The sequence below is a fragment of the Staphylococcus equorum genome, from assembly GCF_029531845.1.
Classification (GTDB): Bacteria; Bacillota; Bacilli; order Staphylococcales; family Staphylococcaceae; genus Staphylococcus; species Staphylococcus equorum_C.
Genome location: NZ_JAMBPV010000004.1, coordinates 1 through 230686, shown reverse-complemented (window position 1 = coordinate 230686; position 230686 = coordinate 1). Strand labels below are relative to the sequence as shown.

246 protein-coding genes, 1 tRNA gene, 1 other RNA gene, 3 pseudogenes and 1 riboswitch are annotated in these 230686 nt (G+C 33.5%); of the genes and pseudogenes, 58 read left to right on the top strand and 193 right to left on the bottom strand.

Annotation, left to right across the window (positions count from 1 at the left end; translation table 11 throughout):
- Nucleotides 1-24 precede the first annotated feature (24 nt).
- The 3 genes from M4L39_RS07435 to M4L39_RS07425 all read right to left on the bottom strand — a co-directional run bounded on the left by M4L39_RS07435 (nt 25) and on the right by M4L39_RS07425 (nt 3035).
- On the bottom strand, nt 25-534 hold the full coding sequence (locus tag M4L39_RS07435) for a YjcG family protein (protein ID WP_002508084.1): 510 nt from the start codon (nt 532-534) through the stop codon (nt 25-27).
- Nucleotides 535-619: 85 nt separating this feature from the next.
- Complete coding sequence (locus tag M4L39_RS07430; RefSeq protein ID WP_277581467.1) at nt 620-1366, bottom strand: esterase family protein; 747 nt, start codon at nt 1364-1366, stop codon at nt 620-622.
- A 97-nt stretch (nt 1367-1463) separates the two neighbouring features.
- Nucleotides 1464-3035: an alanine/glycine:cation symporter family protein gene (locus tag M4L39_RS07425; RefSeq protein WP_277581466.1), complete on the bottom strand. Its 1572-nt coding sequence runs from the start codon at nt 3033-3035 to the stop codon at nt 1464-1466.
- 340 nt (nt 3036-3375) lie between these two features.
- Between M4L39_RS07425 and cozEa the strand changes: the two genes are divergently transcribed.
- The gene (cozEa, locus tag M4L39_RS07420; protein WP_277581465.1) at nt 3376-4461 is read left to right on the top strand and encodes a lipoteichoic acid biosynthesis protein CozEa; all 1086 of its coding nucleotides are present in this window, start codon (nt 3376-3378) and stop codon (nt 4459-4461) included.
- Between the two features lie 182 nt (nt 4462-4643).
- Here cozEa and fabI read toward each other — a convergent pair whose 3' ends face one another.
- The 7 genes from fabI to M4L39_RS07385 form a co-directional block, all read right to left on the bottom strand.
- Entirely contained in the window at nt 4644-5414 is a 771-nt protein-coding gene (gene fabI, locus M4L39_RS07415) for an enoyl-ACP reductase FabI (RefSeq protein ID WP_277581464.1), read from the bottom strand.
- Nucleotides 5415-5676: 262 nt separating this feature from the next.
- Complete coding sequence (locus M4L39_RS07410; protein WP_277581463.1) at nt 5677-7521, bottom strand: monovalent cation:proton antiporter family protein; 1845 nt, start codon at nt 7519-7521, stop codon at nt 5677-5679.
- 9 nt (nt 7522-7530) lie between these two features.
- On the bottom strand, nt 7531-8931 hold the full coding sequence (mgtE, locus tag M4L39_RS07405; RefSeq protein WP_277581462.1) for a magnesium transporter: 1401 nt from the start codon (nt 8929-8931) through the stop codon (nt 7531-7533).
- A gap of 12 nt (nt 8932-8943) precedes the next feature.
- Entirely contained in the window at nt 8944-9798 is an 855-nt protein-coding gene (locus tag M4L39_RS07400) for an RluA family pseudouridine synthase (RefSeq protein ID WP_277581461.1), read from the bottom strand.
- The gene (locus M4L39_RS07395; RefSeq protein WP_069818042.1) at nt 9798-10607 is read right to left on the bottom strand and encodes an NAD kinase; all 810 of its coding nucleotides are present in this window, start codon (nt 10605-10607) and stop codon (nt 9798-9800) included. Before M4L39_RS07395 ends, M4L39_RS07400 begins: the two co-directional genes overlap by 1 nt.
- A gap of 11 nt (nt 10608-10618) precedes the next feature.
- Nucleotides 10619-11254, bottom strand: a complete 636-nt coding sequence (locus M4L39_RS07390) for a GTP pyrophosphokinase (protein WP_277581460.1) — start codon at nt 11252-11254, stop codon at nt 10619-10621.
- Nucleotides 11255-11270: 16 nt separating this feature from the next.
- Nucleotides 11271-11618, bottom strand: coding sequence for a hypothetical protein (locus M4L39_RS07385; RefSeq protein ID WP_277581459.1), 348 nt, complete (start codon nt 11616-11618; stop codon nt 11271-11273).
- A gap of 188 nt (nt 11619-11806) precedes the next feature.
- Here M4L39_RS07385 and M4L39_RS07380 point away from each other — a divergent pair, with 188 nt between their 5' ends.
- The 3 genes from M4L39_RS07380 to yjbH all read left to right on the top strand — a co-directional run bounded on the left by M4L39_RS07380 (nt 11807) and on the right by yjbH (nt 13656).
- Entirely contained in the window at nt 11807-12391 is a 585-nt protein-coding gene (locus M4L39_RS07380; protein ID WP_277581458.1) for a CYTH domain-containing protein, read from the top strand.
- Between the two features lie 87 nt (nt 12392-12478).
- A complete protein-coding gene (locus M4L39_RS07375) occupies nt 12479-12850 on the top strand; it encodes a truncated hemoglobin YjbI (protein ID WP_277581457.1) in 372 nt (123 codons plus the stop codon).
- Nucleotides 12851-12867: 17 nt separating this feature from the next.
- A complete protein-coding gene (yjbH, locus tag M4L39_RS07370; RefSeq protein WP_002508097.1) occupies nt 12868-13656 on the top strand; it encodes a protease adaptor protein YjbH in 789 nt (262 codons plus the stop codon).
- 299 nt (nt 13657-13955) lie between these two features.
- Here the strand turns inward: yjbH and M4L39_RS07365 are convergent, their stop codons facing one another.
- From M4L39_RS07365 to spxA, 5 genes are all read right to left on the bottom strand, one after another.
- A complete protein-coding gene (locus tag M4L39_RS07365; protein WP_277581456.1) occupies nt 13956-14348 on the bottom strand; it encodes an NAD(P)H-binding protein in 393 nt (130 codons plus the stop codon).
- Between the two features lie 314 nt (nt 14349-14662).
- Nucleotides 14663-16471, bottom strand: coding sequence for an oligoendopeptidase F (gene pepF / locus M4L39_RS07360; protein WP_277581455.1), 1809 nt, complete (start codon nt 16469-16471; stop codon nt 14663-14665).
- Nucleotides 16472-16525: 54 nt separating this feature from the next.
- A complete protein-coding gene (locus tag M4L39_RS07355; protein ID WP_277581454.1) occupies nt 16526-17524 on the bottom strand; it encodes a competence protein CoiA in 999 nt (332 codons plus the stop codon).
- Nucleotides 17525-17705: 181 nt separating this feature from the next.
- Complete coding sequence (mecA, locus tag M4L39_RS07350) at nt 17706-18425, bottom strand: adaptor protein MecA (protein WP_277581453.1); 720 nt, start codon at nt 18423-18425, stop codon at nt 17706-17708.
- 341 nt (nt 18426-18766) lie between these two features.
- Nucleotides 18767-19162 carry a transcriptional regulator SpxA gene (gene spxA, locus M4L39_RS07345; RefSeq protein WP_002483765.1) on the bottom strand — a complete coding sequence of 132 codons (396 nt, stop codon included), beginning with the start codon at nt 19160-19162 and terminating at the stop codon, nt 18767-18769.
- 304 nt (nt 19163-19466) lie between these two features.
- Between spxA and trpS the strand changes: the two genes are divergently transcribed.
- The gene (trpS, locus tag M4L39_RS07340) at nt 19467-20456 is read left to right on the top strand and encodes a tryptophan--tRNA ligase (protein WP_277581452.1); all 990 of its coding nucleotides are present in this window, start codon (nt 19467-19469) and stop codon (nt 20454-20456) included.
- 394 nt (nt 20457-20850) lie between these two features.
- Here trpS and M4L39_RS07335 read toward each other — a convergent pair whose 3' ends face one another.
- The 5 genes from M4L39_RS07335 to opp3b are packed head-to-tail and all read right to left on the bottom strand — an operon-like array spanning nt 20851 to nt 26552.
- Nucleotides 20851-22503, bottom strand: a complete 1653-nt coding sequence (locus tag M4L39_RS07335) for a peptide ABC transporter substrate-binding protein (protein ID WP_277581451.1) — start codon at nt 22501-22503, stop codon at nt 20851-20853.
- 20 nt (nt 22504-22523) lie between these two features.
- Nucleotides 22524-23468 (bottom strand): ABC transporter ATP-binding protein, encoded by a 945-nt coding sequence (locus M4L39_RS07330; protein WP_277581450.1) that lies wholly within the window; start codon nt 23466-23468, stop codon nt 22524-22526.
- Nucleotides 23458-24540, bottom strand: a complete 1083-nt coding sequence (locus M4L39_RS07325) for an ABC transporter ATP-binding protein (protein ID WP_277581449.1) — start codon at nt 24538-24540, stop codon at nt 23458-23460. The genes M4L39_RS07330 and M4L39_RS07325 overlap by 11 nt, the downstream gene beginning before the upstream one ends.
- A gap of 18 nt (nt 24541-24558) precedes the next feature.
- On the bottom strand, nt 24559-25626 hold the full coding sequence (opp3C, locus tag M4L39_RS07320) for an oligopeptide ABC transporter permease (RefSeq protein WP_431197630.1): 1068 nt from the start codon (nt 25624-25626) through the stop codon (nt 24559-24561).
- Nucleotides 25626-26552, bottom strand: coding sequence for an oligopeptide ABC transporter permease (gene opp3b, locus M4L39_RS07315; RefSeq protein ID WP_057512701.1), 927 nt, complete (start codon nt 26550-26552; stop codon nt 25626-25628). The genes opp3C and opp3b overlap by 1 nt, the downstream gene beginning before the upstream one ends.
- A 244-nt stretch (nt 26553-26796) precedes the next feature.
- Between opp3b and M4L39_RS07310 the strand changes: the two genes are divergently transcribed.
- On the top strand, nt 26797-27171 hold the full coding sequence (locus tag M4L39_RS07310; protein WP_277581448.1) for a DUF3899 domain-containing protein: 375 nt from the start codon (nt 26797-26799) through the stop codon (nt 27169-27171).
- Between the two features lie 56 nt (nt 27172-27227).
- On the opposite strand, the gene M4L39_RS07305 is transcribed toward M4L39_RS07310, so the two are convergent.
- The 3 genes from M4L39_RS07305 to M4L39_RS07295 all read right to left on the bottom strand — a co-directional run bounded on the left by M4L39_RS07305 (nt 27228) and on the right by M4L39_RS07295 (nt 30911).
- Complete coding sequence (locus M4L39_RS07305) at nt 27228-28460, bottom strand: MFS transporter (protein WP_277581447.1); 1233 nt, start codon at nt 28458-28460, stop codon at nt 27228-27230.
- Between the two features lie 253 nt (nt 28461-28713).
- Nucleotides 28714-29958, bottom strand: coding sequence for a beta-ketoacyl-ACP synthase II (gene fabF, locus M4L39_RS07300; protein ID WP_277581446.1), 1245 nt, complete (start codon nt 29956-29958; stop codon nt 28714-28716).
- 11 nt (nt 29959-29969) lie between these two features.
- Nucleotides 29970-30911 (bottom strand): beta-ketoacyl-ACP synthase III, encoded by a 942-nt coding sequence (locus M4L39_RS07295; RefSeq protein WP_277581445.1) that lies wholly within the window; start codon nt 30909-30911, stop codon nt 29970-29972.
- Between the two features lie 233 nt (nt 30912-31144).
- Between M4L39_RS07295 and M4L39_RS07290 the strand changes: the two genes are divergently transcribed.
- Entirely contained in the window at nt 31145-31339 is a 195-nt protein-coding gene (locus M4L39_RS07290; RefSeq protein ID WP_277581444.1) for a DUF2929 family protein, read from the top strand.
- A gap of 349 nt (nt 31340-31688) precedes the next feature.
- Here the strand turns inward: M4L39_RS07290 and clpB are convergent, their stop codons facing one another.
- Complete coding sequence (gene clpB, locus M4L39_RS07285) at nt 31689-34298, bottom strand: ATP-dependent chaperone ClpB (RefSeq protein WP_277581443.1); 2610 nt, start codon at nt 34296-34298, stop codon at nt 31689-31691.
- Between the two features lie 288 nt (nt 34299-34586).
- On the opposite strand from clpB, the gene M4L39_RS07280 reads away from it, so the two are divergent.
- Nucleotides 34587-35006, top strand: coding sequence for a nuclear transport factor 2 family protein (locus tag M4L39_RS07280; protein WP_277581442.1), 420 nt, complete (start codon nt 34587-34589; stop codon nt 35004-35006).
- 26 nt (nt 35007-35032) lie between these two features.
- Here M4L39_RS07280 and M4L39_RS14595 read toward each other — a convergent pair whose 3' ends face one another.
- The 3 genes and pseudogenes from M4L39_RS14595 to M4L39_RS07270 all read right to left on the bottom strand — a co-directional run bounded on the left by M4L39_RS14595 (nt 35033) and on the right by M4L39_RS07270 (nt 36118).
- Nucleotides 35033-35164 carry a hypothetical protein gene (locus M4L39_RS14595; protein WP_431197651.1) on the bottom strand — a complete coding sequence of 44 codons (132 nt, stop codon included), beginning with the start codon at nt 35162-35164 and terminating at the stop codon, nt 35033-35035.
- 4 nt (nt 35165-35168) lie between these two features.
- Nucleotides 35169-35707 (bottom strand): annotated as a pseudogene (locus tag M4L39_RS07275) (acyltransferase family protein); the annotation flags it as partial.
- Nucleotides 35708-35809: 102 nt separating this feature from the next.
- Nucleotides 35810-36118: a metal-sulfur cluster assembly factor gene (locus M4L39_RS07270; RefSeq protein WP_057512710.1), complete on the bottom strand. Its 309-nt coding sequence runs from the start codon at nt 36116-36118 to the stop codon at nt 35810-35812.
- A gap of 113 nt (nt 36119-36231) precedes the next feature.
- On the opposite strand from M4L39_RS07270, the gene M4L39_RS07265 reads away from it, so the two are divergent.
- Together M4L39_RS07265 and M4L39_RS07260 are read left to right on the top strand one after the other, a co-directional pair.
- Nucleotides 36232-37074, top strand: coding sequence for a Cof-type HAD-IIB family hydrolase (locus M4L39_RS07265; protein ID WP_277581441.1), 843 nt, complete (start codon nt 36232-36234; stop codon nt 37072-37074).
- 32 nt (nt 37075-37106) lie between these two features.
- On the top strand, nt 37107-38429 hold the full coding sequence (locus M4L39_RS07260; RefSeq protein ID WP_277581440.1) for a CoA-disulfide reductase: 1323 nt from the start codon (nt 37107-37109) through the stop codon (nt 38427-38429).
- Between the two features lie 224 nt (nt 38430-38653).
- On the opposite strand, the gene M4L39_RS07255 is transcribed toward M4L39_RS07260, so the two are convergent.
- The 9 genes from M4L39_RS07255 to M4L39_RS07215 all read right to left on the bottom strand — a co-directional run bounded on the left by M4L39_RS07255 (nt 38654) and on the right by M4L39_RS07215 (nt 52185).
- Nucleotides 38654-39043, bottom strand: coding sequence for a YisL family protein (locus M4L39_RS07255; RefSeq protein WP_277581439.1), 390 nt, complete (start codon nt 39041-39043; stop codon nt 38654-38656).
- A gap of 240 nt (nt 39044-39283) precedes the next feature.
- Nucleotides 39284-40189, bottom strand: a complete 906-nt coding sequence (locus tag M4L39_RS07250; protein WP_277581438.1) for a fumarylacetoacetate hydrolase family protein — start codon at nt 40187-40189, stop codon at nt 39284-39286.
- A gap of 113 nt (nt 40190-40302) precedes the next feature.
- Nucleotides 40303-41442 carry a DUF418 domain-containing protein gene (locus tag M4L39_RS07245; RefSeq protein ID WP_277581437.1) on the bottom strand — a complete coding sequence of 380 codons (1140 nt, stop codon included), beginning with the start codon at nt 41440-41442 and terminating at the stop codon, nt 40303-40305.
- 24 nt (nt 41443-41466) lie between these two features.
- Nucleotides 41467-45126, bottom strand: a complete 3660-nt coding sequence (gene addA / locus M4L39_RS07240) for a helicase-exonuclease AddAB subunit AddA (protein WP_277581499.1) — start codon at nt 45124-45126, stop codon at nt 41467-41469.
- On the bottom strand, nt 45120-48587 hold the full coding sequence (gene addB / locus M4L39_RS07235; RefSeq protein ID WP_277581436.1) for a helicase-exonuclease AddAB subunit AddB: 3468 nt from the start codon (nt 48585-48587) through the stop codon (nt 45120-45122). The genes addA and addB overlap by 7 nt, the downstream gene beginning before the upstream one ends.
- Before the next feature lie 297 nt (nt 48588-48884).
- Nucleotides 48885-49460, bottom strand: coding sequence for a signal peptidase I (lepB, locus tag M4L39_RS07230; protein ID WP_277581435.1), 576 nt, complete (start codon nt 49458-49460; stop codon nt 48885-48887).
- Between the two features lie 18 nt (nt 49461-49478).
- The gene (lepB, locus tag M4L39_RS07225) at nt 49479-49997 is read right to left on the bottom strand and encodes a signal peptidase I (RefSeq protein ID WP_277581434.1); all 519 of its coding nucleotides are present in this window, start codon (nt 49995-49997) and stop codon (nt 49479-49481) included.
- A gap of 4 nt (nt 49998-50001) precedes the next feature.
- Nucleotides 50002-50577, bottom strand: coding sequence for a TVP38/TMEM64 family protein (locus tag M4L39_RS07220; RefSeq protein ID WP_277581433.1), 576 nt, complete (start codon nt 50575-50577; stop codon nt 50002-50004).
- Nucleotides 50578-50853: 276 nt separating this feature from the next.
- Nucleotides 50854-52185 carry a glucose-6-phosphate isomerase gene (locus M4L39_RS07215; RefSeq protein ID WP_277581432.1) on the bottom strand — a complete coding sequence of 444 codons (1332 nt, stop codon included), beginning with the start codon at nt 52183-52185 and terminating at the stop codon, nt 50854-50856.
- A 343-nt stretch (nt 52186-52528) separates the two neighbouring features.
- On the opposite strand from M4L39_RS07215, the gene M4L39_RS07210 reads away from it, so the two are divergent.
- From M4L39_RS07210 to M4L39_RS07195, 4 genes are all read left to right on the top strand, one after another.
- Nucleotides 52529-53734, top strand: coding sequence for an argininosuccinate synthase (locus M4L39_RS07210; protein ID WP_277581431.1), 1206 nt, complete (start codon nt 52529-52531; stop codon nt 53732-53734).
- On the top strand, nt 53724-55097 hold the full coding sequence (argH, locus tag M4L39_RS07205) for an argininosuccinate lyase (protein ID WP_277581430.1): 1374 nt from the start codon (nt 53724-53726) through the stop codon (nt 55095-55097). Before M4L39_RS07210 ends, argH begins: the two co-directional genes overlap by 11 nt.
- A gap of 342 nt (nt 55098-55439) precedes the next feature.
- Complete coding sequence (locus tag M4L39_RS07200) at nt 55440-56429, top strand: glycerophosphodiester phosphodiesterase (RefSeq protein WP_277581429.1); 990 nt, start codon at nt 55440-55442, stop codon at nt 56427-56429.
- 131 nt (nt 56430-56560) lie between these two features.
- A complete protein-coding gene (locus M4L39_RS07195) occupies nt 56561-56941 on the top strand; it encodes a YbaN family protein (RefSeq protein WP_277581428.1) in 381 nt (126 codons plus the stop codon).
- 522 nt (nt 56942-57463) lie between these two features.
- Here M4L39_RS07195 and M4L39_RS07190 read toward each other — a convergent pair.
- The 5 genes from M4L39_RS07190 to M4L39_RS07170 form a co-directional block, all read right to left on the bottom strand.
- Nucleotides 57464-58708, bottom strand: a complete 1245-nt coding sequence (locus M4L39_RS07190; RefSeq protein ID WP_277581427.1) for a Glu/Leu/Phe/Val family dehydrogenase — start codon at nt 58706-58708, stop codon at nt 57464-57466.
- 110 nt (nt 58709-58818) lie between these two features.
- Entirely contained in the window at nt 58819-60009 is a 1191-nt protein-coding gene (locus M4L39_RS07185) for an ornithine--oxo-acid transaminase (protein ID WP_277581426.1), read from the bottom strand.
- A 581-nt stretch (nt 60010-60590) separates the two neighbouring features.
- The gene (locus tag M4L39_RS07180) at nt 60591-61724 is read right to left on the bottom strand and encodes an NADH-dependent flavin oxidoreductase (protein WP_277581425.1); all 1134 of its coding nucleotides are present in this window, start codon (nt 61722-61724) and stop codon (nt 60591-60593) included.
- A 170-nt stretch (nt 61725-61894) separates the two neighbouring features.
- On the bottom strand, nt 61895-62296 hold the full coding sequence (gene ygs / locus M4L39_RS07175; RefSeq protein WP_002508137.1) for a S1 domain-containing post-transcriptional regulator Ygs: 402 nt from the start codon (nt 62294-62296) through the stop codon (nt 61895-61897).
- A gap of 530 nt (nt 62297-62826) precedes the next feature.
- Nucleotides 62827-63429, bottom strand: a complete 603-nt coding sequence (locus M4L39_RS07170) for a peptidylprolyl isomerase (RefSeq protein WP_277581424.1) — start codon at nt 63427-63429, stop codon at nt 62827-62829.
- 67 nt (nt 63430-63496) lie between these two features.
- Between M4L39_RS07170 and kapB the strand changes: the two genes are divergently transcribed.
- From kapB to M4L39_RS07125, 9 genes are all read left to right on the top strand, one after another.
- Complete coding sequence (gene kapB, locus M4L39_RS07165; protein WP_277581423.1) at nt 63497-63877, top strand: sporulation phosphorelay system protein KapB; 381 nt, start codon at nt 63497-63499, stop codon at nt 63875-63877.
- Between the two features lie 126 nt (nt 63878-64003).
- Nucleotides 64004-66421: a Na+/H+ antiporter subunit A gene (locus M4L39_RS07160; protein ID WP_277581422.1), complete on the top strand. Its 2418-nt coding sequence runs from the start codon at nt 64004-64006 to the stop codon at nt 66419-66421.
- Nucleotides 66402-66830 carry a Na(+)/H(+) antiporter subunit B gene (locus M4L39_RS07155; protein ID WP_277581421.1) on the top strand — a complete coding sequence of 143 codons (429 nt, stop codon included), beginning with the start codon at nt 66402-66404 and terminating at the stop codon, nt 66828-66830. Before M4L39_RS07160 ends, M4L39_RS07155 begins: the two co-directional genes overlap by 20 nt.
- On the top strand, nt 66830-67177 hold the full coding sequence (gene mnhC1 / locus M4L39_RS07150) for a Na+/H+ antiporter Mnh1 subunit C (protein WP_057512733.1): 348 nt from the start codon (nt 66830-66832) through the stop codon (nt 67175-67177). The genes M4L39_RS07155 and mnhC1 overlap by 1 nt, the downstream gene beginning before the upstream one ends.
- Nucleotides 67164-68660: a Na+/H+ antiporter subunit D gene (locus M4L39_RS07145; protein ID WP_277581420.1), complete on the top strand. Its 1497-nt coding sequence runs from the start codon at nt 67164-67166 to the stop codon at nt 68658-68660. Before mnhC1 ends, M4L39_RS07145 begins: the two co-directional genes overlap by 14 nt.
- Nucleotide 68661: 1 nt before the next feature.
- Nucleotides 68662-69141: a Na+/H+ antiporter subunit E gene (locus M4L39_RS07140; RefSeq protein WP_277581419.1), complete on the top strand. Its 480-nt coding sequence runs from the start codon at nt 68662-68664 to the stop codon at nt 69139-69141.
- Nucleotides 69141-69434, top strand: a complete 294-nt coding sequence (locus M4L39_RS07135; protein WP_069818052.1) for a Na(+)/H(+) antiporter subunit F1 — start codon at nt 69141-69143, stop codon at nt 69432-69434. Before M4L39_RS07140 ends, M4L39_RS07135 begins: the two co-directional genes overlap by 1 nt.
- Nucleotides 69412-69768, top strand: coding sequence for a Na+/H+ antiporter subunit G1 (locus tag M4L39_RS07130; RefSeq protein ID WP_277581418.1), 357 nt, complete (start codon nt 69412-69414; stop codon nt 69766-69768). Before M4L39_RS07135 ends, M4L39_RS07130 begins: the two co-directional genes overlap by 23 nt.
- 503 nt (nt 69769-70271) lie before the next feature.
- Nucleotides 70272-71150, top strand: coding sequence for a pyridine nucleotide-disulfide oxidoreductase (locus tag M4L39_RS07125; protein WP_277581417.1), 879 nt, complete (start codon nt 70272-70274; stop codon nt 71148-71150).
- Nucleotides 71151-71186: 36 nt separating this feature from the next.
- Here M4L39_RS07125 and M4L39_RS07120 read toward each other — a convergent pair whose 3' ends face one another.
- The 6 genes from M4L39_RS07120 to M4L39_RS07095 form a co-directional block, all read right to left on the bottom strand.
- Nucleotides 71187-71564, bottom strand: coding sequence for a hotdog fold thioesterase (locus M4L39_RS07120; RefSeq protein ID WP_277581416.1), 378 nt, complete (start codon nt 71562-71564; stop codon nt 71187-71189).
- A 30-nt stretch (nt 71565-71594) separates the two neighbouring features.
- Nucleotides 71595-72911 (bottom strand): Na+/H+ antiporter family protein, encoded by a 1317-nt coding sequence (locus tag M4L39_RS07115; RefSeq protein ID WP_277581415.1) that lies wholly within the window; start codon nt 72909-72911, stop codon nt 71595-71597.
- A 261-nt stretch (nt 72912-73172) separates the two neighbouring features.
- Nucleotides 73173-74651 carry a M17 family metallopeptidase gene (locus M4L39_RS07110; RefSeq protein ID WP_277581414.1) on the bottom strand — a complete coding sequence of 493 codons (1479 nt, stop codon included), beginning with the start codon at nt 74649-74651 and terminating at the stop codon, nt 73173-73175.
- A gap of 188 nt (nt 74652-74839) precedes the next feature.
- Complete coding sequence (locus M4L39_RS07105; protein WP_277581413.1) at nt 74840-76048, bottom strand: NAD(P)/FAD-dependent oxidoreductase; 1209 nt, start codon at nt 76046-76048, stop codon at nt 74840-74842.
- A 235-nt stretch (nt 76049-76283) separates the two neighbouring features.
- A complete protein-coding gene (locus M4L39_RS07100) occupies nt 76284-76643 on the bottom strand; it encodes a HesB/IscA family protein (RefSeq protein WP_277581412.1) in 360 nt (119 codons plus the stop codon).
- 12 nt (nt 76644-76655) lie between these two features.
- Nucleotides 76656-76892 carry a YuzB family protein gene (locus tag M4L39_RS07095; RefSeq protein ID WP_002512218.1) on the bottom strand — a complete coding sequence of 79 codons (237 nt, stop codon included), beginning with the start codon at nt 76890-76892 and terminating at the stop codon, nt 76656-76658.
- A gap of 455 nt (nt 76893-77347) precedes the next feature.
- Between M4L39_RS07095 and M4L39_RS07090 the strand changes: the two genes are divergently transcribed.
- Nucleotides 77348-78412, top strand: coding sequence for an NAD(P)/FAD-dependent oxidoreductase (locus M4L39_RS07090; RefSeq protein ID WP_277581411.1), 1065 nt, complete (start codon nt 77348-77350; stop codon nt 78410-78412).
- Nucleotides 78413-78543: 131 nt separating this feature from the next.
- Here M4L39_RS07090 and M4L39_RS07085 read toward each other — a convergent pair whose 3' ends face one another.
- Nucleotides 78544-78855, bottom strand: coding sequence for a YuzD family protein (locus M4L39_RS07085; protein ID WP_277581410.1), 312 nt, complete (start codon nt 78853-78855; stop codon nt 78544-78546).
- Between the two features lie 106 nt (nt 78856-78961).
- On the opposite strand from M4L39_RS07085, the gene M4L39_RS07080 reads away from it, so the two are divergent.
- The gene (locus tag M4L39_RS07080; protein WP_002483816.1) at nt 78962-79204 is read left to right on the top strand and encodes a NifU family protein; all 243 of its coding nucleotides are present in this window, start codon (nt 78962-78964) and stop codon (nt 79202-79204) included.
- Between the two features lie 332 nt (nt 79205-79536).
- Here M4L39_RS07080 and dltD read toward each other — a convergent pair whose 3' ends face one another.
- The 8 genes from dltD to M4L39_RS07040 all read right to left on the bottom strand — a co-directional run bounded on the left by dltD (nt 79537) and on the right by M4L39_RS07040 (nt 86316).
- Entirely contained in the window at nt 79537-80682 is a 1146-nt protein-coding gene (gene dltD / locus M4L39_RS07075; protein ID WP_277581409.1) for a D-alanyl-lipoteichoic acid biosynthesis protein DltD, read from the bottom strand.
- On the bottom strand, nt 80679-80915 hold the full coding sequence (gene dltC, locus M4L39_RS07070; protein ID WP_277581408.1) for a D-alanine--poly(phosphoribitol) ligase subunit 2: 237 nt from the start codon (nt 80913-80915) through the stop codon (nt 80679-80681). The genes dltD and dltC overlap by 4 nt, the downstream gene beginning before the upstream one ends.
- Before the next feature lie 18 nt (nt 80916-80933).
- A complete protein-coding gene (gene dltB / locus M4L39_RS07065) occupies nt 80934-82148 on the bottom strand; it encodes a D-alanyl-lipoteichoic acid biosynthesis protein DltB (protein ID WP_277581407.1) in 1215 nt (404 codons plus the stop codon).
- Nucleotides 82148-83608, bottom strand: coding sequence for a D-alanine--poly(phosphoribitol) ligase subunit DltA (gene dltA, locus M4L39_RS07060; protein ID WP_277581406.1), 1461 nt, complete (start codon nt 83606-83608; stop codon nt 82148-82150). Before dltA ends, dltB begins: the two co-directional genes overlap by 1 nt.
- Before the next feature lie 14 nt (nt 83609-83622).
- Nucleotides 83623-83769, bottom strand: a complete 147-nt coding sequence (locus M4L39_RS07055; protein ID WP_069833026.1) for a teichoic acid D-Ala incorporation-associated protein DltX — start codon at nt 83767-83769, stop codon at nt 83623-83625.
- Between the two features lie 359 nt (nt 83770-84128).
- Nucleotides 84129-85088, bottom strand: a complete 960-nt coding sequence (locus M4L39_RS07050) for a 2-hydroxyacid dehydrogenase (RefSeq protein WP_277581405.1) — start codon at nt 85086-85088, stop codon at nt 84129-84131.
- Between the two features lie 10 nt (nt 85089-85098).
- Complete coding sequence (locus tag M4L39_RS07045; protein ID WP_277581404.1) at nt 85099-85878, bottom strand: TIGR01457 family HAD-type hydrolase; 780 nt, start codon at nt 85876-85878, stop codon at nt 85099-85101.
- 6 nt (nt 85879-85884) lie between these two features.
- Entirely contained in the window at nt 85885-86316 is a 432-nt protein-coding gene (locus M4L39_RS07040) for a DUF86 domain-containing protein (RefSeq protein ID WP_277581403.1), read from the bottom strand.
- 148 nt (nt 86317-86464) lie between these two features.
- Between M4L39_RS07040 and M4L39_RS07035 the strand changes: the two genes are divergently transcribed.
- On the top strand, nt 86465-86731 hold the full coding sequence (locus M4L39_RS07035; protein ID WP_002508165.1) for a DUF3055 domain-containing protein: 267 nt from the start codon (nt 86465-86467) through the stop codon (nt 86729-86731).
- 231 nt (nt 86732-86962) lie between these two features.
- Here M4L39_RS07035 and M4L39_RS07030 read toward each other — a convergent pair whose 3' ends face one another.
- The 66 genes from M4L39_RS07030 to M4L39_RS06705 form a co-directional block, all read right to left on the bottom strand.
- Entirely contained in the window at nt 86963-87346 is a 384-nt protein-coding gene (locus M4L39_RS07030) for a YutD family protein (RefSeq protein ID WP_277581402.1), read from the bottom strand.
- A 166-nt stretch (nt 87347-87512) separates the two neighbouring features.
- Nucleotides 87513-88442 carry a lipoyl synthase gene (gene lipA, locus M4L39_RS07025; RefSeq protein WP_277581401.1) on the bottom strand — a complete coding sequence of 310 codons (930 nt, stop codon included), beginning with the start codon at nt 88440-88442 and terminating at the stop codon, nt 87513-87515.
- A gap of 81 nt (nt 88443-88523) precedes the next feature.
- Nucleotides 88524-89843, bottom strand: coding sequence for a bifunctional metallophosphatase/5'-nucleotidase (locus M4L39_RS07020; RefSeq protein ID WP_277581400.1), 1320 nt, complete (start codon nt 89841-89843; stop codon nt 88524-88526).
- A 22-nt stretch (nt 89844-89865) separates the two neighbouring features.
- Nucleotides 89866-90690 (bottom strand): sulfite exporter TauE/SafE family protein, encoded by an 825-nt coding sequence (locus tag M4L39_RS07015; protein WP_277581399.1) that lies wholly within the window; start codon nt 90688-90690, stop codon nt 89866-89868.
- Between the two features lie 10 nt (nt 90691-90700).
- Complete coding sequence (locus tag M4L39_RS07010; protein ID WP_277581398.1) at nt 90701-91549, bottom strand: DUF72 domain-containing protein; 849 nt, start codon at nt 91547-91549, stop codon at nt 90701-90703.
- Between the two features lie 214 nt (nt 91550-91763).
- A complete protein-coding gene (locus M4L39_RS07005) occupies nt 91764-92831 on the bottom strand; it encodes an NAD(P)H-dependent flavin oxidoreductase (protein WP_277581397.1) in 1068 nt (355 codons plus the stop codon).
- 60 nt (nt 92832-92891) lie between these two features.
- Entirely contained in the window at nt 92892-93911 is a 1020-nt protein-coding gene (locus M4L39_RS07000; protein WP_277581396.1) for a hemolysin family protein, read from the bottom strand.
- A gap of 1401 nt (nt 93912-95312) precedes the next feature.
- On the bottom strand, nt 95313-96131 hold the full coding sequence (locus tag M4L39_RS06995) for a hypothetical protein (RefSeq protein WP_277581395.1): 819 nt from the start codon (nt 96129-96131) through the stop codon (nt 95313-95315).
- A gap of 31 nt (nt 96132-96162) precedes the next feature.
- On the bottom strand, nt 96163-96573 hold the full coding sequence (locus tag M4L39_RS06990; protein WP_277581394.1) for a YolD-like family protein: 411 nt from the start codon (nt 96571-96573) through the stop codon (nt 96163-96165).
- A 317-nt stretch (nt 96574-96890) separates the two neighbouring features.
- Nucleotides 96891-99176 carry a CDP-glycerol:glycerophosphate glycerophosphotransferase gene (locus M4L39_RS06985; RefSeq protein ID WP_277581393.1) on the bottom strand — a complete coding sequence of 762 codons (2286 nt, stop codon included), beginning with the start codon at nt 99174-99176 and terminating at the stop codon, nt 96891-96893.
- A 397-nt stretch (nt 99177-99573) separates the two neighbouring features.
- Nucleotides 99574-100956, bottom strand: coding sequence for an N-acetylmuramoyl-L-alanine amidase (locus M4L39_RS06980; protein ID WP_277581392.1), 1383 nt, complete (start codon nt 100954-100956; stop codon nt 99574-99576).
- The gene (locus tag M4L39_RS06975) at nt 100956-101234 is read right to left on the bottom strand and encodes a phage holin (RefSeq protein ID WP_277581391.1); all 279 of its coding nucleotides are present in this window, start codon (nt 101232-101234) and stop codon (nt 100956-100958) included. The genes M4L39_RS06980 and M4L39_RS06975 overlap by 1 nt, the downstream gene beginning before the upstream one ends.
- A gap of 47 nt (nt 101235-101281) precedes the next feature.
- The gene (locus tag M4L39_RS06970) at nt 101282-101722 is read right to left on the bottom strand and encodes a phage holin family protein (protein ID WP_277581390.1); all 441 of its coding nucleotides are present in this window, start codon (nt 101720-101722) and stop codon (nt 101282-101284) included.
- Nucleotides 101723-101760: 38 nt separating this feature from the next.
- Nucleotides 101761-101913 carry an XkdX family protein gene (locus tag M4L39_RS06965; protein ID WP_277581389.1) on the bottom strand — a complete coding sequence of 51 codons (153 nt, stop codon included), beginning with the start codon at nt 101911-101913 and terminating at the stop codon, nt 101761-101763.
- 1 nt (nt 101914) lies between these two features.
- Nucleotides 101915-102334, bottom strand: coding sequence for a hypothetical protein (locus M4L39_RS06960; RefSeq protein ID WP_277581388.1), 420 nt, complete (start codon nt 102332-102334; stop codon nt 101915-101917).
- Between the two features lie 11 nt (nt 102335-102345).
- Nucleotides 102346-103707 (bottom strand): phage baseplate upper protein, encoded by a 1362-nt coding sequence (locus tag M4L39_RS06955; RefSeq protein WP_277581387.1) that lies wholly within the window; start codon nt 103705-103707, stop codon nt 102346-102348.
- An 11-nt stretch (nt 103708-103718) separates the two neighbouring features.
- Nucleotides 103719-105638, bottom strand: a complete 1920-nt coding sequence (locus M4L39_RS06950; protein ID WP_277581386.1) for a glucosaminidase domain-containing protein — start codon at nt 105636-105638, stop codon at nt 103719-103721.
- A 51-nt stretch (nt 105639-105689) separates the two neighbouring features.
- Complete coding sequence (locus M4L39_RS06945) at nt 105690-105878, bottom strand: hypothetical protein (RefSeq protein ID WP_277581385.1); 189 nt, start codon at nt 105876-105878, stop codon at nt 105690-105692.
- 13 nt (nt 105879-105891) lie between these two features.
- Nucleotides 105892-107415 (bottom strand): BppU family phage baseplate upper protein, encoded by a 1524-nt coding sequence (locus M4L39_RS06940; RefSeq protein ID WP_277581384.1) that lies wholly within the window; start codon nt 107413-107415, stop codon nt 105892-105894.
- The gene (locus M4L39_RS06935) at nt 107415-110078 is read right to left on the bottom strand and encodes a peptidase G2 autoproteolytic cleavage domain-containing protein (RefSeq protein ID WP_277581383.1); all 2664 of its coding nucleotides are present in this window, start codon (nt 110076-110078) and stop codon (nt 107415-107417) included. The genes M4L39_RS06940 and M4L39_RS06935 overlap by 1 nt, the downstream gene beginning before the upstream one ends.
- A gap of 1 nt (nt 110079) precedes the next feature.
- Nucleotides 110080-111537 carry a DUF7643 domain-containing protein gene (locus M4L39_RS06930; RefSeq protein ID WP_277581382.1) on the bottom strand — a complete coding sequence of 486 codons (1458 nt, stop codon included), beginning with the start codon at nt 111535-111537 and terminating at the stop codon, nt 110080-110082.
- 12 nt (nt 111538-111549) lie between these two features.
- Nucleotides 111550-112482, bottom strand: a complete 933-nt coding sequence (locus M4L39_RS06925; protein WP_346818187.1) for a phage tail protein — start codon at nt 112480-112482, stop codon at nt 111550-111552.
- 14 nt (nt 112483-112496) lie between these two features.
- Entirely contained in the window at nt 112497-115406 is a 2910-nt protein-coding gene (locus tag M4L39_RS06920) for a phage tail protein (protein WP_277581381.1), read from the bottom strand.
- Nucleotides 115407-115420: 14 nt separating this feature from the next.
- A complete protein-coding gene (locus M4L39_RS06915; protein WP_277581380.1) occupies nt 115421-115753 on the bottom strand; it encodes a hypothetical protein in 333 nt (110 codons plus the stop codon).
- 11 nt (nt 115754-115764) lie between these two features.
- Nucleotides 115765-116229, bottom strand: coding sequence for a tail assembly chaperone (locus M4L39_RS06910; RefSeq protein WP_277581379.1), 465 nt, complete (start codon nt 116227-116229; stop codon nt 115765-115767).
- A gap of 54 nt (nt 116230-116283) precedes the next feature.
- Nucleotides 116284-116823 (bottom strand): phage tail protein, encoded by a 540-nt coding sequence (locus M4L39_RS06905; protein WP_277581378.1) that lies wholly within the window; start codon nt 116821-116823, stop codon nt 116284-116286.
- Between the two features lie 14 nt (nt 116824-116837).
- A complete protein-coding gene (locus M4L39_RS06900; RefSeq protein WP_277581377.1) occupies nt 116838-117251 on the bottom strand; it encodes a DUF3168 domain-containing protein in 414 nt (137 codons plus the stop codon).
- 12 nt (nt 117252-117263) lie between these two features.
- The gene (locus tag M4L39_RS06895; RefSeq protein ID WP_277581376.1) at nt 117264-117680 is read right to left on the bottom strand and encodes an HK97-gp10 family putative phage morphogenesis protein; all 417 of its coding nucleotides are present in this window, start codon (nt 117678-117680) and stop codon (nt 117264-117266) included.
- The gene (locus M4L39_RS06890; RefSeq protein WP_277581375.1) at nt 117658-118005 is read right to left on the bottom strand and encodes a phage head-tail adapter protein; all 348 of its coding nucleotides are present in this window, start codon (nt 118003-118005) and stop codon (nt 117658-117660) included. Before M4L39_RS06890 ends, M4L39_RS06895 begins: the two co-directional genes overlap by 23 nt.
- Nucleotides 117998-118312: a phage head-tail connector protein gene (locus M4L39_RS06885; protein ID WP_277581374.1), complete on the bottom strand. Its 315-nt coding sequence runs from the start codon at nt 118310-118312 to the stop codon at nt 117998-118000. Before M4L39_RS06885 ends, M4L39_RS06890 begins: the two co-directional genes overlap by 8 nt.
- The gene (locus M4L39_RS06880) at nt 118312-118623 is read right to left on the bottom strand and encodes a Rho termination factor N-terminal domain-containing protein (RefSeq protein ID WP_277581373.1); all 312 of its coding nucleotides are present in this window, start codon (nt 118621-118623) and stop codon (nt 118312-118314) included. Before M4L39_RS06880 ends, M4L39_RS06885 begins: the two co-directional genes overlap by 1 nt.
- A gap of 21 nt (nt 118624-118644) precedes the next feature.
- Nucleotides 118645-119466 carry a N4-gp56 family major capsid protein gene (locus M4L39_RS06875; protein WP_277581372.1) on the bottom strand — a complete coding sequence of 274 codons (822 nt, stop codon included), beginning with the start codon at nt 119464-119466 and terminating at the stop codon, nt 118645-118647.
- 7 nt (nt 119467-119473) lie between these two features.
- Nucleotides 119474-120067 carry a phage scaffolding protein gene (locus M4L39_RS06870; RefSeq protein ID WP_277581371.1) on the bottom strand — a complete coding sequence of 198 codons (594 nt, stop codon included), beginning with the start codon at nt 120065-120067 and terminating at the stop codon, nt 119474-119476.
- A gap of 178 nt (nt 120068-120245) precedes the next feature.
- Nucleotides 120246-121196: a phage head morphogenesis protein gene (locus M4L39_RS06865; protein ID WP_277581370.1), complete on the bottom strand. Its 951-nt coding sequence runs from the start codon at nt 121194-121196 to the stop codon at nt 120246-120248.
- On the bottom strand, nt 121165-122568 hold the full coding sequence (locus tag M4L39_RS06860; protein WP_431197650.1) for a phage portal protein: 1404 nt from the start codon (nt 122566-122568) through the stop codon (nt 121165-121167). Before M4L39_RS06860 ends, M4L39_RS06865 begins: the two co-directional genes overlap by 32 nt.
- A gap of 3 nt (nt 122569-122571) precedes the next feature.
- Nucleotides 122572-123837: a PBSX family phage terminase large subunit gene (locus M4L39_RS06855; RefSeq protein WP_277581368.1), complete on the bottom strand. Its 1266-nt coding sequence runs from the start codon at nt 123835-123837 to the stop codon at nt 122572-122574.
- Nucleotides 123834-124271, bottom strand: a complete 438-nt coding sequence (locus M4L39_RS06850; protein WP_277581367.1) for a terminase small subunit — start codon at nt 124269-124271, stop codon at nt 123834-123836. The genes M4L39_RS06855 and M4L39_RS06850 overlap by 4 nt, the downstream gene beginning before the upstream one ends.
- Nucleotides 124272-124349: 78 nt before the next feature.
- Nucleotides 124350-124886 (bottom strand): YfbU family protein, encoded by a 537-nt coding sequence (locus M4L39_RS06845; RefSeq protein ID WP_277581366.1) that lies wholly within the window; start codon nt 124884-124886, stop codon nt 124350-124352.
- A 189-nt stretch (nt 124887-125075) separates the two neighbouring features.
- A complete protein-coding gene (locus M4L39_RS06840) occupies nt 125076-125498 on the bottom strand; it encodes a hypothetical protein (RefSeq protein WP_277581365.1) in 423 nt (140 codons plus the stop codon).
- A 1-nt stretch (nt 125499) separates the two neighbouring features.
- Nucleotides 125500-125643, bottom strand: a complete 144-nt coding sequence (locus M4L39_RS06835; protein ID WP_277581364.1) for a hypothetical protein — start codon at nt 125641-125643, stop codon at nt 125500-125502.
- The gene (locus M4L39_RS06830) at nt 125643-125849 is read right to left on the bottom strand and encodes a DUF1381 domain-containing protein (RefSeq protein WP_277581363.1); all 207 of its coding nucleotides are present in this window, start codon (nt 125847-125849) and stop codon (nt 125643-125645) included. Before M4L39_RS06830 ends, M4L39_RS06835 begins: the two co-directional genes overlap by 1 nt.
- A 35-nt stretch (nt 125850-125884) precedes the next feature.
- Nucleotides 125885-126307: a dUTP diphosphatase gene (dut, locus tag M4L39_RS06825; RefSeq protein WP_277581362.1), complete on the bottom strand. Its 423-nt coding sequence runs from the start codon at nt 126305-126307 to the stop codon at nt 125885-125887.
- Between the two features lies 1 nt (nt 126308).
- Nucleotides 126309-126494, bottom strand: a complete 186-nt coding sequence (locus M4L39_RS06820) for a hypothetical protein (protein WP_277581361.1) — start codon at nt 126492-126494, stop codon at nt 126309-126311.
- Nucleotides 126495-126521: 27 nt separating this feature from the next.
- Complete coding sequence (locus tag M4L39_RS06815) at nt 126522-126689, bottom strand: hypothetical protein (protein WP_277581360.1); 168 nt, start codon at nt 126687-126689, stop codon at nt 126522-126524.
- Nucleotides 126686-127051 (bottom strand): hypothetical protein, encoded by a 366-nt coding sequence (locus M4L39_RS06810; RefSeq protein WP_277581359.1) that lies wholly within the window; start codon nt 127049-127051, stop codon nt 126686-126688. The genes M4L39_RS06815 and M4L39_RS06810 overlap by 4 nt, the downstream gene beginning before the upstream one ends.
- Nucleotides 127052-127056: 5 nt before the next feature.
- The gene (locus M4L39_RS06805; RefSeq protein ID WP_277581358.1) at nt 127057-127266 is read right to left on the bottom strand and encodes a hypothetical protein; all 210 of its coding nucleotides are present in this window, start codon (nt 127264-127266) and stop codon (nt 127057-127059) included.
- Nucleotides 127263-127478 (bottom strand): hypothetical protein, encoded by a 216-nt coding sequence (locus M4L39_RS06800; RefSeq protein ID WP_277581357.1) that lies wholly within the window; start codon nt 127476-127478, stop codon nt 127263-127265. The genes M4L39_RS06805 and M4L39_RS06800 overlap by 4 nt, the downstream gene beginning before the upstream one ends.
- Nucleotides 127465-127992 (bottom strand): DUF3310 domain-containing protein, encoded by a 528-nt coding sequence (locus tag M4L39_RS06795; protein WP_277581356.1) that lies wholly within the window; start codon nt 127990-127992, stop codon nt 127465-127467. Before M4L39_RS06795 ends, M4L39_RS06800 begins: the two co-directional genes overlap by 14 nt.
- 17 nt (nt 127993-128009) lie before the next feature.
- Nucleotides 128010-128558: a hypothetical protein gene (locus M4L39_RS06790; RefSeq protein ID WP_277581355.1), complete on the bottom strand. Its 549-nt coding sequence runs from the start codon at nt 128556-128558 to the stop codon at nt 128010-128012.
- Between the two features lie 12 nt (nt 128559-128570).
- Nucleotides 128571-128768, bottom strand: a complete 198-nt coding sequence (locus tag M4L39_RS06785) for a hypothetical protein (protein ID WP_277581354.1) — start codon at nt 128766-128768, stop codon at nt 128571-128573.
- The gene (locus M4L39_RS06780; RefSeq protein WP_277581353.1) at nt 128761-129171 is read right to left on the bottom strand and encodes a RusA family crossover junction endodeoxyribonuclease; all 411 of its coding nucleotides are present in this window, start codon (nt 129169-129171) and stop codon (nt 128761-128763) included. Before M4L39_RS06780 ends, M4L39_RS06785 begins: the two co-directional genes overlap by 8 nt.
- A gap of 4 nt (nt 129172-129175) precedes the next feature.
- A complete protein-coding gene (locus tag M4L39_RS06775) occupies nt 129176-129394 on the bottom strand; it encodes a hypothetical protein (protein WP_103170003.1) in 219 nt (72 codons plus the stop codon).
- Complete coding sequence (locus tag M4L39_RS06770; RefSeq protein WP_277581352.1) at nt 129395-129556, bottom strand: hypothetical protein; 162 nt, start codon at nt 129554-129556, stop codon at nt 129395-129397.
- The gene (locus tag M4L39_RS06765) at nt 129546-130337 is read right to left on the bottom strand and encodes an ATP-binding protein (protein ID WP_277581351.1); all 792 of its coding nucleotides are present in this window, start codon (nt 130335-130337) and stop codon (nt 129546-129548) included. The genes M4L39_RS06770 and M4L39_RS06765 overlap by 11 nt, the downstream gene beginning before the upstream one ends.
- 11 nt (nt 130338-130348) lie before the next feature.
- A complete protein-coding gene (locus M4L39_RS06760; RefSeq protein ID WP_277581350.1) occupies nt 130349-131074 on the bottom strand; it encodes a conserved phage C-terminal domain-containing protein in 726 nt (241 codons plus the stop codon).
- Nucleotides 131074-131301 (bottom strand): helix-turn-helix domain-containing protein, encoded by a 228-nt coding sequence (locus M4L39_RS06755; RefSeq protein WP_277581349.1) that lies wholly within the window; start codon nt 131299-131301, stop codon nt 131074-131076. Before M4L39_RS06755 ends, M4L39_RS06760 begins: the two co-directional genes overlap by 1 nt.
- 11 nt (nt 131302-131312) lie before the next feature.
- Nucleotides 131313-131981, bottom strand: coding sequence for a putative HNHc nuclease (locus M4L39_RS06750; RefSeq protein WP_277581348.1), 669 nt, complete (start codon nt 131979-131981; stop codon nt 131313-131315).
- Between the two features lie 11 nt (nt 131982-131992).
- On the bottom strand, nt 131993-132556 hold the full coding sequence (locus M4L39_RS06745) for a single-stranded DNA-binding protein (protein ID WP_277581347.1): 564 nt from the start codon (nt 132554-132556) through the stop codon (nt 131993-131995).
- 30 nt (nt 132557-132586) lie between these two features.
- Nucleotides 132587-133354 (bottom strand): ATP-binding protein, encoded by a 768-nt coding sequence (locus M4L39_RS06740; RefSeq protein WP_277581346.1) that lies wholly within the window; start codon nt 133352-133354, stop codon nt 132587-132589.
- A complete protein-coding gene (locus M4L39_RS06735) occupies nt 133347-133601 on the bottom strand; it encodes a DUF2483 family protein (RefSeq protein WP_277581345.1) in 255 nt (84 codons plus the stop codon). Before M4L39_RS06735 ends, M4L39_RS06740 begins: the two co-directional genes overlap by 8 nt.
- Nucleotides 133595-133861, bottom strand: coding sequence for a DUF1108 family protein (locus M4L39_RS06730; RefSeq protein WP_277581344.1), 267 nt, complete (start codon nt 133859-133861; stop codon nt 133595-133597). Before M4L39_RS06730 ends, M4L39_RS06735 begins: the two co-directional genes overlap by 7 nt.
- Nucleotides 133862-133932: 71 nt before the next feature.
- Complete coding sequence (locus tag M4L39_RS06725) at nt 133933-134118, bottom strand: hypothetical protein (RefSeq protein ID WP_277581343.1); 186 nt, start codon at nt 134116-134118, stop codon at nt 133933-133935.
- A 1-nt stretch (nt 134119) separates the two neighbouring features.
- Entirely contained in the window at nt 134120-134332 is a 213-nt protein-coding gene (locus M4L39_RS06720; RefSeq protein ID WP_277581342.1) for a hypothetical protein, read from the bottom strand.
- Between the two features lie 12 nt (nt 134333-134344).
- Entirely contained in the window at nt 134345-135100 is a 756-nt protein-coding gene (locus tag M4L39_RS06715; RefSeq protein WP_277581341.1) for a phage regulatory protein/antirepressor Ant, read from the bottom strand.
- A gap of 9 nt (nt 135101-135109) precedes the next feature.
- Entirely contained in the window at nt 135110-135286 is a 177-nt protein-coding gene (locus M4L39_RS06710; RefSeq protein ID WP_277581340.1) for a helix-turn-helix domain-containing protein, read from the bottom strand.
- On the bottom strand, nt 135273-135416 hold the full coding sequence (locus tag M4L39_RS06705) for a hypothetical protein (protein WP_277581339.1): 144 nt from the start codon (nt 135414-135416) through the stop codon (nt 135273-135275). Before M4L39_RS06705 ends, M4L39_RS06710 begins: the two co-directional genes overlap by 14 nt.
- A 104-nt stretch (nt 135417-135520) precedes the next feature.
- Between M4L39_RS06705 and M4L39_RS06700 the strand changes: the two genes are divergently transcribed.
- The 6 genes from M4L39_RS06700 (at nt 135521) to M4L39_RS06675 (ending at nt 138848) form a co-directional block, all read left to right on the top strand.
- Nucleotides 135521-135820 carry a helix-turn-helix domain-containing protein gene (locus M4L39_RS06700; RefSeq protein WP_277581338.1) on the top strand — a complete coding sequence of 100 codons (300 nt, stop codon included), beginning with the start codon at nt 135521-135523 and terminating at the stop codon, nt 135818-135820.
- A gap of 18 nt (nt 135821-135838) precedes the next feature.
- A complete protein-coding gene (locus tag M4L39_RS06695) occupies nt 135839-136330 on the top strand; it encodes a hypothetical protein (RefSeq protein WP_277581337.1) in 492 nt (163 codons plus the stop codon).
- 54 nt (nt 136331-136384) lie between these two features.
- On the top strand, nt 136385-136696 hold the full coding sequence (locus tag M4L39_RS06690; RefSeq protein ID WP_277581336.1) for a hypothetical protein: 312 nt from the start codon (nt 136385-136387) through the stop codon (nt 136694-136696).
- Nucleotides 136697-136913: 217 nt separating this feature from the next.
- Entirely contained in the window at nt 136914-137237 is a 324-nt protein-coding gene (locus M4L39_RS06685) for a stress protein (protein WP_277581335.1), read from the top strand.
- 187 nt (nt 137238-137424) lie between these two features.
- Nucleotides 137425-137619 (top strand): hypothetical protein, encoded by a 195-nt coding sequence (locus M4L39_RS06680; protein WP_277581334.1) that lies wholly within the window; start codon nt 137425-137427, stop codon nt 137617-137619.
- Between the two features lie 179 nt (nt 137620-137798).
- A complete protein-coding gene (locus M4L39_RS06675) occupies nt 137799-138848 on the top strand; it encodes a site-specific integrase (protein WP_277581333.1) in 1050 nt (349 codons plus the stop codon).
- Nucleotides 138849-138919: 71 nt separating this feature from the next.
- Here M4L39_RS06675 and sufB read toward each other — a convergent pair whose 3' ends face one another.
- The 5 genes from sufB to sufC form a co-directional block, all read right to left on the bottom strand.
- Nucleotides 138920-140317, bottom strand: coding sequence for a Fe-S cluster assembly protein SufB (sufB, locus tag M4L39_RS06670; RefSeq protein ID WP_277581332.1), 1398 nt, complete (start codon nt 140315-140317; stop codon nt 138920-138922).
- Nucleotides 140318-140494: 177 nt separating this feature from the next.
- A complete protein-coding gene (gene sufU / locus M4L39_RS06665) occupies nt 140495-140944 on the bottom strand; it encodes a Fe-S cluster assembly sulfur transfer protein SufU (protein WP_277581331.1) in 450 nt (149 codons plus the stop codon).
- Entirely contained in the window at nt 140934-142172 is a 1239-nt protein-coding gene (locus M4L39_RS06660; RefSeq protein WP_431197631.1) for a cysteine desulfurase, read from the bottom strand. Before M4L39_RS06660 ends, sufU begins: the two co-directional genes overlap by 11 nt.
- A 157-nt stretch (nt 142173-142329) precedes the next feature.
- A complete protein-coding gene (gene sufD / locus M4L39_RS06655) occupies nt 142330-143637 on the bottom strand; it encodes a Fe-S cluster assembly protein SufD (RefSeq protein ID WP_277581329.1) in 1308 nt (435 codons plus the stop codon).
- Between the two features lie 105 nt (nt 143638-143742).
- Nucleotides 143743-144501: a Fe-S cluster assembly ATPase SufC gene (sufC, locus tag M4L39_RS06650; RefSeq protein ID WP_002512209.1), complete on the bottom strand. Its 759-nt coding sequence runs from the start codon at nt 144499-144501 to the stop codon at nt 143743-143745.
- A gap of 365 nt (nt 144502-144866) precedes the next feature.
- Here sufC and M4L39_RS06645 point away from each other — a divergent pair, with 365 nt between their 5' ends.
- Both M4L39_RS06645 and M4L39_RS06640 read left to right on the top strand, forming a co-directional pair.
- Entirely contained in the window at nt 144867-145712 is an 846-nt protein-coding gene (locus tag M4L39_RS06645; RefSeq protein WP_277581328.1) for a DUF368 domain-containing protein, read from the top strand.
- 213 nt (nt 145713-145925) lie between these two features.
- Nucleotides 145926-146954 (top strand): hemolysin family protein, encoded by a 1029-nt coding sequence (locus M4L39_RS06640; protein ID WP_277581327.1) that lies wholly within the window; start codon nt 145926-145928, stop codon nt 146952-146954.
- Between the two features lie 779 nt (nt 146955-147733).
- On the opposite strand, the gene M4L39_RS06635 is transcribed toward M4L39_RS06640, so the two are convergent.
- The 7 genes from M4L39_RS06635 to M4L39_RS06605 all read right to left on the bottom strand — a co-directional run bounded on the left by M4L39_RS06635 (nt 147734) and on the right by M4L39_RS06605 (nt 152427).
- Nucleotides 147734-148546 carry a MetQ/NlpA family ABC transporter substrate-binding protein gene (locus M4L39_RS06635; protein WP_277581326.1) on the bottom strand — a complete coding sequence of 271 codons (813 nt, stop codon included), beginning with the start codon at nt 148544-148546 and terminating at the stop codon, nt 147734-147736.
- A gap of 26 nt (nt 148547-148572) precedes the next feature.
- A complete protein-coding gene (locus M4L39_RS06630; protein ID WP_277581325.1) occupies nt 148573-149268 on the bottom strand; it encodes a methionine ABC transporter permease in 696 nt (231 codons plus the stop codon).
- Entirely contained in the window at nt 149261-150286 is a 1026-nt protein-coding gene (locus M4L39_RS06625) for a methionine ABC transporter ATP-binding protein (protein WP_277581324.1), read from the bottom strand. Before M4L39_RS06625 ends, M4L39_RS06630 begins: the two co-directional genes overlap by 8 nt.
- A gap of 85 nt (nt 150287-150371) precedes the next feature.
- A riboswitch (SAM riboswitch) is annotated at nt 150372-150479 on the bottom strand.
- Nucleotides 150480-150534: 55 nt separating this feature from the next.
- Nucleotides 150535-150834: a thioredoxin family protein gene (locus M4L39_RS06620; RefSeq protein ID WP_277581323.1), complete on the bottom strand. Its 300-nt coding sequence runs from the start codon at nt 150832-150834 to the stop codon at nt 150535-150537.
- A complete protein-coding gene (locus M4L39_RS06615) occupies nt 150831-151223 on the bottom strand; it encodes a toprim domain-containing protein (RefSeq protein WP_277581322.1) in 393 nt (130 codons plus the stop codon). The genes M4L39_RS06620 and M4L39_RS06615 overlap by 4 nt, the downstream gene beginning before the upstream one ends.
- A gap of 302 nt (nt 151224-151525) precedes the next feature.
- Complete coding sequence (gcvH, locus tag M4L39_RS06610; protein WP_069833005.1) at nt 151526-151906, bottom strand: glycine cleavage system protein GcvH; 381 nt, start codon at nt 151904-151906, stop codon at nt 151526-151528.
- 167 nt (nt 151907-152073) lie between these two features.
- Nucleotides 152074-152427, bottom strand: coding sequence for an arsenate reductase family protein (locus tag M4L39_RS06605; RefSeq protein ID WP_277581321.1), 354 nt, complete (start codon nt 152425-152427; stop codon nt 152074-152076).
- 143 nt (nt 152428-152570) lie between these two features.
- Here M4L39_RS06605 and M4L39_RS06600 point away from each other — a divergent pair, with 143 nt between their 5' ends.
- Nucleotides 152571-152891: a thioredoxin family protein gene (locus tag M4L39_RS06600; protein WP_277581320.1), complete on the top strand. Its 321-nt coding sequence runs from the start codon at nt 152571-152573 to the stop codon at nt 152889-152891.
- A gap of 149 nt (nt 152892-153040) precedes the next feature.
- Here the strand turns inward: M4L39_RS06600 and M4L39_RS06595 are convergent, their stop codons facing one another.
- Nucleotides 153041-153580, bottom strand: coding sequence for a nitroreductase family protein (locus tag M4L39_RS06595; RefSeq protein ID WP_277581319.1), 540 nt, complete (start codon nt 153578-153580; stop codon nt 153041-153043).
- Between the two features lie 66 nt (nt 153581-153646).
- The gene (gene aroD, locus M4L39_RS06590) at nt 153647-154366 is read right to left on the bottom strand and encodes a type I 3-dehydroquinate dehydratase (RefSeq protein WP_277581318.1); all 720 of its coding nucleotides are present in this window, start codon (nt 154364-154366) and stop codon (nt 153647-153649) included.
- A 178-nt stretch (nt 154367-154544) separates the two neighbouring features.
- On the opposite strand from aroD, the gene M4L39_RS06585 reads away from it, so the two are divergent.
- The 5 genes from M4L39_RS06585 to M4L39_RS06565 all read left to right on the top strand — a co-directional run bounded on the left by M4L39_RS06585 (nt 154545) and on the right by M4L39_RS06565 (nt 158845).
- Nucleotides 154545-154970 (top strand): organic hydroperoxide resistance protein, encoded by a 426-nt coding sequence (locus M4L39_RS06585; RefSeq protein ID WP_277581317.1) that lies wholly within the window; start codon nt 154545-154547, stop codon nt 154968-154970.
- 490 nt (nt 154971-155460) lie between these two features.
- A complete protein-coding gene (locus M4L39_RS06580) occupies nt 155461-155997 on the top strand; it encodes a GNAT family N-acetyltransferase (protein WP_277581316.1) in 537 nt (178 codons plus the stop codon).
- 223 nt (nt 155998-156220) lie between these two features.
- A complete protein-coding gene (locus M4L39_RS06575; protein ID WP_277581315.1) occupies nt 156221-156487 on the top strand; it encodes a hypothetical protein in 267 nt (88 codons plus the stop codon).
- 184 nt (nt 156488-156671) lie between these two features.
- Nucleotides 156672-157967 (top strand): CitMHS family transporter, encoded by a 1296-nt coding sequence (locus M4L39_RS06570; protein ID WP_277581314.1) that lies wholly within the window; start codon nt 156672-156674, stop codon nt 157965-157967.
- Between the two features lie 641 nt (nt 157968-158608).
- Nucleotides 158609-158845: a hypothetical protein gene (locus tag M4L39_RS06565; RefSeq protein ID WP_277581313.1), complete on the top strand. Its 237-nt coding sequence runs from the start codon at nt 158609-158611 to the stop codon at nt 158843-158845.
- Between the two features lie 14 nt (nt 158846-158859).
- On the opposite strand, the gene M4L39_RS06560 is transcribed toward M4L39_RS06565, so the two are convergent.
- The 3 genes from M4L39_RS06560 to M4L39_RS06550 form a co-directional block, all read right to left on the bottom strand.
- A complete protein-coding gene (locus M4L39_RS06560) occupies nt 158860-159075 on the bottom strand; it encodes a sterile alpha motif-like domain-containing protein (RefSeq protein WP_277581312.1) in 216 nt (71 codons plus the stop codon).
- Between the two features lie 422 nt (nt 159076-159497).
- Nucleotides 159498-159704, bottom strand: coding sequence for a TM2 domain-containing protein (locus M4L39_RS06555; RefSeq protein WP_002508202.1), 207 nt, complete (start codon nt 159702-159704; stop codon nt 159498-159500).
- A 68-nt stretch (nt 159705-159772) separates the two neighbouring features.
- On the bottom strand, nt 159773-160267 hold the full coding sequence (locus M4L39_RS06550; protein ID WP_277581311.1) for a hypothetical protein: 495 nt from the start codon (nt 160265-160267) through the stop codon (nt 159773-159775).
- Nucleotides 160268-160562: 295 nt separating this feature from the next.
- Between M4L39_RS06550 and tsaT the strand changes: the two genes are divergently transcribed.
- The 6 genes from tsaT to vraX (M4L39_RS06520) all read left to right on the top strand — a co-directional run bounded on the left by tsaT (nt 160563) and on the right by vraX (M4L39_RS06520) (nt 163868).
- The gene (gene tsaT / locus M4L39_RS06545; RefSeq protein WP_277581310.1) at nt 160563-160745 is read left to right on the top strand and encodes a type II toxin-antitoxin system toxin TsaT; all 183 of its coding nucleotides are present in this window, start codon (nt 160563-160565) and stop codon (nt 160743-160745) included.
- A 533-nt stretch (nt 160746-161278) separates the two neighbouring features.
- Nucleotides 161279-161527 carry a hypothetical protein gene (locus M4L39_RS06540; protein ID WP_277581309.1) on the top strand — a complete coding sequence of 83 codons (249 nt, stop codon included), beginning with the start codon at nt 161279-161281 and terminating at the stop codon, nt 161525-161527.
- A 145-nt stretch (nt 161528-161672) separates the two neighbouring features.
- Nucleotides 161673-161807 carry a hypothetical protein gene (locus M4L39_RS06535; protein ID WP_277581308.1) on the top strand — a complete coding sequence of 45 codons (135 nt, stop codon included), beginning with the start codon at nt 161673-161675 and terminating at the stop codon, nt 161805-161807.
- 386 nt (nt 161808-162193) lie between these two features.
- Nucleotides 162194-163156, top strand: coding sequence for an arsenic resistance protein (locus tag M4L39_RS06530; protein WP_277581307.1), 963 nt, complete (start codon nt 162194-162196; stop codon nt 163154-163156).
- A 160-nt stretch (nt 163157-163316) separates the two neighbouring features.
- Nucleotides 163317-163451, top strand: a complete 135-nt coding sequence (locus M4L39_RS06525) for a hypothetical protein (protein WP_277581306.1) — start codon at nt 163317-163319, stop codon at nt 163449-163451.
- 240 nt (nt 163452-163691) lie between these two features.
- On the top strand, nt 163692-163868 hold the full coding sequence (gene vraX, locus M4L39_RS06520; protein WP_277581305.1) for a C1q-binding complement inhibitor VraX: 177 nt from the start codon (nt 163692-163694) through the stop codon (nt 163866-163868).
- 94 nt (nt 163869-163962) lie between these two features.
- Here the strand turns inward: vraX (M4L39_RS06520) and M4L39_RS06515 are convergent, their stop codons facing one another.
- Entirely contained in the window at nt 163963-164193 is a 231-nt protein-coding gene (locus tag M4L39_RS06515) for a hypothetical protein (RefSeq protein ID WP_277581304.1), read from the bottom strand.
- A 463-nt stretch (nt 164194-164656) separates the two neighbouring features.
- Between M4L39_RS06515 and vraX (M4L39_RS06510) the strand changes: the two genes are divergently transcribed.
- A complete protein-coding gene (gene vraX / locus M4L39_RS06510) occupies nt 164657-164824 on the top strand; it encodes a C1q-binding complement inhibitor VraX (RefSeq protein WP_002508212.1) in 168 nt (55 codons plus the stop codon).
- 275 nt (nt 164825-165099) lie between these two features.
- Here the strand turns inward: vraX (M4L39_RS06510) and M4L39_RS06505 are convergent, their stop codons facing one another.
- Entirely contained in the window at nt 165100-165537 is a 438-nt protein-coding gene (locus M4L39_RS06505) for a GNAT family N-acetyltransferase (RefSeq protein ID WP_277581303.1), read from the bottom strand.
- A gap of 89 nt (nt 165538-165626) precedes the next feature.
- The gene (locus M4L39_RS06500; protein ID WP_277581302.1) at nt 165627-166013 is read right to left on the bottom strand and encodes a VOC family protein; all 387 of its coding nucleotides are present in this window, start codon (nt 166011-166013) and stop codon (nt 165627-165629) included.
- Nucleotides 166014-166207: 194 nt separating this feature from the next.
- Between M4L39_RS06500 and M4L39_RS06495 the strand changes: the two genes are divergently transcribed.
- Nucleotides 166208-166408, top strand: coding sequence for a helix-turn-helix domain-containing protein (locus M4L39_RS06495; RefSeq protein ID WP_277581301.1), 201 nt, complete (start codon nt 166208-166210; stop codon nt 166406-166408).
- A gap of 99 nt (nt 166409-166507) precedes the next feature.
- On the opposite strand, the gene M4L39_RS06490 is transcribed toward M4L39_RS06495, so the two are convergent.
- The 5 genes and pseudogenes from M4L39_RS06490 to M4L39_RS06470 form a co-directional block, all read right to left on the bottom strand.
- The gene (locus tag M4L39_RS06490; protein WP_277581300.1) at nt 166508-166690 is read right to left on the bottom strand and encodes a hypothetical protein; all 183 of its coding nucleotides are present in this window, start codon (nt 166688-166690) and stop codon (nt 166508-166510) included.
- Between the two features lie 140 nt (nt 166691-166830).
- Nucleotides 166831-168558: a solute:sodium symporter family transporter gene (locus M4L39_RS06485; protein ID WP_277581299.1), complete on the bottom strand. Its 1728-nt coding sequence runs from the start codon at nt 168556-168558 to the stop codon at nt 166831-166833.
- A 289-nt stretch (nt 168559-168847) separates the two neighbouring features.
- A pseudogene (locus M4L39_RS06480) lies at nt 168848-169297 on the bottom strand (TspO/MBR family protein).
- A 20-nt stretch (nt 169298-169317) separates the two neighbouring features.
- Nucleotides 169318-169695: a DUF1722 domain-containing protein gene (locus M4L39_RS06475; RefSeq protein ID WP_277581298.1), complete on the bottom strand. Its 378-nt coding sequence runs from the start codon at nt 169693-169695 to the stop codon at nt 169318-169320.
- A complete protein-coding gene (locus M4L39_RS06470; RefSeq protein WP_277581297.1) occupies nt 169673-170179 on the bottom strand; it encodes a pyrimidine dimer DNA glycosylase/endonuclease V in 507 nt (168 codons plus the stop codon). Before M4L39_RS06470 ends, M4L39_RS06475 begins: the two co-directional genes overlap by 23 nt.
- A gap of 281 nt (nt 170180-170460) precedes the next feature.
- Here M4L39_RS06470 and M4L39_RS06465 point away from each other — a divergent pair, with 281 nt between their 5' ends.
- Nucleotides 170461-170733 (top strand): hypothetical protein, encoded by a 273-nt coding sequence (locus tag M4L39_RS06465; protein ID WP_277581296.1) that lies wholly within the window; start codon nt 170461-170463, stop codon nt 170731-170733.
- Between the two features lie 292 nt (nt 170734-171025).
- Here the strand turns inward: M4L39_RS06465 and M4L39_RS06460 are convergent, their stop codons facing one another.
- The 8 genes and pseudogenes from M4L39_RS06460 to M4L39_RS06425 form a co-directional block, all read right to left on the bottom strand.
- Nucleotides 171026-171784: a GolD/DthD family dehydrogenase gene (locus M4L39_RS06460; RefSeq protein WP_277581295.1), complete on the bottom strand. Its 759-nt coding sequence runs from the start codon at nt 171782-171784 to the stop codon at nt 171026-171028.
- Nucleotides 171785-171970: 186 nt separating this feature from the next.
- A complete protein-coding gene (locus tag M4L39_RS06455; protein WP_002508223.1) occupies nt 171971-172171 on the bottom strand; it encodes a cold-shock protein in 201 nt (66 codons plus the stop codon).
- A gap of 1283 nt (nt 172172-173454) precedes the next feature.
- Nucleotides 173455-173859, bottom strand: a complete 405-nt coding sequence (locus tag M4L39_RS06450) for a hypothetical protein (RefSeq protein ID WP_277581294.1) — start codon at nt 173857-173859, stop codon at nt 173455-173457.
- Nucleotides 173860-173991: 132 nt separating this feature from the next.
- Nucleotides 173992-174876: a PhzF family phenazine biosynthesis isomerase gene (locus tag M4L39_RS06445; protein WP_277581293.1), complete on the bottom strand. Its 885-nt coding sequence runs from the start codon at nt 174874-174876 to the stop codon at nt 173992-173994.
- A 276-nt stretch (nt 174877-175152) separates the two neighbouring features.
- Nucleotides 175153-175344: a hypothetical protein gene (locus tag M4L39_RS06440; protein WP_277581292.1), complete on the bottom strand. Its 192-nt coding sequence runs from the start codon at nt 175342-175344 to the stop codon at nt 175153-175155.
- Nucleotides 175345-175818: 474 nt separating this feature from the next.
- A complete protein-coding gene (locus M4L39_RS06435) occupies nt 175819-176034 on the bottom strand; it encodes a hypothetical protein (protein WP_277581291.1) in 216 nt (71 codons plus the stop codon).
- 172 nt (nt 176035-176206) lie between these two features.
- Nucleotides 176207-176671 (bottom strand): CHAP domain-containing protein, encoded by a 465-nt coding sequence (locus M4L39_RS06430; protein WP_277581290.1) that lies wholly within the window; start codon nt 176669-176671, stop codon nt 176207-176209.
- Between the two features lie 469 nt (nt 176672-177140).
- Nucleotides 177141-177654: pseudogene (locus M4L39_RS06425) on the bottom strand (DNA topology modulation protein).
- A 426-nt stretch (nt 177655-178080) separates the two neighbouring features.
- Between M4L39_RS06425 and M4L39_RS06420 the strand changes: the two are divergent.
- Entirely contained in the window at nt 178081-178392 is a 312-nt protein-coding gene (locus tag M4L39_RS06420; protein ID WP_057512806.1) for a hypothetical protein, read from the top strand.
- Between the two features lie 240 nt (nt 178393-178632).
- On the opposite strand, the gene M4L39_RS06415 is transcribed toward M4L39_RS06420, so the two are convergent.
- From M4L39_RS06415 to M4L39_RS06350, 14 genes are all read right to left on the bottom strand, one after another.
- Nucleotides 178633-178854 (bottom strand): hypothetical protein, encoded by a 222-nt coding sequence (locus tag M4L39_RS06415; RefSeq protein ID WP_021339885.1) that lies wholly within the window; start codon nt 178852-178854, stop codon nt 178633-178635.
- 960 nt (nt 178855-179814) lie between these two features.
- A complete protein-coding gene (locus tag M4L39_RS06410) occupies nt 179815-180285 on the bottom strand; it encodes a DinB family protein (protein WP_277581288.1) in 471 nt (156 codons plus the stop codon).
- Between the two features lie 191 nt (nt 180286-180476).
- Nucleotides 180477-180838, bottom strand: a transfer-messenger RNA (tmRNA) gene (gene ssrA, locus M4L39_RS06405).
- Between the two features lie 106 nt (nt 180839-180944).
- Nucleotides 180945-181409, bottom strand: coding sequence for an SsrA-binding protein SmpB (gene smpB, locus M4L39_RS06400; RefSeq protein WP_002508246.1), 465 nt, complete (start codon nt 181407-181409; stop codon nt 180945-180947).
- 22 nt (nt 181410-181431) lie between these two features.
- Nucleotides 181432-183807 (bottom strand): ribonuclease R, encoded by a 2376-nt coding sequence (gene rnr, locus M4L39_RS06395; protein ID WP_277581287.1) that lies wholly within the window; start codon nt 183805-183807, stop codon nt 181432-181434.
- A gap of 39 nt (nt 183808-183846) precedes the next feature.
- Entirely contained in the window at nt 183847-184587 is a 741-nt protein-coding gene (locus M4L39_RS06390) for an alpha/beta hydrolase (RefSeq protein WP_277581286.1), read from the bottom strand.
- Nucleotides 184588-184707: 120 nt separating this feature from the next.
- Nucleotides 184708-184941, bottom strand: a complete 234-nt coding sequence (secG, locus tag M4L39_RS06385; RefSeq protein WP_277581285.1) for a preprotein translocase subunit SecG — start codon at nt 184939-184941, stop codon at nt 184708-184710.
- 68 nt (nt 184942-185009) lie between these two features.
- Nucleotides 185010-185471: a hypothetical protein gene (locus M4L39_RS06380; protein ID WP_277581284.1), complete on the bottom strand. Its 462-nt coding sequence runs from the start codon at nt 185469-185471 to the stop codon at nt 185010-185012.
- A gap of 645 nt (nt 185472-186116) precedes the next feature.
- The gene (gene eno / locus M4L39_RS06375) at nt 186117-187421 is read right to left on the bottom strand and encodes a surface-displayed alpha-enolase (protein ID WP_021339867.1); all 1305 of its coding nucleotides are present in this window, start codon (nt 187419-187421) and stop codon (nt 186117-186119) included.
- A 185-nt stretch (nt 187422-187606) separates the two neighbouring features.
- The gene (gene gpmI, locus M4L39_RS06370; RefSeq protein WP_277581283.1) at nt 187607-189124 is read right to left on the bottom strand and encodes a 2,3-bisphosphoglycerate-independent phosphoglycerate mutase; all 1518 of its coding nucleotides are present in this window, start codon (nt 189122-189124) and stop codon (nt 187607-187609) included.
- Between the two features lies 1 nt (nt 189125).
- Entirely contained in the window at nt 189126-189887 is a 762-nt protein-coding gene (tpiA, locus tag M4L39_RS06365) for a triose-phosphate isomerase (RefSeq protein WP_277581282.1), read from the bottom strand.
- A gap of 77 nt (nt 189888-189964) precedes the next feature.
- Nucleotides 189965-191155 (bottom strand): phosphoglycerate kinase, encoded by a 1191-nt coding sequence (locus M4L39_RS06360; RefSeq protein WP_277581281.1) that lies wholly within the window; start codon nt 191153-191155, stop codon nt 189965-189967.
- Nucleotides 191156-191286: 131 nt separating this feature from the next.
- Complete coding sequence (gene gap, locus M4L39_RS06355; protein ID WP_057512816.1) at nt 191287-192294, bottom strand: type I glyceraldehyde-3-phosphate dehydrogenase; 1008 nt, start codon at nt 192292-192294, stop codon at nt 191287-191289.
- A gap of 53 nt (nt 192295-192347) precedes the next feature.
- A complete protein-coding gene (locus M4L39_RS06350) occupies nt 192348-193364 on the bottom strand; it encodes a sugar-binding transcriptional regulator (RefSeq protein WP_277581280.1) in 1017 nt (338 codons plus the stop codon).
- A 378-nt stretch (nt 193365-193742) separates the two neighbouring features.
- On the opposite strand from M4L39_RS06350, the gene M4L39_RS06345 reads away from it, so the two are divergent.
- Nucleotides 193743-193970, top strand: a complete 228-nt coding sequence (locus M4L39_RS06345; protein WP_277581279.1) for a hypothetical protein — start codon at nt 193743-193745, stop codon at nt 193968-193970.
- A gap of 329 nt (nt 193971-194299) precedes the next feature.
- On the opposite strand, the gene M4L39_RS06340 is transcribed toward M4L39_RS06345, so the two are convergent.
- Nucleotides 194300-194968 (bottom strand): DUF4887 domain-containing protein, encoded by a 669-nt coding sequence (locus M4L39_RS06340; protein ID WP_277581278.1) that lies wholly within the window; start codon nt 194966-194968, stop codon nt 194300-194302.
- Between the two features lie 860 nt (nt 194969-195828).
- Between M4L39_RS06340 and M4L39_RS06335 the strand changes: the two genes are divergently transcribed.
- Nucleotides 195829-196725, top strand: coding sequence for a TIGR01777 family oxidoreductase (locus M4L39_RS06335; protein ID WP_277581277.1), 897 nt, complete (start codon nt 195829-195831; stop codon nt 196723-196725).
- 87 nt (nt 196726-196812) lie between these two features.
- On the opposite strand, the gene clpP is transcribed toward M4L39_RS06335, so the two are convergent.
- Complete coding sequence (gene clpP, locus M4L39_RS06330; protein ID WP_065337555.1) at nt 196813-197397, bottom strand: ATP-dependent Clp endopeptidase proteolytic subunit ClpP; 585 nt, start codon at nt 197395-197397, stop codon at nt 196813-196815.
- 152 nt (nt 197398-197549) lie between these two features.
- Here clpP and M4L39_RS06325 point away from each other — a divergent pair.
- Nucleotides 197550-197621 (top strand) — tRNA-Arg (locus M4L39_RS06325).
- 216 nt (nt 197622-197837) lie between these two features.
- Here M4L39_RS06325 and M4L39_RS06320 read toward each other — a convergent pair.
- The 20 genes from M4L39_RS06320 to fakB1 form a co-directional block, all read right to left on the bottom strand.
- Entirely contained in the window at nt 197838-198683 is an 846-nt protein-coding gene (locus M4L39_RS06320; protein WP_277581276.1) for a YitT family protein, read from the bottom strand.
- A gap of 254 nt (nt 198684-198937) precedes the next feature.
- Nucleotides 198938-199885 (bottom strand): DNA-binding protein WhiA, encoded by a 948-nt coding sequence (gene whiA, locus M4L39_RS06315; protein WP_277581275.1) that lies wholly within the window; start codon nt 199883-199885, stop codon nt 198938-198940.
- A gap of 44 nt (nt 199886-199929) precedes the next feature.
- Complete coding sequence (locus M4L39_RS06310; RefSeq protein WP_277581274.1) at nt 199930-200928, bottom strand: gluconeogenesis factor YvcK family protein; 999 nt, start codon at nt 200926-200928, stop codon at nt 199930-199932.
- Complete coding sequence (gene rapZ, locus M4L39_RS06305; RefSeq protein ID WP_277581273.1) at nt 200915-201841, bottom strand: RNase adapter RapZ; 927 nt, start codon at nt 201839-201841, stop codon at nt 200915-200917. Before rapZ ends, M4L39_RS06310 begins: the two co-directional genes overlap by 14 nt.
- Nucleotides 201842-202167: 326 nt before the next feature.
- Nucleotides 202168-203112: a thioredoxin-disulfide reductase gene (gene trxB / locus M4L39_RS06300; RefSeq protein ID WP_277581272.1), complete on the bottom strand. Its 945-nt coding sequence runs from the start codon at nt 203110-203112 to the stop codon at nt 202168-202170.
- A gap of 65 nt (nt 203113-203177) precedes the next feature.
- Complete coding sequence (locus M4L39_RS06295) at nt 203178-204614, bottom strand: tetratricopeptide repeat protein (protein WP_277581271.1); 1437 nt, start codon at nt 204612-204614, stop codon at nt 203178-203180.
- Nucleotides 204615-204638: 24 nt separating this feature from the next.
- Nucleotides 204639-205115, bottom strand: a complete 477-nt coding sequence (locus M4L39_RS06290; RefSeq protein ID WP_277581270.1) for an acyltransferase — start codon at nt 205113-205115, stop codon at nt 204639-204641.
- Nucleotides 205116-205124: 9 nt separating this feature from the next.
- Nucleotides 205125-205961, bottom strand: coding sequence for a prolipoprotein diacylglyceryl transferase (lgt, locus tag M4L39_RS06285; protein WP_277581269.1), 837 nt, complete (start codon nt 205959-205961; stop codon nt 205125-205127).
- A 3-nt stretch (nt 205962-205964) separates the two neighbouring features.
- On the bottom strand, nt 205965-206900 hold the full coding sequence (gene hprK / locus M4L39_RS06280) for an HPr(Ser) kinase/phosphatase (RefSeq protein ID WP_002508270.1): 936 nt from the start codon (nt 206898-206900) through the stop codon (nt 205965-205967).
- A gap of 350 nt (nt 206901-207250) precedes the next feature.
- On the bottom strand, nt 207251-210085 hold the full coding sequence (gene uvrA / locus M4L39_RS06275) for an excinuclease ABC subunit UvrA (RefSeq protein WP_277581268.1): 2835 nt from the start codon (nt 210083-210085) through the stop codon (nt 207251-207253).
- Nucleotides 210086-210090: 5 nt separating this feature from the next.
- Complete coding sequence (gene uvrB / locus M4L39_RS06270; RefSeq protein ID WP_277581497.1) at nt 210091-212076, bottom strand: excinuclease ABC subunit UvrB; 1986 nt, start codon at nt 212074-212076, stop codon at nt 210091-210093.
- A 321-nt stretch (nt 212077-212397) separates the two neighbouring features.
- The gene (locus M4L39_RS06265) at nt 212398-212628 is read right to left on the bottom strand and encodes a CsbA family protein (RefSeq protein WP_002508273.1); all 231 of its coding nucleotides are present in this window, start codon (nt 212626-212628) and stop codon (nt 212398-212400) included.
- Nucleotides 212629-212633: 5 nt separating this feature from the next.
- A complete protein-coding gene (locus M4L39_RS06260) occupies nt 212634-213275 on the bottom strand; it encodes a YfbR-like 5'-deoxynucleotidase (protein ID WP_069817903.1) in 642 nt (213 codons plus the stop codon).
- Nucleotides 213276-213687: 412 nt separating this feature from the next.
- Nucleotides 213688-214587, bottom strand: coding sequence for a COG3942 and LysM peptidoglycan-binding domain-containing protein (locus M4L39_RS06255; RefSeq protein ID WP_277581267.1), 900 nt, complete (start codon nt 214585-214587; stop codon nt 213688-213690).
- Between the two features lie 313 nt (nt 214588-214900).
- A protein-coding gene (gene prfB, locus M4L39_RS06250) for a peptide chain release factor 2 (protein ID WP_277581266.1) occupies nt 214901-216017 on the bottom strand; the annotation gives its coding sequence in 2 pieces (ribosomal slippage) (nt 214901-215944 and nt 215946-216017; 1116 coding nt in all).
- 219 nt (nt 216018-216236) lie between these two features.
- Nucleotides 216237-218768: a preprotein translocase subunit SecA gene (gene secA, locus M4L39_RS06245; protein WP_277581265.1), complete on the bottom strand. Its 2532-nt coding sequence runs from the start codon at nt 218766-218768 to the stop codon at nt 216237-216239.
- Nucleotides 218769-219066: 298 nt separating this feature from the next.
- Nucleotides 219067-219633, bottom strand: a complete 567-nt coding sequence (hpf, locus tag M4L39_RS06240; RefSeq protein ID WP_002508278.1) for a ribosome hibernation-promoting factor, HPF/YfiA family — start codon at nt 219631-219633, stop codon at nt 219067-219069.
- Nucleotides 219634-219699: 66 nt separating this feature from the next.
- Nucleotides 219700-220371, bottom strand: coding sequence for a ComF family protein (locus M4L39_RS06235; RefSeq protein ID WP_277581264.1), 672 nt, complete (start codon nt 220369-220371; stop codon nt 219700-219702).
- The gene (locus M4L39_RS06230; RefSeq protein ID WP_277581496.1) at nt 220364-221686 is read right to left on the bottom strand and encodes a DEAD/DEAH box helicase family protein; all 1323 of its coding nucleotides are present in this window, start codon (nt 221684-221686) and stop codon (nt 220364-220366) included. Before M4L39_RS06230 ends, M4L39_RS06235 begins: the two co-directional genes overlap by 8 nt.
- A 39-nt stretch (nt 221687-221725) precedes the next feature.
- Nucleotides 221726-222589 (bottom strand): fatty acid kinase binding subunit FakB1, encoded by an 864-nt coding sequence (fakB1, locus tag M4L39_RS06225; RefSeq protein ID WP_277581263.1) that lies wholly within the window; start codon nt 222587-222589, stop codon nt 221726-221728.
- Between the two features lie 171 nt (nt 222590-222760).
- Between fakB1 and M4L39_RS06220 the strand changes: the two genes are divergently transcribed.
- The gene (locus M4L39_RS06220; RefSeq protein WP_277581262.1) at nt 222761-223402 is read left to right on the top strand and encodes a YigZ family protein; all 642 of its coding nucleotides are present in this window, start codon (nt 222761-222763) and stop codon (nt 223400-223402) included.
- 105 nt (nt 223403-223507) lie between these two features.
- Here the strand turns inward: M4L39_RS06220 and M4L39_RS06215 are convergent, their stop codons facing one another.
- Entirely contained in the window at nt 223508-224572 is a 1065-nt protein-coding gene (locus M4L39_RS06215; protein WP_277581261.1) for a glycosyltransferase family 4 protein, read from the bottom strand.
- Nucleotides 224573-224980: 408 nt separating this feature from the next.
- On the opposite strand from M4L39_RS06215, the gene gdpS reads away from it, so the two are divergent.
- The 4 genes from gdpS to pepT all read left to right on the top strand — a co-directional run bounded on the left by gdpS (nt 224981) and on the right by pepT (nt 229054).
- On the top strand, nt 224981-226051 hold the full coding sequence (gdpS, locus tag M4L39_RS06210; protein WP_277581260.1) for a GGDEF domain-containing protein GdpS: 1071 nt from the start codon (nt 224981-224983) through the stop codon (nt 226049-226051).
- Between the two features lie 481 nt (nt 226052-226532).
- On the top strand, nt 226533-227294 hold the full coding sequence (locus tag M4L39_RS06205; protein ID WP_277581259.1) for a threonine/serine exporter family protein: 762 nt from the start codon (nt 226533-226535) through the stop codon (nt 227292-227294).
- A 15-nt stretch (nt 227295-227309) separates the two neighbouring features.
- Nucleotides 227310-227810 carry a threonine/serine exporter family protein gene (locus tag M4L39_RS06200; RefSeq protein ID WP_277581258.1) on the top strand — a complete coding sequence of 167 codons (501 nt, stop codon included), beginning with the start codon at nt 227310-227312 and terminating at the stop codon, nt 227808-227810.
- 11 nt (nt 227811-227821) lie between these two features.
- Entirely contained in the window at nt 227822-229054 is a 1233-nt protein-coding gene (pepT, locus tag M4L39_RS06195; protein WP_277581257.1) for a peptidase T, read from the top strand.
- A gap of 156 nt (nt 229055-229210) precedes the next feature.
- Here the strand turns inward: pepT and M4L39_RS06190 are convergent, their stop codons facing one another.
- Entirely contained in the window at nt 229211-230329 is a 1119-nt protein-coding gene (locus M4L39_RS06190; RefSeq protein ID WP_277581256.1) for a glycerate kinase, read from the bottom strand.
- Between the last annotated feature and the right edge of the window lie 357 nt (nt 230330-230686).

Below are 230686 nucleotides of genomic sequence, written 5' to 3'. Positions count from 1 at the left end.
AGATGCTACTAATGGGGTATTATTTTAAGCTAAATTAAAGTTATCTAATACTTTCCATTTTTCATCTTTCTCATCGTAATAAACTAAAGAAAGTTGTTCAATTGTTTCTTTATAATCAATGCCCGCTAATTTCAATTGTCCATAAATATCTTCAAACTCTTGGCTTGTTAGCCCTTGCGCAATTGTGAAATGTGGTACAAATGAGTGATCCGGAACGCCATGGAAATCACCATTGTTAAATTTGTAGAATAATTTTTCTAAAGTTTCAGTTTTTTCAACTTTAAAATAAATGACATTGGTAATCGGCGCGAAGTTCGATGCTTTTGTTGCATGAACATCAACTGCTGGTATACCCTCAAGTCTAGATTTAATCGTCTCTTTGACAGATTCTAAATCGCTATCGTTTATTTTAAATTGCCCCTTAATCGTGATATGCGGCATAATTGACGCATAGTGAGCATCATAACGCTTACGATATGCATTCACTTCATCTTGAAACGCTTTTGACGGAATTAATGCTAATCCTAAAATCATTTAAATTCCTCCTTTGTTTAACATAATTACATTATATCAAATTTCTGAAAAATTCGTTACTTTAAACTAAATTTTATTCAGATTATTAAAACGAAATATTATCTGACAAAAAATACTTTAGTAAATCATCGAGTAAATGCTTCCATGATTTCCATCTATGGCCGCCTTCAAACTCTATGTAATGATGCGTGAAGTTATTTGCTTCAATAATAGATTTCAGTTCGCGGTTAGGCGTTAGAAAATCTGCACGCTTACCGTTTGTTGGTAACTCAAAGTCGTCTTCTTCTAAACCAACAGCATGCCATATTGTTAACTGCTCTTGAAATTGACATCGTTCAATTAAAGTTTGAATCACTTCGTCATGTTGTGGACTCAATAAGCCGACTTGACTAAAGATTCTTGGATAAGATAAAGCTGTCATTAACGCAACACTTCCAGCCAAACTATCTCCAAGTAATATGCGTGCATTACCTACTTTATATGTAGGAAACGTTCGATCAATAAAAGGTAAAATTTCATTCGCTACTGCTTTTACAGTTAAATGTGTACGTGCACCTTGTGGATGAAATTCTGCACGTCGTTTGTCAACATCTTCATAATGAAAACCAACAAAGATTGCTTTTTCAATTTCATTTTTTTCACGTAAACTTTCATAACTTCTATGAATTCTTCCAAAACTAAAAAAATCTAAACCGTCAAAACAAAATATGACTTTGTACTTAAATAATTCTGAAAAATCCTTTGGTAAATAAATAGATAGTGTGACATCTCTTTCTAATAATTCGCTAGGAAAACTAATTTTATTAATTCTTCCTGGTTGAAAATCATACATAAATAATGCGCCCCCTAGTAGTCTTAATGACATTGTACCAAGAGACGCATTATTTTAAAATATTTCAACTTAACTTTTTTATAAATTGAAGACAGTGTTATTCCTCAAACTTTTCTTCTTTTAGTCGTTTAGGATAATCTTTGTGCCAGAAGACAGCATTAGGTAATTTTTTAGGATCTGGTTTATAAATGGCTCTTTTACCTGATCCAAGTGCTTTCTTCTGTTTCTCATAATCTTTCAAGGCATTAATTGCTGGCTTATGCAATATCCAAATAGCAATGATATTTAACCAAGCCATCATACCAACACCTAAATCACCCATCATCCACGCTACATCAGCAGTTCTCACTGCACCATATACTGTAGCTGCAATGAGCACAATTCTAGTGATATTAATATAAATAAAAGTCATTTTTTTCGAACTTTTTCTAGTTAAATACGTAATATTGGTTTCAGCAATATAATAATATGCCAATATTGTTGTAAAGGCAAAGAAGAATAGTGCAATCGCAATGAAGTATGACCCTATTCCTGAGAATGCAGGATCGAATTGATAGCCACTACCTTGGAATGCTTTATCAATACCTGCTTGCGCGTACATTGCTGTACCTGAATAATCTTTATCCCCGTTTGACATTTCTACAAATATACCGTTATCTTTAATCATGCTTGCTTTACCATCTGACATGGTCCCACCATCAGTGACGTTATATGTACCTGAAAGTAAAATAATTAAACCTGTTGCCGTACACACAAAGAGTGTATCAATATATACTGAGAATGATTGTACTAGCCCTTGTTTAGCTGGATGAGATACTTCTGCTGCAGACGCAGCATGTGGCCCAGTCCCTTGACCAGCTTCATTTGAATATAGTCCTCTTTTCACACCAATTTCAATCATAGCACCAACGATACCACCAAATGCTGCTTCAAAACCAAATGCAGATTTAAAAATTAAAGCAAAGAGCGCCGGAACTTGTTCGATATTAATAAATATAATAACGACTGCCATTAAAACATATAAAATTGCCATAAACGGAACAACTGCTGTTGCAGCGTTTGCAATCCATTTAATACCACCAAATATGATTAAAGCAATTAATACCGCCAAAAATATTGCGACTATCCAAGGGTCAAAACTAAACGCATTTTTCATTGAACTAGAAATTGCATTGGATTGAACACCTGGTAATAATAGACCTACTGAAATTACTGTTACTACAGCAAAGATTAAACCGTAGATTTTGCCGAGCTTACCTTTGATACCATATTCGATATAGAATGCTGGACCACCTCGGTATTGCCCCTTTTCTTCCCTTTTATAAATCTGACCGAGTGTAGATTCAATAAATGCGCTACCAGCCCCTAAAAATGCTGACGCCCACATCCAGAATATTGCACCAGGACCACCAATGAATATGGCAGTCGACACACCTACGATATTACCAGTCCCTACACGACCTGCCAATGATAGCGCAATCGCTTGGAAACTGGATATACCAGTAGGTGATTTCTCCCCTTGAAACATTAGACGTATCATTTCTTTAAAATGCCTAACTTGGAAAAAGCGCATCATAAATGAAAACAATACCCCTGTAAGTAACAAACCATAGACTAAAGGCTTGCTCCATACAATATCATACAACCACGTAAGTAAACTCTCTAACATAACGTATCCCCCTTGTTGTACCATTATGTATAATGATATATTTTTAATCATTATACACATATAAAATATTCCGTGCAACGCATTTCATAAGTTATCTTTTTCACAATTTATATATTTCTATTTTTTAATTAATAATAAAATTTTTCAATAACTTAAATGCTCCAAAGAAATAATTTTACACTATTTAATGTATAATGTGACTTCCCTTAATATTCTATAAAGTAATTCGAATCGATTTAATTATTCAACGAATTGACATCAATTTTTATCTTTTGTTCTGTGACTATTTGAGATATACTAAATAGTACTTCAAATACGATTTTTTAGGAGGAAAAGTCCTATGCTTAATAAGGTTTGGTTTAGAACAGGTGTTGCCTTACTTATCCTGTTTTTGCTAATCAAATTAGTAATGGAAGTCCATAGTGTCTTCACACCATTTATGGTTATTATTCAATCAGTATTGTTACCACTATTACTTAGTGGCTTCTTATTCTATATCTGTTTACCTTTTCAAAAAATACTTGAAAAAAACAAAGTTCCACGTTGGGGTAGTATCACAATTATCCTGATTGGGTTAGTCATTATTATAAGCAGTTTTGTAGGTTATCTGGCACCGCTGATAATAGAACAAATTTCAAAATTAATTAAACAAATCCCATCACTACAAAATGAAGTTCAACACATTGTTAACTTTGCTTTAGATCAAATGGAAAGATTACCAGCAGATGTAACAGACAGAATTAATAATATGATTAAGTCAATGAGTGATGGAGCTACTAGTATATTATCTAACTCATTAGGATTCGTGACATCATTTATTTCTACTATGTTTCTACTCATCATGGTGCCATTCTTCCTAATTTATATGTTAAAAGACCACGAAAGGTTCATTCCTTTTATTGCAAGATTGTTTAAAGGAGATAGAAAAGTATTCGTAGTTGAATTATTGAAAGACTTAAACGAAACAGTTAAATCTTATATTCAAGGTCAAGTAACTGTAAGTATTATTTTAGGTGTTATTTTATATATTGGTTATTCTATTTTAGGACTTAACTATACATTGTTACTTGTTATGTTTGCCTGTCTTGCCAATATGATCCCATTCTTAGGCCCTTGGATGGCATTTGTACCAGCTGGAATTATTGGTATTATACAAAGCCCGACAATATTTATATGGGTCTGTATCATTACACTGATTGCTCAACAGCTAGAAGGAAATGTCATTACTCCAAATGTTATGGGTAAATCTTTAAATATTCACCCATTAACAATTATTGTTGTGATTTTAGCAGCAGGTAATCTTGGTGGCTTTGTACTCATTCTTGTTGCTGTACCGCTATATGCTGTTATTAAATCTATCGTTCGTAATGTCTTCCGGTATAGACAACAGCTCATTGAAGCAGCTAATAGTGACGTCAAAGATTAGCTAGTTTATAAAATCGAAAAATTTTATTGTTATTTAACCAAAAAAGCTGAAAGATCCTTTACATTTGTAAGGATCTTTCAGCTTTTAGTTTGTCATCATAGTACCACTTTTATGTTTAAATAAAAAACACCTCTAATTGCAATATTAAATTCCATACATTGCGGTTAGAGGTGTTTTGGTTATTATTTAACGATATGGAATCCACTGTCAACATGAATGTTTTCGCCAGTTACACCACTAGAGAAATCACTTAATAAGTATGCCGCAGTTTTACCTACTTCTTCTTGGTCCACATTGCGTTTTAATGGTGCACGTTCTTTTATCTCATTTAAAATCGTATTAAATCCGCCTACTCCTTTTGCACTTAATGTACGAATTGGCCCTGCCGAGATTGCATTCACACGAATATTGTCTTCACCTAAATCTAATGCTAAGTAACGGACATTAGCTTCTAAACTTGCTTTAGCAACACCCATAACATTATAATTTTGAACAGCAAATTCGCCACCTAAATAAGTTGTAGCTACGATACTACCACCTTCAGGCATTAATTTTTTAGCTTCGCGTGACACAATTGTTAGCGAATAAGAACTTATATCTTGCGCTAATGAAAAACCTTCGCGAGAAGTATCTATAAAACGACCACGTAAATCTTCCATATTTGCAAAAGCGATTGAATGGTATACACCATTAATGTTTCCAACTTCTTCGCCAATTTTAGCAAAACCGTCGACAACATCTTCATCTTTTTGAACATCAATTTGGTACATATGATGTGTTTCTTGATTCAATTGTTCTACTAATTTTTCCAACTCTTTTTTACTACGATCTTTACGATATGTAAATACTAATTTTGCACCTAATTGGTCTAATACTTTAGCTACACCAAATCCGATACTACGTTTATTAGCAATACCCATAATGACAAACGTTTTATTTTCTAAATTAAACATGAGAATAACTCCTTTATTTATGTATTCATTTTAAACCGGTTCGAGAAATTATCAGAAAGCTTTGATTCATTGGCTCGATTCCAATATCCCTTATTTTAACATTGGTTTGATTGTTTAAACAGTTTTTTTGCTATCTATAAGGTATTTAATAAATATCTATGCCTTCAATCGAATAAAAGACATTTTTAACATAATTATAAAAATACAGCGTCAGTGGTAAAAAACATAAAAATCACTTTTTAACTTAACGCTGTACTCTTTATTAATAATAAAATTCTAATTCACGTTTCAATTCATCTACATATTCTTTAGAGCCAGTTACAATCACTCTATCTCTATAACGTAATTGTGTATCACCATGAGGCACGATAGACTCATTATTTCTAATGATACGTACAAAGATAATATCACCATCGAATGGGAAATTACGTAATTGAATTTGGTCATATTGGTGATTTAACATTGCAATTTCATATAGTGAGGTTTCAACATTACTTAAAAGATTAAGCATATTGGGTGTTTCAATTAAACCTTTCAGTAATATTTTGTTACTCAAATAACTACTGAAGATTTCTATGCCTTCTTTTTGTAGTTCAACATCACCAGAGCTTGATTCTAACCTACAAATCACACGTTTCACGCCATGTTCTTTGGCCATCAAAGCAACTTTTCGGTTGATATCATCGTCATTTGTTGAACATACTACAATGTTTCTTTCAAATAACCCTAAACGTTCCAACAACTCTTCTTCATAATCTCCAATTTCAACCATAGAAATGGCATCAGATAGCTTTCGTTTATCACTTAAGTCATTTCTATAGTAAAGTGAAACTTGATAAAGCTGTGAAGTTAAATTCTGAGCGATAGGTATTGTTAATTGGTTTTTACCGATTAAGCTAACTTCAATTTGTCTTGTTGCTTCATCTGGCATTGGGAACATCTTTTTAAAGACAATAGGTACAAAGACACAGGTAATAACTGAACTTAGTATTAAAATACCTGATATTTCACTAGAAATAGTACCTAATTGTTCAGCGATTTTCGCCGATGCGATTACTAAAGATAGTGTTGAAGTTAGTAGAAAGGCCGAAGAAATCGTTGTTTTCATATCGAACCATCTACGTATGTAAAACACAGGAACTAATTTCGAAATTAAAAATGCTAATATTAAAAAGGGTATAATTAATAATAGCGATGGTTCTTTAATTAACTCTGGAATATTTAAATCTACCCCTACCATTATAAAAAATATAGGAATAAAGAAACCATAACCAAATGAATCTAACTTCTCTACCATATCTTCATCAGGACCTAATAATGATACAACGACACCTGCTAAGAATGCTCCAAGTATATTTTCAGCTCCTACGCCTTCTGCTAATGCTACTAACAAAATGATCAATGCAAAGACTGCACGTATTCCAATTTGTGTCGTACCATCCATCAACATTTGCAGGAATTGTGCTTTCTTGAAGATACCTCCTAAGAAATAAAAGATAAGTGTAAATACAACTAAACTACCAATTAACCAAAGTGATGTGCTGCCAGAAGCATGCATCGCACCATAACCTGTAAGTAGTATCATTGTCACTAAATCTGCTAGTACAGCAACAAGTAGGATAAATTGACCTATTGTAGTGCGCATAATGTTCATTTCTTTTAAAGTTGGTACTACTACACCTAAAGAAATTGTTGAAATAATAATTACCATAAGTAAGACATCATCAATTAAACCGAACCATTTAAACATATAAGCAAATACAATTGAAATAATCATAATAGCCATAAATACAATAACTGCTAATTGTAAATGCCCAGGTTCTTGTTTTTTAGATTTTTCTTCTTGTGCTGTTGAACTTTTATCTTTTTTAAATGCTTTAAAATCTATTTCTAAACCACTTAAAAACATTAAAAAGATAAATCCTAAAGTGGATAAAATATTAAGCATCGCATCGCGCTCTACTAAATTTAAAAATGAGTGTCCAATGACAATCCCCATTAATATTTCAGCAACTACGACAGGTAAAAAACTAATATGTAGTCTATTGACTAAAATTGGTGTTAAAAATGCCGCTAATACAACGACAACAAGCGATAGAAATTCCATATAACCCTCCTATGTTAAATAAGACATAAATGACGTTGCTAAACCAAAATAAATTAACATACTTACAATATCATTAATTGTTGTAATAAAAGGTCCACTCGCCACTGCAGGGTCGATTTTCAGCTTATTCATAACTAACGGAATCATTGAACCTACTAATGTACCGACTGTCATTGCTATCGTCAAACTAGCGCCTACAATCACTGCTAATATTGGTTGACCATAAAGTATCATTATAATTAAAAATAGCAAGATTGAGCAAATTAAACCACTTAAAAAACCGCTTCCTGTTTCTCTGAGTGCTACTCTAAATTTACTTTGTTCGTAAATTTCACCAGTTGAAATGTTACGTACTGAAACGGCAAGCGATTGGGTGCCGGAATTACCTGACATCCCACTTATAATTGGAATAAAGGCAGCTAATAATGCTACTTGTGATAAAGTATCTTCAAAAGAGCCTAAAATTGTGGCAGTAATCATACCTAAAAATGTTAATATGATTAACCAAGGCAAGCGTTTTCTAGCTGTTTTTATAATGGAATCATTGGTTGCATCAACATCTGACACACCAGCTAAGCGTGAGTAGTCCTCGCTGGCTTCTTCATCCATAACATCTAAAATATCATCAATAGTGATAATACCAAGTAAATGGTCTTGATAATCTACTACTGGCATTGCAATAAAGTCATAATCTCGCATTTTTTGAGCAACGTCTTCCTGATCATCTGCAGCATTAGCACTAATCACACGTTCACTCATAATATCTTCAATGTATGCATCATTTTCAGCAACAATTAAATCTCTTAACGAAAGTACGCCTGCAAGTTGTTTATTATCATTCACTGTGAAAATGACATAAATTGTTTCGGCATCTGGCGCTTGTTCTTTTACATGCATCATCGCTTCTTTAACTGGCATTGTCGCTTTTAAAGAAATATACTCTGTCGTCATGATACCACCAGCGGTATCTTCTTCGTAGTGTAATAATGCTTTGATTTCTTTAGCATCTTCACGTTTCATTAATGTAAGCAGGCTAACAATTTTTTGCTTAGATAACTGATTCATTATGTCTACAGCATTATCATAAGACATGTCTTCTAGCACTTTACTCGCATACTCGGCATCCATAGTGTCAAAAAGTGATTCATATTCATCTTCGTCAATTTCTAATTGCTCAAAGAAATCAGCTACTTCTTCTGGTGATAATACTTCAAATATTCTTTGACGAATTTCTTCATTACTGTCTTCAAAGTATTCACTTTGTTCATATGTATGCATCGCTAAAAATTCATTTCTGAATTCATCGATATGATTTTCAAACAACAAATTATCTAGCAATGCTTGATCATATACTTGTTCATCCTCTAAAGTGATTGAATCCTTTTCATTAGCCAATGACCCCACCTCCATGAATGTTAAAAATTATATCATATTAAATATAGATTCTATTGCTCTATACTCGTCATTTATTTCAATCTTTTTATACGTGATTGGGTGAATAAAAGATACGCGTACACAGCGTAATAGTTGATGTGCATAAGCTGGATGCGCTTCTCCATATAAATCATCACCCACAATTGGATGTCCTATATGTTGAAAATGCACACGTATTTGATGTGTCCTACCAGTTAATAAATGTACTTCACTCAAACTATAATCTTCGGAACGTTGAAGACATTTAAAACGTGTTCTAGCTTCTTTACCCTTCACGTTGACTTGGCGTTGAATAATACTAGCTGGATCCCTTGCAATAGGTGCATCAATCAAGCCCTCATCTTTCAAATTCCCATGGCATATACATAAGTATCGTTTATCAACCTGTGTTTGAGACATTAAATGATGTATGAATCCATGTTTAGTAAAAATAACGATGCCAGATGTATTCCGATCTATCCGTGTAACGATATGAGGGGTGATTGAGAGGGATGACTGGTTAAAATATCCTAATACTTGTTCGACTAAACTGAAATGTTTATGATCTCTCGAGGGCGCACAATTTTGAAGTGCAGGTTTCGATACAACAAGTAAATATTCATCTTCATATAAGATATTCAAACTATCCGTAAATGGCAGCAAATTCAAACTCGGTGTTTCTTGACCTAAATGAACTTGAAGCACATCACCAATTTCCAATTGTTTTCTAACTGTAACTGGCTGTCCATTAACAACTAAAGCGCCATTATGTTTAATGGCGCTTATAGTCCGCTTAGAATAATGATTTTTTTGTAAAAATGTTCTTACCATTTCTGGAATTTCAATATCATATGTGAATTTCATTACTCATCTTCCCCACTAGAGATAAAGGAATCATGCACTCTTTTCCAGAAAGGAAATGGTCTAAATCTCGCAAACCTTACTTTTTCATTTGCTACTCTAAATTGTATAGCATTAACATTTTTATGTTTTATGCTTACATGATCAATAGTAGTTAATATCGTGTCATGGTTAACTGGTGTAATTAAACACGTATGATGTTTAGGCAATACTAAAGGTGAACCCACTGTTCTAAACACTCTATTATTGATAGAAGCAATTTCTGCAATTTGCATTGCTTCTAAAGATGGATGAATTAGTGCGCCACCTAAGGCTTTATTGTACGCCGTTGAACCTGATGGTGTAGACACACATAAACCATCACCTCTAAATCGTTCAAATTGATTACCTCGTATGTTCACATCGACAACTAAAGTAGAACCATTTTCTGTTTTCATAGTTGCCTCGTTTAAAGCTAAATATCTTGTTTCGTAACCATTATCGTTATAACGCACAATAATTTCTAACAAAGGATATTCTATGACTTGAAATTCTGAATTATTAATTTCGATAATTAACTTTTCTACTTCATGTGGTAACCAGTCCGCATAAAATCCTAAATGACCAGTATGTACCCCTACAAATGCACAACGAGATAGCATGTGACTATATTGATGGAAAGCTTGTAACAGCGTCCCGTCGCCACCCACTGATATAACTATCTCTGGATTATCTGGATCTTCAACCATTTGAAAATCCTTCATGTGGTTAATCATTTTATGTTTCAGTGCATTTGATTTTGAATCACCTTTAGACAATATCGTATAACGCATGATTACACCCCTTAGTCATTATTGTGTTTCTTAGAGCGTTTTTTAGAATAATACTTTTGTGCTTCTTGAATTTCTTCTTTAATTTCCGACATTTCTTCATCAAGTAAAAACGCTGCTTCTGCTGCCCGTTCCAGGCGATGTTGAATCTCAGGTGGATAATCTCCATCATATTTATAACGTAATGTATGTTCAACAGTGGCCCAAAAGTTCATGGCTAGCGTTCTGATTTGAATTTCTGCTAATATTTTCTTTTCCCCTTTTAAGGTTTCAATAGGATATTCAATAATAACATGGAATGAACGATAACCACTTTGCTTAGTATTACTAACGTAATCCCGTTCTTCCACAACCTTAAAATCTTCACGTTGTCTTAATAAATTAACCACAACATCAATGTCATCAACAAATTGACACATCAAGCGTAATCCTGCAATATCATACATTTCTTCATGTAATCGATCAAAAGAAATTTGACGCTTATTTGCTTTATCAATAATGCTAGTCATTGGTTTGACACGACCAGTTACGAATTCAATTGGCGAAGCATTGTCTTCTACTTCATATTGTTTTCTAAGGCCTTTTAATTTAATTTTCAATTCGTCCACTGCTTGTTTATATGGAGATAAAAACTGATCCCATTGATTCATAATACCTCACTCCGCTTCACTCTAATTCGAAAGTATCTTCTACAACGGAAACAAACTCTTTACCATAATTTAAATTACCTTGTATGTTATCCAATATGTAATTAAATTCCCTTTCGAACTGCTGTAATTCTAATTCATCATTTATTATTATTTTCTTACCTTTGTTTTCGTGTAGCATAGACCAAGTTTCTTGAACAAAAATCAAATATGAATACGATTGTCCATCATCCAAGATATATGCGAAACTATAATTATCACTGTCAACAAGCATTTGTCCTGCTTCTTCCAGACCTTCTGTAGACGCTTCTGTATAACAATTGATACTATCTTCTGTTACTTTAATTTCATTTACATAAATACGCATGCTTGTTCCTCCTTATTCTTCATCATTTTAACATAATTCTATCGTACATAACACGTTACAAGGCTAATGTTATGACAACAATTTAGCATAATGTCTGAAGTATTTTTAATTTTAAAATGCAGTTCAATTTAAATTATGTCGTAAGTGTTTTAAAATAAATTATTATATGCTTTAAAGGAGTGTTTCTCGTGGCAACTAACAATGAAATTGAATTCAAACAATTATTATCTCAATCACAGTACCAATCTATATATAATAAGTATTTCCTAGACATGCAACCCTTCAGTCAAACAAACTATTATATAGATACTGAGCAATTTGATTTACGCTCACATAACTCTGCTTTAAGAATACGCGTAAAAGATAAATTCTATGAAATGACCTTGAAAGTACCTGCTGAAGTTGGCTTGATGGAATATAATTTTGAAACACATGTTATACCAGAATTAAATAAAGCTTTAGCCGCAAGTGATTTGCCATTAGAAATTACCCAGCAATTAAATAAAATGAATGTTGACGTTAATCAGCTTGTGATTCTTGGTGCTTTGACTACTTCACGTTTAGAAAAAGAAATTCAAGGCAACTTACTCGTATTAGATAGAAGTGACTACTTAAATTATCAAGATTATGAATTGGAATATGAAGTTGAAGATTATGATGAAGGTTTAATTCAATTTAAAATGATTCTTGAAACATTCGACATTAAACATGAAACTCCCGAAAATAAAGTACAAAGATTTTTCAATCGCAAATCAAATTTGAACAACAACTAATTGCGCACAAGTTTAAAAAGTCGAATTACTTCCAAATGCAAATATTCATGTTATATTAGTTATATATTAAGAGAATATGGTGATAAAATGGCACAGACACCTTACGAAATCATTGGACATGACGCATTATATAAGATGATTGACCATTTCTATTTCTTAGTGGAAAAAGACGACAGAATTAACCATTTGTTTCCTGGAGATTTTCAAGAAACAAGTAGAAAACAAAAACAATTCTTGACTCAATTTTTAGGTGGACCAAGCCTTTATTCAGAAGAACATGGTCATCCAATGTTAAAAAGACGTCATATGGAGTTTATAATAACAAACAACGAACGCGACGCATGGCTTGAAAATATGTATAGTGCTATTCAGCATGCAAATTTCCAAGCAGGTGTCGGCGATTATTTGTATGAAAGATTGCGTTTAACAGCGAATCATATGGTTAATACCGAAAACTAATTGTAGGTGAAATGTACATGACTGAAGAATTAAAATTAATACATGCTAATAGTCGTGAAGATGCGAATCTTTCACCTGTGAGTAAGATAGAAATTTATTCTTTTTTCGACCCATTCAGTAAAGATTGCTTTAAATTATCAGCAATTCTCTCTAAATTACGTATAGAGTATAAGCAATATATCAGTATAAGACATATATTAAACCCGTCATTACGTGTCTTAACAAAATGCCAAGCGCAGAGCACATCAGACTTAGATAATATTGCCCTCGCATATAAGGCTGCTGAACTTCAAGGACGTTTACGTGCAGAACGTTTTATACACCTTGTGCAAAATGAAATCATACCTAAAAGAGATATAATCACTGAATCTATGGTCAATAATTGCATAAGTAACGCAGGGTTAGATTATGAAGTGTTTAAAGAAGATTTGCATAGTAGCTATTTGAAAGAAAGCTTACAAGTAGACTTGCACATCGCACGAGAAATGGAGATTGAAGAAGCGCCTTCGCTTGTATTCTTTAACGAAGATGTTCACGAAGAAGGTTTGAAAGTTGAAGGCCTCTATCCTTATCACATCTATACGTATATCATAAATGAACTCATTGGAACACCTATTGAAAAAAAATTACCGCCTACACTAGAAGGTTATATACAACAACAGCAATTAGTTACCAAAGAAGAGTTACTTACCATTTATGAATGGCCTGAAAAATTAATGAATAAAGAACTGAAAAAATTAGCGTTACAACAAAAAATAGAAAAGCTTAAATCTCCAGATGGAAAATTTTGGAGATCTAAAATTTGATTGTGTGCTAAATAGATGACTACACATAATTTCAGCAAATAAAAAGATAGCCTTAAAGGCTATCTCAGACTGCCAACAAAATCTCATGATTTTTTGTTGGCAGTTTTTTTGTATGCTTTTCTACAACTGTAAATTTATCTTATATATTTTATACCCTTTTACCTAGGACACAATCTCAACCTGTAATCCTCGACACGCGTTTTATTAACTAGTCAGGAATCTATACAAATTACTATTTATATTTCGGAATTTTATACTCTGAACAGTAAAATTATCTCAGAATATTTTACAATATTATCTTATTTTGCAAATACAGCAAAACGTTGTTGTATTTGCTGTGCTTTTACAGCTTCATCTACCATTGCTTGAGCAAAATCTGCATATAAACTACCTGCCCGACCAATAATTAATAAACGCTTGTTGCTGTTACTTACTAAATCGCCCAGATGTTTCATTGATTTACTATGTTCATCTAATTTATTTTCATCAGGTTGTCCAAAAGCATCGATAATTACATCAAATTCTGCAATGTCATCCGTTGTTAAATCAAATAAATCTTTTTGAATCACTTGATCTGTTACTGTTTTATTTGAACTTCTCACAATGGCTGTCACATCTATACCTCTATCGTAAGCTTCTTTCGTAATGAGTTGCCCTGCTTTACCATTTGCCGCTACAATTGCTAATTTCATATATACTACCTCTTACTTGTATTTAGTATAAGTACAAGATAATTTTATAGTTTTAATTTTTTGAAGTCAAACGAATAGTTATTCATATTTTTGGATTTATTTAAAAAAGGATATAAAAAAACGCCGTGTCTGATTACACGGCGCTAAACAAAGGGGATGGGAGAAATTTTCTCACTTCAAACAAAGGGGTATGTTTGTTATGTGATTAATTTCATGTTTATAATATAACACGCTAAATTGCGCCTTTCAACCATTTAGATTAAATAAATCCACTTTGTCACAAACTTGTCATATTGAAAACGAATACATTCATACTAAGCTTTCATTAGCTTTTCAAAAGCATCTAATTTTTGTTCGAATACTTGGCAAGCTTGTTCAATTGGTTCAGGAGTTGTCATATCTACACCTGCATTTTTAAGTATTTCAATTGGATAATCTGAGCTACCTTTTTTCAAGAATTCATTAATATATCTTTTTACTGCTGGTTGACCTTCAGTTAAAATTTGATGACTTAAACTTTGAGCCGCACTATATCCTGTTGCATATTGATACACATAATAATTCATATAGAAGTGAGGAATTCTTGACCATTCTTTACTAATATCTTCATCTGTTTCAACAGAATCACCAAAATATTGTCTATTTAATTCTGCATATTCTTCATTCATACGATTTGCTGTAAGTGGTTCTCCTGCTTCTTCGATTTGATGAATTTTATGTTCAAATTCAGCAAACATTGTCTGTCTAAATAATGTTGCACGGAAACGTTCAAGTTCTTGATTAAGTAGTAATAGTCTACGTTCATCATCTAAATGTTTGTCCATATAGTCGCTTAATAATGCCTCATTACATGTAGAAGCTACTTCTGCTACAAAAATTGTATAACCACTTGAATTGGCTGGTTGGTTTTGACGACTGAAATAACTATGCGCAGAGTGACCAAATTCATGAACTAATGTATATAAATCAGACACTGTGTTAGACCAATTTAATAATATAAATGGATTAGTTAAATGCGCACCTGAAGAATAACCGCCTGAACGTTTACCTTTATTTTCATATACGTCTACCCAACGATGATTTAACCCTTCTTCAACGACTTTCATGTATTCCTCGCCCATAGGTTGTAATGCTTTTATCATCCAATTTTTTGCTTCTTCATATGGCATTTCAAATTTTACATCTTTAACTAAAGGTGTATAAAGATCATACATCTTCATATCTTCTAAACCTAATAAGTCTTTACGTAATTTCGTATAGCGATGTAATAATGGTAAGTAGTTATGCACAGTTTTAACTAAATTATCATATACTTCCTCTGGAATATGATTATTACTTAAAGCTGCTGCTCTTGCAGTTTCGTAATTATGTGTTCTGGCATTAAACACATTTTTTTTCACTTCTCCGGCTAATGTTGCGCTTAATGTATTGTTATATGCGCCATAAGCTTTATATAAATTTTCAAATGCAGATTTACGTAAAATACGATCATCTGATTCTAAACATTTTATAAACGTGCCTTGAGTTAATGAATGATGATTACCATCTTTATCAATGGCATCTTCAAATTCTAAATCAGCATTACTAAACATACCATATACATTATCTGATGTTGATAAGGCATCTTGTGCTTCAGTAAGTAATTTTTCTTTATCTGCACTTAAAACATGCGGGCGTTTTTCATTAATCAGTTTCAAATCAAATGCGTAACGTTTTAAATCATCATTAGATTCAATGAAAGTTTGGATTTGCGCTTCATCAATTTGTAAAATTTCTGGTACCAAGAAACTCCATCCAGAACTGAATTTAATAATAAGTTGATGCGCACGTGATTCATACCCCGTGTACTTATCATTTGCAGTATCTTGATCTTGTTTTAGATGTGCATATACGTATACTTTTTCCAGTTGAGAACCCAGTTCGTCTTCTAAAGCTAATGCGTTATAAAGTGTTTCTGCGCTATCAGCTAAATGACCTCTAAATTGTTCTTCTTGTCCTATGTTATTTTCTACTTCTTTAAATGCTGCTTCAAAAGCTTCATCTGATTCGAAAATAGTAGTTAAATCCCAAGTATATTCAGGATATTTACGTTCTTGTTCTTCTCTTGTTAATTGTTCAGTCATAATATTAAGTAAACCTCCTATAAAGTTCATTATTATAATTTTCTCACGTAACAGTCATTTTTGCACGTTATTACGTCCAATTCTATAATTCAATTTCTGAAATTTTCTAACCATTTTATTAGCAATTTCTTCCTTATTAATATCGCCGATATAAAATTCATTATACTCAATTAATTTCATAAAATCACTTAACTTAAATTGTACATCCTCTAACATGAACAGAAGTTGTAATTGCCAATATACAGGATGAGATTTCACATATAATTGTTCTGGAAAAACAATGCCAAGGTTTTTACTTACCCATGCTTCTGATAATTGTAATTGGTACATAACGCTAAGGCTCGGCTCAAGTACCGACCGCCTATTCCGACAATTTTTCAAGTATTTAATGATAGCAGTGTCACTTAATTTTAAAGTTAAATTATTTTGTTGAATATTTCTTTGAGTCGAAGTATATATCAAAGCATCATTTGAAATGACTTCTCTTATCGCAACATAACGTTTACCACCTAAATATTGTATAATCTTATATTTGTACAGTTGTTGAGTGTAATGATTCCAAGCAAATAAATGGCGCTCTTTTATATTAATAAAAGTCCGTTCATATGTAGTAAGTATTAAGATTTGTGTTATCTTATCATAATTTGGATTATTAATAATCCATACAACATCTAGCCCACATTTTTGTAATGATATACTACGTTTTTTTATATTTAATACCGTAATTTGTGAAAATTGTAACTCAATTGCTACGCTATGATTTATGATTAAATCAGGATATTGATAACATTCTATTATATAAGGTTCTATGGCAACATCATAATTATATTTTTCAAACCATTGAGCAAGCTGATATTTAAGACGATAGTGTTCTAAGGTCTCTCCTTTATTACATGTGACCTTTCTTTTACTTATATGGGCAAAATGAGGTGCGATTAATCGGCCTTTTTTTAAGATAACTTTATTATTACAATGTGGACATTTATATTGATGCCCTTTTTGAGCAATCATTGCTGATATGATTTGGTTGCTTTCGCTTTTTGCACATAACAAAAATTTACCACCTCATTTAATTACACTGTTACTAATGTGTAATTACTTTTAAAATATAGTAATAGTTGAAAATTATTTATATGCTACTAATAATTGAGCGGTCAATAAAACAAGCTATACAAAAAGACCTACTGAAAATTAAATTTCAGTAGGTCTCCATTTTAAATTCAAAACATTTATATTATTCTGTCACACTTGGGAAGTAACGACGTACTTGTGACGCGACATTATGACTCATAATAATTTTTGCATAGTCGTTTAAATATACTTCTGATTTGTCAGTAGGATATGCGAATTCAAGTAATTGACTATAACTATCATTAATTGATTCTTGATCCACTGTTTCATCAAAATGAACAGCATAGTAGTATATATTATTAAAACTGTATAATAAATCTTCAAAGTCATCTATTGATTGATTGTTATGATGCGCATAATCAATAACTTCTTCTAATTCGTTAAATTTAACAATTACTGTACGTGTACTTTGTTGTTTGCGGTCGTTATTTTCTTGGTTGTGGTTGCTTTCTTTTTGTTGTTGACGTTGTTCAAATAAATCTTCTAAACTATCATCTTGGTCAAACGTCTGTGATAATAAATCATTTACTTGATAATCAAGTTGTTCATTATCGCCATTCTCTGACATATTAATAAGGTCTTCATTTTTAGATTTAGATATTGTTACTTCAACACCTTTTTCAAAAGCATGTACTTGTATCCATAAAGGTCCTTCAACTACAAAATCTTCTTCTTCGTTGATTTCTTCCATCATGTTCCAAAAGAACTCTTCACCACGTTTGCGATTTGTCCACAAATCTTCACGTTTAAAACCTCTAGCCTCTATATCACTATATGTTATAAATAATTTAACAGTAGTATCGTCAACACGCTCTATTCTCATATCATCTCACTCCTTACAGTCGATGAATAGTAATCATTATTGTATTAGAACGTAGTAATAATTACAATTGATTTGTTTCATTAATTTTTACTATTTCCTAATTGGTCTCTTATATTAACACATACCCTAACATAAGCCAAAAAAACAGCACTATATACCAAGTGCTGTTTCGCTGTTGTCATCCTCTAATCAAATGTCTACTTATTTTAAAAGTAATGAAATTAAAAACCGGTTCATTTGACCTCACTCTGAGTCTATTTGTTATGCTAAATATAATAAAGCCATAAAGCAACAACATAAACATGCTACTTTATGGCCAATATTGTAAATTATGATTTGTTTTAGTCAACCATACGTTGCGCTTCTTGTAATTGGAACGTACGTACTTTTCTTGGTAAGAAACGTCTGATTTCGTCTTCGTTATAACCAACTTGTAAACGTTTTTCGTCTAAAATAATTGGACGACGTAATAAACCAGGGTTATCTTGGATAATTGAATATAAATCTTGAAGCGGCAATGCGTCTATATCAACGTTTAACTTTTGGTAAGTTTTAGAACGTGTAGATATAATTTCATCTGTTCCGTCTTCAGTCATTTTTAAAATTTGTTTGATTTCGTCAATTGTTAAGTGTTCTGAAAAAATGTTACGCTCCGTATACGGAATGTCATGTTCTTGTAACCATGCTTTCGCTTTACGGCAAGATGTGCAACTTGGTGAAGTAAATAATGTTACCATACATCTCACTCTCCTATTTTTCATGAATTTAAATTCATTAGATTTCAATATTCATATGATTAAGAAACTTTCAAGTAAACTTTGTCTTCCTTAACCTTACAATCAAAGTATACCCTTTCAACATTAAAATTAAATGAGAATTCTTTAATTTTTATCAAAAAATTTAAAATAAAAGCATTTCTCAATAAATTCAGGTAGAAATATTGATATGTCTGTAGTTTAACATAAATTACAAATGATTGAAATACTGTTATAATATACGTAATATGAATTAAATTAAATTTTAGAAGGTAGGCATCTAAAAATGGAAACATTATTTTCAGGTATCCAGCCCAGTGGTATTCCAACACTTGGTAATTATATCGGTGCATTGAAACAATTTAGTGAAGTCCAAGACGATTACGATTGTTTCTTCTGCATCGTGGATCAGCACGCAATTACTGTTCCACAAGATCGTTTGAAGTTACGTAAGCAAACAAGACAGCTTGCAGCGATTTATTTAGCTTCTGGTATCAATCCAGAGAAATCCACATTATTTATACAATCAGAAGTACCAGCGCATATACAGGCAAGTTGGATGCTCACTACGATCTCTTCTATTGGAGAATTGGAACGTATGACACAATTTAAAGATAAAGCTACAAAACAGTCTGAAGGCGTTCCAGCTGGTTTACTTACATATCCACCGTTAATGGCTGCAGATATTATAATCTACAACACGAATATTGTTCCTGTAGGCGATGACCAAAAGCAACATATAGAATTAACAAGAAACTTAGTAGATAGATTTAATTCTCGTTTTAACGATATATTAATTAAACCAGAAATACGCATACCCAAAGTTGGCGGTCGTGTTATGAGTTTACAGGATCCCACTAGAAAAATGAGTAAAAGTGATGACAATCAAAAAAACTTCATTTCCTTACTTGACCAACCAAATACTGCAGCTAAAAAAATCAAAAGTGCAGTAACTGATTCAGACGGAATTATTAAATTTGATAGAGATAACAAACCAGGTATTTCTAATTTATTATCAATTTACTCTAGTCTAACTGATGAATCTCTAGAGTCATTACAACTTAAATATAAAGACTCTAATTACGGTGTGTTCAAATCAGACTTAGCAGAAATCGTAAAAGAATTCTTAACAGATTTCCAAGAAAAATTTGATTACTATTTTAATTCAGATGAATTAGATACTATCTTAGATAATGGTAGAGATAAAGCACAAAAAGTTTCTTTCAAAACATTGAAAAAAATGGAAAAAGCTATGGGCTTAGGTCGTAAAAGATAATTACAAGAAGCACATCCTATTTTATTAGAATATGCCAGAGTGTCGACAAAGTCACTGACTTTGTTGGCATTTTTTTGTGCACGCTTTCCGCAGGCTCAGCTTCAACCTTTAATCTTCGCCTAGTACTTTATTAACTCGTCAGGAGTCGGCCCAAATATCTGCCGATTTAAAAAAACAATATAATTAATCATTCATCATAATCGATTGACCTTATATTAAGCCACACACAAATAAAAAATAAATATATAACTAATTGAACAAGAAAGGTTGTCTCGATTTCAAATAAGACTAACTAGTAAAATTTTAGTTTAATATGAAAAGTAAACAGCACACCAACCTCCTGTTGATGTGCTGTTTATAATATTTAATTCACTATTATTTAAATCTATACTAACTATTCTTTCTTTTTACCAGTTTCACGATCAATACTTTTATCTATTTTTACATTTTTTAGAGATGTATCTCCACCAATTTGGTGATAGATTAATCCTTTAACTTGTGGATTCGTTAAATGTGCTTCCCCTTTTTGATAAATCGGTGCGACTGGTGCATCATTTAGCATGATTTCTTCTGCTTTCTTCATAGCGGCGTTACGTTCTTCAGGTTTTTTCAGTAATTCGCCATTAGCATCTTCAACTAACTGATCATATTCTTTGCTACCCCAACCGGTATTATTTTGTGCATTACCTGTTGTCATAATGTTTAAGAACGTTAACGGGTCTGGATAGTCAGGCCCCCAACCAGATAATGAAGCTTCAAAAGTTTCTGACGATTCTTGATTTAAACGTTGTTTAAACGGTAATTGTTTAATTTTCAATGTGACACCAGGTAAAGTTTTTTCTACTTGAGCTTTGATATATTCAGCTGAAATTTTTGCATCCGGCGTATCTTCTGTATTCATCGTAAATGTCAGATCTTTTATGCCCAAGTCTTTTTTAGCTTTTTCATAATGTTCTTTGGCAGCTTCTGGGTTGTATGATAATGGTGAATCGATAGTCTCAGTAAAATCTTTACCATCAGGAGTTTCAGCAGTTAATTTTGCAGTGAAACCATCTGTTGCTTCCGAACCATTATTTTTAACAGCATTTACATAACCTTCTTTATTAATAGCTTGTGAAATCGCAAGTCTCATATCCTTATTTTTAAATGCAGGAACATTGTCCTGGCTTAACTTAATAAAGAATGTACTTGCTAACAAACGTTTTTTCAAACCTGGATTATCTGCATACTTATCAACTTGATCTGCTGTAATGAGAGTATCATCAACAGAGCCTGTATCATATAAAGAAGCACCAGCTTGTTGATCTTTTAACACTTTATAATTTACTCGGTCTAAATGAACCGCTTCTTTATCCCAATAGTCTTCGTTTTTTACAAGTTGAATTTTGTCTTCAACTTTCCAATCTTTTACTTTAAATGGCCCGTTAAATACAGCTTTATCAGCTGTAGTCGCATATTGTTGTCCATTCTTTTTCACAACTTTTTCATTTTGTGGCATAAATGTACCGAACGCGAACATTTCATTAATATAAGGAATCGGTTTATTTAATTCCACTTTTAATGTATGGTCATCTAGTGCTTTTACGCCTAATTCATCCACATCTTTTTTCCCCATATTAATATCCTCAGCATTTTTCAAGTCATACATAATATAGGCATATTCGGACGCTGTTTCAGGGTTAACTACTCGCTTCCATGCATACTCGAAGTCATGAGCAGTAACTGGATCCCCATTTGACCATTTCGCGTCTTTACGCAATTCAATCGTTAATGTTTTACCACCATTGCTTTCTTTAGGCAAAGCTTTGGCTACACCTGGCTGCGCTTTGTCATCTTTATCTAATGTATATAATCCTTCATAAATTTGGTTATACAAATCAAATGTCACTGTATCAGTTGCCAATGCCGTATCCAGTGAAGTAATATCTTGTGGTAACACTTTTCTGAATACTTGTCCTTTATCTGAGTAGACACCTTCAGCGCTACCACAACCAGCTAATACTACTGACAGCGCAATAAGTATCGTAAATAACTTAAACTTTTTCATCATAATCCCCCTTTCCCCTTTTATACAGATGTTTCATGTGTTTCAGATTTCAGTTTTTCCGCTTCTTCATCTGTTGTAAATACATAATGGTTCGCTCGTACTTCATGCAATGAACGTTTGTCATTATTTTCAGCATCTTCTTTAAAAACCGTTCTCTTTCTCACTCTTTCACTTTCAGGATCTGGCTGAGGTACAGCAGAAAGTAAAGATTTAGTATAAGGATGCATAGGATGATGGTAAATTTCATCAGCACTGCCTAACTCAACGATTTTACCGAAATGCATCACTGCAATTCTGTCAGAAATGTATTTCACCATTGAAAGGTCATGAGCGATGAATAAGAATGTAATGCCACGCTCTTTCTGTAATTTTAATAACAAGTTTACAACTTGTGCTTGAATAGAAACATCTAATGCAGAAATCGGTTCATCAGCTATAATAAATTCTGGTTGTACTGCTAATGCACGTGCAATACCGATACGTTGTCGTTGACCACCTGAAAATTCATGTGGATAACGGTTCGCATGCTCTTTACTTAGCCCTACTGTTTCCAATAAGTCATAAACACGTTTCTTACGATCTTTAACGCCGGTAGCAAGTTTATGTATATCAATACCTTCAGCTACGATATCCATAACTTTTAAACGCGGATTTAATGATGCATAGGGATCTTGGAAGATCATTTGTATCTTTTTATTAAATTTCAATGAGTCTTTACGATTTTTTATTTTTTGAATATCTACACCTTCATATAGAATTTCACCATCTGTAATATCATTCAGTTTAATAATGGCTTTGCCTGTAGTTGATTTACCACAGCCTGATTCTCCTACTAAGCCAAATGTTTCCCCTTTAAATACATCGAAAGAAATATTTTCGATGGCTCTGACTTCATTTCGTTTACCTTCATTAAAATATTGTTTTAAGTTTTTTACTTGTAATAGCACATCTTTATTATTCTCCATCGAACGACACCCTTTCTACTTGTTGAGGTTTATCGTAATTATTTGGCATTTTACGTAAACGTTTCTGCACCATTTTTGGTGGCTCAATATGAGGTGAACGTTCGTCCAACAACCACGATTTCACAAAGTGTGTAGGTGAAACTTGAAACCAAGGCGGCGGTGTCTTAAAGTCTATATCTAATGCAAATTGACTACGTTCTGCAAAAGCATCTCCTTTAGGTGGATGTAATAAATCTGGTGGTGTCCCTGGTATAGCTAGCAATTCTGTTTCTGAACCTGTAGTTAAATCTGGCATTGATGATAATAACCCCCATGTGTATGGGTGTTTAGGATCATAGAATATTTCATCTACATCTCCAGTCTCTACCATCTGACCACCATACATTACTGCTACACGATCTGCGATATTCGCAACCACACCTAAATCATGTGTGATGAATATAATTGACGTACTAATTTTATCTTGAAGCTCTTTCATCAACTCTAAAATTTGTGCCTGCATCGTTACATCTAATGCTGTTGTTGGTTCATCAGCAATTAATACTTTAGGTTCACATGCAAGTGCTGTTGCAATAACGATTCTTTGTCTTTGTCCGCCTGAAAATTGGTGCGGATAAGCAGTGAAACGTTTTTCTGCATTTGGTAAACCTACTAAATTCAATATTTCTAAAGCACGTTTTTTCGCATCTGCTTTATTATAATTTCTATGCTTCATCAATGGTTCCATAACTTGTTTGCCAATCTTCATCGTTGGGTTTAAAGAAGTCATTGGATCTTGGAAAATCATAGATATATCTTTACCTCTAAGCTTGATTAATTCTTGTTCTGATTTCTTTGCTAAATCTTCACCTAAGAAATTAATTTCACCTTTTTTAATTCTTCCTGCATCACCTTGAAATAACTTAGTGATTGCTTTCGTTGTAACTGATTTCCCCGAACCAGATTCACCAACAATTGCGAGTGTTTCACCTTTATCGACAAAGAAATCAACACCTCTAACCGCTTGCACTTCCCCAGCGTCGATATCAAAGGAAACATGCAAATTATTCACTTCTAATACTCGTTCTGACATAAATGTTGCCCCCTTTTATTATCTGCGCATTTTAGGATCAAATGCATCGCGTAATCCATCACTAAATAAGTAGAAGAATAAAATTAATAAACTTAATACTACTGCTGGTATAAATAGTTCATGTGGATGAATTAACAGCATTGCTCTTCCTTCATTAACTAACGAACCTAATGACGTTCTAGGCGCCGGTACACCAATACCAATGAAACTTAAGAACGCTTCGAAGAATATGGCATTAGGCACTGTAAACATAGAAGTTACTACGATAACCCCAAGTGTATTAGGTAAAATATGTTTGAATATTAATTTCAGTTTGGATGCCCCTAATGTTGTAGATGCTAAAACAAATTCTTGTGTTTTTAATTTTAAGAATTCACCACGTACCACACGACTCATGCCAATCCAACCCGTAAGTGCCATGGCTAAAATGATGGTCCAAATAGATGGCTCAAAAATTAATACGAATAAAATAACTACAATTAATGTAGGTATCGAAGCAACAACTTCTATAATACGCTGCATGACGTTATCTATCCGTCCTCCAAAGAATCCAGATATCGCACCATACACAACACCTATAAATATATCGAGCAAAGCTGCTACCACACCAATGAATAATGATACTTGCGCGCCTTGCCAAGTTCTTGACCATAAATCTCTACCTAATTGATCTGTACCAAACCAAAAGTTTTCTGTAACGCCTGCTTCTTTATAAGCGTCGACACCTTTTGCGCCTTCACCATCAAATGGTAAGAATGGTATCTTATCTAGTACAGGTATTTTAGCTGGTAAGTTACGTCTATCTACATCTTGTTCTGCATAATCATGTGAACTTATTAAAGGTCCAATCAATGCTAGAAGTACGATGAGGATTAGGCCAATCATCCCAACTACGGCCAATTTATTTCGTTTCAATTGCGTCCATGCATCTTGCCAAAAGTTTTTACTTTCTCTTTGCATTTCCGGTTCTTTATCAATATCATTCTTGCTTCTAATAAAATCAGATGCCGGTATACCTTCTGAAGTATGTGTCATAACTGCATTTGAATGATCATCTGTTAATTTTTCATCTCTTTTATCAGCCATTATTTTTTACCCCCTTGTACACGAATACGCGGATCAATTAAACCGTATAAAATATCTACAATAAATATGGAGACAATAAACAATGTACTGAATAAAATTGTCGTTGCCATAATAACTGGGAAGTCATTCGTAGTGATCGATCTCACAAATTGATCCCCTAACCCTGGCACACCGAAAATATTTTCAATTGTCAAAGTACCAGTTAAGATACTTGCTAACATCGGTACAATAATCGTAATAACCGGTATCAATGCATTTCGTAATGCATGTCCAAATAGTACTCTCATTGTTGAATTACCTTTTGCACGTGCTAACAAGATATAATCCGAACTTAAAACCTCTATCATCTCTGCTCTTATGTATCTTGCCACCGTTGCTAATACTGCTGCCGATAGTGCTAATGATGGCAGTATCGCGGTCGATATTCCTTCCCAACCTGCAACTGGTAACCACTGTAATCTAACTGCAAATACGTATTGTAGCAATACTGCTAAAACAAACGATGGTACTGATACTGCAATAACCGAAATGACGGTGGCTGTATAGTCGACCCAACTGTTTTGCCGTACTGCTGCTATGACCCCCAAAATCAATCCTAATATGACACCAATAACCATAGCTGTCAGTCCCATTTCAAGCGATGGTAATAATCTTGGTTTTATTAAGTCCCACACAGGTTGGTTATCATATTGGAATGAGTTACCAAAATCCCCTGTAACCACGTTCTTTAAATAACTTGCATACTGTACAGGTACAGGTTCATTCAAACCATACTTTTCATTTAAAATTTGCTTTTGCTCTTCATTTAATTTTTCATCATTAAATGGTGAACCTGGCATAAGCTTCATTAAGAAAAATGTAATCGTAATGATTATGAATAATGATAAAATCATATATCCCAAACGCTTTAAAACATACTTAAGCATATTTTATCCCCCTTTAAATTCAGAATTAACATTCCCTTTGAAATATTCAGAATATTTATTAACATTATACTTTTACTTTACGCGTAAAGCAATATTGTTTCGCTTTACATTATTAAAGAATTTATTAACAATTTATTTTATAATCTTATACAAGTGTTGATATAATTGAATTTATAGAAGTTTTTATTCATTTTTTAGATATATTAAGTTACAATAAATTTATTGTATAATTGGAGGAATTAATATGAAGCACATATCAAGTTTACTAATGTGGACACTTTTTACACCTTTACTTTCTTTGCTAGTTTGGCTATTTGCTTCACATACTTTGGTTCTTTACATCAATACTTTTTTCTATATTTCCATTTCGTTGGCTATCTTCTTTTTCATCATTATCGTTGTTCAAGAAGGCATTTTAGATCCTACCAGCTATGGTTTTAGAAGATTGAAATACCAACTTACTAACAAAAAACATAAAGATACACTCGAAAATGATGAGTTTTTCAAACCCACACAAGCAAAAAAAGAAAATTACTTTGTTACACCATGGGTTAAGGTTGCATTTGTATGTAATTTATTTTATTTATTTCTCTCTATCGTTATTTCTTTTGCAATATAAAAGACTGCATTAGAGTATTGTTTATTTCTCAACAATACTCTAATGCAGTCTTTTTCTTATTTTGTTTCTATATTCGGGTTAAAGAACAATGCATAGTAAAGTAGGACAAACCCGATTAATACAACTACAGCAACATAGATTGACATCATCCACGGCAGTAGAAATGCCCCCAAAATTAATCCGAACCTAGATAATACATTGGCTCCATAATAAGAGACCATGCCAAATGTAGAATACGTACTACGTTTGTCGTCAGGAATCATTAAAAATCGTTGCGCATTTTGAATTGGTGAATAAATCAATTCTCCTAATGTGGCTATGATTGCAAATAAACACAATATCCAAAATGCACTGGCTGACGTCAATACGCTATAACCTATAGTATATAACACTATACCAATAATAAAGACAGCTTTTTTAGAAGTCTGTGCTATAAGTCTATTCACCGTAAATGTTAACGTGCCCACCACGATTGTATTAATAATCATAATAACGGTAAACATCCTTACACCATCTATGTAAAAGCCTAAAAAATGAAAGGGTTCAAACTCATCCTTCAATCTAACTACAACATATGAATTTAAACTCAGTTCTGCCATAAAAACCAGCATCATCCCTAAATTAAAAATCATATAATACTTATCTTTAAGTACAACATGATAGCTCGTTATAAAATGTTTAAAGCGAGATGTCAATGCTTCTTTTTTATTATAAACTTGTTCTACATCATAATATTTTTCAAATAAATACCAACTCACTAACATAGCAAAGAAAAACATAATAAATAACAAATGCTTGTGTCCTAAATATAGTACTGCACCTAACATCATTCCTATTGCAGTACTAATATTAAACATCCAATAATTGAGTTGATATACATATTCTCTTACGTCTTCATATATCGCATCCATGATAGCCGCTTCGAAAATAGGCTGACTCGCTGCAAATAAGGTTTCAAAAATAAACACTGTAGCACAAAAAATAATTAAACCAACACCATCCATGGTTACAGTAATACTTAAAATAATTAAGCACACTGCGTATAAAAAGTGTATATAATTAACGACTTTCTTCCTATTATAATTATCCCCTAAGTATCCACCTAGAAAAGACACAAAAAAACTAACTACGATATTTATTATTAAAAATGCACCGGCAAACACCGCATTTGTTTTGCTCGTTAAATATAAAGCCATAAAAGGTAAAATCGCTTGGCTCGCAATGGTCAAGATGAAATCAGCTATTAACCTTGTTTTTAAAGTCGTCGATAACGTCATAAATTTCTTCAATTTTATCCCTCCAGACTTTTAAATTATTCCTATTATACATGAATTGTATGTTGTACATATACATTTTTAAAATTTTCCTTCCTTATTATGAAGTTAATAATGGTAAAAATGTATTATAACTACAAATATACAAAGTTTGTTAGCACTAAAGAAAATTCCAATATAAAAAAAACAGCCAAAATTTAAAATTTTAGCTGTTTTTTTATATTGTATATATTTTTAAATCTTTTAAAATTAAATGAAGTTTATAGATTTAGTCATTGATTTTTTTCAATACGAGTACGGCATTGTGTCCACCAAATCCTAAACTACTACTCATTGCATAATTAATCTCTAAGTCTTCTGCTTTATTTGGTACAATATCAAGATCACATTCTGGATCAGGGGAATTTGCATGGATTGTTGGCGCGATGCGGCTATCTCTAATTGAAAGTGCAGAGAATATCGCCTCTAACCCACCTGTAGCACCAAGTAAATGACCTGTCATTGATTTTGTTGAGCTCACTTTTAATGAGCTAGCAGCTTCTCCAAAAGTGTTTTTAATTGCTTGTATTTCTGTTAAGTCACCTAAAGGAGTGCTCGTACCGTGTGCGTTAAGATATTGTACATCCTGAGCTTTTATTTCTGCATCATCTAAAGCAGCTTGCATAGCACGTGAGCCACCTGCGCCTTCAGGGGCAGGTGCAGTGATATGGTGCGCATCACCTGTTGAGCCATAACCTACTACTTCAGCATAGATTTCTGCGCCTCGTGCCTGAGCATACTCTAGAGATTCAAGTACAACAATACCAGCGCCTTCACCCATGACAAATCCATCGCGACCTTCTTGGAATGGTCGACAAGCTGTTTCTTTATCATCATTTGTAGATAAAGCACGACTCGCACTGAATCCTGCGATAGCCATATGCGTAATAGGTGCTTCTGCTCCACCTGAAATCATTGCGTCTGCATCTCCACGTTGAATGATTTTAAAAGCATCGCCAATCGAATTCGTACCTGTCGCACATGCAGTCACTGTAGCACCATTAGGCCCTTTAGCACCTAAATCAATTGATACTTGTCCTGCTGCCATGTCCGGTATAAGCATTGGTACAAAAAATGGACTTACTCGTTTTGGACCGCGGTTCATTAATGTGCTATGCGAAATTTCAAAAGTTTCCATTCCACCAATACCTGAACCAATCCATACACCAATTCTATTAGCTGTATTATCATTAATTTCTAATTTAGCATCGTTAACCGCTTCTCTAGCTGCCACAACTGCGTATTGTGTAAAACGGTCCATGCGACGCGCTTCTTTTTTAGGTATATGATCTTCTATATTAAAATCCTTTAGCTCTCCAGCTAAATGAACATTATAATCTGTTGTATCTACTCGTGTAATTGTATCGATACCACTTACCCCGTTTAAAGCATTATTCCATGTTGATTTAGCATCGTTGCCAAGAGGTGATAATGCGCCAATTCCTGTTATTACAACACGTTGTTCTTTGCTCATATTTTATCCTCCTATTTTCCCCATTTTAGTGTTACTGCGCCCCATGTAAGACCGCCGCCAAATCCTACTAATACTAAGACGTCATCGTCTTTTATCTTACCATTTTCTAATTCTTGAGCAATACTTAAAGGAATCGAAGCTGCAGATGTATTACCAAATTTATCTACAGAGACACTCATTTTTTCTTTTGGAATGCCTAAGCGTTCTCTTGCAGATTCCATAATTCTGATATTTGCTTGGTGTGGTACGAACATATCTACGTCTTCTGGTTTTAAATTTGCTTTAGCTATGGCATTGTTAGAGGCTTCACCCATAATTCTCACTGCAAATTTAAATACTTCACGACCATTCATAAATATTTTTCCATTTTCTGGATTTAAATATAAATGTTTAGCACCAGAACCATCAGAACCGAGTTCATAACTTAAAATACCACGGCCTTTAGATACTTCTCCGATTACAACTGCGCCAGCACCATCACCAAATAATATTGCAGTTGATCTGTCAGTAAAATCTGTAATTTTAGATAATTTATCTACACCGACAACAAGTATGTTTTTATAGTCCCCTGACTGAACAAATTGCTTAGCATTAATCATGGCATACATAAAGCCACTACATGCAGCAAGTTGATCCATCGAGGCAACTGTACCAACACCTAATTTCTCTTGTAACAGGTTGGCAACTGTAGGAAACGGAAATTCTCCTGTTGATGTTGCAACTATAATCATATCGATATCTGTTGCTTCGATATGAGCATCTTCTATCGCTTTTAAACTTGCTTGATAAGCTAAATCTGAAGTTTCTTCATCCTCATCAGCCCATCTTCTCTCTTTAATACCAGTCATTTGTGAAATCCATTCATCTGAAGTTTCTAAAAATGATTCAAAATAGGTATTGTCTACGACATTTTTAGGTGCGTATGCACCAAAACCTTTAATACCCACGTCCATGGTTGTACACCTTCTCAATCTTATTTTTAATTTTAATACCAGGTATTAATTTAACATAATACACATTTCAAATACAAGAACAACACCTAACATATAAGATGTTTTACAGATTAATTATAATTTAAAACTTATATTATAACAATGTAAAACTAAGAATCTTACTTTGATACTATACAAACAGTACTTTCTTATTTATAATGAAAATATATATATTATATTGGAGGCATTACATAATGAAATACCTCGCAACTTTATTTTGGTCTATTGTCTTATTGCAAATGATTAACTTTGTGCTTAATAGTTTAGTAGGTGGCGGCGAACTTAACCTCATCACGCCTATCATAGGCGCAATAATATTCACGATTATTATTGTATTGTTTGATATGGTCATTAAAGTCAATAATGATGATACAACGAAGCAACATTAGAACAAGTCTATAATCAGACTCGTTTCAAGCTACCAACAAAGTCTCCGGCTTTGTTGGTAGCTTTTTTGTTCTAAATAAATCAATAGATAAAATGAATCGATATGAAATATCTATAAAAATTATATTTACGTTTCGTATATCAACTTTTTCAAATAACGTGGATTGTTTGCGAGACTCTTAGAGAAAAAGCATGTATTTTGAGACTACGGGCTCAAAACGTATCTGTAGAAAGCGAGCAATCATAATACTAAGTTTTGATATATAAAAAGAGAACGCAATGAATATAAATTCATTGCGTTCTCAGTTTTTCTAGAATTTAAGCCACAGAATCTTTTTATTAAAGTTTAGCTTATTCCGTGTCTGGTTTAATTTCTTCGAACGTCAAACCATCATCAGATAAATCTATGTTTACTTTTGTACCTTCTGTTAAGTTTTCTTTAATCATTTTACGAGCTAGTGGTGTTTCAATTTGTCTTTGAACAAAGCGTTTCAATGGTCGAGCACCAAATTGTGGTTCATACGCTTCTGCTCCTAACCATGCTTTTGCTTTATCAGACACATCAATTGAGAGTCGCTGTGACATAAGTCTGATATTTAATTGCGCCAATATTTTATCTACTATTAAACTCATATCGCTAATTGTTAATGGTTTAAAGAGCACAATATCATCCATACGGTTGATAATTTCTGGTTTGAAATATTGGTTTAAGCTATTCATCACAGCTTTTTCAGTTACATCTGTGATGACACCTGCATCCTTAACGTTTTCTAATAGTACTTGAGAACCTATATTACTTGTCATAATAATAATTGTATTTTTAAAATCAACTTCTCGACCTTTAGAATCCGTTAAACGACCCTCTTCTAATATTTGTAAAAGCACATTAAATACATCTGAGTGGGCCTTTTCAATTTCGTCTAACAAAATCACTGAATATGGGTTACGTCGAACAGCTTCGGTCAATTGTCCACCTTCATCATGACCTACATAACCTGGAGGTGCACCGATTAAGCGTGAAACTGAGTGTTTTTCCATATATTCACTCATATCAATACGAATCATATGTTTTTCAGAATCAAATAACGTTGACGCCAATGATTTAGCTAGCTCTGTTTTACCGACGCCTGTTGGACCTAAGAATAAGAAGCTACCAATGGGTCTATTTGGATCTTTAATACCCGCACGCGCTCTTACAACAGCATCTGCCACTAAATCTACTGCTTTATCTTGTCCTACTACACGTTCATGTAAAATGTCGGATAGATTTAATAATTTTTCTCTTTCGGTTTCAACAAGTTTAGATACTGGTATACCTGTCCAAGAACTAACAATATCGCCAATTTCTTCATCTGTTACAATTTCACGAATAATGCGATCATTGTCACCATTTTGTTCGTTTTGAAATGCGTCTTCGAGTTCACGTAATTCTTTTTCTAATTCAGGAATTTTACCATGTTGTAATTCCGCTGCTTTTTCTAAATCATAATTATTTTCGGCATCTTCTAATGCTTTTCTACTTTCATCTAATTCTGTGCGTTTTTCTTGTAGTTTTGCTATTTTACCTTTTTCTTCTTCAACACGAGATTGTATCGCATTTTGTTTTTCTTTTTCATTAGATAATTCTTGTTGTAATTCTTGTAAACGCTGTTTACTTAAATTGTCAGATTCATTTTTTAAGGCACTTTCCTCAATTTCTAATTGCATCACGCGTCTATTGACTTGATCTAATTCGGTAGGATTAGATCCCATTTCAGTACGGATCGTTGCACAAGCTTGATCCACTAAATCAATCGCTTTATCAGGTAAGAAACGATCTGTGATATAGCGATCTGATAATTCTGCAGCAGCTACGATTGCTTTATCTTGTATACGGACCCCATGATACACTTCGTAACGCTCTTTTAGTCCACGTAAAATTGAAATAGTGTCTTCTACATCAGGTTCAGATACATTCACTTTTTGGAAACGACGTTCTAAAGCAGAATCTTTTTCAATATATTCTCTGTATTCATTTAACGTTGTTGCACCAATACAATGTAATTCACCACGTGCAAGCATTGGTTTCAACATATTCCCTGCATCCATAGCGCCTTCAGTTTTACCAGCACCTACGAGCATATGAATTTCATCAATAAATAATAAAATTCTGCCGTCTGAATCCTTCACTTCTTTAAGTACTGCTTTCAAACGTTCTTCAAATTCACCACGATATTTAGCCCCTGCTACGAGTGCACTTAAATCTAATTCGAAAATTGTTTTATCCAGTAAAGAATCCGGCACATCTTTACGCACAATACGTTGGGCGAGCCCTTCAACGATGGCTGTTTTACCAACGCCAGGTTCACCAATCAACACTGGATTATTTTTTGTTTTTCTACTTAAAATTCTGACTGTATTTCTAATTTCTTCGTCACGACCAATAACTGGGTCCATATTACCTTTACGGACTTCTTCGACTAAATCGCGACCATATTTTTCTAACGCTTCATAATTTGATTCTGGGTTTTGTGACGTCACGTGATTGCCCCCTCTTATTTTTTTAATAATTTCTTCAATAACTTCTTTTTTATTACCGACAAACTGTTGTGTCGTATCGTCAATTTCCATGGCTGAAAGTATAAGATGTTCCATAGATATATATTCATCTTCATAGGAATTCATATAAGATTCAGCTTTATTTATAAGTTCATTTGCTTTAGGACTAATATATTGTCCATATTGAACGTTATCTCCTTGAACCGATGGGTAACTTTTTAATTTTTCATTGTATGTTTTAACAAGTTGTTCTGTATCAATATTCGCTCTTTCTAGAACACTTTTAAATAGGCTTTCATTTTCTTCAAGTGCTGATTTAAGTACAGCTTCAATTTCTATATTTTGGTGCTCGTTTGTTTTTGCCAATTCAACTGCTTTTTGTAAAGCGCCTTGGACTGCATAGGTCATTTGATTAATATCCAAAATGATTCACCTCTCCATTAAGAGTTTGATCAAAACAAATCAAGTTTGACTTTGACTTTCTTTGACCTTAAGTTAATTATAGTCTTTTTCAATTAAATAATCAACAAATTAGTCTACATTTCTAAATTTATTTTATTCAATTCTAAGTCAATGTATATCAGTGTTTTGCCCATTTTCCACTTTGCTTAAACACTGTTTTTATACTTTTAAATAGCATTGTAAAAACTTGATAAAAAAACACACTCTGCTAGACTACTTGTAACTTTACAATAAAGGACGTGTTCGAAAATGACTGAAGAAATCAAAGCACCTGTCCCACCTTTCAATGCAGAGACCGCCTTGCAAAAAGTAAAAATAGCAGAAGCTGCATGGAATACTAGAAATCCAGAAAAAGTGTGCTTAGCATACACAGAAGACTCAGTTTGGAGAAACCGTAGTGAGTTTTTCGAAGGTCGTGAGCAAATTAAAGCATTTCTTTATAGAAAATGGGATAGAGAACTAGATTATAAATTAATGAAATCACTTTGGTGTTATACAGACAATCGTATATCTGTTAGATTTGAATATGAATGGCGCGATGCAAGTACAAATCAGTGGATGCGTACACATGGTAATGAACATTGGGAATTTAATGCCAATGGACTCATGACAAGACGCGACATGAGCGCAAATGACTACCCTATTCATGAAGAAGATAAAAAATATTAAAGATAAATTATTCAATTAATTATGCATCATTTTTGGGGTAGTCTATGTTTTAATATTTCATTAGTTATAGCCTCTACACCTGCTTTTTCAAGATGAATACCATCTGGTGCAAAGTATTCAGAATGACCTTCAGAACATTTGTACCAATCAATAAGCACTACATTTTTTTCTAAATGGTGTCTCACAATATAATGATAAGATAATTCTGCGAAAATAGCAGTTAAAATTAAATCTATACTATAAATATAAACAGGTATTTGACCGTCTACATAATAAGCGTGTAATAAACTGATTATTGAAAAATGCCATAAATATAAACTGTACGAGCGTTTTCCAATATAGACAAACAAACGGTTACCGATAAGTTTTGCGAAATAACCAGATGGATGTACCACGCTGATTATTATAAATAAAGTTAATGTAGATATTAAATAAAATCCTCCATTATATATCCAACTACTATCATCACTCACTTAAAAAAATACTAACAATAAGCCTATTAAAGCAATCATGTTATGCAAAATGATGTTAAGACCTTTTTTCAATTTAAAAGGCGGCCAAACAAATGCAAGGATTACCCCTAGCAACATCGCCTGAAGTTTGGTATCCGTCCCAAAATACACTCGAGAATGTGCTGAATGTGGTGCTGAAATAATAACTATCGTCAGTAAAGATATGAATGAAGTTGCTAAGAAAATTAAATGTTTTAAATTGCTTGGAATTTTTGTATAAAAAAACTAGCCTAAGTAAAGTACATTTAAAAACGTACTTACTAGACTAGTTTTCACTCTAAAAATTAAATCTTAACTTACACCTAATGCAATTTTAGCGTAACGAGACATCTTATCTTTGCCCCATGGCGGACTCCAAACGATATTGATCTCTGTTTCCTTAACTTCCGGAACTTCAGCTAATACTTCTTTCACTTGATTCATAATCTGCGGTCCCATTGGACAACCCATAGAAGTTAGTGTCATATCTACTGTGCATAAGCCTTCATCATCAACATTCACATTATATATTAAGCCTAAGTTCACAATATCAATACCTAACTCAGGGTCAATTACCATTTCTAAAGCACCTAAGATGCTATCTTTCAAATCTTCCTCCATATATTTCACCTCTTCGTAATTAATCTTATTAACAATATATCAAATATCTTACAAAACGCCAATAAAATGCTATGATATTCATACATCAATTATCAAAGATTAAGGAGATTTACATGAAACCTTATTTAATTTGTCTAGATTTAGACGGTACACTTTTGAACGATGAAAAAGTGATCACACCATATACCAAAGAAGTATTAACAGCTTTACAAAATCAAGGTCACAAATTAATGATTGCTACTGGTCGACCTTACAGAGCAAGTCAAATTTATTATCATGAACTTAATATGAACACGCCTGTTGTTAATTTTAATGGGGCATTTGTACATCATCCAAAAGATGATCAATTTGAAACAGTGCATGAAAGATTAGATTTTGATTTAGCTCGAAATATTATTCAATCTTTAAATGATTTTGGCGTTACTAATATTATTGCAGAAGTGAAAGATTATGTATTTCTTAATAGCTATGATCAAAAATTATTTGACGGCTTTTCTATGGGTACGCCAAAAATTGAAACAGGAGATTTACTTACATCTTTAAATGAAGCACCGACTTCAATTTTAGTAGAAGCAGAAGAATTTATGATACCAAGGGTTAAGCAAATGCTTACACGGTTCTATGCAGAAAATATTGAACACCGTAGATGGGGCTCGCCTTTCCCAGTTATAGAAATTGTAAAGCAAAGTATTAGCAAAGCACGAGGTATTGATTATGTTAAAACGCACTTAGACATTGATAGAAATCATATTATCGCATTCGGCGATGAAGATAATGATTTAGAAATGATTAAATACGCAAAACATGGTATCGCAATGGAAAATGGCTTGGATGAGTTAAAACATGTAGCGAATGAAATCACACATTCAAATAATAATGATGGTATTGGTCGTTACTTAAATGATTACTTCCAATTAAACATTCCGTATGAAGTAACTGTAAAATCTTATATTTAATATGAAAATCACTCACTAGGAGGCAATTTATTATGAATAAGATCATAGTCGTTGGTGCTGTTGCTGGTGGTGCGACTGTCGCTAGCCAAATAAGAAGATTAGATCAAGAAAGTGAAATCGTTGTCTTCGAGAAAGATCGTGATATGAGTTTCGCGAACTGTGCATTACCCTACTATTTAGGAAATGTCGTAGAATCTAGAGATCAAATACTAGAAGCAACACCAGAATCATTTTACGATGCTAAACAGATTGTAGTAAAACCTTATCATGAAGTGACCTCAATCAATGATACTTCACAAACGATAATTGTTTACGATCACACCCAAGATAAAACCTTTGAAGAACGATATGACACATTAATTCTAAGCCCTGGTTGTAGTGCTAACTCGTTGAACTTAAATAGCGATATTACATTCACTTTAAGGAATATGGAAGATACAGATGCAATTGAAACTTTTATAGAAGCAAACCAAGTTAAAAGAGCACTCGTAATCGGTGCTGGCTATATTGGTTTAGAAATTCTAGATAATTTATATGAAAGAGGTATTTCGCCCACGTTAATCCATCGTTCAGCACATCTCAATAAATTGATGGACGCAGACATGAACCAACCCATTATCGATGAAATAGAGAAAAGACATATCGATTACCGTTTAAATGAACAAGTGTCTAAAGTCATTGGTAATGAAGTACACTTTGAGTCGGGTAAAGTTGAAAGTTACGACCTTATTATAGAAGGTGTCGGAGCCAAACCAAATTCAGCATTTATTGAGTCATCCAATGTCACTCTGGATGATAAGGGCTTTGTCCCAGTGAACGTCCAGTTTCAAACTAACATACCTAACATCTATGCTTTAGGTGATATTATCACTTCACATTATCGTCATGTAGATTTAAATGCACACATCCCGCTAGCTTGGGGCGCACATCGTGGTGCAAGTATCATCGCAGAACAATTAGCCGGCGACCCATCTATACACTTTAAAGGTTATTTGGGTTCAAATATTGTAAAATTTTTCGATTATACGTTTGCCAGTGTCGGCGTATCTCCACAAGAACTTTCAAACTTCGACTACGAAACTGTTGAAGCCAAACAAGGCGAACACGCGGGTTATTACCCAGGTAATACAAAATTACATTTACGCATTCATTTTGACAAAACGAATCGACGTATACTACGTGCTGCTGCTGTTGGAAAGAAAGGTGCAGACAAACGTATAGATGTACTCTCTATGGCAATGATGCACAAATTAACAATAGACGAATTAACAGAATTTGAAGTTGCTTATGCCCCGCCTTATAGTAGACCTAAAGATATTATAAACATGATTGGTTACAAAGCGCGTAATAAATAGAGATAGTGATTTAGGCATATGCTCTTATCTTAAAGCATCAGCTAGCAAGGTACAGACTAAGCCCTGTCCAAGGTAACGTTAATGAACTTATGTTGTGTCCATGGAAAATGTGCACGACATCCTATAACAAAGCCAACAACGTCTTTGTCGACAAATTAAAAGGGATCTTCCAAAATTGGAAGATCCCTTTTTAATTGAACTTGATTTATATTTTAAGTTTCTATTTATAAACCAAATAGTTGAGTAATTGGTCCCCATGGCAAGATAACACCTAAAAGCATAGTAATTAAAATAACAATAATCGTTGTCCATAATAAACTATGACTTGGTTGCCCTTTTTTCCGTTTCGCAAGTGACACTTCCATAAGTGCAACTGCTGCTACGCCGCCAACCATTTTCAAAGTAAGTAACATATGCCCACCAGCGTTACCAGATGAAAATGCTTGAATCCAAGTCCAAAAGCCCGAAATTAAAACTAATACCATAAACACTCTTAAGAGCATATGGATTGGTTTAAAGTAAGGTGATGCACCTTGTTTTTCTGAAAAATTAAAATAAGCAGCAAAGAACAAGATTATTAATAACACCCAACTTGCAATATGCATGTGTAACATAAAATATAACCCCCACACAATTTTTACTTCAATAATATGTAAAACAGAAGTATGTTGCACCTTTTAATTAACAAAATAAAAGGTATCTTTCTTAATCATACTCAAAATAAGTATATTTTTCAAAAAAGAAATTCTGCACTACTTATTTTATTTGAATATGCCCATTATTGCAATGTTAATCCTATTTTTTGCATAATAAAACCGGGCAATATATGTCAGCCCGGTTAATATATCAATCCTTTATTTTTCTGCGATAAAATTAGTCAATGTACCAATGTTATCGATCGTAACTTTAACTTCATCACCTGGTTGTAAAAATTGCGGAGGATTCATTCCTGCGCCTACGCCAGCAGGTGTTCCAGTCGCAATAATATCACCTGGATGTAAAGCAACGTATTTAGAAATTTCTTCAATTAATTCATCTATTTTAAGAATCATTGCACTTGTATTACCATCTTGACGAATATCATTGTTCACTTTTGTAACGATATTCACGTCTTCAGGTGTAGGTAATTCATCTTTAGTTACGATGTATGGTCCAACTGGGCATCCGCCAGTTAAACTTTTAGATAAGAATGCTTGATCTTGTGCATCTTGAGCTTTACGGTCTGTAACATCATTAATAATTGTATAACCATAAATGTAATCTAATGCTAAAGCTTTTGGTATTTTTTCACCAGATTTACCAATAACAATACCTAATTCACCTTCATAATCTAATTGATCTGTAATATCTTTATGATTAGGAATTGTAGTATTATCTCCAGTTAATGACGAAGCGGCTTTAGTAAATACGTACAAGCGTTGAACTTCGTGATTTAATTCGTTAGCATGATCTTGATAATTACGTCCAAAGGCAATGACGTTATTAGTTGGTGTTACTGGTGGTAGAAATTCAATGTCAGCAAATTGTACTTTATAATCTTCGCCTTTACCACTATCTTCTGCAGCAACAACTGCTTTACGAACTTCTTCTTGAAAATCTACGACTTGGTTTTGTTGAAGGCCGTCTAATAACGTTTTAGGATGGAACGTGCCCTCAGAAAAATCTGCGAAAACTTTTTGTAAGTCCCACGCAGCTTCTTCACGTTTTACTTTCACACCATATGATGTCTGTCCTTCATGTCTGAATGATAGGAATTTCATTCAATATCAGCTCCTCATCTATATCTTATTACATATTATAACTATATTTACTACTAAATAACAAATAAATAACTAGAATTTTCAAAATTCTATTGTTTTGTCTCTAATGTGTCTCATTTTAAGTAAGTAATTTTCCGCCATAGCCATTCGATGGGTCCATACTTAAAGTATTTCAAATAATAGTAGCAAGCTAAAAGTTGCAAGCTGTAGACAACCACTACAATAATATAGGATTGATAGAGTGGTAACTTGTTGTATAAACTTAGTCCTATGTCATTATAAATGAATGTAAAAATAATACTTTGTGATATATAAACTGATAAACTCAGTTTTCCAGGATATTTAAAAATAGCTAGTACTTTCGCAGTTTTAGCAAATTGACATAAGCGAACAAAGATCAAGATGTACCCCATTGCTAGAATCGGACCGCCAACCATTGAACTTATGACTGAAAACGTATTGTTTGCATAGTCTAAGGCAAATGGCAGTTTAATAAAATAACCGATAATAAATAAAGTACTCCCCCAAGTCATAGCGCTACGTGGGTTATTTTGTATCTTAGTTATTAAACTTAATTTTTGTGCAGCAATACCTATAAGTATGTAAGGTAAAAGATCAAGATATGCAGCTCTTGTTACAATATCTATAACACTATACTTACTTTCTAATCCATTAACTTGTAAGAATTCAAAGTAATGACCGTTTTGTTTGATATCAACCAATTGTGCTAGTGATTTACCTGAATAATTACTTGCTTCATGGCGACCTTTATTCCAGTACGCTAAAGAAATTGGTATAACCAATATGACAATTTTCATTATAAATAAGACAGCAGCTGATTTAATTAAAGTCTTAGGCTGCAATTTGATGAATAACACCGCGATCATACCAGTGAAACCATAACCAAATAAAATATCTCCATTAAATAAAAAATAACCATGTAGTACACCAAAAATAAGTAAAACTACTAATCTTCGGTAAATAAAAGGATAATAAGACATACCTCTACGCTTACTATTTTCATACATAATACCTAATCCATATCCAAATAAAATTGTAAATATTGGATAAAATGAACTGATAACGAAAAGTGTAACAATGCGGAATAGCCCTTCATTAGCACCATGCAATACTCCAGGCAGGTAAGTTTCCTCATAAGGAAAACTAAAAACTAAAATATTCATTAATATAATGCCAAACAAACTAAAACCACGTAAAGCATCTAATTCAAATAATCTGCGTTGCGGTGACACAATATAGCACCTCTTTTTGGAAATTTAAGTATCGATTGAAAGTTGACCAAATTTAAAGAAATATAAATATCCTTTAACTTCTGTTTTTAATATTGTTTCTAGTGTGGTGCGGTAATATTCCATCTGTATCTTATAACGTTCTCTTAATTGAGCGCCAATTTCTTCATCTGACATGTTCCGACGTCTATTAAATGCGTCTGTCTTATAATCTACAAAATAATATTGGTCGTTTTTTAAAAAGATAAGGTCAATCATACCTTGAATGATTGAAGCATCTTCGTCATCTGTTTTTAAATGATCCACATTGGATTGATTCACAACAAATGGTAATTCACGATATATTTCATCACTAGATGCGATAGTTGCGTATAGTTCACTATCAATAAAAGTGTAGATATCTTCATAGCGAATATCGTCTTTCGCATCTTCCGGTATGATATGTTTTTCAATCATATAATCAATATGTGCATGTAATTCACTTTGCGGTAGCCCATCGTGTTTAAATGGTAAATGTTGCATCACTGTATGCATCAGTGTACCAACTTCATTTGCTTTCCTTTTAGAACTATGACTTAAAAAGCCAGGTCTTTCGTAAGACGATGTGCCTATACGATATTGTCTTACTCTATCATAATTTGTATCTGCTTGTTCTGTGTCTAACTGACGTTTCAATTCAGATACGGACTGCTTCGAAGGTTTATTGATTGCATCTTGATACGGATACGTATAACTCAGCTGTTGGTGAATTTGGGATTTAATTGCTTCATCATTTGTATTCATTGTCTCAATATCTTCTAAAGTGCGACGTTCGCTTTCTTCAACTACCGCTTCTGATGCAATATCTTGATAAAAGTCAGTATTTAGTTGAACATAAGGTTTCATCGTTGCGTCGATGTCACCAATTGAGCGTTCAAAACGCAATTCAATCGGTAAAGAAGACGACTGATATTTTGACAATATTGGATAAATCATATCTATCGGTCTTTGCGCTGTTAGGCGATAACTTACAGGCAAATGAGTATCCGACACAGAAACTTGTTCAAACTGAGTTAATTCCTTCTCATCTTTAACACGCCCAATTAAAAATAATTGTTCTTTTGCACGTGTGAGCGCAACATATATGAGCCTCATTTCTTCAGAAACCATTTCTTTTTCTGCAATGGCTTTGTACGTAACAGATGATAGCGAAGGGTATGATAAGTTACTTTCCACATCGTAGTAAGTCATTCCTAAACCGTAAGTTTGATTTAAAATCACTGGTCTATGTAAATCATCTCTTCTGAACTTGCGAGATAACCCTGAATATATTACAAATGGAAATTCTAGCCCTTTACTACTATGAATCGTCATCATTCTAACTACATCATCATTAGGACCGATAATGTTTTCTTCTCCAAAATCTTTGCCACGTTCTATTAATTCATCTATAAAACGGATAAATTGATATAAACCACGGAAACTGGAATTTTCAAACTCTACTGCTTTATTAAATAATCCATATAAATTGGCACGACGCCCTTTTCCTCCAACAATACCACTAAAATATTGAATCACGTAATGATCGTTATAAAACTTATCAATCAACTGATAAACTGGATGGCTTTGGCTATAATGTTGATACATTTCTATATCTTTTAGAAACGTATCTAATTTTTCCACTAATTTTTTATTAGCAACATCATTTGCCATATAATTTTTAATCGATTGATAAAAATAATCATCATTGGGACTAAACACACGAATATTTGATAACTCATCTTCAGTAAATTGATAAATCACAGAACGCATTAATCCTACTAAATAGATATCTTGTAATGGATTATCAACCGTTCTTAAAAATGATAATATCAATCGTATTTCTACTTGTTCAAAATACCCTTCTTTACTATTCACATGGAACGGTATATTGTGATCTTTAAAAGCTTGCTGAATCTTGCGTGCCTGACCATATGAACGTTCAAGTATCACGATATCTTTATAGCTGGGTTTACGATATTGCTCTAATTTTATATCATATATCTCATGTTTATCCATTATTTTTTCAACTTGCTGTACGATATACTCAGCTTCTTGTTCTGCGCCGTTTAAATCTGACTCAGCATCTTCTACCAACATATTCATCTGAACATCATGAGACTTATCATCATAAGGGGCGCCATAATACAGTTGTGCAGCATCATCATATACAATTTCCCCTACTGCTTTGTCCATCATATGTTTGAATAAATAATTAGTCGTCGTCAGTACTTCTTCTCTTGAACGGAAGTTTTGTGATAAATCAATTCTCATACCATTTTCTAAGCCATCTAAAGAAAAACGATTATATTTTCCTATAAATAAACTTGGATCTGCTTGTCTAAATTTATAGATAGACTGTTTCACGTCGCCCACCATGAATAAGTTACCATCTGACTCATTACCTCGTTTAATACATGATAATATTTTCTCTTGAACTCTGTTTGTGTCTTGATATTCGTCAACAAGAATTTCTGCAAATTGTTGGCGATACATATCTGCAATTTCTGAAGGCGTACCGTCATCATTCATTAATACGCGCAACGCAAAATGTTCATAATCAGAAAAATCCAAGAGATTTCTACTTCTTTTTTTCGAATTAAATTGTTTTATGACATCTGCTGTTACTTGCGTTAGATATGATACTCTCGGAGCTAAGCGCTGCATATCATGCTTCAAATCTTCTGCTTCTCGCGAATAATAATCTTCCTGAACTTTGGAGACCAATGCTTTATATTGATCATAGTGTTTTTTACCATCATCATACGCTTCAATCATCATCTCATTCGCTTCTTTAATCTTCTTATTTTTAGCTGGGAAGCGCGCTTCAAATTGGTGTTCAGCAATGACTTGTGTATTTAATTGACCGCCTTCCATCGCTTGATTTAAAAAGCGTCGTTCCTTATCTAATACTGCTACTTGTTTGTCTACTTCTTCTAACATCATGAATAAATCATAACTTTTATTCAATGCTTCTAAAGCTGAATTCATAAAAATCATTGCTAAATCATTCAGCAATTGTAATAAATCATCTTGTTGCTCCGTATCGTAATAAGGGTCTGCTAAATTTTGCAGCCACGTTAAAGGGTCTGGATTTGCCACACTAAAATAAAATATTTGTTTAATCGTATTACGTAATTGATCATCGTTTCGATCAGATGATAACTGTTCAGTCAAATCTACGAAACTTGGATCTAACACATCATAATGACTTTCCAATACTTCATCAATTGTCTGTTCTAGCAGTAAAATATTTTCCGCTTCACTGCTTGTTCTAAAATTTGGATCAATATCTAAAACATCGTAGTGATGTTGTATTAATTTCAGACAAAAACTATGGAGTGTAGAAATTTGTGCTTGATGAATTTTAATACGTTGATTTTTCAAATGTGCATTATCAGGTGATACCATAGATGCTTCTTGAATACGTTGATCTACACGATGTTTCATTTCACGTGCACTTGCGTTTGTAAATGTCACTACAAGTAATTTATCAACATCTATTTCATCTTTGATAATACGCTGAATAATACGCTCAACTAAAACAGCTGTTTTTCCTGATCCTGCAGCCGCAGCTACAAGTATATCTTGGCCTTTGGCATAAATACTTCTCCATTGGTTGTCAGTCCATCTTGTATCAGCTGGTTTTGCTGGTATTTGATTCATGATTCATCTTCCTCGCTTTCTAACTCCACATTTTGCACGGCTTCTAACGGATTAATTGACTCGTCTACAGTACGATAACGTTTGCTATCAATAGCACCATCTACATGACATACTGATTTATAATTACAAAATTCACAAGGCAATGTTTGATTATATTTCATCGGTGCAACTTCTGTATGACCATCCATAATACTGGAGGCAGTTTCAATAAAGTTCTTTTTATTATGCTTTATTAATTTATAAATTGTATCTTCATCAGCAACTTTACTGTTACTTTTAATTCCTCCGTCTTTTTTCAATCCTAGTGGTACAATATCAGAATTATAACTTGGTTCTAATCTTGTATCAAAAGCGTCTAATACAGATTCATCACTATTTAATAAGCCACTTAATTTAAATGAATTAATAAATTCTGTATCTCGTTTATCTTCATTTAATTGGTTCCACGCCAATTTAATACGCGGTTCATGAACATGAAAATATAAAAGTCCTCCTGGCTTAGTCATCTCTGTTAAACCAAGACGTGATTTATTTTGTAGCACAATATCCATGTACGTCATCATCTGCATTTGCATACCATAATAGACTTTGGTTAAATCTAGCGTCCCACTATATTTTGAAGACTTATAATCAATAATATTCACAAAACTTTGATCACCGTGCTGATATGTATCGATACGGTCAATTTGTCCACGAATGTTGATTGGAACACCTTGTGTTGTCTTCAATGGCTCAGCTAACAATTCACTATTATCACGTGATTTTCTTCTAAATCCTGCTTCGAAACGTTGTGGTGTGAATTTCGTATGACTGCCTTGATATTTGAGCGCAGTCAATGTCGTCTCTACAATAGCACCAATACGTTGTGATAAATAACGATAATAAGCTGTTGAATTCAACAAGTTAAATTGAACTTCAGGCAATATTTCAGATAAAGCTTCTAATGTTAATTTATGAATTTGCTTCGTATTTAAGTTTTTAAAATCACCATTCACTTTTTCTGAAATAAATTTTAAAACTTGGTGGAAAATATCGCCTAAATCAAAGTTTTCAAGTTTATATTTTGTACGTTCATTGAGTCGTAAACCATGTGATGCGAAATGTTTAAAGGGACAAGCTTGATACCCTTCAAATCTGGATACACTTGCATTAATCGTCTTTCCGTATAAATCTGTAGACAATGATTCACTTAATTGTACTGTTTCATTATCATACGTTAATGCCGATAATAAATAATTTAAACCATCGTTTAAATTATCATTATCTCTCATCACTTGATATGTGTCTAACCATGTATCAGCAACAATCTCATCATCTAACCATGCTTTTAACGATTCGAATAATGCAATTTTAGTTTGATGTGGATGTTCCATCAATGACAATGGGTTCGCTTGATGTTGGTGATGAATATTTTGAATGTCTAAATTTGTATACAACTGCTGAATTTGATTTAAAAATGGGCTCGGTTCTTTTTCGTCTCCGCTTGTTCCCATTAAAGAATAAGAAAATGTCACAGCTGCACGACTTCTAGTCATAGCAATGTAGCATACAAAGGCTTCATCCATTTGTAAAATATCTGCAGTAGGACTCAATTCTATCGCTGACTGTTCTTGGAAATATTTCTTTTCATCGTCTGTAATCAAGCTCGATGATGAAATGGTTTGTGGCATGACTCCATCATTTACACCAACAAGATAGACATGTTGTTTGTTATCAACTTTAGCTAAATCCATCGTCCCTATACTCACTTGATCAATCGTTTGTGGTATCATCACAAATTCTAATTGCTCTAACCCAACATCAAACAATTCCAAAAAGCGCGTTTGAGTCATAGGCTGCTCACCAAAAACAGTAACTAAATCATCCAATGTTTGAATAAAACCATTCCATATCTGGTCAATCTCTTCTGCTTTTTTATGTTCGCCCTCAACATCTAATGTGTCTCTATCTGTCATCAATTGGCTCGGTAAATCAAATGATTCTATTGCTTCATAAAAGGCTGTCGCAAATTCAATTGCAGTTGTAGCAGTATTCATTTTCGTTTCAAACATCATCACTTTATCAATCACATCTGTTTTCATTTGAATTACACGTTCAAACGTTTCACGTTCTTCATCAGTTAATGGTTGGCGTTTTAACCCCATTTTTCTAAATTGTTCAACATGGAAGTACTTTTCATCAATCCAACGTTTGCCATAAATACCACGTTCAAGTACAAAGTTTTCTAAAATATCAATAAGGTAATGACTATCCTTAAACTTTTTAGATAGTATATTGGTTTTAAATAGACGCATGAGTGGATCAAAATTCCAATTCGTTTGAATGACTTCAATGAGTGAGCGCAACATTTCCATAACTGGGTGATGCGTCATAGATTCTTTAATATCTATATTGTATGGAATATCATATTGCGGCAAGATTGATTCCATTAAATAAGCATAAGATTCATCTCTATATAAAATTGCGATATCTTGAAAACGTCGACCTTGTTCGCGATTTTCTCTCAAAATGCGACGAGCTACTTCATTAATTTCTTCTCGCATCACAGATGCTTCTAGAATTTCAATATTGCTTTGTACCGGAATCGGCTCAAATTGTAGTGCATTAAAGTTATGCTCTAAATGTTTTAAATCACTATTGTTAAACCGTTTGGTGTCATTAAAGTGTTTGGTGTTGACCTTAATATTTAAGTCATTCGCGATATCTTCAATATGCGTTAAAGATTCAGATGGTTTTCTAAATAAACTAAACGTATCTTTATCTCCGTCTGTAGTTAATACCACCGTAACCTTTTTCGCATAGCTTACTAAGCTACGAATAATTTGATATTCTAAAGTCGAAAAGTTATGAAAACCGTCGATATAAATTTCGGCTCGCTTCAACCACTCAGATTGATCCATCATCGTTATAAAGCGCTGAAGACAATCTTCAGTTGATACATATTCACCATTTATTCTATCTTCTAAATGCTTATAAATGAGCGCGATGTCTTGTAGTTTATGTTTCGTGCGTGTCTGTAACTGATTTGTAGCTATATATTCCTCTAATTGTTCTGGAGAAACTGCATATTTTTTAAAATCTTGTATTTGTTCATAAAGCTTTGCACTAAAACCATAGTATTTAACTTGAGAGCGATAAAGCTTCAACTCTGTTTGATGCTGTTGGATGATGTCATAAATCATCATCTCTGTACCTGCTTTTGATAACTGTTGTTCCATCAAGCCACCGACTTCTTGAAATACACGGTAACTCAAACGTTCAAAGTGTAGCACTTCTGTTCTAAGACTACCACTTAGCTCAGGGTCGTTTACAAATGCTTGTTCGAGTTGAAAAGTATTTTGTGTAGGAGCAATTAATACAATGGGATCACCTAGTGGATCTTGTTTCATTTTACTTTTAATTTCTTCAATGATTTCATGTGACTTCCCTGTTCCTGCTCTTCCGATATAAGCATTTAATTCCATGGCAAACTTCCACTCCTTTGACTCACATTTTAACATAGAAAAGGTCTTACTTTGTGAATCTTTAAACTGACCGCTTCAACTCTTTTAAGTATGTGAATCGCTTATTTATAAAAACTAGATTAATCTTCGTATGTATTTATAAATTCTGTAATGGTCTCTGATTTAAATTACCACTACTCAGTTTAATGAAACGTATTTAATTTTATAGATTTTAATATGGAAAAAGTGCTAATCCATTAAATCAACAGATTAGCACTTTTATTTTTATGATAGATAACTATGTCTTAAACTGACTTATTATTTATCTTGATCTGTATCAGGATCAAAACCAAATTTCATTTCGTTAAGTGGCCAGAAACTAAATGATACTTTACCAACTACTTGATCTTCGTCTATTAAGCCAAACGAACGGCTATCTTTACTTACTTCACGATTATCACCAAGCACAAGTAGTTTGTCTTCAGGAATTTTATTTTTTCCATCTACTTGGTTTAAATCTTTTGTTTCAAAGCTGCCTGTAATGTATTCATATTGTTTATTTTTTTTATTTGAATCTAAATATGGTTCTTCTACTTCTTTACCATTTACAAACAATTTGTCTTTTTTGTATTCAACGTTATCGCCTGAAGTTCCGATAACACGTTTAACATAATCACTTTCTTTGTTTGCATGAAAGACAATGACATTACCATTTTTTATATCGCCGAATTTATATCCAAACAAATTGACCATGACACGTTCACCGTCTTTTAGCGTAGGGTCCATAGAATCACCTTTAACTGTATACGGTTTTGCCACAAAGTTTACAATTAGTAGTACTAACGCTACTGCAACGACAATCGACACAATCCATTCCAATATCTCTTTTTTCAATTTTTACACCTCGTCTATTTAATTAAAGTTCACTGTGAATTTTTCAAATGGAAAATATCTTAAACTCACATTTCCAATAATGTCTTCTTTCTGTATAAATCCAGTCATTCTAGAATCTTGTTTATTTTCACGATTATCATTGAGTACAAAATAAGCATTTGGCGGAATGATATCTCCTTCAGATTGCTTAATATTTCTAAGTGATAAATCATTTATACTATTACTCGCATAGGGCTCATCAACTGCTCTGTCATCTCTATATAACGTCTCGTTCTTATACGCAATAGATTGCCCAGGTTTGCCAATAATTCTACTGAATTGTATTTCATCGCCTTCACGATACATTATAATATCATTATTATCTAATAAGTTAAATGTAGTTTTAATCTTATTTACGATAATTCGATCATCTTGTTTAAGGTTTGGCGCCATCCAATCATCTTTAATGACGGCGCCTGTAATTACAAACGCTTGTATCAATAGTACAATAATAATCGCAAATATTATGGAAATCAAATGTTTTAATATGAATCGCACGCTGTCACTCCTCTGAAGAATGCATAAAATGTTTTTCGATTTTTCGTCCCACAAACCATACTATTAAAATGACAATGATAATAGTGATTAATCTTGTAGGGCTTGTGAATAAAGTTGTGATGTCATTCCCCAACCAACCTACAAGCCCAATCATCACGAATTTTGAAGCTATAAGAACAGTCAAATAGGCATGTGCTTTAATATGCGATAAACTTGCGACAATATTGACTAGCGCACTTGGTGTAAATGGAAAGCACATTAATATAAAAATAGGAAGAACGCCTTTTCTATCAATGAAATGTATCAATCTCTGAACAGAGGTGCGTTGTTGTATTTTCTTCATATAACGTGTATGCGTAAGCCTTCTGAAAAATAAGAATACAATATAACTACCAGCTACTGTACCTACCCAAGCCAATAAGGTTCCAATGATAAAACCATAAGCATTAACGTTAACAATGACAAATACAATGATTGGCAAAATAGGAATAAAAGCTTCAATAAATGGCAATAAAAAACCTACAATATATCCTAAGTTTCCGAATAATTCAAACCAATATTGTACTTGTTCTTCTGTCATCTAACCCATCTCCATCATTTCTATTGATTATAATTATAAGTGTAATATCATGTTTTTAAAACTATAAAGTACTAGATTTAATATAAATCAGTCTCGAGAATGAAAAAAGCGTCACGTCAGAGACTTATAGTATTAACAACCATGGTATGCTTTAAAAATATGGCTACCCATTTTATATTTCAACGTTATCAATATAAAAAAGACTCATTCCAAATATAAATTTGGGATGAGTCTTTAATTAAATCATCATATTTTAATGTAACAAATTTTTCTATATTATAAACGTTTTTCTAATTCTGCTTTTTTATCTTCAAATCCAGGTTTACCTAACAATGCAAACATGTTTTGTTTGTAAGCTTCAACACCTGGTTGGTTGAATGGATTCACACCTAATTGATAACCACTCATTGTACAAGCCAATTCGAAGAAGTAGACGATATAACCAAATGTTTCTTCATCTAAACGAGGAATATCAACAACAATATTTGGAACGCCACCATCTGTATGAGCTAATAGTGTACCTTCAAAAGCTTTCGTATTAACTTCATCAATTGTTTTACCTGCTAAGTAATTTAATCCATCTAAATTATCACTATCTTCTTCTATAGTAATGTTATGTTTTGGATTATTTACTTTTACTACTGTTTCAAATAAGAAACGACGTCCTTCTTGAACATATTGGCCAAGAGAATGTAAGTCTGTTGTATAGTTTGCACTTGAAGGGTAAATACCTTTGAAATCTTTACCTTCAGATTCACCAAATAATTGTTTCCACCATTCATTGAAATATTGCATTGAAGGATCGTAGTTGATTAACATTTCAGTGTCGTAACCTTTTGCATACAAAACGTTACGGATTGTTGCATATTGATAAGCAATATTGTCTTCTAAGTTTTCTGATGACAATTCTTCACGTGCTTTAGCCGCGCCTTCCATCATTGCTTTAATATCAATTCCAGCAACCGCGATTGGTAACAAGCCAACTGCAGTTAATACTGAATAACGACCGCCAATATCGTCTGGTACAACAAATGTTTCATAGCCTTCATTTGTAGCTAATTCTTTTAATGCACCTTTTTCTTTATCTGTAGTTGCAAAAATGCGTTTTTTCGCTTCATCTTTGCCATATTTATTTTCAAGTAATTGTTTAAATAATCTAAATGCAACTGCTGGTTCAGTCGTTGTACCAGATTTTGAAATTACATTGACTGAGAAGTCTTTTCCATCTAAATAATCAATTAATTCTTGTGTATATGTTGAAGATAAATGATTACCTACAAAAATGATTTCTGGGTATTCGTCACTATTTCTAAATGAAGAAGTTAACATTTCAATAGCTGCACGCGCACCTAAATATGAACCCCCGATACCAATTACTACAAATACATCTGAATTTTCTTTAACACGTTTTGAAGCTTCTAAAATACGTGAGAACTCTTCTTTATCATAGTCAACAGGAAGGTCTATCCAACCTAAGAAATCACTGCCAGCGCCTGTTCCTTCATGAATTGTTTTATGAATTGATTTAACGATATCTTTTTGTTGTTGTAATTCGTGCTCTCCAAAAAATTCTAAAGTTTTACCATAATCTAATTGAATATGAGTCATTTGATATTGCCTCCAGTGTTTTTAGTTTCAACATTATATTACTAAGTTTTTTTTGACTATTCAAACAACTAGCCTATAATGAATCATAAATTATGACAATTTTACTAATTATCTTTAGCAATCCAACTTTTTATTCATTATTATATACATATAAATAAAAACCCTTAATCAACAACTTACCTACCCTTAGAACATAAAAACTTCCTTTTTCGAAATAATACCTTTCTAATATTTTTGCATATTTATGTATAAAAGTGGTTTTATTTTCATTAAACATCTGCTATACTATTCAATATCAAATAAAAAAACAAATTTTAAAAAATATCAATTAGAGGTGGAAATTATGAAAGAGAAAATAGTATTAGCATATTCAGGCGGTTTAGACACAAGTGTTGCAGTAAAATGGTTATTAGATAAAGGTTACGACGTTGTAGCTTGTTGTTTAGACGTAGGTGAAGGTAAAGATTTAGATATCGTTCATCAAAAAGCATTAGATATGGGTGCAAGTGAATGCCACATTATTGATGCTACTGAAGAATTCAGTCAAGATTTCGTATCATATGCAATTAAAGGTAATTTAATGTATGAAGGTACTTATCCATTAGTATCTGCATTATCAAGACCTTTAATTTCAAAAAAATTAGTAGAAATTGCTAGTAAAACAAATGCAGTTGGTATTGCACACGGTTGTACTGGTAAAGGTAATGACCAAGTTCGTTTTGAAGTAGCAATTAAAGCTTTAGATCCAGAACTAAAAGTATTTGCTCCAGTAAGAGAATGGGCTTGGAGTCGTGAAGAAGAAATAGATTACGCAATTAAACATAATATCCCAGTACCAATTCAACATGATTCTCCTTATTCAATTGACCAAAACTTATGGGGTAGAAGTAACGAATGTGGTATTCTCGAAGATCCATATGCAACACCACCAGAAGATGCATATGACTTAACTAACGCATTAGAAAATACACCTGATGAATCAGATGAAATTGTACTTTCATTTGAACAAGGTATACCTACTGCTTTAGACGGTCAATCATATAAATTAAGTGAACTTATTTTATATTTAAATAAATTAGCTGGTAAACATGGTATTGGTAGAATTGATCATGTGGAAAATAGACTTGTAGGTATTAAATCAAGAGAAGTTTATGAAACACCTGCAGCAGAAGTAATTGTAAAAGCTCACAAAGCGCTTGAAACAATTACCCTTACAAAAGATGTAGCACATTTCAAACCTGTAATCGAAAAACAATTCTCTGAACAAATTTATAATGGTTTATGGTTCTCTCCATTAACAGATAGCTTAAAAGTATTTGTCGATAGTACGCAGCAATATGTTACAGGTGATGTACGTATTAAATTATACAAAGGTAATGCAATCGTTAATGGCAGAAAATCACCACATACACTATATAACGAAAAATTAGCTACTTATACAAAAGAAGACGCGTTTAATCAAGAATCAGCAGTCGGTTTCATCGATATCTTTGGCCTACCTACTAAAGTAAATTCTATGTTACATGGCGGATATAACGATGAGCAGTAAAGCTTGGGGCGGTAGATTTAGTGAACAACCAGAAGCATGGGTCGATGAATTCAATGCTTCTATCCACTTTGACAAAGTATTAATCGAATACGATGTTCAAGGTAGTATTGCACATGCAACGATGTTAGCCAAACAAGGTATTATTTCTGATTCAGACTGTGAACAAATTATAGATGGCTTGAACGCTATTTTAGCTGATTATGAACAAGGTAATTTAAACTTAGACGTCTCTTTAGAAGATATTCACTTAAATATTGAACATGAATTAATTAAACGTATCGGTGATGCTGGTGGTAGATTACACACTGGACGTAGTAGAAATGATCAAGTCGCTACTGATATGCACCTTTATACAAAAGAAGAAGTTAACTACTTAATTGAATCTATCACTGCTTTCCAGCAAACAATTGTAAAAGTTGCTGAAACACATGTCGATACAATTATGCCAGGTTACACGCATTTACAAAGAGCACAACCGATTTCGTTTGCTCATCACATATTAACGTATTATTGGATGCTAGAAAGAGATAAATCACGTTTCCAAGATAGCTTGAAACGTATTGATATCTCCCCTCTTGGTGCAGCTGCATTAAGTGGTACTACTTACCCAATTGATCGTCATGAAACGCAATCTTTATTAAACTTTAGCGCACTTTATGAAAATAGTATGGATGCCGTAAGTGACAGAGACTATATCGTTGAAACGTTACACAATATTTCTTTAACTATGGTTCATCTTTCTCGTTTTGCTGAAGAAATTATTTTTTGGTCATCAGCAGAAGCAAACTTCATAACTTTATCTGACGCATTTTCAACTGGTTCTTCTATCATGCCACAGAAGAAAAATCCTGATATGGCAGAATTAATTAGAGGTAAAGTTGGACGTACGACAGGTAATCTTATGAGTATGCTTATGACACTTAAAGGTTTGCCTTTAGCATACAATAAAGACATGCAAGAAGATAAAGAAGGACTCTTTGATGCTGTGCATACACTTAAAGGTTCTCTACGTATCTTCGAAGGCATGATTGGTACAATGACTGTGAATGTGGATCACTTACAAGAAACTGTCTACAATGATTTTTCAAATGCAACAGAACTTGCAGATTACCTAGTCAACAAAGGTGTGCCATTTAGAAATGCACATGAAATCGTCGGTAAAATTGTGCTTTGGTCTATACAACATAACGTTTATTTACTAGATGTTCCATTAGAAGAATATCAAAAGGCACATGCTAGTATCGAAGCGGACATTTATGATTACTTAAAACCTGAAAACTGTGTAAGTCGTAGAATCAGTTATGGTTCAACAGGACAAGAAGCAGTAAAACAACAAATCAATATAATAAAACAACAACATTAACAAAAAAGAACTGGAAAACATGCTTAATCAAGCGGTTTTCCAGTTCTTTTTTTGTTAAATATATATAATCATAACGTCTTAATAGATTATAAACACCTATATAGCGTCCCTGTGACGCAAAGACAGTATCTTTTTATTCTAATACCCTCAACGCTTGGAGAAATAGCTTGTATACGTCACGCAAGGTGCAATGTCTTACTTCTATTTGTAATTTTTTGTTATAAATTGTAAGTATATGTTTAATATTATTTAGTTTGAATAAATATGTTGTAAATCCTATTCTTATTTTTGATTTTCTTTTGTACTATGAAATTACAGTTCAGATTAAGGAGTGACAACATTATGAAACACGTCAGTAAATTTATCATTTCAAGTATTGCGGTAACATCATTATTGAGTATTGGTGCATCTCCAGACATTCAAGCTAGTGGTAAAGGTAGTCAGATGGAAAATCAGAATGCTTCTAGTTCACAACAAAGTCCTCATTCAAACGAGATAAATAATAAGCAGAATGAATTACATAATTTAACAGGTGAAAAATTCACAACAATTGCTCACAGAGGCGCAAGTGGTTACGCACCAGAGCATACGCTAGCAGCTTATGATAAGAGTCATAATGCCATAGGCGCATCATATATAGAAATCGATTTACAAATGACTAAAGACGGTCACCTCGTCGCAATGCACGATGAAACTGTTGATAGAACGACAAATGGTACGGGCAGAGTCGACGAATATACACTTGAAGAACTGAAACAATTAGATGCTGGAAGTAAATTTAATGCGGAAAATCCTCAATATGCAAATTCAAACTATGAAGGTATCCAAGTACCAACATTAGATGAGATTTTCCAACGCTATGGTTCAGATGCTAATTATTATATTGAAACTAAATCGCCCGATGTTTATCCAGGTATGGAAGAAAAACTTCTAGATACATTAAATAAACATAATTTATTAAATAGCGAATCACTTGAAAATGGTCATGTTATGCTTCAATCCTTTTCACAAGAAAGCTTATTAAAGTTACAAAACCTAAACCCTAATATCCCTCTTGTACGTTTATTAGATAAGGGTGAATTACCTAGTATGACACAACAAGACTTTAATGCGATCAAACAGTATGCAGTTGGTGTAGGTCCCGAACATACAGATTTAACAAAACAAAATGTGCATAATCTTAAAAAAGCTGGCCTTTTAGTACATCCGTTTACCGTTAATGAAAAAGCAGACATGCAACGACTAAATGACTATGGCGTACATGGCGTCTTTACGAATTATCCCGATTTATATAAGCAAGTAATTAATGAAAATGAGACGCTCACAAAATAAAACTTTTCATTACCTATAACTAACGTCTTAATTAACAACCATAATAAAAACTATCCTGTAAAATGTTATGTTATTTACTATAATGATGAATTAGTTTATTATTGATAATAGCTATCAATAGGAGTGTTTTTTTGAAATATTTTTTAATTATTATTGGTGTGTTATTTACAGTCATTGGTTTTGCTGGAGTTTTGTTACCTTTATTACCAACTACGCCATTTTTATTAGTTGCAGTCATTTGTTTTTCTAAAAGCTCTGATAAATTTGAAAATTGGTTAGTACAAACAAAGGTTTATGTGAATTATGTTGAAAGTTTTAAAGAAAACAAAGGCTATACTTTAAAGGACAAGTTCAAACTTTTGTTGAGTCTTTATATAGTTATCGGCTTTTCAATTTTTATGATAGACCATCCTTATATAAGATTGGGTTTGTTAATAATGGTAACATTGCAGACGATAGTTTTATTTACTTTTGTGAAAACATTACCAGCAAATTTTTATGACAAAGAATAATTTGCTGGTGAGAATAACAGTGTTGAAGAAAATATTATTATATAATAACCATCCCATTACTGGATATATGGTTTAACTATTAAATTTATTAAAAGCATTTACTTAAAAAGTTAATGTTTAAACTAACTTTTAAGAGTGTCGACAAAGCCTGTGACTTTGTTGGCATTTTTTTGTGCACGCTTTCCGGATGGGACAGCATCAACCTGTAAACTTCGGCTCGTACTATCCCTGCAGAATTTAGCCCAATGAACTGCCATTTTAAATAATAATTAAATGAATCTGTCATCTTAATTTATAGTTCAACTCATTTAAAGATAAAACACAAATGAAAAACACATATAAAACAAATCAAATGCTTTTTTAAAAAATATTGATGAGAACAATAAGTTTAGTACATCTGCATGTATAGTAAAAAAAGAACTTGTAATAAATAGAAAGTACCCACCATTAAAAATTAATAGTGGGTACTTTTTATTGTATCTAAATTAATAACTATCTAAATCATTTTTACTCTATTTACTATTACGCCCAACCACGGTAACGTGCTGCTTCTGCAGTACGTTTAATACCAACGATAAACGCAGCTAAACGCATATCAATTTTTCTGTTTTGCGATAATTCATAAATTGTATCAAAAGCAGTTATAAGTTTTTCACGTAATTTAGTGTTTACTTCTTCTTCAGTCCAATAATAACCTTGGTTATTTTGTACCCATTCGAAGTATGAAACTGTTACGCCACCAGCACTTGCTAATACATCAGGAACAAGTAGGACACCACGTTCAGTTAAGATACGTGTTGCCGCTGGTGTAGTTGGACCATTAGCAGCCTCAACCACAATATCAGCTTTAATATCTCCTGCATTGTCTTCGGTAATTTGATTTGTAATTGCTGCCGGAATCAGCACATCACAATCAAGTTCGAACAATTCTTTATTTGAAATTGTTTCTTCAAATAAATTTGTTACTGTTCCGAAGCTATCTCTTCTGTCTAACAGATAGTCGATATCTAAACCTTCTGGGTCATGTAATGCACCATAAGCATCTGAGATACCAACAATTTTTGCACCCATGTCGTATAAGAATTTCGCTAAGAAACTACCTGCGTTACCGAAACCTTGAATTACCATACGTGCACCTTTTAAATCTAGTCCTCTTCTCTTCGCAGCTTGTTCAATGGCAATTACTACACCTAAAGCTGTTGAACGATCACGGCCTTGTGAACCACCTAAAACAATTGGTTTACCAGTAATGAAACCTGGTGAATTGAATTTGTCTAATGAACTATATTCGTCCATCATCCACGCCATAATTTGAGAGTTTGTAAATACGTCTGGTGCTGGAATATCTTTAGTTGGTCCAACGAATTGAGAAATTGAGCGCACATACCCACGAGATAGACGTTCTACTTCATGAATGCTCATTTGTCTTGGATCACAAATGATTCCACCTTTGCCCCCGCCGTACGGTAAATCCACTATGCCACATTTCAATGTCATCCACATTGATAGGGCCTTAACTTCTTCTTCATCAACATCTGGATGGAAACGAACTCCACCTTTTGTTGGTCCAACAGCATCATTATGCTGTGCACGATAACCAGTAAATGTTTTAACAGTACCATCATCCATACGGACAGGAATTCGAACTTCAAGGAATCTTAATGGTTCCTTTACTAAATCATACATACCATCGTCAAATCCCAGTTTATGCAATGCTTCTTTAATAATTTGTTGCGTAGAAGTAACTAAATTATTATTCTCAGTCATGATTCATTTCGCCTCTTTTTCGTAACTAATGATTTCGCTTTCATGATAATTGTAACATAACATTTTGCTTTTTAAAGAGTTTTCAAAACTTATATTTTTTAACTATAAATTTACTCGAAAACGCTTCTTACTTTGTCTAATGCAAAGTCTAATTCTTCTTTTGAAATAATAAGTGGTGGTGCAAAACGGATCACAGTGTCATGTGTTTCTTTACATAATAAACCTTTTTCTTTTAATGCTTCACAATAAGGTCTCGCGTCTTCATTTAATTCAATTCCGATAAATAAACCACGTCCGCGAACTTCTTTAATTGCAGGGTTGTCTATTTTTTCTAGCTCAGATTTAAAATAATTTCCTAATTCTAATGAACGGCCTGGTAAATCTTCGTCGATGATAACATCTAATGCAGCATTTGAAACTGCACAAGCTAATGGATTACCGCCAAATGTAGAACCGTGAGACCCAGGTGTAAACACACCTAATACTTCTTCATCTGCTAATACTACTGAAATTGGTAATACGCCGCCGCCTAATGCTTTACCTAAAATGTATACGTCTGGTTTAACGTCATCCCAGTCTGTAGCAAATAATTTACCTGAACGACCTAAACCAGCTTGAATTTCATCGGCAATAAATAAGACATTATGTTCATCACATAATTCTCTAATTGCTTTTAAGTAACCTTCTGGTGGAACATTAATTCCTGCTTCTCCTTGGATTGGTTCAATTAAAATTGCAGCAGTATTTTCGTTGATAGCGCCTTTAACAGCTTCAATATCTCCAAAATCAACTTTATTAAATCCTTCTAATAACGGACCATACCCACGTTGATATTCAGGTTCTGATGATAATGATACTGGTGCCATAGTACGACCATGGAAGTTACCATTGAATGCAATAACTTCTGCTTTATCTGGTTCTATATTTTTAACATCGTAAGCCCAACGACGTGCAGCTTTTAATGCAGTTTCAACCGCTTCGGCACCTGTGTTCATTGGCAATGCTTTTTCTTTACCTGAAAGTTTACAAATTTTTTCATACCATTCGCCTAGATTATCACTATGGAATGCACGAGACACTAAAGTAACTTTGTCTGCTTGGTCTTTCAATGCTTGAATAATCTTAGGATGTCTGTGACCTTGGTTTACAGCTGAATATGCAGATAGCATATCCATATATTTGTTACCTTCTGGGTCTTTAACCCAAACACCTTCTGCTTCCGATATGACGATTGGAAGTGGCACATAGTTTTGTGCTCCGTAATGATTTGTTACTTCTATGATTTCTTTTGATCTTGACATGATATCTCCCCTTTGAAAATATTTAAGAGTCTTTTTAAACTCTAAAACGATACTTGTTCATAGCATAACGTATTTAGAGTTCAACTGAAACCATTTTCTAAAACTACTCACTTCATGCGACTTATAAGCTGATACATCAACATAAATCAAGCTTTAAACATATCAATAAACTACTTAATTTATATGTAAGCCCTTACATATATAATGACATAATTACCTGCATTTATACAAGATAATTTTGCCTGATTTAAAAAATAAAATATCGTTTATTATTTTTACACAAAATTGCATATTCAATCAGTATTTCATGCATTATAACAGTTGATAAATTAATAATTATACACTGTTATTTACTCTTAATTATATATAATTACTAATGAATAATGCCTCGTACAATATCTAATACCTTAATGTATTCATCATAATGGTTATTAATCTATAACTATTTTTCTACATTTTTTTCGTTTTATCTCATCTAATAAACGCTAATTTCTTGTTTTTATCAGTAAATAAAAAAAGTAGCATATCTATCACAATATCTTTAAAAAATTGTGATAATACACTACTTAATTATCTATATACTATTTATTATCGGTTCTTGGAAGTGGATAGAAACCTTTATTAAACTGTTCCCATAATTTTGGTGGAAGATGATGTTTATCTTTTCTATTTGGATCAAAGTGAGAAATAATTTGATTTTCTTCACCATTTTTAATTTTACTAACAAAATTGTGATCTAATAAAATCTCTCTACCTAATGCTACAAGTTCTACATTTGTTGATTCAATAGCTTCAATTGCTTGTTCCGCAGTAAATATTGAACCAATACCAACAAGTGGCATGCGACCATTAATCCATTGTAGTAATAATTTAATACGTTCTTGACCTTTATATTGCCCTTCACGCGTTTTCGAATGAATATCCATCAATGAAACATGTAAATAATCTAATGGTTTTTCAATTAAATGTTTTACTAACGTTTCTGTAATTTCCATGCTTATACCTGGTGTTTCTGCTTCTTCAGGTGAAAATCTATATCCAACGATAAAATCTTTATTTCCATGACGTTTAACTGTTTCTGTCACTTCATCAACAACTGCAGTTGCGAATTTAAAAGGATCTTCGCCCCATTCATCGTTACGACGGTTGTAATAAGGTGAGACAAATTGATGTATTAAATAGTGGTTAGCGCCATGAATTTCTACGCCGTCAAAGCCAGCTTCAATCACTCTTCGTGTCGCTTCACCAAACGCTTTAATTGTTTCTTCTATTTCTTCAACAGTAATCTCACGTGCATGATGTTCTTCCTGTTCTCCAAAACTTTTTAATGAAATTGGACTAGGTGCAGCAACATCTCCATTAGGAGTTAAATTAGGTAATGCTTGGGCACCACCATGATGGATTTGAACAATAGCTTTCGAGCCATTTTTCTTCATTGCTTCAGCTAATCGTTTCAACCCTTCTAAATTTGAATCATGCGCTACAGAAGGCTGTCCAGGAAATGCTTTCCCTAAGTCTGTTACATTACTAGCAGCAGAAATAGCTAATCCCACATCTTTTGAACGTTGTTCCATATATACTACTTCTTCATTTGAAATCGACCCATCATCATTAGAAGATACGTGTGTTAGCGGTGCTAAGACAAATCTATTTTCTAATACAACTTTATTAGGCAATGTGAGCTTTTCAAATAACGGTTGAAATTTTTTATCCATTACAATTATTCCTCCTAAGTAAAATACCATATCGCTTTTTTTCCACACTATTTGAGTGCTTGTTAATTCTAACTACCTAAACTATAAAGATAAATAAATATGCTCACGCATGTAATTTTTGATAACTTTCTTTTCACAATAAAAAAATACTGACATCTCTCATCGAAATGTCAGTATCTTGTTAAAGATGTTTTTTCATCTTTAATCGCGTTTTTGGACTGTTTAATCCAAACCGGCAAGCGTTCTTTAATTGTTTGAAACCCATATTTTTCGGTTTCTTTAATTTCATCTAATACTGATTGCTTTTCCTTCTTACGTTCATAATTTTTAAAATAGTCATTATCTTTTAAAGAAAGATTCAGTTTACCTTCATCATCAATTGAAATCACTTTCGCTCTTACAATTTGTCCTTCCGATAAAAACTTTTTCAAATTATGGACGTAATCATCCATAATTTCGGATATGTGGATTAATCCCTCAGCATTGTCCGGGGTTTCTACAAAAGCGCCATACGGTTGAATACCAGTCACACGAACTTTGATATGTTGACCTACTGTATAGTGATTATTCAACGTGATAACCCCTTATTTCGTTTTACTTAACACTATTATAATAGCATAAATTATAACTTGGTACTAACATTTAAATAGAAAAATTTCACATTTTATAGATTTCCTACAATAATTCAACAAAATAAAAATGTTAACCTTCTACGTATAGCAAGTATCCGCTCTCATTTAACGCTTAAATTAATTCTCCATAAAAATTTTTATACATAATAATGTGTCGAGCTATTTTTACGTTGAATTACATTATTAACTTCTAAAGTAGGTTCAATTAAAAAACAGGCTCAACTTTGCACTCAACATAAAACTACTACATTGAGTGATTGATTGAACCTGTTTTACATATATTACATTTTACTTCTTGCTTGTAATTATTGTGCTATCTTTTCAGCTTCTCCATATAGACGGGCAGCATCTATCATGTCGTTTACTTCTGCGTCCCCCTATAAATTTGTCTGAAAATTGCATAGGGTTATAACCGGCCAACAACTAATACCATTATATATTCACACCATTGTTGCCCCTGTCATACTCCCTTATTTTTGTTTTTCTTCAATATCAATTGAATCAATTGTAACATCGTGTACTGGTTTATCTTGAGGACCTACTTTTGTATTCGCAATATCTTCTAATGTTGCTTTACCTTCTATTAATTGACCGAAAACTGTATGTTTTTGATCTAACCAAGGTGTACCACCATTTTCACCATACGCTTTAACAATCGGTTCTGGCCAACCACCGTCAGCTAATTGACTTAGCATTGATTCAGGTACTTCCGTCATTTGTACGATGAAGAATTGAGATCCATTTGTATTTGGGCCAGAATTCGCCATTGATAAAGCACCATATAAATTAAATGCTTCAAGCGAGAACTCATCTTCGAATGCACCGCCATAAATACTTTCGCCACCCATGCCACTTGCTGTTGGGTCGCCGCCTTGTACCATGAAGTCATTAATTACACGGTGGAAAGTCACACCATCGTAATAACCATTTTTGGCATGTGTTACAAAGTTTTCTACCGTTTTTGGCGCCACGTCAGGTAATAATTTAAATGTCATATCGCCTTTATTCGTGTGTAATACCATTTTAATTTCGTTACCGTTTATTTCTGAATTTAACTGAGGATAGTTCGTCATTTTTATTCTCCATTTCATGTTAAGATGATATATGTATTCTAACATAAATGAAGGGATGTATTGAATTATGTTATATCGATTTGCACATAAAACTGGAAGCTACGGCGTCATAATAAAAGAAGAAGATGAAAATCAAGTCTTAGTTCAAGTTGAACAAGTAATCAAACACCCAAAACAAGGTGATTTACATAACCCAACAGAAACTGAAAATGTATTTTTCCATGAGCGCAAAGCATTGAGTCATTTTGAAAAACGCTATACAACTAAATCGCATCTTAAACCTTTCACTGAAGATGAATTGCCTTATGAACAATCACTACAACAAGCAATCACTAATCTCGAGCTTAAGTTAAAAGATCAAGATACGTTACACGCAAAGAAATCACTCGAGAATTTACAGCAACTTAAGAAGGATTACGCAATTCAATATAAACAAAATTTTGAATAAAAATACTGCGTTTCTTCTTATTTAAATAAACATTTAATTCATGTGCTTCTAGGGTTGGCCATGTTTTTCAGAATAGTCTAATTCATGTATAATAACCTTATACTATTTTTAAAGGAGGATAAAATAATGAGTTTGTTACATATAGCGGTTCTTCTACCGTTAATATTTGCACTCATTATTCCATTTGTATATCGGTTTCATAAACGAATACATTTAGGATGGTTTGTGTTACCTATCCCCGTCGTCTTATTTATATATTTCCTCGCATATATCTATACAACCATGTCAGGAAATACCATAATGCAGAAAGTAGACTGGATGCCTCACTTTGGTATGAATTTCGATTTATACGTTGATGGTCTGGGATTACTTTTCAGTTTGTTAATTACTGGCATTGGTAGTTTAATCGTACTATATTCTATAAGTTATTTAAGTCGACAAGAGCAGTTAGGGAATTTTTATTGTTATCTGTTGCTCTTTATGGGTGCAATGTTAGGTGTTGTTTTATCTGATAATATTATTATGTTATATCTATTTTGGGAGTTAACTTCATTTTCGAGTTTTCTACTCATTTCATTTTGGCGTGACAAACAAGCATCTATTTATGGTGCTCAAAAATCAATGCTTGTCACTGTATTTGGTGGCTTATCACTTTTGGGTGGCCTTATTTTACTATCACTCGCAGGTGGCTCTACAAGTATTCAAGAACTTATTGGGAATGCATCTGAAATCCAAACAAGTCCATATTTCATTTTATCAATGATATTTGTATTAATTGGTGCGATGACAAAATCTGCTCAAGTTCCATTTTACGTATGGTTACCAGATGCAATGGAAGCGCCAACACCAGTCAGTGCCTACCTACACTCAGCTACAATGGTTAAAGCAGGTCTTTACTTAGTAGCACGCATGACACCAATCTTTGCACTTTCACAAGGTTGGATTTGGACTGTAACTGCTGTAGGTTTAATCACTCTATTCTGGGCATCATTAAACGCTACAAAACAACAGGATTTAAAAGGTATTTTGGCATTTTCTACTGTTTCACAACTTGGTATGATTATGTCTATGTTAGGTATAGGTGCAGTAAGTTATCATTTTGAAGGCTCCGAAAGCCAACTTTATGTTGCCGCATTTACCGCTGCTGTGTTCCACCTGATTAATCACGCTACATTTAAAGGTGCGTTATTTATGATCGCTGGTGCTATTGACCATAGTACAGGCACGCGGGATGTGAAAAAGCTAGGTGGATTACTAACAATAATGCCTATTTCTTTTACAATCACCTTAATCACCTCACTCAGTATGGCAGGTGTACCGCCGTTTAACGGTTTCCTTTCTAAAGAAAAATTCTTGGAAAGTATGATTGAGGTCACAAACGTTAACCTATTTAGTTTAAATACGCTTGGCTTATTAATTCCAATCGTAGCAATTATCGGTAGTATTTTTACATTTGTATATTCTATAAGATTTATTGGGCAAATCTTCTTAGGTAGTCGTAAATCAGATGTTTTACCGAAAAAAGCACATGAAGCTTCTATACTAATGTTAGTATCACCAGCTATTTTAGCAGTATTAGTTATTGTATTTGGGTTCTTCCCTTCTATATTAACTAAATCAATCATCGAACCTGCTGTTAATTCAATCAGTCAAACTACTGGAACGCAAGCAGAATTCCATATGTTCCATGGTTTTACGCCAGCATTTTTCTCTACCATTGGTATATATATTGTCGGTATATTATTGATTTTATCGTTTGGCTATTGGGTTCGCTTATTACGCGCACACCCTACAAAACTTACAATCAATTATTGGTATGATAAGTTCGGTAATGATACACCAGGTTACTCAAGTAAATTCACAAATGCTTATGTGACTGGTTTTACGCGTAACAACTTAGTAATTATTTTTATCTCTTTAATCTTAATTACTTTAGCTACATTATTAGTCACACCGTTTAGTATTAATTTTAAAGACGTGAGTGAAATACGTCCATTCGAATTAATCATTGTAGTGCTTATAATTACATCAGCTTCAATGATTATATTTGCACGTTCAAGACTATTCAGTATCATTATGGCAAGTGCAGTAGGTTATTCTGTCGCTATATTCTTTATATTCTTTGGCGCGCCAGATTTAGCTCTTACACAATTTGTAGTTGAATCAATTTCTACAGCGTTATTCTTATTGTGTTTCTATCATTTACCAAACTTAAACAGACATAAAGAGACTCGTTCTTTCAAACTTGTGAATGTTTTAGTTTCGGTGGGCGCAGGTGTTGTCGTAACTGTACTTGGATTAATTACTTATGGTAATCGACACTTTAGCTCTATCGCTGAGTTCTATAAAGAACATGTATATGATTTAGCACACGGCACTAATATGGTAAACGTCATACTTGTCGATTTCCGTGGTACTGATACTTTATTCGAAGCCTCTGTGCTAGGTATCGCAGGTTTGGGAGTTTATACGATGATTAAGCTACGCACAAATGATAAATCTAATGATGAAGGAGGTAAAAACGTTGAAAAGACAGAAGAATAATATAATCTTTCAATATTCAGCAGTTCTTATCTTCTTCCTCATCGTAATGTTTGGTCTATCTTTATTTTTAGCAGGACATTACACACCAGGTGGTGGCTTCGTAGGCGGACTATTACTATCTAGTGCCCTAGTCATCATAGCTGTAGCTTTTGATATTAAAACTATGAGGAAAATCTTTCCTTGGGATTTCAAATTATTAATAGGTGTTGGTTTGCTGTTTTGTATAGCAACACCTATGGCGAGTTGGTTTTATAATAAAAATTTCTTCACGCACACACCATTTGAAATACCTTTAGGAATTTTACCACCGATGGAAATGCATACGGCAACGTTCTTTGACTTAGGCGTAATGTTTGCGGTTATCGGTACAGTAATGACTATAATTTTATCGATTGGAGAGAATGAGTAATGGAAATAGTGATGATTTTTGTTTGTGGTATTCTCACAGCAATGAGCGTCTATCTCATTCTTTCTAAGAGTTTGATACGCATCATTATTGGGACTACTTTGCAAACACATACAGCCAATTTATTTTTAATTACAATGGGTGGATTAAAGAAAGGTGAAGTGCCGATTTATGAAAAAGGTATATCTTCCTATGTTGATCCAATTCCACAAGCGTTGATTTTAACAGCTATTGTAATTTCATTTTCTGTAACAGCGTTCTTCTTAGTACTTGCCTTTAGAAGTTATAAAGAATTAGGAACTGACAACGTAGAAAGTATGAAAGGAGTGCTAGATGATGATCGAGAGTAATCTCATTATTTCACTACTCGTCATACCAATGTTGACGATTATCGCACTTGTTTTCATTGGTAAGCGCCCTATTATTAAACGATACGTTGCACTATCTGGGACAGCTGTCACATTGGTTTTTGCATTTATTAACTTAAACAACGTATTAAAGAATGGGATTATAACTTTAGAACTTGGTTCATGGGAAGCACCATATAGTATCGTATTAGTGCTCGATATATTTAGTATCCTTCTTGTTATTTCAAGTTTAATCGTAACAATGCTGATTATTTTATATTCTTATCAATCAGTGGGCATAGAACGTGAAACGTATTATTACTACTTCGCAGTAATGTTCATGCTTACAGGTGTCATAGGTTCATTTATCACAGGTGATATTTTCAACTTATTCGTATTCTTCGAAGTATTCTTACTGGCATCTTATATTCTATTAGTTATCGGCGGTACGAAAGTACAATTAAGTGAAACTATAAAATATGTACTTATCAATGTTACATCATCCGCTTTCTTTGTTATTGCGGTAGCAATGCTTTACTCTGTAGTCGGTACATTAAATCTAGCAGATATTGGTGAAAAATTAGAACAACTACCTGCTGCAGATGCTGGGATTGTAAATATCATATTCATCATGTTTATCTTTGTGTTTGCAACGAAAGCCGGCGTTTTTCCAATGTACATTTGGTTACCAGGTGCATATTATGCTCCGCCAATTGCAATCATTGCCTTTTTCGGTGCGTTATTAACAAAAGTTGGTGTCTATGCAATTGCTAGAACATCAAGTCTATTCATTCATGATACATCAAGCTTCCCGTTCTACATTATTCTTTTCTTAGCATTATTAACCATTATTTTTGGTTGTGTAGGCGCAGTGAGTTATTTTGATACTAAGAAAATTATTATCTACAATATTATGATTGCTGTCGGCGTTATTTTAGTCGGTGTAGCTATGATGAACCAAACTGGCATGATGGGCGCAATTTATTACACCTTACATGATATGTTAATTAAAGCAGCACTATTTTTCTTAATTGGTGTTATGTACAAAATTACTAAAACACATGATTTACGCAAATACAGTGGTCTCATTAAAGACTATCCAGTTTTAGGTTGGACATTCTTTATTGCGGCACTTAGCTTAGCAGGCATACCACCACTCAGTGGTTTTTATGGTAAATTTTATATTGTACAGGCTACCTTCGAAAAAGGTTTCTACTTAAGTGGTATTGTCATACTACTTTCAAGTCTTGTTGTACTTTATTCCGTCATTCGCATATTCTTACAAGGATTCTTTGGCGAATCAAAAGGATATAAAGTCAATCCTAAATTACAATATAAAGGTATACTTACGATTGCTATTGTCTCAGTCGTAATTTCAGTAATTTTCGGATTATCTGCAGACTTTCTACATCCAATTATAAAAGATGCTGCAGAAGCGTTCTATAATCCTAGTGTATATATTGATGGCGTATTGGGGGGAAAATAATATGGCAGTCCAAATATTAGTGAATTTACTTTTATCCGTTTTTTGGTTGTTTGTAACAGGGAGTTATACTTTTAATAACTTTATACTAGGCTACTTATTTGCCCTATTATTAGTATACTTAATGCGTGGTATTTTACCTGGAAGATTTTATATTATTACAGTTTATAAAATAGTTAAACTCTTCTTCGTTTTCATCATAGAATTAATAAAAGCGAATATCGATGTGATACGAATTATTATTAAACCTAAGATGGACAATGAACCAGCATTTTTCACTTATAATACAGATTTGAAAACAGACTGGGAAATTGCGTTATTATCTAATTTAATTACTTTAACACCTGGTACCGTAGTATTGGGTATAAGTGATGATCGTACTGAAATTTATATACATTGTATTGATTTCAGTACTAAAGAAGAGGAAGTGGAAGGTATTAAATCCTCCCTTGAAAAAGTCGTTAGAGAGGTAGGCGAAAAATGATGAACTACAATATAATCTTAATTATCGCATTAGTCATCGTAGCGTTGTCTATGCTAGGTATGCTTGTGCGTGTAATCATAGGCCCTTCTCTAGCTGACCGTGTTGTTGCACTTGATGCAATAGGTATTCAACTTATGGCCATCGTCGCATTATTTAGTGTGTTCTTAGGCACTAAATATATGATGGTCGTCATCCTAATGATTGGTATTTTGGCTTTCTTAGGTACAGCAGTATTCGCGAAATATATGGATAAAGGCAAGGTGATTGAATATGATAACGACGATCGTCATTAGTATCGCACTTATTTTGATTATCCTTGGCTCACTCATTAGCGCACTTGCAGCGATTGGGCTCTTACGTTTAGACGATGTCTATTCAAGAGCACATGCTGCTGGTAAGGCCGCTACATTGGGAGCGATGTTATTAATTAGTGGCGTATTCTTGTTCTTTATTGGACGCGAAGGCTACGCAAGTATGCAGTTGCTTATCGGAATATTATTTATCTTAATAACCGGCCCACTATCAAGCCACCTTATCATTAAAGCTGCATATAATTTAGATACACCAACTTCAAAACGAACAAAACGCAATGATTTAAAAGAGGAATTAAAAGATACAAAGATCTAATCATAGTATAGTTTTTTAGCGTGCCAACAAAGTCTTCAGCTTTGTTGGCACTTTTTTGTGCATGCTTTCCACGGGCACGGCCTCAGCCTATAATTTACGGACAGAGCATTTCCCGAAGGAGTGAAACCAAAATCCTGCCAATGCCAATAAAATGAAATAAATGAAAAAATATTATCTCTAGGTAAGAATTCTGTAAAAACCAAATATTTTTATAAAATTTGCTTTGTCTACATTTTGAAGAGATTGGGACATAAATACATGCCTCACTCTCAATAGTTATTTGGTAGTTGCTGAGTGAATTGAAAATACACTTATATTAAACTTTTAAAGAACTAATACTTCATTTAAGACAATTAGTTCTTATGCAAGAGTTTCAGCTCTGTATTCCATTTCTTGCCATCTTTGCCTGAGTAGGAGAACGAAATCTCAAAAAAAATTAGATTTCTGTCCCGCACCCTTTTCACTTTATATACGGAAAATTACGTAATATTACCAATATGTTTATGGATCATACGCATGAGCTTATTCATCATTTTGATTTAAACCAAAGTCATATACAAAGTTATGCCAACAAAATAGAAAAAGACGACACACAATGGTTCATACAATTAAACAGTAATGAATGGCTACATACAGATAATCTAATTATCGCTTTTGGTTGTAATCATGATACATACACGCCTCAACTATTTGCACAACAACCTGATATATCACATGTATTCGATGATAATGAATCCTTTTATACAGAAGCATCACATGTCGTCGGTAGCGGTATATCAGCTGCCCATTTATGTTTAAGACTATTAAAGGAAAATAATAATACTATTCACCTGTGGACGAATAAAAAAATAGACGTACATGATTTTGATGCAGACCCAGGATGGCTCGGTCCTAAAAACATGAGTTCTTTTAATGCCATTCAATCTCCTGAAAAAAAGTTCGATATTATTAAACGCGAGCGTCATAGGGGATCTATGCCTAAAGAGCTAGAATTAAGGCTTAAAAAATACATCAAGCAAAACAGACTAATTATGCATGTCAATGAGCTCACAGATGTTCAGCACCATCATATTTGTACAGATAATTATTGCTTGTACTATGATCACATTTTATTAGCTACAGGATTCAAGAATTCTATCATGCAGCAACCTATTATTAAGCAACTTACGAATCACTTCCAAGCACCTATAACATCGTGCGGTTTGCCATTAATCTCTTCAACTTTGGAATGGTTACCTAACCTTTTTGTCACAAGTGGTTTAGCAGATTTAGTCCTTGGCCCTTTTGCACGAAATATTATGGGTGGACGAGAAGCAGCACTTCGTATTGCCGAAGCTTATGATGAAATTGAAAATAAAAGTAATAAAAAAAGAGCGATATAAAGTTAATGATTTAACTTTATATCGCTCTTCAATTTATTAACGTTTTAAAGGCTTTATAGCAACTGTACCGCGCATCACACAAATTAATCTATCTGTGTCATCTTTAATTTCTATATTCCACACCTGTGTTGTCTTACCTTCATGGATGATAGATGCTGTTGCGTATATCGTACCCTCTGTAGTAGAGCCAATATGGTTGGCGTTCATCTCTAATCCTAGCGGTACATATTGGTCAGTATCGATTAAATATGCTGCACCCATAGAACAAGCTGTCTCTCCTAATGCTAAACTCGCACCACCATGTAAATAACCAAATGGCTGTTTAACTAGATCGGTTACTGGCATAGACATTACTAACAGACCAGGTGCTTCTTTTTCTATTTTCATGCTTAACGCTTCTAACATATTGGTCATCGCTGTCACTCCATTTTTAACTTCATAGTTTTATAGTACCATAGCAGCAATTGTACCGAAAATAATTAATGGTATATTATAAAACATAAAGTTAGGAATACATGTATCTCTAATGTGGTCATGCTGACCATCAACGTCTAAACCTGCAGTCGGTCCTAGTGTAGAATCACTTGCTGGCGAACCAGAATCACCTAACGCACTCGCTGTACCAATTAAAGCTATAAGGGCCATGGTGCTTAACCCTAATGATTCGCCTAAAGGTACAAATAATGTAGCTATAATAGGTATCGTAGCAAATGATGAACCAATGCCTAACGTGACAACTAATCCAATCAAGTACATTACAATAATACTTACAAGCTTATTATCTCCTATCACACCACTTATATCACTTACTAATTTAGCAATATCACCTGTTTCATTCATCACACCTGCAAACCCATTTGCAGATAAAATAACAACACCAATGAAGGACATAATTTGTATGCCCTCTACAAATTTTTTGTCTAGTTCAGTCCATTTATATGCTCTAGAAATAAAGAATACTAGAACACCTGCTAATGCACCAAATATCATTGAATCCGTAAACAATTGTACAAGGAATGTCGCAATAATTGAAACCACAGTAACTATAAGTATATAAGGTTTAATTTCAGTTTGTGTTGTATCTTTTACTTCATCACGTTGAATATATTTTCTTGGTTTTCTATAATAGTATATACCTGCAATCAAGCCGACTATATACCCTAGTGATGGGATGAGCATCGATTTCCAAATCATACCCATTTCAATTGGGTGGTCTGCTTTTGAAAAACCACTTTGAATAATTTGGTGAAAAATTTGACCAAAACCAAAAGGCATAAGTACATAAGGAAAACATAAACCAAAGCCAATAATAATCGCGATTTGTCTTCTATCGATATTAAGTTCATTAAACAAACTTATTAATGGTGGTATAACAATCGGGATAAATGCAATATGCACAGGAATTAAGTTCTGACTCATTATACTTATCGCTAATAATGCAACAATAATAATAATTTTTACTTTTACTCGTGACATTTTACTGTTTTCAGCATGAATACCATCTATAATTTTATTCACTAAATAATCGGTAATGCCACTGTAAGAAATAAGTGCTGCAAAACCACCTAATAAAGCATAACTAAGTGCTACTTCAGCACCATCTACTATATTTTTACCAAATACGGACACAATTTCAGTGATATTCATTCCTGAAATTAAGCCACCTACAAGCGCACCAATAAATAAACTTATCACTACATTTAATCTACATAAACATAAGACAATCATCAGTACGACTGCTATAACTACTGCGTTTATCACAAAGCACAACTCCTTTACCACGTTATCGAACTAAAGCATCACGAGGTTTATAATATCAATAACCACTTCAATTGTCAATAACATTTATCCAAAGCATTTTCTATTTTTCAGCATACTTTAACTATTTAATAATTCATAAGCTTTTTCCAAATAATTATGGCAAGTTTTTTATTTTATAAATAGAAAAATGGAAAACCCTATAAAATGTTTTATGAGTTTTCCATTATAATAATAACAAAAATATTTAAATTACTTTAACATTTACTTTAATGTGCGCAACCATTGAACAATAGTTGAGATTAAATAGCCTGTGGGCCCTTTTGGTCCTTTATGCGTATTGATATTAGTCGTTGCAGGTCCTGCAATGTCAAAATGTAAATGAGGTGTTTCACCTGCAAAATGATTAATAAATGTAGCGGCAAATAAAGCTTTTCCATGACCATTCGTATGATTCACTAAATCTGCGACTTCACTTTTACGGATTAAAGTTTGTTCTGTAGCAGTCATTGGTAATTCAAAAACATATTCGTCTACTAATTGTGCTTTAGTCAATATAGCCTCAAGTTGCTGTTCTGCGTTATGTATAAACACCGCTGCTTTATCTTCACCTAGTGCAGCTACAGCTGCGCCAGTTAAAGTTGCAAAATCAAGAATGACTTGTGGTTGAAATTGCTTTGCATAAAATACTGCATCACCTAGTACTAAGCGTCCCTCAGCATCCGTATTTAATACTTCAACAGATTCTCCACTTAACGCGGTATAAACATCGTCTGGTTTCATAGCTATTTCATTCACCATGTTTTCAGCGGCTGCAATAACCCCTACAATATTTACTTCAAGTTCTAATTGGCGCGCAACTTCAATCATTGCAATTACATTCGCAGAACCACACATGTCATACTTCATTGTTTGCATGCCTATTTTAGGCTTAATAGAATAGCCACCAGAATCATAAGTGATACCTTTACCCACAAGCGCGATAGGTTCAGCATCTGCCTTTCCTCCATTATATGTAAGGGTGATTACTCTAGGTCCATGCTTCGAACCTTTACCAACAGCATGTATCAATCCAAATCCTTCACGTTGTATCGTGTCGCTATCTTTGATATCGACAGCAACATCTGTATCTGTAAAATGATTTTGAATGCATTCAGCATAATAACCTGGTGTTAATATATTAGGTGGTATATTACTATAATCTCGCGCCAAATTAATCGATGATCCAATAATTAATCCTTGGTTAACAAACGAGTGCACCGCTGAACTTTCTGTATGTATATCTAAATCAAGTTGATAAGGTGGTAATTTATTCGTTTTATAACCATCAAATTGATACGTTGCTTGTTCACTTTGTTGCCCTAAAATTTCTGCAACCGTATCTATTGTGATTACTTGAGATGCAAACGTATCAAATAAAAGCGAAGCTTGAGTAATTCTGTCCTTTTTTAAATATTGGAATAAGTTACCAAATACTTTTAAAAAATCACTATAGTTCGTTGTTTTTAAATTCCCTAAGCCAACTGTAATAAGTTTTAATTTTTTACCATTTAATGAAAACAATGTACTAGAAATCGTTCCAACATTTGTATTAATAATTTGATTACGTTTTAGTTCATCTAATTTTTCGATTATATTTTCATTTTCTACAGTTAATTCACTGATTTGATTCAAGTGTTCTGGCACACCGACCACTAAAGTTTTATTGTTAATGTTAATATTGCTCTTCATTGTTACTTGCATTGCGCATCCCTCTTTTTCAATCAAATTTTAACGTGTTCTTATCTATCAATTATTTTTATTAAAACTAATACTACAATTTATATAATTCGATGTTTTTTTATTTAATAAAAAGACCTATCTATTGCTAGACAGGTCTTTTTAAGTACAGAATCACATAGTGCATGCGCCTGTATTATTTAATTGATATATTAAAATTTACCTTTTTTAAATGCTAAGCCGACACCGCCAAGTTTGTATACTGCACGTGTATCGATAACTTTTTTCATGAATGCTGCTTTTTTACCTTGGATATCTTTACCGTAAACAACACCAACGCCATCATTAGAACCTAATGAACATACTGTACCACGATCAACATATTCAAATTCTTGAGTTGGTTGACCTTCTAAAATATTTTTAATATTTTTAGCAGTTTGTTCACCTTGTTGCATAGCAATTTGTGCAGTTGTTGGTAATGGACGTTCTTCACCAGCTGGGATAAATGCAGAAACATCGCCAATTGCAAAGACATCGTCATAACCTTCTATAGTTAAATCTTGTTTAGTAACGATGCGTCCACGTTTAACACCTTCAAATGATTCTTCCATTAATTGGCTACCACGAACACCAGCAGCCCATACAACTGTATTAGCTTCTAATTGTTGCTCTTCATCGTTAACTTTTACTACGAAACCTTTTTCGTTAGCTGCAACGATTGGAGTACCAATTTTGAATTCTACGCCTTTATCTTCTAAGTAACTCACAGCATGGTTAACTAATTCATCAGAGAACATTGGTAACATTTTTGGAGCAGCTTCGACACAAGTAATTTTAACTTTGCCTTGTTCTACACCATATTTATTACATAATTCAGGGATGCGGTCAGTTAATTCACCTAAGAATTCCACACCAGTAAATCCTGCGCCACCAACAATAATAGCTAAATCTTTGTCATCTTTTTGTTTAGAAGACGCATAGTTAGCAAATTTGTCTTCGATATGACGAGATAATTTACGAGCAGTTAAAACGTTTTCAATTTGGAAAGCATGGTCTTTCATGCCTTTGATACCGAATGTCTCAGTTTCGAAACCTAATGATACAACTAAGATATCGTAATCAAAGATGCCAGCATCAGTTTCTACTTTTTTAGCATTGCGGTCGATTTTTGTAACTTCAGCCTTAACAAAGTTAACTTTGTCTTTGTTTACAACACTTTCAACTGGATATAGTAAATCTTCATAGCTAATCGTACCTGCTGAAGCTTCATGTAACCAAGTAGCTTCATAATGGTAATCATTTTTATTAATTAATGTAACTTCAGCTTCATCTGCTGAAATTTGCTTTTGTAATTTTGTAATAGTTTGTAAACCTGCATAACCCGCGCCTAAAACTAATACTTTTTTACGATCTTGAGCCATTTCATTCACCTAAGCTTTCATAATTTTTTTGTTGCCATAGTCTTTTGCTATACCCTATATTTTAATTAGTAATTCACAAAAAAGACATTTTTTACCCAATACTAATTTTATAGTTTTTATAGCTTATTTTCAAGCGCTAATGCCCATATTGTTTATTATTTCACATAAACTCATAAAAGGCTATAGTTCACCTTGGATATTATGCGAACTATAGCCTTTTAATTTTATAATTAAATTAACAATCTTCTGGCGAACCGGCAACTTTAGCTGTTCTAAATGAACTACCACAACCGCAAGATGCAACTGCGTTTGGATTATCAATTTGGAAACCGCCACCCATGAGTGACTGTTTGAAATCAATTCTAGTACCATCTAATACAGGTTTGTCATATTTTTCTACAAGTATTTTCAAACCATGCACTTCCAAGACTTCATCGTTTTCACCAGGCTCTGCTTCAGCTGACATACCATAAGTAAGGCCTGTACAACCGCCACCATTTATTTTAATTTTTAAATAGCCATCTGCCATATCATTTTGTTGTAACATATCTTTTACTTCATAAGCTGCTGCTTCAGTTATTTCTACTACTGCCATTATAATTACCTCCTAAAAAATCCATGTTTCTTCTATATGTGCGTAAATTTTTTGTAATAAGTCATCTGGCGATTCACCTTCAACGATATCACCATTCACTAGTGCGTACAACCCACTTGAACATAGCCCACAATTTTGTAAACAACCATATTCTAATACGTCTACTTCAGGGTCATTTTCAAGTTGATTATATACATAGTCCCCGCCTTTCGCTAAATTCGAAATGCAGAACTCAATTATTGGATTCATAATACACCCTCTCATAAATTATCAGTTAAACAATTATAACAAATACTGCCCATAGTTGACTACATACTAGCTTATAATAACTACACTTTTGAACAGACATAGCAAACAAAAATAAACAGTTGATTATAGATATATAATAATTCAATTAAACACGTTCATTTATCAAATGGTTCACGTTAATATAAGCTGTTGTTACTTAAATTGATGGGTTAATAAATTCTGTTACAAATTAAATGTAATTACAAATAATAAAGTATCTACTTTATTTGTAGAAGTATTCAAAAAGGCTTATAATATATCTAAGTAAGCTGATTATAGAAAATTGGTATATCGATGCAAGACGAAATATGATTTAACCACATTATATTTAATAACTTACATTGACGAGTTATAGATAAAATACATCTCGTTTTATCTTAATGCTCAATACAATTTTTACTAGAGGGGTATCACAAATGAAAAACTTAGTATTATTAGGTGGCGGCTATGGAAATATGCGTATCATGTCACATATTTTACCATCTGCACTTCCTGAAAATTATTCGGTTACGTTAATTGACCGTATGCCTTACCACTGTTTAAAGCCAGAGTTTTATGAGTTGGCTGCTGGTACTAAATCTGATAAGGACGTTCGTATGAATTTTCCTGATTCTGATCGCATCAACAATGTTTTTGGAGAAATTAATGATATTGATTTAGATGATCAAATTATTTCCGTTGGCAATACGAAAGTAGATTATGATGAATTAGTGATTGGTTTAGGCTGTGAAGATAAGTATCACAGCGTTCCAGGTGCAGAAGAATACACACATAGTATTCAAACGCTATCTAAATCTCGTGAGACATTCCACCATTTAAGCGAATTACCAAATGGTGCCAAAGTAGGTATCGTTGGTGCTGGATTAAGTGGTATCGAATTAGCCAGTGAATTACGTGAAAGTCGTGAAGATTTAAAAATCTACCTCTATGACAGAGGTGAACGTATTCTAAGTCGTTTTCCTGAAAAGTTAAGTCAATATATTGAAAATTGGTTTAAGAAAAATGATGTAACTGTAGTACCAAACTCTGATGTTAATCGTGTAGAACCAGGCCGTATCTATAATAATGATGTACCTGAAGAATTAGATTTAATCGTATGGACAGCAGGTATTCAACCTGTTGAGGTAGTAAGAAACCTTCCAATAGACATTAGTAAAGGGGGCCGTGTTATTTTAAATCAATATCACCAAGTGCCTACATACAAAAACGTCTATGTGGTGGGTGACTGTGCAGAATTACCACATGCGCCAAGTGCACAGCTCGCTGAAGCACAAGGTGATCAAATTGCTGATGTAATGAAATTACAATGGCAAGGCAAAGCACTTCCAGAAAAAATGCCTGAAATTAAAGTTCAAGGTTTCCTAGGCTCACTTGGAGATAAAAAAGGGTTTGCTTATATAATGGATCGAACTGTTACTGGCCGTTTGGCTTCTATTTTAAAATCAGGCGTACTATGGTTATATAAATACCATAATGGTTAAATAGCCTTTTCTTAAATTACATTACGAAAACAAATTTGAACAATAAAGCGCTTAAGACATTATTATTAGATGTCTCAAGCGCTTTTACATTTTAAAACGTAATATTAATTAAAAGACTAAATAGAATTTGCTTAATGTGAATCCATAAATTTCGTTATATCTTTTAATTGTACATATCCATCTGATGCATATTCTTCATTGATAGTGACTAATGGATAGAATAATTCATCTTCTTGAATGCGTTCAATGTACTGTTGGTCATGGTCTGTTAAGTTCTCAGTATCTTTTTCAATATCAATATATGTGAATTCAAACTGAACATCTGGATATTTCCTTTTTAACAATGGTTGTAACCAATCATAAGTATTGCGTGCCGTTGGCGCATTAACACAACTTGCACAAACAATATCTGCACCATAAACGATTACACTAGCTTTATTCATTTTAACATTCCCCTTTTGTATCGATTGATAGATTTTTCCTTACATTTCTATTATAATGAAAAGATAAGTAGAATATGAAATAACTCACTTGAAAGGAGGCATTTCCATGCCAACTGAAAACGTAACAATGTTTGATCAAGTAGCAGAAGTAATTGAAAAACTGCGCCCTTTCTTACTACGTGATGGCGGTGACTGTTCACTCGTTGATGTAGAAGATGGTATTGTTAAACTACAATTACATGGCGCTTGTGGTACATGCCCTAGTTCAACAATTACTTTAAAAGCAGGTATTGAACGTGCTTTGCATGAAGAAGTACCAGGAGTAATCGAAGTAGAACAAGTATTCTAATTGATATATAGATAACATCTAAAGTTTAAGTTTCTTTCGAGTACTTTAATTAACTATTTCACTTTTGCAATACGAATATTTTCAAAGCATAGACAAGCTAAACGAATAATATCGTTTAGCTTTTTTTGTTTTACAAAATTTACAAGTGCTTTAATATAGATGTATTCTTCGTTATAATATCAATTTTCCGATTGATTATACAATATTCCGGACTTTTTTCACCGTATATTTTTAGTGAATGCATCATAAACATAGGATAGGGAATACGAAATCAATATTTGATTTCGTATTCCCTATCTCGTAAACCTGAGACTCATTAATAAATCACTAAATCACTCTTGTAAGTGTTGCTTTATTCTTTCGTTTATATATACCCAGCCTTTCCAACCGATATGCACTGCATCACTTACAACGTATGGTTCATAGTCTTTATCTGACATATCATAAACTTCCCCACCATGTTCTACAATTGTCTGATTTATTTTTTTATAGACGCCTTGTCTTCTGTCTTTATCAATCTCAATATGATCATACCACTTACCATTAGATGGCAAGATAATATATTTAACGTCAGCATCAGCTTCGTTTAGTGTATCTACTAACAACGCTAAATCGTTAAACTCTGGTGAGTTAATATTGAACTCATAATCTCTATTTATTTTACGCTTATGGCTTTTTATTAAATCCCAATATTCATCTCTAATACCAAACTCATTTGATTTCGTTCGTGCTTCACCATAATTTTCTGCCTGCTTTTGAATATCCTTCCATGACTCACCTTCTTGAGTTACAGGTTTAACTTGCGATAGTGGAGAGGAAGTTATCGGAAACATAGCTTTTATTAATTCAATTTTTTTCAATTGATTATCTTTGAAAGATGAAATATAAGTACCAGTAACATTTTCTGGTTGTTGCGCTATTTTTTCCAAATATGGTTTGTTTTCAGCATCTTTAAATTGTAATAATCTTTTAGCAAAACGTTGTTTAAGTTCAGGGCTTAAATTATTTTGTTTAAACAGTTGATTTAACTGTGCTTTAGAAATACGCGCTTTAAAATTTTCAGAGGTCAAACCATTATTAGTAAACCATTGTGGCGATACAATAAAGGCCATTTTTTTACCTTTAAGATTATCATATTGCGAACCAAGTTCTACTGCGTTAACTAAATCTGTTGAACCACCCGTTCCAATTAAAAAGGGCTTTTCAGAAATATTTTTATTATTGTTTAATAATATAGCTGGGTTAAAAGGATCATCTTTCTCGAGTTCACTTGAACCGTAAATTGGATAATATGCATCAGATTCATACATCTTATCTTGAATTAACGTTCCTTTTAACACTTGATCTGATAACGATATACGTTGTGTTTCTAACGTTTTTGAATTGATTAATCCTGTAAACCAATTCACTGGTATAGCTAAGAAAATCCCAAATAATATAAGACTTACGATAATTGGTATAAATGGCTTTAATTTCATCTTAATTCTTCTAAAACCGCTACAATTTTATTTGGTGTTTCCCATTCGTCTCTATCAAAATCCATGATTGAAACCTCAATATCTAATTTGTTTTGTATTTCTAGTAAAAGCCCCACTGTTTGAAATGAATCTATAATACCTTCTTCAAATAACTCAACATCTGGATTTTCTTTAACGATACTATTTTCAGCTACTTCTTCTAATAAATCTAAAACTTGTTCTCTAAATTTCATAAAAATTCCTCCTATTTTTTAAAACAGTTTTCCAGAAAATATCAGAAAACCAAACGTCACAAAATGAAATGTGATAACAACACTTAACATCGTTGTAAATTGATTTTGCCATCGTGCCGGGTGATTTTTTCGCCACTTTTCATAATAACCGTAGCCAATAAAGAGTGTCGCATGATACAAACCATATAAAATATAATGAGTTTCAATGCCATGCCACACCCCCATAATTAAAAAGTTAAGTGAGAACGCAATATTCGACATCATAAATTGACTTTTCAACAATTTTTTCTTGGACATAAAGAATAATGCTCTCATATAAATACAATCTCTAAACCAAAACGACAATGACATATGCCATCTATTCCAAAAATCTTTAATATTTTTAGCTTTAAAAGGTTGCTTAAAATTTTGAGGCGTTTGTATGCCATACAAATAACTAAATGCAATTGCAAACAATGAATAACCTGCAAAATCAAAAAACAAATATAAACTATAGGCATACATATACAACCATTTTGCAGTAAAACTTGTAAAATCTAACATAAGTGGATTGATTGCATACATTTGGATTAAATAAGCAATAATATATTTATACAAAAACCCAAGCATTATAAAATGAATTGCTTTAACTAATAGTTCACGATAACACTCACTATTAGGTATCTTATTATCATCTTTTACAAATCGTTTATAACGATCGATGGGTCCTGATGAAATGGTTGGAAAGAATGAAATGAATTGTATGACTTTCCAGCTCTGTATTTCTTTAATTGAGCCATCACGTATTTCCATCAATAATTGAACACTTTTAAAAGTTACATATGAAATACCTAAAAATCCTATGAACTCTATAACTTTATTTTCATGGATTTTCAGCTGTGCAGTTCCAAACCAAGAACTTTGCATCACTTTCACAATAATTAACGGTAATATAGATAATGAGATTACTATAAAAAATTTACTAAATGTATTATTTTTAGCTCTAGATTTCCAATAATACATAATAATTACAACTTGCCAAATCGTATAAAGTACAAAATTTATAACCTGAACACTTAAATAATCCTGTCCAAATAAATTGTGCTTTTCAGATGAGAAAATAAGTACAATCATTATCGCAGTACTCACACCATTATATATACGACTTCTTTTACCCATAAGACCAAGAATTATGACCGGTATTAATACTACTGTTGCTATGAGAAAAAACGTAAATGTGCCGTATGGAATCATTACATTACATCCTCAGCAATCTTTTTGCGATCTAATTTACCATTTACTGTTAAAGGCAAATTATCTTGGAATATAACTTTCCTTGGTATCATATATTCTGGTATATGCTGTTTTAATTCATATTTGATGCCATGAATTGCTTTTTGTTCATTTTCAACACGGTCAGCTTCATTTACTACGATTACAGCATTTAAATGTATGACTTTATTACCTTTGTATATTGGTACTACTATAGCTTCTTTCACACACGCTATTTGACGTAATTGAAATTCTATTTCTTCTAATTCCATTCGATAACCATTTAATTTGATTTGAAAATCTATACGCCCATTAATAAACCACTGGTTATCTTTTATTTTTGCTTTGTCACCAGTATAATAATATTTTTTATTATTTTTTATTTTAAAAACCTCATCAGAACGAACTTCATCTTTGACGTATCCTTCACTTACACACTTTCCTGAAATCACAAGCTCGCCATTATCTGTCAGTGATAAAGACGTTCCCGGTCTTGGCACACCTACTGGCAAAGGATTATATTGGGCAATTACCGCTTCAGTAATCAATATACTCGTAACAGCTACAGTCGCTTCTGTAGGGCCATATGTGTTGTATATATATGCAGATGGAAAACGCTGTAATAACATTTGGGCTGTTCTATGCGCCAAAATTTCACCACAAAAGAAAAATTCTTTTAAACTCGTGTATGTCGTCTCAGATAAATGGGGCAGCATTAAACACATCTCCATAAAAGAAGGCGTTGAAACCCATATGTTTATTTTTGAGTGCTCAAGCATTTCATTTAATAATTTAGGTTTATTAATCATCGTTTTATCTACTAAATTTAATGTACCTGCGGTTGCGATACATGGATAAACTGCCATCACTGATAAATCAAATGAAAATGGTGCTTGATTTAACCATTGTTGCTTACGACCTAATTTATTAAGACCAATCATCCATTCAGTGAATTGGTTTAAACTTTCATAGCTTATTTGAACTCCTTTGGGCTCACCTGTAGACCCAGATGTGAATATCGTGTAGGCAATATCCTTACCTCGCATTTTAGAATCAAATTGTTTCGTATTTAATGCGCTCATAATCATACTGTGATCTATCACCTCAATTTTCTTTATATTTATATCATCGTCAGTTGTATTGAATATAAATTGCCCATCTATTTTTTCAATAATGGACTGAACACGATCCTTAGGCATAGATGTATCGACTGGAACATAACCACACCCTGCTTTAATACTTGCCAACATGCCGACAATCATAAATGGAGACATATGACCATATAAAATGAGCGGTCGCTTCGAATCTTTAATAATGCCAGCAAGTATATTTGAATATTGGTTTAATTCACGATACGTCAAACTTTCATTATTATGTTGAATTGCTTTATGATCAGGGTGATTTTGGGCATTTTCAATTAGTGAATGTATAATATCTTTCATACTTCTCTCCTCTATTAAAATTCATTATAAATAAAGTTATTATGAGTATCGCCAGTACCATATATGAGATACAACGCTATAAAAATAGCAAAATAAAGCAGCGTTATGAGCCAAGGTTTTAACTTATGAAATAATGAATCTTGTTCTATTTTTTTACTCATTGTTCACCTCTTCTGTTTCAATTTAGACTACACTATAATCAAATTATGTAATAAATAAAATTTTATTAATTAAAGCAGTTTACATTGTGTTAACATTTTACTAATATATTATACATTTTTTACCACTGCTTGACAATTGAATAAACAATTTTCTATATAACAAAAACGTTATATTGAATGACGCATAAAAAGAGAAGAATTAATTTTTATTAAATATTGATATAACAAAACGAGCCTCGTTAAAAATTATTGTTCTGTTATTTTATGTATTTAAACTTACGAATGTTCATTGAGCACAAAAAAACTGCTAATAAGGTCAATGACTTTATTAGCAGTTCTGAAAAACATGTAATTTAATTTTATGAAATCGGCGTTTTAGCATTTTTATGACTTAACACTAAGCGTATATTATCTACACAAAGTTGAATCATACGATTTCTCGTTAGTACAGATGCACTGCCAATATGTGGCACGATGACCGCATTTTTCATTGATAACAATGGATGCGTCATTTCAATTGGTTCTTGGCGTAAGACATCCAAACCACATGCGGCAATTTCTCCATCTTGTAAAGCATTAACAAGTGCTTGTTCATCAACAACTGCGCCTCGGCCAATGTTAATGAAAATCGCATTGTTTTTCATCTTCTTAAATGCAGCAGTATCAAATTTATTTCTTGTATCTTCAGTAAGTGGTGCTGTACAAATAATAAAATCACTATGCTCAAGTAATGTATCAAAAGGCACATATAAAGCACCTAATGCTTCTTCAGCGTCTTTATGCCTTGACCTATTGTGATACATAATATTTGCATTGAATCCTTTCAAGCGTCTTGCAAAGGCTTTACCGATATCGCCCATGCCGTAGATACCGACCTTAGCATTATATAAATCTTTCCCTGCTAAGAGGTATGGCCCCCAACTTTGCCATTCACCTCTTTGTACGTATTGCTCCGCTTCCACAATGCGTCTTGCCACAGTCAACATCAAAGTGAAGCCTAGCTCTGCTGTTGTTTCAGTTAACACACCTGGCGTATTTGTAACGACAATTCCTTTACTTTGTACAAGTTGTACATCTATATTATCGAAACCAACTGCCATATTCGCAATTACTTTCAAATGAGGTGCTGCTTCCATAACTTCTTCGTCAATTTTTTCACTTAAAGTTATAAGACAAGCAGTTGCATCCTTTAATGATGCCAAAAATTTATCTCTTGGCATTGGTGTATAAGATTCGTTCCAAACTTCTACATCCGCAAGTGTTTCTAATTGTTCTATAAATAACTTAGGTATTTTTCTACTAACGACTATTTTATTCATACAATCACCCCTACATTTTGAGTTCTTTGATCACTTCATTCAAATCTTTAAACGTATAAGTCGGAGGTATGTCTTTTAGTACGATTTGTTCCTTAGTTGTGACGCCAGTTTGTACATGTATCGTATCAATGTCCACATTAATTCCTGAAAGAATATCCGTATCATATAAATCTCCAACCATAGCTACTTCTGAGCGCTCTAAATCTAAAATTTCTAATGCTTTTTTCATAATAATAGGTTCAGGTTTACCGATAAATGTCGGTTGAACACCTGTAGATACTGTTACAACACTTGTAATAGCGCCATTACCCGGCAAAAAGCCTCGTTCTTTAGGTATCGATACATCTTGGTTCGTTGATATAAATTTCGCGCCATTGCGTACACCTAATGTTGCAGTAGCTAATTTTTCATATGTCACTGCTTCATCTAACCCAATTACTACGTAGTCAACAAACTCATCGTCTTTCAATATTAATCCATGACTTGTTAGTGCTTTTTCAAGTCCGCTACCACCTAACATATAAACAGTAGCCCCTGGAGATTCTTCTGAAATGTATTCAGCAGTTGCAAGTGCTGAAGTAACTACTTCATCAGCCTTTGCATCTACACCCATTGTATGTAATTTTGAAGCAACTTCTTCTGGTTCTTTCGTAGAATTGTTTGTTACATATAAATGTGGAATTTGTTGTTGGTTTAGATACTCTATAAATTGTGTTGCACCATCAATTGTTTCATTACCTTTATACATCGTGCCATCTAAATCAATAAGATAAGCTTTGTAATTTTTCATTAATACTTACTCTCCTTTTTTACCAAAAGCTGTAACCGGCACATCTTCGCTTTTTAGAAAACGTATGACTTCTTCAATAAATTGTTGATAATAAGGCACTGCCTCATCAAAAAGTGGTATAAGACTAGCCGTATCAAGTTCATCATAATAGTGGACAAATTGTTTTCTTACATCGACCGTTTCATTAATATGAACTTGTGTGTCTTTAGAAATTACTTTTTCTAATTCTAAAATATCGATAACATCTTTATAGTTACCTGGGTCTCTTAATATAAAGCCATCAATAACCATATTTCCAATATCTACAGCTGACTCTATAAACATTTGCGCAATGCGCTCAAACGCATAGTGATTATCTTTACTTTGAGGATAATCTGTAATTAATTGTTGTAAATAATTTAACTTTGTATTCAATTTTTCTTTATTAACAAAATACATCATCGTCACCCCTATATCTCTAATCATACCATACCTTTGCAGTCGAATTCATTTATCGTTATACTGTGAATTAAGACTTTTTAACCAGGAAAATGAAGTAAACTACTGAATTATATTATAAGTCACAAACTACGAGAGGTGTTATAAAATGATTGATATGTATCTATATGACGACGACGAATCAGCTCAAGTGCAGTTTGTCGGTTTTGTTGGCGAACATAGCCGTTACGATTTGATGTTAGTTCAAACCAATCGCCATTTTGGTAAAACTATCGTATTGAATATGCAAACAAATAAATTCGGAATTATCGGCACAGATGATTTAGAAGAAGAAGGTTATATTTCATACATACTTGGTGTTAATGAAGATGAAGGAAATGAAATTACCGAATATCTAAATGAAGTCATCCAATAGTGGTTAACTATAGGCTGACTTCATAGTTATCTTTATATCGCTATTCCATGCGAGTCACTGAGGACACTACGCAAGTCAATGACTACAGGCTCGATCAATATCGTTGAGTATGCACAACCAAAACAGAAATATTTTAATATAGAAAAAGAACTCGTCCGTTAAAATTTAACGGATGAGTTCTTTTTAGAATGGCGATTTATGTCCCATTCATAAACGTAAATTAATTAATATTTATTTTTCTGTATCTTGAATACTCGGTTTAATCTTTACGTCTTGCAATTTATTTTCTTCAAAATCAGGTTCAACCTCTTCAGTTTCATCTACATATTCTTTAAGTTCTTGTTCCGGTATACGTCTCAAGATAAAATATGGGCAACCAAAATTACAGTATTCTAATAAATAATCCTGTATTGTTGAAAAACGTTTGCTCAACTCTGCTTTTTTGTTTTTATCATTATAAAAACCTTTTAACCTTAATTGTTCGTAACCAAAGTCACCTACAATATAATCATACTTATCTAATATGTCAGAATAACGATTTGCGAATGTTTCCTCGTCAAAACATTCTCTATACTCTTCTATGATTTCAAAGTAGTGTTCATTCACTTTTATCATTTCATTCACCTAATCTAAGTATACTACCCATGCACTCAATGAATGGCAAACTGTTACAGTCAGACTCATGCTATGTATATATACTTTATATTTCTAATAAAGACTTAGTTCATAAAGTGAAGCTAAATTAAGCACACTTAACCAATAAACTAAGTCTTTTTTACTATTAAATCTTTGTATCAGTACCTAATTTTTCTTCACCAATACGATGTTTTTCTTTTGCAGCTGCGTTCACTTGTTCATCCGCATGATATGAACTTCTTACAAGCGGGCCAGCTTGGCAATGTTTGAATCCTTTATCCATCGCAATTTTTCTTAATTTACCAAATTCTAATGGTGTATAGTATTTTTCAACTTTTAAGTGTTTACGTGAAGGTTGCAAATATTGACCTATTGTTAGTATATCTACATCATTTGAACGTAAGTCATCCATTGTTTCATAGATTTCCTCATGTGTTTCACCTAAGCCTACCATTAAACTTGATTTAGTTGGAATATCGGGTTGTAACTCTTTTGAACGTCTTAAGAATTCTAACGTACGATCATACGTTGCTCTTGCACGAACTGTCGGCGTTAATCGGCGGACTGTCTCGATGTTATGGTTTAAAATATCTGGTTTTGAAGCCATTAATGTTTCTAACGCTTCAAAATCTCCACCCATATCTGATGGCAAGATTTCTATTGAAGTAAACGGATTACGTTCACGTACTTTACGTACCGTCTCAGCATAAACATTTGAACCAGCATCTCTTAAATCATCGCGTGCTACTGCTGTTATAACAACATGTTTTAAGTTCATTAATTCAACAGATTCAGCCACTCGCTCTGGCTCATCTAAATCTAACTCGTTAGGTAATCCTGTCTTAACTGCACAGAAACGACAAGCACGTGTACAAACTGCACCTAAAATCATAAAAGTAGCAGTACGACGTTCTCCCCAACATTCATGTATATTGGGACATTTTGCCTCTTCACACACTGTATGCAAATTCTTTTCGCGCATCATTTTCTTCAGACCTGTGTAGTTCTCATTAGTGTTTAGCTTTATTTTCAGCCAATCTGGTTTACGTAAAATTTCTTCGTTTTTAGTAGCCATATCCGCACAATCCTCCTGAGTTTGAAATCTGTAATCATTATAACGAAATTTTCAATAAATTTAAACGTATATTGTTAGTTTTTAATATTCTAGTAATTTTTCTTTGAAAATATCTCTTAAAAATTCAGGCATTAAGTAATCTATAGACTCATCTTTTAACATTGGGAAATAACGACCAAACGTATACATATCAACTGTTCCTAGAATGTAAGTCGCTTCATCCTCAATTTCTTCACCGTTAATAAAGTAACGTGATTCAGATTCAATAAAACCTAAATTATATAATATATACCCTCCAAATATATTACCTCTAAAACCTAAACCTTGTGCATGTTCATGAATATATTCTTGTTTTTGGCTTTTTATTATAACGTTTTTTAGTTCTTGGCCACTTAATTTAATCCGTACTGCATTAATTGGATGAGGTAGCATCTGATGAATATCGTATTCGGTTACTTGATCGGCAATGACACCTTTAACGATTAAACCAGCATTGATAATCGTACAGTCAGCATTCGTAAATTCAAATATACTTTCAGCTAGCATATGCGCTGTTTGCGTAATAACATCTGTTCTACGTGGTAGCTCTATTGGTCGATCGATGACAGGATCACTTAAAAGCACTTTACCTTCAGTTTCAAAATCCGTTTCAACTTCAGGCAAAGTTTCAACCGGATATATCGTAGCTTCTTTATTAACAACTTGTTTGTTTTCAATTTCAAGCGTAACTTCACCTAAAAAATTGCCATATTTACCTGCAGCTGCCATTAATACACCGTTATTAATTTCTCCATTTTCAAAATAATGATGGGTATGGCTACCTAAAATAAGGTCAATTTCAGGAATTTCCTGGCATAATTTTTCATCGAAGAAAACACCAACATGACTCATGATAAATAATAAGTCATACTCACCTTCATTAGCACTGATTTCATCTTTAATTGCTTCTAATGGATTAGTTACTATCCAATCAAGCGCTCTATAAAAAGGCGTGAATGGTGCAGTAGCTGCAATAAATAAAATCCGTACGCCATCTATAACTTTAATTAAAGATGGCAATATATGATTCGGTAATTGTCCTTGCTCATCAAAGACATTTGCGCATGTCACTTCAAAATTCGCACCATCATAAAGCGTATTTAAAGCTTCATGTGAAATTGTCATACCTTCATTATTTCCTATCGTGGCAATATCACACTGCGCTTTATTTAACAATTCAACATTTTTTATACCCATCGTTGCTTCAGTAACTGGCGCAGATAAATCAACATGGTCACCAATATCTAAATAGAGTGAGGGATGATCTAGTTTCGGTCTATCTTCGGCTAAATATTTTGAAATTCGTGCATATTCATGTAAATGACTATGTATATCATTTGTATGATAAATCGTTAGTTTCATCTATACTTTCCCTCCTCTTACTTTATAGGAATGATTTTATTATTAAATATATACCCATAATTAACATAAATGTACGTAATAAAAAGACTACTGTATCTGACTTTATGGATTGATTCACTTTCACGCCTAGTTTAGCGCCAAAGTAACTCGCAATAATTAGAACGATAGCATATGACCATGCGACATGTCCTTGGACAATGTGTCCTGCTGAACTCATTATACTTGTAAAAAAAATCATCATCATACTTGTACCAACTGCTACATGCGGCGGGAACCTAAATACAATAAGCATCAATGGTGTCATTAATGCGCCACCACCAATACCGAATAATCCAGTTAAAGTACCAATAAATAGTGTCGCAATAAATGCTACTAGCGGTGGTACACTATAATGGTATTTTTTTCCAGTACCATCGACATAACTACGTTCATATTTGGGTTTATCAAATATTTTAAATGGTTTGATCTTATTTCTTATTATAAGTAAGATAGCTACAATGATTAAGAATATACCGAAATATAAATTAAAGGATTCTAACGTTAGATAGCGACTTAGTAGAGCTCCAATTAAAGAACCAGGCAATAATCCAAATAAAAATATTGATCCGTTTTTCACATCTACTTGCTTTGTCTTTAAATAACCTAATGTTGAAGTTAAACCCGTCACTATTAAAATAACGGAAGATGTTCCTATAGCGATTTGAGGCGTAATACCTTGTAATAGGTTATTTTCTACCCCGATATATATCAATGTCGGCACGATAATTATACCGCCACCGATTCCCACAATAGAACCTATAATTGCTGATAAGCCACCAATTAAAATCAATAATATAATTGTTAACATGTAATCTCTCCTAGAATAATTTTAATTGTTGCGGTGCTAACCCTTGATAATCAATGCCTAATATTTTTTGATAGGTTTTTGCATTTTTAGCAGCATGGCCACCAGAATTATTATTAAAAACGACATAAATATTCTTAGCTTTTTGTTCTAATACTTTGACCTTATTTACTAAACTTGTTAATTCTTGTTCATTATAATCGTATAAATACCTAACATCTCTCCATGCTTCATCTGTCATGTCTTTTTTAGTCCAGCCGTGAACATTTCTTCCATGATATCTAACAAATGCAGTTTCATGCGTAATGCGATTAACTAATGGAATCGAACCTTGGCCTGCTTGCGGTTCATCACATACGGAATGAATTATTTGTTGTTGCGTTAAAAAGGCTAACGTTTCTTCTTTATACGAGTCATTAAACCATGATCGATTACGAAATTCTACACACATAGGAAATGCTTTTAATTGCTCACGGATATAGCGTATATATGTAATGTTTTGAACTGTACAATCAAACCATGGTGGAAATTGTACCAATACCATAGCAAGTTTATTTTCTTCTTTTAATGGTTGTAGCATCTCTTTAAATTGATCAAATAATATTTGTCTAGTTTCTGCATATTCATGATAATCAGCATGTAAAGTTAATGCTTGATGTATCTTCACTATAAATTCAAATCGTTTAGGTGTTTCTCTTATCCATTTTCTTATATTTCTTTCAGGTTGGATTGCATAATAAGTTGCATCCAATTCTACTATTGGGAAATGACTTGCATATGTCACTAGTTTATCTGTTTTCCGTTGCAAGTCTTCATATAATGAATCGTGATCGCCCCAACCCGTTAATCCAATATTTATCATAGTATCACCAATGTAATGATACCATATATGTTTTAGTGGATTCACTTGATTAAATTTAATTTACTATAACTTTAAAAAGTAGGAGTTTGCTATAAAATATATCCTTCACTTCGCTTATTTTGCTAACTACTATATTATAGAAAAACGATTGCTCATCACGTAAGGATACGAGCAACCGTATAGAGTAAAGTATCTATGTTAATAGTACGACTATTTAACTATTCAGAAGTGCTTTTGATTCATTAATAATACGTTGAATTAACAACGTAGCGGAGACATTTCGAGCAAGTCGTGGGCTTTGACCGCTCCATAAATGTGTCCACTGTGCGTCACCTTTTTGAGCTGCTTCTCTACGAATCGCACTCGTTAACTGGTTTTGAATTGGATAATCCGGTATATCATCGTCATATTCATCCATTTTATGAATAAAATCATTATCAATACCTCGAGCTGGCTTTCCAGTAAATACATTAGTGACCACAGAATCCGTTTCTTTACTTTGTTGTATCATATTTTTATATAATGATGATGCGCCACTTTCTTCAGTAGTTAAAAATGCTGTCCCCATTTGAATTGCTTCTGCACCTAAAACTATACTTGCCACAAGTCCGCGACCGTCCATAATACCGCCAGACGCAATAATAGGTATATCAATTGCATCAGCAATCTGAGGAACGAGTGACATCGTTCCAACTAATGGTGTCTGATTACTTACAGTCACAGTAAACGAACCACGATGGCCGCCTGCTTCACTACCTTGTGCAATAATAGCATCTACCCCTGCACTTTCATTAGCAATCGCTTCATCTACGGATGTTGCAGTGCCAATAATGGTAATCTCTCTTTCTTTTAATTTTGTGATAGTCGTTTGATCAGGTATACCGAAAGTAAAAGTAACCACCGGCACACCCTTTTCAATAACAACATCAATTGCACTATTAAATTGATACGTTTCATCCATATTTAATACTGGCTCTTCAATATTAAACGCACGCCGGTATGGTTTTAACCACGCATTCATATGCTCTACCTTATCTGGAATATATAATTTTTGACTAGGCACAAATAAATTAACTGCATAAGGTAAATCAGTTAGTTGCTGTACATAAGTAATTTCTTTTTCAAGTCTTTCAGGTGTGAAATAACCTGCACCTATACTGCCCAACCCTCCGCTATTACTTACAGTTGCTACTAATTCAGGCGTTGTGTTACCTGCCATACCTGCTTGCAAAATCGGAAATCTAATACCTAAAATCTCAGTCATTCTTGATGATAATTTCATTTAGCACACCCCTCTTTCACCAATTAACTGTAAAATAAATATGAAAGTGTTATTAAAATGTTATTTCTTGTTGTATGCTTTCATTTGTTCTTCGATTTTTTCATTTTCTTCTTCATCCATTTCATCTTCGATTTCCATACCTAACATTTCTTCAATAAGATCTTCATAAGATACAATCGCGTCTGTGCCACCGTATTCGTCCAATACAATTGCCAAATGTTTACGCGATACAGTCATTTTTCTTAACACCCACTCAGCTCTGTTATGCTCATTTACAAATAAAGCCTCAGAAGTATAATGTGAAATATCATTACTAGTCTCACGGCTCCACGCTAATAAATATTTCGAATGGAAAACACCAATAACATTATCTATATCTTCATTGTATACGGGATAGCGCGTATATGGGTTTGAAACAACTGTATCATATGCCTCTTTATAGGATACATCTGATGGAAATGCTGCAACATTTATTCGAGGTGTTGTATCAATATCTTTAATTCTTAATTTTTCAAAATCCATGACACCTTGTATACGATTGCGTTCCATTTCATTAAATGCACCTTCACTACCTGCAATTGAAACCATTTGCCTAATTTCTTCTTTTGAAAATCGTTGCTGGTCTTCATGGCCTTTAGAAAGAATTTTATTAATTGAATCTGTTAATCCATTTAATATTAAAGTTACTGGTTTAAATATAATAATAAAGAATGAAATTGGTGTATAAACCAATCGTGATATTCTATCAGGATATGTAGCGGCGATCGATTTTGGAATGACTTCAGATATTACAATAATTGTCACTGTTGTCACTGCTGTTGCAATACTTACACTTACTCCTAAATCTACAGCTAAAATCGTTATTAATGTAGGTAAAACAATATTTGCTATATTATTACCAATAAGAATAGTAGTAATAAATTCACTTGGTTTAGTTAATAATTTCGATATCTTTCCGGACTTTTTATCGCCCTGTTGTGCTTCCGTTTGCATCTTCATCCTATTAGCAGCCGTCAATGCGGTTTCACTGCCTGAAAAGAAAAATGAAGCAAACAAAAGTATGATTATCGCTATAATCATATATGCATTACTCCTTTAGTATAATTTATAATAAAAAAATTCATAAGTTATACTTTACTTCCCTTCTTTCAAAATTTATAAACGTTACAAAAGAATTAGTATTTTGAATCATCTAATTGTGATACATTAACTAAATTAAATTTTAAATAAGTTAGTTAGGAAATGTCATCCTTTAGTACTATTTCTCTTCATATACATATTATGAATTTTATAGCTATGCTAAAATTAAAATAAGCGTGACACTTAGGCACGCTAAATTTGGGGAACTCTTCACAAACTCACTTTTATTAGTGAGTTTTTTAAGCTAACTCTACAAGGAATGTTTTATTTATGGGAGATTTAATGATGTATACGGCTTTTGCCTTTTTCTGTATATTATTCTTAATAATAATTTTCAGTCTCATATTTAATATTAACAAACTGGGAAAATGGATTATTATTTGTACAGTAATGATACTGCTCTTATCAATTATCGTTTTGTACAGAACAGGTGCAGACCTGCGAAGAGAAAATATCAGTACGCTCCAATATGGTACAAGTTATACATAAAAATTAAGCGCCCAACCAATTGATTTGGCTGGGCACTTGTTTTCTTATCCTTCTTGAAATTCGCCAAGCCATCACTCTATCAATGCTGAAATGCTTGAAATATACCTTTTGATTTCTTCTATTTTTTCAAGAAAAAATTTTACGAATAGTATGATTGGTGTATACCTATGCTATAAACTTCCCTTGTATTTAAAAATTTTGATAGCACATAAAGTTGTTTCTTCATTAAAGGGGTGTTTTTATTAAGTATTATATGACTTTAGTTTCTGCTTTCGCTACATTAGTCGCCTATCTCATACCGATATTATCTTTTAACAAAGTATTTAATGGCAACTTATATTTTTATAGCGGCTTTTTTATAATCATAATATTAATTATGATTAATATTATTTCAGCTATCAATGGTGATCGCATCGTAAATATCTTACTATGTTTATTTACAGTGATAGCACTACTTATTTTCACTTTTCCAATATGGAAGGTTTTAATTTTCTAAAATTTTGCATCAATAGAAAAGTTGAATATATTTATCTACAGATATTCATGTATATAAAAAGCACGAGATGATACGCATACTTCAATACCATTTAAAGAATAAATGGCATTGAAGTCGTATCTCTCGTGCTTTTATTTTTATAAGAAATCGTTGAATCAGTAGCTAAGACTAGCCAATTGACCCTTCCATTTCAATTAATATAACGAAAAATATAGGATGGTTATAAATCAAAACCCCTGGTAAATCAACGTTTTAAAAATTATAATAAAACAAAAATCTAACGTTTTAACTTCAAATGGTATCAAAAATGGTACTGACAACAAAAAATACCCACCTATTCATTTAGGTGGGCTTTATCAATCTTTATATAGTTCGGTATATTCTTCGATTAAGTCCTCTCTATTTTTATATTTCATATTATTAAACGAATCGTTTATTTTATGAGAAAAATTTTTAATTTCAAGTTTCTTGTATTCGAAGAATTTTTTATTTTCCTCCATGATTAAATCTACGGAAATTTTTTTCAGTATTTCTTCTCTGCCGTTATCCACTAAAAAATAAATGTAATTATCAGATGACTCATGAAAATCTCTCCATAAACCTATAAGTTCCATTGGTATTTCATTTTTCTTTACCATTTTAAATAAATCACGTGTTGCATCAGTATCGATTATATTTTGTATTTTATAATTAAAATTCTCGAATTCTTTATAAAAATTTTGAATGTCCGAATACAAAACAACTGATGCTTTCTTTAGATTTTCATTTTTTAAACTTTCTAAAGTATAATTCGCGTCTTTAGAAGTTGCTTGTAGTTGTCTTAAACTACTTGGCTCTAAAAACTTACTATTTCTATTTAATTCATTAATAAAATCTATTTTTCTTTTAACATATTCTATATCTTCTAAAACATCTAAATTTATCGACATATTATTATTTAAATCATTCATTTTTATTTCTTGCTTAAATAACTTTCTTGATTCGTTACCTGCTATTTTAGCACCAATATATGCACCTAAAGAGGTGGTGAATAGACCTGTAACTCCTATTACAACTTGTATCTTTTCGTACGGTTTTAAAATGCTAATATTAATACTGTTTAAAACTAGTATAATTAGAAGCTCTCCTATAATACCAGCAAACAGTATTTTGAAAAAAAGTTTTATTTTAATCACATCCTCTTATTGTAATATCATAAACGTAAATTCATTTTATCTCCACAATGTCTTTTAAATTAATCTTACTTAAACCAGTTTCTTCATATAAGTAGAGTAATTGTGTATGAACATCTACTTTGTGTATGTAACCTTCTATTGTTTGTATATAACCTTTTACAAAATAGCGAACTTCTATTACTGGATCGTTGTACATTTTAAATATCAATGTATCGTTTAACATGTTTAGTTGGTCATCGCTTAATTCGGGCTTTTCTATTTTGTTTTGATCTTGAATATGTTCTTTTAATCTTTCATGTTGTTCTGGAATAGTAGCAAATGGCGCCCACTTAACCATGCCACGCCCTTCGGGAATACGTGGATTTAAATATTCTCGTGGTATATTACGATAATCGGATTCGTATTTATATTCGTCTGGCGTATCTGAATTAATCACTTTCATACTATCACCTCATAAATATAATAGAACGCTTGTTCGCATTTGTAAAGTTGAAATTGCCGAGTAAGTAATATACAAATAAAAAACCCAACTATATTTTTACCATAAACAAAAAAGCACCTTATAAAAGGCGCTTTTAATGGGTTATTCATACACGCAGATAAACCTGTTTGTTTAACAAATAACATTTCACTGTATCTATTCTTCATCGTCAACAGAATAATATTCGCGAATATCGTTGATTTCCTTATTTTTAATATAATTTATTCCTAATACAACTAATGCTGCTAACAAAAATTTTTTCATGATAGTTTTCCCCTTTATTTTATAACTGCTTCTACTATTCTTTTAGTAGCGTTACCGTCTTCTAAATAACAATATTTTTGATAAAATTCATCGTATTTTTCTTTATATTTCTCTTTTGTTAAATTTAAATTTTTGATGGAATCTATTAATTGATCATTCGTAAGTAGTAACGGTCCAGGTAGTTCATTGTAAACGTCTATATAAAAACCTCTTAACATGCTTTGGTACTTCTCGATATCATAAGTAAAAAATAATATCGGTTTTCTTAAATTCGCATAATCAAAGAATACAGATGAGTAATCTGTAATTAAAATATCACTTGAAATGTATAAATCATTAATATCGTTGTACTTAGAAAAATCATAAGCAAAACCTTCAAAATCTGTTAAATCCATATTATCTGAAATAAAATAATGCATTCTTAAAGCGATAACGTATTCGTCGCTAAACTCTTCACGCATTCTTTCTAAATCCATTTGTAGTTTAAATTTATAATTCCCTGCAGAATGGAATTCATCATCTCGCCATGTAGGAGCGTACAAAATAACTTTTTTAGATGTAGGCAAATTCAATTTCCCTTTAATATTACGTTTATATTCATCAGAATAATTATGTAATACGTCATTCCTTGGATATCCATAAGTTAATATGTTTTCTTTTGGATACATAAAGGCACTTTCAAATATCTCTTCGCTATACTTATTAGCTGCAATTAAATAATCCCAGTTTCTAGATTGGATATAAAAATCTTTTTTATAATTTTTGTTAGCCGATGTCACATTTTCCATATCAAACACAAGACGTTTTAAAGGCGTACCATGCCATGTTGATAAAATTGTTTGTTCATCTTTTTTAAATAACCACTTTGGTTGTCGCATATTTAATACGAAATATTTAGACACTGTTACGTAGTAAAAGTACTTCCAACCAAAACGTTTTATAATTTTTACATTTTTATTCTTAAACTCTTGTTCGTTCTCAACAAGACTTTTATCATTTAAAATCCATACATGTTGCCAATTACTTTTATCATTTTCTAAAAGATAGTTAAAAATAGCTTTAGGGCTATCAGAATAATTTCTACCCAAAAAACTTTCGTATAATATTGTATTTTCTTTTATAGGTAGTTTAGTAAATAGATTTTTTTGTAATTTTTTTTGTCTAAATTTTTGATTTATTGGTTTAACAAACTGATATGTTTTATAGCCTAATACTCTGGTTTTACTTAACATGAATGCTTTTTTAAAATTCCCGTTTTTTATAGCATTGATTTCAAAAGCATGTCGTTTGCTTAACTTAATTTTAGACGATGGATAGTTGAATATTTTATGTAATAATTGATATATTTCATGCATTTCACTATAAGATTCAGTAAATAAACTACTTTTTATAATCTTATATAAATAATATCGTATTGCTTCGACTTTTATTTGTCTTGCTAAATTTAAATCAACGCATTTTTCTAAGCCTTCTTTTAATGCTTTTACCCTCTGTATAAGTCTATCATCATGTTCTTCTTGCGTTAAAGAAGGGCTGTTTATTGAATCGTTATGTGTATATTTATAATATAATTTTGTGCTGGATTGTACGATATGAGATGTTTTATTATAAAGATCCATTAAAAAAGGAATATCATTATATAATTGGTTATCAGTTTCAAAGAAGATTTGATTTTCGATCAAGAAAGATTTTCGAATAATGAAGCTATGCAATCTAAATTGGTAATTTAAATTTTTTAAATAGCTTTTAGGTTTAACCGTAGTAAATTTATGGTTAATCATTTGTTTTTCAAACATACCGTTTATTATCCCTTTAACTTGCCTGTTATTAACCGATATATCTGCTTCACTTAATAATTCTTCTAACTTATTAAATGCTTCGTTATCAAAAAAGGCTCTTTTATTTGTGCTTAATGTTGTAGCTTTATCTAAATTAGTTTTACTAATACCAAATTTAAAGATATCAGTGTTTTCATTTTTATCTTCAATCATTTGTTGAGCATAAATTAAAGCATTTGGATGTAAGTAATCATCTGCGTCTAAGAAAACTAAAAACTCTCCAGAAGCATTTTTAATTGCTATATTTTTGTAATTTGAGATATTATCGCTTTCGCTCATTTCAATGCTTTTAATACTTAGTTCGCTATCCTTACATAGTTTGTCAATTAATTCTGAATCATTATGTACGAGAATAACTTCGAAATCACCATATGTCTGATTAATAATACTATCTAAGCAGCTTTCTATGTATTTTTCATTACCCCATTTATTTTTATAGGTAATTATAATTGAAAAATTCATATATTTCCCTACTTTCCTATTCAATTTATATATTTAGCACGTTTGAATCCTTTGTAATTATAATATTAGAAATGATTAAAAACAATATATTTGCAAAAATAATTAAATTCACAAAAATTTATTGCATAAATAAGAACCTTCCACCACATTTAATGAAAGATATAACTATTATATTTTGTCTATTTTTATTTTGTTAAAATATGTATAATACAAAATTTCATTAATTATCATAATCGCAACGCTCAAAAACAGCATAAAAAAAGAAGGTAAGCGCATGGCGTCGCCTACCTTCTAAACATAATATAGTATTGATAGATTGAAGAAAGAAAGGAAGTAAAATTATTAACTAAAGATAGTATAGCATGGTGTTTTCAATTCTTAATACCTTCCCGCTCAATTACTTCCATTTAATAGTTCCCCAATATTTCTCGTTCATAATCCGCTCTTTTTTATCTGTAATCCTACACACTGCACAGTAGAAATAACCCGAGCTAGGATTAGTAGGATATTTGAATTTAATCCACCAATAGCCATTAGCTTTAGTTATACTTACAAATTCTACCCAATGCTTTTTGTTATACAGCCATGAGTCTTTATTGACGATAGCTGCGTTTGTACTCGGTTTGCGTCTTACTTTGATTCCTTTCGTGTTCGTTGGTTGTGGGTAAAACATACCTTTCCAGTTCCAAGTTACTTTTTTATTTCCGGCACTTATGCCACCGATAGGCTTGCCGTGAATAGCACCCGCCAATTCTTTGCTGAATTTATCATAATTCTTTTTAAAGTAATCGACATCATTCTTATTAGTGATAAAACCTAACTCAACAAGACGATAGTTAACGCTCGTGCGTGCAGCTACGTTCATGTTAAGCAAATCGTTACGTGGGTCTATTTCGCGTCTAACGCCCACTGTAGCTTTCAAACAGTTGTGTATGTTCTTATCTATTGTATCAGCCGGGAATTGATTTGAAATGATAACGTGACCACCCTTGACGCTTACATTTTCGACCGCGTCCATGTGTAACTCGATTACAGCGTCGTATTTTTGTTTAGCTACCCAATACATACCGTAGTTTTTAGTGTCGCCTATTCTGTCGCCGTATGCTGTATCGGTAAATAAATTTTGATCTTGTTTACTTCCACCGTATAAGTCTACTTTATGCCCTGCTTGTTTTAAATACTTTTGAACATTAGGCGCAATGTACTTACGGATAAAATCGCGTTCGTTGACGTTTAGTTTCTCATTTACAGCACCGGGATCTGAATAGCCATGCCCACTACATATAAGTATCTTTTTAGCCTTTGGCGACGCGCTAGGTTTACTAGGTATCAAACTAGCTTTCTTCTTGTAATGGGGTCTTATGAAATACATAGGATTATCATAATAATGAGTGATTAACTGCGCCACTTCGCAAGGGTTATTTTGAGCGCCACCCCACCAATTTTGATCGAGTGATACAAAGTTATTAATGTTAGCCGACCAAACAATCCCTACATGCCCGCAACCTTGGCCGTAGCCTTTGTGGAATACCACGATGTCACCCTTTTGCGGTAAGAATGATGGTGTATTTTCATAAATCATTGCTAATCCGTCGAAGTTGTTCACAAATGGAATATCCTTTGCATAGTAGCCATATAATTGCCCGCCGGTTAAATGATTCCAATACATATTGGCAAGGTCGAAACATTGTGCCCCGAAAGCACCGTCGAAGTCCCACCAATAACCCTTTAACTTTTTGAGGTAAGCATCTGCTTGCGCTTTGGTTTTATTTACTGTCATTAGATGTCACCTTCCTTGTTTTCGACTTCCATTGGTGCCATACCAGATTTAGGCGCTTTCTTTTGTGCTTTCAACTCTTTAAGTTTGTTGTTAGCTACTTTACCTTCTTTAGTTACTGGGTTGTCTTTATATGCTGTATAAGCCATAAAGCCCCACATCACCAACTCACTTACTTGTTCGTCTGTGAATGGTAGGGGTGAAATGCCGTTCTCTACTAACTTTTGATTGATTATTGATAATACTAATGCTGATAATCTTACTATCGTGCCTTTTGTCATATTATTGCCTCCATAATAAAAGGCCGACCACGTTAGTAGTCGACTGGTTATTTTTTATTTCTGTTTTCGTTTATAAAATCATCTTTTAAACTATCTTTAGTATCTTCTTGTGTAGATTTAATTACGTTTAATTTTTCTGATATTTCTTTCGGTATAAGTACACCCATTTGCGCGCAATTTTCTACGATACTTAACCCCTCATTAGCTATATAGAAAAATATCGTTAATACAACAAGACCGCCATTCAAACTAAGTAATTGGTCTATTATGTTCGCTAGAATAATAATGAAGAATATAAATATCTTCCTAGAATAACCGAATAAAGCTTTTCTACTCCACAAATTTTTGTTTTTAATCGCTTTACCTATTCCCGTCCCAATATCTAAAATCATTAATATTATTAAAAAATACAATAGTTTTAAATCACCCGCATAAATAAACGTATGAAAAGCTTCTGTTTCTGTAAATTTAACCGTAACTTCTCCCAAATTTTTTACCTACTCCCTATAAAATAACAACCACAAGCTTAAGCCTGTGGTTGTCCTAGATAATCTTCTCCGGTAATTTCTTTGTATTCTTCTTTAGTTAATGCGTCTAACTCAACATACGTTTGTATATCCTCGTTTGTGTAACAATTAATGTCATAAAAATATTTGATAGAATCAAATCCTGGATACATATTATTTTTCCCCTTTCAATTTGGCAATCTCTAGTAAGGTGTTTGCTTGTTGCTGTTCAATTTCTTTTAGTCGTTGTTCCTTCTTGGTTAATTCCGTTAAAGTTTCTGCTTGTTCGTGTTGTGTTTTAATTAACTGATTAGCTGTTTTGGTCACTTGCATTTGTGCTTGAGCTAACATTATTTCGCTAGCTTTCGGAATATGAGGTTCTTTTTCAGGTCTGTTTTCTTCCCATTCTTCTTTAGATGTTCCGACCCATTGTTCGCCGTCGAAATGTATTGGATTATACAATCCGTTAGGTGGCATTACTTCTGTATATAAATCGCGATCATAGTCGTATTCTATTTCTAACGTTTCATATACTGTCATGCCTTGTATTAATTGCGGCATACCGTCCGTTTTTCTAAATACTTGTATAAACATGTTCGTCCTCCTTAAATTGTGATAGTTTGACCTATTGCAATCCAATCAGTTTCGGTTGCTTCACTACTCGGAATTGATGTTCTTTCAAGCACCAACTCGTTCGATTTCCTTAAATTAAATCGCGCGATATTCGGTATACCGTTTTTAATACTTGCGTTTTGAATGTAACCATAATTGTTTGGCAATATATCACTAACCGGAATTGTACCGATAACTAAATCTATTTGATCTGGTGTTGTTCGAACGGCACCACGTAAAGAGATAGTAGTTAATTCATTCGTTTTGGTTATCTTGTATTGCGGTTTGTCTGCGTTTGCTGTAACACCGTTTTTTAACGGGACATCTAACCATCCTGTAGTGGTTTGCGTTGGTGTTAATTCCTTCCAACCTCTGAAATTATTTCCGGTATGAATAGTAGCTGCGAACACTCTGTTGGAAGAATTTTGCCAATATATAAATTGTTTTCTTCCTGTGTGGTCTTTCGTAATATCTAGCATAGCTATGTGTCCGACGCGTGTGTCGTAAGTGTCCGGTGTGTTTATTACGTTCCAATCCACGTTAGATGCATAAGTTATCATATAAAAGCCTGTTTCAAGTGTTGTAATATCATAATTAATTTCCCTTAGATATTTTCTAGTTCCGTCATCATTAGTCATTTTATATTTTTGCCATGTACTTGTGTCTGGTAATGTTGCATCACTGCCTGGCAATCCCTGTTCTCCCCTGTCACCTTTATCACCTTCGGGACCTTGTTCGCCTTGTATGCCTTGCAATCCCGTTTGTCCTATTTCACCCTCTGGCCCACGTTCGCCAGTGTCGCCCTTGTCTCCTTTATCTCCTTTGAATAGCTCGGCGTTTGCTGATGTATGTTCTTTTAAATCTGTCCCGACTTTTTCGAGAAACTTCTCATCTAATAAGCCAAGTGCGTTTTCTTTCATTATTTTTCTTACGGCGTCCTCGACAAGCCTTACATGTACTTCTTTTTCGACTACGCCCTCTATCCCACTATCGTAAATAGTGAATGAGAAGTTAGACGCGTGAACGCTGTCCGTTTCGTTTACAAGGAACATCTTCGCTGATACTTTGCCAGCATGTCTGATAACGTCTTCGGTAATTACATATTGCATGATGCCATTTTCTTCATTTAGTATTTCTAATTTTTCGCCCATAAATATTGAACCGTCAGCACAAAATAAATCTAATACTGGTTTCATGTCTGTAGTTGTTAGATCATAAGGTAAACCGTTAAATTCTAGGTTGATATTCAATACTGCTGTATTTTCATCTTCGGTATAAAAAGCACCACCGATAGCACCAACATTGATGTTATCGCTGTTGATGTTTGCGGTTACGTCCTTTTGCTTGTATATCATTGAAAAACCTCCTATTTATATGTGTCTTTAGTGTAATAAAGACCTTTCGCATCAATCTTTTTATATAAACCAGAAATCGTTGTCGCTTGATGTTGACACCAACGAACATCGGTAGCGTATTGATGTGTTGCCGGTTTCTGTGGATTCCAACGCATACGGTACAATGTTGTTTGACCAACGCCGATGTAATCCTTTCTAACGAATTTAGCGCCACCTATAATGGCTTTAGCTGCTGTAGTCCACCCTTGATTTCTCGCGTAAGTTATTGCGTAATCCGGATTATTGTCATACGCGCCAATGCCGAAGAAATTATAAACACCATAACGTCCACTAGCGTAGTTACTTGTGCCGTTACCACTTTCTAACATTGCGTGAGCGATAAGATAAATTTCGTTGATATTATGCTTCTTGCAACCTTCTGCGAACGCTTTACCTTGTCCGGATAGTTTGCCTTTACCTTTAAGTATCTTGTTAAGTTTAGATACTGAAATACCTTGATATTTTCCAAGATTAAGCATTTGATATTTCTGTGTGCTTGATTTCCATATCGTCGTAGGATTCATGGCGTTGCTGGTTTGTGAACGGCTCGCGCTATACCAGTAGTAACCGTTAGATATTTGAGGGTTTGCATACATTTGCTTATTAAGCGCTTGATTGAATGTATACTTACTTTTAGCTTGCGTAACTTTCGGTGTTGTTGGTTTCGGCTTGCTCGGTTTGCTTGTTGATCCCGGTTTACTCGGTTTCGCAGTGTTGTTTGTGCTACTACTTTCGTTATATTTAGGGTTTTTAACTTTGATTGTCGATGTTGTTTTTGTTGTAGTGATTTTCTCTTTGAATATTTCTTCGCGTTCTTTATAGTATTTGATTAGTTTCGCTTTTAATTTGTCATATTCGGCTAGCGAAGGCTTGCCGTCCATGATCATGTCGTAACCTGTCGCATCTTTCATAGCTCGCCAAATCTTATCGTCTACTTTTAATACTTTTTCGGATAAATCTAGGTCATTCCAACCAAGCATTTTAATACCGTATATAATCCCTCGTAATTGATTAAGTAGATAACCACGTTCGTTTTCAGTGTTAGCACCGCATATCTCTAATACGATATAGTCATGGTGTGACGGCACGGGAACACTCGTGTGTCTACAATGCCAAGCAAGCTCGCGATCGACATACGCGTGTGGGTACTCATTAGGCTGTAAATACTTGTTACGTTGCCTGTATATTTCTTGCGTACCTCTAAAATCTGCACTTTCCTTAACGTATATACCTTTTTGTTTATCACTTCTGTATTTACCCGGTGCCACGTATTGCGTGAGTTCTTCAAATTTATCATCTTCTTCATTAAAGGAAGTGTAAGAAACTTTAGTGACTTTCTTGTTAACGTATTTAGGCTTTTGCTTTTCTGGCGGTTTCTTTTCTTCTTCTGGTTTCTGTGGAGGCGGTTTAACTTCTTCTGGTTTGCCGTCACTCGCTTGTTTCTCTGGGAAGTAAGCCGGACGTACAAATTTTGAAATACCGTTATAGTTATGCTTAATCTTCGAGGCGGGTGATCCAGAATAGCTATTTGCGTTTATCCAATTTTGATCGACACTAGTAAAGTATGATTTTGTAGATGGACCTACCACGATAGCTACGTGACCTACCCCATTATTAAATGACCCAGTACCCCATACAGCAAAGTCGCCCGGTTTAGGTACGAAGTTCGGTGTATTGTTATATTTTTTAAAACCTTTCGGGTAGTTATACCAACCCATCGCGATTGCGTTACCTGGTGTAGTGAAACCCCAATATTTTTTAAGCAAATAGTTAGGTAAGTCCCAACATTGGCTACCCCAGTAACCGTCGACGTCGAGTCTTTTTCCTATTCTACTACGGGTCCACGCTACCACTTCACTTGCTCGCGGTTTTCTATTGCTCGGTAATCCCATTAATTCACCCCATTAAAAAACCCCAACACCGAAGTGTTAGGGATTGTATTTTTATAGCATTGCTTTGTATGATTCTTCTGTATTGCCTATCCACTGATTACCGTCATAGTAATAAGGTTGATATATACCTGTAGGGGGTTTATTTTCTGTCGTCTTTTCTACCGGATAAACAAACTCGCCATCTTCGTTTTTATAAACGATTACCGGCGTGCCGTTCTTCCATAAATAAACTATTTTCATTTTGTGACCTCACTTATATAGTAAATTCTAATTGACCATAAAACCAATTAGTCGTCGCTTTCTTCCATGTACTTGTATGTGGTGCCGGAATATTAATATTAATCTGTCCGCCAGTTCTAACTGTAGCCACTGCGAAGCCGTTAGCGTCTGCTGTAGACACAAACCCTCTTTGTTGCCCTGTAACGATATCATTAGGCAATTGCGCAATGATTTGACCACTATCTATGTTCGAGCCGTTAAGTCTTAATAATAAGCGTTTGGTACCTTTATCTTCGACTATTCTATAAGCTGATACGAAACCTTTATCTTTGTCAGCTAAAGCGGCGTTGTTTACTACTGCGCCGTTGATGAAATCTAATAATATCCAATCGGTATCAGAAACTTCATGACTGATTAATTCCCAACCCGACCATTCTGTATAGTAGCGATTTAACCACACTTGCGAACTGTTGTAAGGTCTAAACTCAACGTGTTTAATCACACCGCCAGATCTTTGTTTTACAGTAACAAATGCATTTTTAGACGATGGTGTCGCAGATATAGTGGCATTGGATAGGTAATAAATACCAGTTTCTAACGCTAGGATATCTTCTTCCGTTTTGTCCGAGAAGTTTATATAAATAGCTCCTCCATCTTCTAACGTCAATCTGAATTTTTGCCAATTAGATTCATTCATAGTGTTAGAAAGTCCTTCGTTAGTTACGAAGTTGTTGTTCGCTAAGTTTGCGTTAAATTCTGTCATTTTAGCGTCGATAACGTTGTTCGCGTTCGTTGTATTCTCGTTAAATGATGTTGTTACTGCTTCGGCGTTTGTATTGAAGTCTGTTAACGCTAACTCATAAGACGTTTGAACGTGTCCTTCTTTTTCGTCGATAGCTGTTAAAGCATTTGTTTTTTCAGAAATAACTTCGGTAGTTGCTGCATCTTTAGCTGTCGTTAATTCTTCGATACTTGCATCTTTAGTTAGTGTTACGTCGGTTTTTGCTGTTTCACCTACTTCTTTGACGTCACTCACTACGTTGTTGATATTTTCAATATCTATTGTAAGCATGTCTACTTTTTCTCTAATTTCGTCATTAAGATCATCGAACTTTTGTATATAACGTACTTTGATGTCGCTTTCAATTTCATTGATTAATGATTCTTTAACTTTGAATGAGAAACGACCTAGAACGACTGTGTCGTCCTTGCCTTTTCCGTCTGCATCATTCAATGATAAGTACAATTCACCATACACAAGCGTGTTAGTAGCTGCGTTTAAAAAGTGTGTAGGCAATGTTAAGCCTAATAAGCCTTTCATAGGGTCGATGAAATCTAAGTTTATAGCGCCCGATGTCGAGCCATTTTCTGATTTAAAAAACGCATACCCTTTAACATTCTTTGACGAAACAAGTAAAGGGCGTTTCTTATTTGTAACTAAAAATTGAAACTTCGCGGTGTTTTTATCTAGGTTGTAAAAAGCGATATTTTTGTGTTGTACCGCCGTGTCGATAGGTTCTTCGTCTAAATTAATCTTGACTAATTTCTCTAATTCCATTATTTAACCCCCCATAATACTAAGGCGATAGCACAACCGCGTTCGTCTGTGTATTCTGATGTAATTTCCATTACAATACCACGACCATTTTCATAATCTTTGAAGCCGATACCAGCACGACCACTGATGAAATCGCCCGCTCTAACGTCTTTTTCAACATTTGTGTAGATTTGACCTAACATACCTACTGTGTTCCATTCCGGACGTTCCGAACGTGATTTATATTCTAAATCTTCGACGTAGTCTGGATTGTCTACTGGAATATCACGCCACTCTGAATGTTCGATACCTTCATCATCTGTATAAGTTACTTCTTTATGTTCTGTCATAACTACGCCGTACTCGTCTTTCAAGTATCTATCTTTATGATGGAATGATTTATCGTTAGATACTAATGAAGCAGTACCAGAAATCACACCTATATCACGATCACCTTGTTGAGATTTTCTTACTTTGCTACCATCTAACGCAACAATCATACCCATTTCAATTGGTTGCCCACTTTGCGATTCCATTAACTCGGCAATATCCGCGTTATCTTGCTTCAATTTACCAGCTAACGTAATCGTGCCTGTATATGTGCTTAAATCATATTTGATATTCTTTTCAGATGGTCCGCCCTTATCAGCATAACCAGCTACAACGTGATAGTTTTTAACTGCCTTAACACGGTTACTATTAAATACCATTTGTGTGTGATTACCTTTTGAAGTTTCTGATTGTAGCGAGTTGGTAACACTTGAACGTGACCCACGGGCGATACTGCTATCACCAGACCCTAATACATAACTACGTGTATCATAAGCGCGCGAGTTACCCGTTGACGCTAAAATGGCACTTTGTGGCGCTACAGCAGCAGACCCAGTAGACCCACCAGAAAAACCACCTTTTACAACTGTTGGAACGACCGAATACTTCTCGTTAGCTATAAATGCGTTGTTAGCGTAGCCAGTAGCACTACAGCCAATAACTTCGACAAGGTTGTTATATGATTCAATGCCGTTACCTGTGCCGTTACCTTGTAGGTTAGCGCCAATAATCTTCATACCTTGCACTTTAGATCCGCCGACGATACCGCCTTTGTTACTACTTTGGAATATATTAATATTACTAAAGATAATGTTTTTACCTTTATTCGCGCCACCATTTACTTTGATGTCTGCCGACGCATTTCGGAAACCGTTAATATTAATATTATTTAAAACTACATTGCCACTCATAAATTGTATTGCGATTGCCGGTTGACCCGATGTGAAACTACTGTCGCCAATAGCTGTGAAGTTATTAACTGCAATGTTTCTATATGCCGAAATAACTAATGCTCTAGGGTCTGCGTTTTTGTACACACCGTTTTTGTAAGGGAATAAAGCTATACAGTCATTTAAGACTATACTTTTCGCAGTTTTTGAAACATCTGTCGTCGCATGATGATGACCAATATGTCGTGGGTTATACGAACGACAGTCTTTGATACTAATATGACCATTGACCACAATGCCATGACTTGCCGAAGCAGTAGCGTGTGCTTTTATTTCTATGCCCGCATAACTCTTATAAGATGTATTGCCAGTCATCATAACGAATTGTGACCCGTCATCTATTTCAAAGGCATTAGCGTTACCGTGATTTGGTTTAGGACTGTGAGAATAACAATTTGAAATAAATAAATATCTCGAGTGATGGGTAGTGATACCATCATCGCCGAAACCGTATGCTTCGCAATTCTCAATCCAAATATATTTAGATTCTAATTCTTCGGGTACGCGTACGCCGTCACCTTTATAGAAATAATCGTCACTAGCGAACGTTACATCTATACAGTGTAAAAGTGGGTCATATGATTTAACGTTTTGCACAAATCCTTTAGTTACACCGGCAAAGCGAATATTACTCGATAGCGAGCCGCCAGATGGATTAGACCCCATGTAATCGCCGTTACCTTCTGGGAAACGATTCATTTTGTCGCCATTAACAGCTAAATGTTCGATACTGATACATCTTGCTTCACCACTCATTTTTAAGTTGGTAATAGCGATTGTTTCGCGTGGTGCTTTAGTTGATAACTTAATAGTTGAAATGTCTTGCCCTTGCCCTACTAAACGTGTGTAGTTAGGTAATTTGATACCTTTATCTAACAAGTAAGTACCAGCCGAAAGGTTAACAGTTACGCCACCACTTCCCAGAGCTTTTTTGAAGGCTTCCGAACTATCTTTTTTACCGGTAGGATCACCGCCGTAGTCATCAACATTAACATTACGTTGGATCATTGCTTTTAGTTCGGCATCTGCTTTCTCACGGTCGTTCTTCTCTTTTAAGAAGTCGTGATAAAGTCTATTGCTCAAGTCCGGGAAACGTTTCGCGTCCATTGATGTGCGCGATGCTGTTAATTCTTGTATTCCGTTTCCGTTATGACCAAGCACTAACTCGGCTATTTGTTCGCGTTGATATTTCAATTCATCTGATGTCAACGTTTCTAAACCGTCGACCATTTTGTGAATAATTTGCGTAGTGTTATGTGCTTTCTTTTCAGTGTTCTTATGTGATTCTTTGTATGATTCGTTTCGGTCTGTATAGCTTTCGATGTCCTCAAAATTACTTTCAACTTGATTTACAAATTTTTGACCGAATACAGAATGAAGTTTTTTAATTAAGTTTAAACTCATGCTATACCTCCGTTGCTTTTATTTCACCATTATTTATAGTGAGTTTGTAACTTTTGCCATCTGTGCCATTCATTAGAATAGCGTCAGTTTTAATGCTATCTATTTTCTTCTTGTCTGATGCGCTCATAAGACCATCTTTGGACGTTGTCGCTTTCGGTATAGATTCGGTGTTGATACCTTTATCGTTCGCTATAAGGATAGGCTCGTCGTCCTCGTTGCCTGTTTCGTAATACAACCCCTCTTTGACGAATGAAATGCCACCACCAGCGCCACCAGTTTTATTAGATATGCCATTTGCCGAAAAGTTTAAAGCGTTGGTACTATCAATTATGTTAGCTGTAGCTTTGGCGTTCGCACCAATCTTTTCAGCTGTGATACGACTTTCTTTGCCGGGATTAGTTGAATTTACGCCACCTAGACCACCGACGTATTTAACGGCGTTATTTAGATTACGCATATACTTTTCACGCATGCGAAAATCACCGAAAACGACATCTTGGCTCTTAACTTTGCCGAAAGGATCGCGTACGGTTGTAACTTCTACTATTCGAGCGTCGTCATTCAATCCTGTTAAGTTATCCCTAACGCGAACGACATCACCTGGTATCGGTACAGCATTTTTGTAATGATTGGGTAGTGTTACGAAATCAAGTGATAACGATGTCTTAATACTTTGCCCTATAACTGATTTTAGCATCGCGTCCATTGTTTTCTCTTTTTTGACGCGACCGTCGATAACGGGGGGCGCATGACGTTTCCCTATTACACTTGCTAGTGGGTGGGTGTATTCCATGATCAAGCCAGCTGTACTATATCCGCCCTCGTCTGTGAAATCGCCATAACCTTTAATAAAGGTAAAAGCATCAGTTGCGTCCTCCTCAATTTTGATATTATTCGCATTGACGCGACTATCAATGAAGTATTTCGCTTGATGCTCGATAGATGTTTCTAAAGTGAAAGTTTTTGTTTTCTCGTCGTAAGTATATTCTAGTGTGAAACGGTCGAGTCCTTTTTTGAATAATTCCCAACGTGTATCGCCTTCGCCTAGACTTTCAAAGCTACTTGCGTTCACTTTATCTTTCAACTTGTATTTGTAGCCACTCTTTTTGAATACCATATCGAAATACTTCTTGCCTGTGAAACTACCGTTATACGATTCGTAAATGCGATCACTGTTGAGATCGTCGACTTCTCGCTCTTTTGCTTTAACGTGCAGTGTTTGCACTTGCCCGACACTTGATTTATCTGTCATAACAACGCGATACTCTTTTAAGTCTGTAGGACCACCTACACGGGTTACCCTCCACATTTTAGTGATACTGTTTAGTAAATCGTAATTATCTGGGTTTTCTACGATATCAAATTCGAGCGTTCCTTCTTGCGATATCTTTTGCGTAACTTTCGTACTTGTACTTAGCGGAAAGCCACGCCCTTGTAAACTTCTTACTATTATTGCCAATTGCGTGACCTCCTATCTAAAGTAAAGTTTATTTTTAAAGTAGATACTTTGTACCTCTTGATTAAAGTGAAAATTATTACTGCCCGGCTCGATAACTGGTTGTGCGCCCGATGTATGCGTTCCAGATGATGTAGCGTCGACTGATATACCGTTTTTAAACGTTTGTAAGCCATCGTATTTGATTTTGTCGCCAGCTTTCATATTCAAACCACTAATGCGCATCATGTCATGATTGCCAATGTAGAAAGTGAAATCTTTCGTGTCTTTACCAAGAACAATTTCGACTGAATAATCTTGATTGAATTGCTCTATAGTTACATCGCCTAAATAGTAATAATAACCATCTTGAATGTTATAAAATTTGTTTTTTCTATAATCGTCGTTTTCATTCCAAGCGACATCGTCTGCCAGCGCCCAACATTCCATATTAGGGTTAGTTGATAGTGCTGTGTTGTATGCGATGCTTTCGAAATATGGTAATTCTATTGTTTCAAATTCTAGTTCTATATCGCCCGACGTTTGTGTACTATCTAATGATATTGGGCTTACTAAACCGACTTTTAACTGTCGACCATCCGAGTATTCCAGTTCGAATTTTTTATCTGGATCATTGAATCCTAAAAACTCGATTGTGTTGTCACTTGCTGATAATTCGCGCAAAAAAAACGAACCGCTAAATAACTTCTGCAGCTCGCTTCTTAAATGCGCAACATGCGCGACTCTTGATACGGAATATCTTAGGCGCATCGTTACTGTTTTCATTTCTTCCATTGTGGCGTTGAGAAATCGACCATTTAACCGCTCTACACTGTTAAACTCTCGATTATACCCTGCACTTTGTACATCGTAGCCAGTAACTTCGATGTTTTGATGCGTGAAAGGGTTGTCGCTTACACGATATTTATTACCACCCTTCACGACTTCTATATCGTACATAATAGGCAAGAAAGCACCCCCTTTTAATATGTTAGCGCGCCTTCGCGTGCGTTTGCGTCATCTATCCATGATTTAATAGCCGGTATATCACTTTCGTTGTGTACATTTAAGTTCACAATAGGGCGTGAGTTTTCAGTCATACTGTGTCGTACATCTTTAGTTAGATGCTTGTCTACGTTGCCGCCTAAGTTAGCATTAACCCCGTTTGTAAGGTCGCTATCTAGGTTTGCATCAAAAGCATCACTAACTAAGTTAGCAGCTTTAGAAACGGCTGATACTGCGCTACCTTGACCACCACTAACGCCAAGCGCCATACCTTGCATCATATAACCGCCAATTCCACGGAATACGCGAGAAGGTGAATGTATACCTAGTACACTTTTAGCTTTAGCAATCGCCTTACTTGCTACATTTCCTGCTGCTTCTATAACTTTAGATGCACCATTCATAATACCGTCGGCTAAACCAGCGATTAAATCCCCCCCGGCGTCCATCATGTCACCAACGAATGACTTAGCTTTATCAACTGCACGATTCACACCATCACCAACGCCATTTACGACTTTCCAGAAACCGTCAACAATGGATTGTAAAAAACTACCCATTCCGTCAATAGCCGATTGCACCATATTGACGAAACCGTTATTTACTTTATTAACCCAATCAGTTACTTTTTGATTTATGTCGTTGGTAATTTCTGAAAATTTACTAGTTATCGAGTTCCAAATTTCTTGTACTTTTGATTTAGTATTTCCAGAAATTATAGACCAAGCTGTGGAAATTAAGCCCTTTATAGTTTCCATCGCATTACCTAGAAAACTGGTAATTATGCCCCAAATATTTGATATTGTCGACCAAATTATATCTAAATTTGTAGATATCATATTCTTTAAAGTGACCCACGCACCGGCGAAATCGCCAGTTAGTAATTGGATAATAATAGTGAATAATGACACCACTGTATTCACGAAAATTTGTATCGCCATTCCTAATACTTGAAACACTATAGACCCGATAGCCCACAATGCTTGAAACGCTAAAATGACATTACTAATGACGGTCACAATGATTATGCCGAAAATCTTACCAAACATGTCGCCAAGTAATTGCAATATTGGCATGATAGGTTGTAGTGTGGTCTGGATTGACCCCCATAATTGTTGAAACCAACCGATGATCCCTTGTATCGCACCACTTACCGCAGTAGATATTTTCTCCCACGTTTCTGTCATGAAGTCACGGAACGTTTCGTTTGTTTGCCATAACCACACGAAGCCACCAACTAATAACGCTATAGCACCAAGTACGATGCCAATTGGCCCCGTTAAAGCTGTGAACGCTGTACCTAATGCCGGTAAAGCTCTTATAATCATACCTATTGGATTAACTAAGAATTTGAATACATTCTTTAATACGGTCATTATTCCGCTAAATATCTTACTTGCAACACCAGCTTGTGCAAATTTAGTAATAAGCCCCAATATTGATGTTCCGAATAGTCCTAAGACGCCGTTAACAGCCATCAAAGGCATCATTAAAGACCACAACGCGCCCATTAATATAAGCGCTATACCAGCCATTTTAGCTACCCACGGGTGATTTTCCATCAACGTTGCTGTAAACTCGACAATTTTAGTTACAACCTTCAAGATTGCGCTTGCTATTGGTGCCATTGCGACGCCGAACGCTACTAATGAGCGCACAATATTACCGATCAATTTCATTATCACTGGTCCGTTTTCTTGCATGTAGTTAACAAAGTTTTTAAACCCTTGTGATTCGCCTACTGTTTTCGACCATTCACGGAATTTAGCGCTCATTTCTTCCAAGTATTTGAAAATGTTCGTTGAGTTCTTACCAAACGCTTTCATTAAGTTAGCGATACCGGCGAACACATTCTTGAAAATATTACCTATGATAGGCAAGTTTGTTTTTGTGTATTCCATGAATTGCTTAATGCTGTTCTGTCCGTTTGCGCTATTCGCCCACGTTTGAAATGACTTACCTAATCTGTTTAACCAGTTAGCTGACCATTGGAATAATGGCGCTAATTGAGTGAATACATTAACTAATCCATCGCCGAATCTTCCTGCTGCGCTTAATAGCTTGTTAAATACAGATACGCCAGTAGTGTTAAGCATATTGAAAAATTTCTTCGCTACTGCGCTTGTTTGCGTCCATTTAAGCAATGATGCACTCGCTTTTTCTACTCCTTTAGCCACACCACTAAAAAATGGCGTTAATGATTTCAAAGCTGATTTCATAGCATTTAAACCGTTAGCCATCGACTGGAATATGCTATCGGCGTTTAATTTAATAATCTCTTGCCATTGAGATTTAACACCTTCGAGGGCGTCCTCGTATGCTTTTGTAGACTTACTAGCTTCTATAGTTCCATCGTCTAGCATTTTAATAGCACTTGCAGCCATAAACGCATACGACGCGAAACCAGCCAGACCAATTGCACCCACACCCGCAAGGGCAACGACACCACCCGACAAGGCTTTTACAGCGTTAAGCACAGCGAACAATGCCGGTACTAATCCACCAATAACTGGAATAAGTCCTTGTACAGCCGTAAGCATTACACCTTTAAAGGTTTGTGAAAATACAGTACCAAATGATCTAATGTCACCAGCTAACCTATCCACTCTACCTTGAAACGTTTGTATTTCCCTTTCAATTGCGCCAAATGCTTTACGCATTTTAGATGTTGCGGAAGTATCGACATCTACCTTTACAGTGTGATGTCTGAATTTCTGTGCCATTGCTTTTGCTTTCATTAAGGCACGTTGAAACTTACCGATTTTAGCGTCTACATCTGTAGTCACTTCACGTGGTATTGACGACTTCGCCAATCGTTGAGCTTTATTGATGTTACGCTCGAAGTTTTTAATATTTGCCATAATGCGAGCAACAAAATTCTTTTCCAATAGTTAACCCCCCTTTATTTAAATTGTTCTAAGAATTTGCGTGATCCACGTTTGACGGCTTCACGTTCTGCCTTACGCTTCCTACGTTCTTCCGCTCGTTTACGTCTAAACTCTTGTAACTTGCCGCGAATTTCATATCTACTTTGCTCTATTTCCTTGTACATTCTAGTTAGGCGTTTGCCACCTTGTACCATGCCGTTTGCGCCTGCCATGTGTAAGTTGTTCTCTTTATCGTCTAGTAATCTATCTTGACCGCCAATAAGCCAATCCTTCCACTCTTTGGGCGTCATACAGTATAGTTCGCGTTCTGGAATGTAACCGATATAGCGCGAAGTAAGTTGTCGCAACTCGTCAAAGTCTATAAGGGTTTCGCGCCCATGATATCCATGAAGTTGTCCGTCATTAGTTCGATTCCCATTTTCGTTTGTTCTTTTTCTTCCTTCTTGACCATTTGCACACCCTTGTTCATTTGAACCCAATACTGGCGTGTTTTCTGTTTGAAAAAACCCGAATTTGTCATAACATCAACTGCACCGGCTAACAACTCGATAGTGTCGTCCTTTTGTTCAATGACATTTGTCACAGCGTCCATAATTTGCTCTTTAGTTGGTCGTTCTGATAAATGAGCCGTTGCACACTGCCAAAAGCTGAAAATAGCTTCTGTATCTTTGTTAATTAATTTTGTGTAGATAGCATTAAAGCCTGGTACTGTATTATCTTTTTCTTTTCCACTAAATTTCTTCGCTTCGATATCAAACATCAAAGATCCTTTAGCTGTAATTTCTTTACCGTTAATAGTTAGTGTTTTAATTGCTTCTGTCATTTTGTATAACCTCCATAATATAAATAAAAAAAGGGGCGCTATGCCCCTATATTGCTACACACCAGATGGCGTACTTCCTAATTCTTTTTGATTCTCATAAGTACCGTATTTTTCGTTAAATTCTTCGAACTCAACAAGTTCTGCTGAAGCTGATGGGTTTAACCACTCTTCTGGTAACTCACTAAAGCCGCCATCTGCACTATTCCATTTAACTTTTAGTGTTAACTCGATAGTGTCGTCCTCATCATCAAATGACATTTCGTAAGATTCGGCTTGTACATATGCAAATACAGCGTTGTACATGTTGTCTCGTTTTTTAGTTTCAATAAGCCATACGCGCAACTGCTCGCCGTTCTTAATAGCCTTCTTAACTTGTTCTTGACCCGGATCACCCGGAATGTGTCCTGTTGTAAGTTTTAATTCTTCCGACGTTGAGTTAACGCCGTAGTCCATTTTGCCAGCGCGAACGATTTCGGCAAGATCTGATTCAATTGTATGCCCACCTTCTTGTAAATCTGCTAATAGCAAGCCCTCGCCAGCATCAAGTTTATCTACAGCAGGTCTAACTACACCAATGTAATTTTTTTGTGCCATTACTTATACACCTCTTAATATTTAGTTTTGTGCCTATATTTAAAAAGAAGTCGCAAGATACCGTGTTTAGTGTATTGATCTATGTCAATAATCACTTGTTGGTCATCTATACGACTTCTCTTAAATTCATAATCTTTTAATTCAATTTCACGATTAAGCAAATACCCAAGTATCTTGAGTAGATGCGTTGTTTCATGTCTATTTACTGCTTGACTGTACACATGTAACGTTACCGCTACATCTTCGGTCATGTTCGTTGATGATTCATCATTTGTGACATTCGTTTCACCCACTATGATATATGGGTAAACAGCGTCTTTTTGAACACAATCGAAAACCCTATCGTCCACATACTTGTTTATTAAAGGGTCGCCTTTTAACTTGTTGTATATACTAATAAATAAATCATCTTCTGCTGATACCCACATATCACAACCACCTTATGAAAAATACTTCTTAAATGTTTCGCGACCCGCATCAATTGCCGGACCCCAAAAAGGTTGGGCTTGCATGCCTTTAGTCATGTACCACTTACCAGTCTTTGGATCTTGATATGCCCACGGTATCTTTTTCGCTCGACTTCCGCCGGGACCAACCGCGTATATGCCTGTACCGTACTCGACGTATATAGCATAAGAAGCACCAACCTCGATGACCCCAGTTAATCCACTATCTTTATATTCAAAGTTGATAGATTCCTTTAGAAAGCCTTCGTCGACCGGTGCTAACGATACTGCTGTGTTATGAATTACATTGACTGTCTTTGCAATACCTTTTTTAGCCCACTTTTCAGTTTCCCTTTTATATTCTTCTAGTTCTGCGACTAGATCCCAATTACCATATTTTACTTTTGCCATTAGGTACCACTTTCAACTTAATTAGATTGATTTCGTGTTGTCCGCCTTGATCTACAGATTCACCGTTGCACTCGTAAAGGTTACCCTCGTAATTAAATATAGTTTTATTATTGTTTATTGGTAAGTTATACGGGGTGTACAGATTTCTGTCGACACTGTCGCTCATTTGATGGTATTGTAGGCGTTCATTTGTTGTTGGTGTATCCATAAAACCTTTTGTAGTTGTTTCGCTTATATAGCGCTCTTTTCCATTAGGATATTGACCAACTAATTCGATTTTGCCTATTTCTACCGTATGAGGGAACTCATTATATGGATTAAACACGGTAACCAGTCCACCTAACGCGTCTGTATGGTCTTAACGGCTTGTACATGCTTTCGGGAATGTCAGTAACAAAAGAATAGCTAACCGTACCCATCGAGCGACTAGCAAGGTTGCCAGTAGCCCCATGTTTGATACAGTCGGCAATAAAACGCTTAACGCCACTAGGTAACGTTTCATCTTTGAATGATTGGTTACAGTGGTCGTCTGCCATTGGTTTGTACAGTTTGATAAGTTGATTGAAAACTTCATCGTTGCTTGTATCTTCAAGCGGTATCTGATTCAACAGTTTGACGTCTTTTGCGTCCATTACTTACCACCTTCTAATAATTCAACGAGTTCTGATTTCTTCATATCACTGTAGCCATTTAAAGTACGTTCTTTAGCTATCTTCTTTAATTCCGATACTTTCATGTCAGAATAATTAGGACGTTCGGAAACGTCCTCTGTGATTGCTATGCTTTCAATAACGGGTTGCCTTTGTAGGTTGTTGTCAGTGGATAAATCAGTTAGGCGCTCGCGACTTACTTCTTTGCCTTCACGTGGGAAAACATCACCTACGTTGTAAATACGGTTACTGTCTTGCAAGTCTTTGAACGCTCTAATTGCTTTGAATATCACTATAAATCACCTCTTATTTATTTAAACACCTTCTGGTGCTGTTACTCCGGCTTCAATCTTAATAGCTTTTGATTCGTCGTATAAGTAAGCAGCGAAATGCTCGTCACCGAATAATCCAGTTGTTTTGCGTGATGCGTAACGTTCTGTTTCTACTAATACATTGCGTTTTAAGAATAATTTTAAAGCGCCTTGTTTGACTAGGTACGCTGTACCTTCTTCAACTTTACGTGAGCGGTAAATAGCAGCGCCTAATACTTCGCCAAATGCACCTTTAATAACGATGTCATCGCCTAAATCAGACGCTTTAGTGAAGTCAATACCAGCGTCTTTGCGTAATTGCGATGCATCTTTAGGATTGATGAACAATACCATTGGCTGTTGATCTTCGTCGTTGAATACTTCGATAGCACCATTAATGCCGTCTACAGTTTTAACATCGCCTTCATAAGTAACTTTAGTAGTGTCTAAAGCGCCTAATAAAGAATTGTCAACGCCGTTAGCGATACCCATTGCTAACTGTTTAGCTGCTTCGCCTTTAGGGTCACCGTACGCTGATAAAAGTGTTTCATCTGTGATTTCAAAACCTTTAGCGATTTTCTCAACTGTTACTGATTTAGTAGATGTCTTTAATTCGCTTGTTGGAATTTCTGCGCCTTCTGCTACTACTACAGCATCACCAGAATAAGCGTATGACGGCATCGTTACCGTGTCGCCCGGTTGGTTTACTAGTGTAGTGTCTACGTCTGCGAATTGTGCGAATCTTAATTGTGCCGGTAATTCTGCGCTTACCATTTGCGCTAATACTTCTGGAATGATTTGTGTACTCTTTTTAATTTGTCCCATGTTGGTGTTAACCTCCGATTAATTTGTTAAAAGTTGTCGGGTCATTTGTGTATAAGTCTTGACGTTCGTCAAAGCTCATAGCGTTGAATTGCTCGGTTGTTAATCCTCCCGATGGATTACTTCCGCCCGCCGGTGTTTTGCCAGTCGGTTTGTTACTAGCGAATAAGTATGATTTAGATTCTTTTAAGTTGTTGATTGCCTCCTCTAACCCTTTAACTTCGCCGTCGTCTGTTAATTCCAGTCCATCTTTATTGATGAAAGCTAGAATATCGTTAGGATCGTTGGCATCTTTAGCTACGCCTAACTTAATTGCGTTATTTAGTTGTGATTCTTGGTATTTAGTTGACCAATCCGCGTTAGCTTTTTGTAATTCTTCGAGTTGCTTCTTGTACTCGCTTTCGTCCGCTACGTTTGATTGTAGCGATTCAATTTGGTTGGTACGTTCTTCAAGCTGTGCTTGTAGCTCTTTGATGTCCTCGTTCTTATCATTCAAGCGACTGCGAGGTACCATGTTGCTTGTAGCATCTTCATACGCTTTGATTACGTCTTGCTCGTCGGCTGTACCGTCAGCAAATTGTTTCACTATGTCTTTAAATTCCATTGTTTATTTCTCCTTTTACGTTTTTAACGTGTAACGACACGATAATTTGTATAAAAAATAAGCCTTTTAACGCCATGCTTAGGGCGAATGTGTTATTTACGGTCTTTATATTGCTTTGTTCCGTTTGGATATAAGATCATTACTTTATCTTTTAAGAAATATAGTTTTATTAAGTTGTTCATTTGTTATTTTCCTTCCATTTGACCCATTCACGATATGTCATATAAGGGATAACTTCGTTTTTACCTTCGTCGTTTCTAACACGCATAACAGTAGGTAGTTCGTCATTGTCCATAAAATAAAGTAGCTTACAACGGCAGTTGATATTCTCTTTCGCACTCTTAACGCCTATAAACAACTTAGGCGCTTCACCTATACAACCACTAGATTTAAAGTTTGCGTCTATGTCGACGACCTTACCGTCTAAATGTTGATGTGTGTCGCGTGTTCTAACGTCTTTCGTTGCTTGCCACTTCTTACGCATTTCTAGTCCGTTATCAGTAGCGACCTTTGCGCTATCAATACCAGCTTGTGACATTGCTCTCCCAGCTTCGGTGCGAGCTACACGTTGCGCCTGTGCTTTAGTCATGCCTATATCATCACGTAATGCCTTCGCTATCTTGCCATATCCTTCACCACTCATGATGCCTTGTGTAATGTGTATTCGTATACGTCTTAATACTTTATCACGATGCTTTTCTAATGTTGGTATCAATTTGATAAATTCGATAGGTTGTTCAATAGCTGATTGGATAATCTTTGCGTTTGGCACATCAAATTCCATTGACGTTTGACTGCTTAACTCATACAAATAAAGGCTCATAAGGAACTTTTCTACATAAGCGTCTTGCTGTGACTTCTGGATAGCCTTAGTGACTGCCTTGTAATCATCTGTTAGCATTAAGCCTATGCGTGTTAGTTCCTTATTGAGCCTGTTGTATTTGTTAAATTCAGTCCATGTAACATGAACGTCGTCATCTTGATAACGTTCGAACATGTCCGCTATTTCTCGTTTGATTACTTTCAAACGGTTAGCAAACAGTATTTCTATTTCTTTATCTGCTTGCTTGATTAACCTTTCAATATACTTATCAATGTCATCTTGATTTATTATCTTCGGATCGGTCATTTAAACCCTCCCCAATAGATGGAAGTTGTTCGTTGTATTCCATTTGTTCGGCGTCCATGCGTTCTAATTCAGTCTGTGGATCATTAACCCACGGGTGATTAGTAACTAGTGTTTCTTTTGATAAGTATTGAGATTGTGCGCCAATTTGTGACTGTTCAAGTTCATTCATCATACGGTTATAGTTGAATACAATTTCTATATCGCTTATATCCGCTTTGATATTGTAATGTTGTATAACGAATGTAAGTAATTCTTGTATCGCTACATGCGTTTTATTACGTAACTTGTTAGCTTTCAAATCAAGATTGCCGTATAAGAATTTCAATGCTATGCCACTGGGACTAGCACCGAATTTGTCTGTTTGGAAGTCTACAGCTTGCCCAAATTCCATTAGATATGCACGCATCATTTCGAGATAATCCTTCGTGCTTGATACTGGCACCTCAACTTGAATCGTGTCGACGCCACCCTCACTATCAACGTTAATCGCTTTATAGTATTTGAGGTTACTCATGAAGTCTTTCAAGTCCTCACCTTCATATCCTTTTAAGATATAAATTAACTCGGCTGATTCATCAAACATATTTTGTGTATCAGATAATCGCTTATCAATAGCATCTATGATTGTCTTGTACATGTGTATATCGCTTGTTTCTTCGGGGTTGTTCTTGAATGGTATAAATGGCACGCGTTCCCAGCTACCACCGTCAAAATGACCTTGTACGTTGTTCTCACCATGATAGTAGTCTGGTATCAAGTTTTCATGTTGTTTAACGTAATAAGTAACATCTGTCGCAGTCCAATACTCGACCTTTTCTTCATCGTTTAGCTTGTAATAACGTATAAACGCTTGTAATGTTTCGCGTTCCTTATCAGTCCAAATAGGTATCGCTTGTTCTGCCGGTACTCTAAATAGTTTAAATTCGCCTTGCTCGTCAATATAAGGCTGTAACCATTCGACGCCTTTGTTAGCTGCCGCCGTTAAGATGTCGACTAACTTGTTATTCCATTTATAGTTAAATACTTGTTCCAAATCTTTCATGATTTTGTCATTTTCATGTGATAACGTGACCGGATTACCCACTGTATAACCAACCTTTTGGTCAACTAAATTCTGATGAAAGTTAGTAGTGATTTTCCAGTTTGGTTTTTCAGTGTCTACTTTGCCGTCAGCATCTTTTTTAGGCTCTTGTTTTATAATGTCGTTCTTTTTATCATAGTATCGTTGACCCATTGTAATATCGTCTATGCCTTGTTTATGCGTTTCAATTAAACGATTGATCATTTCTTCTTGCGTTTCATACTGTGGCGCTAGTTCTTCGACTATACGCTCGCCATAAGACTTTTCATTTGGCATGTATATTTTAATCACCTTCTATTTAAGTATTGATAAATTAGATTGTTTCATATCACGTGATAGGGCATACCTAGTGGCATCTATACTGTGATTGTCTTTGTCCTCTAATCTCGGCTTAACATTGCCGTCTTTATCTGTTTCGTAGTCTATATTCTCAAACTCACGCGCTATATTAGGCGTACGTCTAGGATCTATGACAATAGCGTCTAAATCATCAAGCCACTGTTCGCCATATTCGACGCTGTCCGGACCCTTCTTAACGCCTTTGATACGTCTGATGCCGTGCTCTCTTTTAAGTTCATCTATACTTTTAGGCTCGGCACTATCTGCGTACATTTCGTCTGTTTGATATCCTCTACTCCATAACCACTTAGCAAATTCCCTGTTACTTATCTGCACACCGTAGTATTCATCAATAGCGTATATGATGCGTTTCTTCTTATCATAATGCCATCTAACAAACGACAACGGATCTGTAGCATAACCGAAATCGACCGCGTTACGTATATTGTCAAAGTTATCAATCATATCTTGTTGTATTTCTTCTATTTGTAAATTATTGAATGGTACGACACCACTACCGATTGCTTCACCCATGTATTCCCACCTATAACGCATTTCGTTTCGTTCCTTAGCGCCTTCTGCTTCACTGATAAACTGTTTCGATATGAAAGGATTATCTAAGTAAGTTGAATGATGTACAAACGTATTATCGGGTTGAAACGATGATTCGTATTTCTTGTTAGCCCAATGTTGTTTACGTTTGGGCGGGTTATATGAGAAGAAAAACTTATAAAAAAGACCATCATCAAGCTCGCCACGTAGTAGTGAGTTGGTAATGGTCGTTAGTTCATCTTCCGTTTTAAATTCTGCTATTTCTTCTATCCACGCAATTGTGAAAGGGAATTGACTATCCTTTAATGACTTCAAGCGTTCTGGGTTTTGGGCACCTCTAAATATAATCCTGTTACCTCTAGGCAAATAAGTTATTTCCATTGGCGACACTTTCACTCTAAATAAGTGTGAAACACCTTGTTCGTTAATAGCCCACTTGATCTGCTCGAATACTGATGACGCAAGTGTATTATCTATTTTACGGATAACTACAGCATTAGTTGGATAACGCATAATGAGTTGTACAATGATATGTGATATGTCCGAGGACTTACCACTACCACGACCACCCTTAGCAATTATGTTCAAAACTTTATCGTTTCTTGCTGCTCTCCACAAGTCATGGAATTTCTTAGGGATTAATTCAGACAATTTCTTTTTCTCTATCATTTGATATCATCTTCAAACAATACGGCACCTTTGACGTCTATTTCTTTCTTGTCTAAGTATGCACCATGTACTTTTAATATATGATCTATCGAACGTTGTCTTTCTTCAAAGTCTGGCGTCACTGTATAAGTAACTTCCTTTTCCACTTCATCATTTAAATGATCATAACGCTTGCTGTAGGCGTTTTGCGTCTCACCCCTAGCGATTGATGCCGATAAAGCTAAAGCCTCCGTTATACCCATTAAACTTTCTTCTTGCGCTTGTTCTATGCGTTCTTTAATGTATTGCTTAACTGCAGTAATTTGTAGTAGCTTAGTAGCGTTGGTATTCGCTTTGTTTTTTGAATAACCAGCTTTTACATAAGAACTCGTAGCATTACCAGTTTTAATATATTCATCTGCAAACCTTTGTTGTTTAATATTTAATTCATTCATCGTATACTATCACCTTCTTATCGCTAATCGCTTATTAAAATTGGACATAGAAAAACGTCCCTTTACAGGACGCAATATTTATTCGAAAATTTCTTCTAATTCATGTTTACTTAAAGTTTCAGACGCAGCTTTTTCTTGTCTTATTTTATCTTGTGTGCTTATATATTTTTTTAATGTATTCATTGAAGGACCAAAACCATGACTATTTAAATCATCACTTCTACCTTCTATTTGATCTCGTATTTCCTTGTAACGATCTAAAGAATATAAATAAAATTCTGCAACTTTCATATAATCAATTTGTTCAACGTCATTTAAATCAAATCCATAAAACTGTATTTTATTTTTTATTGTGTCTTCTTTTTCAGCGTCATTTAATTTTTCATAAGAAAAAATAGCATCTCTATATAATCTTAAAACTTTCGATACAAATTCTTGTTTAGATTCATCTATTGCATCATTTAAGCCGTCAAACAATATATCGTCATAAAATGCTTCTAACCCTTCCTCTAATACTTTCACTTCTACACTGTAATCTTCATCAGAATTTAAAGTTTTTAAAATTTTAAATTGATTTAATAATGAAAGCCTTTCTTGGTCACTCATTTTAGCCATTTTCCATTCCTCCAAATTTTTATTGTACTACGCTTTCATTATAGCTCATACAAATAAAAAAGGCACACACTTTAAAGTGAATGCCATAAACCTAATGTTTGAATCAGTGACATTTGATTTTCGGAGTGTAGCCGAAGCTACTACATGTATTATACCCTCTATAGGTATGTTTCGCCGTTTTATGTCGATTCAGTCGACCCAATTCTCTAAATCTTCGAATTGTTCTTCGTACACTTCATCAATCAAGTGTCTTTTGCGATTAAAATATTCATCACGCTTAATGTTCATTATCTCGATTGCTTCCTTGCCCTTCTTGCCTTGCATCATCAAACTAATCAAACAGTAATCTATATCATCTGGTGCATCATCGCGTATCTTCTCAACAAACGTTATCTTGTCTATTATACGTCTATTGCGTACTGCCCACTTCTCACGTCGCATAACGTTGTTCTCTACCTTACTACTATTCACGCCTTGTGGTTTAGGTAACGACGCTTCCACGCCGTACTGTGCTACACCGTTACTGTCTATTTCTGGCATTAACTCTTTCAACGTATTACACAAACCTCTATAGTTTTCCAACATGTCTTTTATTTCTTCTCTATCGTACATCTTAGCCCTCCAATTGTTTGATACGTTCTTCCAATATGTCTTTCTCATATTCTCTAGCTTCTAACTTACCTTTTAAGTTTCCGTTTTCTGCTACAAACCCAACTAGTAATAATGTCACAAACATAAGTATTAGTATTAACCACATTACTTTTCGTCCTCCCTCTCGTTCATATCAATTTCGATAGTGTATTCGTTAATAGTCATGCGTTCCTTAACTTTATCCAATACATCTTTTTGGGTGTTGTTTTCTACTTCTATTACCTCAAATGTTTCGTTATCCTTTATCTTGCGCACACTTTCGAATACTTCACCTGTATCGTGTGTGATTGTCTTAATTAAGTATTTAGTCACGCTGTAACACCTCTTTAACTTTATCCACTATATCCTTACATTCCTGTTGATCCATATGCGCCTCTATCTGATTCTTCTTCAAATTTCTCCACTCTTTCTACATCCATATAACTCACTGGTGCAATAACTAACTGCGCTAATCGTTCACCTTTTTGAACTATAATAGGTTTATCGCTTATGTTATCTGTAATAATTCCAACTTCTTTATGATATGTGTAATCTATTGTCCCTAATGCCACACGTAACTTACTTTTCAATGACTTACCAGAACGTGGTCTTACTTGTCCTTCATATCCATAAGGTAGATTAATAGCTATATCTGTTTTTACTAACTTAGTAGTGTGTGGTGGAATATTTACTGTTTTAGATACATACAAATCTAGTCCACTATCACTAGGATTTGCTCGTTTAGGTTTCGTTGCGTTGTCACTTAATAGTTTGATTTCTAGTTTAGTCATTTTAATTGTCCCCCAATTTATATTCTGTAACGCATTCCACTTCATCAGTATTGATATATGTCTCACGTCCTAATTTATCTTTACACGGTATAAACGCATTGTCTGAATGTGTAACAACTCTTGCGACTTCTCTTAAATCCTCTTGAAAATTAGGCTTGTCCATGCACCAGATTTCGAGTATATCCATATATTTTTATTCAACTTATTTTACCCCTTATCCTATGATTTGCGTTAACGTCCCTATCGTTCTAGTTAATAGCGTGCCTATCACTAATATGTGAATTAATATACGCGTCGATTTCTTCAATTTATTACCTATCGTGTCGAATATAACCATATATGCAATAAGTAACATTACCTCTAATAAATTAGCTGTCATCATAATGAAATCACCATTTTTTGTGATAGCTTAGCTGTCACATTACCCTTCAATTTTTGTAGTTCTCTTTCGCGTTTCTTTCTCTTTAACACATCTATCTTTTTAAATTGTTCGATATACATTTCTTCGTCTTTTTCGTCCCAATTCTGGCGACTGATATCTTCAACATTACAGCCACAATGCACGTCGCCACTTTCCCATCTGTTACGTTGTGTCGATTGAGAGTGACCACATGTACAAATAACTACTAATTCGTTTCTAGTACCACCAGACGGATATACACGTCTGTTGATACCTACAATTTTGAAACGTCCTAACTCTTGCCCTACCATGTCAATTGTTTTTACTTTCTTCTTTGCCTTCATTCTTCTTAATCCTCCATATCCTTTATCATTTCTTTTACTTTCATTCGATTTATCGGTATTTCTTCACATGGCACTGCTACAGTAATGTTTCGCGTTGTCATACCCATTAGAAAACCTTTGATGCCATGTTCTTTTAATAATCTCGACATTTGCGTTATATTCATGTCTTTAGTATCTAGTTTGTATCTCATTTTTTGAGCATCTGATAAGATCATTTAGCTTTTTCCGCCTCCACTTCTGAAATACTTACTTTCTCGGCTACAAAACCATTACCGGCGTACTTATCTAGCCATGATTTGGTAGCAATGTTTGTTATCGTGTGCGGTTTCCACCCTAGAAACTCGGCGCATTCTTCACGCGTCCCGTGACACACAACGTCGTCACCTTTATAAATCACAAAATGGTATTTGCTTTTACGACCTCTCATTTTCGAGTACCTCGATATATCTGTTCGCATAGTCAGCAATTTTCTTTAATTCTGATATTTCATCATCTTTGCGTCCTAATCTCGTAGAATAACGACCCATTGTGAATTTCATAGCACCTCGTCGTTCATCTGGTGTCGATTGCATGAAAAAGTAATCTAGGAAATCAATGTCGCCCTCGTAATGTGAAGGTGCGCTACGTTTCCTTTGCTGCACATCGTTTGATGAGTTAAGTCTTGCTCTTTCGACACATTCCTTCCCGTGCGCTAACGTTTTATTGATCCTATCCATCGGACTTGTTTCTTTTACTTCGTATCTTTCAAACTCATTTCTGTTAGTTATTACATATTCATTTCCCATTGAAATAATTGTTGCTTCGTCGTTTTTATCAACTATAATGTTGTCGATCACGACTTCGTTTACTCTACCTATTACGGGCATACCGTCACTCAATTCAGAAAAACCTACATCGTGCACAACAATAAGTTCATTTAACCTTAATTCTGTGATTTTCATATTCAATTTACCGCCCTTTACATTAGTTGAGTGTTTCCGTATACATCTTGTTTTAATCTCGCCACTTTATTATTCTCACTTAAATGTTCAAACCACTTACTACTTACTCTGTGCTTAGCTATCATCTGCAAGCGTTCCTGTTCCTTACGATGCTTAGCATCCAATCTAGCTTGCTTGCGTTCTTCACGCTCTCTATCTTCCTTAGCTAGTCTGATTAACGCTGTATCGAATTCTTCGCTAGGCTCTCTTAATAAGTTTGTCCCACGTCTTAATCGTGCATCTAAATCTCTAAATGATAACCCTTGCGCTCTCATATCACTAATTGCATCTTCGCTTAAAAACGCAACCTTACCGTTAGCTCTGATACGTGCTTTGAATTGTTCACCCTTTTTGATGTAACGTTTATTCAATCTGATAGCGTCTTTCATATTCCAACCAGCATCTACTCTGCTTTGTACTACACTTAGCGTCGTACCTTCCTTTTGCAGTGTTTCTATATCTTCATCAGTTAATTTGTAACTACCATTATTTGTATATACATATTTATCAATCCCAATTTTAACCATCGTTATATCCCCCTAGAATCCTCTATCTATAATTTCTACTTTATTGATATCTTTAAATAAGCTCGTATCTGTATAATCATCTAAATTTGTAAACATATGGTTCGATATTCTACCTTCAACATATTCACTTGGTTCATCTACATGTGCAGGAAACGTATACTGCCTTTCGTACTCAATCGTGTACTTAATCTTGATTGTTTCTTCATTCATCGGAATCACCTTCTATATATAAATGCATGATTATCTTTGGTTCCTCTGCATACTTCTTAAAACTTGTAATCTCAACTATTTGATTGTCATCATTCCATAAGTGACCATTCGCTGCATCTAACACTGTTTTAATTAAGTTGTCTATATCTGGTTTAGTTCGCTTATATTGTCCAACCATCGCAACATGTTTCTTCTTGCTCCATGACTTCAATAATGGGAAATGGAACTCTATTGTTAGTTTGATTGGTTTATCTATCATTAACATTGGCATTTGCCACTGTAAGTCCTTTTTATGGTCTGTATACTTCTTAGGCATGTAAGTCTGTACAAACTTTCCAGCATTTCTAAATCGTGGTCTAGGTGATGACATAGGTGCATCAACTTTCAATTCGATTGTTTCCATGTCCTCACTCCTGTATGAAATCAAATATGCTTGTTTGATCTACTCTAGTTAAATTGAAATGTTTCTTTATTTTTTCTAATCTATTATCTGTAACGATGAATTCATCTAATCCATATCGTTTATATAATCCGAATAACCTATTTGTTTTATTATTAAGTGGTATGACAGAACCAACCACTTTACCTGTACTATCTTTCAAATCGTATTCAGTGCTTAATCCCAATTACCTTACCTCCACAATAGCCACTCGTCTTTGGCGTTCATTTAATTTTTGGATAAATAGGTTGTACAATGTGTTACCGTCTCCTTGTGATGCTTCTATGAGTTTCTGAGCATATATATCGGAACACTCAAGTTTTTGTTTAATAAAATTCTTAGTTATCAAAATTAATACCTCTCATTCGATAATCTGCACCGTTCATTTTGATTAATGTTGTGTTAGACATCATTCGGCTAAATATCCGTTGTGCATCTTTATTCTTGCTTAGTTCCTGTGCATTTAAATTAGTAGTGTATATATTATGTTTACCAACTCTTGATTCGATTAGTTCGAACATTTTACCTGTAGCAAACTCGTTCATGTTAATTCCGAAATCATCGAACACCATTAAATCTACTTCACTGATAATTCTGTTTAAGTCTTGTTCGGTTAGATTAGTATTTTTGTTATAAGTTCCTTTAATAGTTGATATTAATTGTGGAACGTTCATGTAAAGGACTGAATATCCTTTTTCTCTAATGCCTTTTACAACTGACATTGATAAGTGTGATTTACCTGTACCAAATGAACCTTGCAGCAATAGCGATTGTTTATTATCAAGTGTGAAGTTTTCTACATATCTTTCACATAATGCTTTAGCTCGTGTTAATTCTTCATTAGTGGCTTTGTAGTTATCAAAGGTACATTGTGATAGATCATCATTGATAATTGATTTCTTGAATATGCTATTAGCTTTAGCTGATTTGTTACGCTTATCAAACTCTGCTTTCTGTTGTTTAGCTAGTGCTATCATTTCGCAGTCACAACCATCTTTAACTATTTGACCATTATCAAATTCATAATAATCATAAGTACGACCACACTTTTCACATTTCAAGTCATTCTCTTGTTTGACTATATTGTTTTTAAATCCTACTTTACTTGCGATATTCTCAAAGGGATTCATTTACTCACTCCCTAAAATAGATTTGCATAAGGGTTATCATCTGATTCCTTATTGCTTACTTGTTGGTTACAGTAACCTTCGAATTTAGTTCCGAATAGTGTTTCTGGTCTTAAATACTTATTTTGGTCAGTACCTTTCCATTCTTGTACTTTTATATCAATAACTTTTTTAAAATCATCTTCTCTAAAATCTTCTTTCCACCTAGCTTCTATAAATGATTTTGTTTTATTAGTTGTATGTCTGAAATTTTTACCAGTCTTTTCATTTAGATACTCGATGATTGATTGATAAGGTATAGTCGGGTTGCCCGACGTATTATTAATTGTGTTACTGTTATTTGTAATATTGTTAATTGTAGAACTGTTAATTGTAGTGGGTTGACTGTCGACCGGTCGGCTATCAACGGGTCGACCATCGACGGGTCGGTGATTAGCCTGTCGAGGATTATGGAACAATGTGTATAGGTTGCTACCATAAATATTATTTGATTGTTTCCTACTTACATTTAAATAACCAAAATTTATCAATTCATTTTTCGCTCTTAAAAACCGGTGTTTTCCTATATTCAACTCATGTTTAATTAAATCTACACTAGGAAACGCACTTTCATCAGCGCCAGCGTATGCTGATAAGTAACTGTATAGCGCTTTAGCTTCTATACTTATATTTGTATCTTTCATTACTCTCTTAAATACAAGTCCATATCCTGAAATGGAAGTCTTTATACTATCTGTCATTACTTCTCACCTTCTCCATATAACAGCCATTCAAGTGTTACGTTGAATATTTGTTCCATTTGTCTCAACCTGTCCATACTAGGTAAATGAATACCTCTTTCCCATTTGCTTACAATACTTTTATTTGCCTTGAAAATATTTGCGAACTCTTCTTGTGACCAATCATCACTCGCTCTAAGCGATGCAATTCTATATCCGATAGCTTTTCTGTCTATTGGTTTAATCATCCTAGGCATCATCATTGTTTTTCACCTCGTAACATACTGTTTAACTTGTCATCTACTGATATCCAACTATTATGTAAGTGATATAAATCATCGAATGATTTAACACCTATCGCGTGCTGTTGATTGTGGTGGCGCCTGCACAATGCTAGTACATGTTTATCATGATGATCCATTGTTTTACGGTTCATGCCACGTCCTACTGCTTCGTAATGTGCGAGGTCTGCTTTCTGTTCACCGCATATTACACAGTTTCTGTTTACCGTAGCCCAATACAACATTGCTTTATCACCTTGTAATAGTTTGCTTGTTTCAATTCTCATTGGTATTTGGTTGTGGAATATGAAAGTTATGATTAGTTCGATTAACTCACCAGCTATTTTCCTAGTACAGTCACGTAAACTAATTCGTTCATATCCATTCATAATTTCTAATTCACTTTGAAATCTTTGTCTTAATGCTTCTACTGGTTCTCCCCAGTACAATTCAATATCTTTACACATGGCAAATATCTTTTTACGTTGGTCAATTGAAATCAATTTATTGTCTGGTACAGTTACATCAGCGTTTAGATTGTATCCATTTTCCATTAATTCAATATGGCTATTTTCTAATTCAACACCTGTGGCAACGACGGAATATGTACCGTCGTTATCCAATTGGTATCTAGTAATTTGTTGCATTTCATCACACCCTAGAATGGAAGGTCATCATCATTTATATCAATAGGACCATTAGCATTTGCGAAAGGATTACTTTGATCACTTAATGACTCTTTTTGTTGTCCTTGTCCGCTAGACTGTTGTTCTTCACGTTTCATATCATCAGTTTTAGGCACTGGTTTGTTGACTACTTCATCACCTTTATTCCAAACTTTTACGAATGAAAGTCTTACAAAGTATTTGCCTTGATCTTCATTTAATTTATGTTTTAAAACAATAGTTCCTGCCTTATTAATTAATTCATCTGTGTTAAAAGATAAATCTGGAAGATTTAATTTGATACCTAATCTACTTAGGAACTCTACATATTGTTTTTCTTGGAAGTCTTGTTGGAATGGTGGCACAAATTGATTGTGTTTATATTGCTTACCTTCGCTGTTTTCAAATACAACTGTGAAATATCTGTTTTGACTATCATTAAATTCAACGTCTTTAACTTTGACTGTGAACTCTCCAGCGCCTAAGAAGTCGCCACCTTTTAAAAATGCATCTTGATTAGTTTCTTTAATGTGTTTAGCTTGTCCTGTAATATTCATAATTTATATACCGTCCTTTTAATTTTTAGTTTAGTTTCCGTTTCTAATTGCTTGTACAACATCGTTAATACTTGGGTTAATAAATCGTTTGTCACTTATTGTCACGTTTTGTGAATGCCTAATTTTTGTTTCATATAAGCTTGATGGTTCTGCATTCAGTACATAATCAAATTGCTTTTGACCATCTTGTTCCGTTTCTTCTATAGTCATTCTTGCTAGTACATCTGATTGGCTTACTACTGCTTTTTTAATCTGTTCTTGCGCTTCAATAGTAATGGTAGGGTTAATTGTTCCACCTTCATCATCTTTATCTTTATTAATGCCCTCATGACCACTTATAGCCAAATGAAATTGGTAATGTTCTTGTAGCTTAGAAATGTATCTATACATGCTTACTATTCGAGTAGCTGTTTCGCCCCAATCGTTGAATGTGGCTTTACGTGTCTTACCAGCCATTACATCGTCCATTGTTATATCTCTAAGTTTTTGTATTGTTTCAATAACTACTACATCAATTTGCTTACCGTTATTTCTAAGCTGTTCTAAAATCTGTGGAATCATTCTTATTACATAAGAGAAATGTTTATAATTCTTAACCGCCACTACTGCGCCATCTTCTGAAACTGTCGTGCCATCTTCGTTGATATCAAGTACAAGTGCGTTGTTATCTTTAGTTAGAAAAGTAGTTTTTCCAGTTCCAAACTTTCCGTAAATAGCAAACTTATAAAACTTGTTCGCATTCTGTTGGCTAATATCTTTAACACCCAGTTGAGTTAAAATATCTTGTTCTTCACTCATTTACTTCAACCCTCTCACTTCTGTGTATTCTTATATGAGTTGATTCACATATAATTTTGTCGTGCTTAGTCCAATCAATTTCTAATACTTCGAAATCTTCTTCGAAAAATTTGCGTGCCGTTTCCATTTCATCTGTATATTCGACTTTAGGCGCTCGTTCTGTCGGTCTATTATCAACATAGTGATCTACATTCTTATGAACGATATAGCAATAGTCTTTCTTGTGCATAGACTTGTTTTTTACCATGTCATCACAGCGCTCATTACTCTATCTGCTTCATCGGTGTTCTCATCTATCCATTTGAATACAGATTGTTCTAAGATTTCTCTTGCAGTGTTTACTCCTAGTTCTTCATCAGCTACTAAAATTTCATCTATAAATACGTTGTCTAACGTTTCAACAGATATATTCGCTTCAAATTGCGTCATCTTTCTAACACGTAAGACGAATTGGAACCCTTGAACATTAATTACTTTCTTACTTTCATCATTGATTCTGTAATACATTTGACGACCTCCATGATATTAAGTTATAGTTAACTCATTAAATTTTTTGAATAATATATGTCGTTTGACTGTTAGGCGTTGCAGCGCTTTTCAGTCTTTTTTGTTGCCTTTAAATAGTTAATCCAACTGTCCCAAGCCACATAGCTAAAGCAAACTGCTACCCAGTAAATTAGAAACAAGTGGATAAAGTCTTTAGTGAAAATCAAAGCTATGAAGAATATGACTATAGCTGTTGATAATGCTAGTAAACCTCTCATGTTATCCCTCCATTAATTCATTAAGAGTATTTTGCGAAATGTCATGATATGGAAATTTTTCTTGAAATAGTTTTATTGGAACTTTTCCAGTGATTGTGAAATATCCTTCTGCTTCTAATTCGTCATTCATACGTTTGATATACCGATTGGCAGTTGGTGTTGATACTTCTAATAATCTAGCCACTTCCTTTGCACTAAAGGTATTTTTTATCATGTTCAACCCTCCTTATTTTTCGATTGTTGGTAATACACTGTGTTCTTTTAATAAGTCATAAATGAACAAACGACCTTTTTGTGTCCATTTTGTATTCATTCTTACTGAAGTACTGCCATCTTTATGTTCGATTTCTTTAGTAGATGAATGCGTGTAACCTTCACCATGTATACTTGAGTAAAGTAACCATTGCCCAGATTGTTTGTACTGTACTTTTAAATCGTGAAGTAATTTGTTAAGTCTCTGTGCTGACATTCCGTAATCTTTAGCTATTTGACCCACTGTTACTAAACTTTTATTTTGTAAAATTGAATCAAGATAAGATGCTTTAGGTTCGAATTCTGCATTTTTTTGTTTACTCATAGTGTTTTCAAGCTGTAACTTTTCGTTTTCTTCAACTTTCACTAGTAATTCAGTTAAAGCCTCTTTATAAGACCCTGGCAATTTGTTTTGGATTTGTTGTTCCATTTCGTTAAATTTATTAATGTAAGCCATTTTGAAATTGTTATGACCTTGAATGTTGAACATGTATAAAGTAAAACCATCTTTAGTTAATAGGTATTCTTTATAACTTCTTCTTTGCCCCTCAACTTTGTAATTGCTTGATATAATTAGAGAACTCACATTTGAGGTTTCTGAAATCATTGTTTCTAAACCCTTTACAACATTGTCGTGCCTCTTTCCTAACTCCTCTGCTACAGTTCTACTTGAAACTACTGGTCCAAGTGCTGTGTTATTTTCGATTTGAATTGTTTGTAATCCTTGCATTTTTTCCTCCTATTTTTTAATTTCAAATAATTCTTCTGATTTATAACCAGGAAATAATTTTTTGTTTATTAACATCGCTTGCTCAATCGTGAAAGAATATTTTCCTCTAGTTCTATCTCGCACTGTTGTATACGGCATATTAATAAGTCTGGCTATATCTTTTTCTGTGATGTTATGTTTCTTCATTGCTACCAATAATTTGGGGTACAAATTCAACACCTCCGAAGATACGGTACATTGCACCTATATACGATACGTCGTATCTATAAATAATACTATATACGATAGTTCGTATATAATCAAGTAAAAAATCCAAAAAAATACGATGTATCGTAAAAAAACTCTTTACTTCCTATTTAAACGCATGTATAATAAAATTAACAAATACGAAATGTCGTACAATTAATGGAGGGCAATTACATGAGAGAAAGAAGCCAATTTGTAGAAGATAAAATTAAAGTTATGGGGTATAATACTCGTTCGTTTGCAAATGAAGTTGGTGTTTCTTATACAACTTTGCGTTCTATGCTAGAAAGAAATTTTGAAGGTGCTAAAATTGAAAATGTTATTGCAGTAGCTAAAGGGATTAATGTATCTGTAGAATACCTTTTTGATATTGGGACTGATTTTGAAGAAGTTGAGGCTGCTCATTCCGATAAAGGCTTAACTGAAAAAGAAGTTAACGCCCTTAGAGATATTTTGAAAAATTACGAAGATTAAGTTACGGGAGTGTTGCAAATGCAATTCAGTGAAAGTTTATTAAATAATCACGATCTTTTAAAAGTAAAAAAAGTCGATTTACCAAATGGAGAAATTAAGGGTTATTACAGAAGAAATAAAAAGCATCCTAATGGTATAGTTTTGCTTAATGATAATTTTGATTGCTACGTGCAAAATGGAATTTTAGCAGAAGAAATCGGTCATCATGAAACTACATACGGTAAAATCTTAGGCGCATACACTACCGATAGCCAAAATCATATAAATGATTTAAGACAAGAATTAAAAGCACGTAGACGTGGCTATGAATTGGCGGTGCCGTTACAAAAATTAATTGATTGCTATGAGCATGGTACGTGGGGGAATATTCACAATATGTGTTTATCAATGGAAATAGATAGATCGTATTTTCAAAAAGTCATAGAGGATTATAAAGTTAGATATGGACCCTTTGTCGAATGTAATGGTTATGTTATAAACTTCTCACCATTAGACATCGAGAAAGTATAAACATATTTTTTTACACTAAAACAGAACATACGTTCTTAAAAAGGAGAAAAGAAAATGAATTTAACAGAATTTCAAGAACATATCGAAGGTAAATTACCGGCTTTAGATAGTTTTTACGATAGAGCTATTAACTATCAATTAGAAAAGGATAGTAGACGCCCTACCAAAAAACGTTGGTCTGAAGTAAAAATCGAAAGAGCTGCAAATGGTATGTATAAAGATTTAATTAAAGGTATATACGAAAAAGTAAAATCTTTAGTGGAAGAAAGAGAGAAAAAACCAACTACGGTATGGATTGATTATTTAGAAAAACATGAGATGTATGAACAGATAAATGAATCACTATATGAAATAGAGTTCGAATAAATTAAAAAAATCTAAACTTTTCACCCAACATTATATATAATTAATATTGTAACGACTTATAAAATTTATTTATTGAGGAGAATGCACCATGAAGAAACTCTTATGCCTACTAATTGCAAGCTTATTAATATTGTCAGCGTGTGGTTAAAAAACAACCTTAAACGATATTATTAAAGGGTTTAAGGTTGCTGATTTAACAGTTAATGATAAAAAGGAAATGAAACCAGAAGATTACGGGACTGCACCAATGAAAGCTAAAGAGGCGCTAATATTTGAAGTTGAAAAGGAAAAAAATGCTAGACTACTAGAATTTGAAACGAGCAAAGATTTAAAGGATACAAAAGCATATTATGATGATTTAGGTAAAGAAAGTGGTGCACTATACTCACATACGTATTCAGATGGTAGTTTCTTATTACAAATGAATGGTGAAGTTAGCGAAAGTAAATTCAACGCATATAAAAAAGCTATGAAACAAGTTATAAAAGGCGATAAAGTGACAAAAGCAAGTGTAAAAAAACGAGTTATAATAAAAAAATGACAGTAGTGTAAATGATAGTGATACTTCTGATTCAGAAATCAAAGAGCTTATAAAAAACGATCCAAGCATATCAAGTGAAAATGAGGTCGTTATAAAAAATGATGCGAATCAGCAAGTTAAGGATTCAAGAAAATCTGATAAAGAAACACCTTCAGAACAGCAAAGTGAGAGCGAGAAAGAAACTGTTGTGTCAAAAGAAGAACCATTTAAACCAAATGAACACGGCGGCGGGCACCCACAATTATATACAAACGAAGACTTGCCAGATGACATAGGCGAAGCTAAGCAATCACCAAATCCATATGACAAAGACCACACAACAACGCATGATGAAAGTATGATGAAGACACCGGACGCAGAACCACAAACAAGCGAAAAATAAACGTTAACGAAAACAGTAGAAACTAGAACACCAGATGAAGTGGAAATAAATGTTGATACTGCCCCAGCCACACCCTCGCACATCGGTTTACCCGATGGAGCCAACGAGTCGATAAACGAATAATGCCCGGGCGACTCAGTCGCCTTTTTATTTTACTTAATTTAAGAGGAGCGAGAATAATGCCGATATATAAAGATGAACGCACAAATAAATATTATTATTCAGTGAGATATAAAGATGTGTACGGCAATAACAAAAGAAAAATGAAACGCGGTTTTAAAACCAAACGCGAAGCTAAAGCGGCAGAATCTGAATTTATACATGGTATCAAAAGTGGATATAGTGACTCGAATACATTCGATTATGTTTTTAATCACTATTTAGAACACACCGATTTAAGGGAAAAAACACGCAGACGAAAAGAAAACGAATATAAAAAACATATACATGATAAGTTCGGACACATAAAAATGAATGATATTAAACAAAATCAATGCCAAGAATTTAGAACGTACTTAATGAATAATCTAGCAAGCCCTAACACAGCGCGAACAATTTGGTCTGGTTTTAAAGTCGTTATAAATCACGCTAAGAAGCATTTTGGTTTATTGGTTGACCCTACAATATCAATTACGCCTATACCACGCATCAAGCCGAAACCTAAATACATGTTGCGTGAAGAATTTGACGATAAGATAAGCAAAATTACTGAAAAAGATTATCGTGACTTATTAACTTTAATGTTTTATACGGGGTTACGTGTTGGTGAAGCAATGGCATTAACGTGGGTTGATTATAACAAATATAAAAAAGAAATATCGGTCAATAAAACTATAGACATAAACAATCGCAAATTATACAGCCGAGCAAAAACAGAATCGTCTGAAAGTACCGTGCCGTTACCTAATTTCATTTTAAAAATGTTAAACGAAAGATACGAAAGCGAGGCGACAATTCATAAATATTTCGATGACACTTATTTTATATTTGGTGGAATTGAGCCGAAACATTACAGTCATTTACAAAAGAAATATAAACTTGTATTCACAAATTACGACATTCATACATTACGACATTCTTACGCATCTTATTTAGCAAATAACGGCGTCGATATTTTTGTATTACAATCACTTATGCGTCACTCACAAATAACCGAAACTATGCAAACGTATAGCCATTTATACACGCAAAAAAAGCACGATGCAATACGCATATTCGACAACATTTAAAACAAATGGTATCAAAAAGGTATCGCTCGTGCTTTTAATATTCATGAAAGGCTTAGTATCAAGGGTTGTAACTAACCAATACTACCTTCCATTTCGAATTTGATTAAACGGTTCATTTCAACAGCATATTCCATTGGAAGTTCTTTTGTAAATGGTTCAATGAAGCCCATTACAATCATTTCAGTTGCTTCTTCTTCAGAAATACCACGACTCATTAAATAGAATAATTGTTCTTCTGAAACTTTAGATACTTTCGCTTCGTGCTCTAATGAAATATTGTCATTAAATACTTCATTATATGGAATAGTATCTGAAGTAGATTCATTATCTAAAATTAAAGTATCACATTCGATGTTTGAACGTGCGCCTTTTGCTTTACGGCCAAAGTGCACGATACCACGATAAACAACTTTACCACCATCTTTAGAGATAGACTTAGAAACAATTGTTGAAGAGGTATTTGGCGCTTTGTGAATCATTTTCGCCCCAGCATCTTGTACTTGTCCTTTACCAGCAAATGCGATAGATAACGTACTACCTTTAGCACCTTCACCTAAAAGTACACAGTTTGGGTATTTCATAGTTAACTTAGAGCCTAAGTTACCGTCAACCCATTCCATATTACCATTTTCATATACTAGAGTACGTTTTGTAACTAAGTTATAAACATTGTTTGCCCAGTTTTGAATCGTTGTATAACGCACGTGCGCGTCTTTGTGTACAATGATTTCAACAACAGCTGAGTGTAATGAGCTTGTTGAGTAAACTGGTGCCGTACAACCTTCTACATAGTTCACAGATGCGCCTTCATCAGCAATGATTAAAGTACGCTCAAATTGACCCATGTTTTCAGAGTTAATACGGAAATAGGCTTGTAAAGGTGTGTCTAATTTAATATTTTTTGGAACATAAATAAATGATCCACCTGACCAAACAGCTGAGTTTAACGCTGAGAATTTATTATCTGTAGCAGGCACTACTGTTGAGAAGTACTGTCTGAATAAATCTTCGTTTTCTCTTAAAGCACTGTCTGTATCTTTAAAGATGATACCTTGGTCTTCAAGTTCTTTCTCCATGTTGTGGTAAACAACTTCTGATTCATACTGTGCTGAAACACCAGCAAGATATTTTTGCTCAGCTTCAGGGATACCTAATTTATCAAACGTACGCTTGATTTCTTCAGGTACTTCATCCCATGAGCGTTCTGTGTTTTCTGATGGTTTAACATAATAAGTGATATCATCAAAGTTTAATTCTGATAAATCTCCACCCCATTGTGGCATAGGCATTTTGTAGAATTGTTTCAATGATTTTAATCTATAATTAAGCATCCATTCAGGTTCACTTTTCATATTTGAAATTTCGCGGACAATGTTCTCTGTCAAACCGCGTTCTGATCTAAAAATGGAAACATCTTCGTCGTGGAAACCATATTGATAATTCCCAACATCAGGTGCTTTTTTAGCCATTTAAATCACTCCTTTTATATATTAAAAACGACTTACGTGCAAGTTCATTTATTGTATTATTCTCTTTTAACTGTTTGCTATAAGAATAACAATTTCATCTATATACGTTCATGAAATTTCATGTTGTTCATACTAGTTTGAATGGGATTTTACACAATGTCAATGCTTCGACTCGAATTAGTCTTCTTCATTGCCTTCCTTTTCAACTGTACCCTTTTCTAAGGCTTTCCAAGCTAACGTGGCACATTTAATTCTTGCAGGGAATTGCGAAACACCTTGCAGTGCTTCGATATCTCCCATTTCTTCGCTGATTTCATAATCTTCGCCAAGCATCATTTTTGAAAATTCTTGACTCATTTTCATGGCATCAGCTAAAGAATTGCCTTTAACCGCTTCGGTCATCATTGAGGCACTAGACATTGAAATTGAACAGCCTTCTCCATCAAATTTAGCATCTTTGATAAAACCATCTTCTATATCAAACGTAAGATGAATACGATCCCCACACGTTGGATTGTTCATGTCTACTGTCATAGATTCATTATCTAAAGTACCTTTGTTTCTAGGACTTTTGTAATGATCCATAATTACTGAACGATACAACTGATTTAAATTATTAAAATTCATATGAGAAAAACTCCTTCGTTTGTTTCAACGCTTCAACTAATTGGTCAATATCTTCTTTCGTGTTATAAATATAAAAACTTGCACGGGCTGTAGAAGATTGTTTTAACCATTTCATTAGTGGTTGAGCACAGTGATGTCCAGCTCGAACAGCTACACCTTCAGTATCAACTGCAGTTGCAACGTCATGCGCATGAACATCAGTCATATTGAAAGTAATGATACCAGCACGACGATCTTTTGCCGGACCATATATCTCAATACCTTCTATCTCTGACATTTTGTCATAAGCGTACTGTGTTAACCTCGATTCATGTTGATGAATTGCTTCGAATCCTAAATTTTGCAAATATTTTATTGCCTCTGCGAAGCCAATCGCTTGTGCAATAAGTGGCGTGCCTGCTTCAAATTTTGTTGGTAAATCTGCCCACGAAGCTTCATGTTTATCAACAAAATCTATCATATCTCCACCAAATTCAATTGGCTCCATGTTGTTTAGTAATGTGCGTTTACCATATAAAACGCCAATACCCGTTGGACCAAGCATTTTATGACCACTAAAACTATAAAAATCGACACCTAAGTCTTGCATATCTATATCCATATGAGGGGCAGCTTGTGCGCCATCCACACTGATAATTGCACCATGTTCATGCGCAATTTCGGTAATAGCTTTGATATCGTTTATAGTACCCAATACGTTAGAAACGTGAGCAATAGCAACTATTTTTGTTTTTTCATTAATAGTCGCTTTGACATCCTCAATCGCTAATTCTCCATCTTGAGTCATTGGAATAAATTTTAATTCTGCCTTTTTACGCTTCGCTAATTGCTGCCAAGGTACGATATTGGCATGATGTTCCATTTCAGTAACAACGATTTCATCGCCTTCAGTAACATTGGCATCACCATAGCTATGTGCAACAATATTAATCGCTGCTGTCGTTCCACGTGTGAAGATAATTTCTTCAAAGTATTTCGCATTTATAAAACGTCTTACCGTTTCACGTGCATTTTCATAACCATCTGTTGCTAATGAACCGAGTGTGTGTACACCACGATGTACATTAGAGTTGTATCGTTTATAGTAATCATCAATCGCATCAATCACTTGGATAGGCGTTTGACTTGTTGCTGTAGAGTCTAGATAAGCTAATCTATTCCCATGTACTTGCTGCTTGAGAATTGGAAAATCTTTTACAATTTCACTAACATTTAATGATTCGGTCAAATTATCCACAGACCTTTCTTAATTAAAAATCTATAATCAGACCTTAGTAAAGTTAGGGAGTTTACTTTTAATTCAAGTTTAAAACACACTTAACAAGAATCATTCGCTTTCCTAACACTTGAATTACTATTGTCTTTAACGTAATTAATATCGTTAATTATTTATTAATTTTAAGTTCTATTACTTCACGTAATTTGCGTTTTACATCTTCAATCGGTAGTTCACGTACAACTGGATCTAAGAAACCATGAATAACCAAACGTTCAGCTTCTCGACGTGAAATACCACGACTCATCAGGTAGTAAAGTTGTTCTGGATCTACACGACCTACTGATGCTGCATGTCCTGCTTCTACATCGTCCTCATCGATTAATAGAATTGGGTTAGCATCCCCACGTGCGTTTTCAGAAAGCATTAGCACACGTGATTCTTGTTGAGCATTTGATTTAGTGCCGCCATGTTTAATGTAACCAATACCATTAAATATTGTTGAAGCACTTTCTAACATAACGCCGTGTTTTAAAATATATCCATTTGTTTCTTTACCGTATTGAACGATTTTAGAAGTTAAATTGATTTTTTGACTACCCGTACCAATGACAACAGATTTTAATTCACTTTCTGAACGGTCACCAATTAAATTAGTAGTATTATCAATAATTTGACTACCTTCATTCATTAGTCCTAATGACCAGTTAATTGTTGCGTCTGCTTCTGTCATGCCGCGACGAATAATGTGACCTATAAAGCCTTTGTCTAAATAATCTACTGAACCATAAGTGATTTTCGAGTTTGCACCAGCACTTACTTCTGAAACGATGTTAAGTTGGTTACCTTCGCCGCTTGCATTTGATAAGTAGTTTTCAACATACGTTACTTCTGCACTTTCTTCAGTAGTAATAATTACATGATTGTAAAAACTTGCATCAGTATCGTCATGTAAAACAACGTATTGAATTGGATGTTCCACCACTACGTTTTTAGGTACATATACAAACATACCACCGTTAACAAGTGCTGTGTGTAATGCTGTTAATCTATGTTCATCAACAGTTACTGTGTCATTCATAAAATATTTTTTTACTAAATCAGGATGATTCTTCAACGCATCTGATAATCCTTCAATGATTACGCCATCGTTTTTTGCGGAATCAGAAACCTTTGTAAAAGCAAGTGTATTATTGTGTTGTATTACTAAGTTCTCTGTATTTTCTACATCAATAATTTCTTTTACTTCTGCTGGTAGTTCTTCTATTGATTCATAAACATTACCTACTGTTTCATGTTGTTTAAATGAATCAAAATCCCATTTATTAATTTTTGTTTTATCTGGTTTTGGCATTTCTAAAGTTTCAGTTAATTTCAACGCTTCTCTACGTAATTCAGTTAACCAAGAAGGTTCATTATGGGCTTGTGAATATTCAACAAGTTGAGCTTCAGAAATGTTCAAAGTTTCAGTCGTCATACTATTTTTTCCTCCCATTTGATGATTGTATGATTTAATTCATTGGTATAAATCAAAACCTTAAATCTTCATCTAAATTAATGTTTTCATATGAGTTGAGACTTATTATTGAGCGTTGAACTCTTCTTTAACCCATTCATAGCCTTCTTCTTCTAAACGTTTTGCTAATTCAGGTCCGCCTGAAGTAACCACTTTGCCTGCATACATAACATGTACATGGTCTGGAGTAATGTAGTTTAATAGACGTTGGTAGTGAGTGATAATTAATGCACCAAATTCTTCGCCACGCATTAAGTTGATACCTTTGGATACTACTTTCAGAGCATCAATATCTAAACCAGAGTCAATTTCGTCTAAAATTGCGAATTTTGGTTCTAACATCATTAGTTGAAGAATTTCATTACGTTTTTTCTCGCCGCCAGAGAACCCTTCGTTTAAATAACGTTGCGCCATATCTTGATCGATATCTAAGCGATCCATTTCTTTATCTAATTTTTTGATGAATTGCATCAAATTAATTTCATTACCTTCTCCACGTTTAACATTAATTGCTGAACGTAGAAAATCTGCAGTTGTTACACCAGTGATTTCTGATGGGTATTGCATAGCTAAGAAAAGGCCTGCTTTTGCACGTTCGTCAACTTCTAGTTCTAATATGTTAACGCCGTCTAATAAAACTTCACCTTTAGTTACTTCGTAGTTAGGGTGTCCCATGATTGCTGATGATAATGTTGATTTACCAGTACCATTTGGTCCCATAACAACGTGTATTTCGTCTGTGTTAATTGTTAAGTTAACACCTTTAAGAATTTCTTTATCTTCAATAGACACATGTAGGTCCTTAATTTCTAATGTTGATGGCATACATATTCCCTCCGTATTATATGATATGTTTTTCCTATCTAGTTTATAATAATTTTAATCTGCAGTCAAAAGACTGAGCCTTTGTTACATCTTTTAATTATAACGTAGTTATATTTGAATATAAACCTTTTCAGGAGCTAAATTAAAATCGTTATTAAAACACAATCATTTTCGATAGGGATTTTTTAGGTTTAGTAACTGATAATAATGTCAGCATTGTTCTCAATGCCTATTATCTCTTAAAATAAGACTTATAGTACAGATATATGTGATAAACAATATTTTTTTCGATTTTGCTTTTAATATTCTCATGCTCGCTTTTATGCTATTATCATTTATATATTTTCAATCAAAAGGAGACTGACATGTCAAAAATAAAATGGTCAAATATTGGGAAAGGCTTTGCTATGGGAACAACTGATTTAGTTCCAGGGGTGAGCGGAGGTACAATAGCCCTCTTACTTGGTATTTATGATGACTTCATTCGTTCTATTAGCGGTCTTTTTTCTAAACGTTTTTGGGAAAGTTTAAAATTTTTAATACCAATTGGTTTAGGAATGGTGCTAGCTATAGGCTTATTAAGTAAAGTTATTAATTACTTACTTAATGAACACACCATACCCACGATGTTCTTTTTTGTTGGCTTAATCGTAGGTATAATTCCATATTTATTAAAAACTTCTCGCTTTAAACAAACTTTTAATGTTACACACTATTCCCTTGTTGCATTGGGTATCATCATAATTGTTGTCATTACTTTACTAAATAACGGCGACAAGCATGCAGGCGAAACACTAGAACTCTCAACTGGCCTTTTTATTAAATATTTTATTGCTGGTGCATGTGCCTCTAGTGCTATGCTGCTTCCAGGTATATCAGGATCATTTATGTTATTGGTGTTTGGAGTATACGGTACAGTGATGTATGCTATTTCAGAATTTATTTCGCTAAACTTTAACGCAATTCCTGTATTAATTTCCGTTGGTTTAGGCGTTATTGCCGGTTTCTTATTTTCCAGTAAAATCATCCAATACTTACTGACTTACCATACTTACTTAACCTATGCATTAATTATTGGTTTCGTAGTAGGTTCACTATACGCCGTATTTCCTGGCATCCCCCATTCTATCTTAATATGGATCATTTCAATCATAACGTTGGTTTGTGGTTTTATTATTAGTTATAAATTAGGGAACACTACAAAAGATTAAAATCAAATATATAAATTTTAAACGCCATCGATATTGCTCGATGGTGTTTAAAAATGCTTTTCTTCACACATTTCTCGAAATAGAAAAAAAATAAATTCCTAATTTCAAAAAGTGTAAATCTTTACAGTAGATATGTAACTTCATTTTTTATATAATATAATCTCAATCATTTTTTAGGTTGAAACAGAAAAAATTGGAGGAATTAATTAATATTTGGGAACCCTTATTAGTTTAATCACGTTTATCATTTTATTAATACTTACTGCATTCTTTGTTGCTTCAGAGTTCGCAATAGTCAAAGTTCGGACATCGAGAATCCACTCGCTTGCAACAGGTAATAATAAAAATGCACTTTCAGCACAAAAGGTAGTAACACACTTAGATGAATACCTAGCCGCTTGTCAATTAGGCATTACAATTACCGCTCTCGGCATTGGTATGGTCGGTGAATCGACTTTTGAGTTTATGTTACACCCGCTTTTCAGTAGTTTAGGTTTATCAGATTCGATGATACACGTCTTCACTTTAATTAGTGCTTTTGTAATTGCAACATATTTACACGTCGTTGTTGGCGAAATGGCACCTAAGACAGTTGCGATTCAAAAAGCCGAACAAATCACATTAATCATAGCCAAACCAATGATCATGTTTTACAAATTATTTTATCCATTTATATATATACTTAATGGTTCAGCGCGATTAATTTTAAAGATGTTTGGAATGCAACCTGCTAAAGAAAGTGAACTCTATCATTCCGAAGAAGAATTAAAACTATTGATTAAAGAAAGTCATGAAGGCGGAGAAATCTCTGAAAATGAATTGACACATATCAATCGTGCATTTGCTTTTGATGAAATGACGATTAAAGATGGTTATATTGCTCTGGACAAAGTTTCAGTTATCGATATTAAAAGTAATGTAGATGAAACAAAATCTTATATAAGCAATGCGAATTACACAAGATTCCCTGTGTTTAGAGATAACCCAACTCAAATTGTTGGCTATATACATGCTAAGGACTTTTTAAATGATGATTTAACGACACTTGAAGAGATTACAAACGATATTCTAAAAATAAGTCTTAATACTAAATATCATCATGTTCTAGAGTTGATGAAAACACATCAAATCCACATCGCACTTGTCGAAGATGAAAACCGTAATCCTATTGGTATGATTACAATGGAGAATATTTTAGAAAATATAGTAGGCGACATTAAAGATGAGCATGATATAGTCTAAGTATGACCTTTAATTAAAACAGCATTTCAAACTTAAACAAAATACCGGCAAAGTTAAAAACTTTGTCGGTATTTTTGCAGTATTTCTTTAAGTACAATTTAAACTTTTCTATATTTTAGAGTCGCTTGCCCAGACACGATGAAAGTCTTTAGTACTGAATTATTCACACGCATTAGATTAGTCACATACTGAACAAGGAAATCTTCTCATATGAATCAAGATAAAGGTGTTAGAACAAAATAACCCGGAAGTATATGTCTCATTACTTTTAAATCATTTAATGATATAAAAGCATTCCATAACCTCCGACCTATTAAATGAAATATCAACAGCGAAAGTGGTATTTCAGTGATTCTATATATAATCAATACATAAACCTTCCATTATCCAGTAAGCTTACTTTTAATTTGTTAGTTCTCCCATTGGAAATTAAACTAATTTTTATTCATCAATTCATTTCCATTGTTTTATTTTACTCATCTAAAACTTCTATTTCAAATATATGAGTTAAGTGTGCATCACATGTATCAAAATAAACTTGAATAATACACCCTTATTCGGGTGTGCTGCAGATTGTCGTCAAAACCTTCAACTTTGTTGGCAGTTTTTGTTAACGTTTTCCGTGAACACAGCCTCAGTCTGTAGTATTCAGCTTGTACTATGCCCATAGTAGTCGACGCAAAGCACACCATTTTCACACGCTACCTTTTTTACCGTTTAAAAAAATAAAAAGAACCCTAAAACCGTTGTGGTTAAAGGATTCTTTATGAAGTTAGTTATTATTCTGCTGGTACGACCGCACCATCATATTCTTTGTTGATATAGTCTTTAATTTCTTTAGATTGCAGTACGTCAACTAGCGCTTTGATTTTCTCGTCATCTTTATGACCATCTCTTACACCAATTAAATTCGCATAAGGATTGTCTTTAGCTTTTTCTAGAACAATTGAATCATCTTTAGGGCTTAAATCTTGATCAATTGCAAAGTTTGAATTAATAATTACAGCATCAGCATCTTCGTTTTGATAAATTTTTGGTAAATACTCTGCAGATTGTTTATTATTAAATTTGATATCTTTTTTGTTTTCTACAATATCATCAAACGTAGCGTCTTCTGTTTTAACGCCATCTTTTAATTTAATAAGTCCTTCATCTACGAAGAACTTTAAGAAACGTCCTTCTTCAGCTGGGTTGTTTGATACATATACTGTTGCGCCTTTTGGTAAATCTTTTAAACTTTTATGTTTTTTAGAATAAACTGCCATTGGCTCCAAGTGAACGTTCCCTGCTGATTCAACTTTATAGCCTTTATCTTTCTTCTCTGTTTCTAAATATGGTGTATGTTGGAAGAAGTTCGCATCAATTTCACCTTTATCTAATAATTTATTCGGTGTTGTATAATCGTTAATCGTTTTGATTTTTAATTTATAGCCTTTATCTTCTAACAATGGTTCTGCTTTTTCTAATATTTCTGCGTGTGGTGCTGGTGAAGCTCCGACTGTAATTGTTTTATCTTTTTCATCTCCGCCGCCACATGCTGCTAATAAAAGCGCCAAAGCTACTACAGAAACTAAACTTAATATTTTTTTCATATAATAAAGTCCCCTTTTTTAAAAATTTATCGTTTATCTATTTTATTTGTAGACCAGTCACCAATAAATTGAATGATAAATACAATAATCAGTATTAAAACTGTTGATACAAATATGACGTCATTTTGATTTCGTGTGAAGCCAGTTAAATATGCTAAGTTACCTAAACCACCTGCACCAATTACACCCGCAACAGCTGTTGATCCAACCAAAGCAATTGCAGTAACTGTAATACCAGATATTAAAGCAGGCATCGCTTCTGGTAAAAGGACTTTTTTCACTACAGTCCATGTATTTGCGCCCATTGACCAAGCCGCTTCGATTACGCCTTTGTCGATTTCTTTAAATGCTATTTCTACTAATCTTGCGTAGAATGGTGCAGCACTAATGATCAATGCAGGCAACGCCCCAGTTGGTCCACTGATTGTTCCTAATATTAAACTTGTAAATGGAATCAACAAGAGTATTAGGATAATAAAAGGAATTGCTCTGAATAAGTTTACGATAAATGAAACTACGCTATAAAAAACTCTTGCAACTGGTGATTTGCTTTTAGCGGATAAAAAGAGTAAAACACCTAAAATTAGGCCTAAAACAAAAGCAAATATCGTTGCTACTACTGTCATGTAAATTGTTTCATATGTTGCTAACCAAACTTCATCCCAACTGATATTTGGCATAGTAACCATCTCACGGAGTATGTCACCAAACGAATTACCCATGCTTTAACACCTCCACTGAAACGTGTTGCGCTTCTAAATCATTTTTGAACTTTTCGAATTTTTCAGAATTCACTGTTGACAAATGCACTACTAAAAAACCGATAGAGCCATCTTTCGTATGTTTAATATTAGCTTCCAATATATTCACATCAATGTTATGTGTCTTAGTTATGTATGATACTAACGGTTCCGTAGTATTACTTCCTGTAAAATTCAACCGAACTACATAATCATTTTCATTTAATGATATTAAATCTGTGATAGATTCATCAAAATCATCGTCTAAATCATCTTTAACAAAGCGTTTTGTTACTGCGTGTTGTGGGTTTTCAAAGACAGTTGTAACCTTGCCTTGTTCGATTACACGGCCACTTTCCATAACAGCAACTTCATCACAGATACGTCGAATGACATGCATTTCGTGTGTAATGATTACGATTGTTAAATTTCTTTCTTCTTTAATCTTTAATAATAATTCTAGAATTTCATCTGTCGTTTGAGGATCTAATGCACTTGTTGCTTCATCGCAAAGTAATACCGTTGGCTCATTTGCTAATGCTCGCGCGATTCCGACACGTTGCTTTTGACCGCCAGATAATTCCGATGGATATGCATTTTCTCTTCCTTTTAGTCCTACCAATTCCACTAATTCTAACGCACGTTGCTTCGCTTCACGACGCGAAACACCAGCGATTTCTAGCGGAAATGTAATATTATTTAATACATTTCGTGACCACAGTAAATTAAAATGTTGAAAAATCATGCTCACTTTTTGACGTTTTTTTCTTAAATCTGATTTAGATAAATCACCAATCTTATCTCCATCAATAATTACGTCACCTGAAGTAGGTTGCTCGAGGTTGTTCAAGAGTCTTACTAATGTACTTTTCCCAGCTCCTGAAAAACCAACTACTCCAAAGATTGAGCCTGATTGAATACTTAAATCAACATGATCTACAGCTAGTACGTCGTGTTTTTTAGTTTTGTACCTTTTGACTATTTGATTTAATTCAATCATCACACTTGCCTCCTTGTATTACACTATCAATTAAAAAATGCTTTCTCTTTTATTCAGTGAAGAAAAGAGAAAGCATTAAGCGCTTCTCTCATCTCCCAAAGTTAATAGTAACTTCATGTGAATTGGCACCATTTCTGATACAGACGGTTGCCGGGCTTCAAAGGGCACATCCCTCCACCACTCTTGATAAGAGTATCATTTATTTAATTATTTTTAATCCTATCATCGCACTCATGTTTCGTCAATAACTATTTTAAATTTTCTAATAAATAAGGAACAGATTGAAATGCGTAAATTCTTTTCTGTTCTTTTCCTTTAGACATAAGCATGAGTACAGGTACAGATTGTATTTCTTGCGCTTGGCTAAAATCAGGATGAAAATTCAAATCTATTTTTGTAATTGGTAATTTCAAAATTTCATTCGCTATATCTAACATTCGTTCTGAAACTTTGCAAGTTCCACACGTTGGTGTATAACCAAATATTAAATACTTTTCTTTTTCTTCATGTTCGTGCACATCTGCACGGTATTCACTTGTTACAGTCATGTTAATAAACTTACCCTTTCAGCTATATAATCTAATTTTGCTTTAGCTACTTTTTCTGCATCTTTTACAGAAAAACCATGTTTTCGTAGTACTCTGGATAAATATGGTTTAGGGCATCTAGCAACCTCACAATATTGTCTATCTATGCGTATATGTTTACTCTCACTGAGATATCGTTTGAACCATTTACGTATCTTTTCACCTTCTTTATCTGAATCAACAAGAATATATACTTGTTTATCATATAAAGATTCAACCATTTCATCGATTTTATCAATGCCCATAGTACCGTTCGTACATATGATATCAATTGGCTGATCAATAACTTGCTTTACCCGTTTCTTGTCTGATTTGCCTTCGACAATGATCACTTGGTTTAGTATCGTCATGACATCCACCCTCTAAATGTTGATAGTTGTTCAATCTACTTAGTTCTTCACAATACTTAGCGACTATAAACATAATTTACATATTCCTAATCTTATCTTATTATTGAAAATGATTTTTGTCATTTAAAGACATCCAACAAATGTTCATTTTCTTATATAATAATTGTACTTTCCCTTTATTACGCTACTCTCTGCTATATCTCACTTTATATATGGTTTATTATAAATAACCATATAAAATAGATCGTTCTTATTAAAAAAACTCCAAGATAATCAATATCATGGAGTTCATACTTTATTTTTTATTCACCAATCATTTCTGAGTATTGCTCAGCTGATAATAATTCATCTAATTGACTTTGATCGCTTAATTCAACTTTTACCATCCACGCTTTATCGTATGGTGATTCATTTACGAATTCTGGGCTGTCCTCTAATTCTTCATTAGACTCGACAACTTTTCCAGTAACAGGCGCGTAAAGTTCTGAAACTGTTTTTACCGATTCAACACTACCAAAAGTTTCACCTTCGTTAATGTCATCGTCGACTTCTGGTAATTCAACGAATACGATATCTCCTAATTCACCTTGAGCATATTCAGTTATACCAATTGTTACTGTATTGCCTTCAATTTTAACCCATTCATGTTCTTTAGAATATTTAAATTCACTCGGTACTGCCACAAGAATCCCCTCCTAAATGATTTTACATATTAATGATGCCATATGAAAAGCTTTCAAGCAACTATTTCTTGATAACATAATCTAATCAGATGTTTTCATAGCAATAGATGAAGCGTTTCCACAACGCTGTTGTAACCACTTATTTAAATATGGATTAAAATTTTATTTTATAACCAAGTTTCCTTATATTGGTCTTCTTTAAATCCAACTGTAACTTTATTTCCTGAAATGGCTAATGGTCTTTTCACTAACATACCATTTGAAGCCAATAAATCTAACTTTTCATCATTCGTTAGATCTTTCAACTTATCTTGCAACCCAAGCTCACGATATTTTGCGCCATGTGTGTTAAAGAGTTTGTTAACATCAATTTCTGTCGCTTCAATAATATTTTTAAACTCTTTTTTAGTAGGCGTATGTTGAACGATATCAATAGGTTCAAAACTAACACCATACTCTTGTAAGAACTTAGCTGCCTTCTTACAAGTTGTACAATTAGGATACTGGTAAAATTTTATCATTATGCTGTACCTCCTATGTCTAGTTAACACTAATATATCAAATTTCTACTTAAAACGCTCTTAATATCAAGCTGATTTTTTTAATAATGACTAAATGTCAGTTATAATGGGTTCAATAATATCTAAAACAAAGGAGTTATACTATGCAACCAATAAATTCTACAGACTATTTCAAAGAAACAATACAAAGTGATAATCCTGTTATTGTTAAATTCGAAGCAGGGTGGTGTCCAGATTGTAAAGCGATGGACATGTGGATTGATCCAATCACTGAAAAATATAATAATTACCAATGGTTCACTGTAAATCGTGATGAATTAGAAGACGTAGCGTCTGACAATGATGTGATGGGTATCCCAAGCTTGTTAGTTTTCAAAAATGGAGAAAAACTAGCTCATTTACATTCAGCAAATGCAAAATCTCCAGAACAAGTTGAATCATTTTTAGCAGAAACATTTAAATAAATCATAAAGTGTTTCAGATGAAACTCTGAAACATACATTTCAAATATAAATAAAAGGCCGCATTGAATTTTTAAATTCGATGCGGCCTTTTATATCAACAGTCGTTTAAATGACTGCTTACCCACTTTACTGCAATTATTATATGACAGTTAAAATTTATCAATTATATTATTTATATGACGTTCTCTATGCGGTACTTCATCTTCTAAATCAGTTAAATATAAAAATCCAACTAAGCTCTCGTCATCTTTCACACCAAATAACGCACGCATTTCAGGTTGGAAAATATATGCTGGCGTTTTCCAACAGGTGCCAATGCCAACTTCATGTAGAAGAAGCATTAAATTTTGAGTAAAAGCTCCGAATGCCATATAATTCTCTAAATTTTGTTTTTGTCTTGGATCTTCTTTTAAGATTAAGGCTAGCATGCCTCCAAGATTTGTTGCCACATTATAATGGTCTTCTTGCTTTTTCTTCAGATTAGGAAACGCGATTTCTGTAAGCTGTTGACTCATATCCCCTAATCTATCTTTAGTAATATGAACAACTCTCCATGGCTCTCTCATCCCGTGATTAGGTGCATCAGTAGCTTGTCGAATAGCTTGATATAAAGCCGTATCGTCTATATTCATATCTCTTTTGAATACTTTAATACTACGACGTTGTGCTATAGCATCTTGCAGTTCCATATAATATCGCCCTTTCACTATTGATAATTATTTTCAATTATAAGATAGGTCGAGATTATTATCAAATTACTCATATAACTTCAATTGTTGTTTCAGCGTTTCAACATGAATTTGACCTGGTGCTTTGGGACTATCAAGGCAACCATATGATACAGTGCCGCCAAACAATCCTTGTGCAGTTCTTGAAATAACACCTAATTTTGACATTGCAATGCCAACCACTTGCTGAGGAACTGAATCTGACGTTGCTGACATCGCACTTAATAAATTAAGCACATCTTGTTTATCAAGAGGCATTACTGCAACTTTTAAATAATCTGGACTAAGTTGGTGCATTTTAAAGTAAAGATGTTTTAAAGCTTCTAATGCAGGTGTTTTATTAAAGTCATGATAAGACAATAGCACTTGGATTTGTTTGTTTTTAGATTGCTCAATTAAATCTATCAAAGGTTGTGTTGATTTACCTGGTTCAAATTCAATATCAACTAAATCAATATGTTTTAAATTTATTATTTCAGCTAACGCATTCCAATATGCTTCATATGATAACGTGCCTTCCCCGCCTTGCGAAGAAGTACGATAAGTGATGAGTATCTTTTTCCCTAAATTTAAATTATAGATATTGTTTACTACTTTAGACACATGAGTCACATCAAAATCCACCCACTGATCTATTCTACATTCAATGATTTCTATTGAATCTTGAAATTTGATTAAGTCATCTATAGTAGATTGTGAAAGTTCTTTTTCTGGCGCTATCGTAACAGCGATATCAACTTCAGTCATTTTTATTACTTCCTTTATTTAATATGATTAAAATAATTGTATAACAATTTTCAAAAATAAAACAATCAATATACATTAACTTATAAAATGTCATTATTAATCAAAGTGTGCACTTTATATGATTTAAAAATTATTCTTCGGGTATACAGTAATAGTAAGTCATTAAGGAGGTAATAAAATGGCAGTAAATTATGAAACTAAAGCAACAAATACAGGTGGCCGTAATGGACACGTTCAAACAGATGATAAAGCAATTGATGTAGCGGTTATTCCACCAGCACAAGCTGACGCTGAAAAAGGTACAAACCCTGAGCAATTATTCGCAGCAGGTTATGCTTCATGCTTTAACGGTGCATTCGATTTAATCTTAAAACAAAACAAAGTGAGAGACGCTGAACCAGAAGTAACTCTAACTGTACGTTTAGAAGATGATCCAGATGCTGAAAGTCCTAAATTAAGCGTTTCAATTGATGCTAAAGTTAAAAGCGTATTATCTCAAGAAGACGCTGAAAAATATTTACAAGACGCGCACGAATTTTGTCCATATTCAAAAGCTACACGTGGCAATATTGACGTTGATTTAAGCGTTGAAGTTGTTGACTAGTATTTAATATAAAAAAATAACCCCCAGGCTCTATTTCGAGCTTGGGGGTTATTTTGCGTTTTGATGTTTTCTACCCTATTATTTCTTGATGTCTTTAAGCTTCTCTGTCTAGGTATTTAATTGTCATCATCACTAAATTGAGTGAGAAAATAAACAATTAATATTGCAAAAGAAATCAGGATAAGCGCTGTCAGAGAAACAATAATTACTATTAATGCTTCCAAAAATTTTGCCTCCACTTTAATATATACCGCTACATTATATCATAATACATCAAAAACATTTAGACTAATTAAAAATAAAATAGAATATAAAAAGAACTTTATTGATATGTATCTATTAACTATAAAAATTTTAACATAATTAAATTTTTGAAATAAATAAAGAGAAAAGTTGCCCAATCATTGCTTTTACTATAGTATTATAAGCAAAATGTCAGAATATTGATTAATTATTGGTTATATACTTTGCAAAGTTTAGGAGGCATTCAATGACAGATATACGTTACTTAACAAGTGAAGATTCATCTATTTATCGCGCTTTTTTATTAAAGGGCATCTACAAAGAACTTGAAGTATTTGCATGGAAATTGCAAAATGAAAAATGCTTAGTTGAATTAAATATACAAAACTTACTTTCTTCACAAACATCTGATTATGTAGTGCTTGGTGCCTTTGAACAAGATGAATTAGTCGGTGTAGCTACTTTAATTCACAAACAAAAATATAGTTTATCACATAAAGCAATAATGGAAAATATGTGCGTCCAAGGTACTGATGATAATTCAAAAGACCTCATTTCTAAATTATTAATGCGTCACATTTTCCAAATATGCCATGACAAAGAAATAGAAATCTTATTAACTTCACTCATTTCAAATAATATTAGTGGAAAAGTATTTTTCAGCAATCTTAACTTTGACACACTATTTTTAGAAGAACACGCTAGAAAATATGATAACTATTATGTCGATGAGCATTGGTTGATCTATTACTTTAAAGGTAATGATCTAGAATTATTTAATTAAATTGTTGATGCCTGTTTATAAAATAATGTTATATTTATTTCATAATCACAATAGCACGCTTTGTGTAGCAATATCATCAAGTTAAAGTTAATTTTTAAAAAGTTCTCCTTACAATGGCTTGCAATCAAAATCATTTAGAAATATTATTTTATTAAGTTATACTTACAATCAACATATGCACATTATAAGACCAACTTTCCAATTATAGAAAGGACTGAGCAATTTGAAATATGCCACTACATTACTATCTTTGTTCTTATCATTAATTACTTTAGCTACACCTTTACTAGCTGTTAACAAAATAATAGAAGGCGACATGGCGATATTAGCAGGTGCTTTATTCATTTTAGGCGTTTTATTGTTTAACTTATATGCTTGTTTACGTGGTGATCGTATAGCTAATATCTTTGCTATGTTCGTATCCATATTCGCCTTCATTTTAATGAGTTATCCAATGTGGAAAACATATATAATGGGATTTTTAGGTTAACTTCTTATACATAACTTCATCTATTCTCTATCAAGTGCATTTATTGTTAAATTCAAATTTATCAATAAGTGTACTTTTATTTTAAAATTAACTTTTCTGAAAACTTTTATATAAGTTTCTATTTTTCATTTTACAAATCAAATGAAAGCGCTATAATTGGACAGATAGGGGGGGATTCAAACATATGAATTTAGCTTTATTAGGTTTCATTATGATTATCGTTTTCTTGATATTAATTATGTCTCGTAAAATGTCAGCATTAACAGCATTGATTGTTGTACCAACTGTTTTTGCTTTGATTGGTGGTTTCTACTCTGGTCTTGGCGAATACATGCTAAAAGGAATTGAAACAGTTGCACCAACAGGTATTATGCTCACGTTCGCCATTTTATATTTTGGCGTTATGATCGATGCCGGGTTATTCGAACCTGTTATCAATCGAATTATTAAAGTTGTTAAAGGGGATCCAGTAAAAATTGCAATGGGTACTGTTGTTTTAGCTTCAATGGTCGCATTAGATGGCGATGGTACTACTACATTCATTATAACTGTAACTGCAATGATGCCACTGTATAAAAAAATTGGCATGAGCTTATATACACTTTCAACCTTAGCACTATTATCGATTGGCGTTATGAACATGTTACCTTGGGGTGGCCCGACAGCACGAGCAATTTCATCTTTACAGGTTACCACTGAGGAAGTTTTCATACCTATTATACCTGCAATGATTGCAGGTATCGTTTTTGCTTTTGCCGTGGCTTACATATTAGGTAAACGTGCAAAAAAATACATTACTTCTAATACACATATTGATTTAGATGATGTAAGACCTACAGACACGAAAGAAGAGTCGTTATTAAAAAGGCCTAAAATGCTCATACCAAACGCAATTTTAACAATTTCATTAATTGTTTGCCTTGTTATTGGTCTGTTACCTATTCCAGTTATGTTTATGCTGTGGTTCGGTGTTGCAGTTGTACTCAATTATCCAAACCTAAGTATTCAAAATTCAGTAGTAAAAAAACATGCTGGCGACGTGCTATCAGTAATCAGCCTTGTTTTTGCATCTGGTATCTTTACTGGGGTTATGGATGGGACACACATGGTTGATGAAATGGCAAATACATTAGTGCAAATTATTCCTGATGCTTTAGGTAATCATTTTGCTTTAATTACTGCCCTACTTAGTGGGCCATTCACTTACTTTATGGCTAATGATCCATTCTATTATGGCGTATTACCAATTCTTGCTGAATCAGCACAACAATTTGGTATATCTAAAGTAGATATGGCCAGAGCCTCAGTATTAGGACAACCGCTTCACGTATTAAGTCCACTGTATGCTGCCGGTTACTTACTGGTTGGTATGCTAGATATTGAATATGGACAAAACCAACGTATCGTTATCAAATGGGCAATAGGATCAAGTTTATTTATGATTCTAGTTGCTTGTATTCTCGGTATTATACCTTGGTAAAACTAATTTTTTAGCGTTTTTAACAACGTTTAAAATTAAAACTGGAAACACTGCTTTTGAGTGTTTTCAGTATAGAATGTAGACAAATCATTTGCTATAAAAGCATTTGGTTTGTTTTTTTATTGAGGCAATCTTTGTTCATTAATTCAGTTATATTCATTTGTATTTATGCATACCTTTGCATAAGTTCAATCAATGAATAATTTATTATAGTATTTTTTGTTTAAAAATGGCAGTGATTTGGGCGGACTCCTATGGAGAAAGCACAAGCCGAAGACTACAGGTTGAGGCCGTGAACACGGAAGCGTACACAAAAAACTGCCCAAAACAAAAAGTCGTATACTGTGTATATACTCTGACTTGAAACACTACTTTTGAGTGTATCAAGGTTTTTATATTTAGTAATATTTATACTTTTTTGATTAAAACCCGCTAAAAAGTGGGTATATAAAAAGAAAACGCATAACTCATTGAGTTACACGTTATCAAGCGTTATTTATTTGAACTGCGTATTTATTAACTTTTAAATTATATGGCTACAAAATATGATTAAATTTCATTTATTTCGCAATTATCGTTTCATACATATCATACATGGGTAAAACTTAATGTCGGATTTACAATATTAAGGAGTGTTATTTATGAATCAGCTCAAAGAGTGTAATTATATCAATCCTTCGAAAGTTTCACTTGATTGGGAATGCTTTGTCGTCAGTAAGACTGATATGGAATTAGATGGATTACCTAGAGAGCTTATCAATTCATGGATGGCTCAAAGTATAATTGAACCATTCTCTATTAGAAATAATGAAATTAATTTTAAAACAAAGGATATTAAAGATGCATTAAAGAAACAAAACTGGTATTACGAAACATAGGTTGCTAATTATATTCAAGCTATGTTTATATTATTAAGATATAAACTAAGCGCCCGTTTAGCAGATGCTAATATATCATGATCTATATAATTACTATAAAAATACGAATTTAATTCATTATAGCCAGTTGCGTCTTTAGGGAAGTTATTATCCCTTTTAATTTTATGAGCGAGTTGTCCAAGTGGTGTATCGTCTTCTATAAAACTAATTACAAAATCATAAAATGTCATAAGCATTACCTCGATTTTATATATTTTTAATCGTTACATGATTTACCATACCGTACTTTTGTCTAATCATATCAAATATTATATATTTGTCTACCACGATTCTTTTCATTATTTAAAAAATTAAAAAAGGTTTGTTGTTATAGCTATATTTAATTCGTAAATGTAAACTTTATAAAGTTTTTTTAATTTAAAGTAAACATTATAAACTGTCTACAAAATTGTACGTTTTGTAGACAGTTTTTTAATCTCAACAATAAATACAGCTACTTTATGATATATCGTAAAGTTAAGTTAATACCCTCATGCTTCCATTGACTCATATATTTTCAAACAAAAAAATGGCCGTTAGATTTCCGTAGAATTCTAACAGCCATTTAATAGCTCTAGAATTTAAAGCCTAGAACTATTTTTATTCACATTGCTTATACTAAAACATTACCGTTCTGATCAGCTGGTTTCAATAATGTAAGGATAGCACCAATAATTGCTAATATTTGAGGAATACCAGTCCAACAAAATACTAGGTATAAAATCCCTACGCCCGTTTTTCTAGCGTAGAATTTATGAATACCAAAGCTACCTAGAAACACTGCTAATACAATGTAAATCACTTTATTTACTTCATTCATAGCTAAATCTCCTCGCTTATTTAATTTACTTCCATTATACATCAAACTACTTAATTAATTAAATAATATTAATTATCGCTATATAATAGTTCGAAATACGACCTCTCAATTGTCAAAATTTCGCTATATTCATTTGGCATAATTTCAGTACTTAATTCTATTAATTCAGTCAAAATATAATCCATTAATTTAGCATTGGTTTTAGAATCATCAAAGTGTACTTTCACTTGTTCAATCATTGTATTTTCTTCCATAAGTAATAACGCACGTCCATATGCTTTATCAACTTTGCCTCGTTGAAAAGCCGGCGTTAAATAATTGGTAACCTCATCCATGTTGTCAAAATCATCAAAGGCTACCCGTATATGCGAACTAAGTTTACTCGCTATTTCTTTGATACGTTCATCTTCTTGTTTGTTATCAGGCATTAGCTTATTTCGTATATAGTCTTTTTGTTTTATAATTTTGGCTTCAGTTTCATCATATAGTTGTTTATTATCAGAGAAATTCTTGGACTTTAAATTATTAACTGCTGCTTTAGTTTCTTCTAAACTCACATTCATATTTCCCAATATATAATCACCTCTTCCAGAAAAATATTTGTTTAAATTACATAGTATTATCTTTCCTAATTTTAAATTTTAAAACTTTTAATTAATTGAACGTTGTCAAACCATTTAATTGCGACTCAATATATTGTATATAAATATTTACACTATTGCTGTTAAGTATTTAGTGATAAACTGATATTGTTATAATAAAAAATTAAATTTACTACATTTAAAATTACTAAAAGCAATTATATTAAGTCTTAAATCATTGGCAATTTAACTTTTATATTAAAGGAGGTCTAGTGCTTTGAGTCTACATTTCATCATTATATTCTGGCTATCATTATTTTTTCTAGTTTGTGGTATCGCATTACTCATCACTTACAAAAACAAAAAGTCTCAACAAGCTAAAGAATCATTACTTGGAGCAACATTTATGTTGATCCTTTTAGGTGTCGTCGGCATTTTATGCTCGATTATATTCGGTTAAACAAATTAAGTCCTAATCACAACGCTAATAATCTCTTGTAGATTATTTTATGTCATGATCAGGACTTTTTTGATTTCTCATAAAATTGTAATCGTAATTTGCATGTACAATTACAAAATTGAATTTTCGATATAACTCGATTTAATCATGATTAATCAGTAAGAAAATGATAAATTGTCAACATAGCAATTCCTAAAATAAAAAAGTATATAAAGCGTTTATACGCTCTCCTTTTCTCATGACGAACCTCTTCAGATGAATGATTTACATTTTCGTGCAACCTCGTATTTATAAATAAAAATGGCATTGTTCCTAAAAATGCGAATACAAGACTCAATATTATTGCTATAAGAATATTCATAACATCACCTCTATTAAACAATTTCTTCAATATTCTTATTCCCTGTAATAAACATTTTAACTAAATGAGCCGTGTTTACTTTCAGTTGTGTTTAATACCAATTTTAGCATTATAGTTTATAATGTAGTTTAAATAATAACTTTTTAAAAACAAAAAACTAGGAGGGTTGATTTTGAACTTAACATACTTACCTCAATGGGAGCTTATTAACCAAAGTCAGAAACAATTTGTAATCCAGGAAGATGCTAATTCTATTTCATTAGTCAGTCCAATCAATGACTATGCAATGGGTATCTTAAGCCAAGTTCATTTTTCTATACAAAATGATGAAGTGATTAGCACTACTGTAGAAAATAATAGCAAAACTCTAAAAATAGAAATCAATGAAACACAATCACAACTAAAAATCATCGACGTTTAAGTTTTAGACTACGGCATTGAAATCAAATTGTGTAAAATTTTAGTTACAATATTGTATAAGGGGTATTATATAAATAAGTCAATTATGTATTAAAAAAGTGTTGCGATATTTAAGACGTTTTAATAAAGACGGGTGAGTGATAATTATGAAATTATTCAAAAATTTACTTTTGCTTGCAACTGGCGTACTTATAGTTCGAGCGTTATTATTAAGTGTAGATAACTCAACTGACGAAAAAGTCGAAAATAAGGTAAGCATACAAGATAAACAAAAATCTTAAATGTAAATTAACATTAAATTCCTTAATTTTAAATAATAATAGCGTTTTGTGTTGTCTCTTTCTACTGTTTGAAGTTTAAAAGTTAAAAATGAGCAAAAAATACAACAAAACCATAAGCCTTTGCTGACAATTAAAAAAGCCCCTAATTAAAGAGGCTTTTTGACTATAACGGGAGTTATGAATCTTCACATGCCAAAGGACACGCAGAAAACCCATCTCCGTTAAATTCTAACATGTCCTAAGACATGCCTTGGTTATTATATCAAAACAAAAGTATCCAATACAATCAAAAACTTATTATATCGTCAAATGTATATATTAAATTTCATAGAGTAATATATTAAGTTATAATTAATATGTGTTTATTATCTAAAAGCGAGGTCCTTATGCAACACTTTAAAACTCTAATTGAACACTATCAAATATATATATATTTTGCAGCACTTATACTAGGAATGTTAGCTGGTATAAACTTACAAACATTTCCTGTTTTTCTGGAGTCTGTAATTTCAATTTTTATCGGTATTTTAATGTTTAGTATGTTTTCACAAATTCCTTTTTTTAACATTCGCCAACATCTTTTTAACACGAAATATATAATTGCATTAGTTTTATCTAACTTTATTATCATACCTATCTTTGTTTATGCTTTAATACAATTATTTGATGTTAGTTCTGCTCCAATATTAATTGGTTTGTATCTCGTACTGTTAACACCGTGTATTGATTACGTTATTGTCTTCACCGCATTAGGTAAGGGAAATGCGCAGTATATGCTTATTTCTACACCTATATTATTTGTATTACAAATTATTTTACTGCCTCTTTATTTCACTATTTTTTTAAATAATAAAATATTATCAATCATTGATGTAGGGCCCTTTATTAATGCGTTTTCCACATTTATCATTGTCCCTTTAATGCTCGCATTATTATTACAATTGCTCAGTAAAAAATCTAGCTCTATGACACGTATCTTAAACCTTACTACATGGTTACCGGAACTCTTCATGTCACTCGTGCTTTTTTCAGTCGTAGGTTCACAAATAAACAAGATTACAAATGATTTAAATATCGTATTAAGTGTTGTTCCTATTTATATCTGTTTTATGATTATTGCACCTATAATAGGCTTAATCTGTGGGAAGTTATTCCGTTTAGATATTCCGAATTTAAGAACATTAGCCTTCAGTTCTAGTACAAGAAACGCATTGGTTGTGTTACCCCTCGCCCTTTCCTTACCAGATCATTGGGTAACGATTACCACAACAGTCATTATTACTCAAACATTAACCGAACTCGTTGGTGAACTTGTTTACATTAAAGTTATTCCTAAGCTTATACAATAAACAACTGAAAATGAATGTTTATATCTCTTAATTCGACATTTAAGTATTGAACACTTCATTTGTCGGTATGATTCATAACAATAATCACAAATTGGTCACATATATTCGTTTGTTCAGATTGCATTATGGTAAACTATCTTACAAAGAGGAGCTTGATGTTATGAAAAAAATTGCATTAGTCTTATTAGGTGTTGTTTCATTTGCACTATTAGTAAAATCTATATTAAGTACATCTACTGATTACGGAACAGACGAATATATTGTTGCAGAAGATAGAACAAACGATCAATTTTAATCATTTTTTAAGCACTGCAGATTCATCAAATCATTTTGGAAAAATATATAAAACGAGGCTGAGTTTATCTACGTATTGCTCAGTCTTTTTTATATCGTTTAATCAGTCCTTTTTAAAATTCAATTATTTTCTATTTAATCAAAAATGCTTTAACATACTAATTAGTTAACATTTTACACTTATCGATTTTTGATTCCTTACTTCTTGCACTTTCGTATTTCTATTTGATGAGGTGATAAGATGCAAATTCTAAGAAAAGTATATGAAAACAAGGCACCTATTTATCATATAAAGACAAATTTAGGTCTATTAATTAAAGTCAAAATTGATGACACATCGAATAAAACTGAAATAACTCACTTATTAACTGCCGTTGCTAAAGATATGGACGAAAAATTAAAAAATAATATTGAATAACAATCTCTCTCAACATCTATCGTGTTTATTCAAATAAAATACAGTCCAATAAATTGAATTAATTTCAACTTATTGGACTGTATCTTTATATACATTAATTCATAACAACAATAATAAAACCTGCAAATAATATAAGCATAGATAATCTAGGTTTTTGCTTCCCTACTAATCCACTAAGTAAGACTAATGATAGTCCAACAATAAGTAATTGACTATTAAAAGTTGTAATACCCATGGCATCACCAACCATCATAATCACACCATAAAAAATTATCAATGCTATAAATATGCTACAAACCAATGATAGTATATTGAGTAACTTCATCTTTTACATCCTTTTAATTTAAATGATACTATTAATATAACTTATCGCCCTTATAAAAGAAATACGCCACTTCGAAAAGTGGCGTGAAATCTCGAATCGAAAATATATTCCACACTAAAGTTTGGAGGACTTCTTGTGCTTAGTTATATTTACCCGTTTTTATATAATAAAAACCTAAATAACTAAATTTTATAAAACGTTCTCAAATTATTTATTTAAACTTGTAATTGATTTATCAAGAAAGAATATAGCAATATATGTAAATACTAATAAATTTAAATAAAATTAATCATACTGTTGGAAATGAATCCAACAAAAAGTTATCCTATAGTTAAAGCATTAATAACTACCAAATTATTTAATAAAAATAATTGCAAGTTACGATAACAACTCAATCCTTTATTTTTAACCGTTATGTGTTATTAATTATATGGAATTGTTTCAGATAAAAAAGGGTGATGAAATGGAAGTACTACGTAAAGTTTATAAAGATGACGAGCCTATCTATCATGTCAAAACAGATAAAGGTTCTGTCATTAGAATTAAAGGTTCTGATGATTTAACGGACTCTGAAACTGAAGAATTATTAATGTTAGTTTCACAAGATATTGATAAAATGAAAAAACAATAAATCATAAACTTAGCGATATACATTTAATTTAGTGTATCAACCATAGACGTCTTACAAACATTAAGGGGCTATTACAAATGTTTGAAAAGAGCGACTTTCTAAATGATTTTTTGTAAAGACGATGAGTTCAAAAGAACTAAATTACATCTGGGTAAAATCTTAGATAAATTAAAAAAAGTAGTTTCCATCTTGGAAGCTACTTTTTTTAATTTATCTAAACAGATGCCACTTAATCTTAAACAGTTCAAACGCATTTCGTGTATTAAACTTGCATATTATCTTGCCATCATTTCGAATGTAATATGTGGAATATTGTCTTCTAAATAGATATCCGAAATCCCTTTAAAGCCAAATGATTCATAAAATGATTTTAAATGGGCTTGTCCGGAAATGCTGATTAATGACCCACTATATTTTTCATTTATAATATCTATTGTTTTCTGCACAATATTACGTCCATAGCCTCGCATTCTATAGTTTTGTGCCACTAGCACCCTTCCGAAGCTAATATGCGACTGGCGATCTACAATACGTGTGTATGCAGCAATGTGGTTTTCATCCTTCAACATGATATGCAAAGCTTCTTCGTCATCTTTATCTATTTCTTGGTATGCACATTTTTGCTCTACTACGAATACTTTTATTCTTTCTTCTAAAATATGTAATAGTTCAATATTTGATAAATTTTTTGTCCGTTTAACTACTAATTCCATAAAACACCTCCTATAATTCTTAGAAAATAAGCTGAATTAAAATTAACGATAATAGTTCAGTAGTTGGTTACAGTCTATTTCTACGTATATTATTGTTCTATAAGCTGAATTAAATTACCACAAGTATCATTTATAATCGCAAGGTTGGTACCATCAACTTCCTTAGGCTCAGTATGAAACTCGACACCTAATTTAACTAAACGCTCATGTGATGCTTCAATATCATCAACACCAAACATAGTTACGGGTATACCAGCATTATATAAACCTTCTTGATAGTTTTTAGCAATCGCACTCACATTAGGTTCTAACACTATTTCAACTGGATTATTAGAGTTATTTTCTTTTACGGTCAACCATTTAAATTCCCCGCCCATTTCAATATTATGTTTCAATTCAAAGCCTAATTTTTCAGTATAAAATTGTTTTGCTTTATCTTGATTATCAACAAAAATACTCATAGCAATAATTTTCATATGAATCCACCTTATCTCTCTTTTTCGAAATTTATATTATTAATACATCTTAATGCTTCTCTTATTTAGTAAGCTAATTTGCATAATACCAGTATATGATAACGCCTTTATAAGTTTACTGATTTGAAAATAAATAGTGTGTATACTACAATTAAATACGGATATTATTACAACTCGTTTGGGAGTGATTAATTGTGAAAGTACTAAATGATTTACGCGAAAAATATAATTTAAGTATCTCTAAATTAGTTGTTAATTTAAATAATAACTATGACAAAGATTTTAAAATTTGTCAGATTTGGGATTGGGAAAATGGCTACCGTATCGTTTCAGAAAACGAGATTGCCATTCTCGCAGATTATTTTAATGTTTCTAAGCAGACATTTAATGCATAATGACACTGTTATATTAAGCTAAGTACGCATTAAGGGACAGAAATTCAAATTACGTTCTTAGTTATAATAAAGTGGAAAACAGCAATTGTTTTCCACTTTTTATTTTTTGAATACGACAGTAATAAAATAATCTACGCCTTCCAAACTATTTGTAACAGATGGTGTAACGCTCACAAGCTCCCAGTGTTGCTTATCATTAACTTCTTGTAGGAATTCGTTCACACGTTCATCAAAAGCTTCAAAACCTTCTTCATATTGCATATGCAATGTTTTTATCATCATAAATAATTTCCCTCCGTAATTATGGCTCCTCCCCCTATTGTAAAATGTTCAATAGTTCAAAACAAACATTTCCTGATAGTTAATAAAGTATTAAACAATAATAATGATATATACTTTAAAATTCCAAAACTATTGCTGTTTTATTTATTTGAATACTTTTTATCCCATGATTTGGTAGCAATAAAGAATAATAAACTAGTGAAAATGATTAATGTTATTACAAGTGGCAAGAACCATATGGATACAATACTTCCTTCTATAGCTAAGCCAAGTTTAGAAAATAATATGAAAGTAAAAATCATACTGCCAACTAAACATATTGAAACCGGCACTGCATATTTCCATGGCGTTAAATCAACCACAGATTTATCTTTAAAGACAAAAGGTTCTTTTAATGGTTTCACTTTCCCCAAAACTAATAAAAACAACGTTTCTAATAAGAAAAGTAACCCTTGGACGTGGATGAAGTTTATCGGTATTGTTATATTAAAAATTGTTGGTATTCCCCACATTAAAAAATAATAAATAAGGACGTGCGATATAATCACAATCTTAGCTCCCAATGCAGGAACACGTTTAGAAAATATACCTGTTAGCACTATTACGATGATTGGGATATTGAAGAATCCTGTAAATTCTCTGATAACCGTCCATAAACCGTCTGGAGCATAAATTAAAAGCGGTGATATAAAGAAGGTAACTAATGATAATATCACACCAAACCACTGACTAGCTCTAATCATTTGATGGTCATTTGCTTGTTTATTAAAAATAACTTTATAAACATCATAAGTAAACATAGTAGCCGCACTATTTAATAAAGAGTTAAAACTCGAGAAAACAGCACCTAACAACACCGCTAAAAAGAATCCTTTTAAAAAAGTAGGGAAAATTTCATTGATTAGTGCTGGGTATGCTAAATCCATTGTTTTTAAACTTTCACCATATAAGTGAAAAGCAATAATACCTGGAATCATCATCAAAAAAGGAACTAGAATTTTTAAAAAGCCTGTGAACAAAGCCCCTTTTTGACCTTCTGCAAGGGTTTTAGCACCTAAAGTTCTCTGGATTACATATTGGTTCGTCCCCCAATAGAATAGATTAGCAAATATCATACCGGTAAAAATTGTACCAAAAGGGACGCCATCATCAATTGAACCAATAGAGTTTAATTTTTCAGGATGTTCTGTAACGATAACTTTCGTTCCTGTTATAAAATTGCCTTCTCCTAATGCTATAAATCCTAATATAGGTACTATTAATCCAACGATAAGTAAACCGATGCCGTTAATAGTATCAGAAATAGCAACCGCCCGTAGACCTCCGAAAATTGCATATATCGATCCTATAATTCCTATAGTCCAGACTGATAGCCACATAGCTTGTCCAAAAGAAATCCCTAACATAGAAGGTATATCAAAAAATTGCAATACAGCGATAGAGCCAGAATATAGCACAGATGGTATAGTCACGAGACCGTAACCAAACATAAACAACATAACTACAAGTAATCTTGTTCCTTGATCAAAACGAGAGTTCAAAAATTCTGGTAAAGTAGTAAATGCCCCTTTTAAATAACGTGGTAGTAGGACAAGGGATAAGATAATTACAGAAAACCCAGCTGTAACTTCCCAAGCCATGTTTGTTAAATTCGCATTATATGCTTGTCCATTTAGCCCGATTAATTGTTCCGCAGATAAATTGGTAAGAACAAGTGAACCAGCAATAAAACCGCCTGTTAATCCTCTCCCAGCTAGAAAATAGCCTGTAGAGTCATTAACTTTATTTTTAGTTTTATAGTAAGAGTACCAAGCAACTAGTGCCATAAAAATCATACAAGAAAAAAGCGTGAAGCTAGTTTCTCCCATAAATCCTCCCTCTTAGATAAAATAAGATAACTTTAATTTATCTCTAGTTATTGAAATAGCAGTGGACACAAATACCTTAAAATACTTCACCACAAAGTTTTTCCTAATCATCTTTTTAAATAAACTAAAAATGTAATAATATTACATTTAAAAATTTCGCATATTCCTCTTTACCCTACTTTCTATATTATATAAAGAAACATATATTAAAATTAGCCCCGAAGAAATTTATGCGATAGATTTCTTCAGGGCTAATTTTAGTTTTTTATTCACAAAAACTTTTTGAATACTATGGGTTATCTTTATTAAGCAACCAATTTCCAGTATTTAAATAACTAGCATAACTAGACCAAAGGACATAAGGGAAAAGCAAGATGTCTGAGATAGGTTTGTTTTTAAAAAATACAACAACATTAGCCGTTACTGCTATTAATAAAATAAAACGCTAAATCAAGACAATGCCCCTTACTTTCTTTTTAAAATACAATAATGACCATAGAAAATTTAAACTAAGCTGAGTATCATGCGTAGCAGTTGCTGCTTTGGTATTTGTCCCTTTACTTTTAACCAAATTATAAGCTATGCCCATGCATAGATATAATATAGGCCAAACAATAGGAAATGCATATCGCGGTGGAGAATACGCTGGTTTTTCAAATTTGCCATAATCTTTTGGTGCTTCTTTTGCAGTGATTTTACCTATGATATTACCACCCATAAAAGGTAATAACGTCCTCATTCATATTTTTATAATTCCTCCTATTTCAAACTTTTAATAATTGAAGATTGTTTTATATAATCAACGTTATAAAAGTCAGCCATACTTTTGAGAAATTCTAAAAGATAAGTTTCATCTATTTTATGTTGTTGAAATTGATATTTTATATCTTTCTGGAATTCATTTTCTGACGAACTGCACATTTTTTTAAAATATCCCCACATATGATCATAAGTATTGATGATAGATCCTTTAGTTGGCTTTATTGTTAACGCATCTGAAATCAATAACGCTATATCTTCATATGATGGACTTTGTTTCATTGTTTCTCTAATGTTATTGTAACTATTTTGATTGTGCCACAAAACTTCATACTTATACTGACGCCATAACTGTTCAATTTGATAACCTTGTGTCACGTTTATCCACGCCCTTTTTAACACCACATCGTGGCGGTATTTTATCTTTTTTCCATTTATTGAATAATAATGTTTGATATAACTCAAATGCATCTTCACCATGTACTTTACAATCACCAAAAACATAAAACGGAGGCAACATTTCATATGAAAAATATTTTTGGTATTCTTCTTTATAAACAATTTCTCTCAAACGTGCTATATCATTTTTAAAGTCAACAGAACGTTTTCCTCCACGTCGAATGTGCTCTTCGTTCATACTTTCTAAAATGTTGAACGTATCTATAAGATATGGTTTCCCATTGTTATAAACATGAGCAACAATGGGGTGTTTAATATAATTACTGTTTATATCAACAAGGTTTAACTTTGCTAAACATACTCTAATAATTTGATATAATTCTAATACTTGCTTCGATAACCTTCTATTATCTAAAAAGCGCGCACTTTTTTTATGGTCCGAACTTATTCTGAAGATTTGCATATGCATCTACCCCTACTTTTACAGATTATGAACCCTATTAAGAAGTCATTTAAAAAAAACACTTATATGCAGTATTCACTTTTAAACATTCACATACAAATGAGAGCTATTTCCCTCAATTTAAATCACCTCTAAAATGAATTAAGCTTCAGTAAATAAAATTATAAATTAAATGCTTTTTATATTTATTGTGAAAAATCATTATAAATTCGTTTAATATCAACCTTTGCCCAACTTTTAATTTACAGTTAATGATATGCTTATATAGGAGGCTGATATTAATGTCAAAATACATATTGTCGTATAATTTGAATTCTATTTCATATGGTTATGAAAAATTGCCTGCTAAATTAAATGCATTAGGTAAAGCTTTGTATATTTATAGAGGTTTATGGCTTTTGAAAAGTGATTTAGATAGAAATGAAATATACGAAAGTATTAAAAATTCCTTTAATTCAAACGATGATTTTTTAATATTTAAATTTGAAGAAAGTCCATTAGGTATGTTGAGCGAACAAAAATACGATGAAATATTGCAAATACTTAATGATTAAACACATCCCAAGTTACTGATGTGTTTTTTATTTACATAAATTTCAAGTGATAGTTCTTGCTAATAAACCGTATTATTACTATTTTAAAATGTATGCTTGCCTGGGATATAGTTCGAGCATGTAGCCACTCTCCCATATTATTCCCTAGGCGCCAGCACTTTATAAGATCATTACTAAATTAGTTATATATATAAAATAAAAAGCCTACAAATATTAATTTATAGGCTTTACTTATTGTTATTTATTAATCATAAAATATCTTCATATACATATTTAAATTTATTAACATCACTTATTTAATCGTATTTCCACCATCTAATACATTAGTTTCACCGGTCATGAAATTGGTCGCGTCACTTGCTAAAAATAAAGCAATTGCTGCTACTTCCTCAGGTTCACCAAATCGTCCTAAAGGAATACCAGCTAAGGCGTCTTCTCTTGCCTTACCTACCCATGCTTTATCAGACAATTCTGTTGCAACGATTGTTGGCGCAATAGCGTTAACATTAATATTAAATTTTGCCCACTCAAATGCCAAGCTCTTAGTTAAATTAACAATTCCAGCTTTTGTAACTCCATAAGCAGTATGTTTATCTAATGCTATTAAAGCGTTTTGGCTTGCCATATTAATAATTTTTCCACCTTCACCTTGTTCAATAAATTCATTTCCTACTTTTTGAGCCATTTTGAAAGAGGCAGTTAAATTTAAATCAATTTGCTTTTGCCAAATCTCGCTAGACATTGTTTCTGCTTTATCTAAAAGTACAACACCTGCAGAATTCACCAATATATCAATACGGTCAAAAGTCTGCTTTGTTAAATGAATCGCATTATCAATATCTTTTTCATTTGTTATATCACATTGTATGCCTAGAATTTGATCATCTTTCAATTCATTTACGCTATCTTTTATATCCAATACTGCAACTTTAGCCCCTTTTTCTATGTAAAAGTCAGTTATTGCTTTACCTATACCACTGTTACCCCCAGTGATAATAGCTACTTTATCTGTAATATTAAAATCTTTATCAAAGCCTTTATAATTTTGCATAATATCCGCTCCTTTTACTATATATTAAGTATACTAGTTAAATTAAGCGCTTACAAAATAATCCTCTTATACTTTTCTGTATTTTTATTATAATTTATTGTTTTTAATTTTTTGGAGTTTTAATTTTTAACATAAAAAAACACCCGCCCCATAGGGTGAGTGTTAAAGATAATTTAAAACTTTAAATTATGCTTTGTTAACGTTAGCAGCTTGTTTACCACGGTCGCCATCAACGATGTCGAATTCAACTGTTTCGCCTTCTTCTAATGATTTGTAACCTTCAGAATTGATAGCTGAGAAATGTACGAATACGTCGTCGTTATTTTCTACTTCGATGAAACCGAAACCTTTATCTGCATTGAACCATTTTACTGTACCTTTATTCATATGAAAACCTCCGTGTGCTTTAGCACATATATTTGTAACTTGTTATTAAAAAATCCAAAGGAGTAAAATTCAATGAATAAGACTACTTTTAAAATTTCCGAATTAAAAATTACTTGAGTACAAATATACTATGGATATAACTTTTTGTCAACATCTTATATAAAAATTTGTATTTCTACATTTTCAATAAGCTATCAAGTGTCTGTAAATAAAAATTAAATTAGCTTTTATTGTCTTTTTTACAGCAAATTAACTTTATATGTAGTACAATTAGATATAATTAGTTATACATCGTCCAAAACAATTAGGTCGATAGGAAGAATTACAAACGCATTAATTGTATAATAAATATAAATTCAATTTCCGAGGAGAATTTTATGCACATCATTAATTATAATATAAAACTTGACCAAGTCACTTATACTGTTGAAACTAAAAACGGTCATGTATTCTCACACAGCTTACCGAAAGATACCACTTCAAATAATATATATCGATATTTAGAAATCTTATCAAATAACATAGATGGAGCTAACTCATAAATGGGAATATTAATCATTATTACATTCATAATTAGTTTAATTCTATTGATCGTTAGTTTGTTTTCATTTTATGAATTTAATAATGAGCGTAAAATTATTAACGAAAAAAACTTAGATAACAATCATGAATTGGGTATTTAAAAGCAGTCTAGAAAACTAGTCTTTTTTGGTACTGTCTTATTTATTTTATCAGTCATGTTTTTTGCACTTTCTATAATTTTATTATAAAATACGAATTAACAATAAACACTCGTAGTGTTTATTTTAGAACTTAGACAAACCAATTGCTATAAAAGCATTTGGTTATTTTTTATGGGGATTTTTGTTAATTCAATTATATTCATTTTTATTTGTGTTTGTCTTTATATAAATTCAACTAATGAATGATTGATTATATTATTTCGTTTTAAAAAATGGCAGTAATTTGGGCCGACTCCTGACTAGTTAATAAAAAACCATCCGAAAACGCTATTAATTTTAATAGAAGATTCATTGCTATACTAATCTTCGAGTTATCCGTCCTCCTATCTTTAGACGGGGCCAAAGACGTATATAACGCTACTGATGGAAATATTAATTTAGGTATATTTTAATTTCTCATCATTTTATTAATCATTTTTTCTACAATTGTTTTGCACCTTTATAAGTACTTTAAGCACAAATATTTCTAAAGCTTATTAATTATAAGTAAAACACCACTTAGATGAGCCATTCCTCACCCCTTAAGTAGTGTTTATATTATTAAATAAATTCTTTTTGAAATGCTATAAGGCATTGTTTTACAAAAATACAGTCCTTATCTTTAAAATAAATGGCTGCTTCATATTGGATAGGCAAATTATTTTTTAATGTTTTAACATTTTCATTCATTAAATTTGACTTGCTCCCACTAATCCTAACATCGTCATTTAAACAATCTGGCGCCGTGAGTACACTTCGACCTATATCCCACGCACTAAGTAAATTATAGAATGACTCTGTATCTAAACTTTGAAGAAATTTTAATCCTTCGCTTTTCGTTTCAGGGTTTTTAATAAACAGTGCAATTATTTTATCTAGTCCTTTTTTACGTTTATCACTTTTGTTTGCTGCAGAAGCATTCGAGAGTATTACTTTATAAGTATTTATAACATTATTTATATCCATAGTTATCAAACCTCTCTAGATATCTCATTTAATTTAACTTTACTATATCCATATAGCAAATACAAAAGTATCCATTCACTATTTTTATAAAGTATAAAGTTCTGCGCATACTTTATAAAAAACGCTTAATTTCTAAAATGATATATCAATTTCTTCTACGTAAACAGCATTGCCAGTTATTTCGATTTCGTTATTTTCTGCAACATTCACTATCACTTGGCCATCCTTATTCATTTCTTGTCCTTGCTCTACAATAAGTTTCATGGAAGTATGAGCCTCTTTTTTTATATACTTGGCAAAATACGCACCCATGACACCTGAAGCAGTGCCAGTAACTGGATCTTCTATTGTTCCTGAAAAAGTTGAAGAAAAATGACGGCCATGCATATCCGCTTCTTCATAATAACTTTCAAGGCAAAATGGATGTACAGATGCGTTAGGTATTTCATTTAAAATTGAAGAAAACACCTTGTTATTTGGTTCCATTTTATTAAAAATGTCAAGTGACTTTATAGGTATTAAAAGTGTCCATGCCCCAGTGCTACCGTACATTATGGGTAACTCATCATCAAAATCCACTTCTTCAATGCCTATTGCTTTCGCTAAATCATATGTAGATCCTTCAAATTTTTTAAATTGTGGTAATGCTTGTTTCATTGTTATATGTATTTCATTTTGCTCGTTCTCTGTAATACGTATCGGTAAGATTCCTGCTTTCGTTTCAATAGTTAATTCTGTTTTATTTTCTAACAATCCGTTTGTCTTTAACGCATAAATTGTGGCCATTGTTGCATGTCCACAGAGTTCCATTTCTTGTTTCGGTGAAAAATACCGTATCCTAAGATCTGCTTTATCAGATGCTATTGGAAAAGCTGTTTCATTAAAGCCTACTTTAAAAGCAATGTCCTGCATTTCCACTTCTGTTATGTCATCTCCATTTAAAACGACGCCAGCTGGATTACCTTTATTCGCTTTTTTACTAAAAGCATCATAATGATACACTTTTATTGATTTCATGTATGATCCTCCATTTTCTTATTTCTATAACTTACTAGATTTTTATAAAATACAAACGACCTAAATTATATAATTAGACAAAGTAATATCTAACACATACTCGTTGTTTTTATAAGCGTATCATTTATCTCAAAAACAGGATATTAGAAAATGAAAAAACGCTAAGGTATCTATGCTACCTAGCGTTTAACTTTATAACTGTTTTATATTCTATATTAATATTGCTCAAAGCAATGTATTGATAATCATTTTTTGATATTAATAGTATTAACCCGGTTAAAAGAATGGAATTGTTTTACTTGCTTTCATAATATCTTTTGTAAAAAAGAATTGTCTACCTTCTCCTGTATAGGCAGGATTCAGTACCATATTGGCTTTAGCGCTATATAACCATTCAGGGTTAATGCCAGAATTTAATATTTCTTGGAATTCTTGAAAGTCTTTTTTCCAATTTAAATTTGGCTCCATATTTATCACCTCAACGATATGATAGAACGCTTGTACTTATTTGTAAACAAAAAAGAAGTAACTGTCACGCGTCACAATTAGGTTACAAAAACATAAATAGATTTTATTCAATCTATTTAGCCTCCCTATTATGTCTTTTTTCATACAAGAAAGAAATAAAACTTCCAAAAAAGCCTAATAGTGCCATAATCACACTACCAAGCAATTGATCTTTCCCTGTGCCTATAAACATTAATAAAAAGATTAAAACTCCGATTAAGAGGCTCATCCCAAGAGCCTTAACATATAACAACATTTATAATCCCTCACTAAATCCCCAAAATACCATACTAAACTATTCTATTATTTATATTTAGTATCGTAAACCGCCTTTTTACACTTTTTAGATATAAAAATAAGGCTAACGCAACTCTGCGCCCGCCTTAAATTATGATTTGTTAACTATTTATTAATTAAATACGAATGAGTAATTGATCAAGTGCTATGTGCATCATCAATCTTTATAGAAGTAATCTTCGCTACATTTACATAACTATCACAATCTTTTAGATAAAAATAATTATGTCTATGAATGCCTTTTTCAAATCTTTTAAGTGCTAATGCTTTATCAATTTTCCATATATTCTCCACATACTCACGATAAACATTGCCATCGCTACATTTTATTATGAATACATATACATCACTCATGTGAGGTCACCCTAATTAATATTTTTATGATTCTAATACGTTAACTCTATTATCCGTCTAATTAGTTATGGTTGCAACACAATGGTTATTATTTATATATCAAGACACTATTTCTCACAATTCTTACTAATCATTTTTCAATGACAGACGAGCATATTAATTATGAAGTAATTTATTGAGCATGATGGGGGCGTATAAACCACATTTCGGTTTCATAATCATGTACTACTCTATGGGCTACTTCCGTTTTTTCAGCGCCGCCACCATCCCAATTTTGATCTAATGATTCAAATTTATCACTAGCGCCATTATAATTACCTTCTGTTACGATGGCTGTATGACCTGCACCACTGCCAAATTCATCATTGAATACAACAATGTCACCAGCTTGTGCTTGAAAGCCCTCATGATTCTTATATACCGTTGCTTCACCTTCAAAGTTATTTTTAGTCGGTATTTCTTTTGCATAATCACCTTCTAATCCGTGACCATACAAATAATCCCATTGCTCATTTACTAAATCAAAACATTGCCAGCCATACTCATCATCATAATCCCACCCCTTACCTTCTAAAGTGTTCATATGGCTTATAGCTTCCTCTTGAGTGGCAGCCGTTCCGGCAGAAGCAGTGTTCAAATGAGTAAATACTAGTATGCTTAACACGCCTATAATAAAATATGTAAAAATTTGTACGTAATGTTTAATTATAAATCTTCCCTTCTAAGTATTATTTTACTGAATAAACTATACAAGTAATATTTTCGTTAACTTGTAAGTTAAAGTGTAAAATAATTCAATCTCAGGATAATATATCATACAGTTTTTAATTGCTCATTACACTAATATTAATTCCATTTTAATTTTTTTGGTTAATCTGTAATATTCAAATTAATTTCATTATGAATTTATCTCGATAATCAAAAAAAGACATCTTAATAAGGCGTCTCAGAGCGTCTAACTTTGTCAGCGTTTTTTGTGCACGCTTTGAGTGATTACAGAAACTTCCTGTAGTCTTCGGCTAGTACTTCATCAACTAGTTAGGCGTCAGACCAAACCTCTACGATTTCTGTAACAATTTAAAAACAATCCATAGTAATTTTTAGATTTAAATGTCCTTCTTTTCCACATTCATTCTAAATTGTTCAATTTCTTTAATGCTGGTTAAAACAAATACTTTTTTATCATTTTTATTTCCTTAATTTTTTGTAATAAATGTGGTTTTCTGTGCTTAGGAAAATTCCAAATATATTTTAAAAATGTGAGATTGATTCTTTGCAATCTTTGCCCATATCAATTCTAGTTTTACCAATATTTTTAAATAATCTCTTAAAAACTCTATAAAAACAAATTTTTCTTGGCAAATCTAAAAGTATCACAGTATCTGCAGCATTTAATCTTTCATCTAAGATACCAGTATAACTTCCATCAATAATCCATTTCTTTTTTTGCAATAATGTTTTTTGAATTACTTTTTGCTCATCAGAACTTGTCATAACCCAATTAGGTTGCCAAAATAATACGTCTAAATGAAAAACAGGTATATCTAAAGCATGACCTAGTTGTCTTGATAACGTTGATTTTCCAGAACCAGAAGATCCAACAACGATTATTTTCCCCATATTTGTCCCACCAATCTATTTAAATGAATTTAATCTACTAGACAATAATTTAATTACTTTCATACCAACGAGTTACTCCGAGTAATTACAATATAAGTAATGACCATACAACTCGTTTATTTGCAATAACGAACACCTACAGTTGAGGTTTGTACATTTAAAAATGAACCTATTGACCAAGAAAAATAGAAACTTGTGAAAAGTACCCTAAAGAACGTGGTTACACTGTATACTTAATAGAGACACTAGAATTTAGGACGATCAGCCGTCAATTATTATTCTAATAATAAATTAGACCCAGATACTGAGTTATCCAACAATAATTCAGTTCCTTATAAAACAAATGAATCATTCATCAGGTATTTAATTTACCCTATTATTGTTAGAATTATATAGAACGTTGTTTCTTAAAAGAGGAGAATATTTATGAATTTAAACGAATTTCAAGAACATATAGAAGATAAATTACCAGCGTTAGATAGTTTTTATGACAGAGCTATCAACTTTCAATTAGAAAAGGATAAAAGACGCCCACCTAAAAAACGTTGGTCAGAGGCAAAAATAGAGAGAGCAGCCAATGCAATGTACAAGGATTTGATGAAAGGTATATATGAAAAAATTAAATCTTTAGTTGAAGAAAGAGAAAAGAAACCAAATGATGTATGGATTGATTATTTGGAAAAGTATGAGTTATACGAACAAATAAACGAATCATTATACGAAATCGAATTTGATTAAATAACTTCAAGGCTGTGACATTTCTAAATTAGCACAGACAAAAAAGGCTTAGCCATGATGGCTAAGCCTTTTAATATAGCGTCTAAGGGAGTTGCTTACACCTTTTAGAAACTGCTATAGGTGATGCTATATCAACACTTACCTAGTATTGCTAATTGAGTGTAAAATGTGAAAAATGGAACACAAAGTAATCCGATGCACTTTGTACGTGTTCATTTTCCTACTCATTTTAGATAACTATTAAAAAGTGACATTGCCTTCAAATTTAAGTACAGTTTCTATTTTAACAACATGATTCAAATTAATTACTTTGTTTTTTGGTTTTGTCACAAACAATAAATTTTCGGATGATTTATCAACATCAATTTCTTTAGCACGTTCTAATTTACCAGTTACTAATAATAGATCTATACTCACAACGTTTTCTTCTTTCAATAAATCAGTTACTATATTTATATTCATTTTATAAATCTCCTTTTCTTCATTACCTTCATTATACATCAAAATGTAATTTTTTACTTGATAATCAAACATTATTATTTATAATACAATTAAATTATTATATAATAGTATGGTTATTAATAATTTGACAGTTTCAGTTCATCTTCTGTGTAGAATCGTATTCTATAATTTTCTAGAAAATACATTTGTAGCGTAATCAAGGAGACCTAATTAAAACCTAATTTAAAAATACGCGGCTACATCTCTATTGCGTCTTAGTTAATAATGATTTTAATCACCTAATTAAATGGAATGATTTCACTTGCTTTAATTACATCTTTAGTAAAAACCATTGCCTTCTACTTTATAATTCGTATTTAAAATCATATTATTTTTACATTATATAGCCATTCTGGATTAATGTCTGAACTTAAAATTCTTAAAAACATTTATCTGAATTTCATTTCATATAATCATCACATGAATGCAATAGGTCGCTTGTTCTTATATATAGTTGTAAATGATATGCAAGTAACCTGCGAGAAAAATTTCTAGAAGCTTTTCACTAGATAACATAAAAAAAAGCCATCCCTAAGGATGGCTATATCTGAGAGCATGTCTGAATGGACACCCTAACGTGCGCATTAGACCCACTCTATCTATAAGACACTCTAAGATGTCCATCAATAATAATACAATAGTTAACAATAAAAATGAATATTCAAATATATTTATGTCAATTAAAATTAAAAATAGGGCAGGGGTAATCAAACGTTCGTATGCTTAGCCATGAATTAAGGCACAGGCATGCATCGTTCCTTGTGAATCATGGTGCTAGTCCTATGAGATAATAGCATAACGATTAAACCGCATTATTATCTACGGAAGAAGTAACTGCTCAACAAGGGTCATCTGTACCCTATTATGCTAAATAAATAATAAAATATCTATAGTCACCGTCCAATAGTTGGACGATGACTTTTAATTTAATTTATTAATCATAGATTTTAATAATACAATTTGACCAAAATGTCGATTAGTATGAATAATAGCAAAATGGATAGATTCATTAAAATTGTCCATAACGATGTCTACATCTTTAAGGACAATTGGTTCATTTCTATCTTTCTTTAATTGTTTTTCTAAAACATTAAATATTCTATCAAGTTGTTCATTTAACAATAATTTTAATTCATCGAAAGAGGGTTCATTTCCATCAAAATTTATTGGTGATGTCCCCCATAGAAAATATTTTGCGGCAGTTTGCTCTAAAACTTTTTCTCCATTAATAGTTTCAAATACTAAAAAATCATTTAGCAAGATTAAGTGACCTAATTGCCATTTGATATTATTATTAGCCATGGCAGGTTGAAATGCAGCTTTTTCCTCATCAATATCTTTTATATGCTTATTTAATAAATTATACGTAGCTTGAAATTGTTCTTTAATCATTTTATAACCCCTCACTTAAATTATTAATTGGACGCACTATAAACATCATAACATTAACACAATAGCATTTATTTATTTCAAAATACTAATTATGTGCTAATTTCAATTTTATAACTTTGATTTTTTATTTTTGTGGCACATCTGTGCACTCAAAAATAAAAAGCCCTTAACCACTAAGGTTAAAGGCTCAAGGATGGAGACGGCGGGATTCGAACCCGCGTCCAGAGGTCCTGATACAGATCTTTCTACGTGTGTAGTCTATCATTGAGTTTCGCATAATGGTAAGTGATAGACGGCCATCATTATGCTAGTCTGATTAATCTCTTCTAGGCAGACTTCAAACGGCAGTGCCTAGCGTATCCTACTATAGGTTGAATCGCGGTTAACGGCACATAGGAGATGCCGTTAGGCGATGCAGAGTGCTATTACGCAGCTACTGCGAAATTATTGTTTTCTTTGCCAGTTATTATAACTGTGTGTGTTAGTGACGGAGACAACCCTCCGACACGCTTAACCTGCTCATGGTACCCCTGTCGAATCCAAAAACGCCCCCTAAATAGTATAAAATGCACTTCCTGTTCACTTCACGATTATCGTTCAGCTTTTTAGAAAGCACATATTATATTACCAAAGATCAGGGTCTTTGGCAATATATCCGCTTAATAACGGTCTTTCATCGCTCTATCCATGTCACGTTTTACTGCTTTATCTTTCAATGCTTGTCGCTTATCGTAATTTTTCTTGCCACGTGCAACACCTAGCAATACTTTACAGTGTCCATGTTTTAAATAGAGTTTCAATGGCACAATCGAATAACCCACTTCTCTCGTACGCTCACCTAATTTTTCAATCTGACGTTTGTGCAATAAGAGCTTACGTGAACGTCGAGGGTCATGGTTAAAACGATTGCCTTCTTCGTACGGGGCAATGTGCATATTATTAAGATACATTTCACCGCGATTAACTTGCGCATAACTATCTTTAAGATTGGCACTGCCACGACGAATCGACTTGATTTCAGTCCCTTGTAACACAATGCCCGCTTCAATCGTATCTTCAATGACATAATCATGTCTAGCTTTACGATTTTCAGCTAGTGTTCCTGGTGATTTTTTCTTTGGCATTGAGTTTCACCTCTTTGTTGAGTTATTTTTTCTTCTTACGTGCTTTGTTCTTCACATTTTTATCTTTATAAAATGGTTTGTGTTTTGTATTACCACTATTTGATTTATCGTTGTTACGTTGATTTTTACCTCTACGCTGTTTGTGTTTCGTTTTATCTTTGTTATCACCAGATTTATCTGATGATTTACCACGAGGATTCGCTTGAATCGTCTTACCACGTGAAGGTCTCTGAGTACGATCGCTTTTAGATAATGGCATACCAACGATTTGGAAATCGATCATACGCTCATCTACGTCTACATTGATGACTTTAATTTGAACTGGATCACCTATACGGAAGACTTTAGCCTGACGTTCACCAATCATTGCCATTTGACGTTCGTCGAAATGGTAAAAATCGTCTGTCATGTTCGAAACGTGTACCATGCCTTCAATCGTATTTGGTAATTCAACGAACATACCAAAATTAGCTACTGAACTTATAATACCTTCGAACTCTTCGCCAACATGTTGTACCATATATTCTGATTTTTTAAGTTCATCTGTATCACGTTCTGCTTCAATCGCTCTACGTTCTCTTTGAGATGTATGATCAGTAATTTCTGGTAACAATGCTTCCCATTTAGACTTCTCTTTATTGTTCATAGATTGTTCTACAATATATTTACGAATTAATCTATGTACAATTAAATCAGGATATCTACGTATTGGTGACGTAAAATGTGTATAGTATTCAGCTGATAAGCCAAAGTGTCCTAAATTCACATCATCATAACGTGCTTGTTGCATTGAACGTAACATCATTGTTGAGATAACCATTTGTTCTGGTTGACCTTCAACTTCTTGTTGAATCTTTTGTAATGTGGAAGGATGGATTTCTTCTCCTGTACCTTGAATCATTAGTCCAAAATTCGTAATAAAATCAAAGAATTTACGTAAACGTTCTGATTTAGGTTGTTCGTGAACACGATATATAAATGGTACTTCTAAATGATCGAAGTGTTCTGCTATCGTTTCATTTGCTGCAAGCATAAATGACTCGATTAAACGTTCACCTTCACCACGTTTTCTCAATTCTACATCTGTTGGAATACCTTCTTCATTAACGATTACTTTTGCTTCACTAATATCGAAGTCGATTTCACCACGACGTCTTCTCATGTTAACTAAACGTTGCGATAAATCTTGTGCTAAGTCTAGCATTGGTGTGACTTCACTAAATTTTTCACGTGTGTCTGCATTTTGATCTGTAATAATTTCATTCACTTCATCATATGTCATACGATAATTTGAATGTATCACACTATCAAAAATCTCATGCTTAACGACTTCTCCACGTTCATTAAATTCCATTCGACAGCTCAATGTTAAGCGATCAACATCTGGGTTCAACGAACAAATACCATTACTTAAACGGTGTGGGATCATAGGAATCACACGATCAACTAAATAGACACTTGTAGCACGACTATATGCTTCTTCATCTAAAGCTGATCCTTCAGTAACATAATAACTAACGTCAGCGATACTGACTGTTAATTGTGTGTGACCATTGCTTAATTTTTTAATACCAATTGCATCATCTAAATCTTTAGCATCTGCGCCATCAATCGTAATTGTAAGTTCATCACGTAAATCGCGGCGGCCTTCAATTTGTGATGGTTCAATTTCATCAGGTACTGCTTCAGCTTCTGCTAAAACATTATCTGGGAATTCGATTTCAATACCATGTTGATAGATGATTGATAATATATCTACTCCTGGATCGTTTTTATGGCCCAGTATAGCCGAAACTTGTCCTTCAGGATTGTTTGTGCCATCTGCATACTTAGTGATCTGTACGAGTACTTTATGACCATCTATGGCACCTAAGTTATGTCCTTTGGCAATAAAGATGTCTTGCATAATACGTTTGTCATCTGGTAACACAAAACCAAAATGGCGTGCTTCGCTGAACGTACCAACCACTTGTGTGACTGAATGCGTTTCTATCGATTTTACTTCGCCCTCTAGCTTACCTTTATGTTCACCTTTTGAATTTTGTACTTCTACTAGGACCGTATCACCGTCCATAGCTCTATTAATTTTTGTAGGTGGGATAAAGATATCATCCATTTCACCCTCTTCTGGACGTAAGAACGCAAAGCCTTTTTTATTCTGGCTTAGTTTACCCTTCACCAATTTTGATTGTTGGGATTTGTTAGATTCCTTGCGTTGATATCTATCTGTTTTTGTACGTTGAATTAAACCTGTTTGTTCTAGTTCAACAAGCACCTTAATTAAGTCTCTAAATGAGTCGGCACTATTTAAACCTAATGCATCTTGAAAATCAGATACAGACATTGGTTCATAATCTGGTTGTTTAATAATTTCTTCAATGGATGGTTTTAAATTCATTATGCCCCTCCTTTCTCTTTTTAAATAATTCTATAATTTTTATTCAGACCAATCTAATGATTCTAAAAATTGGTATACATCTTCAAATACTAATTCTTTTTCTTTATCAATTGTAATAACATGTCCGGAATTCGCATACCATTTAATATCTTTTTCATCAGATTCGCTTTCATTGTATATAATGTTTGCAGAATCTGTATTGATCATTTGGTCTTGTTCTGCTTGAATGACCAATAATGGATCCATCACTTCGTCCACATGATCTCTTACATCTTGGATTTGTCCTTGAAGCTCTTTTAAAGTATCTGTTGGGTGAAAAACGTCCATTTCTTTATTAATTGTGGTTTCGTCTTTCCCTTCATACTTTTTAAAGTTGCGGGCATACTCTAGCACACCATCAAACATAGACCCTTCCGTCTTAATGTACATAGGTGAACACATAGTTATAATACCCTTTACATCTCTGTTTAAGCTTAATTTTAATGCATAGCAGCCACCAAGGGACAAACCAGCGACTACAATTTCATCGTATCCTTTTTCGACTAAAAAGTCATAACCGTCTAATGCTTCTTTAAACCATACAAAAGGACTGGATTTTAATATTTCTTCAGGGGGCGCAGCATGTCCTTCATAGTGTGGCGCATGACATGTGTACCCCTTTTTCTGTAAGAATCGACCTAATTGTCTTACATCTGATGAGTTCCCAGTAAAACCATGTAACAATAACACAGCTCGGTTGCCCTCCTCAAAAAAGAACGGCTCTGGAAGTTTGATTTGCATCGTGATTCAACCCTTTCGCTTATGCTTTTAATTGCGAGTCAATTAATTTTTATAAAATTCTTTTTAGAATACAACATATCTATTATAAATAAAAAAGCCCGACTTTAACATTGTCGGACCTTATAAACCAAAATAACTTATGCCTAACATTAACAAGAAGAAAATGACAGACAATATAATTGTTAATCTATGCAAGAATAAATCGACACCGCGTTGCTTTTGTTTACCAAATAACTGTTCGGCGCCACCACTTATCGCACCTGATAGTCCATTACTTTTACCTTCTTGGAGTAGTACAACAGTTACTAATGCAATACATACTAAAACTAAAATTATCATCATTACTGTATGCATGAAAATTGCCCTCCATTCATTATATACGAATCGCATTATACCACACGTTCGTGTTCTTTAGCAAACTACTATCTATTGAACGTACTCTTACGTTTAATAGATACAGCTAACATATAAATCGCTACTACAAATGACATGATTAACACTAGCGTTAAGGGAATTAAATTCATTCCTGCTTTAACATCTAATATTGCTCCATATACTGGACCGATATTAACTACATTATACAAGATTTGTGACATGAATACAGCAAACATAAACCACCATAGGTGTGTATGTCTATTCCAAATGGCAATGATACCTACTAAGTTAGCTAATATGTACATTATACCTGTAAATTGAAAACTATTTTTAATTGTTCCAACAGCATTTTCCGATGGCTTTTGTTCACTATTTAAAAGTAATTGTTTAATTACACTACCATCTAAAACAACAAATAAATGTATTGCATAAAGAATAGCGATGATTAATGAACTATAAGCAATCAGATGAGCCGTTTTCGTTTCTCTTGATTTAGGTTTTACATCCATATAAATTAAGGCTCCTTCTATGATTTACATCTTTAATTATATCAGTTTCATAGTGAAAGATGAACAATTTAAACAACTCTTACTATATTAATTATGTAGCATAGATTATAAAACGGCATTACAAAGAAGCAATACGAATTCTATTCGTCTAGTATTTCATACATCTTCATACGTACGGAGGTATTTCTTTAAGGCTGTCCCCATTGAGAAAGTTATTCTGCGGTTTACAATAGCTTTCGCTATTGCATAAGAAGACCTAACCACTAAAGTGGCCACCTGAGGATTACAATAGCTTTCGCTATTGCATAAGAAGACCTAACCACTAAAGTGGTCACCTGAGGATTACAATAGCTTTCGCTATTGCATAAGAAGACCTAACCACTAAAGTGGACACCTGAGGATTACAATAGCTTTCGCTATTGCATAAGAAGACCTAACCACTAAAGTGGACACCTGAGGATTACAATAGCTTTCGCTATTGCATAAGAAGACCTAACCACTAAAGTGGCCACCTGAGGATTACAATAGCTTTCGCTATTGCATAAGAAGACCTAACCACTAAAGTGGTAAGGTCTTCTTTAAAAAACACGCAAGCCATGTATGACTTGCGTGTTAGCGCGTGAACTCTTTAATTTTTAAGCGGTATTATTTAGATAAGTTATAGAAAGATTTAAGTCCGTCAAACTTAGCAGTTTCGTATAATTCATCTTCAATACGTAATAATTGGTTGTATTTAGCAATACGGTCTGTTCTTGATAATGAACCTGTTTTGATTTGACCAGCATTTGTTGCAACAGCGATATCAGAAATTGAAGTATCTTCTGTTTCACCTGAACGGTGAGAAATAACTGCTGTGTAACCAGCTTTTTGAGCCATTTCAATAGCTTCAAATGTTTCAGTTAAAGTACCGATTTGGTTAACTTTAATTAAGATTGAGTTACCGATACCTTTTTCGATACCTTCTTCTAATTTAACAGTGTTTGTAACGAATAAATCGTCACCTACTAATTGTACACGATCACCGATACGTTCAGTTAATACTTTCCAACCGTCCCAGTCGTTTTCGTCCATACCATCTTCAATAGAGATGATTGGATATTTGTTAACTAATTCTTCTAAGAAGTCAACTTGTTCTTCAGCATTACGTTTTTTACCATTTTCACCTTCGAATTTAGCGTAGTTATAAACGCCATCTTCAAAGAATTCAGAAGATGCACAGTCAAAACCTAAGAATACATCTTTACCTGGTTCTAAGCCAACTGCTTTAATTGCTTCTAAAATAGTTTCTACAGCATCTTCAGTGCCTTCGAATTTAGGAGCAAATCCACCTTCGTCACCAACTGATGTTTCTAAACCACGATTTTTAAGGATTGATTTTAAGTTGTGGAAAATTTCTGCTCCCCAACGTAATGATTCTTTAAATGTTTCTGCTCCAACTGGTAATACCATGAACTCTTGGAATGCGATTGGTGCATCAGAGTGAGAACCACCATTAACAATGTTCATCATTGGAACTGGTAATTGTGTACCGTTGAATCCACCTAAATATTTGTAAAGTGGTTGGCCTAATAAATCGGCTGCTGCACGAGCTACTGCTAAAGATACACCAAGAATAGCGTTAGCACCTAATTTACCTTTATTTTCAGTACCATCTAATTGGATCATCATTTTGTCGATAGATACTTGTTCTAGAACTGAAAATTCACCTTCAACTAATTCTGGTGCAATAATTTCGTTTACATTTTCAACTGCTTTAATAACACCTTTACCTAAGTAACGGTCTTTATCACCGTCACGTAATTCTACTGCTTCGTGTTCACCAGTAGAGGCACCTGATGGAACTAATGCGCGACCAAAAGCACCACTCTCAGTTAATACTTCTACTTCAACTGTTGGGTTACCGCGTGAGTCTAAGACTTCGCGAGCGTAAACATCTGTAATAATTGGCATGTTTATAATCTCCTTTATAAATAAGTAGTTTAGAAATATTAAATTTCATCTTCATTATAGCTTTAAATACTATAAATACAAAGTAATTTAATTAGATCGAATTGAGTATATGATGTTACAAGTTATCGGAAATTTTTTATAAAATATCCAAGTTTATAACATCAAGACATGATTCTGTTTTTAAATTAATGATTGATTAATGATTCACCAGTCATATCTTCTGGCTGATTTACATTGAGTAAATCTAATAATGTTGGTGCTAAGTCACCTAGACGACCCGTATCACGTAATGTTACGCCTTCTTTAGTAACAATAACTGGAACTGGATTTGTCGTATGCGTAGTCATTGGTTTATCGTCATCTGTTAATACCATGTCTGAGTTACCATGATCTGCAGTAACGATAGCGTGGCCACCCATTTCTGTAATCTTATCAACCACTTCGCCTAGACATTCGTCTACAGCTTCTATTGCTTTAATCGTTGGTTCAAGCATACCACTGTGTCCAACCATGTCAGGGTTGGCAAAGTTTAATAAGATTAAGTCTAAGTCACCTTTATTTAATTCTTCAATTAATGCATCTTTAACTTCGTATGCACTCATTTCTGGTTTAAGATCGTAAGTTGCAACTTTTGGTGAGTCGATTAAACGACGACGTTCGCCTTCAAATTCAGCATTACGTCCACCACTCATGAAATAAGTGACATGCGGGAATTTTTCTGTTTCGGCAATACGTAATTGTTTCAAACCATTGTCTTGAACAACTTCACCGATTGTATTTGTTAAATCAACTTTTTCAAAAACGATTTCTGCTTTCACATTGTCGTTATATTTTGTAAACGTTGCATAAAATAAATCGTTAATTTGTTCAACTTTGAAACCTTCGAAAGCTTTGTCTGTAAAGACTTCAGAAAGTTGTCCTGCTCTATCTGGACGGAAGTTATAAAAAATAACTGCGTCGCCATCATTCACACCGTTATTTTGGTCTTTTACGATAAATGGTTCAACAAACTCGTCTGTTAAATCTTTCTCGTAGTTAGCTTCAACACCAGCTTTAGCTGATTCAAAAGTTTCACCTTCAAAATTACGGATTGCATTGTACGCTTTTTCTTCTCTATCCCAACGTTTATCACGATCCATTGCGTAATAACGTCCTGAAATAGATGCAAATTGCCCAATGCCAAGTTCATCGAATTTAGCTTGCGTTTCTTCGATATATTTAAGCGATGATTTTTGATCTACGTCACGTCCATCTAAGAACGCGTGAACATAGACTTTTTCAACACCTTGTTTTTTAGCTAATTCTAATAATGCGAATAAGTGTTTATAATGACTATGAACACCGCCATCAGATAATAAGCCAAAGAGATGTAGCGCTGAATTATTGTTTTTAACGTGTTGAATTGCATTGTTTAATACTTCATTATCAAAGAAATCACCGTCTTCGATAGATTTATTGATACGCGTTAAACTTTGATAAACTACACGTCCAGCACCAATATTCATATGACCAACTTCTGAATTACCCATTTGACCTTCAGGAAGACCAACATCTAAACCACTTGCTTCGATTTGAGTTGTTGAATATTTACTGTAGTAACGGTCGAAATTAGGCTTATTAGCTAGTTTTACAGCATTACCATGTTCTGTTTCTCTGTTTGCAAAACCATCTAAAATAATTAATGCAGTTGGTTGTTTCGCCATATTATTTTGCACCTTCTAACAATTGTACAAAATCATCCACTTTAAGTGATGCCCCGCCTACTAATGCGCCATCGATGTCTGATTGAGCCATGTATTCTTTAATGTTGTTAGGTTTAACACTACCGCCATATTGAATACGTGTTGCGTCTGCTACAGTTTGACTAGATAACTCAGCAACTGTTTCTCTTACAAATGCACACATTTCGTTTGCATCTTCAGAAGTTGATGATTTACCAGTACCGATAGCCCAGATTGGTTCATAAGCAATAACTACTTGTTGTAGTTGCTCTTCAGATAAACCTTCTACTGCTTTTTTCACTTGGTTGCCAACAACTTCATTCGCTTTTCCACTTTCACGTTCTTCGTCAGTTTCGCCAACACAAATGATTGGTGTCATACCGTGGCTAAATACAGCATGTGCTTTTTTGTTAATGTCTTCGTCAGTTTCTTTGAAGATTTCACGACGTTCTGAATGTCCAATAACAACATATTTAACGCCAAGGTCTGCTAATGCAGCTGGAGAAGTTTCACCAGTAAATGCGCCATTATCTTCGAAGTAAGCATTTTGAGCACCGATTTGTAATCCTTGTGCTTTACCATCATTTACTAAAGTAACTAATGCGTCTAATTGGATTGCTGGCGCACAGATTACAGATTCTACTTCTTTAGTGTCTGGTAATGTTGGTAATGCATTAACGAAATCTTTAGCTTCTTGAACTGTTTTATTCATTTTCCAGTTACCTGCGATAATTGGTTTTCTCATTATATAACACTCCTATTAGTAATTTATGATTAATATTTTAAAATCTCTAATCATGTCTTGTATGTTTAGTCGTGCAATTATTTGTTAGCAATTGCGATAACGCCTGGTAGTTCTTTACCTTCAAGATATTCTAATGAAGCACCGCCACCAGTTGAAATGTGACTGAAGTCGTCTGCGTATCCTAATGAAATTGCTGCTGCAGCTGAATCACCGCCACCGATAATTGTGTTAGCATCTTTTAACTCAGCGATTGCTTCACAAATACCAATTGTACCTTTAGCAAAATTACTTAATTCAAATACACCCATTGGTCCGTTCCATATAACTGTATGCGCACCTTGTAATTGTTCTTTGAATAATTCTACTGTTTTTGGTCCAACGTCCATTGCTTCTTGATCAGCTGGGATTTCATCAACAGATACTTCTGTGATTTCAGCGTCATTTGAGAATTCTTTAGCAATTTTACAATCAACTGGTAATACAATTTGGTCACCTGCACGATCTAGTAATTCTTTAGCAAAATCAACCTTATCTTCTTCTAATAACGATAAGCCAATTTCTTTACCTTGTGCTTTGAAGAATGTGTATGACATTCCGCCACCAATAAGTACTTTGTCAGCAATTTTCAATAAGTTCGTAATAACACCAATTTTGTCAGAAACTTTAGCGCCACCTAGAATTGCAACTACAGGTTTTTCAGGGTTTTCAACTACGCCACCGATATATTTAATTTCTTTTTCCATTAAGAATCCTGCAACTGTTTCTAAATTAGATGCGATACCAACGTTAGACGCGTGTTCACGGTGAGCTGTACCGAAAGCATCATTTACAAATACATCTCCAAGTGAAGCCCAGTATTTGCCTAATTCAGAATCGTTTTTAGATTCTTTTTTACCATCAACGTCTTCATAACGTGTATTTTCAACTAAAAGTACATCGCCTTCATTAAGTGCTTTAACAGATTGTTCTAATTTTTCGCCGCGTGTTTCAGGTACAAACACGACGTCTTTACCTAATTTTTCTGTTAATGCTTCAGCAACTGGTTTTAAAGTTAATTCTGCTTTATCACTTTCTTCTTTAACTTTACCTAGGTGAGAGAATAATACTATTTTGCCACCTTGCTCAATAATATGTTTTATTGTTGGTAATGCTTGAACGATACGGTTATCATCAGTGATTTCACCGTCTTTCATTGGTACGTTAAAATCTGCACGTACAAGTACAGTTTTACCTTTTAATTCTATGTCAGTTACATTTTTTTTAGCCATATAAGCTTCCTCCTCTGAATGGAACAATAAAGTAAAATAAGCGGAGAAGCGATGTGCTCCCCGCTTACTCCTAAGCTTATTGTTTAAATTTAACAACATCTAAGCTTGTTAAATTAATTTTTAAATCTGAATTATTTAGATTGGTCAGCTAAATATTCTAAAGTACGAACTAATTGTGAAGTGTAAGACATTTCGTTATCGTACCAAGCAGCTATTTTAACTAATTGGTGATCTCCAACTGTCATAACACGTGTTTGTGTTGCATCGAATAATGAACCGTAAGTCATACCGATTACGTCAGAAGAAACGATTTCGTCTTCAGTGTAACCAAATGATTCGTCTGAAGCGTTTTTCATTGCTGCGTTAACGTCTTCAACGCTTACGTCTTTTTCTAATACAACTGTAAGTTCAGTTAATGAACCAGTAGCAACTGGAACACGTTGAGCGCCACCGTCTAATTTACCATCGATTTCAGGAATTACTAAACCAATTGCTTTAGCAGCACCTGTTGAGTTAGGGATGATATTTTCAGCAGCTGCACGTGCACGACGTTTGTCGCCTTTTCTGTGCGGAGCATCTTGAGTACTTTGGTCACCAGTATATGCGTGAATAGTAGTCATGAAACCTTCAACTAAGCCGAAGTCATCATTTAAAACTTTAGCTACTGGAGCTAATGAGTTAGTAGTACATGAAGCACCTGAAACAACTGTTTCTGAACCGTCTAATTCACTGTGGTTAGTGTTATAAACGATTGTTTTTAAGTCGCCTGTTGCTGGTGCAGAAATTAATACTTTTTTAGCGCCAGCGTCAATGTGAGCTTCTGCTTTTTCTTTATCAGCGAAGAAACCAGTACATTCTAAAACAACATCGATATCTAAGTCTTTCCAAGGTAATTTACTTGGTTCAGGTTCTGAGAATGATTTAACTTCTAGACCATTTACACGGAATCCGTCTTTTTCTACTTCAACTTCTCCTGTGAAGCGACCTTGTGTAGTGTCATATTTTAATAAATGCGCTAACATTTCGTCATCTGTTAAATCGTTAACTGCTACTACGTCAATACCTTCTACGTCTTGAATTCTTCTAAATGCTAAACGTCCAATTCTACCAAAACCATTAATTGCTACTTTAACTGCCATTATAATGGCCTCCTTTAAAATGATATTTAAAAAGTGTTTTTCACCTTTTATTACTATTGTTTTGCGATTACTCTTGCTGCAGCTTCGTCTGTGATTAATACAGTGTTATTGGGTGCAATTGAAAGGTAAGCTTTAATAGCTTCTCCTTTTGATTTACCCCCAGCTACAGCAAAGATAAACTTCTTCGACTCAAGATCTTCTAACTGTAGTCCAATCGTTTTCACTTTATGGACGATGTCACCTTGATCATCGAAATAATATCCAAATGCTTCTCCCGAGGCATTGTGATGTTGAAGTTTCTCTATAACTTCACTAGGTGATTGACGTCTTCGCGCCATCTTCAGCGCATCACCAATGCCGTGGATTGTAATATTCGATTCTCTAATTTTCTCAAGTGAATGGATGACTGAGGGTTCTAACATAAGTGTATTGTATGTTGTCTCACTTACATTATCTGGTACATACAATGTTGTATAATCACCGTTCGTTTGCTGCGCCATACTTGCAGCAATCGTATTTGCTTGATATACAACATTCTCACCAAGACCTCCACGTGCGGGTACGAATAATACATTGTACGGTTGCTTGTGCATGGCTTCGCTGACGTATGCCATCGTTGAGCCACCAGTCACAGCCACTATTGCGTTTTCGTAAAGAATATCTTCTACAAGTTGGCCGGCCTGACGTGACAATTCAACTTTAACTGTTTTGTCAGCATCTGAATCGCCAGGTATGACGTAAACCTCTTTGATGTTGTATTGCTCTTTAATAACTTGCGCAAGATGATGGTCGTCTGAATAAATATTGAAATAGCTATTCAATTGACGAACGGTTGTTTCACCTTCTTCAGTTATTTCCATACCTGTCGGTTTAACTTTGATAAGTTCTTGTTTCTTCAATATATCTGTTTCAGAACGAAGTACACGTTCAGTCAAATCCATGTATTCACTTAGACTACGTCTACCTACGGGTTGATGCTTGGAGATAGTAGTGAGTATTGAAAAACGACGATACATCTTTTCAACAATTTCTGGAACTAACTTTTGTTGAATTTTTATCAAGTCCTTCACTACTATCCACCTCCATTTCCATTTAAAGGGTCAAGTTCTAACCATAGATTGACTTTTTACGTCCCTAGCGGGACAAAAAAATATAACCTCTTATAACAGCAATACTACTACTATATTTTTCAAATTGCAAGAGAAATACCTATCTGTTAATTATTAACTATTGACCATTAAAATTTTAGTTACTTTTGTAACTGCCTACAATAAATTAATACCCGCTAAAAACATCAATTAATCATACATACTTTATATTTTTTAATTGTAAGTATTGAGAAAAAACACACATTATTCACATTCATATGCTTTTACAAGCACGAATGATTGAATGGTTGTCCTATTATCATTAAAATAGTTTTATAATACTATTTTGGAGGAAAAACTATGTCACAAAAAGATCAACCAGAGGTTATCGATCCCGATGATCAACGATATAAAGACCCAGATCATTTTAATAAGCATAGTCAAAAACCATACGCTGGTACACACCAATCATATAATTACACAAAAAATGTCGGTTGTGGTTGTGGCCCATTCGGTTGTTTAAGTGGTTGCATCACTTTAATACTTTTGTCATCACTACTTACTTTCTTATTAAACTTCCTATTTTAATTGAACCTGATTCACATTATCTTTTACTTTATTTGAAATTATAAACACCTTGCGCTTCAAATTAATTAAAATGTATTTTTAAAATAAAGTCTGCCATTGTAGAAAACGCACATAAAAAATGGGAGTGGGACAGAAATCTATTTTTTCTAATAAAATTTCGTCGTCCCAGCCCCGGCACAGCTGACTAAAAGTACAAAAAGCTTGATATAAGCGCATTTTCACTTCAGTCAGCCACTGCCAATAAAAAAAAGAAGCTGAGACACGTGATATGTCTCAGCTTCTTTTTAAGGTATTATGCAACTATATCTTCTGAATGGCTATGAATGATGTTATTCTTCTTCTGATGAATTTGAGTTACTGTTTTGTGATGATCTTTCTTGTGTATCGGCTTGACTACTTCTTTCTTCCATAGATGGCTCAGGTGTTTGCTCTTCTGTTGAAGGTTCTGAAGTTCTTTCTTCTGTAGATGGCTCAGGTGTTTGTTCCTCTGTCGTACGTTCTTCAGTAGTACGTTCTTCAGTTGTACGTTCCTCTGTTGTTTGCTCTTCGGTAGTACGTTCTTCAGTAGTACGTTCCTCTGTTGTTTGCTCTTCGGTAGAGCGTTCTTCAGTTGTTGCTTCTTTTGTTTTCTCAGGAGTGTCTTTTTCTTCTTCTGTTGTGCGTTCAGCTGTTGCAGGTTGTTGTGTTTGTTGTTGCGTCTGTTGTGTTTGTTCCGTTTGTTGTGTTGATGGAATTTGTTCCGTTTGTTGTGTTTGTTGAGTCTCTTGTGACTCTTCTGTTGATTTCTCTTTTTTCTTATCTTTTTCTTCTTTAGTCTTTTCTTTTTTCTTATCTTCTTCTTGCTTTTGATCAGCTAAACGTTCATCGGCTTGTTTCGAATGATCTACAAAGGCAAAAATGGCAAAAACTAATCCACCTACTAATAACAAGACAATAATCGCGCTCACAATTTTTGCAAAACTGCTCATTTTCTTGTTATTTTGATTATGCTTTGGCATAAGCTCCCCTCACTTCAATTTATATCATAACTTTTATATTTATTCTAAATGTACTTTCATTATCAAATGTATATTTTACACTATTTTTTATACTAATCAAACCGATTAACTATTTTTTAATATGGCTGTTATCTTGATGTCATATCTATTGTAAAATATAGATATACCTTAATATTTTATGATTCAGTTTAATATTAATCTAAATCAAACTATATTTTCAATACTTTTATTTAATTTCAAATGTTACTTTACATGTTTCACTATTATCATAACAGGATGTGAGCTAAATATGAATAAACATGATTTATTAAATGATTTAGAGCAGCACGGTCACCACAACAAAAAAGGTCTTCGCCAGATGATGGTTGAAAATGATAACTATGAGCCAAAGTCCACTTCAAAAAAGCACTATTTTTTCTTTAGTTCTATTATTTTCCTTCTATTAGTTACATTTAGTTTAATTTTTCTTTTCATCTAATATTAGAACTTAAAAATTCTTATTAGAGACAGGTTAATATAAGCGATGTACAAATAAAAAGATAGTTATAAACCTTTAACTACGTTAGCATATAAATATAGGCCTATACGATAATCGCATAGGCCACTACTAAAGGGAGTCAAAATTTTACCTTCGTTAGTATATTATGGGGTATACTCGAAATAATTAAGAGATGATTAATTAATATCGAAGGTACCTTTATTATAACGGCATCCAATATTATTTTAAATACTTCTTAAGATGACTAAATGACATATTCTTGAACAATTTTCGAAAGAATTATGTCAGTTAAAAAAGCTATTAGCTTGAGTTGTTTTTAATTATTACAGTCCAAAGCATTACTATTTTATGAGGTGATATAATGAAACACTATTTAATAACAGGTGGCACAGGTATGGTTGGTACCCAACTCGTTGAGGCTATTAAACAAAGTGACGCGCATATAACGATTCTAACTAGACAAAACAAATCAACTTCGCATCCCAAAATAACATACGTTAATTGGTCCAAAACAAATTGGGAATCTCAAATTCCTGATATTGACATTGTTATTAATCTTGCAGGCGCAAGCTTAATGAAACGTTGGACAAAAGAACATAAACAAGCAATTATGTTGAGCCGCTTACAGTCTACGCAAGCATTATTCGATTTGTTTAAAAATCGCAAACAAAAACCTTCAGTATTCTTCAATGCAAGTGCCGTTGGTTATTACAAACCAGATTACGATCGAACTTATACAGAATTATATCAATCACTCCCATTTGATTTCTTATCAGAAGTAGTTTACCAATGGGAACGTCGTGCACGTCAGTTTGAATCATTAGGCACACGTGTTGTAATCGGTAGATTTGGCATGATTCTTGCAGAAGATGGAGGCGCCTTACCGTTGATGAAACTACCATATGAATTTTATCTTGGTGGTAAACTTGGCTCAGGTAGACAATGGTATTCTTGGATTCATTTAGATGATTTAACAAGAGCCATTCTCTATACAATTAACACTGAAAATGCACAGGGCGTTTTCAACTTTACAGCGCCTATTGTTGAACATCAAAATTTATTTGGCTATACGCTAGCACGTGTCACGCACCGCCCACACATTACTTGGGTGCCTGCATTAGCATTAAGATTAGCGTTAGGCCAAATGTCTACAGTTGTACTAGACACGCAAAAAGTAATCCCAAATAAATTACAGGCTATAGATTTTAAATTTAAATATCCGGATTTAAAAATAGCTTTAGAAGATTTAGTACAATAATAAATGAGAAAAACAATAAATAATAAAAAAGACAAGCCACATGATGCGGCTTGTCTTTTTTATTAAACTTTTATATTAATTTTAGCGTTATGCTTCAGGTACCATAACTTGGTCAACTAGACCGTATTCTTTAGCTTCTTCAGCTGATAAGAAATTATCACGATCAGTATCTTTTTCAATTTTTTCAATAGACTGACCAGTACGGTCTGCTAAAATTTGGTTTAATTTGGCACGTGTTTTAAGAATATGATTCGCAGCAATTTCAATTTCAGTTGCTTGACCTTGCGCACCACCAAGTGGTTGGTGAATCATTACTTCAGCGTTTGGTAAAGCAAAACGTTTACCTTTTGCCCCTGCTGCAAGTAGGAATGAACCCATTGAGGCAGCCATACCAATACAGATTGTTTGTACATCTGGTTTAATGTGTTGGATTGTGTCATAAATTGCAAATCCAGCTGTCACGCTTCCACCTGGTGAATTGATATAAAGATAAATATCTTTTTCAGCATCTTGTGCTTGTAGGAATAATAATTGTGAAACAATAGAGTTTGCTACATTATCATCGATTTGTGAACCTAACATAATAATACGGTCTTTTAATAAACGTGAGTAAATGTCATATGCACGTTCCCCACGGTTTGTTGTTTCAATTACTGTAGGTATTAAATTCATTAATATTGCCTCCTCATTTCTAATTGATAAATTTATTTTAACTCAAAAGTCAAATATGGTCAAAAATTAAGCTCGAAATTTCACGAAACTTATATTATTCTTATTGACCGTTACTTCTAAGATTTGTACACTTGTATTAGCTTGTTTTTTAACCCCTCGTAGTGTAATGGATAACACGTAAGATTCCGGTTCTTAAAATGGGGGTTCGATTCCCTTCGAGGGGACTTACATAAAATTTTCTTAACATCACCCGATGTCATAGGTTACTAACACATCTATGATATCGGGTTTTGTTTTTAATATTTAAAAATATCCCTTCCATTCAATACGTGTACCATATACCCGTTTTCAATATATCTAGTAATCTTTGCAGTTTATAATATGCTAAATATCTATGCAAGACAATTGCTTTTCATTTTTAACACAAGGCTTTTATAACTTTATTTTACATTTATAAAACTACTACCTAAGACATCTCTCACATCATGGATTACTAAAAAGGCCTTTTCATCTTCTTCGTTAACAAGCTTTTTAACTCTCGTTACTTGAGATTGTGGCACTACGACGTAAAGCATACGTGTCTCACTTTTAGCATAGCCGCCCTTACCAGTTAATATCGTAGAACCTCTACCTGTAAAAGCATTAATTTTATCGCTAATTGTTTCACTTTTACTTGATATAACAGTAACTGCTTTTTTAGGATTAAACCCTTCTATGATAAACGATGTCGCTCTTTCGGTTACAAATAGCATAATGATTGTAAATAACACATTTTGTAATGGAAGTACCATCAAAAAAGATAGAACGACGAGTGCATCCAATACAAAGATACCTTGAGATGTTTTGATTTCTGAATATTTATTAATAATCTTAGCTATGACTGAGGTGCCTCCAAGTGTACTACCTGTAGCAATGACCAAACCTCCGCCAATCCCAATAATAGCGCCACCAAACACTGCATTAATCACAAAATTGTCCACACCAAGATTTATATTTTCAGTTAAATGTAAAAACAGTGAAAGTGACGTATTTGCTATAACTGTATATACTGCAGTTGTTTTACTCAAAAATTTCCAACCAATAAAAACTACGAGCGTATTGATAATTAATGATGTCCAAGCAGGAGACAATCCAAATGAATATAATAGGGCTAGAGAGATGCCGACAGTGCCCCCATCTCCTAAGTTAGATCCAAGTAAAAAACAATTGACACCTATTGCATTAATAAACGTACCAATTATACAAAGCATAATATTTTTAGAATACTTATTAAACAGTTTTGACATTAACTCACTCCTTCGACTCAAGCAACAATAGGGCTTAATCATTGTTCTATTACTATTACGCCTCATAAATTATATTTATTATATAAAAAAGACACCTCTTTATGGAGGCGTCAATGATTAAATTATACAATTATTTTATAGTAATTCTAGCATAACTAATTCACGTATGACTAGATTTATTTTTAATAATGCGCTTAAAATTCCTCAAAGCCAGTATTGAAAGGTCAAAGGTAAATTCAAAACTGTAAAACACATTACTTCAGTTCTATCGGTTCGCCACTTCTCAATTTATCTGCCATTTCATTCAACTTTCTCAATCGATGATTCACACCAGATTTAGATATATTTCCAGAAGTCATCATTTCACCTAATTCTTTAAGTGAAACTTCCTGATGTTCTACTCTTAGCCTTGCAATTTCACGTAATCTTTCAGGCAAGTTATCTAGACCAATTTCTTGGTCAATTAAATGAATGCTTTCTACATGTTTCATAGCGGCACTCACCGTTTTATTTAAATTAGCAGTTTCACAATTCACCAATCTATTAACAGAGTTTCTCATATCACGCACAATGCGGACATCCTCAAATTTTAAAAGTGCTTGATATCCACCGATTAAACTTAAGAAATCAGAAATTTTTTCCGCTTCTTTTAAATAAGCAATGCTACCTTTTTTTCGTTCGAGATGCTTTGCGTTCAATTCATATTTATTCATCAACTGTGTTATACCTTCAGAATGGTCTTCATATAACGAAAATATTTCTAGATGGTAAGATGATGTTTCTGGATTATTTACTGAACCACCAGCTAGAAATGCTCCACGTAAATAACTTCTTCTCATTTCATCATCATGAATCAATGCTTCATCAATTTCGTGCGTAAAGACACCACTTTTTAAAATCCCTAATTCATCCAATATTTCTTTTGCACGTACTTTAATGCGACAGATATAGATATTGTTCTTTTTTAATTTCATTTTCTTTCTCACAAGTAGTTCCACTTCAACATTAAACACTTTTTTAATTAACGAATATATACGTCTCGCCGTAGTAGCATTTTCAGTTTGTACGTTAATAACAAATTGTTGGTTGGAAAGACTGAGTGCACCATTCATGCGAATAAGCGCACTGAGCTCTGCTTTTGCATTCTCTTCATCTACTTCTATTCTAGTTAGTTCATTCTTCATCTCGGATGCAAAGCTCATAGATTAATCAGTCCCTTCTTTAACTAAATGATATCACTTAGTTATTATTCATCATTTTCTTTATTACGCGTAAATTCAATCGTGTCAGTTTCTCTCATAGCTATTTCATAAATCATTTTAGATAACACTTCAGTATTATGACGTACATAATATTCTTCAGAAACTTCTACTAAATTAGGGTGTGTAAACACTTTAATATTTTGTTGTTCCATATGATTCATATTACATTTCACTGGTGATGCCCCATCTTCCCTATAGCGCTTTAGAACATCTTCAGTAAATGATTGCGTGCTACAGATAGAGTAATTGATAAAGTTCTGACCAACATGATCATGTATAGCGTTCACATGATCGATTGCAGAGTAACTATTTGTTTCACCTGGTTGTGTCATCACATTTGAAACATATAGTTTAGGGACGTCTCCACCTAGCAGTGCGGTAGTAATACCTTTCACGCATAAATTAGAAATCACACTCGTATAAAGTGAGCCAGGACCTAATACGATTAAATCTGCTTCTTCAATTGCTTCAACAGCTTCTTCCATCGGCTCAACATCTTCTGGTTCTAAAAATACGCGTTTAATCTTTTTATTCTTTTTCGGAATATTAGATTCACCACATACGATTTCTCCATCTTCCATTACTGCATTCAAACGAACACTCGCATTGGTAGAAGGAATAACACGACCTCTAATATTTAAAATTTTACTAAGTTCTTTCACAGCATGTCCGAAATCGTCATTGATGTTGGTTAAAGCAGCAATGAGTAAATTACCTAAAGAATGACCTTCGACTTGGTTTTCTTTAAAACGATATTGAAACAATTGCTCTATTGTTGATTCTGTTTCACTTAATGCCGAAATAACGTTTCGTACATCTCCTGGAGCAGGTATATCCATTTCGCTTCGTATTTTACCCGTACTACCACCATCATCGGCTACTGTGACAATCGTTGTAATATCTATCGGATAACCCTTTAAACCACGTGCTAAAACGGATAAACCCGTACCTCCACCTATAAGTACAAGTTTAATTCTTTTCATTTTTTTGTTTCACGCCACTTTCGACATGTGCATCTCTATGTTGCACATACACATTATAGTCAAAACTCTCCCTGAGTTCTGCTCCGATACGTTTGGCTAGTGCGACAGAACGATGTTGGCCACCAGTACAACCTATTGCAATAACAAGTTGAGATTTCCCTTCTTTTTTATAACCTGGTACCATAAATTTCAGTAAATCCATTAATTTTTCATAAAAAATATTTGTTTCTTTCCATTTCATTACATATTTATATACTGCTTCATCTTCACCAGTTAATGGTCTCAACTCATCAACATAATGCGGGTTAGGTAAAAATCTCACATCAAATACAAGATCCGCATCTATTTGTATTCCATGTTTAAAACCGAAGCTAATTACATTAATATTAAATGTTTGGTAGTTACTTTGATTAAAATAATCTCCCATGCGTTTGCGTAATTCTTTCGGTGTCATTTGCGATGTATCAATCGTATAATTCGCTAAACTCTGAATTTCAGCCAACAATTCACGTTCTTCTTCAATAGATTCAATCAATGAACGCTGACCTTTTTCATTTAAAGGATGTGCTCGACGTGTTTCTTTATAACGAGAGATTAATTTTTCATTTGAAGCTTCCAAGAACATTAAATCAACAATAACTTCTGAGTTACTCTTAATCTGATCCATTTCTTTAATTAAAGACTTAAATAGTTCCTTACCTCTTAAATCAATGGCGATCGCTACTTTTTGTAAAGAAGGATTTCCTTGCCCCATCAATTCTACAAATTTTGGTAAAAGAATCGGCGGTAAATTATCTACACAGAAATATCCAATGTCTTCTAAACTCTGAATGACCACAGATTTTCCAGCGCCTGACAAACCAGTCACAACCAACAATTCACTCTTTACTCTTTCTTTTTCTTCTCGCTGCATCTCTTTACACCATCCATTGATTATTTTAATCGCAAAATTAGTTCTACCCTGTTAATAGCTTATTTATATTAGCATTTATACAATATATTTCATTTTTCTCAATATTAGTCTAACGCTTTAATATTATCACATTATATTTTACATGAAAAACGACTAAGGTAGTAGTTTTATCTACCAAGATTATAACTCTATAGCTGTTTCATGATGTAAAAAAGCTAGAATGTTATAACTTACTTATAAATCGTAAGTATGACATTCTAGCTATGACTGAATTTTTCTATGATCTTTTCTAGTTCATAATTTTTTTCATCAATAATACAATTTATTTACGCTTCAATTGTATCGTTTAAATGTTCGATAAATGCAATGGCACTTTGTGCTGCGATACTTCCATCGCCAGTTGCAGTTACAATTTGACGTAGACCTTTTTCACGTACGTCACCTGCTGCATATATACCGGGTACACTAGTGCTCATGTCTTCATTCGTTAAAATGTAGCCTACTTCATTTGTAATACCTAAATCTTGGAAAGGTGTTGTTAATGGTTTCATACCAATGTATACAAATACGCCATCACCATCTAGTGTTTGTTCTGTGCCATCTTTCGTTGATTCTAATGTTACCGAACCTACTTTACCATCTTTGTCATTAATTGTTTTTAAAGTGTGACTCCAAATAAAATCGATTTTATCGTTTTTAAATGCACGGTCTTGTAAGATTTTTTGAGCACGCAATTCATCTCTACGGTGAACGATTGTTACACTATCAGCAAATTTTGTAAGGAACGTTCCTTCTTCTACAGCTGAGTCTCCGCCACCAATAACAAATAATTTCTTACCTTTAAAGAATGCACCATCACATACAGCACAATAACTCACGCCACGGCCGCCAAGTTCTTGTTCACCTGGGACACCGATTTTTTTGTATTCTGCACCTGTTGAAATGATTACTGCACGAGCAGTAATTTCACTATTACCAAGGTTAATCACTTTATGATTACCTTTATCTTCTATAGATTTGATATCGCCATATTGGTATTTTGCACCAAATTTTTTCGCATGTTCAAACATTTTCGTTGATAAATCTGGACCTGTTACCATTTCAAATCCTGGGAAGTTCTCAACTTCTTCTGTGTTTGCCATTTGTCCACCTGGCATACCACGTTCAATCATTACTGTGCTCAAATTAGCACGTGATGCATAAACTGCAGCAGTCATGCCTGCTGGTCCGGCACCTATAATTGCCACATCAAAATCCACTTGTTCAGCCATTTAAATTGCCTCCTGTTTAATAATTCATTATGCGCAGTATATATGATTTCTTGCATTTTTCAAACTTATATGCTCACTAAATAATCTATCGTTTTATTTAAACGATACGAAGATATATCAAACCATTCGATTACTTGTTGCTTTGTTATTTTACTATCAGCATTACGATAATACATATACACAAATGCTGCAATATATTCATTTACATTTGTTAAATCTACCTTTTCAGATATAATTGCTTCTGCTTGATCAATCCATACAATAAATAATTCTTCATTATTTTTCAATGATTTCACACCATATAACATCAATAAGCCTCTATGAATGAAATCTAATTTATTTAACTTTAAATCTTGAATAATATACGTAAGATATAGCTTTTCGTAATCCTCCATAGATTCTAACACTGTCCAAATCTCTTGTGTTAAAAGCACTTCTCGTCCTTTTAACTGATTTAATAAAAAGATGCCATATAGCCTATGGTGACTATCGTCATGGAGTAACAATGGCAATACTTGTTCGTCAAAATACATTTTACTCTCAGCAATAACCCAAGGTGCATAACCTACATCTACTTTAGTCATTTCTTGCAACTTCGACCAAAAATATTTACTTTCATCAATATTATTTAAATAGTAACTATTATAACTTAATGCATTATACATTTGGATGGAAAGGAATTTTCCTTTTCTATAAAGTGGTTGTAATATTTTTTGCGAAGCTTCATATTGTTTCAAGTAACATAAAACGATGCCTAGCTTAAATGACTCATCATCATTCATCGGCATAACTTTACTTAAAATTTTTAAATAGCGTTGGTATTTTTCTTTATCGTTTGTGTTATAAAGTAATAAAGTATAATGACATAATGCATGTACATCCGTATTATCTTCACTAAGCAATCGTTCAAACATTTCTTTAGCAATATCATATTCATTCATATATAAATAACACATCGCAAGTAAATTACGCACCACGCGATGTTCTTGAATTTCATCGTTTTGATTTAAGATAAATGTACGTGCTTCGGGTAATCGTCCCTGAGAAAATAAGTATTGGAAAATAAGTTGTACCGCAAACAGTTGGCTTTCTATCTCAATTTTTTCAGCTGAATGATAAGCAACCTCAAACATCTCTTCAAGTTCTTCTTTATAATCTTCATCGTTAGATATCGTGACATAATTTATACCAAATAAAAATGCTTTATTTGCTTCGTTTAATGTAATGTTTAATTGACTAAGCTGAAAATAACTTTCTTCTACTAACTCTTGTTGCGCAATACTTTCATAAAACAGGTGCTCTGCTTTACTACTTAGTCCAATATTCACAAGACATTCCGCGTATTTTACTTTTACATCAAAATCTTGAGGTGACATATCCAGCACTTTGCCATAATATTCTGCTGCCTTTTTATAATCTTGGTGCAGAAATTTTTGGTCTCCCAATTTTTTATAAAATTGACTATCTAATTTCATTGGTATTACTTTGCCGTTATGCGCCATCCATAATCACCTCCTAAATATTCATTAAGTTCTTATTTGCATGGGATTTCCATATGCTAATGTCGAATCAGGTATATCTTTTGAAATAACAGTACCCGCTCCGACTTTAACATTTGCACCTATGCTTACACCTGGTAATATTGTAACATTCGCACCAATTAAAGTATTATCACCAATTTGGACACATCCCGTTCGGAACTCGTCAACGAGAAATTCATGTGTCAAAATCGTAGTATTATAACCAATCACACAATTTCTTCCAATGGAAATATACTCTGGATATAATAAATCCGGGACCACTTTAAAAGCAAATGCTGTGTTTTCACCAATATTCATTTTCAATAAATTGCGATACACCCAATGTTTCAATTTCACATGAGGTAAGTACCTACAAATTTCAATAATTATCGTTTGTTTAAATATTTTAAAATATCTAACATAACGATACATATGCCAAAGTGGATTATTACCTTTAACTTTCACTTTTTTCAAATTACGCATGATATTTTATCACTTCACTTTTTGGTTTGACCAAGTTAACGGTCCAACATCTTTATATCTTGGTGCGTTGTATTTCACTCTTCTTATAATCATAATCACAATTCCTACTATAATCAGTATAATAGACATTAACTGTGCCACTCGAATGTCACTTGTTAACATCAAGCTATCTGTACGCATACCTTCTACGAAAAATCTGCCGATTGAATACCATATCAAATATAGGCAGAAAGTATCGCCTATACGTAAATATTTTCTAAGCAAGATCAGTATAACAAAACCTAAAATGTCCCAGATAGATTCATATAAAAATGTTGGTTGGTAGTATTTTCCGTTAATGTACATATTATTAATAATAAAATCTGGAATATGTAAGTTTTCTAAGGATGTTCTTGAAACAGGGCCACCATGAGCTTCATGATTCATAAAGTTACCCCATCTGCCAATACCTTGTCCTAAAATCATACTAGGTGCAATAACATCACCAATTTGAAACGGGTTAATATTTCTTTGTTTACAGATGATGATACCTGTGACAAAACCACCTATTAAACCACCGTGTATTGCAATACCACCGTGCCATATCATCGGAATTTCAATTGGGTTTTGAATATAATACGGCCACTGGAAAATAACAAAATAAAGTCTCGCCATAATAAATCCAAATATTGCACTCCAAAAAATGATATCAACTAATGTATCTTTATCAAAACCAATACGTTTCACACCTTCTTGAGCAATAAAATAACCCAAGAGTATCCCAACAGCGATAATAATGCCATACCAACGTACCGAAATAGGCCCAAGCTCAAACGCAATTGGATTGATATAATTTAATGTCATCATTTCCTATTTCTCCTCACTGTTGCTACCATTTCGTAATATTTCCGCATTCAAGCGATCATTAAATTCTTCTGCCGTATTGATACCCATAATATTCAGACGATAATTCATTGCTGCAACTTCTATAATAACCGCTACGTTACGTCCTGGTCGTACAGGAATTGTTTTTTTCGTGATTTCAGTATCTAAGATACGTAATTTTTCTTCATTTAATCCGACACGATCATATAATTTATCTTTATGCCAGTTTTCTAAATGAATATTTAAACGCAAACGTTTTTCAGTTAAAATCGAACCTGCACCAAATAATGTCATTACATTAATGATACCTAAGCCTCTAATTTCTAATAAATGTTCTATTAATTTAGGTGCTCTCCCAATTAATTCGTCTTTACTGATTTCTCTAATTTCCACATTATCATCTGCTACTAATCTATGGCCACGTTTTATTAATTCTAAAGCTGTTTCACTTTTACCGATTCCAGAATCACCAGTAATCAGTACGCCTACACCATAAACATCTACAAGCACCCCATGAAGCGACGTTGTTCGAGCTAGTTCATGTTCTAAAAACGTAGTTAAACGACTCATTAACTGTGTAGTCGCAATCGTCGAAGCAATTAAAGGTGTGTCGAGTTCTTTAGCTGCAGCGATAAGTTCCTCTGGTGGTTCTAAATCTCTCGTCACGATAATAGCTGGTGTGTCTGGACGACATAGCTTTCTCATACGTCCTTTGCGTTCTTCATCTGGTAACAAGTTATAAAAAGATAATTCAGTCGTACCTAGTAATTGAATACGGTCAGAAGCATAGTGAGAAAAATAACCTGCCATTTCCAAACCTGGTCTTGAAATATCTGTATTTTTAATTTGTTTGTTTAAACCTGCTTCTCCAACAATGAGATCAAGTTCAAAGCGGTCTACTAAACTTTTTGTAGTTAACATAGTTCACCTCTATCAATATTTCTCTTACATTTGCAATATGATATTATCATATCAAAAAGAAATGATAATCCATATCAAAAAGTGTAGAAGATCGATAATTCAATACATATCTTTAACATCTATCATTATATCAATTATAAACGATACCACACACTAGTGACCGATTATATTTTCATTTTATTTATTTAAATTAATTTAATTCAATTCAATTCAGGTCATTTTATTTGAAGTTGTTACTTCAAAATATAAAAATGCCCCCTTCAAAGTTTTCACATTTAAGTGTTTGCTTCGAAGAGAGCCATTCATACTTTATATAACTCGTTTTTGATGAAGTTACATTATTATATCAATTATTTTACTGTATCTCTTTCTAGCACAGGTTTTAAATATTGTCCTGTGTAGCTTTCTTTTACTTCTGCAATTTGCTCTGGTGTGCCTGTAGCTACAAGGGTGCCCCCACCGTCGCCACCTTCTGGGCCTAAGTCAATAATATGATCTGCCATCTTAATCACATCTAAATTATGCTCAATAATAACTACGGTATCACCATTTTCTACTAGTTTATTGAGTACTTTTAATAATCGACCAATATCATCAACATGCAAACCAGTAGTTGGTTCATCAAGAATATAGATGGAACGACCTGTAGAACGTTTATGCAATTCAGAAGCGAGTTTAACACGTTGTGCTTCCCCACCAGAAAGTGTCGTTGCTTGTTGCCCTAGTGTGACGTATCCTAGTCCAACATCAACTAATGTTTTCAATTTACGATGAATCTTAGGTACCTTTTCAAAGAAATTAGTCGCTTCTTCAGCTGTCATTGCTAAAATATCCGCAATGTTTTTACCCTTATATGTGACTTCTAGTGTTTCTCTATTATATCTAGAGCCACCACAAATTTCACACGGTACATATACATCTGGCAAGAAATGCATTTCAATTTTTATAATACCGTCACCTCTACAAGCTTCACAGCGACCGCCTTTCACATTAAAGCTAAAACGGCCCTTAGTATATCCTCTTACTTTAGATTCGTTTGTTTGTGCGAAGATATCTCTAATATTATCGAACACGCCTGTATATGTTGCTGGATTTGATCTCGGTGTACGCCCAATTGGTGATTGATCAATATCGATTATACGTTCAAGTTGATCTATTCCTTGAATATCGTCACAATCACCCGGTTTTACTTTTGATTTATTAATGTGTTTTGCTAAGGATTTATACAGCACTTCGTTAACTAACGTACTCTTACCTGAACCCGAAACACCTGTAACAACCGTCATTGTTGATAATGGGAAATCTACGTCGATATCTTTGAGGTTATTACTTCTTGCACCCTTAACACTTACTTTCCGGTCAGTTACTTCACGTCGTTCTTCCGGTACTTCTATAAGTTTTTTACCACTTAAATATTGACCCGTTAATGATTTTTTCTGATTCATTACTTGTTTAGGTGTACCACTCGCGACAATTTCACCACCGTGTTCACCTGCACCTGGGCCTACATCAACTAAATAATCAGCCGCACGCATCGTATCTTCATCATGCTCTACGACAATCAAAGTGTTGCCTAAGTCACGCATTTCTTTTAATGTGCTTATGAGTCGGTCATTATCTCGTTGGTGAAGCCCGATAGAAGGCTCATCTAACACGTAGAGCACACCAGAAAGTCTAGAACCTATTTGTGTAGCAAGACGAATTCGTTGCGCTTCCCCGCCTGATAACGATCCTGATGCACGATTGAGTGTTAAATATTCTAAACCAACGTTATATAAAAACTCTAATCGCGAGTTGATTTCTTTTAATATTTGATCTGCAATTTTTCTATCTTGTTCTGACAATTCAATATGTTCATACATATGCAATGCATCTTTAATTGAATGTCCAACAACTTCGCCAATATTTTGACCAGAAACATATACAGATAATGCTTCACGACTTAAACGTTTACCCTTACAGGTTTCACATGGTAGTTCAGTCATATATTTACTCATCATCTCTCTTACATGTTCAGATGGTGAATCATGGTAACGGCGATTAATATTATTAAGCACACCTTCAAATTCCATTGTTCGTTTACGTGTTTGGCCATTACGTTGTTTGAATGTGAACTCAATTTCTTTGCCTTTAGAACCGTTTAAAATGATATCTTGTTGTCTCTCTGTTAATTTTTTAAATGGTTTATCCATGTTAATTTTATATACTTCACAAACACGATTTAATAATGTTGGATAAAAATCAGAACTTGAAGATCCCCAAGCTACGATTGCGTCTTCATTTAAAGTTTTGTTTGTATCAGGTATCACTAAGTCTACATCCACTTTTAATTTCAACCCTAAACCATCACATGTTGGACATGCGCCAAATGGACTGTTAAAGCTGAACATACGTGGCTCTAATTCACCAATTGAAAAACCACATATCGGACAAGCATGATTTTCTGAGAATTTCAATTCTTCTCCACCAATTATATCAACGATTAACGTGCCTTCTGCAAGTCTAATTGCAGTTTCTATAGAATCAGCAAGACGTCCCTCAATACCTTCTTTAACTACCAAGCGATCTATTACTACTTCAATCGTATGGTTTTTATTTTTATCTAAATTTGGTACTTCGTTTACATCCATAATTTCGCCATCAACACGAACACGCACATAACCTTTTTTGCTAATGTCGTCTATGAGTTTTTCTTGTGCACCTTTTCTATGAGAAACAACAGGAGCCAACAATTGGATTTTAGAACGTTCTTCAAGTTGCATCACTTGGTCTACCATTTGCTGTACAGTTTGCGATTCTATTTCAATACCGTGATTGGGACAGTATGGTTTACCTACACGTGCGTAAAGTAAGCGTATATAATCGTATATTTCAGTTACCGTCGCTACAGTTGATCTTGGGTTCTTACTTGTAGTCTTTTGGTCAATTGATATGGCAGGTGATAATCCTTCAATCGTATCAACATCAGGTTTATCCATTTGACCTAAAAATTGTCTTGCATAAGCACTTAATGACTCAACATATCTGCGCTGCCCTTCAGCATATATTGTATCGAAGGCAAGTGAAGATTTTCCTGATCCAGAAAGCCCTGTCATCACGATGAGTTTATCTTTTGGTATTTCAATATCTACATCTTTTAAATTATGGGCACGCGCCCCTTTTACTACAATGGATGGTTGTTTCATATTTGTCACCCTTCTGCTTTTAATTCAAACAACATATCTCTAAGCTCTGTTGCTTTTTCGAAATCTAAATCTTTAGCGGCTTGTTTCATTTCTTTTTCTATATTTGCGATTGTTTTTTCGCGTTCTTTTTTCGTCATTTTCTTAGGTACTTCAGTTTGTTGTTGTTCATTCGTTTCATCATTTTCGACTGTGGCACTAATAACATCATGAATTTTCTTACTAATTGTAGTCGGCGTAATATTATGTTTTTCATTATATGCTTTTTGAATTGTACGACGTCGTTCTGTCTCATCAATTGCATAACGCATGGAATCTGTAATCTTGTCACCATACATAATAACTTCACCGCGACTATTACGTGCTGCGCGGCCACTTGTTTGAACGAGTGATCTATGTGAACGTAAGAAACCTTCTTTATCCGCATCAAGAATAACGACAAGAGACACTTCTGGTATATCGATACCCTCTCTTAATAAGTTAATTCCGACAATGACATCATATGTTCCCATACGTAAATCACGAATAATTTCTATACGTTCTAACGTTTTAATTTCTGAATGTAGGTAATTGACCTTAATACCAGCTTCTTTCAAATAAGTCGTTAAATCTTCACTCATTTTTTTAGTCAATGTTGTAACTAGCACACGTTCATTACGTTCAATGCGGTCATGAATTTCACTTATTAAATCGTCAATTTGATTTTCGGTTGGTCGCACTTCAATCTCTGGATCTAATAGACCTGTTGGACGAATGATTTGTTGTACCATTTCATCTGTATGTTCTAATTCGAATGGACCTGGTGTAGCAGATACATAAACGAGTTGATTGGTTTTTTCTTCGAATTCTTCAAATTTTAAAGGTCTATTATCCAAAGCACTCGGCAAACGGAAACCATGGTCTACAAGTACTTGTTTACGTGCACGGTCTCCATTATACATACCCCTAATCTGAGGTAATGTCACATGTGATTCATCAACCATCACAAGCCAATCATCGCCAAAATAGTCTAATAACGTATATGGTGTTGAGCCCATAGGTCTTAGCGTTAAATGAACAGAGTAGTTTTCTATACCAGAACAAAAGCCCATTTCTCTCATCATTTCTAAATCATAATTCGTACGCTGTTCTAATCGTTGCGCCTCTAATAATTTATTTTCTGAGCGTAATTCTGTTAAACGTTCTTCTAATTCATTTTCAATTCTTAGTATTGCAGATTTCATTTTCTCTTCACGTGTTACGAAGTGGGATGCTGGGAAGATTACAAAGTGATCGCGCTCTCTTAAAACTTCACCCGTTAAATAATTCACTTCACGGATACGATCAATTTCATCACCAAAAAACTCTACACGAATACACATTTCTTCTCTCGAAGCAGGGAAAATTTCCACTACATCCCCTCTTACACGAAATGTACCACGTCTAAAATCAATATCGTTTCTCGAATATTGAACATCTACTAATTTTTTTAAAAGTTCACTTCTATCCATTTCCATACCAGCTCGAACACTGACCACTAAATCTCTATATTCTTCTGGATTACCTAAACCATATATACAACTGACACTCGCAATAATAATGACATCATCTCTTTCAAAAAGTGAACTTGTCGCTGAATGTCGTAATTGGTCAATTTCATCGTTTATTGAAGCATCTTTTTCAATAAATGTATCAGTTGATGGTACATAAGCCTCTGGTTGATAGTAATCATAATAACTGACGAAGTATTCTACCCTATTTTCTGGAAAGAACTCTTTAAACTCACTATATAATTGCCCTGCTAACGTCTTATTATGAGCGATAATTAGCGTAGGTTTTCCTACTTGTTTAATAACATTACTCATCGTAAAAGTTTTTCCCGTACCTGTCGCACCAAGTAAAGTTTGATGGCGTTTGCCATCATTGACGCCTTTAACTATTTTTTTTATCGCATCTGGTTGGTCACCTTGAGGTGTAAAATCAGATTGTAATTTAAATTGATGGTGTTCCATAATGACACATGCCTCCTATATAATTTCTAACGATACGAACATACCTGATGTGTCTATGTTTAAAATGTATATACCACTGTTGCTGTGTCTGCATCAAGTTTGCAGATTCATATTCTCGTTACATATTTTAACAGATATATAAATACAAAAGCAAACATTTGTTCGCTTTTAATCTTACTCTATATAAAGAAAAACAAACATAGTTCTGTCACCATGTTTGCCTAGATTGTATTTGTTTATCCTAAAATAAACTATATTGTTGAAGTTATACAATTATAAAACGCTTATTTAACTATAGCAATTAAGTTGCTTAATACTTATTGCTTAGTCATCTTCTTTTTTATGAAATTCTAATTGATCTATAATAAGGTAACCAGCTAGCAATGAGGCGACATCTATAAAAATGATCCATTCATTATGAAAAAAACCTTTTTGAACGGATGCACCAATTATAATTAATGTTAAAATCGTTCCAACCCATTTACTTCGTGTTAGCACACTGAAAAATACCACGAAAATACATGGAAAGAAGGATGCGAGCACATACCAAATCATTCACTTCACCCATTCCTATTATTTAAAATAGCCATTGTTGTTTCACGTAATTCTGATCTTGGAATGAATTTTTCCGTCAACATTTCTGGAATAATATTATCTATAAAATCTTGTACTGAACTTAGGTGATCAAATTGCATAATCGTTTCTAAGGACATCTCATATATTTCAAAAAATAATTGTTCAGGGTTACGCTTTTGTATTTCCCCAAACGTTTCATATAATAAATCTATTTTGTCAGCTACAGAAAGTATTTGACCTTCTAATGAATCATCTTTACCTTCTTGAAGTCTTTCTCGATATATATCTTGATAAGCTTCTGGAATTTCTTCATTTATAAAATGGTCTACCATTTCTTCCTCGACTTGTGAGAAGAGTTTTTTTAATTCACCACTTGCATATTTAACTGGTGTTTTAATGTCACCGGTAAAAATTTCAGCAAAATCGTGATTTAACGATTTTTCATATAAACTCTTCCAATCTACTTCATTACCATGGTATTCCTCTACTGTAGCCAAATATTGTGCAATTTTTGTCACCTTAAATGAATGCGCAGCGACATTATGCTCAAAGTATTTAAATTTTCCCGGCAATCTAATTAATTTTTCTAAATCAGACAAGCGTTTAAAATATTGATGTACTCCCATGACATCGCCTCCTAGTTTGTTTAATGAATGATTATACTTAATTTTATAATATCATTCAACAATCAAAATGTCTTATCAATGTAATTGAATTTAAATAATTGAATTTATGAGGAGTCTTGGACATAAATTCATACCTCAGCCTCTGTTATTATTTTGGCAGTAGTTAGCTGGGCTCATATTACGAAATTTTATTAGCAAAATTATATATATATATATCTATCACATTACCTTATAAATGACATTATTTAACTACGACAAGTTAGAAACTTAGAACCACTCCAAAACATGCTGGAGTGGTTCTATGGTGTACCATCATTATACTAATCAAAATCTATCCCTAAACACACAATTAAGCACCTTTTCTTCACGTATTGAGATGATATTGAGGGTAATATATCAAGCATATGATTTACTAATGAATATAATTATATTGGCCAGTGTTGTGAATCGTTCTATAAGATTTTTGTCCTACACCTTGCCAATTCATTTCTGATACTACAATTGAGCCATCTGGATTTTTACGTTCTACAACACCTACATGGCCATAGTTACCCGCATTACTTTGGAAAATTGCGCCCACTTCCGGTGTACGGTCAACTTTGTAGCCATTATTACTTGCTGCCGAAGCCCAATTATTCGCGTTACCCCAAAGGTTACTTACTGATTTTCCTAATTGTTGACGGCGGTCAAATGCATAATATGTGCATTGTCCCCAATTATAATAATTACTTCCATTTGAAGCTACTTGTGTCGGTTTATAATGATGAGAATACATTTGTGTACTTTCATTTTGATTATTTGCTGATTCTTTTTCTACGTATTCCCAAGTCTGTTGTGTCATTGGTGCCAGGATGTTTGATGTTACTGGCACATCATTACCTTCTCTTCTTTCATTCTGCGCTGGTTGTTCATTAAGGCTATTTTGAAGCTGGTTGTTTAAATGTGCTGAACCTTTGTCAGATACTGCCACTAATTGACCAGGATAAATTACTTCTCCTAGATTTGGGTTTAATTGATAAATTTGATCCAAATTAAGCTGATATTTTTCAGCAATATTTAAAATCGTATCTCCTTGCTTTATTTCTACTATATCTTTATCTGGAAGAACTAATTGTTCTCCTGCTTGTACAGTTACTCTATTATTCAATTGATTTAGTGACTGAATTTCATTTGTTGTTGTGGCGAATGCTTGCGCTATATCAGATAATTTAGCATCTTCTTTTACTGTGTGAATTTGGTCTGCTGATGCAATACCATTAAAACCAAAAAACAATGCTGCCGATGTTACAGAAAATGTTAATCCTTTCTTCATTACATGTTCAACCCTTTACTGTCTTGAATTTTAATCAATCATAATATAGCATAAATTTTTTCCTCTTTTGCGATTGTTATTATACTGTAATGCAATAGACAATTGAGCCTGATTATGGGTCAGTTCAATTAACTAAAACAGCATTTAAACCCTTGATATTATAACCTTTCAAGACTATACACACACATCAGCTATATTTAACATGTAATATTTAAAATTGCATTTTACATATATTTTTATTCATTTTCAAAAAATAAAAAAGATCTCATCACTAGTTTAAATACTAATGATGAGGTCTCTTATTATCATTTGCTTAACTTTTTGAATGATCCATTTGACTACGTAAGTATGCTTCTATAAATGGACTTATATCTCCATCCATAACTGCATCCACCTTACCTGATTCTTCATTTGTTCTATGATCTTTAACCATTGCATAAGGATGGAAAACATAAGATCTTATTTGGCTTCCCCAGCCAATTTCTTTTTGTTCACCACGAATTTCTGCCATTTCCTGCTCTTGTTCTTCAATTTTCAATTGATATAACTTAGCTTTCAATGTTTTCATTGCAGCTTCTCTGTTTTTAATTTGAGAACGCTCATTTTGGTTGTTTACTACAATACCTGTAGGATGATGGGTGATTCTAATTGCTGATTCTGTTTTATTAATATGCTGCCCACCTGCGCCAGACGCTCTAAATGTATCAACATTAATATCATCTGGATTTATGTCGATTTCAATTTCTGTATTATTAAATTGTGGTATAACATCACAAGAAGCGAATGATGTATGTCTACGTCCTGATGAATCAAATGGCGAAATACGAACAAGTCGATGTACGCCTTTTTCAGCTTTCAAATAACCATAGGCATTATGGCCTTTAACCATTAATGTGACGCTTTTAACGCCCGCTTCATCACCAGGTAGATAGTCTGCAATTTCAACTTTAAACCCTTTTTGTTCGCAATAACGTTGGTACATTCTTAAAAGCATATTCGTCCAATCTTGCGATTCCGTACCGCCTGCTCCAGGATGTAGCTCCATAATGGCATGGTTCGCATCGTATGGACCATCAAGTAATAATTGTAATTCAAACTTATCTATATTTTCTTTAAAATTCATTACGTTCTGTTCTAAATCCGCCTTCATATCTTCATCATCGTCGTCTAATAATAATTCTCTTGTTGTCTCCATGTCTTCTATTTCAGACTCTAACCCTCGACAGGCATTTACGATCGTTTTTAAAGCATTATTCTTATCAATAATTTCCTGTGCTTTATCCTGATCGTCCCAAAAAGTAGGGTCAGTCATCATTTCTTCGTATTCCTGAATATTTGTCTCTTTTTCTTCTAAGTCAAAGAGACCCCCTAAGCTGCTCTAATTTTTCATTGTAATAATCTATATTACGTTTAATTTCTGATAGTTCCATCAATGCATCTCTCCTGTTATCGTACGATTGAAATACTACTACTTTTAAGTTATGTTATTTTGTTCAATATATCTATTCTACAAAAGTTTGAAGCTTAATTACAACTCTACCACTGTTTTTTGTTTATCAAAACACGCTAAACTTAATTTTAATAAATAAAAACCGGAAGTTGATAAGCTGTTTATCAAGGCTTCCGGTTTTATTAACATCACTTATGAATTACGCACCATGGCAGTTTTTATATTTCTTTCCACTACCACAAGGGCAAGGATCATTTCTACCGATGTGATCATCCTTAACATAAGGTGATGCTTTAGCTTTTTCTTTACCATCTTCTGCAGATACGTGTTCCGCTTTACCGAAATCTGTTGCTTTATCACGTTCTAAGTCATCTTCAACCGTAACAACTGATTTCAAGATATATTTGCTGACATCTTCTTCGATATTTTGCATCATTGTGTCGAAAAGTTGATGTCCTTCATTTTGATAATCACGTAATGGATTTTGCTGGCCATAAGAACGCAAGTGGATACCTTGACGTAATTGGTCCATTGTATCTATATGATCTGTCCAGTGTAAATCGATTGAACGAAGTAAAATCATACGTTCGAACTCATCAAATTGCGTACCAATTTTCTCTTTTTGATCTTTTAAAGCAACTTCAACTTTTGACCAAACAATATCAATGATATCCTCTTGATCCTTACCTTTGATATCTTCTAGTTTTAAGTCACCTTCATTTAAGAATACATCATCAATATAGTTGATGAATGGCTCGTAATCCAAGTCTTCTTCGTCTTCATTAATATAATAATAAACGCTTCTATCTAATGTAGAATGGAGCATTTCATTTACTAAATCTCCACTTTCATCATTATCAATAATACGGTTACGTTCACCATATATAATTTCACGTTGTTTACGTAATACATCATCATATTCAAGTACACGTTTACGTGCATCAAAGTTATTACCTTCTACACGTTTTTGAGCAGATTCAACGGCACGAGAAACCATTTTAGATTCTATTGGTGTAGAATCATCCATACCTAAGCGATTCATCATACTTTGTAAACGTTCTGATCCGAAACGAACCATTAATTCATCCTGTAGGGATAAGTAGAAACGACTATCCCCCTTATCACCTTGTCGTCCTGCACGACCACGTAATTGGTCATCAATACGACGTGATTCATGTCGCTCTGTACCAATCACTGCAAGGCCACCGATTTCTTCAACGCCTTCGCCAAGCTTGATATCTGTACCTCTACCTGCCATGTTAGTAGCGATAGTAACGGCACCACGTTGACCAGCACCAGCGACTATATCTGCTTCACGTTCATGATTTTTAGCATTTAAAATGTCATGACGTACGCCATGTTTCTTCAATAAGTTGGATATATATTCACTGGTTTCAACTGCGACTGTACCTAATAGTACGGGTTGTCCAAGTTTATGTTTTTCAATAACGTCGTCCACAACTGCATCAAATTTACCTTTTTGACTAATGTATATTAAGTCTGGTTTATCCTTACGTTGTACCGGTTTATTAGTAGGAATTTGAGTTACAGTCATGTTATAAATATTTCTGAACTCTTCTTCTTCCGTCTTAGCTGTACCTGTCATACCAGAAAGTTTGTTGTACATTCTGAAATAGTTCTGGAATGTAATAGAAGCCATTGTTTTAGATTCGTTTTGAATCTTCACGCCTTCTTTCGCTTCTATAGCTTGGTGTAACCCTTCTGAAAAGCGGCGTCCTGGCATTGTACGACCGGTAAATTGGTCAACGATTAATACTTCACCATTATTCACCATGTAATCCACATCTCTTTGCAATGTTACATGTGCGCGTAATGCAGTATTAATATGACTAATAATATCAACATTATTAACGTCGTATAAATTATCAATCTTAAACATGCGTTCTGCTTTATCAATACCTTGTTCTGTTAATTGAACAGCTTTTGTTTTTTCATCGTAGTTATAGTCGTCTTCATTTTTCAACATTTTAGCAAAGACATTTGCTTGTGTATAAAGTGAAGTTGATTTCTCAGCTTCACCTGAAATAATCAGTGGCGTTCGCGCTTCATCAATTAAAATTGAGTCAACTTCATCAATGATGGCAAAGTTTAGTGGTCTCATAACGCGTTCTTCTGCGTAGTTCACCATATTATCACGTAAATAATCGAAGCCTAACTCATTGTTCGTACTGTACGTAATATCACTTGCGTATGCTTCTCTCTTCTCATTTGTTGTCATACTGTTGACGTTTAACCCTACTGATAATCCAAGGAATTCATATAGTTCTGCCATTTCTTCACTTTGAGTACTAGATAAATATTCGTTAACTGTAATAACATGTACGCCACGACCTAACAATGCGTTTAAATAAACTGGCATTGTCGCAGTTAATGTTTTACCTTCACCGGTTCTCATTTCAGAAATATCGCCACCATGAATTGCAATACCACCCATAACCTGAACTTTATATGGCACCATATTGAACACACGTTTTGAACCTTCTCTTACGAGCGCAAAGGCTTCTGGCAAAATATCATCGAGCATTTTATATTGTTTTTTAATATCTTCTTCTGCTTGTAATTGTTTTTGAAATGCTTTTGTTTTCTCTCTAATTTCTTCATCAGTTAATATCGACGTATCCTCTTCTAACGCAAGGACTTTGTCGGCTAATTTACCAAGGCGTTTTATTTCTTTTTTATTGCCATCTGCAATCTTTGATAAAAAACCCATTTTGTTCGCTCCTTTAGCTTTTTAACTCTTCGCTTACAACAATTTATGATATCATTTATAAGCTTAAATTTACACTTATTAACTTCCCATTTAAACAGTTTTCTCGCTTGTTAATGCTGTTTTATATTTATTAATAGTTTTCACTTTTTTATTTTATTTCTTATCCAATAAAAATATACACAAAATCTTACCTAACTTTCAAATTATTTCATAGTAACACAACAAAAAATGAGCGTCCATGATTTAACTCAATCATGAACGCTACGGTTAGTTTAATATTGGACTTAATTAAAACAAATTATTCAGTTGTTTCAATTAAACCATATTTTCCATCTCTTCTTTTATAAACAATACTCGTACCATCAGTTTCACGATCTGTGAAAATAAAGAAATCATGTCCTAATAAATCCATTTGTAATACTGCTTCTTCTGAATCCATAGGTTTCAAACTGAAATTTTTTGAACGAATAATTTCGATATCACTTTCATTGTCATCATTTTGAATCTCTTCTGCTTCACTTTCTTGTGGTAATGATGCAAATGCTTCTTGCTCTCCACGATTTCGATTTTTGCGATTTACACGCGTTTTGTATTTTCTAACTTGTCTTTCAAGTTTACCGTTAATTAAATCAATACCTGCGTATAAATCATCGTGTCGTTCTTCAGCTCTTAAAGTAACGTTTTTCAATGGAATAGTTACTTCGATTTTTGCTGCTGAATTTTGATACGTTTTTACTTTAACGTGTGCGATTGCATTTGGCACATCGTTAAAATATCTTTCTAATTTACCAATTTTCTCCTCAATATAGTTGCGAATCGCATCAGTAATAGTGAGGTTCTCCCCGTGAATTTCAAATCTGATCATAATAATCGACTCCTTTAAAACCTCTATATTGGTAATATTGCTTACTATTATAATACCACGTTTCTACTACCGTGCAAACGTAAACACATCGAATTTTCTGATTTTTCTAACAAAAAGCAATTCTGCGGCATTATGAACCGTTAAGCCTGTAGTATAAATGTCATCTACAAGCAATATATTTTTATTTTCTAAGTCTATATTTTTTACAATTTCAAATGGATTTTTTGATTGCGCGCGCAATTGTTTACCTAAAAGTGATTGCTTTGGTCGGACGCGTGTACATAGTACGGACTCATACTGCACGCCCATTTTATCTAACACGGTCATCACAGGGTTAAACGTTCGCTCCTTATCTCTAACTACCGGAGATGGTATAGGCACAATATAATCATACGATATTTTAGGAAACTGAAGCTGTGATGCTAATATTTCACAAATCGCAACATCTTTCTTAAATTTATATTGATGAATAAGTGTTTTCATCATACCTTTATATTGGTATTGGCAATATAACTGATGCATTAAGTTATATTTTGAAGCTAAAAATAGACAGTCTAAACAATTTTCCTCATTATCGGCTAAGCTTTTTAGACACCTGACACACCGATTGAGCGGTTTAATATTGATATCAGCCCATTGTTCTATGCATGATTCACATAATTTAGATGCCTTTTTATAAAACGTGTAAGCATTAAACGGTTCAGCAAACGTATGATAACATTGAATACACCTAGCCATCTAACCATCCCTTGCTATGCGCTAACATGTTCATTTTTTTAATGTCTTTTCGTGCCTTAAGCATGCTCATCGTAATTCCCTCATGCAAAAATAACACTGATCCTGTTGGTGCTTCTAATTTACGCCCCACTCTTCCAGCAATTTGAACAAGCGCACTACTTTCAAACATATGACTATTGAGCACAATAACGTCTAAATTAGCCATAGTAAATCCTCTTTCTAAAATTGTAGTGGTAAACATCACTTTATATTCACCTTTTCTTAAACCCCTCACTTTTTCAAAACGAAGTGCATCCTCACTATGTACACAGGTCATTGAAGTTATTTCTGTTTTATAACAATGATACATTTGTTTCATAAGATGTATGCGATTAAAAAACACAAGCGTATACCGTCCTGATTCAATTTGTTGTTTCAATATTTTCATAAGAAATCGTTGTGTTTTGTGAAATTTTGTTTTGTAATGTTTAAACTGAGGAACTGGCAAAGGTTGTCTATGAAAACGGGCGGGCAATGTTACTATATGATCTCCTTTCATTTTTCTAAGTAATGTAGTTGAGGGCGTCGCAGTCATGTAAATGTGGCAATGCTGCTGTTTTGAGGCATGTGTTATAACATCAAAGAGTGTTGGATCCATTGATAATGGAAAAGCATCAACTTCATCTACAATAACCATGTCAAAATGCTGTTTAAATCGATATAATTGATGCACTGTGGCAATCACAAAATGACCGTTATGACATTGTCTTTGACCTTGATAGAGTACATCTATCGCTTCATCTTTAAAAGCTGCTTTAATACGTAAACTTACTTCTATAACAACATCTATTCTAGGCGATACAATGGCAACATTATAACCTTTTCTTCTCGCAAAGCTAAGGCCTTCAAATATCATTTCTGTCTTACCTGCGCCTGTCACAGCATATAACAAAATAGACTTGAAACTTTTAACCGCTTCTAAAATTTTAATTGAAGCATAGTGTTGTTGTTCTGATAATTCAAATGGCAACTGATATATCCCTTGGGAAATATCGGCATTTGTCTCAGTAATATATACTTCATTAATATTATCCATTCTGCTCAAATTGATACAATTTCTGCAATACACAACTTCTTTATCTAATAATATTGAAAAATATTTGTAAAAATAATGCCTTTCTTTTGTATGACACTGTATACAATACCAGCGTCCTTGTTTGTTTATTACACCAGTGGAAATGTGTACTATTTTCTCATCGGTTAACATATATTTTTCGGTAATTAATTTTCCATAATGTTTTATCTTAGATGACCTCCAATAAAAAAAGACATGTATACCATTCTTGGCATGACATGTCTTAAAACGAATTAATATTTATGATGTACGTATGTTTCTCCCTGTAAAACCTAATCCCATGCCACCAGAACCTAAGTGCGCTGCAATAACAGGGCCTAACTTAGAGCGGTGAAGTTTATATTCTGGATAGTTTTCTTGTAATTCTTTTTCCATCCACGCTGCATCTTCTGCTTTATCGCCCTCAATAACAAATAAAGTTACTTCTTCATAATCTTTAACTTGAGTAGTAACTTTATTAATGATTTCATTGAGCGCGCGTTTCTTCGTCCGGACTTTAGCTTCTGGTATAATTTTGCCATCATCGAATGTTAAAACAGGTTTCATTTTCAACATTGTACCTACCCATGCTTGAGCACCGGTAATACGACCACTTTTCTGTAGATTTTTTAAATCATCTACCATTAAGAATGCACCAGTTACTTCACGCATAGCTTCAAGGTCTTTAATAATATCTTGGGGCTCATAGCCTTGTTCTATCATTTCAACTCCACGAAGTACATAGCCACCTTCTATCATTGCAGCTAATTTCGAATCAAATGTATGCACATTGATTCCTTCTACCATTTTCCCTGCTTGAGTAGCTGTTTGATAACTGCCACTAATTCCAGATGATATGAAGATTGATATGACATCTGTATAGCCTTCCTCTCGGAGTTCGTTAAAATGTTTTAAAAACTCTCCAATCGCAGGTTGACTCGTCGTGGGAATTGTATTGGAAGTTTCCATTCTTTCATAAAATGCTTCTGTTGATATTGTTGCATTTTCTACAAAATTTTCACCATTATCGAAAGTTACGCTTAGCGTCGCAATTCTTATATTATATTTTTCTATTAGCGTTTGAGATAGATAACTCGTTGAATCTGTCAAGACAGCAATCTTCATCTTAATCCTCCTCAATTATACTCACAACTATGATACCCTATTTTAAGTAAAAAGAAAATTTATTTTTGCATTTAATCTATAATACAATACAGTGTATAATATATGTAATTAATGAATTTTGAATTCATAAATAAATGATTGTCTGACAATACGAAGATGAGGTGACGAAAAATGGATGATGCAATAATCACTGTTAAACAAGAACATACAATTGAAAATATAATCAGTAAATCACGTTTTATAGCCCATATTAAACCTGTCGAATCTGAAGATGACGCTAAAACTTTTATCGCGGCAGTAAAATCTGAACACCGTGAAGCAACACATAATTGTTCAGCATATACAGTTGGAGACCAAATGAATATTCAAAAAGCAAATGACGATGGCGAACCAAGTGGTACAGCGGGAATTCCTATGCTCGATATTTTAAAGAAATTAGATATACATAATGCTGCCGTGGTCGTCACACGTTACTTTGGTGGGATTAAATTAGGTGGTGGCGGATTAATCCGTGCATACAGTGGCGCAGTCCGAGATGTAATTTATGATATTGGTAGAGTTGCTTTGCGTCCTGCTATACCTACAACGGTAACCATTGCTTATGATTTAACGGGTAAGTTTGAATATGAACTCGCGAGCACGCCTTACTTATTACGCGACACGAATTATACTGATAAAGTAAGTTATCACATTGACGTTGTTAAAACGGACTATGATCCATTTATAGATTTTTTAAATCGTAACACCTCAGGTAATTATGATTTAATCGAAAATGAGGTCGTACGCTTACCTTTCGACATTCCCACTTCCTAATTTTGAAAGCAAATTATATATACTGGTATAAAATAAAGAGGCTTCCAAGATGGAAGCCTCTTTATTATTGATGCTATGATATATATTAAACGCTTTATGCATAAATTAATCATGTTCGTCATCTTTGTTTCGTTGTTTATTTTCAATTAATTTCATTAAAGGTCTGTAATCATCATCAATGAGACCAGTAAATTCTACAATAAGCTCAATCGTAACTAAAATAAGAATGAGCATCATGAGTACGCCCCATGGTTGAGATAAATATAATATAATACTAGCAAGACTAAAGAGTAATGCTATAGAATATATAAGCATTACCGTCTGACGATGTGAATAACCTAATTCTAATAATTTATGATGTAAGTGCGATTTGTCTGCCTCCATAATATGCTGACCTTTCTTCACACGACGTATCATAGCAAATAACGTATCAATAAACGGAACTGCTAAGATAACAATTGGGAAGAATAGTGAAACAATCGTTATGTTCTTAAATCCGAGCAATGATAGGAATGCTACAATAAAGCCTACAAGTAACGCACCACTATCACCTAAGAAGATTTTAGCTGGGTGGAAATTGAAGAATAAGAAGCCTAAAAGTGCACCTATTAAAACACTACAAATCATCATAATAAAAATGTTTGCTTGTAATATTGCTATAAAGCCAATTGTCATTAACGCAATCATTGATACACCAGATGCTAATCCATCTAACCCATCGATTAAATTAATTGCATTAGTGATGGCTACAATCCAAATCACAGTGATAGGAATCCCAAGTACACCAAAATGTATCGTAGGCCCAATTGGCAAGGAAATAAAATCAATCGTCACTCCATAGTAGACAACGACGAGTGCTGCAATTACTTGGCCAATTAATTTTATAACTGGTTTCAAATCATAGATATCATCTACAAGTCCCACCAAATAGATTAATACTGCTCCAATAACAAGAGGTTTAACTTCGGTTTCTATCGGATGTCCTAGCCATATTCCTAATAGAAACGCAAAAAGTATTACAGTTCCGCCTAATACAGAAACGGGTTTTGTATGTACTTTCCTAAAATTCGGCTTATCTACAATGCCTAGTTTATGAGAAACCTTTATAATTATTGGTGTTAGTATTAAACTGACAATCATTGAGAAAATGATTAATAATAATGTATACATCAGTTCACCTTCATTAATATAATTCTTGATTATTTCGAATTTCAAAGTCGTTACATTGAAATTAATTATTACCTTAAATTGTATATTTATAGTATTTATAAAATGACCTGCAATGTTGATAAAACTCTAATAAGTTGCACGTCTACAATATCTAAATATTCATGCACTTAATACTATAATACCTCATACGCTTTTACTTATACAAATAGTAATGAGATAATTAATATTCTACAAACGAATATGTTTTAGTTTTAAAAATGAACTAAGTGATTTTTATATAATCACTCAGACAAATATTTTAACATGAATATTAAGTGAATGTTATAAATTTCTATTTATATAGTGATGACAAAATGTAAGTTTTCACTTACAATAACTAAGTGTTTATTCAAAGGAGTGTAACGTTAAATGTTTGAAGCTATTATCTACAATATCTCTGTTATTGTGGCAGGAATTTACCTATTCCATCGCTTACAGTATTCAGAAAATAAAAACATGGTGTTTTCAAAAGAATACGTCACTATTTTAATGACGATAGTAGCACTTTTGCTATCCGCCTATCCAGTGCCCTTATTCAATGAATACGCACTCTATTTATCATTCGTACCTATTTTATTCTTAGGTAGATATACAAATATGGTATACACCGTTCTAGCCGCAATTATTGTATCCGTAGTCAATGTGCTTATTGGTGATTTCACTATTATTATTGCTACGATTCTTATTGTTATAGCCATCGTGGTCGGCGCCGTTGGACCATTTTTAAAACAAAATGACATTGTTTCATTACAAATCCTTAATGCAATCACATTAGTTATTTTAGCTATTTTATCACTCATTAGCCCTTATTACGAATTAACAGAGGTGTTGTTCTTAATACCATTATCCTTTATTTTAACGATCACTTCATCTATCACATTTGTTGATATTTGGCATTTTTTCTCATTAGTTAATCGTTATGAAAATGAAGATAAACTGGACTATTTAACTGGTTTAGGTAATGTTAAAGAATTTGATAGACATCTAAATGAAACGACTCGTATTGCTGAAGAAAACAATGAAAGTTTAGGTTTATTACTCATTGATATAGATGGCTTCAAAGATGTTAATGATAAATTTTCACATAAATCTGGCGATGCGGTACTTAGACAAGTCGCTCAACTATTAAAAAATTATGTACCTCAACAATTTAGTATTTATCGTAATGGAGGCGAAGAATTTTCAATTGTGTTATACGATTATACTTTAGACCAATGTGTAAAACTCAGTGAAAATATTCGTGCTGGAGTGGAACAATCTACTTTCCATTTACCGAATAAAGAAGTTATCAAGTTATCTGTATCCATTGGTGTAGGTTACTTAACTCAAGAAGATTACAAATCTCAACGTAAAGTATTCAAAATTGCGGATGATATGTTGCATATGGCAAAAAATGAAGGCCGTAATCAAGTCATGTTTAATCCAATCGTTAAATTATAAAAGATATTTCCGATCTTAGAAGCGCTCAAGCTGCTAGCAAAGTCCAAGACTCTGTTGGTAGCTTTTTTGTATCCTTTTTCTATTTTTGCTCCCTAATCATCACCTTACCCTATTTCTAAAACGTTGCACTATACCTCTTCATTTTATTTTAAGTAATCAATAAAAACATGATAGGCATTACATTTTACAAATGCGTCTTTTTTCATTCATATCTTTATACATTTCAAGAAAGATTACATACGTCTAAAAAGAGACACAGTCAACACTTAAAGGATGCATATGTTAAAATTGTAAGTTAGATTGAGACGCATATTTCAACTTTATTTTTTAACTTAAAAAACAACAATTACAAAATTATATTTGTTACAATATACATTGGAAGTTCAAAAATTAATAATGGAGTATCGATTGTTATTGAAAGTTATTGTTGTACGCTGTAAACTTTCAATTGTTCTAATATCATTTCAGGAGGTGACCAACTATGTCAGATACAATCACTATCATCGATGAAGACAAAGTGATTGATGTCGTACTCATCGCAGGAAGAATTTTGCTAGAAAGTGGCGCTGAAACGTATCGTGTCGAAGATACAATGACACGAATCGCTGCAAATTATGGCTTAGATGATACATATAGCTTTGTAACTTCTACAGCAATTATTTTCTCTCTTAATGATCGTACGAATACACGACTCGTACGTATTCGTGAGAGAACTACTGATTTAGAAAAAATCGCCTTAACCAATAGTTTATCGCGTAAAATTTCAAACAATCAATTAGATATAGATGAGGCAAAGTCAGAACTCATACATTTGCATCATGCATCTTTACAATTTTCATCTATTACAAAATTCTTTGCAGCAGCAATCGCATGTGGCTTCTTCCTATTCATGTTTGGTGGTGGAATAAACGACTTCTTTTTCGCTATTATTGCTGGAGCTGGTGCTTTTTTAACATTTGATTTTGTACAACGCTATATTCAAATCAAATTCTTTTCGGAATTTCTTAGTGCTGCAGTTGTTATAATGATAGCATCCATGTTCACTAAATTAGGTATGGCAGAAAACCAAGATATCATAACCATAGCTGGCGTTATGCCTCTTGTACCAGGAATATTAATCACCAATGCTATTCGTGATCTAATGGCTGGAGAATTGATTGCCGGTATGTCTCGTGGCGTTGAAGCAGCTCTCACAGCATTTGCAATTGGTGCCGGCGTTGCCATCGTTTTATTAATATTTTAAAAAAGGAGTGCTTATATGCTCATTGGCTATTATTTTTTACAATTGATTGTCAGCTTTTTAGCTACAATGCTTTTTTCGATTATCTTTAATGCACCCCGTCGCCTCCTTTTAGCTTGTGGTTTCGTTGGCGCAATGGGCTGGATCATTTTCAAACTTACTGTGGACATGGATTTTGGTAAAGTAATGGCTTCTTTTTTAGGAAGCTTTATTTTGGCAATCATGAGTCACGTAATGAGTAGACGTTACAAACGACCTGTTATTATCTTTATTGTTCCAGGGATTATCCCATTAGTACCAGGTGGTTTAGCATATGAAGCTACACGTTATTTAGTTAGTAATCAATATACACTTGCTGTAAATACATTTCTTGAAGTCACTTTGATTTCAGGCGCTATTGCTTTTGGTATTCTATGTGCAGAAATCATCTATCATCTCAATACACGGATTAAACAACATTATGGTAGAATGAATGGTAAAACATATAAAAAATCTTACAATATGAACAATAGAGCTTAAGGGGTGTTTTTTTGAAAACTGATATAATTGATAGATTAACAAGATATGTAACAATAGATACACAATCTGACCCAGAATCTAACACTACGCCTTCCACTGAGAAACAATGGGATTTACTAAATTTGTTAAATGACGAGTTAACTGACTTAGGTTTAGAAACTGGCATTGATGAACAAGGTTATTTATTCGCAACATTAGATAGCAATGTTGACGAAACTATACCTACTGTTGGCTTTTTGGCACATGTTGATACTTCACCTGATTTCAATGCATCAAATGTAAACCCACAAATCATAGAAAACTATGATGGGCAACCTATCAAATTAGGTGAAACGAGTCGTATGTTGAGCCAAGATGTATTTCCTGCTATGAAAAGCGTGGAAGGTCATACGTTAATGGTCACAGATGGTACATCACTATTAGGTGCTGATGACAAAGCTGGTGTCGTTGAAATCATGGAAGCAATTAAATATTTAACGGAACATCCAGAAGTCAAACATGGGCCTATTCGTATTGCTTTTACGCCAGATGAAGAAATTGGTAGAGGCCCTCATGCTTTTGATGTTGAGCGTTTCAATGCTGATTTCGCCTATACTATGGATGGTAGTGAATTTGGTGAATTACAATATGAAAGTTTCAATGCTGCAGAAGCAATCGTTACATGTCACGGTGTGAACGTACATCCTGGTTCTGCTAAAAATGCAATGATTAACGCGATTCTATTAGGTCAACAATTCAATTCATTATTACCACAAAATGAAGTGCCTGAAAGAACAGAAGATTACGAAGGTTTCTATCATTTAATGAAAATGAACGGTGATGTCGAAAAGACGACCTTACAATATATTATTCGTGATCATGATAGAAATCATTTTGAATTACGTAAAAAGCGTCTTATTGAGATTAAGAATGACATCAATACACATTATGCTGATGCGCCAGTAGAAATCGAAATCAATGATCAATACTACAATATGGGTGAGAAAATAGAACCCAATCCCCATGTAATTGATATACCTAAACGTGTGTTTGAAAAGTTAGAAATCCCTGCTAATACAGCACCTATACGTGGTGGAACAGATGGGTCTCAACTTTCATACATGGGGCTACCAACTCCTAATATCTTTACAGGTTGCGCCAATTTCCACGGTCCTTTTGAATATGCATCCATTGATGTCATGGAAAAAGCCGTAGAGGTCATTATTGGCATCACACAAGAAGTCGTAAACACTTATAAAAAGTGAAAAATGGGTATATAAATCCAAAATCAATAAAAAAGCGTAGATTTCCATTTTCAGGAATCTACGCTTTTTCTATTTCTCATATATACTTATAGTCGCTACGTGTGAACTTGGAGCCATTTATTTAACACGTTTTTACAATTTTCAACAACTATCCGTTTACACTTCAAATTGTGTTTTTAATAATTTAATTGCTTGCACTGTATAATGTCTGATTTGAATTCCCATTTTGAAATCTGTAAAGCTTTCAGGCATTTCTATAAACGTATTAAAAGTAGCAGTTACACCCATTGATTCAAATAAATCAAATTTATCATCTGTCGCACATATGGCAATAGATGGTTTATTATGTTTTGTTGCTAACTCTGCAAGACGCACTGTTGTTGTTTCTAAAATTTGGTCTTGTTCATTTACACCTTCACCGAATATAATTAAATCCGCTTGTTGTATCAAATTATCTAAATGTGTAATTTGATCGACAAGTTCATGGCTTGTCATGATTTCGGCATCATAAAGTACATTTAAGGCTGCAGCAATACCACCACCTGCACCACCTCTTTGAACAGGACCCATTGTCAGTTTTAACTCACTTTTGAAAATTTCACTTAAATACCACAGTAAATTGTCTATTTCAGCAGCATCTTGACGTGTCATTCCGTAAAGCTCATACGTTTGCATAATTTCACTATTTTTCCCATATAGTTTACTATCAAAGTCAGTCATTAACTGAAAACGTACATTTTTCAATTGTGGATGAATGTCAGAGATGTCTATTTTACGTATATATTTCAACATCTTACTACCTTGACGTAAATCCACTTCTTGGGCCTCATCATCATAAAATTTAGCTCCAAGTGCTTGTAACATACCTGCACCACCATCAAAGCTGCCTATGCCACCTAAAGACATAATAATGTGTTCTGCATCATTATCTAATGCATCTAACATAATTTCACCTAAACCATAACTTGTTCGTTCAGTGATTGGTTTATTACCTTTTAAAAACAAATTCCCTTCAATGATGGTCATATGGTTATCAGTAATACCATAAACCGTCTCTACCTTATTCATATCTGCATCATGTGCTGGCACTTTATATTTCGTACCTGACTGCCATAGAAAAACAGAATCCATAAGTTCATGACGCCCGTTAAATAGCGGCACTTGAACAATATCTGCTTTTTCTATTTGACTAGCTACCGCTTCTTCAACATAACGATTAGCTTGATAGCTAGATATAATACCATTAAATTCATCCATCGCTACTAAAACTTTCATATTTGTCACCTCAAATTATTTTATTAATAACTGTTATTGTACGATGATTATACACAACGCTAAGAAAATCATCTTCCCTCTGTAGACTTATTTATACTAAATCTTTTTTATTATAAAAGTATACACGTACGCTTATATCCCTATGTGAATATTTAAAATACACTTAATATGCAATTAAGCGTTACAACTCACAGTCAACGCTATAAATTATAAAGTTTAGCTCTATAAGTTCATTCACTATCTAATAGCAGTCTATATTTCTCATTCAACTATTTATTATACATGCCATTAGGAAATTTTTCACATTAAAAGAAACGCTTGCTAATCTCTTGATGTTGATAAAAGATTAACAAGCGT

Excerpts from the sequence above, each read along its gene's own strand:
- M4L39_RS07430 (WP_277581467.1), bottom strand. The coding sequence starts at position 1,366 with ATGTATGATTTTCAACCAGGAAGAATTAATAAAATTAGTTTTCCTAGC.
- M4L39_RS06835 (WP_277581364.1), bottom strand. The coding sequence starts at position 125,643 with ATGTGGTTAATACTAATACTTATGTTTGTGACATTATTACTAGTTGGG.
- M4L39_RS07110 (WP_277581414.1), bottom strand. The coding sequence starts at position 74,651 with ATGCAAGTAACAATGAAGAGCAATATTAACATTAACAATAAAACTTTA.
- M4L39_RS07310 (WP_277581448.1), top strand. The coding sequence starts at position 26,797 with ATGAAGCACATATCAAGTTTACTAATGTGGACACTTTTTACACCTTTA.
- sufU (WP_277581331.1), bottom strand. The coding sequence starts at position 140,944 with ATGAATTTTAATAATTTAAATCAGTTGTATCGTTCAGTAATTATGGAT.
- M4L39_RS07080 (WP_002483816.1), top strand. The coding sequence starts at position 78,962 with ATGCCAACTGAAAACGTAACAATGTTTGATCAAGTAGCAGAAGTAATT.
- rapZ (WP_277581273.1), bottom strand. The coding sequence starts at position 201,841 with ATGCAGCGAGAAGAAAAAGAAAGAGTAAAGAGTGAATTGTTGGTTGTG.
- M4L39_RS06745 (WP_277581347.1), bottom strand. The coding sequence starts at position 132,556 with ATGAATATTACAGGACAAGCTAAACACATTAAAGAAACTAATCAAGAT.
- M4L39_RS07375 (WP_277581457.1), top strand. The coding sequence starts at position 12,479 with ATGGCACAGACACCTTACGAAATCATTGGACATGACGCATTATATAAG.
- M4L39_RS06565 (WP_277581313.1), top strand. The coding sequence starts at position 158,609 with ATGAATCAGCTCAAAGAGTGTAATTATATCAATCCTTCGAAAGTTTCA.
- M4L39_RS07365 (WP_277581456.1), bottom strand. The coding sequence starts at position 14,348 with ATGAAATTAGCAATTGTAGCGGCAAATGGTAAAGCAGGGCAACTCATT.
- M4L39_RS06500 (WP_277581302.1), bottom strand. The coding sequence starts at position 166,013 with ATGAAAATTATTGCTATGAGTATTTTTGTTGATAATCAAGATAAAGCA.
- M4L39_RS06290 (WP_277581270.1), bottom strand. The coding sequence starts at position 205,115 with ATGCGTAATTTGAAAAAAGTGAAAGTTAAAGGTAATAATCCACTTTGG.
- M4L39_RS06470 (WP_277581297.1), bottom strand. The coding sequence starts at position 170,179 with ATGCAAATCTTCAGAATAAGTTCGGACCATAAAAAAAGTGCGCGCTTT.
- M4L39_RS07255 (WP_277581439.1), bottom strand. The coding sequence starts at position 39,043 with ATGTTACACATGCATATTGCAAGTTGGGTGTTATTAATAATCTTGTTC.
- clpP (WP_065337555.1), bottom strand. The coding sequence starts at position 197,397 with ATGAATTTAATACCTACAGTAATTGAAACAACAAACCGTGGGGAACGT.
- M4L39_RS06990 (WP_277581394.1), bottom strand. The coding sequence starts at position 96,573 with ATGAAAGTGATTAATTCAGATACGCCAGACGAATATAAATACGAATCC.
- M4L39_RS07215 (WP_277581432.1), bottom strand. The coding sequence starts at position 52,185 with ATGACTCATATTCAATTAGATTATGGTAAAACTTTAGAATTTTTTGGA.
- M4L39_RS06215 (WP_277581261.1), bottom strand. The coding sequence starts at position 224,572 with ATGTATACATTATTATTAATCATTTTCTCAATGATTGTCAGTTTAATA.
- M4L39_RS06450 (WP_277581294.1), bottom strand. The coding sequence starts at position 173,859 with ATGGATATAAATAATGTTATAAATACTTATAAAGTAATACTCTCGAAT.
- M4L39_RS06380 (WP_277581284.1), bottom strand. The coding sequence starts at position 185,471 with ATGGATGTAAAACCTAAATCAAGAGAAACGAAAACGGCTCATCTGATT.
- M4L39_RS06945 (WP_277581385.1), bottom strand. The coding sequence starts at position 105,878 with ATGAAAATAGTTTATTTATGGAAGAACGGCACGCCGGTAATCGTTTAT.
- M4L39_RS06965 (WP_277581389.1), bottom strand. The coding sequence starts at position 101,913 with ATGTATCCAGGATTTGATTCTATCAAATATTTTTATGACATTAATTGT.
- M4L39_RS06855 (WP_277581368.1), bottom strand. The coding sequence starts at position 123,837 with ATGATAGAGAAAAAGAAATTGTCTGAATTAATCCCTAAGAAATTCCAT.
- M4L39_RS07390 (WP_277581460.1), bottom strand. The coding sequence starts at position 11,254 with ATGAATCAATGGGATCAGTTTTTATCTCCATATAAACAAGCAGTGGAC.
- M4L39_RS06235 (WP_277581264.1), bottom strand. The coding sequence starts at position 220,371 with ATGGCTAGGTGTATTCAATGTTATCATACGTTTGCTGAACCGTTTAAT.
- M4L39_RS06895 (WP_277581376.1), bottom strand. The coding sequence starts at position 117,680 with ATGGCAAAAGTAAAATATGGTAATTGGGATCTAGTCGCAGAACTAGAA.
- M4L39_RS06435 (WP_277581291.1), bottom strand. The coding sequence starts at position 176,034 with ATGAGTGATGTATATGTATTCATAATAAAATGTAGCGATGGCAATGTT.
- M4L39_RS06790 (WP_277581355.1), bottom strand. The coding sequence starts at position 128,558 with ATGGTTAAAATTGGGATTGATAAATATGTATATACAAATAATGGTAGT.
- dltD (WP_277581409.1), bottom strand. The coding sequence starts at position 80,682 with ATGAAATTAAAGCCATTTATACCAATTATCGTAAGTCTTATATTATTT.
- M4L39_RS07010 (WP_277581398.1), bottom strand. The coding sequence starts at position 91,549 with ATGATAAATATTGGATTAACGGGTTGGGGCGATCACGATTCATTATAT.
- M4L39_RS06535 (WP_277581308.1), top strand. The coding sequence starts at position 161,673 with ATGAAATTATTCAAAAATTTACTTTTGCTTGCAACTGGCGTACTTATA.
- M4L39_RS06900 (WP_277581377.1), bottom strand. The coding sequence starts at position 117,251 with ATGTGGGTATCAGCAGAAGATGATTTATTTATTAGTATATACAACAAG.
- M4L39_RS06985 (WP_277581393.1), bottom strand. The coding sequence starts at position 99,176 with ATGAATTTTTCAATTATAATTACCTATAAAAATAAATGGGGTAATGAA.
- M4L39_RS07270 (WP_057512710.1), bottom strand. The coding sequence starts at position 36,118 with ATGGAGGAAGATTTGAAAGATAGCATCTTAGGTGCTTTAGAAATGGTA.
- M4L39_RS06420 (WP_057512806.1), top strand. The coding sequence starts at position 178,081 with ATGAATTTAAACGAATTTCAAGAACATATAGAAGATAAATTACCAGCG.
- M4L39_RS06960 (WP_277581388.1), bottom strand. The coding sequence starts at position 102,334 with ATGTTTATACAAGTATTTAGAAAAACGGACGGTATGCCGCAATTAATA.
- M4L39_RS07000 (WP_277581396.1), bottom strand. The coding sequence starts at position 93,911 with ATGATTATAGCGATAATCATACTTTTGTTTGCTTCATTTTTCTTTTCA.
- M4L39_RS06885 (WP_277581374.1), bottom strand. The coding sequence starts at position 118,312 with ATGGACGCAAAAGACGTCAAACTGTTGAATCAGATACCGCTTGAAGAT.
- dltA (WP_277581406.1), bottom strand. The coding sequence starts at position 83,608 with ATGAAAGATATTATACATTCACTAATTGAAAATGCCCAAAATCACCCT.
- dltC (WP_277581408.1), bottom strand. The coding sequence starts at position 80,915 with ATGAAATTTAGAGAACAAGTTTTAGATTTATTAGAAGAAGTAGCTGAA.
- M4L39_RS06560 (WP_277581312.1), bottom strand. The coding sequence starts at position 159,075 with ATGACATTTTATGATTTTGTAATTAGTTTTATAGAAGACGATACACCA.
- M4L39_RS06785 (WP_277581354.1), bottom strand. The coding sequence starts at position 128,768 with ATGAATGAAGAAACAATCAAGATTAAGTACACGATTGAGTACGAAAGG.
- M4L39_RS07095 (WP_002512218.1), bottom strand. The coding sequence starts at position 76,892 with ATGAATCCAATAATTGAGTTCTGCATTTCGAATTTAGCGAAAGGCGGG.
- M4L39_RS06905 (WP_277581378.1), bottom strand. The coding sequence starts at position 116,823 with ATGGCACAAAAAAATTACATTGGTGTAGTTAGACCTGCTGTAGATAAA.
- M4L39_RS07035 (WP_002508165.1), top strand. The coding sequence starts at position 86,465 with ATGATTGATATGTATCTATATGACGACGACGAATCAGCTCAAGTGCAG.
- cozEa (WP_277581465.1), top strand. The coding sequence starts at position 3,376 with ATGCTTAATAAGGTTTGGTTTAGAACAGGTGTTGCCTTACTTATCCTG.
- M4L39_RS06950 (WP_277581386.1), bottom strand. The coding sequence starts at position 105,638 with ATGGGATTACCGAGCAATAGAAAACCGCGAGCAAGTGAAGTGGTAGCG.
- M4L39_RS06700 (WP_277581338.1), top strand. The coding sequence starts at position 135,521 with ATGAGAGAAAGAAGCCAATTTGTAGAAGATAAAATTAAAGTTATGGGG.
- M4L39_RS07185 (WP_277581426.1), bottom strand. The coding sequence starts at position 60,009 with ATGTCAAGATCAAAAGAAATCATAGAAGTAACAAATCATTACGGAGCA.
- gpmI (WP_277581283.1), bottom strand. The coding sequence starts at position 189,124 with ATGGCGAAACAACCAACTGCATTAATTATTTTAGATGGTTTTGCAAAC.
- M4L39_RS06800 (WP_277581357.1), bottom strand. The coding sequence starts at position 127,478 with ATGAGAGGTCGTAAAAGCAAATACCATTTTGTGATTTATAAAGGTGAC.
- M4L39_RS07410 (WP_277581463.1), bottom strand. The coding sequence starts at position 7,521 with ATGGAATTTCTATCGCTTGTTGTCGTTGTATTAGCGGCATTTTTAACA.
- M4L39_RS07400 (WP_277581461.1), bottom strand. The coding sequence starts at position 9,798 with ATGAAATTCACATATGATATTGAAATTCCAGAAATGGTAAGAACATTT.
- lipA (WP_277581401.1), bottom strand. The coding sequence starts at position 88,442 with ATGGCTACTAAAAACGAAGAAATTTTACGTAAACCAGATTGGCTGAAA.
- M4L39_RS07140 (WP_277581419.1), top strand. The coding sequence starts at position 68,662 with ATGGCAGTCCAAATATTAGTGAATTTACTTTTATCCGTTTTTTGGTTG.
- M4L39_RS07290 (WP_277581444.1), top strand. The coding sequence starts at position 31,145 with ATGAAATACCTCGCAACTTTATTTTGGTCTATTGTCTTATTGCAAATG.
- M4L39_RS07425 (WP_277581466.1), bottom strand. The coding sequence starts at position 3,035 with ATGTTAGAGAGTTTACTTACGTGGTTGTATGATATTGTATGGAGCAAG.
- M4L39_RS06310 (WP_277581274.1), bottom strand. The coding sequence starts at position 200,928 with ATGAAAAGAATTAAACTTGTACTTATAGGTGGAGGTACGGGTTTATCC.
- lgt (WP_277581269.1), bottom strand. The coding sequence starts at position 205,961 with ATGATGACATTAAATTATATCAATCCAATTGCGTTTGAGCTTGGGCCT.
- M4L39_RS06755 (WP_277581349.1), bottom strand. The coding sequence starts at position 131,301 with ATGATTAAACCAATAGACAGAAAAGCTATCGGATATAGAATTGCATCG.
- addB (WP_277581436.1), bottom strand. The coding sequence starts at position 48,587 with ATGGAATTAAATGCTTATATCGGAAGAGCAGGAACAGGGAAGTCACAT.
- M4L39_RS06600 (WP_277581320.1), top strand. The coding sequence starts at position 152,571 with ATGCAACCAATAAATTCTACAGACTATTTCAAAGAAACAATACAAAGT.
- M4L39_RS06295 (WP_277581271.1), bottom strand. The coding sequence starts at position 204,614 with ATGGCGCATAACGGCAAAGTAATACCAATGAAATTAGATAGTCAATTT.
- M4L39_RS07265 (WP_277581441.1), top strand. The coding sequence starts at position 36,232 with ATGAAACCTTATTTAATTTGTCTAGATTTAGACGGTACACTTTTGAAC.
- M4L39_RS06955 (WP_277581387.1), bottom strand. The coding sequence starts at position 103,707 with ATGATATACAAGCAAAAGGACGTAACCGCAAACATCAACAGCGATAAC.
- M4L39_RS06625 (WP_277581324.1), bottom strand. The coding sequence starts at position 150,286 with ATGATTGAATTAAATCAAATAGTCAAAAGGTACAAAACTAAAAAACAC.
- M4L39_RS06980 (WP_277581392.1), bottom strand. The coding sequence starts at position 100,956 with ATGACAGTAAATAAAACCAAAGCGCAAGCAGATGCTTACCTCAAAAAG.
- fabI (WP_277581464.1), bottom strand. The coding sequence starts at position 5,414 with ATGTTTAATTTAGAAAATAAAACGTTTGTCATTATGGGTATTGCTAAT.
- M4L39_RS06190 (WP_277581256.1), bottom strand. The coding sequence starts at position 230,329 with ATGAAAGTTTTAGTAGCGATGGATGAATTTAATGGTATTATATCTAGC.
- M4L39_RS06550 (WP_277581311.1), bottom strand. The coding sequence starts at position 160,267 with ATGAATGTGAGTTTAGAAGAAACTAAAGCAGCAGTTAATAATTTAAAG.
- M4L39_RS07005 (WP_277581397.1), bottom strand. The coding sequence starts at position 92,831 with ATGAAATTATCATCAAGAATGACTGAGATTTTAGGTATTAGATTTCCG.
- opp3b (WP_057512701.1), bottom strand. The coding sequence starts at position 26,552 with ATGCTTAAGTATGTTTTAAAGCGTTTGGGATATATGATTTTATCATTA.
- M4L39_RS06795 (WP_277581356.1), bottom strand. The coding sequence starts at position 127,992 with ATGAAAATCACAGAATTAAGGTTAAATGAACTTATTGTTGTGCACGAT.
- M4L39_RS06845 (WP_277581366.1), bottom strand. The coding sequence starts at position 124,886 with ATGGCTAAAATGAGTGACCAAGAAAGGCTTTCATTATTAAATCAATTT.
- M4L39_RS06645 (WP_277581328.1), top strand. The coding sequence starts at position 144,867 with ATGTCAAAAATAAAATGGTCAAATATTGGGAAAGGCTTTGCTATGGGA.
- M4L39_RS06555 (WP_002508202.1), bottom strand. The coding sequence starts at position 159,704 with ATGAATGAAGTAAATAAAGTGATTTACATTGTATTAGCAGTGTTTCTA.
- M4L39_RS07395 (WP_069818042.1), bottom strand. The coding sequence starts at position 10,607 with ATGCGTTATACGATATTGTCTAAAGGTGATTCAAAATCAAATGCACTG.
- M4L39_RS06415 (WP_021339885.1), bottom strand. The coding sequence starts at position 178,854 with ATGAATATAAATATAGTAACTGATTTATTGAAAGAAGAAAACGTTGTG.
- M4L39_RS07045 (WP_277581404.1), bottom strand. The coding sequence starts at position 85,878 with ATGAAAAATTACAAAGCTTATCTTATTGATTTAGATGGCACGATGTAT.
- secG (WP_277581285.1), bottom strand. The coding sequence starts at position 184,941 with ATGCATACAGTAATGATGATAATTTTAGTTTTAGTATGTATTGCATTA.
- eno (WP_021339867.1), bottom strand. The coding sequence starts at position 187,421 with ATGCCAATTATTACAGATGTTTACGCTCGCGAAGTCTTAGACTCACGC.
- M4L39_RS07190 (WP_277581427.1), bottom strand. The coding sequence starts at position 58,708 with ATGACTGAGAATAATAATTTAGTTACTTCTACGCAACAAATTATTAAA.
- M4L39_RS07220 (WP_277581433.1), bottom strand. The coding sequence starts at position 50,577 with ATGACAGAAGAACAAGTACAATATTGGTTTGAATTATTCGGAAACTTA.
- M4L39_RS06515 (WP_277581304.1), bottom strand. The coding sequence starts at position 164,193 with ATGAAGTTACTCAATATACTATCATTGGTTTGTAGCATATTTATAGCA.
- M4L39_RS06695 (WP_277581337.1), top strand. The coding sequence starts at position 135,839 with ATGCAATTCAGTGAAAGTTTATTAAATAATCACGATCTTTTAAAAGTA.
- M4L39_RS07100 (WP_277581412.1), bottom strand. The coding sequence starts at position 76,643 with ATGGCAGTAGTAGAAATAACTGAAGCAGCAGCTTATGAAGTAAAAGAT.
- M4L39_RS07130 (WP_277581418.1), top strand. The coding sequence starts at position 69,412 with ATGATAACGACGATCGTCATTAGTATCGCACTTATTTTGATTATCCTT.
- M4L39_RS06205 (WP_277581259.1), top strand. The coding sequence starts at position 226,533 with ATGTCAGATACAATCACTATCATCGATGAAGACAAAGTGATTGATGTC.
- M4L39_RS07180 (WP_277581425.1), bottom strand. The coding sequence starts at position 61,724 with ATGGATAAAAAATTTCAACCGTTATTTGAAAAGCTCACATTGCCTAAT.
- M4L39_RS06465 (WP_277581296.1), top strand. The coding sequence starts at position 170,461 with ATGTCAAAATACATATTGTCGTATAATTTGAATTCTATTTCATATGGT.
- M4L39_RS07210 (WP_277581431.1), top strand. The coding sequence starts at position 52,529 with ATGAAAGAGAAAATAGTATTAGCATATTCAGGCGGTTTAGACACAAGT.
- aroD (WP_277581318.1), bottom strand. The coding sequence starts at position 154,366 with ATGACTGAAGTTGATATCGCTGTTACGATAGCGCCAGAAAAAGAACTT.
- M4L39_RS06620 (WP_277581323.1), bottom strand. The coding sequence starts at position 150,834 with ATGACTGTAACAAGTGAATACCGTGCAGATGTGCACGAACATGAAGAA.
- M4L39_RS07335 (WP_277581451.1), bottom strand. The coding sequence starts at position 22,503 with ATGAAAAAGTTTAAGTTATTTACGATACTTATTGCGCTGTCAGTAGTA.
- M4L39_RS07435 (WP_002508084.1), bottom strand. The coding sequence starts at position 534 with ATGATTTTAGGATTAGCATTAATTCCGTCAAAAGCGTTTCAAGATGAA.
- argH (WP_277581430.1), top strand. The coding sequence starts at position 53,724 with ATGAGCAGTAAAGCTTGGGGCGGTAGATTTAGTGAACAACCAGAAGCA.
- mgtE (WP_277581462.1), bottom strand. The coding sequence starts at position 8,931 with ATGGAGGTGGGGTCATTGGCTAATGAAAAGGATTCAATCACTTTAGAG.
- yjbH (WP_002508097.1), top strand. The coding sequence starts at position 12,868 with ATGACTGAAGAATTAAAATTAATACATGCTAATAGTCGTGAAGATGCG.
- M4L39_RS06875 (WP_277581372.1), bottom strand. The coding sequence starts at position 119,466 with ATGGGACAAATTAAAAAGAGTACACAAATCATTCCAGAAGTATTAGCG.
- M4L39_RS06805 (WP_277581358.1), bottom strand. The coding sequence starts at position 127,266 with ATGATCTTATCAGATGCTCAAAAAATGAGATACAAACTAGATACTAAA.
- M4L39_RS06390 (WP_277581286.1), bottom strand. The coding sequence starts at position 184,587 with ATGCAAATCAAACTTCCAGAGCCGTTCTTTTTTGAGGAGGGCAACCGA.
- M4L39_RS07120 (WP_277581416.1), bottom strand. The coding sequence starts at position 71,564 with ATGACCAATATGTTAGAAGCGTTAAGCATGAAAATAGAAAAAGAAGCA.
- secA (WP_277581265.1), bottom strand. The coding sequence starts at position 218,768 with ATGGGTTTTTTATCAAAGATTGCAGATGGCAATAAAAAAGAAATAAAA.
- M4L39_RS06335 (WP_277581277.1), top strand. The coding sequence starts at position 195,829 with ATGAAACACTATTTAATAACAGGTGGCACAGGTATGGTTGGTACCCAA.
- M4L39_RS06525 (WP_277581306.1), top strand. The coding sequence starts at position 163,317 with ATGAAAAAAATTGCATTAGTCTTATTAGGTGTTGTTTCATTTGCACTA.
- vraX (WP_277581305.1), top strand. The coding sequence starts at position 163,692 with ATGCAAATTCTAAGAAAAGTATATGAAAACAAGGCACCTATTTATCAT.
- M4L39_RS06340 (WP_277581278.1), bottom strand. The coding sequence starts at position 194,968 with ATGCCAAAGCATAATCAAAATAACAAGAAAATGAGCAGTTTTGCAAAA.
- M4L39_RS06635 (WP_277581326.1), bottom strand. The coding sequence starts at position 148,546 with ATGAAAAAAATATTAAGTTTAGTTTCTGTAGTAGCTTTGGCGCTTTTA.
- M4L39_RS06490 (WP_277581300.1), bottom strand. The coding sequence starts at position 166,690 with ATGATGATAAAAACATTGCATATGCAATATGAAGAAGGTTTTGAAGCT.
- M4L39_RS07200 (WP_277581429.1), top strand. The coding sequence starts at position 55,440 with ATGAAACACGTCAGTAAATTTATCATTTCAAGTATTGCGGTAACATCA.
- rnr (WP_277581287.1), bottom strand. The coding sequence starts at position 183,807 with ATGAATTTAAAACCATCCATTGAAGAAATTATTAAACAACCAGATTAT.
- M4L39_RS07050 (WP_277581405.1), bottom strand. The coding sequence starts at position 85,088 with ATGAATAAAATAGTCGTTAGTAGAAAAATACCTAAGTTATTTATAGAA.
- pepF (WP_277581455.1), bottom strand. The coding sequence starts at position 16,471 with ATGACTGAACAATTAACAAGAGAAGAACAAGAACGTAAATATCCTGAA.
- M4L39_RS06690 (WP_277581336.1), top strand. The coding sequence starts at position 136,385 with ATGAATTTAACAGAATTTCAAGAACATATCGAAGGTAAATTACCGGCT.
- M4L39_RS06840 (WP_277581365.1), bottom strand. The coding sequence starts at position 125,498 with ATGTACGATAGAGAAGAAATAAAAGACATGTTGGAAAACTATAGAGGT.
- M4L39_RS07280 (WP_277581442.1), top strand. The coding sequence starts at position 34,587 with ATGACTGAAGAAATCAAAGCACCTGTCCCACCTTTCAATGCAGAGACC.
- M4L39_RS06685 (WP_277581335.1), top strand. The coding sequence starts at position 136,914 with ATGAAACCAGAAGATTACGGGACTGCACCAATGAAAGCTAAAGAGGCG.
- M4L39_RS07160 (WP_277581422.1), top strand. The coding sequence starts at position 64,004 with ATGAGTTTGTTACATATAGCGGTTCTTCTACCGTTAATATTTGCACTC.
- dltB (WP_277581407.1), bottom strand. The coding sequence starts at position 82,148 with ATGATTCCATACGGCACATTTACGTTTTTTCTCATAGCAACAGTAGTA.
- M4L39_RS06585 (WP_277581317.1), top strand. The coding sequence starts at position 154,545 with ATGGCAGTAAATTATGAAACTAAAGCAACAAATACAGGTGGCCGTAAT.
- M4L39_RS07250 (WP_277581438.1), bottom strand. The coding sequence starts at position 40,189 with ATGAAATTCCTATCATTCAGACATGAAGGACAGACATCATATGGTGTG.
- M4L39_RS06675 (WP_277581333.1), top strand. The coding sequence starts at position 137,799 with ATGCCGATATATAAAGATGAACGCACAAATAAATATTATTATTCAGTG.
- M4L39_RS06595 (WP_277581319.1), bottom strand. The coding sequence starts at position 153,580 with ATGGAACTGCAAGATGCTATAGCACAACGTCGTAGTATTAAAGTATTC.
- fabF (WP_277581446.1), bottom strand. The coding sequence starts at position 29,958 with ATGAGCAAAGAACAACGTGTTGTAATAACAGGAATTGGCGCATTATCA.
- M4L39_RS06570 (WP_277581314.1), top strand. The coding sequence starts at position 156,672 with ATGAATTTAGCTTTATTAGGTTTCATTATGATTATCGTTTTCTTGATA.
- mecA (WP_277581453.1), bottom strand. The coding sequence starts at position 18,425 with ATGAGAATAGAGCGTGTTGACGATACTACTGTTAAATTATTTATAACA.
- hprK (WP_002508270.1), bottom strand. The coding sequence starts at position 206,900 with ATGTTAACTACAAAAAGTTTAGTAGACCGCTTTGAACTTGATCTCATT.
- sufC (WP_002512209.1), bottom strand. The coding sequence starts at position 144,501 with ATGCCATCAACATTAGAAATTAAGGACCTACATGTGTCTATTGAAGAT.
- M4L39_RS06730 (WP_277581344.1), bottom strand. The coding sequence starts at position 133,861 with ATGTATTACAGAATCAATGATGAAAGTAAGAAAGTAATTAATGTTCAA.
- sufB (WP_277581332.1), bottom strand. The coding sequence starts at position 140,317 with ATGGCTAAAAAAGCACCTGATGTTGGGAATTATCAATATGGTTTCCAC.
- M4L39_RS06580 (WP_277581316.1), top strand. The coding sequence starts at position 155,461 with ATGACAGATATACGTTACTTAACAAGTGAAGATTCATCTATTTATCGC.
- M4L39_RS06910 (WP_277581379.1), bottom strand. The coding sequence starts at position 116,229 with ATGACAGAAGCAATTAAAACACTAACTATTAACGGTAAAGAAATTACA.
- M4L39_RS06410 (WP_277581288.1), bottom strand. The coding sequence starts at position 180,285 with ATGATTAAAGAACAATTTCAAGCTACGTATAATTTATTAAATAAGCAT.
- M4L39_RS06870 (WP_277581371.1), bottom strand. The coding sequence starts at position 120,067 with ATGGAATTTAAAGACATAGTGAAACAATTTGCTGACGGTACAGCCGAC.
- M4L39_RS06865 (WP_277581370.1), bottom strand. The coding sequence starts at position 121,196 with ATGACCGATCCGAAGATAATAAATCAAGATGACATTGATAAGTATATT.
- M4L39_RS06440 (WP_277581292.1), bottom strand. The coding sequence starts at position 175,344 with ATGGAGCCAAATTTAAATTGGAAAAAAGACTTTCAAGAATTCCAAGAA.
- M4L39_RS06720 (WP_277581342.1), bottom strand. The coding sequence starts at position 134,332 with ATGATAAAAAATACCTTTAGTGCAAAGGAAGTGGCTAGATTATTAGAA.
- trpS (WP_277581452.1), top strand. The coding sequence starts at position 19,467 with ATGGAAACATTATTTTCAGGTATCCAGCCCAGTGGTATTCCAACACTT.
- M4L39_RS06850 (WP_277581367.1), bottom strand. The coding sequence starts at position 124,271 with ATGAATGAATTAAATATTAAACAACAAAGGTTTGCAGATGAATATATT.
- M4L39_RS06320 (WP_277581276.1), bottom strand. The coding sequence starts at position 198,683 with ATGTCAAAACTGTTTAATAAGTATTCTAAAAATATTATGCTTTGTATA.
- M4L39_RS07260 (WP_277581440.1), top strand. The coding sequence starts at position 37,107 with ATGAATAAGATCATAGTCGTTGGTGCTGTTGCTGGTGGTGCGACTGTC.
- M4L39_RS07020 (WP_277581400.1), bottom strand. The coding sequence starts at position 89,843 with ATGAAACTAACGATTTATCATACAAATGATATACATAGTCATTTACAT.
- M4L39_RS06505 (WP_277581303.1), bottom strand. The coding sequence starts at position 165,537 with ATGGAATTAGTAGTTAAACGGACAAAAAATTTATCAAATATTGAACTA.
- M4L39_RS06220 (WP_277581262.1), top strand. The coding sequence starts at position 222,761 with ATGGATGATGCAATAATCACTGTTAAACAAGAACATACAATTGAAAAT.
- M4L39_RS06445 (WP_277581293.1), bottom strand. The coding sequence starts at position 174,876 with ATGAAATCAATAAAAGTGTATCATTATGATGCTTTTAGTAAAAAAGCG.
- opp3C (WP_431197630.1), bottom strand. The coding sequence starts at position 25,626 with ATGGCTGATAAAAGAGATGAAAAATTAACAGATGATCATTCAAATGCA.
- hpf (WP_002508278.1), bottom strand. The coding sequence starts at position 219,633 with ATGATCAGATTTGAAATTCACGGGGAGAACCTCACTATTACTGATGCG.
- M4L39_RS07125 (WP_277581417.1), top strand. The coding sequence starts at position 70,272 with ATGGATCATACGCATGAGCTTATTCATCATTTTGATTTAAACCAAAGT.
- M4L39_RS06815 (WP_277581360.1), bottom strand. The coding sequence starts at position 126,689 with ATGATGACAGCTAATTTATTAGAGGTAATGTTACTTATTGCATATATG.
- M4L39_RS06630 (WP_277581325.1), bottom strand. The coding sequence starts at position 149,268 with ATGGGTAATTCGTTTGGTGACATACTCCGTGAGATGGTTACTATGCCA.
- whiA (WP_277581275.1), bottom strand. The coding sequence starts at position 199,885 with ATGAGCTTTGCATCCGAGATGAAGAATGAACTAACTAGAATAGAAGTA.
- smpB (WP_002508246.1), bottom strand. The coding sequence starts at position 181,409 with ATGCCAAAGAAAAAATCACCAGGAACACTAGCTGAAAATCGTAAAGCT.
- dut (WP_277581362.1), bottom strand. The coding sequence starts at position 126,307 with ATGACTAAACTAGAAATCAAACTATTAAGTGACAACGCAACGAAACCT.
- M4L39_RS07085 (WP_277581410.1), bottom strand. The coding sequence starts at position 78,855 with ATGAATAAAGCTAGTGTAATCGTTTATGGTGCAGATATTGTTTGTGCA.
- M4L39_RS07170 (WP_277581424.1), bottom strand. The coding sequence starts at position 63,429 with ATGACGAACTATCCTCAGTTAAATTCAGAAATAAACGGTAACGAAATT.
- M4L39_RS07295 (WP_277581445.1), bottom strand. The coding sequence starts at position 30,911 with ATGGACGTGGGTATTAAAGGTTTTGGTGCATACGCACCTAAAAATGTC.
- M4L39_RS06200 (WP_277581258.1), top strand. The coding sequence starts at position 227,310 with ATGCTCATTGGCTATTATTTTTTACAATTGATTGTCAGCTTTTTAGCT.
- M4L39_RS07105 (WP_277581413.1), bottom strand. The coding sequence starts at position 76,048 with ATGGCTCAAGATCGTAAAAAAGTATTAGTTTTAGGCGCGGGTTATGCA.
- M4L39_RS06615 (WP_277581322.1), bottom strand. The coding sequence starts at position 151,223 with ATGACGATACTAAACCAAGTGATCATTGTCGAAGGCAAATCAGACAAG.
- kapB (WP_277581423.1), top strand. The coding sequence starts at position 63,497 with ATGTTATATCGATTTGCACATAAAACTGGAAGCTACGGCGTCATAATA.
- M4L39_RS06725 (WP_277581343.1), bottom strand. The coding sequence starts at position 134,118 with ATGAGAGGTTTACTAGCATTATCAACAGCTATAGTCATATTCTTCATA.
- M4L39_RS06760 (WP_277581350.1), bottom strand. The coding sequence starts at position 131,074 with ATGACAGATAGTATAAAGACTTCCATTTCAGGATATGGACTTGTATTT.
- M4L39_RS06255 (WP_277581267.1), bottom strand. The coding sequence starts at position 214,587 with ATGAAGAAAGGATTAACATTTTCTGTAACATCGGCAGCATTGTTTTTT.
- M4L39_RS06715 (WP_277581341.1), bottom strand. The coding sequence starts at position 135,100 with ATGCAAGGATTACAAACAATTCAAATCGAAAATAACACAGCACTTGGA.
- M4L39_RS06750 (WP_277581348.1), bottom strand. The coding sequence starts at position 131,981 with ATGCAACAAATTACTAGATACCAATTGGATAACGACGGTACATATTCC.
- M4L39_RS07135 (WP_069818052.1), top strand. The coding sequence starts at position 69,141 with ATGAACTACAATATAATCTTAATTATCGCATTAGTCATCGTAGCGTTG.
- M4L39_RS06345 (WP_277581279.1), top strand. The coding sequence starts at position 193,743 with ATGTCACAAAAAGATCAACCAGAGGTTATCGATCCCGATGATCAACGA.
- M4L39_RS07330 (WP_277581450.1), bottom strand. The coding sequence starts at position 23,468 with ATGGAGAATAATAAAGATGTGCTATTACAAGTAAAAAACTTAAAACAA.
- spxA (WP_002483765.1), bottom strand. The coding sequence starts at position 19,162 with ATGGTAACATTATTTACTTCACCAAGTTGCACATCTTGCCGTAAAGCG.
- M4L39_RS06780 (WP_277581353.1), bottom strand. The coding sequence starts at position 129,171 with ATGGAAACAATCGAATTGAAAGTTGATGCACCTATGTCATCACCTAGA.
- M4L39_RS06530 (WP_277581307.1), top strand. The coding sequence starts at position 162,194 with ATGCAACACTTTAAAACTCTAATTGAACACTATCAAATATATATATAT.
- uvrA (WP_277581268.1), bottom strand. The coding sequence starts at position 210,085 with ATGAAACAACCATCCATTGTAGTAAAAGGGGCGCGTGCCCATAATTTA.
- M4L39_RS06975 (WP_277581391.1), bottom strand. The coding sequence starts at position 101,234 with ATGACAAAAGGCACGATAGTAAGATTATCAGCATTAGTATTATCAATA.
- M4L39_RS06810 (WP_277581359.1), bottom strand. The coding sequence starts at position 127,051 with ATGAAGGCAAAGAAGAAAGTAAAAACAATTGACATGGTAGGGCAAGAG.
- M4L39_RS07040 (WP_277581403.1), bottom strand. The coding sequence starts at position 86,316 with ATGTATTTTGTTAATAAAGAAAAATTGAATACAAAGTTAAATTATTTA.
- tpiA (WP_277581282.1), bottom strand. The coding sequence starts at position 189,887 with ATGAGAAAACCAATTATCGCAGGTAACTGGAAAATGAATAAAACAGTT.
- M4L39_RS06735 (WP_277581345.1), bottom strand. The coding sequence starts at position 133,601 with ATGGTAAAAAACAAGTCTATGCACAAGAAAGACTATTGCTATATCGTT.
- M4L39_RS07090 (WP_277581411.1), top strand. The coding sequence starts at position 77,348 with ATGAAAAACTTAGTATTATTAGGTGGCGGCTATGGAAATATGCGTATC.
- M4L39_RS06455 (WP_002508223.1), bottom strand. The coding sequence starts at position 172,171 with ATGAATAAAGGTACAGTAAAATGGTTCAATGCAGATAAAGGTTTCGGT.
- M4L39_RS07385 (WP_277581459.1), bottom strand. The coding sequence starts at position 11,618 with ATGCGTATTTATGTAAATGAAATTAAAGTAACAGAAGATAGTATCAAT.
- gap (WP_057512816.1), bottom strand. The coding sequence starts at position 192,294 with ATGGCAGTTAAAGTAGCAATTAATGGTTTTGGTAGAATTGGACGTTTA.
- vraX (WP_002508212.1), top strand. The coding sequence starts at position 164,657 with ATGGAAGTACTACGTAAAGTTTATAAAGATGACGAGCCTATCTATCAT.
- M4L39_RS07055 (WP_069833026.1), bottom strand. The coding sequence starts at position 83,769 with ATGAGTAAAAAAATAGAACAAGATTCATTATTTCATAAGTTAAAACCT.
- M4L39_RS06740 (WP_277581346.1), bottom strand. The coding sequence starts at position 133,354 with ATGAGTGAAGAACAAGATATTTTAACTCAACTGGGTGTTAAAGATATT.
- fakB1 (WP_277581263.1), bottom strand. The coding sequence starts at position 222,589 with ATGAAGATTGCTGTCTTGACAGATTCAACGAGTTATCTATCTCAAACG.
- M4L39_RS06935 (WP_277581383.1), bottom strand. The coding sequence starts at position 110,078 with ATGAGTTTAAACTTAATTAAAAAACTTCATTCTGTATTCGGTCAAAAA.
- M4L39_RS06265 (WP_002508273.1), bottom strand. The coding sequence starts at position 212,628 with ATGATTTGGTATGTGCTCGCATCCTTCTTTCCATGTATTTTCGTGGTA.
- M4L39_RS06460 (WP_277581295.1), bottom strand. The coding sequence starts at position 171,784 with ATGCAAAATTATAAAGGCTTTGATAAAGATTTTAATATTACAGATAAA.
- M4L39_RS06260 (WP_069817903.1), bottom strand. The coding sequence starts at position 213,275 with ATGGGAGTACATCAATATTTTAAACGCTTGTCTGATTTAGAAAAATTA.
- trxB (WP_277581272.1), bottom strand. The coding sequence starts at position 203,112 with ATGGCTGAACAAGTGGATTTTGATGTGGCAATTATAGGTGCCGGACCA.
- M4L39_RS06820 (WP_277581361.1), bottom strand. The coding sequence starts at position 126,494 with ATGGATATACTCGAAATCTGGTGCATGGACAAGCCTAATTTTCAAGAG.
- M4L39_RS07145 (WP_277581420.1), top strand. The coding sequence starts at position 67,164 with ATGATCGAGAGTAATCTCATTATTTCACTACTCGTCATACCAATGTTG.
- M4L39_RS06940 (WP_277581384.1), bottom strand. The coding sequence starts at position 107,415 with ATGGAATTAGAGAAATTAGTCAAGATTAATTTAGACGAAGAACCTATC.
- M4L39_RS07015 (WP_277581399.1), bottom strand. The coding sequence starts at position 90,690 with ATGTTAACAATTATATTATTGATTTTAATTGGTGGCTTATCAGCAATT.
- sufD (WP_277581329.1), bottom strand. The coding sequence starts at position 143,637 with ATGACGACTGAAACTTTGAACATTTCTGAAGCTCAACTTGTTGAATAT.
- M4L39_RS06360 (WP_277581281.1), bottom strand. The coding sequence starts at position 191,155 with ATGGCTAAAAAAAATGTAACTGACATAGAATTAAAAGGTAAAACTGTA.
- M4L39_RS07325 (WP_277581449.1), bottom strand. The coding sequence starts at position 24,540 with ATGTCAGAACGAGTATTAGAAGTGAATAATTTGCATGTTTCCTTTGAT.
- mnhC1 (WP_057512733.1), top strand. The coding sequence starts at position 66,830 with ATGGAAATAGTGATGATTTTTGTTTGTGGTATTCTCACAGCAATGAGC.
- M4L39_RS07030 (WP_277581402.1), bottom strand. The coding sequence starts at position 87,346 with ATGATAAAAGTGAATGAACACTACTTTGAAATCATAGAAGAGTATAGA.
- M4L39_RS06605 (WP_277581321.1), bottom strand. The coding sequence starts at position 152,427 with ATGATAAAATTTTACCAGTATCCTAATTGTACAACTTGTAAGAAGGCA.
- M4L39_RS06710 (WP_277581340.1), bottom strand. The coding sequence starts at position 135,286 with ATGAAGAAACATAACATCACAGAAAAAGATATAGCCAGACTTATTAAT.
- M4L39_RS06485 (WP_277581299.1), bottom strand. The coding sequence starts at position 168,558 with ATGGGAGAAACTAGCTTCACGCTTTTTTCTTGTATGATTTTTATGGCA.
- gdpS (WP_277581260.1), top strand. The coding sequence starts at position 224,981 with ATGTTTGAAGCTATTATCTACAATATCTCTGTTATTGTGGCAGGAATT.
- M4L39_RS06765 (WP_277581351.1), bottom strand. The coding sequence starts at position 130,337 with ATGAATCCCTTTGAGAATATCGCAAGTAAAGTAGGATTTAAAAACAAT.